The sequence below is a fragment of the Streptomyces albiaxialis genome, from assembly GCF_039530985.1.
Lineage (GTDB): Bacteria > Actinomycetota > Actinomycetes > Streptomycetales > Streptomycetaceae > Streptomyces > Streptomyces albiaxialis.
In genome coordinates this window covers 345,662-519,436 of sequence record NZ_BAAAPE010000015.1, presented here as the reverse complement: position 1 = coordinate 519,436, position 173,775 = coordinate 345,662, and the positions used below count along the sequence as shown (strand labels likewise).

147 protein-coding genes and 4 pseudogenes are annotated in these 173,775 nt (G+C 74.1%); 76 read left to right on the top strand and 75 right to left on the bottom strand.

Annotation, left to right across the window (positions count from 1 at the left end):
• The first annotated feature begins 123 nt into the window (after nt 1-123).
• Nucleotides 124-1,821: a protein kinase domain-containing protein gene (locus ABD343_RS31485; protein WP_344533090.1), complete on the top strand. Its 1,698-nt coding sequence runs from the start codon at nt 124-126 to the stop codon at nt 1,819-1,821.
• On the opposite strand, the gene ABD343_RS31480 is transcribed toward ABD343_RS31485, so the two are convergent.
• Entirely contained in the window at nt 1,787-3,790 is a 2,004-nt protein-coding gene (locus ABD343_RS31480) for an AfsR/SARP family transcriptional regulator (RefSeq protein ID WP_344533088.1), read from the bottom strand. The genes ABD343_RS31485 and ABD343_RS31480 overlap by 35 nt on opposite strands.
• A gap of 126 nt (nt 3,791-3,916) precedes the next feature.
• On the opposite strand from ABD343_RS31480, the gene ABD343_RS31475 reads away from it, so the two are divergent.
• Nucleotides 3,917-4,810, top strand: a complete 894-nt coding sequence (locus tag ABD343_RS31475) for an alpha/beta fold hydrolase (RefSeq protein ID WP_344533086.1) — start codon at nt 3,917-3,919, stop codon at nt 4,808-4,810.
• A 93-nt stretch (nt 4,811-4,903) separates the two neighbouring features.
• Nucleotides 4,904-5,638 carry a GAF and ANTAR domain-containing protein gene (locus ABD343_RS31470; RefSeq protein WP_344533084.1) on the top strand — a complete coding sequence of 245 codons (735 nt, stop codon included), beginning with the start codon at nt 4,904-4,906 and terminating at the stop codon, nt 5,636-5,638.
• On the opposite strand, the gene ABD343_RS31465 is transcribed toward ABD343_RS31470, so the two are convergent.
• Genes ABD343_RS31465 through ABD343_RS31455 form a run of 3 tightly spaced genes read right to left on the bottom strand, consistent with a single transcriptional unit; the run spans nt 5,622 to nt 7,789 of the window.
• Nucleotides 5,622-6,194 (bottom strand): TetR/AcrR family transcriptional regulator, encoded by a 573-nt coding sequence (locus ABD343_RS31465; protein WP_344533083.1) that lies wholly within the window; start codon nt 6,192-6,194, stop codon nt 5,622-5,624. The two genes, ABD343_RS31470 and ABD343_RS31465, sit on opposite strands and share 17 nt — an antisense overlap.
• Nucleotides 6,195-6,222: 28 nt before the next feature.
• Nucleotides 6,223-7,635, bottom strand: coding sequence for an amidase (locus tag ABD343_RS31460; protein ID WP_344533081.1), 1,413 nt, complete (start codon nt 7,633-7,635; stop codon nt 6,223-6,225).
• On the bottom strand, nt 7,622-7,789 hold the full coding sequence (locus tag ABD343_RS31455; protein WP_344533080.1) for a hypothetical protein: 168 nt from the start codon (nt 7,787-7,789) through the stop codon (nt 7,622-7,624). Before ABD343_RS31455 ends, ABD343_RS31460 begins: the two co-directional genes overlap by 14 nt.
• Before the next feature lie 101 nt (nt 7,790-7,890).
• Between ABD343_RS31455 and ABD343_RS31450 the strand changes: the two genes are divergently transcribed.
• The gene (locus ABD343_RS31450) at nt 7,891-8,814 is read left to right on the top strand and encodes an MBL fold metallo-hydrolase (RefSeq protein ID WP_344533078.1); all 924 of its coding nucleotides are present in this window, start codon (nt 7,891-7,893) and stop codon (nt 8,812-8,814) included.
• On the opposite strand, the gene ABD343_RS31445 is transcribed toward ABD343_RS31450, so the two are convergent.
• The 3 genes from ABD343_RS31445 to ABD343_RS31435 are packed head-to-tail and all read right to left on the bottom strand — an operon-like array spanning nt 8,792 to nt 10,518.
• Nucleotides 8,792-9,208 carry a VOC family protein gene (locus ABD343_RS31445; RefSeq protein ID WP_344533076.1) on the bottom strand — a complete coding sequence of 139 codons (417 nt, stop codon included), beginning with the start codon at nt 9,206-9,208 and terminating at the stop codon, nt 8,792-8,794. The genes ABD343_RS31450 and ABD343_RS31445 overlap by 23 nt on opposite strands.
• Before the next feature lie 9 nt (nt 9,209-9,217).
• A complete protein-coding gene (locus tag ABD343_RS31440) occupies nt 9,218-9,640 on the bottom strand; it encodes a helix-turn-helix domain-containing protein (protein WP_344533074.1) in 423 nt (140 codons plus the stop codon).
• Nucleotides 9,637-10,518 carry an alpha/beta fold hydrolase gene (locus ABD343_RS31435; protein WP_344533072.1) on the bottom strand — a complete coding sequence of 294 codons (882 nt, stop codon included), beginning with the start codon at nt 10,516-10,518 and terminating at the stop codon, nt 9,637-9,639. The genes ABD343_RS31440 and ABD343_RS31435 overlap by 4 nt, the downstream gene beginning before the upstream one ends.
• A 102-nt stretch (nt 10,519-10,620) precedes the next feature.
• On the opposite strand from ABD343_RS31435, the gene ABD343_RS31430 reads away from it, so the two are divergent.
• Complete coding sequence (locus tag ABD343_RS31430) at nt 10,621-11,067, top strand: winged helix-turn-helix transcriptional regulator (protein WP_344533070.1); 447 nt, start codon at nt 10,621-10,623, stop codon at nt 11,065-11,067.
• 457 nt (nt 11,068-11,524) lie between these two features.
• On the opposite strand, the gene ABD343_RS31425 is transcribed toward ABD343_RS31430, so the two are convergent.
• Complete coding sequence (locus ABD343_RS31425; protein WP_344533068.1) at nt 11,525-12,328, bottom strand: DeoR/GlpR family DNA-binding transcription regulator; 804 nt, start codon at nt 12,326-12,328, stop codon at nt 11,525-11,527.
• Nucleotides 12,329-12,568: 240 nt separating this feature from the next.
• Between ABD343_RS31425 and ABD343_RS31420 the strand changes: the two genes are divergently transcribed.
• The 4 genes from ABD343_RS31420 to ABD343_RS31405 are packed head-to-tail and all read left to right on the top strand — an operon-like array spanning nt 12,569 to nt 16,953.
• Nucleotides 12,569-13,858 (top strand): ABC transporter substrate-binding protein, encoded by a 1,290-nt coding sequence (locus tag ABD343_RS31420; RefSeq protein WP_344533066.1) that lies wholly within the window; start codon nt 12,569-12,571, stop codon nt 13,856-13,858.
• On the top strand, nt 13,855-14,865 hold the full coding sequence (locus tag ABD343_RS31415; protein ID WP_344533064.1) for a carbohydrate ABC transporter permease: 1,011 nt from the start codon (nt 13,855-13,857) through the stop codon (nt 14,863-14,865). The genes ABD343_RS31420 and ABD343_RS31415 overlap by 4 nt, the downstream gene beginning before the upstream one ends.
• Nucleotides 14,858-15,727 carry a carbohydrate ABC transporter permease gene (locus ABD343_RS31410; protein ID WP_344533062.1) on the top strand — a complete coding sequence of 290 codons (870 nt, stop codon included), beginning with the start codon at nt 14,858-14,860 and terminating at the stop codon, nt 15,725-15,727. The genes ABD343_RS31415 and ABD343_RS31410 overlap by 8 nt, the downstream gene beginning before the upstream one ends.
• A gap of 47 nt (nt 15,728-15,774) precedes the next feature.
• On the top strand, nt 15,775-16,953 hold the full coding sequence (locus ABD343_RS31405; protein ID WP_344533060.1) for a Gfo/Idh/MocA family protein: 1,179 nt from the start codon (nt 15,775-15,777) through the stop codon (nt 16,951-16,953).
• Nucleotides 16,954-16,971: 18 nt separating this feature from the next.
• On the opposite strand, the gene ABD343_RS31400 is transcribed toward ABD343_RS31405, so the two are convergent.
• Entirely contained in the window at nt 16,972-17,919 is a 948-nt protein-coding gene (locus tag ABD343_RS31400) for an ornithine cyclodeaminase family protein (protein WP_344533059.1), read from the bottom strand.
• Nucleotides 17,920-18,096: 177 nt separating this feature from the next.
• On the opposite strand from ABD343_RS31400, the gene ABD343_RS31395 reads away from it, so the two are divergent.
• Together ABD343_RS31395 and ABD343_RS31390 are read left to right on the top strand one after the other, a co-directional pair.
• Nucleotides 18,097-18,867, top strand: coding sequence for a GntR family transcriptional regulator (locus ABD343_RS31395; protein ID WP_344533057.1), 771 nt, complete (start codon nt 18,097-18,099; stop codon nt 18,865-18,867).
• Nucleotides 18,864-19,640, top strand: a complete 777-nt coding sequence (locus tag ABD343_RS31390) for a sulfite exporter TauE/SafE family protein (protein ID WP_344533055.1) — start codon at nt 18,864-18,866, stop codon at nt 19,638-19,640. Before ABD343_RS31395 ends, ABD343_RS31390 begins: the two co-directional genes overlap by 4 nt.
• Nucleotides 19,641-19,721: 81 nt before the next feature.
• On the opposite strand, the gene ABD343_RS31385 is transcribed toward ABD343_RS31390, so the two are convergent.
• A complete protein-coding gene (locus ABD343_RS31385; protein ID WP_425578319.1) occupies nt 19,722-21,434 on the bottom strand; it encodes a chitinase in 1,713 nt (570 codons plus the stop codon).
• Between the two features lie 100 nt (nt 21,435-21,534).
• On the opposite strand from ABD343_RS31385, the pseudogene ABD343_RS31380 reads away from it, so the two are divergent.
• A pseudogene (locus tag ABD343_RS31380) lies at nt 21,535-21,840 on the top strand (formylglycine-generating enzyme family protein); the annotation flags it as partial.
• Between the two features lie 12 nt (nt 21,841-21,852).
• On the opposite strand, the gene ABD343_RS31375 reads toward ABD343_RS31380, so the two are convergent.
• Together ABD343_RS31375 and ABD343_RS31370 are read right to left on the bottom strand one after the other, a co-directional pair.
• On the bottom strand, nt 21,853-22,830 hold the full coding sequence (locus ABD343_RS31375; RefSeq protein WP_344533053.1) for an SDR family NAD(P)-dependent oxidoreductase: 978 nt from the start codon (nt 22,828-22,830) through the stop codon (nt 21,853-21,855).
• The gene (locus tag ABD343_RS31370) at nt 22,827-24,065 is read right to left on the bottom strand and encodes an MFS transporter (RefSeq protein ID WP_344533051.1); all 1,239 of its coding nucleotides are present in this window, start codon (nt 24,063-24,065) and stop codon (nt 22,827-22,829) included. The genes ABD343_RS31375 and ABD343_RS31370 overlap by 4 nt, the downstream gene beginning before the upstream one ends.
• A 53-nt stretch (nt 24,066-24,118) precedes the next feature.
• Here ABD343_RS31370 and ABD343_RS31365 point away from each other — a divergent pair, with 53 nt between their 5' ends.
• The 4 genes from ABD343_RS31365 to ABD343_RS31350 all read left to right on the top strand — a co-directional run bounded on the left by ABD343_RS31365 (nt 24,119) and on the right by ABD343_RS31350 (nt 29,865).
• Nucleotides 24,119-24,919: a helix-turn-helix transcriptional regulator gene (locus tag ABD343_RS31365; protein ID WP_344533049.1), complete on the top strand. Its 801-nt coding sequence runs from the start codon at nt 24,119-24,121 to the stop codon at nt 24,917-24,919.
• 142 nt (nt 24,920-25,061) lie between these two features.
• Nucleotides 25,062-25,226 carry a hypothetical protein gene (locus ABD343_RS31360; protein ID WP_344533048.1) on the top strand — a complete coding sequence of 55 codons (165 nt, stop codon included), beginning with the start codon at nt 25,062-25,064 and terminating at the stop codon, nt 25,224-25,226.
• Between the two features lie 95 nt (nt 25,227-25,321).
• Complete coding sequence (locus ABD343_RS31355) at nt 25,322-28,510, top strand: lantibiotic dehydratase (protein ID WP_344533046.1); 3,189 nt, start codon at nt 25,322-25,324, stop codon at nt 28,508-28,510.
• Nucleotides 28,507-29,865: a lanthionine synthetase C family protein gene (locus ABD343_RS31350; RefSeq protein ID WP_344533044.1), complete on the top strand. Its 1,359-nt coding sequence runs from the start codon at nt 28,507-28,509 to the stop codon at nt 29,863-29,865. Before ABD343_RS31355 ends, ABD343_RS31350 begins: the two co-directional genes overlap by 4 nt.
• On the opposite strand, the gene ABD343_RS31345 is transcribed toward ABD343_RS31350, so the two are convergent.
• On the bottom strand, nt 29,858-31,114 hold the full coding sequence (locus ABD343_RS31345) for an MFS transporter (RefSeq protein ID WP_344533042.1): 1,257 nt from the start codon (nt 31,112-31,114) through the stop codon (nt 29,858-29,860). The genes ABD343_RS31350 and ABD343_RS31345 overlap by 8 nt on opposite strands.
• Nucleotides 31,115-31,249: 135 nt before the next feature.
• Here ABD343_RS31345 and ABD343_RS31340 point away from each other — a divergent pair, with 135 nt between their 5' ends.
• Entirely contained in the window at nt 31,250-32,179 is a 930-nt protein-coding gene (locus ABD343_RS31340) for a LysR family transcriptional regulator (RefSeq protein ID WP_344533041.1), read from the top strand.
• Nucleotides 32,180-32,214: 35 nt separating this feature from the next.
• Here the strand turns inward: ABD343_RS31340 and ABD343_RS31335 are convergent, their stop codons facing one another.
• The 3 genes from ABD343_RS31335 to ABD343_RS31325 all read right to left on the bottom strand — a co-directional run bounded on the left by ABD343_RS31335 (nt 32,215) and on the right by ABD343_RS31325 (nt 33,764).
• Nucleotides 32,215-32,886, bottom strand: a complete 672-nt coding sequence (locus ABD343_RS31335; protein ID WP_344533040.1) for an enoyl-CoA hydratase-related protein — start codon at nt 32,884-32,886, stop codon at nt 32,215-32,217.
• Between the two features lie 15 nt (nt 32,887-32,901).
• On the bottom strand, nt 32,902-33,504 hold the full coding sequence (locus ABD343_RS31330; RefSeq protein ID WP_344533038.1) for a TetR/AcrR family transcriptional regulator: 603 nt from the start codon (nt 33,502-33,504) through the stop codon (nt 32,902-32,904).
• Between the two features lie 77 nt (nt 33,505-33,581).
• A complete protein-coding gene (locus tag ABD343_RS31325; protein ID WP_344533036.1) occupies nt 33,582-33,764 on the bottom strand; it encodes a hypothetical protein in 183 nt (60 codons plus the stop codon).
• Between the two features lie 96 nt (nt 33,765-33,860).
• Here ABD343_RS31325 and ABD343_RS31320 point away from each other — a divergent pair, with 96 nt between their 5' ends.
• Entirely contained in the window at nt 33,861-36,245 is a 2,385-nt protein-coding gene (locus ABD343_RS31320) for an ATP-binding protein (protein WP_344533034.1), read from the top strand.
• A 24-nt stretch (nt 36,246-36,269) separates the two neighbouring features.
• Here the strand turns inward: ABD343_RS31320 and ABD343_RS31315 are convergent, their stop codons facing one another.
• Nucleotides 36,270-37,076, bottom strand: a complete 807-nt coding sequence (locus ABD343_RS31315; protein ID WP_344533032.1) for a S1 family peptidase — start codon at nt 37,074-37,076, stop codon at nt 36,270-36,272.
• 417 nt (nt 37,077-37,493) lie between these two features.
• On the opposite strand from ABD343_RS31315, the gene ABD343_RS31310 reads away from it, so the two are divergent.
• The gene (locus ABD343_RS31310; RefSeq protein ID WP_344533031.1) at nt 37,494-37,745 is read left to right on the top strand and encodes a hypothetical protein; all 252 of its coding nucleotides are present in this window, start codon (nt 37,494-37,496) and stop codon (nt 37,743-37,745) included.
• Here the strand turns inward: ABD343_RS31310 and ABD343_RS31305 are convergent.
• Nucleotides 37,723-38,433 carry an SGNH/GDSL hydrolase family protein gene (locus tag ABD343_RS31305; RefSeq protein ID WP_344533029.1) on the bottom strand — a complete coding sequence of 237 codons (711 nt, stop codon included), beginning with the start codon at nt 38,431-38,433 and terminating at the stop codon, nt 37,723-37,725. The genes ABD343_RS31310 and ABD343_RS31305 overlap by 23 nt on opposite strands.
• A 194-nt stretch (nt 38,434-38,627) precedes the next feature.
• Here ABD343_RS31305 and ABD343_RS31300 point away from each other — a divergent pair, with 194 nt between their 5' ends.
• Together ABD343_RS31300 and ABD343_RS31295 are read left to right on the top strand one after the other, a co-directional pair.
• Nucleotides 38,628-39,902 (top strand): serine/threonine protein kinase, encoded by a 1,275-nt coding sequence (locus ABD343_RS31300; RefSeq protein ID WP_344533027.1) that lies wholly within the window; start codon nt 38,628-38,630, stop codon nt 39,900-39,902.
• A gap of 93 nt (nt 39,903-39,995) precedes the next feature.
• Nucleotides 39,996-40,718, top strand: coding sequence for an ASCH domain-containing protein (locus tag ABD343_RS31295; RefSeq protein ID WP_344533026.1), 723 nt, complete (start codon nt 39,996-39,998; stop codon nt 40,716-40,718).
• Nucleotides 40,719-40,809: 91 nt separating this feature from the next.
• Here the strand turns inward: ABD343_RS31295 and ABD343_RS31290 are convergent, their stop codons facing one another.
• Nucleotides 40,810-41,493: a histidine phosphatase family protein gene (locus tag ABD343_RS31290; protein ID WP_344533025.1), complete on the bottom strand. Its 684-nt coding sequence runs from the start codon at nt 41,491-41,493 to the stop codon at nt 40,810-40,812.
• Between the two features lie 230 nt (nt 41,494-41,723).
• On the bottom strand, nt 41,724-42,998 hold the full coding sequence (locus ABD343_RS31285; protein WP_344533023.1) for a hypothetical protein: 1,275 nt from the start codon (nt 42,996-42,998) through the stop codon (nt 41,724-41,726).
• Nucleotides 42,999-43,152: 154 nt separating this feature from the next.
• Here ABD343_RS31285 and ABD343_RS31280 point away from each other — a divergent pair, with 154 nt between their 5' ends.
• The gene (locus ABD343_RS31280) at nt 43,153-43,314 is read left to right on the top strand and encodes a hypothetical protein (protein ID WP_344533021.1); all 162 of its coding nucleotides are present in this window, start codon (nt 43,153-43,155) and stop codon (nt 43,312-43,314) included.
• A gap of 97 nt (nt 43,315-43,411) precedes the next feature.
• Nucleotides 43,412-43,963, top strand: a complete 552-nt coding sequence (locus tag ABD343_RS31275) for a serine aminopeptidase domain-containing protein (protein WP_344533019.1) — start codon at nt 43,412-43,414, stop codon at nt 43,961-43,963.
• A 32-nt stretch (nt 43,964-43,995) separates the two neighbouring features.
• On the opposite strand, the gene ABD343_RS31270 is transcribed toward ABD343_RS31275, so the two are convergent.
• Nucleotides 43,996-44,964, bottom strand: coding sequence for an SAM-dependent methyltransferase (locus tag ABD343_RS31270; RefSeq protein WP_344533017.1), 969 nt, complete (start codon nt 44,962-44,964; stop codon nt 43,996-43,998).
• A gap of 175 nt (nt 44,965-45,139) precedes the next feature.
• Between ABD343_RS31270 and ABD343_RS31265 the strand changes: the two genes are divergently transcribed.
• Nucleotides 45,140-46,567, top strand: coding sequence for a cytochrome P450 (locus tag ABD343_RS31265; protein WP_344533015.1), 1,428 nt, complete (start codon nt 45,140-45,142; stop codon nt 46,565-46,567).
• A gap of 93 nt (nt 46,568-46,660) precedes the next feature.
• Here the strand turns inward: ABD343_RS31265 and ABD343_RS31260 are convergent, their stop codons facing one another.
• Together ABD343_RS31260 and ABD343_RS31255 are read right to left on the bottom strand one after the other, a co-directional pair.
• A complete protein-coding gene (locus tag ABD343_RS31260) occupies nt 46,661-47,827 on the bottom strand; it encodes a M20 family metallopeptidase (RefSeq protein WP_344533013.1) in 1,167 nt (388 codons plus the stop codon).
• Between the two features lie 118 nt (nt 47,828-47,945).
• Nucleotides 47,946-49,532, bottom strand: a complete 1,587-nt coding sequence (locus ABD343_RS31255) for an AbgT family transporter (protein WP_344533012.1) — start codon at nt 49,530-49,532, stop codon at nt 47,946-47,948.
• A 96-nt stretch (nt 49,533-49,628) separates the two neighbouring features.
• On the opposite strand from ABD343_RS31255, the gene ABD343_RS31250 reads away from it, so the two are divergent.
• Nucleotides 49,629-50,651: an Lrp/AsnC family transcriptional regulator gene (locus ABD343_RS31250; protein WP_344533010.1), complete on the top strand. Its 1,023-nt coding sequence runs from the start codon at nt 49,629-49,631 to the stop codon at nt 50,649-50,651.
• Here the strand turns inward: ABD343_RS31250 and ABD343_RS31245 are convergent.
• The 4 genes from ABD343_RS31245 to ABD343_RS31230 form a co-directional block, all read right to left on the bottom strand.
• Nucleotides 50,557-51,741 (bottom strand): MBL fold metallo-hydrolase, encoded by a 1,185-nt coding sequence (locus ABD343_RS31245; protein WP_425578318.1) that lies wholly within the window; start codon nt 51,739-51,741, stop codon nt 50,557-50,559. The two genes, ABD343_RS31250 and ABD343_RS31245, sit on opposite strands and share 95 nt — an antisense overlap.
• Before the next feature lie 98 nt (nt 51,742-51,839).
• Nucleotides 51,840-53,063 carry a family 16 glycosylhydrolase gene (locus tag ABD343_RS31240; RefSeq protein ID WP_344533009.1) on the bottom strand — a complete coding sequence of 408 codons (1,224 nt, stop codon included), beginning with the start codon at nt 53,061-53,063 and terminating at the stop codon, nt 51,840-51,842.
• A 21-nt stretch (nt 53,064-53,084) separates the two neighbouring features.
• The gene (locus ABD343_RS31235; protein ID WP_344533007.1) at nt 53,085-54,401 is read right to left on the bottom strand and encodes a BNR-4 repeat-containing protein; all 1,317 of its coding nucleotides are present in this window, start codon (nt 54,399-54,401) and stop codon (nt 53,085-53,087) included.
• A gap of 35 nt (nt 54,402-54,436) precedes the next feature.
• A complete protein-coding gene (locus ABD343_RS31230) occupies nt 54,437-55,768 on the bottom strand; it encodes an MFS transporter (protein WP_344533005.1) in 1,332 nt (443 codons plus the stop codon).
• Between ABD343_RS31230 and ABD343_RS31225 the strand changes: the two genes are divergently transcribed.
• Nucleotides 55,732-58,209, top strand: a complete 2,478-nt coding sequence (locus tag ABD343_RS31225; protein ID WP_344533003.1) for an FAD-dependent oxidoreductase — start codon at nt 55,732-55,734, stop codon at nt 58,207-58,209. The two genes, ABD343_RS31230 and ABD343_RS31225, sit on opposite strands and share 37 nt — an antisense overlap.
• On the opposite strand, the gene ABD343_RS31220 is transcribed toward ABD343_RS31225, so the two are convergent.
• Nucleotides 58,200-58,778 (bottom strand): barstar family protein, encoded by a 579-nt coding sequence (locus tag ABD343_RS31220; protein ID WP_344533002.1) that lies wholly within the window; start codon nt 58,776-58,778, stop codon nt 58,200-58,202. The genes ABD343_RS31225 and ABD343_RS31220 overlap by 10 nt on opposite strands.
• A 10-nt stretch (nt 58,779-58,788) precedes the next feature.
• A complete protein-coding gene (locus ABD343_RS31215; RefSeq protein ID WP_344533001.1) occupies nt 58,789-59,403 on the bottom strand; it encodes a LysE/ArgO family amino acid transporter in 615 nt (204 codons plus the stop codon).
• Nucleotides 59,404-59,476: 73 nt separating this feature from the next.
• Here ABD343_RS31215 and ABD343_RS31210 point away from each other — a divergent pair, with 73 nt between their 5' ends.
• The gene (locus ABD343_RS31210; RefSeq protein ID WP_344533117.1) at nt 59,477-60,391 is read left to right on the top strand and encodes a LysR family transcriptional regulator ArgP; all 915 of its coding nucleotides are present in this window, start codon (nt 59,477-59,479) and stop codon (nt 60,389-60,391) included.
• A gap of 265 nt (nt 60,392-60,656) precedes the next feature.
• Here ABD343_RS31210 and ABD343_RS31205 read toward each other — a convergent pair whose 3' ends face one another.
• From ABD343_RS31205 to ABD343_RS31195, 3 genes are read right to left on the bottom strand one after another with little or no spacing between them, the layout of a single operon-like run.
• Complete coding sequence (locus tag ABD343_RS31205) at nt 60,657-61,424, bottom strand: IclR family transcriptional regulator (RefSeq protein ID WP_344533000.1); 768 nt, start codon at nt 61,422-61,424, stop codon at nt 60,657-60,659.
• Nucleotides 61,425-61,483: 59 nt separating this feature from the next.
• Nucleotides 61,484-62,215 (bottom strand): thioesterase II family protein, encoded by a 732-nt coding sequence (locus ABD343_RS31200; RefSeq protein WP_344532999.1) that lies wholly within the window; start codon nt 62,213-62,215, stop codon nt 61,484-61,486.
• On the bottom strand, nt 62,212-68,190 hold the full coding sequence (locus ABD343_RS31195) for an SDR family NAD(P)-dependent oxidoreductase (RefSeq protein ID WP_344532998.1): 5,979 nt from the start codon (nt 68,188-68,190) through the stop codon (nt 62,212-62,214). Before ABD343_RS31195 ends, ABD343_RS31200 begins: the two co-directional genes overlap by 4 nt.
• A gap of 169 nt (nt 68,191-68,359) precedes the next feature.
• Here ABD343_RS31195 and ABD343_RS31190 point away from each other — a divergent pair, with 169 nt between their 5' ends.
• The 5 genes from ABD343_RS31190 (at nt 68,360) to ABD343_RS31170 (ending at nt 75,966) form a co-directional block, all read left to right on the top strand.
• Nucleotides 68,360-69,139 carry a VOC family protein gene (locus ABD343_RS31190; RefSeq protein ID WP_344532997.1) on the top strand — a complete coding sequence of 260 codons (780 nt, stop codon included), beginning with the start codon at nt 68,360-68,362 and terminating at the stop codon, nt 69,137-69,139.
• A gap of 173 nt (nt 69,140-69,312) precedes the next feature.
• On the top strand, nt 69,313-70,068 hold the full coding sequence (locus ABD343_RS31185) for an MIP/aquaporin family protein (RefSeq protein WP_344532996.1): 756 nt from the start codon (nt 69,313-69,315) through the stop codon (nt 70,066-70,068).
• A gap of 18 nt (nt 70,069-70,086) precedes the next feature.
• Nucleotides 70,087-72,270 (top strand): TOMM precursor leader peptide-binding protein, encoded by a 2,184-nt coding sequence (locus tag ABD343_RS31180; RefSeq protein WP_344532995.1) that lies wholly within the window; start codon nt 70,087-70,089, stop codon nt 72,268-72,270.
• Nucleotides 72,267-74,282, top strand: coding sequence for a TOMM precursor leader peptide-binding protein (locus ABD343_RS31175; RefSeq protein ID WP_344532994.1), 2,016 nt, complete (start codon nt 72,267-72,269; stop codon nt 74,280-74,282). Before ABD343_RS31180 ends, ABD343_RS31175 begins: the two co-directional genes overlap by 4 nt.
• Before the next feature lie 31 nt (nt 74,283-74,313).
• Nucleotides 74,314-75,966, top strand: coding sequence for a nitroreductase family protein (locus ABD343_RS31170; protein WP_344532993.1), 1,653 nt, complete (start codon nt 74,314-74,316; stop codon nt 75,964-75,966).
• Between the two features lie 394 nt (nt 75,967-76,360).
• Here ABD343_RS31170 and ABD343_RS31165 read toward each other — a convergent pair whose 3' ends face one another.
• Nucleotides 76,361-76,942: a suppressor of fused domain protein gene (locus ABD343_RS31165; protein ID WP_344532992.1), complete on the bottom strand. Its 582-nt coding sequence runs from the start codon at nt 76,940-76,942 to the stop codon at nt 76,361-76,363.
• An 84-nt stretch (nt 76,943-77,026) separates the two neighbouring features.
• Here ABD343_RS31165 and ABD343_RS31160 point away from each other — a divergent pair, with 84 nt between their 5' ends.
• From ABD343_RS31160 to ABD343_RS31145, 4 genes are all read left to right on the top strand, one after another.
• Nucleotides 77,027-79,888 (top strand): lantibiotic dehydratase, encoded by a 2,862-nt coding sequence (locus tag ABD343_RS31160; RefSeq protein ID WP_344532990.1) that lies wholly within the window; start codon nt 77,027-77,029, stop codon nt 79,886-79,888.
• Complete coding sequence (locus ABD343_RS31155) at nt 79,885-81,021, top strand: lantibiotic dehydratase C-terminal domain-containing protein (RefSeq protein WP_344532989.1); 1,137 nt, start codon at nt 79,885-79,887, stop codon at nt 81,019-81,021. Before ABD343_RS31160 ends, ABD343_RS31155 begins: the two co-directional genes overlap by 4 nt.
• Nucleotides 81,022-81,098: 77 nt before the next feature.
• A complete protein-coding gene (locus tag ABD343_RS31150; protein ID WP_344532987.1) occupies nt 81,099-81,233 on the top strand; it encodes a hypothetical protein in 135 nt (44 codons plus the stop codon).
• A 60-nt stretch (nt 81,234-81,293) separates the two neighbouring features.
• Nucleotides 81,294-82,328: a methyltransferase gene (locus tag ABD343_RS31145; RefSeq protein ID WP_344532985.1), complete on the top strand. Its 1,035-nt coding sequence runs from the start codon at nt 81,294-81,296 to the stop codon at nt 82,326-82,328.
• 48 nt (nt 82,329-82,376) lie between these two features.
• Here ABD343_RS31145 and ABD343_RS31140 read toward each other — a convergent pair whose 3' ends face one another.
• The 5 genes and pseudogenes from ABD343_RS31140 to ABD343_RS31120 all read right to left on the bottom strand — a co-directional run bounded on the left by ABD343_RS31140 (nt 82,377) and on the right by ABD343_RS31120 (nt 87,857).
• Nucleotides 82,377-83,633, bottom strand: a complete 1,257-nt coding sequence (locus ABD343_RS31140; RefSeq protein WP_344532983.1) for a glycosyltransferase — start codon at nt 83,631-83,633, stop codon at nt 82,377-82,379.
• A gap of 36 nt (nt 83,634-83,669) precedes the next feature.
• Entirely contained in the window at nt 83,670-84,983 is a 1,314-nt protein-coding gene (gene paaK / locus ABD343_RS31135; protein ID WP_344532981.1) for a phenylacetate--CoA ligase PaaK, read from the bottom strand.
• Nucleotides 84,984-85,642: 659 nt separating this feature from the next.
• A pseudogene (locus tag ABD343_RS41045) lies at nt 85,643-85,870 on the bottom strand (nucleotidyltransferase domain-containing protein); the annotation flags it as partial.
• Nucleotides 85,871-86,188: 318 nt separating this feature from the next.
• Entirely contained in the window at nt 86,189-87,103 is a 915-nt protein-coding gene (locus ABD343_RS31125) for a sugar phosphate isomerase/epimerase family protein (RefSeq protein ID WP_344532978.1), read from the bottom strand.
• 79 nt (nt 87,104-87,182) lie between these two features.
• Nucleotides 87,183-87,857, bottom strand: coding sequence for an HAD family hydrolase (locus ABD343_RS31120; RefSeq protein WP_344532976.1), 675 nt, complete (start codon nt 87,855-87,857; stop codon nt 87,183-87,185).
• A gap of 520 nt (nt 87,858-88,377) precedes the next feature.
• On the opposite strand from ABD343_RS31120, the gene ABD343_RS31115 reads away from it, so the two are divergent.
• From ABD343_RS31115 to ABD343_RS31100, 4 genes are all read left to right on the top strand, one after another.
• The gene (locus tag ABD343_RS31115; RefSeq protein WP_344532974.1) at nt 88,378-89,136 is read left to right on the top strand and encodes an ABC transporter ATP-binding protein; all 759 of its coding nucleotides are present in this window, start codon (nt 88,378-88,380) and stop codon (nt 89,134-89,136) included.
• Complete coding sequence (locus ABD343_RS31110) at nt 89,133-89,921, top strand: ABC transporter permease subunit (protein ID WP_344532972.1); 789 nt, start codon at nt 89,133-89,135, stop codon at nt 89,919-89,921. Before ABD343_RS31115 ends, ABD343_RS31110 begins: the two co-directional genes overlap by 4 nt.
• 75 nt (nt 89,922-89,996) lie before the next feature.
• Nucleotides 89,997-91,352, top strand: coding sequence for a sensor histidine kinase (locus ABD343_RS31105; protein ID WP_344532970.1), 1,356 nt, complete (start codon nt 89,997-89,999; stop codon nt 91,350-91,352).
• 13 nt (nt 91,353-91,365) lie between these two features.
• The gene (locus tag ABD343_RS31100; protein ID WP_344532968.1) at nt 91,366-92,010 is read left to right on the top strand and encodes a LuxR C-terminal-related transcriptional regulator; all 645 of its coding nucleotides are present in this window, start codon (nt 91,366-91,368) and stop codon (nt 92,008-92,010) included.
• Nucleotides 92,011-92,055: 45 nt separating this feature from the next.
• On the opposite strand, the gene ABD343_RS31095 is transcribed toward ABD343_RS31100, so the two are convergent.
• Nucleotides 92,056-93,516 carry a translocation/assembly module TamB domain-containing protein gene (locus tag ABD343_RS31095; RefSeq protein ID WP_344532967.1) on the bottom strand — a complete coding sequence of 487 codons (1,461 nt, stop codon included), beginning with the start codon at nt 93,514-93,516 and terminating at the stop codon, nt 92,056-92,058.
• 28 nt (nt 93,517-93,544) lie between these two features.
• Nucleotides 93,545-94,894, bottom strand: a complete 1,350-nt coding sequence (gene gdhA, locus ABD343_RS31090; protein ID WP_425578323.1) for an NADP-specific glutamate dehydrogenase — start codon at nt 94,892-94,894, stop codon at nt 93,545-93,547.
• A gap of 227 nt (nt 94,895-95,121) precedes the next feature.
• Between gdhA and ABD343_RS31085 the strand changes: the two genes are divergently transcribed.
• From ABD343_RS31085 to ABD343_RS31075, 3 genes are read left to right on the top strand one after another with little or no spacing between them, the layout of a single operon-like run.
• Nucleotides 95,122-95,859 carry an SDR family NAD(P)-dependent oxidoreductase gene (locus ABD343_RS31085; protein ID WP_344532965.1) on the top strand — a complete coding sequence of 246 codons (738 nt, stop codon included), beginning with the start codon at nt 95,122-95,124 and terminating at the stop codon, nt 95,857-95,859.
• A 31-nt stretch (nt 95,860-95,890) separates the two neighbouring features.
• Nucleotides 95,891-96,403, top strand: coding sequence for a 2,4'-dihydroxyacetophenone dioxygenase family protein (locus tag ABD343_RS31080; RefSeq protein ID WP_344532964.1), 513 nt, complete (start codon nt 95,891-95,893; stop codon nt 96,401-96,403).
• Between the two features lie 35 nt (nt 96,404-96,438).
• Nucleotides 96,439-97,428 carry a LysR family transcriptional regulator gene (locus ABD343_RS31075; protein ID WP_344532962.1) on the top strand — a complete coding sequence of 330 codons (990 nt, stop codon included), beginning with the start codon at nt 96,439-96,441 and terminating at the stop codon, nt 97,426-97,428.
• On the opposite strand, the gene ABD343_RS31070 is transcribed toward ABD343_RS31075, so the two are convergent.
• Nucleotides 97,328-98,371, bottom strand: a complete 1,044-nt coding sequence (locus tag ABD343_RS31070; protein WP_344532960.1) for a LysR family transcriptional regulator — start codon at nt 98,369-98,371, stop codon at nt 97,328-97,330. The genes ABD343_RS31075 and ABD343_RS31070 overlap by 101 nt on opposite strands.
• Nucleotides 98,372-98,548: 177 nt before the next feature.
• On the opposite strand from ABD343_RS31070, the gene ABD343_RS31065 reads away from it, so the two are divergent.
• Complete coding sequence (locus tag ABD343_RS31065; protein WP_344532958.1) at nt 98,549-99,874, top strand: MFS transporter; 1,326 nt, start codon at nt 98,549-98,551, stop codon at nt 99,872-99,874.
• On the opposite strand, the gene ABD343_RS31060 is transcribed toward ABD343_RS31065, so the two are convergent.
• From ABD343_RS31060 to ABD343_RS31050, 3 genes are read right to left on the bottom strand one after another with little or no spacing between them, the layout of a single operon-like run.
• Complete coding sequence (locus ABD343_RS31060; protein WP_344532956.1) at nt 99,840-101,123, bottom strand: amidohydrolase/deacetylase family metallohydrolase; 1,284 nt, start codon at nt 101,121-101,123, stop codon at nt 99,840-99,842. The genes ABD343_RS31065 and ABD343_RS31060 overlap by 35 nt on opposite strands.
• Before the next feature lie 22 nt (nt 101,124-101,145).
• On the bottom strand, nt 101,146-101,628 hold the full coding sequence (locus ABD343_RS31055; RefSeq protein ID WP_344532954.1) for a RidA family protein: 483 nt from the start codon (nt 101,626-101,628) through the stop codon (nt 101,146-101,148).
• Nucleotides 101,625-103,256: an aminotransferase class V-fold PLP-dependent enzyme gene (locus ABD343_RS31050; RefSeq protein ID WP_344532953.1), complete on the bottom strand. Its 1,632-nt coding sequence runs from the start codon at nt 103,254-103,256 to the stop codon at nt 101,625-101,627. The genes ABD343_RS31055 and ABD343_RS31050 overlap by 4 nt, the downstream gene beginning before the upstream one ends.
• A gap of 273 nt (nt 103,257-103,529) precedes the next feature.
• Here ABD343_RS31050 and ABD343_RS31045 point away from each other — a divergent pair, with 273 nt between their 5' ends.
• The 8 genes from ABD343_RS31045 to ABD343_RS31010 all read left to right on the top strand — a co-directional run bounded on the left by ABD343_RS31045 (nt 103,530) and on the right by ABD343_RS31010 (nt 110,250).
• Nucleotides 103,530-104,630: a PP2C family protein-serine/threonine phosphatase gene (locus tag ABD343_RS31045; protein ID WP_344532951.1), complete on the top strand. Its 1,101-nt coding sequence runs from the start codon at nt 103,530-103,532 to the stop codon at nt 104,628-104,630.
• 81 nt (nt 104,631-104,711) lie between these two features.
• Nucleotides 104,712-106,163 (top strand): cytochrome P450 family protein, encoded by a 1,452-nt coding sequence (locus ABD343_RS31040; RefSeq protein WP_344532949.1) that lies wholly within the window; start codon nt 104,712-104,714, stop codon nt 106,161-106,163.
• Entirely contained in the window at nt 106,145-107,269 is a 1,125-nt protein-coding gene (locus ABD343_RS31035) for a cytochrome P450 (protein ID WP_344532947.1), read from the top strand. The genes ABD343_RS31040 and ABD343_RS31035 overlap by 19 nt, the downstream gene beginning before the upstream one ends.
• 66 nt (nt 107,270-107,335) lie before the next feature.
• Nucleotides 107,336-107,992 (top strand): maleylpyruvate isomerase N-terminal domain-containing protein, encoded by a 657-nt coding sequence (locus ABD343_RS31030; RefSeq protein WP_344532946.1) that lies wholly within the window; start codon nt 107,336-107,338, stop codon nt 107,990-107,992.
• 138 nt (nt 107,993-108,130) lie between these two features.
• The gene (locus tag ABD343_RS31025) at nt 108,131-108,688 is read left to right on the top strand and encodes a hypothetical protein (RefSeq protein WP_344532945.1); all 558 of its coding nucleotides are present in this window, start codon (nt 108,131-108,133) and stop codon (nt 108,686-108,688) included.
• Between the two features lie 141 nt (nt 108,689-108,829).
• Nucleotides 108,830-109,378 carry an EF-hand domain-containing protein gene (locus tag ABD343_RS31020; RefSeq protein ID WP_344532943.1) on the top strand — a complete coding sequence of 183 codons (549 nt, stop codon included), beginning with the start codon at nt 108,830-108,832 and terminating at the stop codon, nt 109,376-109,378.
• 81 nt (nt 109,379-109,459) lie between these two features.
• Nucleotides 109,460-109,924 (top strand): MarR family winged helix-turn-helix transcriptional regulator, encoded by a 465-nt coding sequence (locus tag ABD343_RS31015; protein ID WP_425578317.1) that lies wholly within the window; start codon nt 109,460-109,462, stop codon nt 109,922-109,924.
• A gap of 32 nt (nt 109,925-109,956) precedes the next feature.
• Nucleotides 109,957-110,250, top strand: coding sequence for a DUF1330 domain-containing protein (locus tag ABD343_RS31010; RefSeq protein ID WP_344532942.1), 294 nt, complete (start codon nt 109,957-109,959; stop codon nt 110,248-110,250).
• 177 nt (nt 110,251-110,427) lie between these two features.
• Here the strand turns inward: ABD343_RS31010 and ABD343_RS31005 are convergent, their stop codons facing one another.
• The 11 genes from ABD343_RS31005 to ABD343_RS30955 form a co-directional block, all read right to left on the bottom strand.
• Nucleotides 110,428-110,904, bottom strand: a complete 477-nt coding sequence (locus tag ABD343_RS31005; RefSeq protein ID WP_344532940.1) for an SRPBCC family protein — start codon at nt 110,902-110,904, stop codon at nt 110,428-110,430.
• Between the two features lie 229 nt (nt 110,905-111,133).
• Nucleotides 111,134-112,114 (bottom strand): helix-turn-helix transcriptional regulator, encoded by a 981-nt coding sequence (locus ABD343_RS31000; RefSeq protein ID WP_344532938.1) that lies wholly within the window; start codon nt 112,112-112,114, stop codon nt 111,134-111,136.
• 98 nt (nt 112,115-112,212) lie between these two features.
• A complete protein-coding gene (locus ABD343_RS30995; protein ID WP_344532936.1) occupies nt 112,213-113,136 on the bottom strand; it encodes a VOC family protein in 924 nt (307 codons plus the stop codon).
• 55 nt (nt 113,137-113,191) lie between these two features.
• On the bottom strand, nt 113,192-114,046 hold the full coding sequence (locus ABD343_RS30990) for a fumarylacetoacetate hydrolase family protein (protein ID WP_344532934.1): 855 nt from the start codon (nt 114,044-114,046) through the stop codon (nt 113,192-113,194).
• Complete coding sequence (locus tag ABD343_RS30985; RefSeq protein WP_344532932.1) at nt 114,024-115,223, bottom strand: alpha/beta hydrolase family protein; 1,200 nt, start codon at nt 115,221-115,223, stop codon at nt 114,024-114,026. The genes ABD343_RS30990 and ABD343_RS30985 overlap by 23 nt, the downstream gene beginning before the upstream one ends.
• Entirely contained in the window at nt 115,220-116,836 is a 1,617-nt protein-coding gene (gene mhpA, locus ABD343_RS30980; RefSeq protein WP_344532930.1) for a bifunctional 3-(3-hydroxy-phenyl)propionate/3-hydroxycinnamic acid hydroxylase MhpA, read from the bottom strand. The genes ABD343_RS30985 and mhpA overlap by 4 nt, the downstream gene beginning before the upstream one ends.
• On the bottom strand, nt 116,833-117,306 hold the full coding sequence (locus tag ABD343_RS30975) for a cupin domain-containing protein (RefSeq protein ID WP_344532928.1): 474 nt from the start codon (nt 117,304-117,306) through the stop codon (nt 116,833-116,835). Before ABD343_RS30975 ends, mhpA begins: the two co-directional genes overlap by 4 nt.
• A complete protein-coding gene (locus tag ABD343_RS30970) occupies nt 117,306-117,767 on the bottom strand; it encodes a lipocalin-like domain-containing protein (protein WP_344532926.1) in 462 nt (153 codons plus the stop codon). The genes ABD343_RS30975 and ABD343_RS30970 overlap by 1 nt, the downstream gene beginning before the upstream one ends.
• Before the next feature lie 16 nt (nt 117,768-117,783).
• Nucleotides 117,784-118,725, bottom strand: a complete 942-nt coding sequence (locus ABD343_RS30965; protein ID WP_344532925.1) for a VOC family protein — start codon at nt 118,723-118,725, stop codon at nt 117,784-117,786.
• Between the two features lie 28 nt (nt 118,726-118,753).
• Nucleotides 118,754-119,872 carry an alpha/beta hydrolase family protein gene (locus ABD343_RS30960; RefSeq protein ID WP_344532923.1) on the bottom strand — a complete coding sequence of 373 codons (1,119 nt, stop codon included), beginning with the start codon at nt 119,870-119,872 and terminating at the stop codon, nt 118,754-118,756.
• Nucleotides 119,873-119,969: 97 nt separating this feature from the next.
• Entirely contained in the window at nt 119,970-121,097 is a 1,128-nt protein-coding gene (locus tag ABD343_RS30955; RefSeq protein WP_344532921.1) for an FAD-dependent monooxygenase, read from the bottom strand.
• A gap of 233 nt (nt 121,098-121,330) precedes the next feature.
• Here ABD343_RS30955 and ABD343_RS30950 point away from each other — a divergent pair, with 233 nt between their 5' ends.
• Nucleotides 121,331-122,137 carry an SDR family oxidoreductase gene (locus ABD343_RS30950; protein WP_344532919.1) on the top strand — a complete coding sequence of 269 codons (807 nt, stop codon included), beginning with the start codon at nt 121,331-121,333 and terminating at the stop codon, nt 122,135-122,137.
• A 27-nt stretch (nt 122,138-122,164) separates the two neighbouring features.
• Nucleotides 122,165-123,058: a helix-turn-helix transcriptional regulator gene (locus tag ABD343_RS30945; RefSeq protein WP_425578316.1), complete on the top strand. Its 894-nt coding sequence runs from the start codon at nt 122,165-122,167 to the stop codon at nt 123,056-123,058.
• 100 nt (nt 123,059-123,158) lie between these two features.
• Here ABD343_RS30945 and ABD343_RS30940 read toward each other — a convergent pair whose 3' ends face one another.
• The 5 genes from ABD343_RS30940 to abc-f form a co-directional block, all read right to left on the bottom strand.
• Nucleotides 123,159-124,031: an RNA polymerase sigma-70 factor gene (locus tag ABD343_RS30940; RefSeq protein ID WP_344532917.1), complete on the bottom strand. Its 873-nt coding sequence runs from the start codon at nt 124,029-124,031 to the stop codon at nt 123,159-123,161.
• Entirely contained in the window at nt 124,028-124,606 is a 579-nt protein-coding gene (locus tag ABD343_RS30935) for a carboxymuconolactone decarboxylase family protein (protein ID WP_344533113.1), read from the bottom strand. The genes ABD343_RS30940 and ABD343_RS30935 overlap by 4 nt, the downstream gene beginning before the upstream one ends.
• A 238-nt stretch (nt 124,607-124,844) precedes the next feature.
• The gene (gene ulaA / locus ABD343_RS30930) at nt 124,845-126,440 is read right to left on the bottom strand and encodes a PTS ascorbate transporter subunit IIC (protein ID WP_344532915.1); all 1,596 of its coding nucleotides are present in this window, start codon (nt 126,438-126,440) and stop codon (nt 124,845-124,847) included.
• Between the two features lie 31 nt (nt 126,441-126,471).
• Nucleotides 126,472-127,245, bottom strand: coding sequence for a PTS sugar transporter subunit IIAB (locus ABD343_RS30925; RefSeq protein ID WP_344532913.1), 774 nt, complete (start codon nt 127,243-127,245; stop codon nt 126,472-126,474).
• Between the two features lie 67 nt (nt 127,246-127,312).
• On the bottom strand, nt 127,313-128,938 hold the full coding sequence (gene abc-f, locus ABD343_RS30920) for a ribosomal protection-like ABC-F family protein (RefSeq protein WP_344532911.1): 1,626 nt from the start codon (nt 128,936-128,938) through the stop codon (nt 127,313-127,315).
• A 302-nt stretch (nt 128,939-129,240) separates the two neighbouring features.
• On the opposite strand from abc-f, the gene ABD343_RS30915 reads away from it, so the two are divergent.
• Together ABD343_RS30915 and ABD343_RS30910 are read left to right on the top strand one after the other, a co-directional pair.
• Complete coding sequence (locus ABD343_RS30915) at nt 129,241-129,735, top strand: DUF3574 domain-containing protein (RefSeq protein WP_344533112.1); 495 nt, start codon at nt 129,241-129,243, stop codon at nt 129,733-129,735.
• 139 nt (nt 129,736-129,874) lie between these two features.
• Entirely contained in the window at nt 129,875-130,819 is a 945-nt protein-coding gene (locus ABD343_RS30910; protein WP_344532909.1) for a glycosyl hydrolase family 18 protein, read from the top strand.
• A 93-nt stretch (nt 130,820-130,912) separates the two neighbouring features.
• Here ABD343_RS30910 and ABD343_RS30905 read toward each other — a convergent pair whose 3' ends face one another.
• Complete coding sequence (locus ABD343_RS30905; protein WP_344532908.1) at nt 130,913-131,710, bottom strand: polysaccharide deacetylase family protein; 798 nt, start codon at nt 131,708-131,710, stop codon at nt 130,913-130,915.
• A gap of 177 nt (nt 131,711-131,887) precedes the next feature.
• Between ABD343_RS30905 and ABD343_RS30900 the strand changes: the two genes are divergently transcribed.
• Nucleotides 131,888-132,766: an aminoglycoside phosphotransferase family protein gene (locus ABD343_RS30900; protein WP_344532906.1), complete on the top strand. Its 879-nt coding sequence runs from the start codon at nt 131,888-131,890 to the stop codon at nt 132,764-132,766.
• 1,065 nt (nt 132,767-133,831) lie between these two features.
• On the opposite strand, the gene ABD343_RS30895 is transcribed toward ABD343_RS30900, so the two are convergent.
• From ABD343_RS30895 to ABD343_RS30885, 3 genes are read right to left on the bottom strand one after another with little or no spacing between them, the layout of a single operon-like run.
• Nucleotides 133,832-135,301 carry an FGGY-family carbohydrate kinase gene (locus ABD343_RS30895; protein ID WP_344533111.1) on the bottom strand — a complete coding sequence of 490 codons (1,470 nt, stop codon included), beginning with the start codon at nt 135,299-135,301 and terminating at the stop codon, nt 133,832-133,834.
• Nucleotides 135,302-135,311: 10 nt separating this feature from the next.
• Nucleotides 135,312-136,181: a DeoR/GlpR family DNA-binding transcription regulator gene (locus tag ABD343_RS30890; RefSeq protein ID WP_344532904.1), complete on the bottom strand. Its 870-nt coding sequence runs from the start codon at nt 136,179-136,181 to the stop codon at nt 135,312-135,314.
• Complete coding sequence (locus ABD343_RS30885) at nt 136,178-136,813, bottom strand: histidine phosphatase family protein (protein WP_344532902.1); 636 nt, start codon at nt 136,811-136,813, stop codon at nt 136,178-136,180. Before ABD343_RS30885 ends, ABD343_RS30890 begins: the two co-directional genes overlap by 4 nt.
• Nucleotides 136,814-136,899: 86 nt before the next feature.
• Here ABD343_RS30885 and ABD343_RS30880 point away from each other — a divergent pair, with 86 nt between their 5' ends.
• The 5 genes from ABD343_RS30880 to ABD343_RS30860 all read left to right on the top strand — a co-directional run bounded on the left by ABD343_RS30880 (nt 136,900) and on the right by ABD343_RS30860 (nt 143,206).
• The gene (locus tag ABD343_RS30880; RefSeq protein WP_344532900.1) at nt 136,900-138,354 is read left to right on the top strand and encodes an FGGY family carbohydrate kinase; all 1,455 of its coding nucleotides are present in this window, start codon (nt 136,900-136,902) and stop codon (nt 138,352-138,354) included.
• A gap of 81 nt (nt 138,355-138,435) precedes the next feature.
• Complete coding sequence (locus ABD343_RS30875; RefSeq protein ID WP_344532898.1) at nt 138,436-139,242, top strand: hypothetical protein; 807 nt, start codon at nt 138,436-138,438, stop codon at nt 139,240-139,242.
• A gap of 106 nt (nt 139,243-139,348) precedes the next feature.
• Entirely contained in the window at nt 139,349-140,527 is a 1,179-nt protein-coding gene (locus ABD343_RS30870) for an NAD(P)/FAD-dependent oxidoreductase (RefSeq protein ID WP_344532896.1), read from the top strand.
• Nucleotides 140,528-140,570: 43 nt separating this feature from the next.
• Nucleotides 140,571-141,707, top strand: coding sequence for an FAD-dependent oxidoreductase (locus ABD343_RS30865; protein WP_344532894.1), 1,137 nt, complete (start codon nt 140,571-140,573; stop codon nt 141,705-141,707).
• Nucleotides 141,708-141,805: 98 nt separating this feature from the next.
• Nucleotides 141,806-143,206, top strand: coding sequence for an SMI1/KNR4 family protein (locus ABD343_RS30860; RefSeq protein ID WP_344532892.1), 1,401 nt, complete (start codon nt 141,806-141,808; stop codon nt 143,204-143,206).
• 30 nt (nt 143,207-143,236) lie between these two features.
• On the opposite strand, the gene ABD343_RS30855 is transcribed toward ABD343_RS30860, so the two are convergent.
• The 6 genes from ABD343_RS30855 to ABD343_RS30830 all read right to left on the bottom strand — a co-directional run bounded on the left by ABD343_RS30855 (nt 143,237) and on the right by ABD343_RS30830 (nt 152,071).
• Nucleotides 143,237-144,298: a zinc-dependent alcohol dehydrogenase gene (locus ABD343_RS30855; protein ID WP_344532890.1), complete on the bottom strand. Its 1,062-nt coding sequence runs from the start codon at nt 144,296-144,298 to the stop codon at nt 143,237-143,239.
• A gap of 85 nt (nt 144,299-144,383) precedes the next feature.
• Nucleotides 144,384-147,437, bottom strand: coding sequence for an alpha-mannosidase (locus tag ABD343_RS30850; protein ID WP_344532889.1), 3,054 nt, complete (start codon nt 147,435-147,437; stop codon nt 144,384-144,386).
• Nucleotides 147,430-148,653 carry a glycoside hydrolase 5 family protein gene (locus ABD343_RS30845; RefSeq protein WP_344532887.1) on the bottom strand — a complete coding sequence of 408 codons (1,224 nt, stop codon included), beginning with the start codon at nt 148,651-148,653 and terminating at the stop codon, nt 147,430-147,432. The genes ABD343_RS30850 and ABD343_RS30845 overlap by 8 nt, the downstream gene beginning before the upstream one ends.
• A gap of 275 nt (nt 148,654-148,928) precedes the next feature.
• The gene (locus ABD343_RS30840; protein WP_344532885.1) at nt 148,929-149,765 is read right to left on the bottom strand and encodes a carbohydrate ABC transporter permease; all 837 of its coding nucleotides are present in this window, start codon (nt 149,763-149,765) and stop codon (nt 148,929-148,931) included.
• Nucleotides 149,762-150,739, bottom strand: coding sequence for a carbohydrate ABC transporter permease (locus tag ABD343_RS30835; protein ID WP_425578315.1), 978 nt, complete (start codon nt 150,737-150,739; stop codon nt 149,762-149,764). The genes ABD343_RS30840 and ABD343_RS30835 overlap by 4 nt, the downstream gene beginning before the upstream one ends.
• A gap of 18 nt (nt 150,740-150,757) precedes the next feature.
• Complete coding sequence (locus tag ABD343_RS30830; RefSeq protein ID WP_344532883.1) at nt 150,758-152,071, bottom strand: extracellular solute-binding protein; 1,314 nt, start codon at nt 152,069-152,071, stop codon at nt 150,758-150,760.
• Nucleotides 152,072-152,232: 161 nt separating this feature from the next.
• Here ABD343_RS30830 and ABD343_RS30825 point away from each other — a divergent pair, with 161 nt between their 5' ends.
• From ABD343_RS30825 to ABD343_RS30815, 3 genes are all read left to right on the top strand, one after another.
• Nucleotides 152,233-153,930 carry a beta-N-acetylhexosaminidase gene (locus ABD343_RS30825; RefSeq protein ID WP_344532882.1) on the top strand — a complete coding sequence of 566 codons (1,698 nt, stop codon included), beginning with the start codon at nt 152,233-152,235 and terminating at the stop codon, nt 153,928-153,930.
• Nucleotides 153,927-155,492, top strand: a complete 1,566-nt coding sequence (locus ABD343_RS30820) for a family 20 glycosylhydrolase (RefSeq protein WP_344532880.1) — start codon at nt 153,927-153,929, stop codon at nt 155,490-155,492. Before ABD343_RS30825 ends, ABD343_RS30820 begins: the two co-directional genes overlap by 4 nt.
• Nucleotides 155,493-155,598: 106 nt before the next feature.
• Nucleotides 155,599-156,624 (top strand): LacI family DNA-binding transcriptional regulator, encoded by a 1,026-nt coding sequence (locus ABD343_RS30815; protein ID WP_344533109.1) that lies wholly within the window; start codon nt 155,599-155,601, stop codon nt 156,622-156,624.
• A 61-nt stretch (nt 156,625-156,685) separates the two neighbouring features.
• Here the strand turns inward: ABD343_RS30815 and ABD343_RS30810 are convergent, their stop codons facing one another.
• Nucleotides 156,686-157,183: a hypothetical protein gene (locus tag ABD343_RS30810; protein ID WP_344532878.1), complete on the bottom strand. Its 498-nt coding sequence runs from the start codon at nt 157,181-157,183 to the stop codon at nt 156,686-156,688.
• A gap of 114 nt (nt 157,184-157,297) precedes the next feature.
• On the opposite strand from ABD343_RS30810, the gene ABD343_RS30805 reads away from it, so the two are divergent.
• Nucleotides 157,298-158,185 (top strand): glycosyltransferase family 2 protein, encoded by an 888-nt coding sequence (locus tag ABD343_RS30805; protein ID WP_344532876.1) that lies wholly within the window; start codon nt 157,298-157,300, stop codon nt 158,183-158,185.
• On the opposite strand, the pseudogene ABD343_RS30800 reads toward ABD343_RS30805, so the two are convergent.
• Both ABD343_RS30800 and ABD343_RS30795 read right to left on the bottom strand, forming a co-directional pair.
• Nucleotides 158,147-158,432, bottom strand: a pseudogene (locus ABD343_RS30800) (hypothetical protein); the annotation flags it as partial. The gene ABD343_RS30805 and the pseudogene ABD343_RS30800 overlap by 39 nt on opposite strands.
• Nucleotides 158,433-160,046: 1,614 nt before the next feature.
• A complete protein-coding gene (locus ABD343_RS30795; protein ID WP_344532874.1) occupies nt 160,047-160,691 on the bottom strand; it encodes a GntR family transcriptional regulator in 645 nt (214 codons plus the stop codon).
• 122 nt (nt 160,692-160,813) lie between these two features.
• On the opposite strand from ABD343_RS30795, the gene ABD343_RS30790 reads away from it, so the two are divergent.
• From ABD343_RS30790 to ABD343_RS30775, 4 genes are read left to right on the top strand one after another with little or no spacing between them, the layout of a single operon-like run.
• A complete protein-coding gene (locus tag ABD343_RS30790; protein WP_344532873.1) occupies nt 160,814-162,178 on the top strand; it encodes an MFS transporter in 1,365 nt (454 codons plus the stop codon).
• Nucleotides 162,178-163,797, top strand: a complete 1,620-nt coding sequence (locus tag ABD343_RS30785; protein WP_344532871.1) for an N-acyl-D-amino-acid deacylase family protein — start codon at nt 162,178-162,180, stop codon at nt 163,795-163,797. The genes ABD343_RS30790 and ABD343_RS30785 overlap by 1 nt, the downstream gene beginning before the upstream one ends.
• Nucleotides 163,798-163,849: 52 nt before the next feature.
• A complete protein-coding gene (locus ABD343_RS30780; protein ID WP_344532869.1) occupies nt 163,850-164,989 on the top strand; it encodes a mandelate racemase/muconate lactonizing enzyme family protein in 1,140 nt (379 codons plus the stop codon).
• A 14-nt stretch (nt 164,990-165,003) separates the two neighbouring features.
• The gene (locus ABD343_RS30775) at nt 165,004-165,801 is read left to right on the top strand and encodes an SDR family NAD(P)-dependent oxidoreductase (protein WP_344532867.1); all 798 of its coding nucleotides are present in this window, start codon (nt 165,004-165,006) and stop codon (nt 165,799-165,801) included.
• Between the two features lie 71 nt (nt 165,802-165,872).
• Here ABD343_RS30775 and ABD343_RS30770 read toward each other — a convergent pair whose 3' ends face one another.
• Nucleotides 165,873-167,210 (bottom strand): MFS transporter, encoded by a 1,338-nt coding sequence (locus ABD343_RS30770; RefSeq protein WP_344532865.1) that lies wholly within the window; start codon nt 167,208-167,210, stop codon nt 165,873-165,875.
• Between the two features lie 181 nt (nt 167,211-167,391).
• Entirely contained in the window at nt 167,392-168,120 is a 729-nt protein-coding gene (locus tag ABD343_RS30765) for an IclR family transcriptional regulator (protein ID WP_344532863.1), read from the bottom strand.
• A gap of 131 nt (nt 168,121-168,251) precedes the next feature.
• Between ABD343_RS30765 and ABD343_RS30760 the strand changes: the two genes are divergently transcribed.
• From ABD343_RS30760 to ABD343_RS30735, 6 genes and pseudogenes are all read left to right on the top strand, one after another.
• Nucleotides 168,252-168,764, top strand: coding sequence for a MaoC family dehydratase (locus ABD343_RS30760; protein WP_344532862.1), 513 nt, complete (start codon nt 168,252-168,254; stop codon nt 168,762-168,764).
• Complete coding sequence (locus ABD343_RS30755; RefSeq protein ID WP_344532860.1) at nt 168,764-169,591, top strand: HpcH/HpaI aldolase/citrate lyase family protein; 828 nt, start codon at nt 168,764-168,766, stop codon at nt 169,589-169,591. Before ABD343_RS30760 ends, ABD343_RS30755 begins: the two co-directional genes overlap by 1 nt.
• A gap of 3 nt (nt 169,592-169,594) precedes the next feature.
• Nucleotides 169,595-170,761 (top strand): acyl-CoA dehydrogenase family protein, encoded by a 1,167-nt coding sequence (locus ABD343_RS30750; RefSeq protein ID WP_344532858.1) that lies wholly within the window; start codon nt 169,595-169,597, stop codon nt 170,759-170,761.
• Nucleotides 170,761-171,969, top strand: coding sequence for a CaiB/BaiF CoA transferase family protein (locus tag ABD343_RS30745; protein ID WP_344532856.1), 1,209 nt, complete (start codon nt 170,761-170,763; stop codon nt 171,967-171,969). Before ABD343_RS30750 ends, ABD343_RS30745 begins: the two co-directional genes overlap by 1 nt.
• Before the next feature lie 39 nt (nt 171,970-172,008).
• Nucleotides 172,009-172,899, top strand: coding sequence for an SAM-dependent methyltransferase (locus ABD343_RS30740; protein WP_344532854.1), 891 nt, complete (start codon nt 172,009-172,011; stop codon nt 172,897-172,899).
• A gap of 142 nt (nt 172,900-173,041) precedes the next feature.
• Nucleotides 173,042-173,775: pseudogene (locus tag ABD343_RS30735) on the top strand (hypothetical protein); the annotation flags it as partial.

Sequence of the window (173,775 nt, the reverse complement as noted above, 5' to 3'; positions counted from 1 at the left end):
CGATGCGGACCCCCATGACGCATCGCCGGGACCGGGGCGCGGGCGCCGCCCGCCTCGAACGTTAGTCTTGTGCCCCCCGGACACGGGGCAGTTGACGGCCCGTTACGAGAGGGAGCGTGCGCGGTGGAGGCCGGGGAGGCGAGCGGCGGCGAGCTGGTCGGCAGGGTGCTCGGGGAGCGGTACCGGGTGACCTCGCTGATCGGCCGGGGCGGAATGGGCGTGGTCGCCCGCGCCGTGGACGAACTGCTGAACCGCGAGGTCGCCGTGAAGGTGCTCCGCGCCTTCACCGACAGCGGCGGGCCCGAACTCGCCGACCTGCGGGCGCGGATGCGGCGCGAGGCGCAGGCGGCGGCGCGCATCCGGCACGGCGGCGTGGTCACCGTGCACGACGTGACCGAGGACCGGGGCCTGCCCGTCATCGTCATGGAGCTGGTCGACGGCCCCTCGCTCGACGCGGTGCTCTCCGAGCGCGGCACGCTGGAGCCGCACGAGGCCGCCGCGATCGGCGCGCGGCTGATGGACGCGCTCGACGCCGCGCACCGCGTCGGGGTCCTCCACCGCGACGTCAAGCCGGGCAACGTGCTGCTGGAGAACGGCGGCCGGGTCGTCCTCACCGACTTCGGCATCGCCAGCATGGACGCCACCGGCGACGACGCCATGGCCAAGCTGACCCGCAGCGGCGACCTCGTCGGCTCCCTCGACTTCCTGCCGCCGGAACGGGCGCAGGGCAGGGACCCGGGCCCCGCCTCGGACATCTGGTCGCTCGGCATGACGCTCTACGCGGCGGTCGAGGGCACCTCGCCGTTCCGCCGTACGTCCGTCTGGTCCACGCTGACCGCGATCGTCACCGAGCCGCTGCCCGAGCCCCGGCAGGCGGGCCCGCTCACACCGGTGCTGCGCGCGCTGATGGCGAAGGACCCGGAGGCGCGGCCCGACGCGGCACGCGCCCGCGAACTGCTGGAGCAGGTCGCGGCGGGCCACGCCCCGGAGTTCGCCCCGCAGCCGTCTCCTCCCCCGCCCGCGCCTTCGCCTCGACCCGCCGCCGCGGGGCCGGGGTTCGGTCCGCCGCCCGCGCGGACGCCCCCGGGGCCGTACGGCTCGTACGCGCCCGGCCCCGGCCCCGCCCCCGGTCCCCGTGCTCCGGCGGCCCGGCGCCGCGGCCGCGTGATGATCGCCGCCGCGGCGGCGGCCGTCGTGCTCGCCGGCGGCGGCGTGACGTACGCGCTGACCGGCCAGGGCGGCGGCCCGGAGAAGGACGACGAGGCCAACGCGGCGCCGGAGCGGTCGGGTTCACCGGCGGAGGACGCGCGGAACGGCGAGCCCGACTCCGAGCGCGCGGGTAAGGCCTCGCCGGGCCCCTCCCCCTCCTCCCGCGAGCGCCGCCGCGACCGGACGCCCCGCTCCCCCTCGGCCCGGCCGGACCGCCCCGGCGACGGCGGGAAGGCGGAGAAGGGCGGCGGCCGGAAGCCCGGCTCCGGGGACCGGCCCGGCGACGGCAAGGGCGACGGGGACAAGTCCCCGGTCACGCCGACGCCGCAGCCCACCTCGGCCTCGGAGAAGTGCGGCGGCTGGAAGCACCGGAACCCGAACCCGGGCACGTACGGCTATATGTCCGGCAGCTATCACATTGTCTCCGGGCCCTATCAGAAGTGCCCGGCCGTCACGCTCGCCAAGTCCGGCGCGAAGCTCTGGTACCACTGCTCGGTCGTCAACGCGCACGGCCACAACTGGACCTACGTCCGCCTCGCTGGCACCGACACGGTGGGCTGGATGTCCAACGACAACCTCACCCGCCAGAACGGCGCCTCGACCCGCTGCTGAGCGCGTCCAGGTGCTCGGCGACGGGGCCGAGGGTGACCAGTCCGCTTCCCGCGCCCGCGAGTTCGCCCGCCGCCGGGGCGAGCCGCTCGTACGCGCGCCGGGCCGTCTCCCCGTCGCCGAGCGCGAGCGCGGCGTGCCCCGTCAGGCACCACAGCGCCTCCAGCAGCAGGTCGCAGGGCGGTTCCGGGGCGGCGCGCAGCGCGGCCGCCGCCTCCTCGCGCCGCCCTCCGTCCAGCAGCACGAGGGGCCGGGCCCACGGCGCGTACGGGCCCCAGCCGTCGTCCGGCACATCGGGCAGCGGGCGCCCGTGCCGCACGTGGAGGGTCAGCAGCGCGAGGGGCAGGAGCCCGTGGGCGAGGCCGGGCATGCCGGAGCCGTCGAGGAGCGCGGCGGCGTCCCGGTACGCCGCCTCCGCTTCGGCCCCGTCCGGGTCCGCCGCGGCGGTGCGCAGCGCCGCGTACCAGCGGGTGAACACCGCGACGAGCGGCCGTTCGTGGCGCGCGGCGAGCCGGTCGGCGGCGTCGGCGTGGCGGTCGGCGGCCGGGAAGTCGGCGAGGGCGCTCCGGGCCTGCATGCGGACGAGGTGGCCCAGCACCTCGTAGGTGTCCAGGTCGTGGCGGGCCGCGACGGCGACGAGTTCGGCGCCGATCGCGTCCCGTTCGGCGGCGAGCCCGGCGCGGTGGCAGCTCTGCATGAACAGGCCGTCGAGCGCGAAGCAGAGGAGCCCCGGGTCGTCGAGGCCGCGCGCGGTCTCCTCGGCCTCGCGGGCCGCTTCGAGGGCCGCGGTGTCGCCGGGCGCGGGCCCCCGGGTCTCCAGCGCGACGGTGGCGAGCAGCCGCGCGCGGGTCGCGCCGCCCGCGCCCGCGGGCAGGCGGCGCAGGGTGCGCGCGGCGGCGCCCGCGAGGTAGCGGGCCTGCGCGGGGTCGTCGGCGCGGGTCCAGGCCGCGGGCACGTCGTACGTACCGATCACGCGGGCCGTCAGCTCCGGGTCGCCGGTGCGCTCGGCGGCCTCGACCGCCGCCACCCGGTGCGTACGGGCCGCCTCCAGGCCGCCGCCCCCGGTGACGGCGAGGTTCCGCAGCAGCCCGGCCGTCGACTCCAGCCGGGCCCGCGCGCCGGGCGGCACGGCGCGCTCGTACGCGGCGGCGGCCCGCTCCCACACCTGGTCGGCGCCGGACGTGCCGTCGAGGTGCCCGGCCTGGTGGAGGACGTCCGCCTCCAGGCGCCGCAGCCCGGGGCCGGGGTCGACGCCGAGGTGCTCGGCGAGCAGGGCGCGGGCCCGGCGCAGCACGGCGAGCGCGTCGGCCTGGCGCCCGGCGCGGTAGAGCGCGAGGGCGAGCAGCCGCCAGCCCTCCTCGCGCCAGGGGTGGGCGGCGGTGTGCGCCTCCAGGTCCGGCACGGCGCGGTCGGCGTGCCCGAGGTCGAGGCGCGCGGCGGCGAGGCGTTCGAGGGCGTGCAGCCGCAGCTCCTCCAGCCGGGAGACCTCGGCGGCGGCCCAGGGCTCCTCGGCGAACCCGGCGTACGCGGGCCCGCGCCACAGCCCGAGCGCCTCGGTGAGCGCCTCCGTACGCGCGTCGGGCGGCAGGGAACCGGCGTCGGCCACGGCCCGTTCGAAGCGCCAGGCGTCGACGGCGTCCCGCGGGGCGCGCAGCGCGTACCCGGGCCCCTCGGTGACCAGCAGCCGCGCCGGGGTGCGCGGCGCGCGGCCGGGTTCCAGCGCGCGGCGCAGCGCGGCGACGAACGTACGGACGCTGACGACGGCGCCGGGCCCCGGGTCGTCCCACAGGTCGTCCACGAGGCGGGTGACCGGGACGACGCGGCGGCGCGCGACGATCAGCCGGGCCAGCACGGCGCGGTGGCGCGGTCCCTTGAGCGCGAGGGGCTCGCCGCGCGCGCCCCGGGCCTCGACGGGGCCCAGCACCCCGAAGGTGACGCCGTCCGCCGCGCTCCCCTCGTTCTGCCTGGTCACGCAGTCACCGTACCGCTCTTCGGCCCCGTGCTCATCGGACGCTCATCCGGCGCCGGGAGGGTGAAGAGGTCCCTGTGAACGGCGGGCGCACGGCCCGCCCCGTAAGAGAAGACGAGTAGGCGCACCATGGCACCGACCCCCGCACCCTCACTCCCCGGCTTCACCTACGAGCGCCTCCCGGGCGCCGACGGCGTGTCCCTGAACGTCGCCGTCGGCGGCTCGGGCAGCCCCGTCGTCCTGCTGCACGGCTTTCCGCAGACGCATCTGATGTGGCGCCATGTCGCCGCCGCGCTCGCGGAGGACCACACGGTGATCTGCCCCGACCTGCGCGGCTACGGCGCGAGCGACAAGCCGGCGGAGACCGGCCCCGAGGTCTACTCCAAGCGCACGATGGCCGCCGACGTGGTGGCCGTGGCGCGGGCGCTGGGCCACGAGCGGTTCGCGCTGGCGGGTCACGACCGGGGCGCGCTCGTCGCCTTCCGCGCGGGGCTCGACCACCCGGACGCGGTCACGCACCTGGCCTGTCTCGACGTCCTGCCGACGCTGGACATGTGGGACGCGCTGCGCGGCACGGCCGGGGCGGTCGGCTTCCACCTCTATCTGATGGCGCAGCCGCCCGGGCTGCCCGAGCGGCTGATCGCGGCGGAGGCGGACGCGTTCTTCGGCCACTTCCTCGACCTGTGGGGCGGCGACGGCTCCGGGGCCATCCCGGACGAGGTGCGGGCCGCTTACCTGGACGCGTGCCGCGCGGCGGTGCCGTCGATCGTCGCCGACTACCGCGCGTCCGCCGGGATCGACGTCGCGCACGACGAGGCGGACCGCGCGGCGGGCCGTACGCTGCGGATGCCGGTCGCCGTGCTCCAGCAGGACTGGGGCGCCGCGCTGGGCTACGACGCGACGGCGCTGTGGCGGGCCTGGGCGCCCGATCTGCGCCACACCACCGTCACCTGCGGCCACTTCATGGCCGAGGAGGACCCGGCGACCGTCACGGAGGCGCTGCGCGACCTGCTCGCCCGCTGACGCCCCGCCCGCACACCACCCGTAAACCCCCGCTCGCCGCCCATGCCCCGCCCGCCGACGTCTGTTCGGGCCCGGACGGGGCACGCGTTCGGCATGGGTGACGGTCCGTGGGAGGAACTCGCCGTCCGGCTCGCCGACATGGCGCGCACGCTGCTGGGCCAGGACTCCGTGCAGGAGACGCTCGACCAGATCGTGCGGCACGCGGTGAGCCTGGTCGGCGGCTGCGAGCAGGCGGGGATCCTGGTGGTGGAGGGCTGGCGGGACGTACGGACGCTGGCCGCGACCAGCGAGCTGGTGCACGCCTCGGACCGGCTTCAGCAGGAGACCGGGCAGGGGCCGTGCTTCGACGCGACCCGCCGCAAGACCGAGGTGTTCCGGATCGCGGACATGAACGCCTCCCTCCACCGGTGGCCGAAGTACGCGCCCCGCGCCCGGCGGCTGGGCATCGGCTCGGTGATGGGCTTCCTGCTGTTCACCGACGACGACAACCTCGGGGCGCTGGACATGTACTCCACCCGCAGGCGGGCGTTCACCGAGCGGTCCGAGCGGGTGGGCTGGCTGCTGGCCTCGCACGCGGCCGTGGCCCTCGCCAGCGCCCGTACGCACGCGCAGCTCGGCGAGGCGCTGGAGACGCGGAACGAGATCGGCGAGGCGCTCGGCATCGTGATGGAGCGCTACACACTCACCGAGGAGCAGGCGTTCGCGGTGCTGCGGAGGAGTTCGCAGGACCGCAACGTCAAGCTCCGCGACATCGCCCGCACGGTCGCCAGGACCGGTGAGATCCCCGGCGCCGCCGAGGGCCCGCCGGAGATCACGGCAGAGGCATGAACCGGTAGAAGACGGTCAGCACCAGATCGCGGGCGTACTGCGGGTCGAGCAGGCCGGGGCGGAACAGGATGCGGTACATCATCGGCGCCACCACGTGGTCGAGCACGACGTCCAGGGCGGGGACGGCCTCGCCGCGCCCCTCGGCGCGGGCGAGGAGCGTCTCGATCTGCTCGACGGCGTACGCCGAGCAGCGCCCGGCGTTGGCGCCGTCGGGGTCCCCGGCGAGCGCGTCGCGGATGTACGAGCGGCCCGCCGTGGACGACATCTCCTCCAGGAACGCCACGGCCCAGTGCTCCAGGTCCTCGCGCAGGCCGCCGAGGTCGGCGGGCTCGCCCTCGGGGCGGAGCCGCTCGACGGCGACGTCGCCGAGGAGTTCCTGGAGGTCGCCCCAGCGGCGGTAGACCGTCGAGGGGGTGACGCCCGCGCGCGCGGCGACGAGCGGGACGGTGAGGCCGTCGCGCCCGCGCTCCTCCAGGAGCGCGCGGACCGCCTCGTGGACGGACTGCTGGACGCGGGCGCTACGGCCTCCGGGGCGGGCTGCCGGTCGAGGGGTCATGTCTCCATCTTACGGCCTTAAGGCAACGTCATTGCGCGAGGGAGAGCACGGGCGCGGGCCGGAGCCGTTCCCTGGTCGCCTCGTAGGCGTGCGCGGCGCGCAGAACCGTGGCGTCCGCGAGCGGGGCGCCGATGAGCTGCATGCCGATGGGGAGCCCCGCGCCGTCGAGGCCGACGGGCAGCGAGAGGGAGGGCACGCCCGCGAGGTTCGCCGGGGCCGACAGCCGTACGTAGGTGTCGGACACGGTCTCCTCCGTGCCGTCGGTCCAGCGCACGGTCTCCTGTCCGGCGCGGGCCGCCGTGCTCGTGACGGTGGGCGCGGCGACGAGATCGACCGCCTCGAAGAGCCGGGCCCACTCCTGCCGCATCAGCGTCCGCGCGCGCTGGGCGCGCAGGTAGTCGCCCGCGGACACCCGGCCGCCCGCCTCCAGGAGCACCCGGACGTCGGGCGCGTAGCGGTCGGCGACGGTGCGCAGCGTCTCCTCGTGGTAGGCGGCGGCCTCGGGGACCATGAGGCCCCACTGCGCGGCCTGGACGTACTCGGTCATCGGGATGTCGACGTCCACGAGCCGGGCCCCGAGGTCGCGCAGCCCGTCGATCGCGCGCCGGACGGCCTCCTCGACCTCGGGCTCGACACGGTCGAAGTAGTAGGTGCGCGGGACGCCGACCCGCAGCCCGGTCAGGTCGGTCCGGTCCCCCGCCGGACCGCCGGGGAGCGCGAACGAGGTGCCGGGGAGCGACGCGGGGTCGGCCGGGTCGTGTCCGGCCAGGGCCGCGAGGACGAGCCCCGCGTCCTCGGCGGTGCGGGCGAGCACGCCCACGTGGTCCAGGGACCAGGAGAGCGGGGTCACGCCGTGCCGGGAGACGAGCCCGTAGGTGGGCTTGAGGCCGACGACGCCGTTGAGCGCGGCGGGGACGCGGACCGAGCCGCCGGTGTCCGTGCCGAGCGCGTAGGTGGCCGTGCCGGAGGCGACCGCCACGGCGGAGCCGCCGCTCGACCCTCCGGCGACGCGGTCGCCGTCCCAGGCGTTGCGGGTCTGCGGGGTGGTCAGGCCGAAGGCGAACTCGTGGGTGTGGACCTTGCCCAGCAGGACGGACCCGGCGCCGGAGAGCCGGGCGGCCACGGTGGCGTCCCGCTCGGCCCGGTGGCCCTCGCGCACCCGGGAGCTGGCGGTGGTGGGCAGGCCCGCGACGTCGATGAGGTCCTTGAGCGCCATCGGGACGCCGTGCAGCGGCCCCTTGTGCGCGCCCGCGGCGATCTCGCGTTCGGCGCGGGCCGCCGCCGCGCGGGCGGCGTCGGCGACGACGGTGACGTACGCGCCGAGGTGGCCGTCGACCGCGTCGATCCGGTCGAGCAGCGCGTCGGTCAGCTCGACGGGCGACAGCTCGCGGGAGGCCAGCGCGCGGGAGGCCTCGGCGAGGGTCAGCTCATGCGGCAGCACGGGCGTCCCCTTCCGCGCGGGTGGCCACGGGGGTGTAGGCCGCGGCCGGGGGCGTGTCCGTGAGGTCGAGGGTGCGCAGGGTGTCGAGGACACCCTGGATGTGGCGGGCGGTGGCGACCACGAGGGCGCCCCACTCCTCGTCCGGTGTGCTCATGAGGGATCCTTCCGCGGCTAAAGCTCAATGTTTGCGTTAGAGGCACCCTAGGCATACGGTGCCGCTAACGCAAAAAAAATGCTTTAGAAGGGACCCACTCCATGCCTCAGTCCTGGACCGTCGGCGGCCTGCGCGTCCATCGGATCGACGAGACGACGTTCCCGCCCGGCACGGGCTCCTGGATCCTGCCCGACGCGGCCACGCCCGAGGTCGTCCGGCGCTTCCCCTGGCTCCAGCCCGACTTCGCCACCCCCGACGGCGGACTCCTGATGTCCAGCCACACCTTCGCGTTCGAGGCGGCCGACGGGCGGCGCGTCCTGGTCGACACCGGCGTCGGCAACGGCAGGAAGCGGGCCAACCCGTTCTGGAACGACCTCGACACCCCCTACCTCGACCGGCTGGCCGAGGCGGGCTTCGCGCCGGACTCCGTGGACCTGGTCGTCCTGACCCATCTGCACACCGACCACGTCGGCTGGAACACCCGCGACGACGGCGGCACTTGGGTGCCCACCTTCCCCCGCGCCCGCTACCTCACCTCGCGTGCGGAGTGGGACCACTGGGCGTCCGTGGAAATGGAGGAGTCGCGCCGCCAGATGTTCCGCGACGCGGTGCTCCCCGTACGGGACGCGGGCCTGCTCGATCTCGTCGACGTCGAGGAGGGCGGCACGGAGATCGCTCCCGGCGTCCGGCTGCTGCCCGCCCCCGGCCACACCCCCGGGCAGTTCGCGGTCGAGCTGACGGACGGGGCGGGCGCCACGGGCGGCACGGAGACCGCCCTCATCACGGGCGACAGCGTCCACCACCCGGTCCAGCTCGGCGACCCCGCCCTCAACAGCCGCGTCGACAGCGACCCGGAGGACGCGGTCCGCAGCCGTCGCGCCCTGCTGGACCGGCTCGCCGATTCCGGGGCCCTGCTGCTGGGCACCCATTTCCCGCCGCCGACGGCGGGCCGCGTCCGCCGCGAGGGGGATGCCTACCGGCTGGAGCCCGTGGCCCCCGTCGTCACTCCTTCGGCCGCTGGTTGAACCGCAGCATGTTCCCGGCCGGGTCGCGGAAGGCGCAGTCGCGGACGCCGTAGGGCTGGTCGGTGGGCTCCTGGAGGACGTCGCCGCCCGCGGCACGGATGTGCTCGAAGGTGGCGTCGACGTCGTCGGTGGTGAAGATGACGCCGCGCAGCAGGCCCTTGGCGAGCAGCTCCGCCATGGCCTGCCGGTCGGCGGGCGAGGCGTTCGGGTCCGCGAGCGGCGGCTCCAGCACCACGCTCACGTCGGGCTGCGCCGGGGAGCCGAGGGTGACCCAGCGCATGCCCTCGAACCCGACGTCGTTGCGCACCTCCATCCCGAGCACGTCGCGGTAGAAGGCGAGCGCCTTGTCGTGGTCGTCGACGGCGATGAAGCACGTGGAAAGGTTGATGTCCATGCGTTCACGCTACGAGCGGGGCGGGGGTTTCGCTTCTCCGTTCCTGACCGGTCGCGTGTAGATCTTGGCGAGACAGGCGGGGATGGCCGCGCCCTCCTCGTGGTCGCGGGCCCGGTAGGCGCTGGGGCTCTCGCCGACCAGCTCCGTGAAGCGCGAGCTGAAGGAGCCCAGCGACGTACAGCCCACCTCGAAGCAGACCTCCGTCACCGACAGGTCGCCCCGCCGCAGCAGGGCCTTCGCGCGCTCGATGCGGCGCGTCATCAGATAGCTGTACGGCGTCTCGCCGTAGGCCTCGCGGAAGCTGCGGGAGAAGTGGCCCGGGGACATCAGGGCCTCGCGCGCCAGCGCGGGCACGTCGAGCGGCTCCGCGTAGTCGCGGTCCATCATGTCGCGGGCCCGGCGCAGCCGGACCAGGTCCTCCAGCGTGGTCACGCCACCAGCTTCGCACGGGCGAGGAAGGGGCGGAGGAGGGAGAGGAGGGCCTCGGGGCGGTGGAGGGGGACGATGTGGCCGCAGTCCTCGACGAGGTGCCCGGTCAGCTCGTCGGCGAACGGCCGCAACTGCCGCTCCAGCGCCCGCCCCACCGGCCTGGCCCCGACGGTCATCGCGGGCACGGTGAGCCGCCGCCCGGAGTCGAGCGCGTCCCGGATCTGCCGGGCGCTCGCGGGGAGTTCGCGGTAGTACGAGAAGGCGCAGCGCAGGGCCTCCTCGCCGGTGTACGCGCGGACGAAGGCGTCGCGCACCCCGGAGAGCGGGCCCGGGAGGCCCTCGCCGAGGGTGCCGCTGTCGAGGAACCAGTCGACGTAGCGCCCCTCGTGCCCCGTCAGGACCGACTCGGCGAGGCCGGGGACCGCGTGGAAGCCGAACCACCACGGCGGGCCCCCGGCGAGGAAATCCTCGGCGCCCGGCAGCGTGCCGAGCAGGGATTCCATCAGCACCACCCTCCGCACCAGGTCCGGGCGGCGCAGCGCGAGCAGGAAGGCCGGGGGCACCCCCGCGTCGAGGGCGGCCACGGCGGCGGAACGGACACCGAGGGCGCCCAGCAGCGCCTCGGCGTCGGAGGCCAGGGTCGCGGCGTCGTAGCCCCCGGCCGCGCGCGTGCTCGCCCCGAAGCCCCGCAGGTCGGGGGCGATCACCCGGTGCCCTTCGGCGGCGAGCGGGCCCAGGACGCGGGTCCACACCTGCCAGGTGTGCGGGAACCCGTGCAGGAGCAGCACGGCGGGGCCGTCCGTACCGGCGAGCGCGACGTTCAGCTCGACGCCGTCGTCGACCGGGACGGTGCGGAGGGTGACTTCGGGGGTGGCGGGCACGAGGGCCTCCCGGGGTGCGGTAACCAATGGTGACAACCGCACACTAGGTGACTACGGTGGCCCTCGTAAGACGGCACTTTCCCGACAGGTGGTGAGCCCGAGGTGACCCCTTCCGCCCCCTCTGCCCCCTCGCCCGCACGTTCCCCCGCTCGCGGCGATCTCTTCTCCCCCGACTGCCCCACGCGCCGCCTGCTCGACAGGATCGGCACGAAGTGGACCTCGATGGCCGTGAAGGTGCTGGCCGAGGCGGCGCCGGAGGAGATCCGCTTCGCCGAGCTGCGGCGCCGCATGCCCGGGGTCTCGCAGAAGATGCTCTCCGCCACGCTCCGGAGCATGGCCCGCGACGGACTGGTCGCCCGCCGCGTGGAGACCACGGTCCCGCCCCGCGTCCACTACCGCCTCACCCCGCTCGGCCTCTCCCTGGACGAGCCGCTCGCCCTGGTCCGGGCATGGGCCGAGGAGCACATGGCGGAGATCGACCGCGCCAACGCGCGCTACGAGACCGAGACCGGGGACGGGGCCGGAGCCGGGGGCGCCGAAGCGGGCTGAGCCCGCGGCTCCGCGTGCGATCCAGCGCGGCACGAACTCGGCGCGGTCGCCGTCCGGTTCGATGAGCACGTCGGTGTGGAAGCGCTGGGTCCGCTCGCCGTCGGACCCGGCCCGCCCGACGCGGGCCATGACGGCGTCGAGCCCCCGCAGGGTGCCGCGGACCGTCTCGACGACGTCCAGGGCCGAGCGGGCCCGTCGGCCGGCTCTCCGCGCACGTACGCCGCCTGGTCTCCGACACCTTGAGCGAGGAGGGGACGCGCGGGCACCACCACCGGGCGCTCGCTGCGCCGCCGGGGTGCGACTGCGGCGAACTCGTCGCGCTGCTCGGCCGGTTGCTCGGTCACCCCGGCACGGCAGCGCGCACAGTCGGGTGCGGTCGTGCGCGAAGACGCGCGGTATCGCGCAGAAGCGCGCAGGAATCTCCGCGCGTAGCGCTCGGACAGTGCTCAGGCGGCGTTCAGACGGTCACCACGGTCACGCCCGCGTCGCGGAATCCGGCGGCGGCGTCCTCGGGGAGGGCGTCGTCGGTGACCAGGACGTCGACCTGGTCGAGGGCGCAGACGCGGACGAAGGCGCGCTTGCCGATCTTGGAGGAGTCGGCGGCCACGATGGTGCGCTGGGCCCGCTCGGCGAGCAGCCGGTTGATGTTGGCCTCGCCCTCGTGGTGCACGTAGGCGCCGCTCTCGACGGTGAGCGCGTTGACGCCGAGGACCGCGACGTCCATGGCTATCTCGGCGAGGACGCCGCTGGCCAGGTGCCCCGTCAGCTCGTACGACTGGGAGCGCGCGACGCCGCCCGTCACCACGATCTTGATCTGCGGGCGGATGGTCAGTTCGTGCGCGATGTTGAGCGCGTTCGTCACCACCGTGAGCGCGGGAGGGCGGCCCTTTCCGCCCGCGTCCGCGTCGCCGACGATGTCGGGGCGCACGGACAGTGCCCGCGCGACCTCCGTGATCGTCGTGCCTCCGGTGAGGCCCACGACCTCGCCGGGGGCGATCAGTTCGGCCACCGCGCGGCCGATGCGCTCCTTCTCGGCGGCCTGGCGCGACTTCTTGTAGCGCAACGGGAGTTCGTAGGAGACGCCGTGCGCGACGGCGCCGCCGCGGGTGCGCGTGAGGAGCTGCTGTTCGTGGAGCTCGTCGAGATCGCGGCGGATGGTCGCGGACGAGACGTCGAGCGCGGCGGCGGCCTCCTCGACACCCAGCCTGCCGTGCTGGGCGAGCATCTCCAGGAGAGTGCTCCACCGGGCGTCCTTGGACACGGACACTCCCCTTCTGATCGCGGACGAGGGTGGGTGAAGGCATATCACAGGCCACGAGACGACAGCCAGGTACGCCGACCGCCTCCGCGGCGCTGCGTGAGCGCGCGAACGCATGCAAGAAGTTGATCGAAACGACTATTGACGCGGCATGTTTGAACATTTAGCGTCGCCGCACAGCGAAAGTGATCGCCTCCTCCGTCTCGGGCCCCCACGGCCCGGTCGTTCAGAAAGGCCCCCCGCATGCGTCGGCGCTCCCTCCTCACCACGGCCGCCACCACGGCCGCGACCGCGGCGCTCACCGCGGGCTGCGGCGCCCTGACCGGCGGCTCCTCCTCGGCGAAGCGGCGCGGCCACCTCACGTACGGGGTGTGGGACGTCTACCAGGTGCCCGCCATGGAACGGGTGGCCCGCGAGTTCGAGCACAGCCGTCCGGGCGTGACCGTCGATGTGCAGCTCACTCCGAACACGACCACGTACTGGACGAAACTGCGCACCGCCTGCACGAGCGGCACCGCACCCGACGTGTTCTGGATGAACGGCCCCAACTTCGGCCTCTACGCGAGCGCGGGGCAGTTCCTGCCGCTGGAGACCGAGGGCTCCGAGGCCGTCTTCGACCCGTCCGACTTCCCGTCCGACCTCGTCTCCCTCTACCGCTGGGAGGGCACCCAGTACGGGGCGCCGAAGGACTTCGACACCGTCGCCCTGTGGTTCAACAAGGAGATCTTCGACAAGGCCGGGGTCGACTACCCGGACGCGAGCTGGACCTGGCAGGACCTGATCAACAACGCGCAGCGGCTCACCGACCGCCGCCGCGGGATCTACGGCATCGCGGCCCCCGTCTGGGCGCAGGAGAACTACTACAACTCGATAGCCCAGGCAGGCGGCCACGTCATCTCCAAGGACCGCAAGCGCTCCGGCTACTCGGACCCGCGTACCCGGGAGGGGCTGAAGCTGTGGGTGGACATGATCCACCGCTACCGCGCCTCCCCCACCCTCCAGCAGCTCACGGACACCGACACGACGCAGATGTTCCAGTCCGGCAAGCTCGCGATGGCGCAGGAGGCGTCGTACAACGTCGAGACGTTCTGGGCCGACCCCGAATTCCGCGCCAAGGTCGACCTCGCGCCGCTCCCGAAGGGCCGGCGCCGCGCGAGCATCCTGCACGGGCTGAGCAACGTGGTCTACGCCCGTACGCCGCAGCCCGAACTGGCCCGGGACTTCGTGCGGTTCCTCTCCGGGAAGAAGGCCGCGCTCACGCAGGCCCGGCACGGGCCCGCGATCCCCGCACGCAACGGCACCCAGAAACCCTGGGCCGACGCCAAGCCGCGCTTCAGTCTCGACGTCCACCTGGACGCGCTCGACTACGCGGTCCCGTACCCCATCTCCACCAACACCGCCGCCTGGAGCCACAAGGAACAGCAGTGGCTCTCCCGGGCATGGAGCGGGGACGAGAGTCTCGACAGCGCCACCCGGTCCCTGACACGGGCGATGGACCAACTGCTCGCCCAGGAAGGGAAGGCCCGGTCATGAGCGTGGACACGAGCACGCCCGCCGCGCCCGTACGCGCGAAGCCCGCCACAGGCGGCACCGCCCCGCCCGGCGGGGCGCTCACCCAGCGCGAACTGCGGCGCCGCGAGCGCCGCTTCCACCACCGCGACAAGTGGTGGGGCTATCTCCTGATCGCCCCCGCCGGGCTCGGGCTGCTGGTCTTCTACCTGTGGCCGGTCGTGCAGACGATGTACTACAGCTTCACCGAGTGGGGCGCGTTCGGCGGTACGACGTGGATCGGGCTGGAGAACTACCGCACCCTGATCCACGACCCCGAGGTCTGGCAGTCCCTCGGCAACTCGCTGATCTACACGGCGCTGGTGCTGCTCGGGATACCCGTCTCGATGGTCCTGGCCGTGCTGCTCAACCTCAAGGGCATGCGCGGCACGGGCATCTACCGCACCCTGTACTTCCTGCCCGTCGTCACCATGCCCGCCGCCGTCGCCGTCGTATGGCGCTGGCTCTACAACGGCGACATCGGCATCCTCAACCAGGCGCTCGACACGATCGGCATCGACGGCACCTACTGGGTCTCCGACCCCACCACGGTCCGCTTCGCCATCGCCCTGATCGGCGTGTGGATGACCGTGGGCTACAACATGATCCTGCTGCTCGCCGGGCTCCAGGGCATCCCGCAGGACTACTACGAGGCCGCGTCGCTCGACGGCGCCGGGCGCGTACGGCAGTTCTTCTCCGTCACCCTGCCGCTGCTGAGCCCGACGCTCTTCTTCACGACGGTCCTCTCCATCATCCAGTCCCTCCAGGTCTTCGACCTGATCTATCTGATCCTGGGCGGCAACACCCAGGCGGGGCTGACCAACCCGGCCTACGCGGACGGGCAGACCATCGTGATGCTCTTCTTCCAGAAGTCGTTCTTCGACAACCAGCGGGGCTACGGCGCGGCCATCGTCTGCCTGCTCTTCGTCCTGATCATGGCCCTCACCGCGCTCCAGTTCCGGCTCCAGAAGAGGTGGGTCCACTATGGCTGACACGACCGCCCCCTCGCGTCCCGCGCGGCGCCCGCGCCGCCCGCGCCGCCAGGGCCGGCTGTGGCCCGCCCACGTCCTGCTCTCGGCCGGTGCCCTCGTCACCGTCTTCCCGCTGCTGTGGCAGGCGCTGACCTCGTTCAAGTCCTTCGGCGAGTCCACCCGCGTCCCGCCCACGATCTGGCCCCAGCACTGGGAGTGGTCGAACTACTCCAAGGTCCTGGAGTCCATCCCGTTCACCCAGCAGTTCTGGAACACCCTCGCGATGACGGGGCTGCGGACCGTGGCGCAGCTTGTGCTGTGCTCGATGGCGGCGTACGCCTTCGCGCGGATCCGCTTCCCCGGGCGGAACGTGATCTTCCTCGGGTTCCTCGCGGTGCTGATGGTGCCGAGCCAGCTCTTCCTGCTGCCGCAGTACCAGATCATGCAGGACCTCGGCTGGCTCAACTCGCTCCAGGCGCTGGTGGTGCCGGGGATGTTCTCCGCGTTCGGCACCTTCCTGCTGCGGCAGTTCTTCCTGGGGCTGCCCGGCGAGCTGGAGGAGGCCGCGCGGCTCGACGGCGCCAACCCCTTCACCATCTACTGGCGGATCGCGCTGCCGCTGGCCCGGCCCGGTCTCCTCGCGCTCGGCATCCTCACGTTCCTGTGGTCCTGGAACGACCTGATGTGGCCGATGGTCGTCAACACCGACCCGGCGAAGATGCCGCTGTCGGTCGGCCTCGCCTCGCTCCAGGGCGCGCACCTGACCGACTACCCGGTGCTGATGGCGGGCGCGCTGCTCGCGACGCTGCCCGTGATCGTGGTCTTCATGGCGATGCAGCGCCAGTTCATCCAGGGCATCGCCTTCACCGGCATGAAGGGCTGAGCGCGCAACCGTCCCCGAACCCCTCCGCGTAGAACAGGAACCCGCACGTGAACGACGACCTCCGTATCGGCGTCATCGGCTACGGCCTGCGCCGCAGCCTCGCCCACGCGGCCCACCGGCCCGGCGAGGGCTCGGTCGTGGCCGCCGTCGCCGACACCGACCCCGCCGTCCTCGCCGCCTCCCTCGAACGGTTCGAGGGCGCGGCGGGCCACGACGACCACCGCAAGCTGCTCGACGACGCCCAGGTGGACGCGGTCGTCGTCGCCACGCCCGACGACACCCACGAGGAGCTGGCCTGCGCGGCGCTGCGCGCCGGGAAGCCGGTCTTCCTGGAGAAGCCGCTCGGCATCACCGTCGAGCAGTGCGACACCATCCTGCGCACCGCGTACGAGACCGGGACGCGGCTCTACGTGGGGCACAACATGCGGCACATGGGCGTGGTCCGCACGATGCGCGACATCGTCGCGCGCGGCGACATCGGCGAGCCCAAGACGGTGTGGGTGCGCCACTTCGTCTCCTACGGCGGCGACTACTACTTCAAGGACTGGCACGCCGAACGGGAGCGCACCACGGGCCTGCTGCTCCAGAAGGGCGCCCACGACCTCGACGTCGTCCACTGGCTCGCGGGCGGCTACACCAGCCGCGTCAACGCGCTGGGCGACCTGATGGTCCACGGCGACCTGCCGCGCCGCGAGCCCGGCACGCCGCGCCCCGAGTCCTGGCTGCGCGAGTTCGAGTGGCCGCCGACCGCGCGCAAGGACCTCAACCACGTGGTGGACGTCGAGGACGTCTCCGTGATGAACATGCGCCTGGACAACGGGGTCATCGCCACCTACCAGCAGTGCCACTTCGCGCCCGACTACTTCCGCAACTACACGGTCATCGGCACCGAGGGCCGCCTGGAGAACTTCGGCGACCGCCCCGGCGACGAGGTCCGCGTCTGGAACACCGGCCCCACCGACTACCGCGCCGACGCCGACGTGATCCACCGCGTCCCCGACGCCTCGGGCACGCACGGGGGCGCGGACGGGCGGATGATCGCCGAGTTCTGCCGCTTCGTCCGCGACGGCGGCGCCACCGACACCTCGCCGGTCGCCGCCCGGATGAGCGTCGCCGCGGGCGTCATGGCCACCCGCTCCCTCCGCGAGAACGGCACCCCCTACGACGTCCCCGCCCTCGACCCGGCCCTCACCGCCTACTTCGACGGGGGCCAGACGAAGGGCTGACCCCGCCCCTCTCCTGCCTCAGACCAGCAGGTCGACGCGCGTACCGACGCCCTCACGCTCCGCCCGCCCGTACGCCGCCCAGGCCAGCGCGAGGTCCTGCCAGGGGAGGCCGACCGGCGCGTAGACGGTGCGGCCCGTGGCGGGCGTACGGCCCGGGCGGTCGCCGCGGAGGATCTCGCCGAGGGTGGCGTCGGCCGCGTCCGCGGGGAGTCCTGCCGTGGCCAGGGCACCCGCCGTGGCCGCCAGTTCGCGGTGGTCGACGACGAGGAGCGCGGACGTCAGCAGGTCGCGGGCGAGCTCCCGCTTGCCGGGCTCGTCGGCGCCCAGCGACGTGAGGTGCTGTCCCTCGCGGGTGTCGGCGAGGGACAGCACGGGCGTACGGGACCAGGTGGCGAGGAGGACGACGTCGGCGGTGGCCGCGACCTCCGCCGCCGAGCCGAGGACACGTCCGCCGTGCCGCTCGGCGAAGGCCGCGGCGCGGTCCGGGTCGCTGTCGTGCACGACCAGGCCGCCCCGGGGACGCAGCGCGTCCAGGCCGCGCACCATCACCTCCGCCTGCGCGCCCGCGCCGACCACGCCGAGCGCCGCCTCCCCGTCCGGGTCGGGCGCCGCGAGCAGATGGGTGCCGAGCGCCGCGGCAAGTCCGGTGCGCCAGGCGGTGAGCGTCGCGGAGTCCAGCAGCGCGAGCAGCGCGCCGTCCGCCCCGTCGTGCAGGCAGACCACCCCGCGCAGCGCGGGCCGCGCGCCGGGGAACTTCGCGTTGACCTTCACCGTGTACGCCGGGACGCCGGGGAGGACGCCCGGCAGCAGCGCCGTCGCCGTACCGGGGAAGGGCAGGTCGGTCCGTACCCGCTGCCCCTCCACCGGCGAGGAGTCGGCGACGCGGAACCCCTCCTCCAGCGCCTCGGCGCACACGGCGGGGTCCAGGACGGCGAGCAGTTCGCTCCGGGTCAGGATCCGTGTCATCCCGCCATGATCCCGGGCGCGTGCCCGGCGTTGCGTGCCGCGCCCCTCGTGATCTGCCTGGTGAGGCGTCTTCGCAGGTCGGCGGGGGTGGCGTAACTCCGGCGTAACGCGTGCGGGGGTAGCGTCTGCCGCCGTGACGGGTCCTGCCGGAGGGCCCCACGGAGGAGGCGAACGAGCGTGAGTCGGACGGTCACCTCCCGCGCCGAGCGGGCACGGCAGGTCGCGGACGTGGTGCGGCGGCATCTCACCGAGGGCGCGTTCGAGGACGGCTGGCTGCCGGACGAGGCGGCCCTGGCCCGTTCGCTGGGCGCGTCCCGCAACGCGGTGCGCGAGGCCCTCGCCCTGCTGCGCGACGAAGGGCTGATCACCCGCAGGCGGGGCCAGGGCACGCGGGTGGTGACGCCGAAGTACGGGCACGGCCTGGACCGGCTCGCGGGCCTCGCCGAGACCCTGACCGGCTACGGCACGGTCACCAACGAGGTCCGCACCGCCCGCGTCGTCCCCCGGGCGCCCGTCTCGATCACCGAGCGGCTGGGCCTGCCGGAGGGGGCCGAGGCCGTCCATCTGGAGCGGCTGCGCAGGCTGGGCGGCGCGCCGCTCTCCGTCGACACGACGTGGCTCGCGCCCGACATCGGCCGCCCGCTGCTGGAGAGCGACCTCGCCCACCGCGACGTGTTCGACCTGATCGAGGAGACCAGCGGGTTCCGGCTCGGCCGCGCGGAGATCACCGTGCACGCGGTCACGGCGGACCCGGACACCGCGCGGCTGCTCGAAGTCGCCGACGGCGCGGCCCTGTTCGCGATCGACCGGCTCACCCGGCTCCCGGACGGGCGGCCCGTGGACACGGAGTGGCTGCGGGTGCGCGCCGACCGGTTCACCCTGCGGGCCGTGCTGCACCGGGGCGGACACCCCGCGTCCGCCGCCACGGACGAGGAGGCGGCGCGGTGACGGACCTCGACGCGCTGACCCTCGCCGGGCTCGCGCTGTTCGGCCTGGCGGGCGGCATCGGCATCACCGCCGTCGGCCCGGGCGGGGTGCTGCCGACGATGGGCATGTTCCTGCTCACCGGCCTCTCCCCCACGACCGTCGCGGGCACGGCCATCGCCACCCACGTCGCCACAGGCGCGCTCGGCACGTACGCCTACACGCGGTCGGGCCATCTCCGGGAGCCCGCGACACGGCGCACCGCGCTGCTGCTGTCGGCCGCCGCCCTCGCGGGGACCCCGCTGGGCGTGCTGCTCAACACCCTGCTCCCGGGGCGCGCGTTCGGCCTGCTCCTCGCCGGGGCCGTGGCGGTCACGGGCGTGCTGGTGTGGGTCCGCGACCGTCGCGAGCGGGGGCGGGAGGAGGCCGCCGACAGCCACCCGCTCGGGCTCTCGGTGACCCTCGCCGTCGGGCTGCTCGTCTCGGTCGCCGCCGGGCTCTTCGGGCTGGGCGGGCCGATGCTGAGCGTGCCGCTGCTGGTGCTGTGCGGGCTGCCGGTGCTGCCCGCGCTGGCCGCCGCTCAGGCCCAGTCGGTCGTCGTCGCGAGCGTGGGCACGGCGGTCTACCTCGCCCATGGCTCGCTGGACTGGGGCCTCGCCGTCCTGGTGGGCGTGCCGGAGCTGGCGGGCGTCCTCATCGGCGTGCGCGTCGCCCGCTCGGTCCCCACGCGCCGGCTCAAGTTCGCCCTGGCCGCGACGCTGGTGGCGCTGGCCCCGTATCTGGCGCTGCACTCCTGAGCTTGTACGTGCCGCCTGTGCGTGCCGGAGGGGCGGACGGACCGGACATCGGCCCGCCCGCCCCTTCGTGGCGTTCGCCCGTTACGGAAGGCTGTGCACCTTCGGGCCGACGGCGTTCGACCACGTGTGGCCCGCCGTCGCGTCCCAGTTCGTCGACCACGTCATGGCGCCGCGCAGCGACGGGTACGTCTTCGACGGCTTGAAGGAGCCGCAGCCGGTGCCGCGGGCCAGGCAGTCGAGGGCGTTGTTCACGACCGACGGGGGCACGTAGCCGCTGCCCGCGCCGCGCGTCGACGCCGGGACGCCGAGCCCGACCTGCGACGGGTCGAGACCGCCCTCCAACTGGATGCAGGCGAGCGCGGTCAGGAAGTCCACGCTGCCCTGGCTGTAGACCTTGCCGTCGCAGCCGAGCATCGAACCGCTGTTGTAGTACTGCATGTTGACGACCGTGAGGATGTCCTTCACGTTCAGCGCCGTCTGGAAGTACCCACCGGACGTGGACTGCATGTCGATGGTCTGCGGTGCCATCGTGAGCACCATCTTCGGGCCGGCCTTCGCCGAGAGCTGGCGCAGCGCCTTCGTCATGTAGGTGGGGTTGATGCCGTTCTCCAGGTCGATGTCGACGCCGTTGAACCCGTACTCCTGCATCAGCGCGTAGGCGCTGTTGGCGAACGCGGTCGCGGAGGCGTCGCTGTTGACGGAGATGGTGCCCTTCTCGCCGCCGACCGAGAGGATCACGGACTTGCCCGCGGCCTTCTTCGCGGCGATGTCCGCCTTGAAGTCGGCGGTGGAGGCGTAGCCGACGGCCGGGTCCAGGTTGAAGGTGATCTGCCCCGGGGTGGGGGTGGCGTCGGCGAACGAGACGGCGATGATGTCGTACTGCGAGGAGACGTCCCGCAGCTTCTGCACGGTCGCGCCGTTGTCGAAGTTCTGCCAGTAGCCGGTCACCGCGTGCCGGGGCACGGTGCCGTCACCGCCGCCGTCGCCCTTGGGCGTCCGTACGGACACGGCCGTCGACTTCGCCGACTCGCCCGCCGCGTTCGAGGCGCTCACCTGGAAGCTGTACGTGGTCTCCGGCGCGAGCCCCGTGACGGTCGTGGAGGCGCCGCTGGACGAGGCGACCTTCGTGCCGTCGCGGTAGACGGTGTACCCCGTCGCGGTGGACGACGGCGTCCAGGACAGCTCCGCCGACGTGGGTGTCGTCGTGCCCGCCTTGAGTCCGGCCGGGACGGGCGGCACCTCGACCGGGTCGGGGCCGCCGCCCCCGTCGGGTCCGAGGACGCTCACGTCGTCCACGTAGTACGCGCCCTGCCCGTACCAGCCGTGGGTGTAGACGGTGACCGAGGTGGTGTTCGCGCCGGTGGTGAAGCTCGTGGAGAGCTGCTGCCAGGACGAGGTGCCGGGTGTCCAGGTCGAGACGTCGGTGGTGCCGGTGCCGCGGGCGCCGAGGTAGGCGTAGCTGCCCTGCACCCAACTGCTCAGCTTGTAGGTCGAGTTCGGCTTCACCGCGACGATCTGGGAACACTCGGCGTTGCCCTGGCCCGACGGGGTGGCCTTGAGCGCCTTCGCGCCGCCGTGCACGGGGGAGGTGACGGCGGCGCCGCTGTTCGCGGCGCAGGTCCAGTTGCTCAGGTCCGCCTCGAACCCGGCGTTCTTGGCGACGTTGACGTCCGCCGCCTTCGCGCTCGCGGGCGCGGTGAGCGCGGCGACGGCGAGCACGGCTGCCGCGCCGACGGCCACCGCCGCGCTGATCCTCCGGCGGACGCCGGGTCTGCCCTGACGTACACGGTCCACGGGGTGCCTCCTGGGAGAGAGGTGAAGCACGTAGGGGACGACGGTGGCCACTGCCGTTGCGCGCATATTTGGTCCAGACCAATCGAGTTGTCAAGACCTCCGGCACGGAGAACCCGCGGCGTACGGGGAGCTGGACGAGATCGGCTGGTACCGGGAGAACTCGCGCGGCCGGATCCAGGACGTCGCGGCCAAGAAGCCCAACGCCTGGGGCCTGTACGACACGATCGGCAACGTGTGGGAGTGGTGCTGGGACGTCTACGACCCCGAGGTGTACGGGCCGTACCGGGTCTTCCGGGGCGGCGGCTGGCAGGACCCGCCCCGGGGGTGCCGCGCCTCGTGCCGCCGCAGGAGCCACCCGACGTTCCGCATCGACGACCTGGGCTTCCGGCTCGCCCGTACGGTGTGACGCCGGCGGCCGTCAGGCGGCGCGGCCGAACGCGTCCACGCCCGTGAGCGAGGCCGAGAGTTCCCACAGCCGGGCCGCCTCCCCGGGGTCCGTGGCGTGCGGGCTCACGCCGCTCGTGAGCCCCTCCGCCTCCCCGTCCCGGGGTTCCGCGATGTCGCAGTCCTCGCAGTACACCCCGCCCCTGCCCGCGAGCAGCGGGGACGTCGCCGCCCAGACCTGGGTGGCGGCGCCCTGCTCGGGGGTCTTGACGGCGGGGTCGAGCGGCTTGCCGTCGGCGTCGATCCAGCCCGCGGCGAGCTGCTCCTCGCGGGGCACATGGCGCCCCAGCTCGGTGAGGACGAGCCCGGGATGGAGCGCGAACGCCCGTACGCCGGAGTCCTTCCCGCGCGCGTCGAGCCCCACGGCGAAGAGCGCGTTGGCCGTCTTGGCCTGCCCGTAGGCGAGCCACTTGTCGTAGCCGCGCGCGAAGTGCGGGTCGTCCCAGCGGATGCCGGAGAGCTGGTGGCCGTTGGAGGAGACGGAGACGACCCGGGCGCCGTCCCGGGCGCGGGCGAGCGCGGGCCCGAGCAGGTTCACGAGGGCGAAGTGGCCGAGGTGGTTCGTGGCGAACTGGGCCTCCCAGCCCGGCCCGACGCGGGTCTCCGGACAGGCCATGATCCCGGCGCTGTTGACCATCAGGTCGAGGGCGCTGCCGGAGGCGAGGAAGCGTTCCGCGAAGGCCCGGACGCTGTCGAGGTCGCCGAGGTCCAGCGCCTCGACGGTGACCCGGTCGAGCCCCGCGAGCGCCTCGCGGGCGGCGGTCGGGCGCCGCGCGGGCACCACGACCCGGGCACCGGCGGCGGCGAGGGCCCGCGTGGTCTCCAGCCCGATGCCGGAGTAGCCGCCGGTGACGACGGCGAGCCGCCCGTCGAGGCCGGTGCCGCGCAGGACGTCCCGCGTGGTGCTGCGCGGCCCGAAGCCCGAGCCGATCCTGTGCTGGGGTGTCGTCATGCCCGGAACGTACGGCTTGGAGCGCTCTCCAGGGCAACCCCCGGCTCCCCTCCGGATCCCGTTCCCTCGCCCGCCACCGACTCCGGAACGGCCGGTTCCCGCAGGGTCCTGAGCAGGAACCAGCCGACGGCGGGCAGCGCGATCAGCGGCGCGAGCGCGACCCGCAGCGAGGTCGCGTCCGCGAGGACGCCGACGAGGGGGCTGGCGACGCCGCCGATGCTGACGGTCAGCCCGAGCGTGACGCCGCCCGCGGTTCCCACGCGCGTCGGCAGATAGTCCTGGCCGAGGGTGACGTGCAGGGAGAAGGGGACGTAGAGCCCGGCGGAGGTGAGGGCCACGCAGCCGTAGAGCAGCGGCCCGGGGACGAGGGCGATCCCGGCGACGGCGAGCACGGTCAGGGCGTACGACCACCGCACGACGGGGAGCCGCCCGAAGCGCGTCGCGAGCCGCCCGCCCGCCACGGTGCCGACCGCGCCGCCGGCGTAGAGCACGAACAGCGCGACGGTGCCCGCGACTTCGCCGCCGCCGGTGCGCTCGCGGACGTGGAGGGCGATGAACGTGCTGAGCCCGACGAAGACGATCGAGCGGCACACGACCGCGCCCGAGAGCCGCGCGAAGGACGCCCAGTCGTCCCGTCCCGCCTCCCCGGCGCGCGCCGCTGCCCCGCCCGGCGCCGTCCCGCGCGTGCCCGCCGTGCGCAGCGCCGCCACGCACAGCGCGGCGCCCGCGAGGGCCGGGACGACGAGGAGGGGCGAGGCCCGCAGCCCGCCCGTGGCGACGACGGCGGCGATCAGCAGCGGCGCGGTGGCGAATCCGAGGTTGCCGCCGAGCGAGAACCAGCCCATGGCCGTATGGCTGCCCCGGCTGGCGCGCCGGGCGACGCGCGCGGCCTCCGGGTGGTACGCGGCGACGCCGACGCCGGAGAGCGCGACCACGGCGAGCGTGACGCCGTACGAGCCGCTCACTCCGGCGAGCGCGACGCCCGCGCCGCCCACGAAGGTGCTCGCGGGCAGCAGCCACGGCAGGGCCCACCGGTCGGTGAGCGCGCCGAACAGCGGCTGGACGACGGAGGAGAGGAGCGAGGCGGCGAGCACGATGCCGGAAGCCGCCGCGTAGCCGTAGGCCCGTTCGGCGACGAAGAAGGGGACGAGCGCGGCGACCGCGCCCTGGTAGACGTCCACGCAGGCGTGGCTCACGGAGAGCAGGACGAGGGAGCGGGTGTGCGGCTTCGGCATGCCCAGATCGTCGCGGGCCCCGCATTGGCGCGCTTCCGATAAAGTGCCAAGCTATGCCGGAAAACCGCCAGCCCCCGCCCGGGGACCGCCAGGCCCGGTTCCGGGGGCGCCCGGTCCGTCACACGTCCGAGGCTCCCACCGACACCCGGGTGCTGGCCGCGGGCGAGGGCATCGACGCGCACCGGCACGACGACCACCAGATCGTCTACGCGGGCTCGGGCGTGCTCGCGGTCACCACCGACGCGGGCACGTGGTTCGCACCCGGCACCCGCGCGATCTGGGTCCCGGCGGGCTGCGTGCACGCGCACCGGGCGTACGGGCACCTGGAGCTGCACCTGCTGGGCCTGCCCGCGGACACCAATCCGCTCGGCCTGGACGCGCCCAGCGTGCTGACCGTCGGGCCGCTGCTGCGGGAGCTGATCCTCGCGTACACCCGCGCGTCGGAGGAGGGCCCGCCGTCCCCCGAGCGGCTGCGGCTGCGGGCCGTGCTGCTCGACCAGTTGCGGGCCTCGCCGCAGCAGCCCGTGCAGCTCCCGTCGCCCGCCGACCCCCGGCTGGCGGCCGTCTGCGCGCTCCTCCACCGGGACCCGGCCGACTCGCGCACGCTCGCGGAGCTGGGCGCCGAGGCGGGCGCGGGCGAACGGACGCTGAGCCGGCTCTTCCGCCACGAGCTGGGCATGACCTTCCCCCAGTGGCGCACCCAGCTACGCCTCTACCACGCCCTGCGGATGCTGGCCGAGGGCCTGCCGGTGACCACGGTCGCGCACCGCTGCGGCTGGTCCTCCCCCAGCGCCTTCACCGATGTCTTCCGCCGCGCGTTCGGCCACGTCCCGAGCGCGCACAACCGAACTTGACGGACAACTGCCTCTAGTTGTCCGCACGTTGCACATATCTGCATCACAACGGACCGTTGATCTCCGCCGGTTGGGCACCTTATGGTGACGTGTCTTCAGTGGGACATGCCACTGAAGCGGTTCATTCAACGGGAGGTCCGATATGCCCAGCACCATGTTCGATCTCGATGTGGAGCTCGTGGAATCCGCCGAGGCCGGCACCGTCGTCCCCGACGACGCCCGTGAGCTCGACGAGAGCGCCGCCCTGACCCCGACCACCGTGAACACCTACGGAGTCGGCGTCGCGATGTGCGTGCCCTGCTGCTGATCGCGCGCTGACAGAACGCCGCCCATCCGCTGTCCCTGGCCGCGGGTGGGCGGCGCCCACGGTACGGACGGAACGGATCGGAACGGGGGAACGGGGTGGCGGTGCCGCGGACGGGCGGGGAAGAGGGCGGCGGAGCCGCGTTCCGGGCGGCGGGCTTCGGCGTGACGCGGATGGCCGCGCTCCCCGTCGCGCACCCGGCGGCGGCCCGCACTCTGGGAGACCTGGGCGACGGGCCCGACGCGCTGGGCCCCTATCTGCTGGAGCTGGTGAAGGACCCGGCCGTACGCGAGGCCCTGAAGGTGTCGAGCGCCTCGCTCGCCGACACCCTCGCCAAGGTCGAGAACGGCGTGCCCGTCGGCGAGGCCAAGCTGCGCCGCGCCGCGCTCGCCGTGACCCGCTACATCCTGCGGATGACCGGCCGCCCCACCCCGTTCGGCCTGCTGGCCGGGGTCCGTACGGCCCGGCTCGGCGGGGACACCGCCGCCGTGCGCACCGGCTCCGCACACCGCAAGCACGCGCGGCCCGACGCCGCGTGGCTGGACGAGATCGCCGGACGGCTGCACCACGACGACGCGGCACGGGACGTCCTGCTCGTCGTCGCCAACGACCTGTGCGCCGTGCGCGGCGACCGCCTCGTCCTCCCCTACGTGCGCCCCGCGCGCGGCGCCGCCCCGCCCGGCGCCTCCGCCCCGGCCTCCCAGGTGCCGCACGAGATGACGGTCGGCCTCAGCCCCGTCGTCCGCGCCGCCGTGGAGGCCGCCCGGCGCCCGCTCCCCTTCGCCGCGCTGCGCCGCGCCGTCCAGGAGCGCTTCCCCGAGGCGGCGGACGCCGACGTCGACCGGCTGCTCACCGGGCTCGTGGACCGCGAGGTGCTGCTGACCGATGTCGCGGCCCGCCAGGACCGGCCCGACCTGCTCGCCCACGTCAACTCCCGGCTCGCGGACGTCGCCTCGCCCACGGCGGCCGGGCTGCGCCGGGTCGGCGAGCTGCTCGCGGCCTACGCGGACAGCGCGCCCGGCGCGGGCCGCGAGGCCTGGCACGCCGCCGTCGCCGCGATGCGGGAGACGCACGCCGCCGCGACGGGCACGCGTACCGGGGAGGGCCGCCCGCCCGTCCACGTCGATCTGCGCGTCGACGCCGACGTACGGCTGCCGGACGCGGTCACGGACGAGGTGACGCGCGCCGCCGAGGTGCTGTGGCGGCTGGCACCGGACGAGGGGCAGTACCCGCATCTGACCGAGTACCACCGGGCGTTCCTCGACCGGTACGGCACCGACCACCCCGTCCCGCTGCGCGAGGTCCTGGACCCGCACCGGGGCCTGGGCGCGCCCGCCGGGTTCAAGGTCCCGGCGAGCGACCGGAGCGCGGGCGGGGCGCCCGCCGTGCCGTACCCGGCGGAGCGCGACGAGGCTCTGGGCCAGGCCCTGCACGAGGTGCTGGCCGCAGGCCCGGGCGGCGGGTCCGGCGGGCGGGCCGAACTCGTCCTGGACGACGCGCTGATCGCCCGCCTCTCCCCCGGCGGGGGCGCCGAGCCCCTCCCCTCCGGCTCGCTCGACCTGTGCGTCCAGCCGCTGGCCCGTTCCGTACGGGCCCTGGAGTCCGGGGACTTCCGGCTCGTGGTGTCGAACGGCTCCTACAGCGCCGGGGCGATGGCGGGCCGCTTCGCGCACACGCTCGGCGCACCGGCGGAACGGGACCTCGCGGAGCTGTACGCGGAGGCCGCGGAGAACCAGGCCGGGCCCCTTCCCGTCCAGCTCTTCTTCCAGCCCCTCCACGCGCGCTCCGGCAACGTCGCCCGCGTGCCGCGTCTCACCCGGCACGCGGTCGCGGTCGGCTGCTTCCCGGGGGACGCCCGCGAGGGGGAGACGGACCTGGCCCTCGACGACCTCGCAGTCGGCGCCGACGGCGACCGGCTCTTCCTCGTCCACGCGGCCACCGGGCGCGAGGTCTCGGTGCTGCGCCCGCACATGCTCAACATCGCGACCGAGGCGCCCAACGCGGCCCGCTTCCTCGCCGGGATCGGCACCAGCGGGCTGAAGCCATGGGCCCCGTGGCAGTGGAGCAGGCTCGACGTCCTGCCGTACCTGCCGCGCGTACGCCACGGGCGGACCGTCCTCTCGCTCGCGCGCTGGCGGCCCCCGGCCGAGCTGCGCGACGCCGGGCTCGACGAGAAGGAGTGGCGGGCGGCGCTGGAGCGCTGGCGCGAGCGGTTCGCGGTGCCGGACCTGCTGCGCGTCACCGTCCTCGACCACCACCTCGACCTGGACCTGACGGCGCCCGCGCACCAGCGGCTGCTGCACGCCCAGTTCACCGGCCACGCGGTGCCGCACGTACAGGAGTCGCCGCTCGCCGACCCCGGCGCGCTGGGCTGGTCGGACGGGTACGCGACCGAGGTCGTCGTGCCGCTGACGCCCACCCGTCCCCGGCCCGCCGCGCCGAGGTCACCGGCCCCCGCCGCGCCGCGCGTACGGCACGCGCCGGGCGGCGAGTGGCTGTACGCGAAGGTGTACGCGGCGCGCGACCGGCTCGACCCCCTGCTGGCCAAGGACCTGCCGCGGCTGCTCGCGCGGGTCGGGCCCGACGTGGACCGCTGGTTCTTCCTGCGCTACCTCGACCCCGGCGCGCATCTGCGCGTCCGGTTCCACGGCGACCCCCGCGCGCTCCGCGAACGTGTGCTGCCCGCACTGCACGAGTGGGCGGAGTCAGCCGCCGACGAGGGCGCGATCCGCAAGCTCGTCCTCGACACCTACGAGCCGGAGACCGACCGCTACGGCGGCCCGCACACGCTCGCCGCCGCCGAGCGGCTCTTCCACGCGGACAGCGCCCTGGTCGCCGCCCAGCTCGCGGCCCGCGCGCGGGGACGGCTCGCCATGCCGCCGGACACCCTCGCCGCGCTCAACCACGCGGCGCTCCTCTCCTCGCTGGGCGACTGGGACTGGTGGCGCTGGGTTCTGGACGCCTATCCGATCGAACTGACGAACGCGCTGCCCCCGGCCCAGCGGCGCGCCGCCGTGCGGCTCGCCGACACCCCGGACGCCACCGCCGGGACCGGCGAACTCGCCGCGTGCCGCGACGGGCTGTCCCGCGCGGCCCGCGCGTACGGCGAGGCGCTCGGCATCGGTGCGGGAGGCGCGCCGTCCACCGAACGCGGCTCGTCCGTCGCGGGCGTGCTGCACATGCACGCCAACCGCCTCCTCGGCATGGACCCCGGCGCCGAACGGCGCGCGTACGGGCTGCTGCGCGGCATCGTCCGTACCCACCTCGGCAGAGCGGAGCACGCATGAGCCCGAACGGCACGCCCCCGCGCGCGGAGCTGCGCGAGGCCGCCGCGAAGACCGTCGCGGAGATCGCGGCGCGGCTGGGCGACCCCGAGAGCGTGGTCGCGGCCACCGTCGCGAACGGCACGCACGCGGAGATCGACGAGACCCGCGCCCCCGTCTGGGAGGCGGGCTCGCTGAACCGGGGCTACCCGGCGCTGGTACTGCTCCACGCCGAACTGGGGCAGGGCACGGGCCGCGGGGCCGTCCTCGCCGAGCACCGCGCGACCGCGCACCGCTTCCTCGAACTCACCGCGACCGCCACCCGCGAGCAGTCCGTGCTGGGCGCGTTCGCCGGGGTCGGCGCGCTGGCCAGCGCGGTGCGGGTGGCGGCGGCACGCGACGGCGAGTACGCCTCGCTGCTGGCCCGCACCGACGCGCGCATGGCGGACTACGCGCGTCGACTGGTGGCCCTGCACTCCTCGACGCGGGACGCGGGCATGCCCACGTACCCGGCCGTGGTCGACGGGCTGAGCGGGCTCAGCGGCATCGGCCGCTATCTGCTGCACCGCCGCACACACGACGAGGCGCTGCGTGCCGCGCTCTCCTCGCTGGTGTCGCTCAAGGACCCGCTGCGGGTCAGGGGCGTCGAGGTCCCGGGCTGGTGGTACGGGCCGACGTCGCGCACGCGCGTCGCCGAGGAGTTCGCCGACGGGCAGGTCAACTTCGGTCTGGGGCACGGCGTCCCGAGCCCGCTCGCGCTGCTCTCCCTCGCCTGGAGCGCGGGCGTCCGGGTCCCGGGCCAGGACGAGACGATCGCGGCGATGGCCGAGTGGCTGCTGGCCTGGCGCGAGCGCGACGAGGCCGGGCCGTACTGGACCCCGTACGTGCCGCTGCCGTACTACGCGGACCGGGGCGGCCACCGTACGCCGCAGCCCGCGCGCCCCTCCTGGTGCTACGGCGCGGCGGGCACCGCGCGGGCCCTCGCCATGGCGGGCGCCGCGCTCGGCCGCCCGGAGTGGACGGCGGCCGGGACCGAGGCCGTACGGGCGATGGTCCGGCGGCCCATGGACGGCTGGGGCATCGACGACCACGCGCTGTGCCACGGCTGGTCCAGCTCACTGCACCTGCTGACGCTCTGCGAGCGGGACGACCCGGAGGCGGGGCTCGCGGCCGCCACCGACGCGGTCGCGGACCGGCTGCTGCGCGGCTTCGAGCCCGGGGCGCCGTTCGGCTACCGCTACTTCCAGCCCGCGGCCGACCTCCACCTGGACATGCCGGGCTTCCTGGACGGCGCCGCGGGCATCGCGCTCGCGCTGCACTCGTACGCCACGGGCAGCGCGCCCGCGAGCGGCTGGGACACGCTGCTGCTCCTCAACTGACGCGCTCCGCGCTCCGCTCCTCCTCCCGGCGGTCGCCGTCGCGGCGGGGCAGCAGCAGCGGGGTGGCCAGCAGCAGGAGCCCGGCGGCGGCGAGCGCGCCACGGGCCCCGACGAGGGCCGCGAGCAGGCCCCACAGCGCGGTGAGCCCGGCGCGGGCCGCGTTGCCGGAGACCGTCCAGGCGGCGAGCGTACGGGCGACGCGGTCGTCCGCCGTCTGTTCGAGCCGGTAGGTCGCGAAGACCGGGTTGAACACGCCGATGCAGGCGATCAACGCGAACTCCACGGCCATGACGAGCGCGAGCCCCGCCGCGCCGGGACCGACGCACACCAGCGCCACCGGCCAGACCACCCGCAGCGTCCCGGAGGCGAGCAGCACCCGGTGGCGGCCGTACCGGGCGACGAGCCGGGGCGCGAGCCGCGCGCCGAGGAGCCCGCCCAGGCAGGGGACGCCGAACGCGAGGCCGTACTGCCAGGGCGCGAAGCCGAGTTCGCCGACCATGAGCGAGAGCAGCAGCGGCGAGGTCGCCATGAGCAGGCTGTTGAACAGGACGGTGTGGAGGAAGAGGGGCCGCAGCGTCGCGTGCCCCAGGATGTACCGCCACCCCTCCAGCAGCCCGCCCGCGCGCGGCCCGCCCGTGCCCTCCGCCCTCGCGGGGCGCGCGGGGCGGGGCTCCTGGCCGGGGATCGCGCGCAGGGCGAGCGCCGAGAGGAGATAGCTGACGGCGTTGGCGACGACCGTCGTCACCGGGCCGAGCACGCCGATCGCGGCGCCGCCCAGCGGCGGGCCGAGCGCGGTGGCGGTCCAGGTCGTGGACTCGAAGCGGCCGTTCGCCGCGAGCAGGTCCCCGGGGCGTACGAGCGCCTTGAGGCAGGCGCCGCTCGCGGCCCGGAAGGCGATGTCGGCGGCGGCGACGGCGACCGACACCACGACGAGCTGCGCGAAGGTGAGCCGCCCCAGCGCGTACGCGGCGGGGACGCTCAGCAGCGCCGCGCACCGCACCACGTCCATCGCGACCATGACGGGGCGCTTGCGGCGGAACTCCACCCACGGCCCCAGCGGCACCGCCACGGCCGCGCCGACCGCGAGCCCGGCGGCGGCGAGCAGCGACACCTGCGCGGGCCCCGCGTCCAGCACGAGGACCGCGATCAGGGGGAAGGCGTCCAGGGCCAGATACGTGCCGAGCGTGCTGACCGCGTACGCCGCCCACAGCCACCCGAATCCCCGCCCCAGCGACCGCCGCTCCCCCATGCCCGCACCCTCCCGCGCTCCCTGGGACAACCTCCCGTTGACCGGAGCCATCCAAGCGGGGAGAGGAGCCCCTGATCAAACAACGGTCCGGCTCCCCGCCGCACAACCCGTGGTTGTGGGCGTAGGGTGCCGCGGGTGGATCTCGATGCCGTGCGCACCTTCGTCGCCGCCACCGACGCGGGGCGGTTCCAGGAGGCCGCGACCCAGCTCTCGGTGACCCAGCAGGCCGTCTCCAAGCGGGTCGCGGGGCTGGAGAGGGAGCTGGGCGTACGGCTGTTCACGCGTGCCGCGCGCGGGGCGCGGCTCACGATCGACGGGCAGGCGTTCCTGCCCCACGCCCGTGCCCTCCTCCGGGCCGAGGAGCGCGCGGCGGCGTCCGTACGGCCGGGGAGCCGGGCGCTGCGCGTGGACGTGATCGGCCGCCGGCTGCGGCCCGCCGGGCTGCTGCGCGGCTTCCACCGCGCGCACCCGGGCACCGAGCTGGACATCGTGACGCTCTTCGACGCGGAGACGGCCGTCGCCGCCGTGCGCGCGGGCACGATCGACGCGACCGTACGCGCCGTCACCGCGCCCGCACGGCAGCTCCCCGACGGCGTACGGACGGCCCGGGTCCACGACGAGCCGCTCCAGCTCCTCACCGGCCCCGCGCACCCGCTGGCCTCGGCGCGCGCGGTGACGCCGGGGCAGCTCGCCGGACACCGGATCTGGATGCCGGGCCTGGTCGCGGGCACCGAGTGGACCGCGTACTACGAGGATCTGGCGGCGGCCTTCGGGCTCACCATCGAGGCGACGGGCCCCGACTTCGGCACGGACCCGCTCCTCGACACGATCGCGGAGTCCGCGACGCTGGCGACGTTCGTCGGCGAGGGCACCAGCATGGTGTGGCCGGTCGACGACGACCTGCGCCGCGTCGCCGTACGGGACCCGGTGCCGGTCTACCCGCACTCCCTGATCTGGCGCGCCGACAACCCGCACCCGGCGCTCGCCGCGCTCCGCGCGCACCTGGACGCGGCGTACGCGGAACACGACGGCGCGGGGACGTGGACCCCGCACTGGGCGCGGTAACGGGGGCCCGCCCGGCGGCCCACCCGGCGTCGCGCTCAGCCGAGCGGGACGTCCTTGTCGCGCAGTGCCTCGGTCACCGAGGCGTACATCCGCGACTTGATGGTGCCGAGCGTCTCCCCGGCCCTGGCGGTCTGCGCGGCGGCGAGTTCGACGGCGGTGGACCGGACGGCGTCCTCGTCGGCCGTACGGTCCACGATGCGGGCGGCGAGCGCGTCGTGGCCGCCGTAGCGCCGGGCGGTGACCATGGCCTCGTGCGCGGTACGGGGGTCCAGGCGGGCCTGGATCAGCGCGGACATGCCGGGGCTGAAGGGGATGCCGATGTCCGCCTCGGGCAGGCACCAGAAGCCCCGGTCGGCGCGCATCACGCGGAAGTCGAGCGCGAGCGAGAGCATCGCGCCCGCCGCGAACGTGTGCCCCTGGAGCGCGCCGACCGTCGTCACGGGCAGCGACAGCAGCCGCGCGAACAGCTCCTGGACGCGGGCCACATAGGCACCGGCCTCGTCGGCGTGCGCGAACAGCCAGTCCAGGTCGAGGCCGTTGGAGAAGAACTTGCCGGTGGCGCCGACGACGAGGGCACGCGGCCCCTCCGCACTCTCGACCGTGCCGAGGTGCGTCTCGACCTCGGTGAGCCAGTCGGGGTGGAAGCGGTTCTCGGTGGCGCCGATGTCGAGGAGGAAGACGTCGTCCTGACGGTCGAGCGTGGGCATGGCTGCTCCCGGGTTTCAGGTGGTGGGCCGAGGCCGGGGCGGCCGGAGCGCCTCGGCGAGCAGGTCGTGGAGTTCGGCGGCCGCGGCGTCCAGCGGGGCGAGGTCGCGTTCCGCGCGGCACATGATCACCGCGCCCTCGACGGAGGCGATGACGAACGCGGCGAGCCGCCGGGCGCGGGCCTCGGGCAGGCCCTGCCGGGCGAAGAGGTCCGTGAGGGCCTCCGTCCAGCGCGCGAAGGCCGCCGCGGCGGAACGGGCGAGCTGCGGCGCCTCGTCGTTCGCCTCCACGGCCACCGCCACGACCGAGCATCCGGCCCGGAACCCGCTCTCCACGAGCCGTTCGCGCCAGAGGCCGAAGAAGGCGTCGACGCCGCGCAGCGCGTCGCCCGAGGCGGCCGCGTCCTCGATGAGCCCGCCGACGTACCCGCCGACGCGCGCCACCGCCTCCTCCACGAGCTGCGCCCGGCCGCCGGGGAAGTGGTGGTAGAAGGAGCCGCGCGGGGCGCCGTTGTGCGCGAGGACGCGGTCGATGCTGGTCGCCCGCGCGCCGTGCTCCCGCAGCAGCGCGACGGCGCTCTCCAGCATCCGTTCGCGGCTGTCGCTCCTCCGCGGACTCACGTCACGCCGCCCCTTCGCCCGTTGCATACCGTCGAGTAACTATGAGGGATGACATAGTACATGGGCCGGATGCCGGGTCAAGGTCCCTTCGTGTAAGGGACGTTCGTCGCCGCCAGCGCTCCGCGCGGCGCGGCGGGGTCGAGGAGGCGGGCGGCCCGGACGGCGCCGTCATGGACGAGATCGACCACCGCGTCGACGGCCAGCGGCCGGTAGTCGGGGCGCGGGGACGGCGGAAACGGCGCGCCGCGTCCAGCGTGCACGGCCGTCCGTGGCCCGCTCGCGGCTGAACGCCGTTCCGTACGGCGGAAGATCGGGTCCGCCGCCCGAGGCCCCTCGCGGACTATGCTCGGGATGCCATGACCTTGCCATCCACCGACACCGAGGCCGTACGCGCTCTCCCCGACAGGGGCCTCTCGGCGGGGGGTCTTCCTGCGGAACGGAACGGCTTCGTCGGCCGTACGGCCGAACTGGCCCGGCTGCTGGAGCTGTTGGGAACCGATCGCATGATCACCGTGACGGGACCCGGCGGGGTCGGCAAGACGCGGCTCGCGGTGCGCGCGGCGGCCCGGGCCGCCGGGGACTTCGAGGACGGCGTCTGCTTCCTCGAACTGTCCGCGCTGCGCGACCCCGACCTCCTCCCCCACACCCTCGCCGCCCGCCTCGGCCTGCCCGAGCAGGACGGGCGCTCGCGGATGGGCGCCGTGCGCCGCTATCTGGCGGGCCGCCGCCTGCTGCTGGTCCTCGACACCTGCGAGCACCTGGTCGAGGCCTGCGCGGACCTCGCGTGGGACCTGCTGCGCGAGGCCCCCGGGCTCACCGTCCTGGCCACGAGCCGCCAGCCGCTCAACGTCGCGGGCGAGCACCATCTGCCGGTGCCGCCGCTCCCGGTGCCGGAGGACGCGGAGGGCGGAGGGACGAGGACGGCGAAGACGCATCCGGCGAAGACGGGGGCGGCGCGGGCCGGTGGCGCGGGCGACGCGGTGGAGCTGTTCGTCCAGCGTGCCCGGGCCGCCCGCCCCGGCTTCCGCCTGACGCCCGCCAACCGCGCCGACGTCGTCCGGCTCTGCCGCAGGCTGGACGGCATCCCGCTCGCCGTCGAACTCGCCGCCGTCCGGCTGCGCGCGGTACCGCTGAGCGAGCTGGCCGACCGGCTGGAGGACCGGTTCCGGGTACTGACGGGCACGCGGCGCGGCGTGCTGCCGCGCCACCAGACGCTGCGTACGACCATCGACTGGAGCCACGGCCTGTGCGACGCGTCCGAACGCCTCGTCTGGGCACGGCTGTCGGTCTTCGCGGGCACCTTCGGGCTCGACGACGCGCGCGAGGTGTGCGCCTTCGGGGAGCTGGACGGCGACGAGGTGGTGCGGGGCCTGGTCGGGCTCGTGGAGAAGTCGCTCGTGCTGCGCGCCGACGACGAACGGGGCACGCGCTACCGGCTGCTGGACATGCTGCGCGAGTACGGCGCCGACCGGTTGGAGGCGATGGGCGGCACGGAGACCGTGCGGGAGCGGCACGTACGGCGTCATCTGGCGCTTGCCCAGGAGTTCGACGCCGCGTTCCTCACGGACGGGCAGGTCGAGCGGTACCGGGCGGTGCGGGCCGCGCAGGCCGATGTGCGCAGTGCCCTCGAACACGCCCTGGCCCGCCCGGAGCTGCGCCGTGCCGCCGCGGCGCTCGCCACCGCGCTGTGGGGCTACTGGCACATCGCGGGCCTGCACACCGAGGGCCGCCACTGGTACGCCAAGGTCCGCTCGCGCTACCCCGCGCCCGTACGGGAACGGGCCTGGGCCCTGGCCAAGAGCGCCTACCTGGGCGCGTTCCAGGCCGACCCGGCCGCCGCCGACGAGGCACGCGAGTGCGCCGAGATCGCCGGCAAGCTGGACGACCGGCGGCTCACCGGCCGGGGCCTCGCCTATCTCAACCTCTCCCTGACGTTCCGGGGGCGGCACGAGGAGGCCGAGGAGGCGGCGCGGAAGGCCCTCGCGATGCTGGAGGAGGCGGGCGACCCGGTCGGGCTGGTCACCCTGGAGACGCAGATCGCCTATCTGCGGCTGCTGCGGGGCAGCGTGGACAGCGCCCTGGAGTGGTGCCGCAGGGGCCTGGACCGCTTCCCGCCCGACAGCGAGGAGGCGTGGGTGCGCGGCTACCTCCACTACGTGTGGGGCGCGGCCCTCTTCCGGCGCGGCGCGTACGAGCGGAGCGCCGAGGTCGGCGCCCTGGCGCTCGATCTGAAGCACAGCCTGGGCGACGCAGTGGGCACCGCGTACTGCCTGGAGCTGCTGGGCTGGCTGGCCGCGCACGAGCGGCGCCACGCGCGTACGGCGCTGCTGCTGGGCGCCGCCGACCCGCTGTGGAAGCGGGCCGGTGCGCGGCTCGGCGGCACGGCGATCATGGAGCGCGCGCACGAGGACGCCGCCCGCGCGGCCCGTACCGCGCTGGGCGCGGCGCGCTACGCCCGTTACGCGGCGGAGGCCGCGGCCCGCCCCCTCGACGACGTGGTCCAAGAGGCCCTCACCGGCGCCGCCTTCACGCCTCGCGAGCCGAACCGGGGGCTCACGGAGCGCGAGACGGAGGTCGCGCTGCTGGTCCGCGACGGGCTGACGAACCGCGAGATCGCCACTCGGCTGACGGTCTCCCGGCGCACCGTGGACAGCCACGTGGAACGGATCCTGAGCAAGCTCGCGGTCGCCTCCCGTACGCAGGTCGCCGAAGCGCTGCCCGCGCGGCCCGAGGGCCCCTGAGGGTCCTCGGGGGCCGCCCCGGGGTCAGCCGATCTGGCTCTTGATCCACTTCTGGTGGTCGCCGACGCCCGTGAAGATGTCGGTGCTGGTGCCGCACTCGCCGGGCGCGCGGCTGTTGAGGCCGACGAGCTGCCAGCGGCCCTTGGCCTTCTGCACGGCCGGGGTGCCCGAGTCGCCGCCGCAGGTGCCGCCGTCCGCGCCGTCGTCGGAGCAGAAGTCGCCCTTGCCGATGCCGTACGAGTCGTCGCCGTCGGCGTCCGCCTCGCACTCCTTCGCGGTCGGCCGGAGGACCTTGAGGTCGATCTCGCGGAGCTTCTCGGGCAGCTTCTCGGCGCCGCTGTCGGAGGCGTCGGTGTAGCCCCAGCCCATGGTCTTCACGGTGCTGCCGACGGCGGGCAGCTTCTTTGCCATGGGGGCGGGCCGCTGCGGGACCTTCTCCGCGAGCCGGATCAGCGCGAGGTCCTGGCCGTCGTTGCGGTTCTCCTCGTACTTCCACCCGGGAAGGACCTTGAACTGCCTCACCTTGACGACGGTGCCGCCGGACGTACGGTCGTTCGAGCCGATCCGCATGTGGTACTTGGCGGGGTCGCGCATCTCGTACGGCTTGCCGTCCTTGCCCGGCGAGGTGACGCAGTGGGCGGCGGTGACGACCCAGTCGGCGGCGATGAGCGTGCCGCCGCAGTAGTGGCTGTTCGGGTCGCCGTCGCGCTCCCACTGGAGGGAGGCGATGAAGGGGTACTTCTCCGTGGACTCGCCGCCGCCGATGATCTTGGCCTGCTTGTCGCCCTCCGCGCCGGGGGCACCGGGGGTCCCGGGAGAGCCCGAGTCCACGGCGCCGTAGGCGACCGTGGCGCCCGCGACGAGGCCGAGGGAGACGGCCGCGACGGCGGCGGCCCGTATGGTCCTGTTCTTCCGGCGGGAGTGGCGTCCCGCGGAACGTGTCGACGTAGTGATGTGCCTGATCCTTTCAGACGTGAAGTCTGCCCCGTTGGACCGCAGTTGAACGGTCTGGACAGCCGATGACCGGCTGGGCGCCGAGCACACTATCCGCCCGGATAGGCAAGATCAATGCCGGTTTCCCCCGCTCACGCGGGCCGCGGGCGCCGCGCGTCTCCCGGCGTCCCGCCGCCACGGTGCACCGACGCGACCGGCGAGCGCCCCTCGCGTGGCCGGTCCCCCGGGCGGCTCCGTCGGGCACGATGGAAGGCGAACGTCCTCCGTACGAGGGCGCGTGGGAAGGGGGCCCAGGTGCCAGCCCTGCCAGGGACCAGGAGGCAGCAGGCCGTCGCGCTGGCCGTGGCCGTCGTGGCGGTGTTCGCGCTGACCAACGACGGGGAGGAGTCCGGCGGCGAGGACGGCCAGCGGCGGCCGGGCCCGCACTCGTCGGGCAGCTACCCCGTCACGTTCGACGAGAAGGACTCGTCCGGGAAACGCCCGCACCGCAAGCCGGGCGCCACCGCCTCGTACCCCGTCACGTTCAGCTCGGGCAAGGGGCGTTGACGGCCGCGGCGAGCCCTCTGACCACCTCGGCGGCCATCACGGCCTGCCCGGAGGCGGCGAAGTGGATGCCGTCCGCGCTCAGCAGTCCGGCGCGGGAGTTGACCGGGTGGTCCCACATGTCGACGAGGACGGCTCCGTGCCGGGCGGCGAGGGCACGGGTGAGCGCGTTGACCCGCCGCACCCGCTCCGTCCAGTCGGGGAACCCCGGCACCACGAAGGCACGGCCCAGGGTGAAGACCGAGAGGCGAGCGCCCGTTCCGGCCGCGCGGCCGAAGAGCCGGGCGAGGTCGCGCTCGATCCGCCCGAAGTCGGGCTCGGCGCGGAACAGGTCGTTGGCCCCGCTCGGCAGATGGACCAGGTCGGGGGCGAACTCCTCCATCCCGTCGGCCTGGTCGGCGAGCGTACGCGCGGTCGTCGCGCCGACCTCGGCGAGGTTGAGGTACGCCAGGTCCGGGTGGACGCGGCGCAGGACGTCGGCCACGCGGTCGGACCAGCCCAGCGAGGCGTAGCCGGGACTCGGGTCGCCCGTGCCCGCCGAAAGGCTGTCCCCGATCACGGCGAACCGGCGCCAGGGCGCGCCGCCGAGGAGCCGCGCCGCGTGCGCGGGCGCGAGGCACCAGGGGTCGGCCTCCTCGGCACGCGGGGTCCTGGGGGCGGGATCGGTCGCTGTCTCAGTCAGAGGCGTCACGAACTAAACGTACGACCGATCGGTTAGTTTCGACAAGGGGGCGCCGCCCGGCCCTGGACGTCGTCCCGTCGGACGCGCGACGGCCTGCTCCCGAGTGGCTGACGGAGCGGTGCGCGTGCGCGAAACTGATCTCGCCCGGGCACTCCGCTCGCGTGCGGAAGAGGCAGCGACGCTCGAAGCAGGGAGACGTGGCGGTGGAGGACCAGCTACTGGCGGGGCGCTACCGGTTGGTGCGGCAGCTCGCCGAGGGCGGGATGGGGGAGGTGTGGGAAGCGCGGGACGAGACGCTCGGACGCCCTGTCGCCGTCAAGCTGATCTTCCCGCTCGCCGGAGGCGGAAGCCGCGGCGATCAGGAACGTGCCAGATTCCTGCGCGAGGCCCGGATAACCGCCCAGTTGCAGCATCCCCATACGGTGACCGTCCACGATCTCGGCGAGGCGGACGCGGAGAACGGCCATGTCCCGTTCCTCGTCATGGAGATGGTCCGCGGCGAGGGACTGGACGCGGTGCTGGGCCGAGGGGCCGTCGCGCTGCCGGACGCGGCCCGGTGGGGCGCGCAGATCTGCGAGGCGCTGGACGAAGCGCACAGAGCCGGGATCACGCACCGGGACATCAAGCCGTCCAACATCCTGGTCACCCCGTCCGGCGTCGTGAAGGTCCTCGACTTCGGCATCGCCAAGGCGGCCGACCCCCTCGCGACCCGGGTCACGAGAACGGGCTTCATCGTGGGCAGTCCCGCGTACATGGCCCCCGAACAGGCGCGCGGCCACCCCGAACCCAGCAGCGACCTGTACTCACTGGGCTGCCTTCTCTTCGAGCTGATCACGGGCCGGCCGCCGTTCCAGGCCCCCGACGCCATGGGCTACATCACCGCGCACGCCACCCAGCAGCCGCCCGCTCCCAGCTCGGTGTCCGAGGGCGTCCCGCCCGAATGGGACGACCTGGTGCTGACCCTGCTCGACAAGGACCCCGCCCGGCGGCACTCGGATGCCGCCGCCCTCGCGCAGGCGCTCCGACGGCTCGACAGCGCCCCGTTGGGCCCGTTCCACATCTGGACGTTCGCCGGGAGGTGCCTGGACGTCTGGGGTGCCGGCACCGAGGATCACACGCGGATCGTCCAGCACACTTGCCACGGCGGGCCGAACCAGCAGTTCACCCTGCACCCGGCCGGTGACGGGCTGTACGAGATCAGGACGTTCGCCGGAAAATGCCTGGACGTCTGGGGTGCCAGCGCCGAGGACTCCACACCGATCGTCCAGTACAGCCGCCACGGCGGGCCGAACCAGCGGTTCTCCCTCCACCCGGTCGGCCAGGGCCTCTTCGAGATCGGGACGTTCGCCGACAAGCGGCTGGACGTCCATGAGTTCCGCACCGACGACCACGCGCCGATCATCCAGTACCCCGGCCACGGCGGGCCGAACCAGCTCTTCCGCTTCGTGCTGGTCGGCTCGGAGAACCTGCCCGGGTAGCGGGATCTCTCCGCTGCAGCGGGTTCACCGGATGGCCGGAACCCACGCCTTATCCGGATGCCCCGCCCCGAGCCGTGATCTAGGTTGGCGACCATGCTGAGCGAACGGGAACGGGCACTGGTGCGGCACGCGGCCGAGGTCGCCGAGGGGCTGGGCGAGGACGACGACCACACCGTGGTCGCCGCCGCCTACGACGCGGACGGCGCCCTGGTCACGGGCGTGAACGCCTATCACTTCTCCGGCGGCCCCTGCGCGGAGCAGGTGCTGATCGGGCGCGCGGCGGAGCGGCGGATCCCGGTGCGGCTGGACACCGTGGTCGCGTACCTCAAGCACCCGGCCGCCGTGCTCCCGCCCTGCGGGCGCTGCCGCCAGATGCTCTTCGACTACCACCCGGGCACCCGCGTCGTCGTCCGGGGCAGGAACGGCCTGGAGGCGGTCGGCGTCCGCGACCTCCTGCCGTACGCCTACGACTGGCGGGCCTACGAGCCGTCCGGCGGCGGGCCCGAACTCTTCTTCCACGAGCGGTATCTGGACGCCGTGCGCGCGGGCACCAAGCGCAGCACCGTCCGGGTCCACGACCCCGCGCGCCCGGGGCCGGTACGGCTGGTCTTCGAGCACCCGGACGGCACGGCGACGACGCTCGCCGCCGAGATCACGGGCGTACGGGCCGCGCGCGTGGACACGCTGACCGACGAGGACGCGCGGCGCGACGGCTTCGGGGACCGTGCGGCGCTGCGCGAGGCGCTCGGCCGCCACTACCCCGGCCTGGGCCCGGAGGCCGAGGTCGAGATCCTGGACTTCCGCCTGACGAGCTGAACGGGGGACCGGGGAACGGGGGGGACGGGACTCACGGCCGAGGGACCGACAGCGCGGTGCCGTCAGTCCCCGCCGATCGTGGCCGTGGCCCTCAGTCCTCCGTGTGGGCGCTGTCCGCGAACCGGGTCATGGTCCACCGGGCCGGGAGCCAGGCGCTGGTGGAGGTGTCCCACTCGGCGGCCGGGTCGTCCGTCGTGTACCACTCGGTGACGGACGCCGTGTGGACCTGGACGTCGAACGTGCGGTAGACGGGCAGCGCCCCGAAGGCGATCAGAGACGTCTCGACGGTCTCCTCGTGGCCCGCGATGATCACGGTCTCGCCCGCGTGCCGCGCGGTGATGCCGATCAGGGTCTTGCTGACCCGGTTGACCACATCGCTCCACGACTCGCTGCCCCGCTCGAACGGCAGATAGACCCCGCCGTTCGGCGTCGCGTGCTCGCGCCGTATCTCGTCCCAGGACATCCCGTCGAGATGCTTGTCCATGTGGAAGGTGCACAGGCCGCAGTCCTCGACGACCTCCGTGCCCTCCTCCATGCCTTCCGCACCGCCGACGGCCTCGGCGAGGATCCTGGCGGTCTCGATCGCCCGGGGGATGACCGAACTGTAGACGGTCACCGGTCCGTCGAGCGTCCCCATCAACCGGTCCCGCAGCCGTCCGACCTCCCACCGGCCGAGGTCGGTCAGCCCCCGGCAGCCCTGCGGACCGCCGTGGACGCCCTCATGGCTGTGGTGCGAATCGCCGTGCTTGACCAGTAGTACGCGCGTGGGCTCCATGGCACCTCTCTGTCGGAATGTTCTCCGCGTACAGCCGCTCGGCGCACGGCGTCGGACCGTCCGGCGCGCGGCGTAGTTGACCATGGTGCCCTACTCCGCCCGGCGCGGCCCAAGCGCCTTCCCTCAGCGGAGGCTCCGGCGCACGCGGAGTCCGGATTCCGCGCCCCGGCAAGGGACTTGCGGGACCACGGACGTACGGGCGGCGCGGCCCGCGCCCGACTCCCGTCGGCTCAGCGGGGCGCGGCGGACGCGGAGCCCAGGGATTCCATGCGCTGCCGGATCGCCCGGAGCGCGCCGGGCTGCGCGCCCGGCACCTGGTCGCGCAGCGCGAGCAGGCCGTCGCCCAGCTCGCGGGCCCGCGCCGGGTCCTGGACCTGCGTCCACTGGTGGTGGGCGCGGTCGGCCGCGCCGCGCACCTCCGGGTCCTCCGGCGGCTGCTGGAGCGCGAGGCGCGCGTCGGCGGCGGCCATCCACAGCTCGCAGCTCCGTGCCGGGTCCCCGCCGATGCGCGCGAGATCGGCGCGCACCTCCAGCCAGTGCACCGCCTGGGCCGAGCCCGCGCCGTGCGTGCGCAGCGCGGCGCTCTCCCACAGCGCCACGATCGCGGCGGCCTCGCCGTGCCGCCCGGCGTGCGCGGCGGCGAGGATCGCCGGATGCGGGTCGGGCACCTCCTCGCGCGCGGGCGCGGCGGAACCGTTCGCCACGGCCGTGCCGTTGGCGTCGGCCGTGCCGTTCGCGACGGGCGCTGCGGGCGCTGCGGGGAGGACGGTTTCGGGCGCGGGAGCGGGGGCCGTGGCCTGCGGCTCCCCGGGGCCGGGCGGCGCGAAGCCGTTCGGGGACGCGGAGCCGTTCAGGGGCGCGCCCGCGGTGAGGAGCAGCGCCTCGGGGTGCGCGGCCTGGGCGACGGCCAGTTCGTGCACCTCGGCGAACGGCGGGCGGCCTCCCTCGCGCCAGACGGCCGCGCACGCCTGGAGATAGACCGGTGCCGCGGTCGTACGGCGCTGGCGCGGCGGCGGGGCCACGTGCCCGTACAGGTCGATCCCGGGGCCGAGCGTGAGGCCCTCGGCGCCGAGCCGCTGGAAGGCCGTGGCGTCGGCGACCAGATCGGCCACGACCGTCGTGGTCCCGGCGGCGCGGGCGCCCAGTTCGCTGACCAGCCAGTGCCAGGGCAGTCCCGTGTAGCGCACGGTCGACGGCGTCGTACGGGCGAGCGCCAGGTGCGGCAGCTTCTGCTTCTGGTCCAGGTGGAGCTGTCCCGCGACGCAGACGAAGAGCGGGCCCGGCGTCGCCGCCGCCGCGCGGAGGCGGGTCAGGACGGTCTGCGGGTCCACGGGATCGGCAAGCTCGACGACGGTCGACGCGGCCGCGCCGGTCAGGGACGGCGGGGGCACGGCTGCCAGCGCGGGCAGCACGGAGGCCGCGTCGATCAGTCGGCTCTTGCCGTTCGGGGCCGCCGCCAGCAACAGCGCGGTCCCGGATGCTATGTCGTACTCGGCGATCACCACCCCTGCACGGTAACCACTCCGGGGGCGCCCCGTCTCCATCCTTCCCGCCCGTGTGCGAGGTTCATGAGTTCGTCGCGTCACTCCGGCGCGGCGCGCGGGCCGCGCCGGAAGCCGCCGATAGACGGATGACGCCCCGCTCCTGCATCCTGGGCGGATGCCGCACCCAGCCCTCGCGGCGGCCTCCGGGCCGCGCGGCCGCAGCGGCGGACTCCGGCGCACGGCCGTCGAGTCCGCGCCGTGCCGCGGCGCGGACACCTGGCTGACCCGTCGGCTCGTGGTCGACCTGCGCCGCGTGGGCGCGTCCCTCTGTCGCTGACCCGCCGAACCGCTCCGTAGCGAACGCGAACTCCCGCCCGCGCCCGGGCAGGCGCCCCTCTCTTGCTGACGATCTCTTGCTGACGAATCGAGACACGATGACCTCTCCTCACCCTCTCCCCTCCTGGGACGAACCGGACGGGACCGTCCCGCGCGGCACCGTCGTCGTCCTGCCGGGGCGCGGCGAACACGGCGGCGTGTACGCGCGGTTCGGCCGCCGCCTGGCCGCCGACGGCTACCGCGTACGGGCCCTGCGCGACGCGACCCGCCCGCCGCGCGGGCCGGAGACCGAGCGTGACACGGCCGCCTCCGTGCTCGACACGGCCGCCAAGCTGCTCCGCGACGAGACGCTGCCGGGGCCGCGCGTGGTCGCCGGGTCCGACACCGGGGCGCTGTGCGCCGCGCAGCTCGCCGCACGCGGCACCCCGGGCCTGGACGGGCTGATCCTCGCGGGGCTGCCGACCCGGCCCCGCTCCTCCCCCGTACCGCCGTGGCGGGAGGAGCTGGACCAGCGCACGGGGTGTCCCGCGCACCGCGCGCTGCTGACCTCGGACCCGGAGTTCACGCGCGGCGCGCTGGAGGAGGCGCCCACGGGCGAACTGCCCGCGCTGGACCGGATCTCGGTGCCCGCGCTCTGCCCCGCCGCCTGACGTCCGGCCACGGGCACGTGCAGGGGCACGGGCTAGGGCTTGCGGGCGACCACCGCGTAGATGCTGATGTCCTCGTCCGTGGCGTCGCCGATGTCGAGGTAGCGGGTCCTGTCCAGGACGTCCGTCCCCTCCGGCGGCGCCGTCTCCTCGTCGGCGTGGGGGCCGCCTATGCGGTCGACGTCGGCGGTGGGGTCGGGGCGCCAGCGGTGGACGGGGACCAGGCCGGGTTCGGCGGCCTCCAGGCCGTTCCCGGTGAGGAAGCGCAGCACGGCCTCGCGCGGGCGGAGGACGAAGGAGACGCCCCGCTCGCGCATGATCCGGGCGACCTTGCCGATCCGCTCGGGGTTGAGGTCGGCGGTCAGATGGCTGAGCACGAGGTGGCTGCCCGGCGGCAGGGCGCCCACCAGCTCGCGCACCACGCCGTACGCCTCGTCGTCCTCGATGAAGTGGAGGATCGCGGCGAGCACCAGCCCGACCGGCCGGTCGAGGTCGAGGGTGCCTGCGGCCTCCTCCAGGATGCGGGCCGGGTCGCGCAGGTCGGCGTCGATGTAGTGCGTCGCGCCCTGGGGTGTGCTCACGAGGAGGGCGCGGGCGTGGACGAGGACCGAGGGGTCGTTGTCGACGTAGACGACGCGTGACTCGGGTGCGACGCGCTGCGCGACCTGGTGGACGTTCTCCCGCGTCGGCAGGCCCGTGCCGATGTCGAGGAACTGCCGTATGCCCTCCTCGCGCGCCAGATGGGCGACGGCGCGGCGCAGGAACGCGCGGTTGTGCCGGATGTCGAGGTAGCCGCGGGGATTGACGGCGAGGGACTTCGCGGCGGCCTCACGGTCGACGGGGTAGTTGTCCTTGCCGCCGAGGAACACGTCGTAGACGCGGGCCGGGTGGGCCTTGCTGGTGTCGATGCGCCGCGACAGGCCGTCGTCGATGCCGATGCCGACGTCGATGCCCTGCACGGGTGCCTCGGGTGCCTCAGGTGCCTGGGGTGCCTCGTCGGCCATGGAGTCCGTCCGTCCCTGCGTCTGCGTTGTCCGCTCGTGCCGTCCGTCGGCCCCAACGTATAGGAGGAGTACGGGCGTTGCGCGCCCCCACCGCGCATCGAGCGCGCCCGGGCACGCGGCATCCCGCGCGCGCCGAGCGGGAAGACGGCAAGCGCCGTGCGAGAGGAGACCCTTCATGTCTCGTTCCCAGACGCCACCGACCGCCCTCTCCGACATACCCGCCCGTACGGGCGTGGCCCCCGGCGCGCTGCCCCTCGTGGGACACGCCTGGCATCTGCGCACCCGGCCCCTGGAGTTCCTGGCCTCGCTGCCCGAGCACGGGGACCTGGTCGAGATCCGGCTCGGGCCCTCCAGGGCGTACGTGGTGTGCGAGCCGGAGCTGCTGCGTCATGTGCTGGCCGACTCCCGGACGTTCGACAAGGGCGGGCCCTTCTTCGACAAGGCGCGCGCCCTGTTCGGGGACAGCCTGGCCATGGCGCGCTGGGCCGAACACCGCTGGCAGCGGCGTCAGATGCAGCCCGCCTTCCACGCCGCGCGGCTCGCGGAGTACGCGGGGGTGATGGGCGAGGAGACCGCGCGGATGACCGCCGCGTGGCGGCCGGGCCACGCGGTCGGGATCGTGGACGAGCTGAACGCGCTGGCGCTGCGGATCGTCACGCGCTGCGTGCTGTCGGCCGCGGCCGAGGACCGCGCGGTCGCCGAGTTCCAGCGGTCGCTGCCGGTGGCCGTCGAGGGGATCTACCGCCGCACCCTCACCCCCGTCCCGCTGCTCCACGCCCTGCCGACGCCCGGCAACCTGGCGTATCGGCGGGCCGTCTCCCGTATCCGCGAGGTCACCGAGGCGGCCGTCGCCGGGCGGCGCGCGTACGAGGGCGCGACGGGCGCGGTGGGCGCGACCGGCGCCGAGGACGGCTCGCTCCTGCCGCTGCTGCTCGCCGCGCGCCGCGGGGGCGACGACGGGGAGCCGCTCTCCGACGCCGAGATCCGCGACCAGCTCATCGTCACCGTCGGCGCGGGCTCCGACACCACGGCGAACGCGCTGGCGTTCGCGTACTGGCTGCTCAGCCGCCACCCCGAGGCCGAACGGCGGCTCCACGCCGAACTGGACGAGGTGCTGGCCGGCCGCCCCGCGCACTTCGACGACCTCGACAGCCTGCCGCACACCCGCAACGTGATCACCGAGGTGCTGCGGCTCTATCCGCCGGGCTGGTTCTTCACCCGCGCCACCACGGCGGACACCGAACTCGCGGGCCGCCGCCTCCGTTCCGGTACGACGGTGCTCTACAGCCCGTACGTGCTGCACCGGAACCCCGGTCTCTTCCCCGAACCCGAGCGCTTCGACCCGGACCGGTGGGCCCCCGATCGGGAGCGGGAGGCGCCGCGCGGCGCGCTGGTGCCGTTCGGCGGGGGAAGCCGTAAGTGCGTCGGCGAGCATTTCGCTCTGACCGAGATGGTGCTGGCCCTCGCGGGCGTCAGCGCCCGCTGGCGTCTCCGGCCCACCTCCGGAACGAGCCTCACGCCTCGCCCCCTCGGCACGCTGGGCCCGGGGCCGCTCCGTATGATCCCGGAGCCGCGCGAGGGGGCACCTCGAACCGCCCCATGAAGCGCCCCGAAGGGGCTGCTTCAGGGGCGCGGGGAACTGCGCGCCAGGCCACGAACTGCCCGCGGTCCGCGACGCGCGGCAAGGGGCACCCCCTCAGTCGGTGCCGGCCACGCCCAGCGCATGGAGGAGACCGGCCGTAAGGGCGGTACGTTCGGGCACGTGGCCGAGGAGAATGTGCTCGTGGCGGGCGTGGGCCCCGTCGCCGACCGCGCCGAGGCCGTCGAGGACCGGACGGCCCAGCGCCGAGACGAAGTTGCCGTCGCTGGCGCCGCCGACGCCGACCTCCTCGACGGTCACGCCCAGTTCGGCGCCGACCTCCTGGGCCAGCGCGAACACCTGGCGCGAGGCCGGGGTCGGCACCATCGGGGGCCGGTTCCAGGCGCCGGTGACGGAGACCTTCACGCGCGGGTCGGACGCGGTGAGACCGGAGAGGACGGCGTCGACGCGGGCCATCTCGCCGGGTTCGGCGACGCGCACGTCGATGCCGCACAGGGCCCGCCCGGCGACGACGTTGCGGCCCGTGCCGCCGCTGATGAGGCCGACGTTGAGGGTCGTGCCCCGGTCGCGGTCGCCCGCGCCCGCGATGACGGGGACCAGCTCGGCGAGCGCGTGGATCGCGCTCGCCCCGGCGTCCGGGTCGAGGCCCGCGTGCGCCTCGACCCCGGTCACCTCGACCTCGAAGAGGCCGACGCCCTTGCGTGCCGTCTTCAGCGCGCCGTGGTGGGAAGCCTCGCAGATGAACGTGGCGAGCGCGCCCTCGCTGGCCCGCTCGATGTACGGGCGGGAGGCGGGGCTGCCGATCTCCTCGTCGCCGTTGATCAGGAACCGTACGGCGGGCCGGGGCAGGCCCAGTTGGTCGAGCAGCGCCACGGCCCAGACGGCCTGCGCCAGGCCGGTCTTCATGTCGAAGAGGCCGGGCCCGGTCGCCCTGCCGTCCTCGTCCACGGAGAACGGCCACTCCTCGGGCGTCCCCGCGGGCCACACCGTGTCGTAGTGGCAGACGACGAGGACGGTGCCGGGCGCGGCGCCGCCGTAGAGCGCCTCCAGCACGTCGCCGTGGACGCCGCCCTCGTGCCGGGTCTCCTCGTCGGGCTCGCCGAGCCGCTCGCGCAGCCAGCCCCGGATCGCGTCGAGACCGGCGTCGAGGAGCGCCTTGTCGTCGCTCGGGGTGTCGAGGTGGACGAGGCGGCGCAGGTCCTCGGTGAGGGCGGGCAGCGCCTCGCGGGCGGCCTCGGCGAGCGCGGCGGCGGGTGTGGTCATGGGTACGGGGTCCTTCCTGGTCGGAGAGGGGCGGGGCCGGTGTGACGGGTGCCCTGTTCGCGGGGGTTCAGCGGAACGTCAGCGGGCCTCAGCGGGCCTCAGCGGGCCTCAGCAGGCCTCAGCGGACGGGGACGCCGGGGCCGAGCGGGATGCCGAGCGCGTACCAGGCGTAGAACAGCAGCGTCCAGGCGACGAGCATGGTCAGCGCGAGCGGCATGGTGAGGGAGGCGAGGGTGCCGATGCCCGCGCTGCGCCGGTAGCGCTGGAGGAAGGTGAGCGCCATCACGAAGTACGGGCTCATCGGCGTCATGGCGTTGGTGCAGGAGTCGGCGATGCGGTAGAGGGCCTGGGTGGTCTCGGGCGGCACGTCGAGCAGCATGAGCATCGGCACGAAGACCGGGCCGACGAGCGCCCATTGCGCCGAGCCGCTGGTGACCACGAAGTTGACGAGGGTGACGACGACGAGCACGCCGAGGAAGGCCAGCGGGCCCGTCACGCCCGCGTCCTTGAGGAGTTCGGCGCCGCGCACGGCGAGGATCTCGCCGACGCCGGTCCACTTGAAGTAAGCCAGGAACTGGGAGATCGCGAAGAAGAGGACGAGGGTGGGCGCCATCTCGCGCAGGCCCTTGGCCATGTGGTCGGGGATGTCGCCCGCCGTCTTCACGGTGCCCACGGCGCGGCCGTAGACGGCGCCGGTGAGGGCGAAGAGCAGGCCGAGGACGACGGCGATGCCGGTGAGGACGGGCGAGTCGACGATGCCGCCGCCCTTGCCGCGGAGCGGGGAGGCGGGCGGCGCGAGGACGGCCACGACGGCGGCGGCGAAGAGCATCAGGGTGAGCCCGGCGCGGCGCAGCCCCCGGCGCTCGTCCTCGCGCAGCGCGAGGTCCCCGAGACCGGTCTCGTCGCCCCTCCCGCCCTCCGCGGCCCCCGGCCCGTCCTCCGGCGGCATGGCCTCGATCCGCCTGGCCAGCACCTTCTCCGTGACGAGCGTGATGACGGCGGCGAGGACGATCGAGGAGGCCAGCGAGAAGAAGTAGTTGGCGAGCGGGGTGACGGTGACGGACGGGTCGACGGTGTGCGCGGCGGCCGTCGTCAGACCGGAGAGCACGGCGTCTATCGGGGTGATCATCGGGCTCGCGTCGAAGCCCGCCGAGATCGAGACGAAGGCGACCACGACGCCGAGCACGGGGCTGCGGCCGACGGCCTTGAACGCGAGGCCGCCGAGGGGGATCAGCACGACGTAGGCGGCGTCGGAGGCGACGTGCGCGACCATGCCGGTGAAGGCGAGCGCGAAGGTCAGCCAGCGCGCGTTCACCCGGGCGACGCCCGCGCGGAGCATGGCCGACAGCAGGCCCGTACGGTCGGCGACGGCGACGCCGAGCATGACGACGAGGATGGTCGCGAGCGGGGGGAACGTCGCGTAGTTCTCGACCGCGTCGGTGACCATCATGCGGATGCCGTCGCCGGAGAGCAGATTGCGGACGGCGATGGTCTTCCCGTCGTCGCCGGGCGACTCGGCCGAGACGCCGGCGAGCGCGAGCGCCCAGCTCAGCACCGCGAGCAGGCCGCTCAGGATGACGAACAGCCAGAAGGGGTGCGGGAGTTTGTTGCCGACCTTCTCGATGCCGCCGAGCACCCGCAGCAGCGGGCCGAGCCAGCGGCTCTGCGCCTCGTCGGTGCCGTTTCTTGCCCTGGTGTCAGTCACGCCCCAATGAGAGAGCACCACGCCAGGATTAAGCAAGTAACAAGTAGGTTTCGCAAGAATCAGTCTGAACAATGGTTCAGGTGCTAGGTTTCGTCCATGCTTCCCGTGCTCGACGACGCCGACCTCGATCTCGTGGCCGCGCTCCAGCGCGCCCCGCGCGCCCCGCTCAGCCTCCTGGGCGAGGTGCTGGGCGTCTCGCCGAGCACGGCGGGGCGGCGGCTGGCGCGACTGGAGTCGCGGCGGGTGCTGCGCGTCGTCGGCCAGCCGGACTGGTCGCTCACGGGCGAGGGCAATCCGTGGCACGTCTGGCTCACGGCCGAGCCGGGCCGCGCGGGCGAACTGGCCCGGCGCACGGCCGCGTTGCCCGAGGCCCAGCTCGTCGCGACGACGGCGGGGCGCACCGACATCTACGCGGTGGTGCAGCCGGGCACGCGCGGCGCGGCGCGGGAGCTGCTGACGGCCCGGCTGCCGTCGATGCCGGGCGTGGGCTCGGCCCGTTCCGAGCTGGTGCTGCGCGCCCTCACCAAGACGGACCGCTGGCGGATGCCGCGACTGGCCGAGGACCGGTGCGCGGCGCTGGACGCGGCGCACCTGGAGGAGGTCGGCGAGCCGCCGTCCCCCGCCGGGCGCCCTCCGGCGCCGCCCCGGCCCGACGGCGAGGAGATGCGGGTGGCCCGGCTGCTGCGCGAGGACGCGCGCGCCCCCGCCGCGAAGATCGCGCGCGAGCTGGGCGTCGCGCAGTCCACGGCGTACCGCACGGCGCGGCAGTTGCTGCGCGACGGCGTCGTCCGCCCGCGCGTCGAGATCGAGCCCGCGCTGCTGGGGTACGCGCGGGAGGCCGTCGTCACGCTCACCCTCGCGCCCGGGGACACCGCGCACGCGGCGGAGGTGCTCGCCCGCCACCCCTCGGCGCGCTACGTGAGCCTGGCGGCCGGTGACTCCTCGCTGATCCACCACGGGGTGTGGCGCGACGAGGACGCGCTCGCCGACTTCCTCACCGTGGACCTCGCGGCGCTGCCGGGGATCAGCGCTGTGGTGGTGCTGCCGGTGCTGGACGTGCTGCGCCGGAACTGGCTCGACCGCCACGACGGCCTGCTGCGGGAGCCGTCCGGCGGCTGACCCCGGCGCCGGTGGCGGCCGCGACCGCGCGCCACCACGGGTCGGTGGGCAGCTCCTCGGCGGAGGGCTCGAAGGAGCCGCCGGGCACCGGGGCCGCCGCCCGTACGCCCGCCGCCGCGGCAGCCCGGAGAGTGCGCTCGGCCGGCTCGGCCCAGGGGTGGAGGGCGAGGTTGAAGGTGCCCCAGTGGATCGGGAGCAGCGGGTCCTCGGCGCGGGTCAGGTCGAGGTGGGCGCGCACGCCCTCCTCGGGGGTCATGTGGATGTCGGGCCAGAACGCCTCGCTGTACGCCCCGATCTGGATCATCGTCGCGTCGAACGGGCCGTACCGCCCGCCGATGTCCGCGAAGCCCGGGAAATAGCCGGTGTCGCCGCTGTGGAAGACCCGGTGCTCCGGGCCCGCGACCGTCCACGAGGCCCACAGCGCGCGCTGGGCGTCGCGCAGCCCGCGCCCGCAGAAGTGCCGCGCGGGGGTGGCGGTGAGGGTCAGCCCCGCGACCTCCGCCGACTCGTGCCAGTCCAGCTCGTCCACCCGGGCGGCCGGGACGCCCCAGCGCTCCAGGTGCGCCCCGACGCCCAGCGGCACGGCGAACCGGGCGCCGGAGCGGGCCAGGGCGCGGATGGTGGGCAGGTCCAGATGGTCGTAGTGGTCATGAGAGACGACCACCGCGTCGAGCGGGCCCAGCGCGGAGAGCGGCACCGGCGCCGGGTGCAGCCTCTTCGGGCCGACGAAGGAGAACGGCGAGCAGCGCCTCCCCCACACCGGGTCGAAGAGCACGCGCCGCCCGTCGATCTCCGCGAGCACCGTGGCGTGGCCCAGCCAGGTGAGGCGCAGCCCCGAGGCGGGCGGCGCCGACAGGTCGGGCCGCTCCAGGGGGATCGCGCCCGCGGGCTTGCGGCCCCGGGTGCGGAGCAGCGCGCGCATCATCTGGCCGCGCGTCCCCGTCGCGCGGGGCGCGTCCGGGGCCGCCTCGGGGTTGGCGAAGCGCCCCGCTGCCCTGTCGTAGTGCGGGGACCGCTCGATGCGGGCGAGCCGGTCGCCCGTGGGCCGGGCCCCGAAGGACAGGGGTCGCAGGCTGCTCAGGTCTCTCACAGGTCGCTCTCCGTTCTGCCGCCGCTCTCGCTGAACGCGTGTACGCGCGCCGTTGTTCCGGCAACAGTCTCCGGCGCGCGCCCACGGGCGGCCGGGAATCAGCGCCGTACGAGCTTCACCGCGTCCGCGTGGGCGCAGCCCGTGCCGCTGGCGGTGAGCGTGACCGCGCCGCCGGTGCCGCGCGCGAAGGCGCGGGTGCCGAGCGACACCCAGCCCGCCTCGCCCTCGCGCTCGTCGAGCGTACGGGTCACGGGGGCGCCGTCCGCGTCGAGGGTGGCGCGGGCCGCCGGGTCGCCGCCCGTCGCGGAGCGGGACTTCCAGATGTACGCCTCGTACTTCCCCGCCGCCTTGACGTCGGGCCGCCAGGTGGCCCGGTCCCCCGCCGCGCAGGCGTAGCCGACGGGCGAGTCCCTGGTCCAGCCGGTCAGCGCGCTGGTCCTCCAGGTGCCGGTGGCGGAGTAGCCGTAGGAGGCGGGGCCGTCGTTGTCGGCGTAGAGGTCGCGCTGCCAGTAGCGGACGTAGTCGGCCTGGACGGCGGACGGGAGCTTGCCCGCGTCGGGCTCGGTGCCGTAGCCGATGGTGGTGAGCCAGATGTTGAGGTAGTCGTGCTGCCACGTGTCCGGGGTGTAGGCGGCGGTGTGGCGGAGCTTGCCGTCGATGGAGAAGCGGACGCCGGACTCCGACCAGTCGATGCCGTACGTGTGCCACTGGCGCAGGTCGAGGCCCGTGTCGTAGGTGCCGGAGCCGTGGTGGAAGGGGCCCTTCTCGCCGGAGCCGCGCCAACTGTGGATGTTGTGGGAGAGCTTCGCCGGGGCGGCGGAGTCGGTCTCGAAGCCGTCGATCTCGGTGCGCTGCTCCTTCGGGAAGGTGGTCGAGCCGTCGCCCGCCATCAGCCAGAACGAGCTGTGCCAGCCCGCGCCGTCGTTGATACGGGCGCGGGTCTCGTAGTAGCCGTAGCGGAGCTTCCGCTTGGAGACGATGCCGCCGCCGGTGTACGCCTTGCCCGCGTGGTTCTCCTTCTTGAGCGCGACGGTGAGCTTGCCGTCCCGCACGGAGACGTTCTCGCGGCGCTGGGCGCTGTACGCCTTCACGTCGGTGCGGAAGTCCCATTTGGAGGTGTCTATGGACGTGCCGTCGAACTCGTCGCCGAACACCCGCGTCCAGCCGCCACCGGGCGGCCCGGCGACGGTCGGCCCGGCGGCGGGCGGCCCGTTCTCGGCCGCCGACGTCCCGGACGCGGTCCCGGACGCGGTCAGGGCGAGCGGCGCGGCCAGGGCGAGGGCGAGCAGTACCCGGACGGTGGTGCGTGATCGCGTGCGCATGGTTCTTCTCCTCTCCGCCGGTCAGCGGCGCGCGTAGTGGAGCCGTCGGCCCTCGATGTCCACGAGGTAGAGCACGTCCCCGCCGTCGGCGTCGCGGCGGACGGCGAGGCGTTCGACGGGGACGCCGGGCGCGACGGACGCGGCGGCCCACTCGCCGCCGGACTCGGTCGCGGCGTAGGCCCGGTCGGTGCCCGCCGACTTCGCGAAGTAGACGTGCTTGCCGTCCTGTTCGTCCCAGGTGATGCCGAGCGCGGCGCGCGTCTGGGAGCCCGCGTGGACGGTCTGGCGGGCCCAGCGCCCGTCGCGCAGGTAGCCGTAGCGCACGTCGAACCGGCCCTCGCTGCCCGCGTGCCGGTAGCGGTAGGCGACCTTGGGGCCGGACCCGTCGAGTGCAAGCTTGGCGCTCTGCACGGCGGGCCCGGTGTACGCGGGGTCGCTGGTCCACCGCTCGCCCTCGGTGGCGGGCTGCACGGTGTCGGCGGTCGCGGGCGTCACGGGTGCCTGCTCGCGGGTGCCCGCGCTGTCGCGGAAGGTGCCGTCGGCGGGGTCGTAGCGCAGGTAGGAGAGCTGGTGGCGGTGGACCGAGGCGGGGTAGCTCGCCCACTCGAAGAGCAGATGGACCCGGCCGTTCGCGTCCACCTGGATGTCGTCGGGATAGACGGAGCGGTCCGCGGCGCCCGCGAAGTCGGCGACCTTGCTCCATTTCGACGCCGAGTCGTCCCAGTGGTAGAGCCCGCCGTGGCGCGCGCTGCCGGAGGTGTCCACGCGCGCGGCGAGGTAGAGGTCGCCGTTCGGGGCCGTCGTCACGACCGGGTACGTGATGCCCTTGCCCTGGTCGGGCATGTCGGCGGCGTGGTTCACGGGCTCGCCGGGACCGCTTCCGGGCGCGGCGGAGCGGAAGTAGCGCCAGGTGTCGTTGTGCATCGAGGCGAAGACGTGCAGGCGTCCGCTGCCGTCGCGGGCGACCGAGGGCTGGTTGTGGCCGACGTCGTCCGCGTACTCGGCCTGCTTGCCGTCGCCCTGCCGCACCGGCAGCTTCGACCATTCCCCGGAGGGCGCGCGCCGCGCGACGGCGACCCTGTGGCGGCCCTCGTCGGCGGCGGGCTCGTTGAAGGCGAAGTACGTGTACGTGCCCGCGCCCTTGTACGTCGCGACGGGCGACCACCAGCCCGCCTGGTTGGAGGAGTCGATGGGGTACGGGACGACGCTGGTCGCGGGGTCAGCCGCCTGGGCTGAGGCCGTCCCCGCGAGCGGGGCGAGCAGCGCGAGCGCGAGGAGGGGCGCGGCACGGTGGAACGGACGGGACATGGGCGTACGGGACATGGGCGTACGGGACATGGCTCCTCTTTCGTCGTGGGGGGGACGCCGGGCGGTCAGGGCGTCAGTCGCGTACGGGCCGTCTCGCGGGCCCGCAGCAGCGTGATCGCGGAGACGAGCGCGATCACCATCAGGTAGAAGGCGGGCGAGAGGTCGTAGTCGGTCGCGCTGACCAGCCAGGTCGCGAAGTAGGGGGTCATGCCGCCGAAGAGCGCGGTCGCGATGTTGTACGCGACGGCCATCGCGCCGTACCGCACCCGCGTGGGGAAGAGTTCGGCGAGCGCGGCGGAGCTGGCGCCGTCGAAGGCGGCCATGAAGACGCCGAGCAGGATCATCGCGAGGCACGCGAGCACCGCGTGCCCCTGGGACATGAGCCAGAAGGCGGGCCAGGAGAGCAGCACGAAGCCGAGGCAGCCGCCGATCATCAGCGGCCTGCGCCCGTACCGGTCGGAGAGCGAGCCCATGAACGGCACCAGCACGGCGACGACGAACAGCCCCGCGGTGGTGATGGCGAAGGCGGGCACGCGGTCGAAGTCGAGCGTGGTCTGCAGATAGCCCGGCATGAACGTCTGCAGCGCCCAGTGCCCGACGGCCTTGATCAGCATGAAGCCGATGCAGAAGAGCATGGCCGTACGGGCCGTGGCCAGGCTCTCCTTGAGCGGTGAACCGGCGGTGTGGCCGGACTCCTTGAGCCTGCGGAACTCCGGGGAGTCCTCCAGCCGCGTACGCAGATAGACCCCGGCGATGCCCAGCGGCGCGGCGAGCAGGAACGGGACGCGCCAGCCCCAGTCGTCCATCGAGGACTCGGAGAGCGCGGCGGTCAGCAGCAGCACGAGGCCCGAGCCCGCGACGAACGCGGCGAAGCCGGTGGCGTCGATCCACGAGGTGACCCGGCCCCTGCGGTCGTCGGGCGCGTACTCGGCGAGCAGCGTCGTGGCGCCCGCCGACTCGCCCCCGGCCGCGAAGCCCTGCACCAGCCGGGCGAGGACGAGCAGGACGGGCGCGAGGACGCCGACCGAGGCGTGGGTGGGCAGCAGGCCCATGGCGAGGGTGGCCGCCGAGGTGGTCAGCACGACGAGGGCGAGGGTGCGCTGGCGGCCGATGCGGTCGCCGAGCGAGCCGAAGAACAGCCCGCCGAGGGGCCGCATCACGAACCCGGCGCCGAACACGGCGAACGTCGAGAGCAGTTCGGCCTGCTCGTTCCCGGAGGGGAAGAAGTTGTGGGCGAGGATCACGGCGAGCGTGCCGTAGATCCCGAAGTCGAACCACTCCACGAAGTGGCCCAGCCCGGCCGCGACCAGCACCCGGCGCAGCGTGCGCGGCGGCACCCCTCCCCCGTCCTGCGCCTCGGGTGCCTCATCGGCTCTTCTGTCGTGCGTGTCCTGCACCGCGGCCTCCGCCCGTTCCCGGTCCCAGATTCTCGTCCGATCTGCCGCGAGAAGCTACAGCAGATTCCATAGACTGCATAGTGATTGCACAATCTGAAAGTGATGTACGTTTTCGATGGACATCAGTCACTCGACAGCACCGTTTGTGCGAAGGAGCCCGAGCCATGCGCGAGGAACAGGCCCGTCACGACATCGCCGTCATCGGCGGAGGACTCGCGGGGACGTGCGCGGCCATCGCCGCCGCGCGGCTCGGCCGCCGGGTGGCGCTGGTCCACAACAGGCCGGTGCTGGGCGGCAACTCCAGCAGCGAGGTCCGGGTGTGGGTGTGCGGCGCCACCGCACACGGCGTGCACAGGTACGCCCGCGAGACCGGCATCATGGGCGAGCTGTACACGGAGAACCAGTTCCGCAACCCCGAGGGCAATCCGTACTACTGGGACCAGGTCGTCCTCGACGCCGTCCTCGCCGAGCCGCTCATCGACCTCTACCTCAACACCGATGTGCGCGAGGCCGAGGCGACCGGTCCCGAGGACGCGCGCGTGCTGCACGCCGTCACCGGCTGGACGCTGGGCTCGGAGCGCCGGATCACCTTCCGGGCCGAGCAGTTCCTCGACTGCACGGGCGACGGGCTGATCGGCCACCTCGCCGGGGCCCGCCACCGCATAGGGCGCGAGGCCCGCGCCGAATACGACGAGCCGTGGGCCCCCGAGGAGGCCGACGGGGCGCTGCTCGGCTCGACGATCCTCTTCTACACCAAGGACGCGGGCCGCCCCGTGAAGTTCGTCCCGCCCTCGTACGCGCGCGAACTGTCCACCACCCCCATCCTCCGCAACCGCGTGCTGCGCACCGGCGACAACGGCTGCGACTACTGGTGGATCGAGTGGGGCGGCGAGCTGGACACCGTCCACGACAACGAGCGCATACGCGACGAGCTGCACGCCGCGATCATGGGCATCTGGGACCACATCAAGAACTCCGGCGAGTTCGACGCGGACCGCCTCACCCTGGAGTGGGTCGGCAGCCTCCCCGGCAAGCGCGAGTACCGCCGCTTCCTCGGCGACCATGTCCTCACCCAGCGGGACGTCCTGGAGCAGCGGCAGTTCCCCGACGCGGTCGCCTTCGGCGGCTGGTCGGTGGACCTGCACCCGGTCGAGGGGATGTACGCGAACGAGCCGGGCGCGCGCCAGCGGTACGCCGACGGGATCTTCCATATCCCCCTGCGCTGCCTCTACTCGGCCAACGTCGCCAATCTCTTCTTCGCCGGGCGCGACATCTCCGCCACCCATGTCGCCTTCGGCGCCACCCGCGTCATGGCCACCTGCGCGACGCTCGGCGAGGCCGCGGGCACGGCGGCCGCCCTGTGCGTCGCGGAGGACCTGACCCCGCGCGAACTGGCCACGGAGCGAAGGGACCTCCTCCGCCACGCCCTCGTCCGCCAGGACGCCTCCGTGATCGGCCTCCCCCACACCGACCCGGACGACCTCGCCCGTACGGCCCGGGTGACCGCGTCCTCCACGACGGAGGTGCTCGCGGCCGAGCCCGACGGGACCGAGGAGGAGTACCCCCTCACCCGCGACGTCGGCCTGCTCCTCCCCGCCGACCCCCGCCTCGACAGCGTCGCGTTCCTCGCCTCGACGGACCTGCCCGACGGGACGGAGCTGACCGTCGAGCTGTGGGACACGGGCCTGCCGGAGAACGGCGTACCCGTCCACCGCCTGGCCACCACCACGGCACAGGTCAAGGCGGGCCCGGCCGAGTGGGCGACGGCGCACTTCGGCCACGTCCCGGCGTCCCTCCCGGCCCAGGCCGTCGTGCTCGTCCGCGCGCACCCGCACGTCTCGCTGCGCCTCGTACGGCAGCGCGTGGACGGCGTCCTGTCGCTGCGCCGCAAGGCACGGGGGGACGCGGCCGTCGACCACGACATCCCGGAGGAGGAGGGCCAGCGGGTCGTCGAGTGGTCGGCGCGCGAACTGCGCCGCACCTCCTTCTGCTTCCGCGCGGCCCCCGAGACCCGCGCGCTCGCGCCGGAGAAGGCCGTCGGCGGCTACCAGCGCCCGTACGGCGGCCCCCAGATGTGGTCCTCGGCCCGCGTCGCCGACCCGTCACGCATGGACGAGTGGCTGCTCCTGGAGTGGGACGGGCCCCGGGCGCCGCGCGAGGTGCATCTCGTCCTCGACGACGACGTGGACGAGTACCTCAACAACCTCCACCGGCACCGCACCCCGTTCGAGATCATGCCGGAGCTGGCCGCGTCGTACGTCCTGGAGGGCCGCGACGCCTCGGGGCGCTGGCACGAGCTGGCCCGCGTCGAGGACAACCGGCGCCGGCACCGCGTGCACGAACTGGCCGGGGACACCGATCTGTGCGCCCTCCGCGTCCGCGTGACGGCCACGCACGGCGCCGACCGCGCCCACGTCGTGGCGGTACGGGCCTACGCCTGAGCCGGAGCGGGCGGCCAGTCGGCGGGGTGGAGGGCGGCCAGCAGGCGGCCGTCCGCGAGGGCGACCGCCACGTCCGCGCCGCGCGCCGCCCCCTCCGCGAAGGCCGCGGGGGCGGCGCCGTCCAGCAGGAACACGAAGTGCTGGGCGACGCGCGGCCGCCACGCGTCGGGCTCGCCGTCGGCGTCGAGGCGGAGGTTGGAGTGCCAGGCCGCCTGGACGAGGGCCGAGACGAGCGGCCCCAGGAAGTCGGCCTCGCACAGGCCGTCCGCGTGGTCGATCAGGATCGCGAGGTCCTGCCTGCCGTGGCCGGGACCGTGCCAGTCCTGGAGGCAGTCGACCAGGGCGTCCCAGTTGTGGCCGAAGTACCCGGCGAAGGACAGCTCCCGGGCGAACGTACGGAAGACGGAAGCGGCGTCCCGCAGCTCACGGCCGTCGACCCGCAGGACCAGTCCGCCCCGCCGTACGAGGGCGGCCGTCTCCGACGTCAGCCAGGGGTCGCCGGAGGCGGTGAAGACGACCCAGGGAGCGCGGCGTTCCGTCAGGGTGGGCCCGGCGGGCTTCGGCGGCATGGGGCGATTTTTACAGGGCCCCGGCTATCAGCGATGTGCCGATGGCCGCCATCGTCACGGCGATCACGGCGTCGAGGGCGCGCCAGGAGGCGGGGCGGGCGAAGAAGCCGGTCAGGAGACGGGCCCCGTACCCCAGCGCGGCGAACCAGACGACGCTGCCGAGGACGGCGCCCGCGCCGAAGGTCCAGCGCTCGTCGCCGTGCCCGTTGGCGACGGAGCCGAGCAGCAGCACGGTGTCGAGGTAGACGTGCGGGTTGAGCCAGGTCAGCGCCGCGCAGGTGAGCAGCGCGGCGCGGCGCGAGGAGGCCGTGCCGTCCCCGGCGGTCATCGCCTCGGGGCGCAGCGCGCGCCGCGCGGCCAGCACGGCGTAGGTGAGGAGGAAGGCACCGCCCGCCAGCCCGACGAGGGTCAGCATCGGCGGCCACGCCTCGACCACGGCGCCCACGCCCGCGACGCCCGCCGTGATGAGCGCGGCGTCCGAGAGCGCGCAGAGGACGACGACCCCGAGGACGGCCTCGCGGCGGATGCCCTGACGGAGCACGAACGCGTTCTGCGAGCCGATGGCGACGATGAGCGAGAGGCCGGTGCCGAATCCCGTGGCACCCGCGGCCAGTGTGGTTCCCATGCCGGTGACGTTAGGTAACCACCCGGGGCTAAGTACAGGTAAAGATTCTCAGGTACCTTAAGCGATCGTGAAGATGTCGGTTTCGGAGCTGCCGCTCGACCAGGTGCGGACGCTGCTCGCGGTGGTGGACGAGGGCACGTTCGACGCCGCGGCCGCCGCGCTCCATGTGACGCCCCCGGCCGTGAGCCAGCGCGTGAAGGCGCTGGAGCGCAGGACGGGCCGGGTGCTGCTCACCCGGACCAAGCCGGTGCGGCCCACGGAGTCGGGCCAGGCGGTCGTACGGTTCGCGCGGCAGGTCGCGCAGCTCGAACGGGACACGCGGGCCTCGCTCGGCATGAGCGGCGAGGGCGAGTCCTTCCTGCTGCCCGTCGCGGTCAACGCGGACTCGCTGGCGACCTGGTTCCTGCCCGCGCTCTCCCGGGTGCCGGAGACCGAGGGGATCTGCTTCGAGCTGCACCGCGAGGACGAGTTCCACACCCTGGAACTGCTGCGCGAGGGCGTGGTGATGGCCGCCGTGACCTCCTCGTCGGTCGCGGTCGCGGGCTGCACGGTGCGGCGGCTCGGCACGATGCGGTACCTGCCGGTCGCCGCGCCGGAATTCGCCGCACGCCACCTGGGCGGCTGGCCGGAGGCGCCGCTGCGGGACGTCCTGCCGGACGCGCCGGCGATGTTCTTCGACCGCCGGGAGACCTTCCAGGACGACTTCGTACGCGAACTGACGGGCGGACGGCGCGGCGCCGGTCCCCGGCGGCACTACGTTCCTACGTCCGACGGCTTCGTCGACGCGATCACGGCGGGCCTCGGCTGGGGCATGGTCCCGGACGAACAGGCCCTGCCGAGGCTCCGCACCGGTGCGCTGATCCGTCTGGACCCGGAGCGTGTCACGCGCGTGGCCTTGTTCTGGCAGCAGTGGCGTCTCGACTCTCCCGCGCTCGCCGCCGCGGCCGAGGCGGTCGCCTCCGCGGCGGCGCAGAGCCTCGGGCCTTGAGCCGTTTCCGCTCGCTGCCCGGAGAAGGGCCGCCACTCCCTGTGCGGCGGGCGCCGGGTCGCTGGGCAGGGGCTGCCCCTTGCCGCGCACGCCAGTCCACGGGTGCGCCCGGGCCGGTCGCGCAGTTCCCCGCGCCCCTGACGGGGCACCCGGCGCGGCAGAGCTGATCTTGGGGGCGCGGGGAACTGCGCGGCCGGCGACGACGCGCCCGCGGACTGCGACGCACGGGGAGGGGCAGCCCCTGCCCAGCACCACGGCCCGGCGGTCAGCGCGCGCCCAGCGCCTGGCTCACCGCGTCCGCCGCCTCGATGACCTCACGGATCAGCACGTCGCGGCCCTCCTCCTCCCCGAGGACCGACGCGGGGCCCCAGAGGGAGATCGCGGCGACGATCTCGTCGGCCCCGTCGCGGACGGGCGCGGCGAAGGAGGCGCGGCCGAGCGCGCGCTCGTTCGCCTCGACGGCGTAGCCCGTACGCCGCACCTCCTCCACCGCCGCGTCCAGCGCCTCATGGGTGACGGCCGTGAACTCCGTGTGCGCGGCGAGGGGTTCGCCCAGCAGTGCGCGGCGCTCGTCCGGGGTCATCCCGGAGAGCAGGCACTTGCCGATGCCGGTCGCGTGCAGCGGAGCCGTATGGCCCGACTGGGTCTGGGACTTGGGCGCGCGGGGCCCCTCGAAGTTGCAGAGGAACATCAGCGCGTCCCCGCGCCGTACGGCCGCGTTGGCGCCCAGGCCCGTCCGCGCGGCGAGGCCCTGGAGGACCATGCGCGCGGCGCGGTGCACGGGGTGTCGGTTGGCGGCGACGGCGGCCAGCGGGAGGGTGCCGAGGCCGAGCCGGTAGAGGTTGCTGACGGGGTCGCGTTCGACCAGGTCGACCGCTTCCAGCGTGGCCAGGAGGCGGGAGGTCGTGGAGGGCCCGAGGCCGACCATGGACGCCACGTCGGAGACGCGCAGCTCGGGCCGCCCCTCCCCCAGCGCGCGCAGCACCGCCGCCGCGCGCTCCACGCTCTGGTTGTTCCCCTGCTCAGCGGGCATGCCGCCCCTCCTCTGCACGCGCATTGCACAACGTGCACGACCCTACCCGTTCACCGCCGTCACCCGCCCAGCAGCGCGCTCCTGAGCAGTCCGACGACCTCCTCGGTGCGCTCGTGGACGAAGAAGTGGTCCCCGGGGATCGGCCGGAACGTGAAGCCGCCCCCGGCCCGCTCCTTCCAGCCCCGCATCGCGGCGGGCGGCACGCCGCTGTCGGCGAGCCCGGGAAGGACCGTCAGCGGGGCGGCCAGCATCCGGCCGGGCGGCGCCTCGTACGTCTCCGCGACCGCGAAGTCCGCGCGGAGCGTGGCCGCCGCCAGCTCGACGGCGGCGGGATCGTCGAACATCTCGACGCTCACCTGCCCGAAGAGCCCGAGCATCGTCATGAACGCGGCGTGCGGCAGATCGTGCAGCTCCAGCTCGCCGCCGGGGTCGTCCGGCGGGCGCTGGGCCGCGACGAACACCTGCTCGGGCGCCCGGCCCGCCGCCTCCAGGCCGCACGCGGCCTCGAAGGCGACGGTGCCGCCCATGCTGTGCCCGAACAGCGCGAACCGTTCGGGGAGCTGCTCCTGGAGGACGGGCAGCAGGCCGTCCATGAGCGCGCCCATGTCCGTGTACGGCGGGGTCGTCCCGCGCCCCTCGCGGCCCGGCAACTGCACGGGCACGACGTCGATCTCGGGGCCGAGCAGCCGCTGCCAGGAGCGGTAGGCGGAGGCGCCCTGTCCGGCGCAGGGGAAGCAGTAGAGCGTCAGCTCCCCCGCGCCGGAGGGCGGGAACGGGGTCCACGGGTTCATGCGCCGATGATCCCAGCGATGGCGCGGACCGTGGGGTTCTCGATGAGTGTCGCGATGGGCAGGTCCGTCTCGAACTCCTTGCGTACGCGCGCCGCGAGCTGCACGCCCACGAGCGAGTTGCCGCCGAGCGCGAAGAAGTCGTCGTCCACGCCGACGTCCTCGATGCCCAGCGCGTCGGCCCACAGCCGCGTCAGCCGCTCGTGCGTGCTGCCGCCGCTGCCGCCGCCGGACGCGCCCGCCGGGGCGCCTTCCTCAGGGGCGGGGCGTGCTCCGGCGGATCCGGCGGAGGCGCGTTCCGGACGGGCGGCGGTGTCCTCGCCGTCCGCGCCGCCCTCGATGACGTCCTGCGTGAGCCGCTCCACCGTGCGCAGCCGGGCCTCGATGCCCTCCGGGACGACCACGACCTGCGGGCCGACCCGGTCGCTGAGGATGTGCCAGAGCGCCTGGACGCCCTCCTCGGGCCGGATCGCGAACTCGCCGCCGAGCGTGGGGGCGGGGGCCGGAGTCTCCGGTTCCACAGCCTCCACAGCCTCCACGGCCTCCGCAGCCTCCGCGGTCTCCGGCTCCTGCGCGCGTGCCGCGACGTTCTCGCGGAACTCGGCCGGGTTCCAGGCCCGCACCGTGTAGCCGCTGACGTCCACGACCTCCTTGCCCGCGTCGTCGGTCAGGGTGATGTCGAACGTCACCAGGTTCTGGTGCGCCCCGCGCCGCCGCGAGTAGACGTGCAGGGTCGGCGGCAGCGGCGACCGTACGGTGATGGCGCTGACGGAGAACGGCAGATAGCTCTCGCCCGCCGCGCCGAGGTCCGGCAGATAGACGGCGTTCGAGGTCGCCGCGTCGAACAGCGCGGGGTGGAGCGGATAGTCGGCGATCTCGTCCACGTACGGCTCGGGCATCTCGACGCGGGCCAGGGTCGAGGAATCGTCGCGGCGGATCTCGGCCATGTTCGTCCAGCGCGGCCCGAAGTCGATGAGCCCGACCTCCGGTTCGTACGACTCGGTGTCCGGCTTGACGACCGGGAAGCACTCGCGGAGCACCTCCAGGCCCTGGACCGGCGGCGTCGCGGCGGGGGCCGTGCGGACGAGGCACGTGGCGTGCTCGGTCCACTCCTCGCCGCCGGACGGGGCCGCGAAGGGCGCGCTGGCGATGGTGACCTGGTAGCCGTCCCGTTCGGGGACGAGGGTCGTGCGCAGCGTGCGCGGCTCGTCGAGCGTGAGCATGGAGAGGAACGTGACGTCGGTGAGGCGCAGCGGGCCGTCGGTGCCGAGCGCGTCGGCGCCCGCGGCGCGCGCCGTCTCGACGTACGCCGTGGCGGGCCAGACGGCGGTCCCGGCGACCCGGTGCTCGCGGACCACCCAGTGGGAGTCGGCGTCCATGGCGACGCGGTACGTGAGCGCGCCGTCCTCGCCCTCCGTGCGGTCACCCAGGAGGGGATGCGTGCCGGGGGCGGGGGCCGGGACGGGCTCGCGTACGGACGTGGGCGCGGCCTGCGTGGCCAGGGAGCCCACTCCGGCGGAGGCCCCCGTCTGCAGCGCGCGGAACGCGGCGGGCGCGAGCGCGTCGGCCTTGGCCGCCATGCCCAGCTCGGCCCAGGCGTCCCAGTTGACGGAGACCGTGAGGCCGGGGCCCTCGGCGTGCCGGGCGTGGGCGTAGGCGTCGAGGAAGGCGTTGGCGGACGCGTAGTCGGTCTGGCCCAGGTTCCCGGCGACGGAGGTGATGGAGGAGAAGAGCACCATCAGCTCGGCCCGGTCTCCCAGCAGCCTGTCGAGGACGAGCGTGCCCGCGATCTTCGCGGACATCACGCGCTCGGCCTCGGCCCGCGTCTTGAGGGCCAGCAGTCCGCCGCCGGGGACACCGGCCGTGTGGAACACGCCGTGGACGCGGCCGAACTCCGCCTCGGCACGCTCGACGACGGCGCGCATCGCGTCCTCGTCGGCGGCGTCGGCGCGGCAGACCAGCACCTCTGCGCCGTACCCCTCGATGCGCCGCAGCCAGCGCAGCGTGTCGCGCACGCCCTCGGCCGTGCCGTCGGCCCCGTCCGCCTCCAGGACGCGGTCCCAGTCGGCGCGGGGCGGGAAGGCGGAGCGGGCGGTGAGCACGAGCCGGGCGCGCACGGCCCGGGCGAGGCTCTCGGCGACGGTCAGGCCCAGGCCGCCGAGCCCGCCGGTGACCAGGTACGTGCCGCGCTCGCGCAGCGGGCCCGCCGCGCCCGTCGCGCGCGGCGCGGGGACCTGCCGGTAGCCGAGGGTCCAGCGCTTGCGGCCGCGCCGCGCGACGAAGCGGTCGCGTACGCCGGGCCGGAGCGTACGGCGCAGCTCGTCCAGGAGGCCCGCGCCGAAGCGGCGTTCGCCCAGGTCGAGGCAGCGGACCGGGAACTCGGGCAGTTCCTTGGCCATGACGTCGCAGATCCCGGTCACGGCGGCGCGCGCGGGCTCGACCGGCTCGTCGCCGGAGACGGAGCGGGTACGGGAGCCGACGACGTCCCAGCGGACGCGGGACGCGAGGGACGAGCCGCGCTCGGAGAGCGCCTGGGCGAGGAAGAGGACGCTGAAGAAGCCGAGGTCCAGCCAGCGGTTCGTCTCGGCGCCCTTGACGTCACCGGCCGTACGGTCGCCCGCCGCCGGGGCCGCGGCCGTCTCGGCCTCGGTGGGCGGGCCGAACAGCCAGCCGTGCAGGACGCGTTCGGGAAGCTGCCCGTCGGCTTCGAGGCAGGCGACGAGCTGGTCGTAGTCCTCGCGGTCGCCGGGGCGGAGCTGGTAGCGGCTTCCGGTGAGCCGTTCGAACCGCTCCCCCGGCTCCACGGTCACGACCTCGGCCCCGGCCTCGCGCAGCCGGTTGACGGTGCCGTCGAGGGCCTCGCCCCTGCGCAGGAGCAGCCAGCGCGCGGCGAGCGTGCCCTCTCCGGTGGCGTCGGCCCCCGTGGCGTCGGCCCCGGAAGCGGGCTCCTCGCGCCACTCGGGCTCGAAGAGGGCGCGGTCGATGGTGCGGCGGCCCTCCTCGACGACCGGCTCGGGCGTGTCGCGCGTCGCCCCGGCGTCCGTCTCGGGCGTGGCGACGGGGTCGAGCCAGTGCTCCTTGCGCGCGAAGGGGTAGGCGGGCAACGGGACGCGGCGCCACGGCCGTTCGTCGTAGGCGCTCCAGTCGAGTGGCGCGCCCGCGCTCCAGAGCGCGGCGGCGGCGCGGGCGAGGCACAGCTCGCCGTCCTCGGTGCCCTGCGGCATCGGCATGGTGGGCACGACGACGCGGTCCCGGCTGCCGGTGGCCACGGCCTGGGCGCGGGCGAGCCCGGAGAGCACCTGGCCGGGGCCGGACTCGACGAGCAGGCGCCCGGTGTTCTCCAGCAGCAGCCCGACGCTCTGTGCGAAGCGGACGGGCGCGCGCAGGTGGCCGACCCAGTACGCGGGGTCGGTGGCCTGCTCGTCGGTGATCCACTCGCCGGTGACGTTGGAGACGAACGGCAGCTCGGGGGCGTGCAGTTCGACCCCGGACAGCTCGGCGGCGAAGGCGTCGAGCGCGGGCTCCATCATGGCCGAGTGGAAGGCGTGCGAGGTGTGCAGCCGCTGCCCGTTCACGCCGCGCTCGGCGAGCGCGGCGCGTGCCGCGTCGATCACGTCGTCCGGCCCCGAGACCACGGTCAGCCGCTCGCCGTTGTAGGCGGCGATGTCGATCCCGGCCAGCCCCTCGACCTCCTCGGCCGGTACGGGCACGGCCATCATGCTGCCGCCGGGCAGCTCCTGGACGAGCGCACCCCGGCGGGCCACCAGCCGCAGCGCGTCCGGCAGCGAGAACACGCCGGCGAGGGTGGCCGCCACGTACTCGCCGACGCTGTGGCCCGCCATCGCGTCCGGCTTCAGGCCCCAGCTCATGAGCTGGCGGGCCATGGCGTACTCGACGGTGAACAGCGCGGGCTGGGCCAGCCGCGTCTGGGTGAGCCGCGCGGCGGCGCCGTCCTCGTCGGCGCCGGCGTCCGCGTCGGCGAACATGACCTCGCGCAGGTCGAGTCGGAGGTACGGCTCGGCCAGCTCGGCGCAGCGGTCGACGGCGGCGCGGAAGACGGGCTCACGGGCGTAGAGGGCGCGGCCCATGCCGAGGTGCTGGGAGCCCTGGCCGGGGAAGAGGAAACCGAGGGAGCGCTCACCCTTGCCCACGGGCTTGCCGGGCGTCACGGCGCGCAGGACCTCCGCCGCCTCCACCGGCGTATCGCCCTCGTTCAGCACGGCGACGGCGCGGTGGTCGAGCGCCGGGCGGCCGTGGCGGAGGGTCGCGGCGACGTCGCGCGTGTCCAGCTCGGGGTGCGTCTCCAGATACCCGGCGAGCCGCTCGGCGACGGCGCCGAGCGCCTCGGGCGTACGGGCGGAGAGGGGCAGGAGGGCGGGGCGCGGGTGGGCGGGGGCGCCGCTCGCGGGGGCCTCGGCCGCGACGGGCTCGGCCGCGGCGGGCTCGGCCGCGACGGGCTCGGCCGCGGGGATCTCGGCCACGGGGGTCTCGGTCGGCCCGGTGGACGGGGCGTTCTTGCCCTTCCCCTTCTTCCCCTTCTTGGTCTTCCCGTTGAGGCTCACCGTGCCGTGGCCGTCCGGCGTCGGCGTGTCGCGCTGCGGGGTCTCCTCCGGGCGCGCCGGGACCGGCGGGGCCTCGGCGACGACGACGTGCGCGTTCGTGCCGCCGACACCGAAGGAGCTGACCGCGGCGATGCGGGCCTCCTGGTGCTCGGGCCAGGGCGAGAGCGCGGTGTTGACGTAGAAGGGGCTGTCGGCGAAGTCGATCGCGGGGTTCGGGTCCGCGTAGTTGATGCTGGGCGGGATCAGGCCCGTCCGGAGGGCGAGCGCGGTCTTGATGAGGCCGATGACCCCGGCGGCCGGGCCCAGGTGGCCGACGTTGCCCTTGACCGAGCCGATCGGCGTGGTGCCGGTGCCGGTCGCGCCGAGGTCGCGGTACGCGCGGGTGAGCGCGTTGACCTCGATCGGGTCGCCGACGCGGGTGCCGGTGCCGTGGGCCTCGACGTAGCCGACGTGGTCGGGGTCGATGCCGAACGCGGTCATGGTCTGCCGGATGAGGAGGGCCTGGCCCTCGACGCTGGGCGCGGTGAACCCGGCCTTGAGCCTGCCGTCGTTGTTGACGGCGGAGGCGCGGATGACGCCGTGCACGTGGTCGCCGTCGGCGACGGCGTCGGCCCAGCGCTTGAGGACGACGGTGCCGACGCCCGTTCCGAAGATCGTGCCGTCGGCGGCGGCGTCGAAGGGGCGCACACGGCCCGTCACGGAGAACATGCCGCCCTCGGCCGAGTGGTAGCCCGTCTTCCGGGGCAGCTCGACCTGCACGCCGCCCGCGACGGCCGCGTCGCACTCGCCCGCGCGCAGGGCCTGGCAGGCCATGTGGACCGCGACGAGAGAGGTCGAGCAGGCCGTCACGACGTTCACGCTCGGCCCCGTCAGGCCGAGTTGGTGGGAGACGGAGGTGGTGATGTAGTCCGTCGCGTTGCCGACGATGACGCCGACCTCGCCGAGGATCGCGGCGGCGTCGGGATGGTGGTTGACGTTCCACTCGCGGTAGAAGTTCGGCGCGCCGCCGCCGTAGACGCCGACGGCACCGGGGGTGCGGAAGGGGTCGTAGCCCGCGTGCTCCAGCGCGGTGTACGCGCACTCCAGGAAGAGCCGGTGCTGCGGATCTCTGACCTGAGCCTCACGGGGCGTCAGACCGAAGAAGGCGGCGTCGAACGCGGCCACGTCGTCGAGGACGGGCTTGGCCTTGATGTAGTGCGGGTTCCGGAGGTCGGCCTCGGAGATTCCGGCCTCGCGCAGCTCCTCGTCGGTGAAGCGGGTGACCGATTCCACCCCCTCCGTGAGGCGGGCCCAGAACTCCTCCAGGTCCCCGCCCCCCGGCACCTTCAGGGACATGCCAATGATGGCGATGTCTCTGGAGATGTCCCCGGAAGGGTCACCGGTACCGGAATCGCCGACAGAATTCCTCTTGTTCATGATGTGCACCCCGTAGCCCCGTTACCTATGTTCGTGCATCCTGTATGCCTCTCCTGACGCACGTCAATGCGTACAGTTCGACAATGACGTACGGTCGCCTCCTGATCACCAGGTGATCGTCCAAGTGGCCCAACGGGGGCCAAAGACCCTGGCGGGGAGGAGAGTTCCGGTGCCTGAACTGCGGTCCTACCGTCCCGGAGAGCTGTGCTGGGCGGACCTCTTCACCCCGGACGCGCCCGCTTCCGAGCGGTTTTACGCCACGCTCTTCGGCTGGGAGTACGTGCACGCCGGAGCCGCCTTCGATCACTACACGTACGCGGCGGCGAAGGGCCATATGGTGGCCGGAATCGCGCCCTCGGAGGACCCGGAGGCGAGCTGGATCGTGGCCTTCTCGACCACCAGTGCGGACGACACTGCCGAACAGGTTTCGACAGCGGGCGGCGAGCTGGAGGACGGTCCGCGCGACTTCGGCGTCCAGGGCCGCAGCCTGTTCGCGGTCGACGCGGCGGGCGCCCACGTCGGCTTCTGGCAGCCCCGCGCGCACGTGGGTGCCGGGCTCGCCGGCGAGCCCGGCTCGCTGTGCTGGGCCGAGCTGGCCGTGCGCGACACGCCGGTCGCCGACCGGTTCTACGCCGACGTCCTCGGCCTCACCCCGGGCACCCTCGCCGCCGCGGGAGACGCCGGGTACGCGGCATACCACCTGGAAGGACGCGACGGGCCCGTGGCCGGGCGCACGGTGCTGGGCCCGGAACAGCGGGACGTCGAGCCCTTCTGGATGCCGTACTTCGGCGTGTCCGACGCGCGGTGGACGGAGGAGACGGCGACGGCCGGGGGCGCGTCGGTCGTCTGGTCCGGCACGAACGCGGAGGGGCGCGGCGTGGCGGTGCTCGCCGACCCCTGGGGGGCGACGTTCGCCGTGCTCGAAGTCCCTCCGGTCTCCGCCCGATGACGGAGCGATGACGGCGCGGGGACGAAGAACGCACGAACCACGGCCGAAGCGCGCTCAGTGCTTCCCGGCGGTGTCTCCCACGAAGTAGGGTGCGCGGTCATTCGCCACCGCCATGCCATTGGCGCATGCCACGGGCACGCGGAGCCGCAACGCTGTGGAGGCAGAGGTAACCGATGAATCTTAGTCAGGGAGAGATCTTCCTGTGGGAGTTGCTCGGCACGGCCGTCCTGGTCATGCTGGGCACCGGCGTCGTCGCCAACAACGTCCTGCGCAAGACGAACGGCAACGGCGGAGGGGTGCTGTTCGTCAATATCGGCTGGGCGTTCGCGGTGTTCACCGGGGCCAGCCTCGCCGCCCCGACGGGCGCGCACCTGAACCCGGCCATCACCATCGCCGCGGCCGTCGCGGACAAGACCGAGTGGTCGGACGTCCCGATGTACCTGCTCGCCCAACTGCTGGGCGGCATCATCGGCGCCGTGCTCTGCTGGGCGGTCTACAAGCTGCAGTTCGACGACCATGACGAACCGGGCGGCACACTGGGCGTCTTCGCGACGATCCCGCAGATCCCCAACAAGCTCTGGAACACCGTCACAGAGACCCTCGCGACCTTCATCCTCGTCGCCTGGGTGCTCTTCTCGCCCGTCCTCAAGACCGGGGACAAGGGCCAGGTCCTCGACCTCGGCAACGCCGCGCTGGGCTACGCGGGCGTGGCGTTCGTCGTCCTCGTGATCGGCACCTCGCTCGGCGGGCCCACGGGCTACGCGATCAACCCGGTCCGCGACCTCGGTCCCCGTATCGCGTACGCGTTCATCCTCCCCATCCGGGGCAAGGGTTCCCCGCAGTGGGGCTACGCGTGGGTGCCCGTCGTCGGCCCGATCCTCGGCGGCCTGCTGGCCGCGCTGCTCTACAACGTGTATCCGGACGTCTAAAAAGGAGCTGACGCACGCGTGGCACGGGAGCCCGACCGCCCCCTTCTCGACGTACGTCCCCGGCTGAGAGCCGACGCGCTCTTCGCCGCGACGGAGGAGGGGGTGCTCCTCCAGCACCCGGACGGGCAGTTCGTGCTCAGGGGGCGCACGGCGTACCAGTGGATGTGCCGTCTGGCCCCCCACCTCACCGGGGACCACACCGTCCGCGACCTGTGCGCGGGCCTCCCCGAGCCCCGGCAGGCGACCCTGACCGCGATGCTCCGGACCCTGCTGGAGCGGGGTGTCGTACGGGACGCGGGGCCGCCCGGGGACGAGGAGACGCTGCTCGACACGCCGGTACGGACCCGGTTCGCCCGACAGCTCGCATACGTTGAGCACTTCGCGAGCGGCGCCGGGGACACGCCCGGGCCGTACCGGCGGTTCCGGCGGTTCCGCGACACGCGGGTGCTCGTCGTCGGCGGCGGCGAGGCGGCGCTCACGGCAGCCCTGGGGCTGCTGCGGAACGGGCTCCGCGCGGTGATGCTCGCGGCGCCGTGGTGGACGGACGTACCGCCCGCGCTCGCGGAGGAGACCGCCGAGCTGTCGGCGGCGGGCTGCGACGCCGAGGTCGGCGTGTCGTCCTCGTGGGACGACGGATGCGACGACGGAACGTACGAAGTCGTGCTCGCGTGCGGCGCCGACGCGAGGACGATGGAACGCCTCAACTCCCTTGCCCTGAACGGCGGTCCGGCGCTGCTGCCGCTGACGCCGGTGCACGGCGCGGCGGTCCTCGGGCCCCTGGTGCGGCCCGGCCGGCCGGGCTGCCGGCGGTGCGCGCTGCTGCGGCTCGCCGCGAACCTCGACGCCGAGGGCGGCGCGGCGCTCTTCCGGTCCACGCTCCTCGCGGGGGCGGGCGCCCCCGGCGGGGCGGGCGGAACGCGGGGCTCGCTGCCTCCGGGGCTGGAGCGGATGCTGGGGACGGCGCTCGCGTTCGACGTGTTCCGCTGGCGTACGGGCGCGCTCGCCGCCGAGACCGAGGGCGCGGTGCTCGTCCAGGACACGCACACCTGGGCCACCGCGCACGAGCCCCTGCTGCCCCACCCCTCCTGCGGCGCCTGCGCGACCGTGGACGGTGCGGATGAGGTACCGCAGCGGTCCGCGGGGGCAAGTGCTCTGTTCGGACGGCGTGTCGGGGTGTTCGCCGGATACGCCGACGACGCGCTGACGCAGTCGCCCCTGCGCGTGGGGCGGGTCGAGACGGGGCCACCCGGAAGCCGTTCACCGGCGCGCCGCGCGCTCACCGCCTTCGACCTCGATACGGCGGAGGCCGCACGGGAACGCGCCCGCGCGGCAGCGGCCCTCGTCTACGTCGCGCGCGTCCACGAGGACGGGCTGCCGCCCTTCGCGGCGCGGCACGCGGGCACGGCGGACGTGGCGCCCGAGGAGCTGGCGACGTGGAGCGGGCTTCCCTCCGCAGACGGCGCGGGCACGAGCGCGGAGCCGTTGTCGGCCGTGCTGGAGGCGACCGCGCCGGGGTCGGGGCTCGTCAGGACCGTTCCGGCCGGTGCCGTGCACCCGGACGGCGCGCTCGGCCGGGAACGGCGGTTCGAGTCCGGCGGCGCGGGCGCCGGGGCGGGCGTGTCGGAGGACGAGGCCGTCGAGGCCGGGCTGCTCTCCGCGCTCGCGCACCGGGGGCTGGTCGCCGCCCTGCGCGGCGAGTCCCCCGCCGCGCCCCTCCCCTCTCCCCCGCGCACCGGAGAAGGGCCGCTGCCGTTCCTGAGGCGCGCGGCGGACGGGCTCGGCCACGAGGTGACCCTGCTCGACCTGCCGGGCGCGGCACCCGGACACGCCGTCGCCGCGCTGGCGACGGGAGCGGGCGGCGCGGACGCGGCGTGGGCGCTGGGGCACGGACGGGACCGTGGGACCGCGACCGCGCACGCACTGCGCGACCTGGTCGGCGCGCTCCAGCTCGGGGACGACACGCCGGACACCGGCGATCCGTTGGTCCACGGCCTCGGCGCCGAAGCGCTGCGCGCCGCGTCCGAGGGCGGTCCCGCACCGGAGCGTCAAGGCACCGGCTCCGTGGAGGAGTTGGCGGACCTGCTCGCGTCCTCGGGGTGGGAGGCGCTGGTGGTGCCGACCACGCCGCCCGACCTGCGCGCCTGCGGCATGACGACCGTACGTGTCCTGCTGCGCCGCGTCCCCGGGGCCGACGCCCGGTGAGGGCCGAGGACGTCGAGCGTGTCGCGCGCCATCTGCGCGGGTTCCTCGACACGCGGTGGCCGACGGCACGGGCGTACGTCCGGCGCCTCGGCTTCGAGAACGCGTACGCGGACAGGGACGGGGACGGGGATCGGGCCCCGGACAGCGGGGGCGGTGCCGTGCGTGTCGTCCCCGTCCATCTGCACGGGGTACACGCGCTCGTCGGACCGGTGGCGGACACGGGAGCGGAAACGGGTTCGGGGACGGGAGGAGCGGGGCCGCAGCGGGGGCCCGGCGTGTCTCGGCCGTGCTGGAACTGTGTCGCGACCCGCTGGCAGGCACTGCGCCCCGCCGTCGAGCGGGACGTGCTGGAGCTGGGCCCGCCGGACCGTACGCATGCGACGGGCGCGAGCCCGTACCTCACCGGCTTCGCGCTCGACGCGCTGGCCGAACTGGCGCTTCGCGCGCTCCGCGAGCACGGCGCCGACGGAACCGACGGCGGCGGGGCGACGGGCCCGCTCGCGGAGGTGCACCGGCTGCGCCTCGACACCCTGCGCGTGGAGGCGGTGCCGCTGCTCGCCGACTCGGCGTGTCCCGTCTGCGGGGGAGGCGGGTCCGACACGCCCGAAGGCGGCGTTCTGCCGCTCAGGGCCCGCCCCAAGCCCGCCGGTGACTGCGACGCGCTGCGGCTCTCCTCCGCCGGCGCCGCCCTGCCGCCCCGCGCACGGGCCGCGCTCGCGAACCCCGTGTGCGGGGCACTCGGCGACGGGACCCGCGCCGACCGCGAGGCGGCGACCACCGCGCCGGTCACCGGGCGGACGGCGGTGCGCGGGACGCCGGGCCTCTTCGACGTGCACTGGAGCGGCCACGCCGACACATACGAGGGCAGTGCCGCGCTCGCCCTCGCCGAAGGGCTGGAGCGGCAGGCCGGACTGCGGCCCGGCGGCGGCCTCGCCGGGCGTGTCGTCTCGTCCCGGCGCGCGCTCCCGTACCGGTCGGTGGACCCCCGGGTGTGCGGGCTGCCCGGCGCGGCGTTCCACCGCGACGCCGGGCCGCGTGTCGTCCCCTACGACGACGATCTCGTCCTTCCCTGGGTGCGGGGCCACTCGCTGCGCGACGAGCAGCCGGTGCTGGTGCCCGAGCAGATGGTCCAGTACGGCCCGGTGTCCGAGGGCCCCGTCTTCGTCGCGGGCACCTCCAACGGCTGTGCGAGCGGCTCCAGCGCGGAGGAGGCCGCGCTGCACGGGCTGCTGGAGGTCGTGGAGCGGGACGCGTTCCTCGCCGCCTGGCTCGGCAGGGCCGCGCTGCCCGAGATCGCCCTGGAGAGCTGCCGTTCCCCCGCGCTGCACCGGCTCGCCGCGCGGGTCGGGCGCGGCGGCCACCGGCTGCGGCTCTTCGACAACCGGATCGATCTGCCGCTCCCCGTCGTCACCGCCGTCGCGACACGCCGGGATCCCGAGGGACTGGGCGCGCTCTGTCTCTCCTCGGCCGCGCACCTCGACCCGGAACGCGCCGCGGAGTCGGCGGTGCGGGAGGTCGCCAGCGCGCTGTCCGGCTTCGCCGCGCGTACGGAACGCTCCCTGGACCGGCTGCGGCTCCTGGCGGCCGACTTCGGGCGTGTCGCCGAACTCGCCGACCACGCCGCGCTCTACGGGCTGCCGGAGATGGCACGGCACGCCGGTTTCCTGCTCGGGCCCGACCGGGCGCGCCCCGTCGACGAGCTGTACCGCGGCTGGTCGGCGCGCCGCCCCCGCAACGCCGACCTCTCCGACGACCTGCGCCACTGCCGTGACCTGCTGACGGCGCGCGGCTTCGACACGGTGGTGGTCGACCAGACCGGCCCCGAGCAGGCGGCGCTCGGGCTGCGGACGGTGCGGGTGCTGGTGCCGGGGCTGCTCCCGATCGACTTCGGCGCGGCGCGGCAGCGCGCGGCCCTCATGCCGAGGGCCCGCACGGCGCTCCGGCGCGCCGGGCTGCGCGACAGCGATCTCGCGCCCGCCGAACTCAACCCCGCGCCGCACCCGTTCATGTGACCGCCCCCTCGACGAGGAGACCGACGCGCCGATGACCGGACACGTCCACGCCTATCTGGACGCCGTGCTGCGGCGGGCCTCGGTGCCGATGGAGGGCGAGGTGTTCCGCCCCGACTGGGCCGACGGCCCGCGCAGCCACAAGGTGTACGAGGAGGCGGACGGCGGAGGAGTTCCGGCGTTCCCCCTGCCCGTGCCGAGGGGCGGCGCGCCGGCACCGTCGTCGTCCTCTCCGCTCGTCGCGCTGTCCGGGATGCTGCACGACTCGTACGCCTGGCGGTCGCGCCGCCTCCGGATCACCGCCGACCCCGGCCAGGGCGGGCGCGAGCGCTATGAGGGCGCCGTCTGGTCGCGGGGCAGCGCGGCGGGCGGCGGTCTGTACCCGTGCGAGATCTACTACGTCTCCGGCGCGCGGAGCGGCGGCGGCCGGGACGGGCTGCTGCCGGGCGTCTACCACTACGACCAGCCCGCGCACGCGCTGCGGCGGCTGATCACGGGGGACGCGTCCGCGCGCGTGTCGCGTGCGCTCGGCTTCGACACGCGGGGCGGTGACGGGCCGGACCAGTCCCTTCTGGTCACGGTCCGCTTCTGGCAGAACGCCTTCAAGTACGCGGAGTTCAGCTACCACTGCGTGACGATGGACCTCGGCTGTCTCCTCGGCACCTGGCAGACGTGGGCGGCGGAGCACGGCGTGCCGCTCTCCCCCGCCGCCCTCTGGTTCGACGAACCGGACCTGAACCGGCTCCTGGCCCTCGACCCGTCCGACGAGAGCGTCCTCGCGGTCGTCCCGCTCCCGTGGCCCTCGCCGAACGGCCGCGAGCCGACCCCGGAGCCACGACCGGGGGCGGTGCCGGAGATGAGCGGTGGACCGGGGCCCGGGCCGGAGGCCGGCACGCCGGTGGTCGAACGTTCGCGCACGGTCCGGTACTTCCCCCGGGCCCAGCGCGCGCACCTCGCCGCGGTCGAGGCCCCGCCGCACCGGCCGGTCCTCGCCCCGCGGCTCTCCCCCGCGCCACCGGCGGGCGCTCCCTCAGGCGGCGCCCTCCCGCTCCCCCCGCCCGCGCCGCCCCGCCACGACGTGTCCGCGTCCCTCGCGACACGCCGGAGCAGCTTCGGTCTCTTCTCCTCCGAAACGCCGCTGGCGGCACCGGAGTTGGCCGCGCTGCTGACGGCGGCCACGACGACCCCGCACCTGCGCACAGACGTACGCCCCGGCACCGGCCCCGACCCCGGCACGCCGCCGCTGACCGACGTCGTGGTCTTCGTCAACCACGTCACGGACGTCCCGCCCGGCGTATACGCGTACGAGCCCGGGGCACACGCCCTGACGCCGCTGCCGGGCCCCGGCCCGCACCCGTTCCTCCAGGACGTCTACACGCTCAACAACTACAACCTCGAACAGGCAGCCGCCGTCCTCGTCGCACGCGCCCGCCCCCACGCGGTCCTCGACGCGGCGGGGCCCCGCGGCTACCGCCTCCTCAACGCCGAGGTCGGCGCCCTCGCCCAGTCCGTCTACCTGGCCGCCGCCGCCCGCGGCCTCGCCTGCGGCGCCGCGCTGGGCTTCGACTACGAGGCGATGGCCGCCCGCCTCGGCAAGGGCCCCGAGGACGACACCTGGCCCCTCCTGCTCCTCCTCACCGGCCACGACCGCCCCACCGGCCCGGACTTCGACACCCGCCTCACCTGAGACCCGGAGCCGGAACCGCAGCAGGCGCCCTATCTGCCCGCTCCCCCGTCGGGCACCGAATGCGAACCGGCGGGCTTCGTCGGCTGCTTGTCGGGGGTCTCGGAGGAGGAGGCTCCTCCACCCGTCAGGGCCCAGAGCAGGATGAGGAATCCCCGCAGCAGCCCAGGGAGCGAGCCTCCCCCCGCCGTAACGACCGCACGATCGTTGATCCGGCGCTCGTGCGCACGCACGTAGCGGCCGTTGCGGTAGTGCCCCCGCACGTGCGTCGTGCGTCCTGTCGGGGGTTCGGGGCCCGTGGTCGCGTGCGGTGTCGAGGGGGCCCGTCGCTCGGCGCGGCGTTAGTGCGGACGGACATCGCTGCCGTCCGGCGCCCTTCACGCGCCTCGGGCGCCGCTCACGCTCCGGGCGGCGGGGACAGGACGTCCCGTCGGGTCAGGAGGTCACCGAAGAAGGATTCGGGGGTGGCGGTGAGGGCCGTGGCGCGTTCCTGTTCGGTGAGGGGGACGACGTGGAGGACGCGGACCGGGTCCTCGGTCGTCTCGAAGAAGGAGGGCTGGTCCTGGGTCCAGGGGCCCGCGAGGAACGCGCGGGGGCAGCCGGGGAACGTCGGCGTGTCGTCCTGGAAGGAGACCACCTCGCCCCAGCCGAGGGGGCGGCCGTTCGTCCAGGGGTACGCCGCGAGGTTCGCGAGCCGCATGGCGAGGGCGCCCTCGGCGCGCTGGTCGAGGGCGCCACGCCGGTGGAGGCGGAGTTCGGCGCGCCCGCCGGGGCGGCCGTCGGCCGGGGGCATCTCGTGGGCCGACATGCCGATGGTCGTGAAGACGGTGGCGCCCGAGGGACCGGGGGCGCGGTGGATCATCACGTCGATCCGGTCGAGCGGCGCGGGGCCGTTGTCGAAGGTGACGCCGGTGTCCTCCTCTCCCAGTTCGCCGCGCAGGGAGTGGAAGACGTCACGGAGGATCACGGGGGCTGGCATGCGGGGGACCCTACCCCGCAAGATCGGGAGGGCCCGTGGCGGGGCACAATCTGTCCCCGCACCTCCGACCCACTGGAGCGGTCCTTGCCGAGCGACGCCCAACTCCCGCAGCCCGCCGATCACTTCGTGCTCCGCTTCGCCGGGCTCCCCGCCGCCGCGCTCGGCCCGCTCCGCGCGCCGCGCGCCGCCGCGCGGGCCGACGAGGCGCTGGAGCTGGAGCGGCACCTCGCGGAGCTGGCGCCCGGCGCCGGGGACGCGCTCGCCGAGGCCGTGGCCGGTACGGGCGAGGGCGACACGCGCGGGCGGCGGCGGCTGCTCGCGCTGCGCCGCGACATCCACAACCGGCGCGCCCCCTCCGACCCGGACCCCGACGCCCTGCTCGGAACGGTCTCCCCCGGGGCCGCGGCGCCGGTCCGGGCGTGGCTCGCGGCACGCCGCCGTTACGACGACACGCTGGCCGAGGCCGACCACGCGCTCGCCGCCGAACTCCGCGACGCGCGCGCCCATCTCCGTACGCTCGCCGGGGAACCCGTGCTGCGTGCCGGGCTCCAGGCCGCCTCGCCGTCGCTGGACGCGGCGCTCCCCGCGTATGTCGCGGCGGGCGACACGCCGCCGCGGGGCAAGAGCGCGCGCAAGGCGGAGCGGGCCCTGGTGTCGTACGTGCAGCGGGCCGCGCTGAAGACCAGCCCGTTCAGCACGCTGACGGCCGTCGCCCACGGACGGTTCGGGCGGGGCGGGCCCCCGGAACCCGTCGGGCTCACCGGCGACGGCCCGCCGCGCCTGGTCACCCGCGCGCGTCCCAGCCTCGTCGCCGTGCACGAGATCATCACCGCCGCCCGCGAGGCCGCCACCCGCGCCGTCACGGCCCACGAGGTCACGGCCCGCGACGGCGCCGCCGCCTCCGTCCTCCCGGTGCGGCCCGTCGGCGGGCTGCGCCGCCAGGACGGGCGGGTGCGCTACGTCCGCCGCCGCTACCGCTCCGTCTCCCCCGACGATCTGACGCTCGCCGCGCCCGGCGTCCTGGAGGAGTCCGTCTCCCAGCTCTCCGTCGGCACGGTGCTGCACGAGGTGCTCGCACTCCTGGAGGAGGACGACCGGCTCACGCTCCCCGCGCTCGCCGCGCGGCTGCACGCGGCGGACCCCGGCGGCAGGCCGCGCGACCAGCTCGACGCCTACCTCGCGCGCCTGGTCGAGCTGGGGCTGCTCACGTTCCCCGCGCTCGCCCTGGACGTCCACCACCCCGACCCGGTCGCCGACCTCGCCGCCCGCCTGCGCGACACCGCAAGCGCCGGGAGGACCGAGAACGCCGGGAGCGCCGGGCACACCCACGGACCCGCCCACCACCCCCTGGCCGACACGCTCGGCCGTCTCTCCGCCCACGCCGCCGCCTTCCCCCTCGCGCCGCGCGAGGAACGCGCCCGCCTCGTCCGCGCGATGCGCGAGGCGAGCGCGGAGGCGCAGCGTGCGCTCGGGCGCGCCGAGCCGGTCGTGCCGCGTACGGCGGTCTACGAGGACGCGGTCCCCGCCGGGCGTGTCGCGACCGCCTCGGCCGAGGCGTGGGAGGAGGGCCCGCTGCCCGCGCTGCGGCGGTTCGCACGCGTGCTGCCCGCCTTCGACCTGCTGCTCTCCGACCGGCTCGTGGCGCGCGGACGGTTCCGGGAGCTGTACGGGCCCGGCGGCACCTGCGAGGACGTGGCGGGCTTCGCGCAGGACCTGCACACGGCGTGCGGCGAGTGGCTGGCGGGCTCCGGCGGGCGGCTCGGGAGGCTCGGACGGCTGGCGCGGGACGGGACGTACGAGCCGCGCCCGAACCCGTACGGCCTGCCGGAGGTCGAGGCGCTGGACGCGGCACACCGGGCGTTCGCGACGGCGCTGCGGGAACGGCTGCACGCGCTGCCCGACGGCGACACGTCCCCCGAACTCCGCCTGGACGAGCTGGACGAGGACGTGTTGGACCGTGTCGCGGCGCTGCTCCCCGAGGACAGGGGCGCCATGCCGCGCAGCCACAGCTTCTACCTCCAGTGGGCCTCGGACACGGGCCCCCAGGAGGACGGACTCGCCGTGCTGAACTGGGCGTACACCGGCATGGGCCAGCCCCTCGCCCGGTTCGTGCGCTCCTTCGGGCCGGACGCGGAGGCCGAGCTGAGCGGCGCGCTGCGGCGGCGACACGCCCGGATGCTGCCGCCTGACGCGGTGTTCGCCGACCTCAGCGGCGGCTACGACACCTCGAACCTCTCCCTCCGGCCCGCCTTCGCCCCGTACCGGCTGACGGGCCCGGCGGAGGCCCCGTACGGCGGCGACGGCGCGTGTATCCCCTTCTCCGACCTGGTCCTCGTGGACGACGAGGACTCCGGCGAACTCCAGCTCCGCTCCCGCCGCCTGGGCACGCGCGTGATCCCCCTCTATCTGGGCGGGCTCATCCCCATGGCGCTGCCGCGCGTGCAGCGCACGCTCCTCGCGCTCTCACCCGCCGCGATGCCGCTCTCCGATGTGTGGGCGTGTCTCGCCGATCCGCCCCGGCACCGGCCTCGGGTGCGCCTCGGGAACCTCGTGCTGGCCCGTCGCTCCTGGCGCTTCGGGCGTGGCGAGCTGCCCCCGGCGACGTCGGCGTACGGCGCCGACACCGCACGCGGCCTGCTCGACCGGCGCCGCTGGTGGCGGCGCGCCGGGCTCCCGCCGCGCGCGGTCGTCCGCGCGGGCCCCCGCGACAAGCCGCTGCCCGTCGACGCGGACAGCTCGCTGTCGCTGGCGCTGTGCGACCACGCGCTGGCGTCATCGGAATCGGACGCCGTGTTCACCGAGATGCTGCCCGACCTGCCCCACCTCCCGCTGCGCGCCGGCGGATCCGCGTACGTCTCCGAGCTGTGCGTGGAGCTGGACCTGCTCCGGGACGACCCGGACGACGGAAGCCGGAACGACCCGAACAACGGAAGGACGAGGCGATGACCGACCGCGCCGACGCCCCGCCACCCCGCCTGTCCGAGCCCGCGACCCCTCTCAACGCCGACGACCGCGACCCCGCGGACCTGCGCCCCGGCGAGTGGCTGTCCGCGCACGTCTACCACGCGGGCAACCGGATCCCGCTGCTCGTCGAGTGTGTGGACCCGCTCTTCGCGCGGCTGCGCGCCGAGGGCCTGGCGGACGGCTGCTACTTCCTCCGGCACTGGCTGGAGGGCCCGCACATCCGGCTGCGGATCCGCCCGGCGGACGGCGCGCTGCCGCGCGTGCTGGAGGAGGTCGAGGCGGCCGTGCACGCGTTCCTGCGCCGCCGCCCCTCCGTCTACGACCCGGAGAACGATCTGAGCGACGCGCAGTACCGGCAGCGGTTCCTGCTGGAGTTCTCCGAGGAGCAGTGGCAGGAGCGCTACGGCCCGGATCTCGTACGGATGCCGCGCCGCCCCAACAACTCGCTCGCGTACGTCGCGTACGAGCCCGAGCTGGAGCGGTACGGCGGGCCCGCGGGCGTCGAGCTGGCCGAGTGGCAGGCCGACCGGTCCAGCGCGCTGGTGCTGGAGCTGCTGAAGGCCGCGCGGACCCACATCAAGAGCGTCCGGCTGGGCATCGCCGGGCAGGTGATGGCGGCGCTGGCGCTCGGGCTGCTGGAGGACGTGCCGCGCACGGCCGCGTTCCTGGAGTGGCGCGTGGCCGCCTGGGAGCACCTCTTCCGGGACCGGCACGCCGAGTACGAGGCGGCCTACCGGCGGATGGCGCCCTCGCTCGGCACGCGCGTCGAGGACCTGTACGAGGGCGTGGTGCGCGGCCGTACGGAGCGGCTCGCGGGATTCGTACGACAGTGGGCGGAGCACGGCGCGGAGCTGCGGGAGCCGGTCGACGCGGCGGCGGCACGCGGCGAGTTGCGCTTCCGGCGGCCCGGCGGCGGGAACGGCCCGCGCGGCGAGGGCGAGTGGCGCGCCGTCTCCCCCGAGGAGGCGCGCCCGGCGCTGCTGGCCAGCTTCACACACATGGCGTGCAACAGGCTCGGTGTGACGGTCGGCAGCGAGGACTACCTCGGATACGTGCTGAGCCGGGCGTTCCGGGATCGGTTCAGCTCATCGGGTGGACAGCAGGAGATCCCTTGACGCCCCCGAACGCGGATCTTCAGAATGGCCGGACCCGCCGGTCACCCGAACTGGCGATCAAACGGAGGGAGTTGAACATGCTCGCAGACGAGCTGGCCACGCTGGAGGCCGAGGCCTTCGAGATCGAGGAGATCGAGGAGCCCGCGCACGCCATCGCCAGCACCACGGCGTCGGGTCCGCCCCCGCTGTGCAACCCCGACGGCAGCCACTGAGCCGTCGCGGGCCCACCGGAATGGGCCGACCTGTAGACCACCACTGAACCGGAGAAGACGGTGACCCAGGAAGCACGACGGCCCCGCGGCACCAGCGAGGTGTGGGAGGCCGCCGACCTGGTCACCCCCATGGCCGTGCGCGTCGCGGCCACGCTGCACCTCGCCGATCACATCGGCGAGGCTGCGGCGCCCCTTCCGCTGCTCGCGGAGCGCACCGGCACGGAGCCGCGCCTGCTGAAGCGGCTGCTGGACCATCTGGTCAACGCGGAGATCCTCACCGAGCCCGAGCCCGGTTCGTACGGACTGACCGCGACCGGCGAGCAGTTGCGCGGCGACTTCCCCGGCTGCCCGCGCGACTGGCTGGACATCACGGGCGCGTTCGGGCGCGGCGATCTCGCGCTCGTCCATCTGCTGGAGACGGTCCGCACCGGAACGCCGGGCTACGACCTCGCGTACGGGCGTACGTTCTGGGAGGACCTGGACGCGGACCCTGCGCTGTCCGGATCGTTCGACACGCTGCTCTCCTCGCTGCTCGTGGAGCGCGAGACGAAGGCCGCGGCCGACGGGTACGACTGGGAGGCGCTGGGCCACCTGGTCGACGTCGGCGGCGGCGACGCGACGCTGCTCTCGGCGCTGCTCACCGCGCACCCCGGGCTGCGCGGCACGCTCGTGGAGCTGCCCAAGCCCGCGGCGGCGGGCCGCGAACGGCTGGCCGCCGAGGGGCTCTCGGGCCGGAGCGCCGTCGTCGAGTCCAGCTTCCTCGACCCGCTGCCCGACGAGGCGCGGGGCGCGGGCGGCTATCTGCTCTCGGTCGTCCTGCACGACTGGGACGACCACCACGCGCTGGCGATCCTGCGGCACTGCGCACGGGCCGCCGGGCCCGGCGGCAGGGTGCTGCTGATCGAGGGCCTGCGCGACGATCCGCAGGGCGCGCGGGTGCGCACCGGCATGGACCTGCGGATGCTGACGTACTTCGCGGGGCACGAGCGCACCCGCGAGGAGTTCGCGGAGCTGGCCGACCGCGCGGGGCTCGACATGGGCGTGGTCCGGAAGCTGACGTACTACCGCTCGCTGGTCGAACTCGTCGTGCGCTGACCGTCGTCGCCGACAGTCCTCGCCGACCGCCCCCGGAGCCCGTGCCGGCTACCGCGCGGCGAGCCGTTCGACGTCGGCGAGCACCGGGCCGACGCCGTCCTCCGCGCGCAGCAGTTCCGCGACCCGCGCGGCGCGGCGGGCGTACGCGGGGCGGCGGGTGGCGGCCGTGAGCGCGGCGGCGAGGCGGTCGGCGGTGAGCCGCCGCAGCGGCACGGCGGCGGGCGCGACGCCCAGCGCGGTGAGGCGCGCGGCCCAGAACCCGGCGTCGAACTGTACGGGGACGGGCACCGAGGGCACCCCCGCGCGGAGCCCGGCCGCGGTCGTCCCGGCGCCGCCGTGGTGGACGACGGCGGCCGTCTCGGGGAAGAGCAGGGCGTGCGGCACCTCGTCGACGGTGAGCATGTCGTCGCCCTCCGCCTCCAGCCGGGCCCAGCCGCGCTGCACGATGCCGCGCAGCCCGGCCGCGCGCAGCGCGCGCACCAGGGTCCGGCTCAGTGCGGCGGGGTCGGGGACGGTGGCGCTGCCGAGACCGATGTAGACGGGCGGGGGCCCGGCGTCGAGGAAGTCGCGTACGGGGGCGGGGAGACGGGCGCCGGGCGGGTCGTACGGCCACCAGTAGCCGGAGACGTGCAGGCCCGGGCGCCAGTCGGCGGGGCGGGGCACGACGTGTTCGCTGAAGCCGTGGTGGACGGGCCAGCGGCGGCGCTCGCGGGCACGGTGCGTGGCCTGGCGGGCGGCGCTGCCGGGCAGCCCGAGCTGGTCACGGACGGTACTGCGGAGGGTCCCGGCGAAGACGGCGTCCACGGAGGCGTTGACGAGGTGGCCGCCGAGCCTGTTGCCGAGCGCGCCCCAGGAGCGGGTGCCGATGATGGCGGGCCCGAACTCGGCGGTGGGGTGGAGGGGTTGGAGGTAGAGGCCCATGCTGGGCACGGCGAGCCCCTCGCCGAGGGCGTGGCCGATCGGCGCGAGGGAGCTGGAGACGAGGAGGACGTCGCTGTCGCGCGCGGCCGTCACCAGCGGGGGCACCAGTCGGTCGGCGAGGGCCCTGGCCATCCGTACGAGCTTGACGAGCTTGCCGGGGCCGCTGGGGCTGTCGTGCAGGGCCCTGCCGCGCGCGGACTCCAGCTCGGCGCGCGGGTCGACGGGGATCGGCCGGAAGCCGACCCCCGCGGCGGTCACGAGCGGGCCGAAGGAGCCGTGGGTGACGACGGTGACCCGGTGTCCGGCCGCCGCCAGTCCGTGGGCGAGCCCGGTGTAGGGGGCGACGTCCCCGCGCGAACCCGCTGTCATCACCGCAATGCGCATCGGCCCAGTATGACCGCCCGGCCCCGTGAGGGGCGCTCAGACGCCCCGCTCGTCCTTGACCCGGCGGATCTTTCCCACGGACCGTTCGAGCGTGTCCGGATCGACGACGCGGACCTCGACGGAGACGCCGACGCCGTCCTTGACCCCGGCGGCGATGAGCCCCTCGGCCTCGGCGCGCTGTTCGGGGAGCGCGTCGGGCCGCGCCTCGACGACGACGGTCATCCGGTCGAGCCTGCCGCTGCGGGTGAGGTGGAGCTGGAAGTGCGGGGCGACGGCGGGGACGCGGAGCACCAGCTCCTCGATCTGGCTCGGGAAGACGTTGACGCCGCGCACGATGAGCATGTCGTCGCTGCGTCCGGTGATCTTCCGGATGCGGCGGAACGCGGGCCGCGCCGTGCCGGGGAGGAGCCGCGTGAGGTCCCGCGTCCGGTAGCGGATGACGGGCAGGGCCTCCTTGGTGAGCGTGGTGAGGACCAGCTCGCCCTCCCCGTCGGTCGTCTCCTCGCCGAGCGGGTCGACGGTCTCGGGGTAGAAGTGGTCCTCCCACACGTGCAGCCCGTCCTTGGTCTCCACGCACTCCTGCGCGACGCCGGGGCCCATGACCTCCGAGAGGCCGTAGATGTCCACGGCGTGCAGGTCGAGGCGGTCCTCGATCTCGCGGCGCATCTCCTCGGTCCAGGGCTCGGCGCCGAAGATGCCGGCCTTGAGGGAGCAGGTGCGGGGGTCGAGGCCCTGCCGCTCGAACTCGTCGAGCAGCGCGAGCATGTAGGACGGGGTGATCATGATGATCTCGGGCTCGAAGTCCCGGATGAGCTGGACCTGACGGGCGGTCATGCCGCCGGACGCGGGGATGACGGTGCAGCCCGCGCGCTCCGCGCCGTAGTGCGCGCCGAGACCGCCGGTGAACAGCCCGTACCCGTAGGCGACATGGACCTTGTGCCCCGGGCGGCCCCCGGCGGCGCGGATCGAACGGGCCACGACGTCGGCCCACACGGACAGGTCCGAGTCCGTGTAGCCGACGACGGTCGGCAGGCCCGTGGAGCCGCTGGACGCGTGGATGCGCCGCACCTTCTCCATGGGCACGCCGAACATCCCGTACGGGTACGTGTCGCGCAGGTCCGCCTTGGTGGTGAACGGGAAGCGCGCCAGGTCCTCCAGCGAGCGGCAGTCCTCGGGGCGGACGCCCGCGGCGTCGAACTTCTTCCGGTACAGCTCGACGTCCTCGTACGCGTGCCGCAGCGTGGACTGGAGGCGGGTGAGCTGGAGTGCCCGCAGCTCTTCTCGGCCGAGCCGCTCGCCCTCGTCGCGGAGGGCGTCCGGCAGGGGCTCGGCGGGAACGCGGGCGGGCACTCGACTCAATCTGACCCCCGGGGGAATCGACCGATCATTCGGTTCAGACGTGCTGCCGATATCCAGCCACCCGCCTCACCTGCGTGTCAAGACACCGACGCGAAGAGCGCCTCCGCCTTCTCGATGACCCGTACGAGCGCCTCGGGCTCGGGTGTCAGCTCCGCGACGAGCCCGTCGACGGCGGTGAGTCCGGCGCGCTGGAGCAGCGTCTTCTCGTTGGTGACCCACTCGCCGCGCGCGGCGAGCACGGCGTGCGCCGCCTGCGCCGCGGCCGTCGCGAGCGCGCCCGCGACGAGCGTGACGCTGCCGCGCTTCGTGTGGTTGCCCTTGGCGTAGGTGAGGGTCAGCGCCGCGTTGCCGCGCCAGTGCTCGGCCGCGGCGGCGCGGAGCGCGTCCGGGTAGGCAGGGCGCGGGAGTTCACCGCGCAGGACGCGGTTGACGGCCAGCTCGGCGAGGACGAGATAGCTGGGGATCCCGGCGAGGTGGAACATCAGCGGCTCCCAGTGGAACCGGCCCTGCTCCGCCTCGGCCAACTCGTGCTCCACCACGTCCAGGTCGCGGTAGTGGACGTCCACCCGGCGCTCCTCGACGGTGAGCCAGGCCCCGCCGTTGAAGACGCCGCCGCCCCACTCGCCGATGCCGGACACCTCGCCGGGCCAGCCGAGCGCGCGCAGCGTGCCGGGGTCGAAGTCGCCCCGGTAGTAGACGGCCGTGTCCCAGTCGCTGTCGGGCCCGTGCGTGCCTTGAGCACGGGAGCCGCCGAGGGTGACGGCCTCGACGCCGGGGAGCCCGGCGAGCGCGTCGGCGAACCGGTCGAGGAAGGCCTCGTCGTCGTGGGAGAACAGAGGGAAGGAAGGGGTCGCGGGGTTCGCGGGGTTCGCGGTCATAAGGGAATTCCGTTCCGGATGAAGTGACAGTCGGACGCGGCACGCGCGCACGACGCACCCCCGCGCACCGGAGCGGGGCTCAACGGCGCGCGGTACGGGCGCGAACGGTGCGGCGTCAGATCACTTCATGATCGCGACCATACCAGGCCCCCCGAACCGCCGCCCACCCCGGGCTCCGCGCCGAAGCCTCAACGGGAGCGCCCCGCCAGGGGCGCGGGGAACCGCGCGAGCGGCCACGGCGAGAGCCGCGGCCCGCGAAGCACCCCCGGGGGCACCCCGTGCCCGGCCCCGGAGAGGCCGGGCGGGGCGAGGGGGCGGTCAGGGCTGGCGGGTCAGGACCGTTCGGAGGTGTTCCGCGCTGGTCCAGACGTCGTCGACCGGGCCCTTACCCACGGGCTCGCCGGAGAGGATCGTGTCCTGCTCCAGCACGTGCCAGCCCTCGTAGCCGTGCGCGGAGAGGTGGCCGACGATGGCCTCGACGTCGACGTCCCCGGCGCCCAGGGGCCGGTACATTCCCTGCCGTACGGCCTCGGTGTACGCGACCCGCCCCGAGCGGACCTTCTCGGCGAGGCTCGCGTCGACGTCCTTCATGTGCGTGTGCGCGATGCGTTCGGGCGCCTGACGGGCCAGCTCGGCGGGGTCGGTCCCGCCGATGAGCAGGTGCCCGGTGTCGAGGCACAGGGAGATCGTGGAGTCCTCCAGTACGCGCCGCACCTCGTCCCCGTTCTCGATCATCGTGCCGACGTGCGGGTGCAGCACGGCACGTACGCCCCGGTCGGCCGCGAGCGCGGCGAGCCGGTCGAGGTGGGAGAGCAGCCGCTTCCAGCCGCTCTCGTCGAGCACGGGCCGCGAGTCGTAGCCGTCCTGCCCGGTGACGGCGGAGAGGACGAGCGTGTCGGCGCCTGTCGCCGCGTAACTCTCCAGCAGGTGGGCGACCTCGGGGAGCGGGTCGTGCTCGGCGACGTGCAGCAGGAGCGGCGTGAAGCCGCCGACGGCGCGCAGCCCGTGGTGGCGCAGCACGGCAGCCTTCTCCTCCGGGCCGTCGGGCAGGAAGCCCTCGGGCCCGAACTCGGTGGCGGCGAGCCCGACCTCGCGCATCTCCCGCAGCACCCGCTCGGGCGGCAACTGGTAGCCCCAGCCCGGGACCTCGCACACGCCCCACGAGATCGGGGCCCCCGCGATCCGCCGCGCCGCCGGTCCTGCCGTTTCCTGCCGGGTCTGAGGAGTCTGCATCCCGCTGCCTCTCGGTCGTACGGTCCTACGGACGTGATCCACTGGCCAACGGTGCCAACGGTACGCGCCCGTACGGCCGCTACGGAGCGACGGGCCAGGTCACCCCGGTCAGGTCGGGCAGCACGCGGTCCGCGCCGGTGAGCGCGGCGGCGGGCTGGGTGACGGTGAGGGCCACGCAGTACGCGCCGGCCCGGCGCGCGGCCTCGATCCCCGCGGGGGCGTCCTCGAAGACGACGGCGTCCTCGGGCCGTACGTCCAGGAGGGCGCAGGCGCGGAGGTAACCCTCGGGGTCGGGCTTGCCGCGGGTGACGTCGTCGGCGGTGACCAGCGCGTCGAGCAGGTCAAGGACACCGAGCGCGGCGAGTTCGTCCTTGGCGTACTCGCGCGTCCCCGAGGTGACGACGGCCAGCGGCACGCCCGCCGCGCGCAGCTTCCGGAGCAGCGCGACGGCCCCGGGGACGGGGCGGGTAGTGGGCATGCCGGGACCGGCGGAGTAGCCCTTGGCCTCGTCGTACAGCTCCTCCGCCGTGTGCCCGGGGAAGGCGTCCAGGTGCGCGGCGATCGCCTCCTTGCCGGGCCGCCCGGCGAAGGCGTCGAGTTCGTGCGGCGCGACGGGCACGCCGTGCGCGGCGAAGAGCGCGGCCCACGCGGCCCGGCTGCGGGGCTCGGTGTCCACGAGGGTCCCGTCCAGATCGAAGAGGGCGGCGGCCCGCTCGGGGGTGGGGTCGCTGTCGCTGTCGCTGTGCGTCGTCATGGTCTCGATCGTCTCTCGTCTCTCGTCTGTCGTCTCTCGTCACGGGTGTACGGGGTCCGGGGCCGGTGGCGCGGCGGTGCGGGGCGCCGTGGCGCGGAGGGCGGCCGCCGCGGCGGCGAGGGCGAGGGCGGCGAAGCCCGCGACGGTCCAGCGCGGCGGCGGAGCCCGTACGGGCGTCCGCGTCGCGCGGCACCCAGCGCAGGGTGGCCAGGACGAGAAGGACGCCGAGCGGCACGTTGATCAGGAAGACCGGCCGCCAGCCGGTGCCCCACAGGTCGGCGGAGACCAGCACTCCGCCCGGTGCGGGGCGCCTCCGTTCTCGTGATGATCTCCGGCACGCCCTCCAAGGTGCCCCGCGCGGGGCGCGGCGTCCGGCGGGAATCGGACGTCGCGCTGGGCGGGCCCGGGCGGCTGGGGGAAATCCCCCAGCGAGGTCGGAGGTCATCCTCGTTACCCGCCCCGCTCCCCCGTTCGTACCGTCCTGAGCAGTGGTTTTGAGAAGACGGATCCAGGAGTGGCGATGATCGAGGCAAGGGGCCTCACCAAATGGTACGGCGACCGCACCGCCGTCGAAGAGCTGAGCTTCGACGTGGGGCCGGGCGCGGTGACCGGCTTCCTCGGGCCGAACGGCTCGGGCAAGTCGACGACCATGCGCATGATCATGGGCCTCGACCGGCCGGACGCGGGCGAGGTGCGCGTGGCCGGGCGCGCGTACGGCGAACTGGGCTGGCCGCTGCGCGAGGTGGGTGCGCTGCTGGAGGCCCGTACGTACCACCCGGGGCGCAGCGCCCGTCACCATCTGGCCGCGCTGGCCGCCGGGGGCGGGATCCCCCGTGCGCGGGTGGACGAGGTGCTGCGGACGGTGGGGCTCGCGGAGGTGGCGCGCGGGCGGGCGGGCTCGTTCTCGCTCGGCATGGCCCAGCGGCTCGGCATCGCCGCGGCGCTGCTGGGCGACCCGGAGGTGCTGCTGTTCGACGAGCCGGTCAACGGGCTCGACCCGGAGGGCGTGCGCTGGATCCGGGAGTTGATGCGGGGGCTGGCGGCCGAGGGCCGGACGGTGCTGCTGTCGAGCCACCTGATCAGCGAGATGGCGCTGACGGCCGACCATCTGCTCGTCATCGGGCAGGGCACGCTGCTCGCCGACACGTCCGTCGCCGAACTGACGGCGGACGGGCGGACGTTGGAGGAGGCGTTCTTCCGGCTGACCGGCGGGAGCGCGGAGTACCGGGGCGAGACGGCCCCCGCCGCCCCGGCGCGGCACGAGGGGAGGCGGTCATGACGAGCACGGCACACGCCACGGGGCACTACGGCTTCGCGCACGCGGCCCGTATGGAGTGGATCAAGCTGCGCAGCCTGCGCTCGACGGGCTGGGCGCTGCTGCTGACGGTCGTCGGCATGGTCACCATCGGCGTCGTGACGATGGCCAACACCGAGGCGCCGGGCTCCGCTTCGGCGCGGGAGACCTTCGACCCGACGAACAACGTGATGGCCGGTATCGCGCTCGGCCAGCTCCTCGTGGGCGCGCTCGGCGTGCTGCTGATGACCGGCGAGTACGCCTCGGGCACCATCCGTTCCACGCTGGCCGCGATCCCGGACCGGCGGCTGGTGCTGACCGCGAAGGCCGCGGTGTTCGGGGGCCTGGTGCTGGTGGTGGGCGAGGTCGTCGCGTTCGTGACGTTCCTCGCGGGGAGCGCGGCGCTGACCGACGAGGTGGCCGCACCCTCGCTCGGGGACGACGACGTGCTGCGGGCGGTGGTGCTCTCGGGCGCCTACCTCGCGCAGGTCGGCCTGATCGGCCTCGGCCTCGGCGCCGTCGCGCGGCACACGGCGACCGCACTCGGGGCGCTGGTCGGCATCACCTACGTGCTGCCGCTGATCACCGCGGGGCTCACGGGCACGGCCGTCGCCCGGTTCTTCCCCACGATGATCGCCGGCAACTCGGTCGGTGTCGCCGTGCCCGTCGCCGACATGCTGCCCCCGTGGGCGGGCTTCGGCATGCTGTGCCTCTACGTGGCGCTGGCCCTGGGCACCGGTGCCTGGCTCCTCTCCCGCCGCGACGCGTGACGACCGCGTGACCGCCGCGCGGGCCCCCACCTCGTACTCTCGCTCTCACGCTCACCCGCACCGAACGGACACCGCATGCACGCCGATACCCCCTCCACGGTCCGCGCCCTCGTGGGCGGTGGAGTACGGGCCGCGCTGCGGGCTCCGTTCACGCGGCGGGCGTGGGGCGAGACGGCGTACTGCCTGGCCGGGTTCCCGCTCGCGCTCGTCGGGTTCGTGCTCCTGGTGGTGCTGCTCGCGCTGGGCGCCGGGCTGACCGCGACGCTCGTCGGGGCCGTTCTCGGGCTGCTGTTCCTCGTCGCGGGCACCGGGCTGGCGCGCGGCCTGGCGGGGCTGCGCCGGGGGCTCGCCGCCGGGCTGCTGGGCGAACGGGTCGCGGCGCCGCGCCCGTTCCGGCCGGGCAGCGGCGCCTTCGGGCGGCTCGACGCGCGGCTGCGGGACGCGGCGGGGTGGCGCGCGGTCGCGTACGTCGCGGCGAGCCTGCCGGTCGCCTCCCTCGGCGCGTACGCCTTCGCCTGGTGGGCGACCGCGCTGGTGAACCTCACGGCGCCGGTGCGCTGGGCCGTGTTCGGGCAGCATCCGGTGGTGCCGGGCGGGTCGATGCCGGTCGTCACGCCGCTGCCGTTCGGGGGCACGCCGCACCTCACCACCTTCGCCGGGACGTTCGTGGCCGTCGGGATCGGTGCGGCCTCGCTGCTTGTCGCGCCGTGGTTCACGCGGGGCGTGGTCGCCCTGGACCGGCGGCTGATCCGTTCGCTGCTGGGGCCAGAGCCGCTCGCCGCGCGCGTGCGCGACCTGGAGGAGAAGCGGGCGCTCGCCGTGGACGACTCGGCGGCGCTGCTGCGCAGGCTGGAGCGCGATCTGCACGACGGGGCACAGGTCCGGCTGGTGGCGCTCGCGATGACGCTCGACATGGCCAAGGAACGGGTGCGGGACGGCGACGGCGTGCCCTCGGAGGAGGCGGCGCGGCTGCGCAAGCTCCTCGACAGCGCGCACCTCAACGCCACCGAGGCCCTCACCGAGCTGCGCGACCTCGCGCGCGGCATCCACCCGCCCGCGCTCGACGACGGGCTGCCCGACGCGCTCGCCACGCTCGCCGCGCGCAGCGCCGTCCCCGTGGAGCTGGCGGTGGACGTGCCCGAGCGCCCGACGCAGGCGATCGAGACCATCGCGTACTTCTGCGCCGCCGAGCTGCTCACGAACGTCATCAAGCACAGCGGCGCCGCCCGCGCCGAGGTCGCGGTGCGCGGCGAGGGCGGCCGGCTCGTGCTGCGCGTGACGGACGACGGGCGCGGCGGCGCGGTCGCGGGCACGGGGAGCGGGCTGACGGGCCTCGTGCAGCGCGTACGCACGGTGGACGGGACGCTGGAGATCGACAGCCCGGAGGGCGGTCCGACGGTGGTCGCCGTCTCGCTGCCCTTCCACGCGTGAGAGCATGCGGGCCATGCGCGTCGTGATCGCGGAGGATGCCGCGGTGCTCAGGGAGTTGCTGGCTCAGATGCTCACCGAGCGGGGGCACGAGGTGTGCGCCGCGGTGGGCGACGCGGACGCGCTGCGCACGACGGTCGCCGCGCACGGGCCCGATGTCGCCGTGGTCGACATCCGGATGCCGCCGACGCACACCGACGAGGGGCTGCGGGCCGCGCTCGACATCCGGGCCTCGCGGCCGGGGACGGGCGTGCTGCTCTTCTCCCAGTACATCGAGACGAAGTACGCGAGCAGGCTGCTCGCGGGCGGCTCGGCGGGCGTCGGCTATCTGCTGAAGGACCGGGTGGCGAACGTCGCGGAGTTCACCGAGGCCCTCGCCCGCGTCGCGGCGGGCGGCACGGCGCTCGACCCCGAGGTCGTCACCCAGCTCGTGGGCGCGAGCCGCCGCACGGCGGAGCTGGACGCGCTCACCGAGCGGGAGCGCGCGGTGCTGGCGCTGATGGCGGAGGGCCGTTCGAACGCGGGGATCGCGCAGTCCCTCGTCGTCTCGCAGGGCACGGTCGAGAAGCACGTGGCCTCGATCTTCACCAAGCTCGGGCTCCCGGCGTCGGAGGACGACAACCGCCGCGTGCTGGCGGTGCTGCGCTCGCTGCGCGCGTGAGCCCCGTGGGTCTCGTGAGCCCCGTGCGCCCCGTGCGCCGCCGCGTCACTGGCGGCTCAGTACGCGCGTGACGCCCGCCGCGAAGGTGGTCGCGAGCACCCATCCCGCGAGGACGAGGCCGTACGACAGCCACTGGTACGCGCCGTCGGGCGTGTAGCTCTTCTCCTGCCCGAGGTCGATGATCGGCAGCAGCAGGTCGAGGGTGTAGGCGAGGGCGTGGAAGTCGGGCGCCTCCCCGGACGTGAGGGCGCGCGGCGGGCGCAGCCCGTACGTGACGGCGCCGACGAGCAGCAGCCCGGCCAGCCATCCGGCCGCCCGCATCGGCCGGAAGCCGTAGCCGACGGTGGCGTCCTGGAGATGGCCCCACAGGCGCGCGTAGAGCGGGAGCGTGGCGCGGTGGCGGCGCTGCTTGGCGAGCTGCACGGTGCGCGCGGCCGCGTCGTCGCCGATGCGCCGGTAGGAGGCGGTGAGCTGTTCGTACGCGGCGGGGATGTAGCCCTCGACGTCGCGTTCGAGCAGCTCCAGGCGGCGCTCGGCGGGCAGGGGCGGGTTGAGCTTGGTGTAGCTCAGCTCGTCGACGCGCACCTCGTCGGGCCAGACCTCCGGGGTGGCGAAGATCAGGTCGAAGTGGGCGCGGCGCAGATTGACTCCGCCCTCGATCGGCGCGGCCTCGCGCAGCCAGAACTCGCCCGCCCGGCAGCCGCTGGCGCGCAGCGCGGCGCCGCCGGGGTTGCGCAGCCGTGCGTGGGCGAGGTTGAGCTGCCCGGGGACGGCGGCGCCGCGCAGGTTGACCCGGCCGAGCGTGCGCAGCCGCATCGCGTGCAGGTCGGACCCGACGGTCAGCGTCTCGGCCTGGAGCGCGGTGCCGCCGGGCTCTTCGAGCCGCGCGTCGTTCAGGTTGACGACGCCGGAGACCTGCGCACCGTCCAGCAGCACCTGCCCGTACGAGGTGAGTCCGGCGGCCCACAGGTCCCCCTCGACGACCGCGTGCCCGAGCGCGAGCGCCGGGCCCTCGTCCCGGTCCGGGCCGGGGGTCAGGCGGGCGTCGTCCAGGAAGCAGGCGCCGGAGACGCGGGCGGCGCCGAGGGCGACGGGGCCCGTGACGCGGCAGCCGGTGAGGCGGAGGACGCCGTCGACGCGGAGGCCGTCGGCCATGAGGCCCGGCAGCCGGGACTCGCTCAGGCTGAACTGCCGGACCTGGGCCCCGTACAGCAGCGGCGTCTCCTCGAAGTGGCAGCCGCTGAGGGTGACGGGGTGCTCGACCGTGCCGTACTGGAGGTCCAGCGTGCCGGTGATCCGGGCGCCGAGGACCCGCATGCGGGCGATCTCGCCCTCCTCGGTGGGCCTGTCGATCAGCAGGGCCCGCAGCACCTTCGCGCGTACGGTGCGTTCTTCGCTCTCGTTCCCGCTCTCTCCCCCGCCCTCCGTGCGGAAGTCGACGACGTCGCCCCGGCGGAAGGCGTGCCGGACGCGCCACTCGGCCTGGTTCAGCCTCATCTCGTCCATCGGGCAGGAAGTCTGCCCTACCGAGTCCCTAGACGAGCCCCTGGGCGTGCATGGCCTCGGCGACGCGGAAGAACCCGGCGGCGTTGGCACCGAGCACGTAGTCGTCGGGCTCGCCGAACTCGCCCGCGGCGGTGACGCAGTCGGCGTGGATCGAGCTCATCACGGTGGCCAGGCGGGTCTCGGTCTCCTCGAAGGTCCAGCTCTCGCGGGAGGCGTTCTGCCGCATCTCCAGCGCGGAGGTGGCGACGCCGCCCGCGTTGGCCGCCTTGCCGGGCCCGTAGAGGACGCCCGCCTCCTGGAGGACGCCGACGGCGTCGGGGGTGCAGGGCATGTTGGCGCCCTCGGCGACGGCCTGGACGCCGTTCTTGACGAGGGTGACGGCGTGCTGCTCCTCCAGCTCGTTCTGGGTGGCGCACGGGAGGGCGATCTCGCACGGCACGTCGTAGACGGAGCCGGTGGTGGAGAAGGCGGCGCCCGGCCTGGCGTCGGCGTAGGCGGTGAGGCGCTGGCGGCGCTCCAGCTTGACCTCCTTCAGCAGCTCCAGGTCGAGGCCGTCCTCGTCCACGACGTACCCGGAGGAGTCGGAGCAGGCGATGACGCGGGCGCCGAGGGCCTGGGCCTTCTCGATGGCGAAGAGCGAGACGTTGCCGGAGCCGGAGAGGACCACGCGGCGCCCGTCGAGGTTCTGGCCCCGGGTGGCGAGCATCTCGCTGACGAAGTGGACGGTGCCGTAGCCGGTGGCCTCCGTACGGGCCTGCGAGCCGCCCCAGCCGATGCCCTTGCCGGTGAGGACGCCCGCCTCGTGGCGGTTGGTGAGGCGCCGGTACTGGCCGAAGAGGTAGCCGATCTCGCGGGTGCCGACGCCGATGTCGCCCGCGGGGACGTCGGTGTGCTCGCCGAGGTGCCGGTGCAGCTCGGTCATGAAGGACTGGCAGAACCGCATGACCTCGGCGTCGCTCTTGCCCTTGGGGTCGAAGTCGGCGCCGCCCTTGCCGCCGCCGATGCCGAGCCCGGTGAGGGCGTTCTTGAAGATCTGCTCGAAGGCGAGGAACTTCACCGTGCCCAGTCCGAGCCCGGGCACGAAGCGGAGCCCGCCCTTGTACGGCCCGAGGGCGCTGTTGAACTCGACGCGGAAACCCCGGTTGACGTGGACCTCGCCCCTGTCGTCGGTCCAGGGCACGCGGAATATGACCTGCCGCTCGGGCTCGACGAGCCGCTCGACGAGCTTGGCCTCGGCGTACTCGGGCCGCAGCCGCAGCACGGGCGCGAGGCTCTGCAGGACCTCGTGGACGGCCTGGTGGAATTCGGGCTCGCCGGGGTTACGGCGCAGCACTTCGGCGTACACGGCCTCGACACGGGCGTTGACATCCACGGGCATCGTCCTCTCGTCGGTCGGCTCCCGGCGGAGCCAGGTGACGAGGGTACGTGTGCCTGCCACGGAGAGGACGGGCAGGTCAGATGGTGGACGCGGGCCTTCCCCCGCGCAAGCCGTGTCCCGCGACTTCGAATGGGGGTCATCCTCCTCCCGCATGAGCCCGGGGTCCCGCGCGCCCGCGGCGGTTGAATCGCCCTGTCGCGTCCGGAACCCGTGCGGAGGAGTGAGACGTGGGCGAGAAGCAGCGTGCCGGGCGGGACCGTACGGTCCTGGTGACCGGCGGGACCAGCGGCATCGGCGCGGCCGTCGCGCGGCGGTTCGCCGAGTCGGGCGCCACCGTGATCGCCGCCGGTCTCGGCGCGGAGCGGGCCGCGGGCGCGCTGCCCGGGAACGTGCGCGCCGTCGAGGCCGATGTGACGCGCGGCGCCGAGCTGGAGGAGCTGCTGGCCGGGCTGGACGCGCTGGACGTCCTGGTGAACGCCGCCGGGGTGATCGCCCGGGGGCAGGAGCACGACCCCGAGGTGTTCGCCCGCGTGGTGGCGGTCAATCTGACCGGGACGATGCGGGCGTGCGCGGCCTCCCGTCCGCTGCTGCGCGAGGCGGGCGGGGGCGGCTGCGTGGTGAACATCGCGTCCATGCTGAGCTTCTTCGGCGGCCCGAAGGTGCCCGCGTACACCGCCAGCAAGGGCGGCGTCATGCAGCTCACCAAGGCCCTCGCGGTGGCCTGGGCCCCGGAGGGCATCCGGGTCAACGCGGTGGCGCCGGGCTGGATCCGTACGGCCCTCACCAGCGAACTGCACGAGGACGCGGACGGCGAAGCGGCGCGGCGGATCATCGAGCGCACGCCGATGGGCCGCTGGGGCGAGCCCGCCGACGTGGCGGGCGCCGTGGACTTCCTCTGCGGCTCCGACGCGCGGTTCGTGACGGGCGCGGTGCTGCCCGTGGACGGCGGCTACCTCGCCGCATAGCCCCATCCCGCCAGGAGAGAGGAAGAGGATCATGACCGCCGCACAGGGTACGCAGGGCCCCGTCATCCCCGAATCGGCCGTCGTCCCGCCGGAGATCGCGGTCGCCGCGGTGCCGGACGACGACCGGGTGTGGGTGCCGCAGGCGCCGGACGTGTGGTTCCGGCCGCTGATGTTCAACACGGTGACGGGCCAGTGGTGCAACCTGCTCAAGGTCACCAGGTCCGGCATCGTCTCCCGGCACCGCCACCCGGGGGTCGTCTTCGGCTATGTGCTCAAGGGCAGGTGGCACTACTACGAGCACGAGTGGGTCGCGGAGGCAGGGCACTTCGTCTACGAGCCGCCGGGCGAGATCCACACCCTCGCGGTGCCCGAGGACTGCGACGAGATGATCACGTTCTTCAACATCGCGGGCGCCATGGCGTACGTGGACGGGGACGGCACGCAGACCGGCTACGAGGACACCTTCACCAAGATCGACATGTGCCGCGCGCACTACGCCGCCAACGGCCTCGGCGCGGGCTACGTCGACCAGTTCATCCGCTGAGCCGTACGAGCCCGGGCCGCTGGGTAGACCCGGGCATGGACATAGGCAGCGTCCACCACTACCGCATCGACTGGATCGCCAGCTTCGTCGCGGTCGCGCACCACGGCGGCTTCTCGGCCGCCGCCAAGGCGCTGTACCGCTCGCAGCCCCGGGTCAGCAGCCATGTCGCCGAGCTGGAGCGACTGCTCGGCACGCGGCTGCTGGACCGCTCCGTGCAGCCCGCCGTCCTCACCCCCGAGGGCCGCGGGCTGCTGCCGCACGCGGAGGAGATCCTGCGCCGCCTCAACGTGCTGGCCGACCTCGCGGGCGGCACGGTCTGCGGCCTGGTCCGCCTCGGGGCCTACCCGAGCGCCGCGTCCTATCTCTATCCCCTGGCCGTACGGGCGCTGCGCGAGCGCCATCCGCACGTGCGGCTCGTGCTGCGCGAGGGGCCGAGCGTGGCGCTGGGCACGGATCTCGTGGAGGGCGACATCGACCTGGCCGTACGGCCGCTGCATCCGCTGCTGAACTCCGACGAGGTCGCCAGCCGGGTGCTGTGGCGCGAGCCGCTCGTCGCGGTCTTCCGCTCCGACCACCGGCTGGCCTCGGCCCCGTCCGTACGGCTGGCGCAGGCGGCGCGGCTGCCGGTGATCAGCATCGGCGAGAGCGGCGAAGGGCACGGGCGGCAGTACGAAACGAATCTGGCCTTCGCGGGCGCCGGGCTCAATCCGGTGATCGCCGCGCAGACCAACCAGCCCCAGACGCTGATCTCGCTGGTCCGGCACGGCCTGGGCGTAGGCGTCACCAACAGCCTCGCGATGACCACGGCGAACACTGAGGGCGTCGCGCTCGTCCCGATCGCCGACCCGCACTCGGAGCGGGTCGTGGCGGCGTGGTGGCGGTCCGGGGACCCGGTGTCCCCCGCCGTGGAGGCCGTGCGGGACGTCATCGCCCGGCTGCCCGCGCCGCGCTGGCCGTGGACCGGGGAGCAGCGGGGTGCGGAGCCGGTGGAACGAACGGGACCGGCCGGGCCTGGCGCGGAGTGACCGGGGCGGCCCGGGGCAGCGGCTCGGTGCCGGGCGGGACGGGCGCGGCCAGGATCTCCCGCAGCAGGGTGCGTGCCGCGGGGCTCAGCGCCCTGGTCGAGTCCCAGTGCACGCCCACCTCGCGGGCGCAGGGCGCGTCGAGCCTGCGCACGCGGACGTCGCGGGTGTCGGCGGTGGCGACGGCGAGCTGGTTGGTCACGCCGACGCCGAGATCGCCGCGGACGAGCGAGACGAGGGTCTGCGGCTGGTTGGTGGCCTGCACGGCCTCGGGCTCGAACCCGTAGGCGCGAAAGGCGCGGTAGGCCTCGAAGCCCACGCCCTCGGGCGAGCCGAGCCGTCCGATGGTGATCAGCGGATAGGAGGCGACGGCCGCGACCGGCAGCGGGTCGGGCAGCGCGTCGAGCGGGTGGCCCGGCGGGTGCACGACCGAGAGCGGCTCCTGCCACAGCCCGTGCCAGCGCACCGAGGGGCCCGGAGGGGGCGCGAGCGGGCGCAGATAGATCTCGACCTCGCCCGCCGCGAGCGCCGCGTCCAGCTCCAGCGTGGAGCGTTCGACGAGCACGACCTTGAGCGCGGGGCGGCCGTGCGCGAGGTGGCTCAGCAGTCCGGGCACGAACGCGGCGCCCGCGCTGGGGTGGCTGCCGAGCGCGACGACGCCGCGTGCCGCGTCGCGGCGCGAGGCCATCGCCTCCTCGGCGCTGCCCAGCCGGCGCAGGATCGCGCGGGCGTGCCCGGCCAGCACCGAGCCCGCCTCGGTCACCTGCACGGGGCGCTTGCTGCGGTCGAACAGCTCGACTCCGGCCTCGCGTTCGAGCGCGGCCACATGCATGCTCACCCTCGGCTGGGAGCGGTGGACCGCCTCGGCGGCGGCGCTGAAGCTCCCGGTGTCGATGACGCCGAGGAACGAGACGAACCATTCGAGTCGGACTTCCGGTCGCAGCATGTCTCTTGCTGTACCGAAGGGGCTGAGCAGCGACAAGACGGGCCCCGCAAAGCGAATGAGCCTCGATCCGTTTTCCGAATAGCCGTATGCGCGGCGGACGCTTCCTGCCGGGCACGGCCCGCTCGTACGCTCGCGATCTCCCCCTCCCGCCCCTCCGCTCCCGGTGAGGAGTCCGCTGTGGCCGCGAAAGCCAACCCTGTCGGGCGCGTCAGATGGTCGATGATCTGGCTCGCCTTCGGCGCCGTCACCATCAACTACCTGGACCGCGCCAACCTCGGTGTGGCCCTGCCGTACATGACCGACGAGCTGGACCTGTCGAAGACCGCGACCGGGCTGCTGCTGGGCGCGTTCTTCTGGACGTACGCGGGGTTCCTGCCGGGCGCCGGGTGGCTGGTGGACCGGTACGGGCCGCGCCGCATGATGGCGTTCGCCGTCGCGGCCTGGTCGGTCGCCACGATGCTGGTCGGCGCGGCGACGGGCTTCCTGGTGCTGCTGCTGATCCGGCTCCTGCTGGGGGCCGTGGAGTCCCCGGCGTACCCGTCGAGTTCGCAGATCGTGGCGCGCTGGTTCCCGGTGCGCGAGCGGGGCATGGCGGCCTCGATCTTCGACAGCGGCGGGCGCGCGGGCACGGCATTCGCGCTGCCCGTCACGGCGGCGGTGATCGCGCTGCTGGGCTGGCGCGGCTCGTTCGTGTCGGCGGGCGTCGTCGGGCTGCTGTACTGCGCGTTCTGGCTGCGCTTCTACCGCGACCCCGACGAGCACCCCCGGCTGACCGCCGAGGAGCGCGCGTACATCCGCGAGGGCGGCGGGCAGAGCGCGGATCCGGGGGTCGAACCGATGCCGTGGCGGCGGCTCTTCCGCTACCGGACGGTGTGGGGCATGGTCGCGGGCTTCTTCTGCCTGTCCTTCGTGCTGTACTTCTTCCTCACCTGGTTCCCGTCCTACCTCGTGGACGAGCGCGGCTTCGACCTGCTCAAGCTCGGCTTCTTCGGGATGCTCCCCGCGATGCTGGCGATGCCCGCGCAGTGGGCCGGGGGCTGGCTCCAGACCCGTCTCATCAGCCAGGGCCGCAGCGTGACGTACGCGCGCAAACTCCCGCTCATCTCCGGGCTGCTGCTCTCCTCGGTGATCGTGCTGGCCGGGGTGGTGGAGAGCGCGTGGCTGGCGCTGGCCCTGCTCGCGGTCTCGCAGTCCGCGCTGTGCTTCGCGGCGTCGAGCCTGTGGGCGCTGCCCGCCGACGTGGCGCCGACCCCCGCCAACGTGGGTTCGCTGGCGGGGATCCAGGGCTTCTCGTCCAACGCCGCCGGGTTCATCAGCCCGCTGGTCGTCGGCGCCCTGCTCGACGCCTTCGGCGGCTCGTACGTGGTGCCGCTGACGGTCGCGGGCGGGATGTCGGTGCTGGGTGCGGTGATCTACGGGGTGGTGATGCGGGACGTCGTCCCGCTGGGCACCGGTACCGGGGAGCGGGCTACGGCTTCCACTTCTCCGCCGCCCGCCCGTTGAGGTCCCACACGAGCTCCCCCGCGCGGACGGTCAGCTCCGTGACCAGCTTCCGCTCGCCGTCCACGCGCTCGCCGAAGCTGTCGGCGTAGCCGAACCTCCCCTTCTCCAGGGAGAAGAGGGCGAGGTCGGCGGGGGCGCCGGGCGAGAGGTTGCCGAGGTCCTCGCGGCCGATCGCCTGTGCGGGCTTCCAGGTGGAGGCCCGCACGACGTCCTTGAGGGGCATGCCGAGCGTGAGGAACTTGGACATGACGTTGGACATGTCCTTCATGCCCGCGTTCATGCTGCCGGTGTGCAGGTCGGTGGAGATCGTGTCGGGCGCGAAGCCCTCCTTCATGGCGGGCACGGCGACGTCCCAGGCGAAGCTGCCGCCGCCGTGCCCGACGTCGAAGAGGACGCCGCGCTCGCGCCCCTCGTGCATCCCGGGGTTGAGCCTGCCGTCCTCGCCGAGTTCGCCGCGCAGCCCCGAGTAGGCGTGGGTGTAGAGGTCGCCGGGGCGCAGCTTCTCGGTGAGGAGCCGGTCGAGGGGGCGTTCGGGGTGGTCCTCGCCGAAGTCGACCATCACCGGGACGTCCGCCGCCTCGCCCGCCTCGACGGAACGCTCGACGGGCGTCCAGTCCTTGCCCTCGTAGTGCGCCGTCTTGATGCCGGTGATGACGCCGGGGTGGGCGCGGGCGACGCGTGCCGCCTCCTTCGCCCTCATGTCGCCGAGGTCCTGTTCCTTCGCGCCTCCCGCCATGCCGTGGCCGACGATGTTGAGGAAGGCGAGGACGCGGGTCTTCGAGGGCCGGATGACGTCCTTCTCGTACGCGTCGAAGTTCCGCCAGCCCGGCGAACCCGCGTCCACGGCCGTCGTCACGCCGGAGCGGAACGTGAAGCCGTCCGGCGGCACGCTGAGCGCCCCGTCGGCGTAGGCGTCGCCGTGCCCGTTGTAGAGGTGGGCGTGCAGGTCGACGAGGCCGGGGGTGACGTACTGGCCGGAGGCGTCGACCGTCTTCTTCGCGCGGGCCCCTTCGAGGCTCCGCGCCACCTTGGCGATCTTCCCGTCGCGGACGGCGATGTCGCGCCGCCCGTCGACGTGGCTGCGCGGGTCGATGACGTGACCGCCCCGGACGAGGAGGTCGTACGGTCCCCCGGCGCGCGGCGCCTTCGCCGACGGCCCGGGCGTACGGATCGCGTCCGCCGCCACCGAGGCGCCGAGCACCAGCGAGAGCACGGCGGGTACGGCCGCCCAGTGCGCGCGGACTCTCATGCCCTTCCCTCTCCTCCGGGCCTCAGCGGACGGCGACACAGTCGATCTCGACCAGGGAGTCGCCGGGGATGCCGCCCTTGGCGGCGATGGTGGTGCGGGCCGCGGGCTCGGGGCCGAAGCGGCCGAGGTAGACCTCGTTCATGGCGTCGTAGTCGGCGAGGTCGCCGAGGTAGACGTTGACCTTGAGGACGTTCGCCATGGAGGAGCCGACGGCCTCCAGGTTGCGCTCCAGTTCGTCCAGGACGTGCGCGGTGTGGGCGCGGATGTCGCCCTCGAAGTGGGCGCCGATGCCGGAGAGGAAGACCAGGCCGCCGTAGGTGACGACGGGGCTCATCAGCGGGTTCTCGGGCGGCTCGCCGCCGGGGAAGTGGACCTCCTTCTCGGGCCGGTGCCGTCCCTCGCGGTCCTCGGCGGCCGCGGGCTGCGCGGCGGCCACCGCCGGGACGGCGGCCACGGCGGCGACGGCGGGGGCCTTGCGGATGAAGTCGCGGCGGTTCGAGGTCACTTGTCCTCCTGGGTCGCGGATGCGGACTGGCGGCGGGCCTTCCAGCTCGCCGTGAGGTACTCGCCCATCGAGAGGTCGCCGCTCATCGCGCCGTCCTCGACGGTGCCGGTGAAGGTGAAGTCGAGGGAGTCGCCGTGCTCCTCGCCGAGAACGCTGCGCAGGGTGAGGGTGGCGCCGCTGACGCCGCCCGTCGCCTCGCGGGTGACGAACTCGCCGGTGTGGGAGCCGGTGACCTCGGCGCCCCGCTGCGTGAGCTTGAGCCGGTGGGCGTGCGAACTGCCCGCCGCGTAACGGATCGTGAGCTTCCAGGTGCCGCTCACGTCGACGGACGGCGGCCGGGGTTCCGCGGGCGCCGGTGGCGGGTCCTTGAGCAGCGCGACGAGGTGCCGGGCGAGCGTCTTCTCGTCGCCGGGCTGGAGCATGTAGGGGGTGATGAGGACGCCGGTACGGCCGGTCTTCTCGTCGGCCGCCTCGTTGAGGGCGATGCGCGGGGCGCCGTCCGGGCCCTCGAAGAGGGTGTCCGTCACGGTCTTTCCGGAGACGCCGAGCTTCTTCCCGTCCCACAGGACCTTGAGGGAGGGGGTGCGGTTGGAGAGGCCCTCGGGCTTCACCGTCTCGGTGGTGACGCCCTCGACGGCGCGGACCCTGCGGGCGATCGAGCGCAGCCAGGACGTCCAGCGCGCGTACTCGGCGTCGTGGTCGCGGCGCAGCCACATCTCGACGGCCGTGAGCATGCCGACGGCCTCCTCCTTGCCGACCTTGAAGCCGCGCGCGAAGCCGTGGTGCGGGGCGCTGTGCACCCACGCGGCCCGCACCAGGTCCTCGCGGCCGAGCAGCAGCCCGGCGGTCTGCGGGCCGCGTATGCACTTCCCGCCGCTGTACGCGACGAGGTCGGCGCCGCGCTCCAGGTGGACGTTGGGGACGGTGAGGATCTCGGCGGCGGCGTCGACCAGGACGGGCACGCCGTGCGGCTTCGCGGCCCGGGCGAGGGCCCGCGTGTCCAGTTCGCTCTCGTCCACGCGCGGCCCCGCCATGACGTAGATCAGCGCGGTGCGGGGCCCGAGGGCCTCCTCCAGCTCCGCGCGGTCGGAGACCTCGACGACCTTGAGGCCGACGGCGCTGACTGCGGCCTCGTAGACGTTCCGCGAGTGCTTCGGGATGATCGCCTCGGTGCGGGCGAAGCCCGTGAGGTCCGGGAGCCGGACGTGCAGGTCCGGGTTGCCGCCCGCGACGCAGGCGGCGGTCGCGTGGGTGAGCCCGGCGGCGCAGCCGGAGCTGACGAGGCCGAACCCGGCGCCGGTCAGCTCGCCGAGCCGCTCCCCCACCGCGTCGGCCAGCTCGTCCAGGTGGACGTAGTGCCGTGCCGCCGCGTCGATGGCCTCGCGGACCTCGGGCAGCATCAGCGAGCCGCTGAGGATGGTGAAGGTGCCCCGCGCGTTGATCACGGGCCGGACGCCGATCCGGCCGTAGACGTCCGTGGCGCCGGTGACGCCCGGCGGCTCCGCCGCCTCGGCCGTGCCCGTGGCGCCCGTACCGACGCCCGTGAGGAGCGGGCCGAGGGCGAGGACCCCGCCGGCCCCCGCGCTCCGTTGGAGGATGTGACGACGAGAAAGCGCATCAGTGCCCATCACGGCTCCCAGCCACCTCGTGAGTCAGGATGGCGACCACGGTAGGGAGCCTGTGGCCAGGCGTTAAGCGCAGTTTCCGGATGACAGTATTCGTTTTCCGGATCATCCGCGCCCGAGCCGTGTCCAGGCCGTGCCACCCCCGTCCGGGGCCGTGGCCGCCCGCCCGTCACCCGTACGGGCGCCGTGCGCTGGCCGGTGCGGGCGCGGGCACCGAGGCTCGCGGAGAGAAGATTCCCCGCGTCCCCGGCACCGCGGCCGGGCCTAGGAGTGCCAGTGGACCGACTCGGCGCACGCTGGCCCGCCTACGGCAGGTGGGTGCCCTGGCTGCTCATCGCCGCCGGTATCGCGGTCGACGTGTTCACGCCCCCGGTCTTCACCGGCTCGCCGCTCCTCGCGCTCGCGGGGCTGCTGGCCGCGGTGAACTCCACACTGCGGCACACCCTCGCCGTGGTCGTCGCCGCCGTGCTCGCCATGCTGCTGCTCGGCCTCATCGGCAGCCAGGCCCGCGCCGGGCACGATGTGGTGGACATCATCAACGTGACGTTCGCCGGGCTGATCTCCATCGACGTCAACCGGCTGATCGCCCGGCGGGACCGCAGGCTGAACACCGCGCGTACGGTCGCGGAGGCCGCCCAGGTCGCGGTGCTGCCGACACCCCCCAAGACGCTGCGCGGGCTCGACATCGCCGCCAGCTACCGGGGCGCGGAGGCCGAGGCGCGGGTCGGCGGCGACCTGTACGCGGTGGAGGAGGCGCCGTGGGGCGTGCAGTTCCTCGTCGGGGATGTGCGCGGCAAGGGGCTGGGCGCCGTGGGCACGGCCGCCGTGGCGCTCGGCGCGTTCCGCGAGGTCGCGGTGCGCACCCCCGACCTCGGCGTCCTCGCCGACGAGATGGAGCGCTCCCTGCTGCGCGAGGCCCGGCACCGCGAGGGCACGCCCGTGAGCGAGGGCTTCACCACCGCGGTCCTCGGCACCTTCACGCCGGACCTGTGCGAGGTGCGGCTGCTGAGCCGGGGGCACCCGGACCCGTACCTCTTCGTGGACGGCGCGGTCAGGGTGCTGGCCTCGGAGGAGCCCGGGGTGCCGCTCGGCCTGGGCGAGCTGACGGCGGGCGAGCCGGTGGCGGAGGCCTTCCCGGTGCCGCCGGGCGCGATCCTGCTGCTGGTCACCGACGGGGTCACCGAGGCGAGGGGCCCGGGCGGAACGTTCTACGACCCGGTGCGGCGGCTCGACGGACGGCGCTTCCGCTGCCCTGAGGAGCTGCTCACGGCGGTCGCGGAGGACGTACGGGAGTGGACGGGCGGGCAGCGCGACGACGACATGGCGCTGCTGGCCCTGATGCGCCCGGCCGCGCCGCACCCGCCGGGCCCGGAGTGACGGGCCGGACCGCCCTCCCGTCACACGGCGGTCACCGCCCCGCGGTTGCCCCGACGATCTTCGGCCATCAGGATGATCGCCGTGTCAACTCACGTATCGACCACGCCCCTTGGCGACGCCTGGCCGCCCGTCCGCTCCCCCTGGCCCGCGCGCGACGCGCCGCTGTACGGACAGGACTTCGCGCGGGACCCGTTCTCGTACTACGCGCGGCTGCGCGGCGCGTTCGGCCCCGTGGCCCCCGTCACGCTGGAGGAGACGGGCGCCTTCCGCGGCTACCTGGTCCTGGACCACGCCCACCAGTTGGAGATCCTGCAGAACCACGGCCACGTGTGGACGCGGGACTCCCGCTGGTACCGCGACCTGGCCGAGGGCGCCCTGCCGCCGGACCACCCGATGATCCCCCAGTTCACCTACCGGCGCAGCCGCCTGTACGCCGAGGGCCGCGAGCACGACCGCCTCTCGGGCCCCGGCAACAAGGCGCTGGGCGAGCTGAACCTGCTGCGCACCCGCGACCTCGTCGAGGACCTCGCGGACCAGCTCGTCACCTCGTTCTTCCGGGACACCCCGCCCCGCGACCGCAACGACGTGGACATCCTCGGCCAGTACGCGCTCCAGCTCCCGCTGCTCGTCATGATGCGGCTGATGGGCATGGACGAGGGCAGCGCCCTGGCCACGGGCGACGCGATCCACGAGATGCTCAGCGGCGGGCCGGGCGCCCAGCGCGCCGCGTCCGAACTGGACTCCCGGATGCGGGCCCTGGTCGAGGAGAAGCAGCGCTCGCCGGGGCCCGACCTCGTCTCCTGGATGCACCACCACAACCGTGAGCAGCCCGTGCCGCTGGACGCGCACGAGCTGAGCGAGGAGGTGTGGCTGCAGATCGTCGCCGGGCGCGGGGCCTCCACCACCTGGATCTGCAACACCGTGCTGGAGCTGCTGACCAATCCCGAGCTGAACGCCGACGTGATCGCGGGGCGCTGCCCGATGGACGAGGCGATGAACCGCGTGATGTGGGTCAACGCGCCGATCCAGAACCTCATCGGCCGCTGGGCCACCCAGGACACCACGCTCGCCGGATACCGCGTCAACGCCGGGGACATGGCGATCATCTGCCTCGGCGCGACGGGCGCCGACCCGGCGATGCTCTCGGCCAGCTTCGACGTCTCCCGCACCAACAGGTCGCACCTGGCCTGGGGCGCGGGCTCGCACGGCTGCCCGGCGCACGAGCTGGGCACGCTCATCGTCCGCGCGGGCCTGGAGGTGCTGTGGAACCGGCTGCCGGGCCTCCGGCTCGCCGTCCCGGAGGAGAAGCTGACCTGGGAGCTGCCGTACATCGCGCGGTCCCCCACCGCGCTCCCCGTCTCGTTCCCCTTCCCGCCGACGGCTCCGACGAATGGACAGCAGTGGACAGCACAGCCCGGATTCATCTCGAACCCGCCCCGGCCGATCTCCACGGAGCCGAAGGCCCGGCCCTCCGCGCCGCAGGGCCGGTTGCCGAGGTGGCGCTCCCTGGTGGCGTGGTGGCCAAGGCGGTGACCACGCGCGAGGCGAGCGCCCTGGTGATGGGCGACCCCCGCTTCGCCAAGGACATCGCGCACTGGGGCGCGCACGCGCGCGGCGAGATACCGGCGGACTGGCCGCTGCTGTTCATCGTCGAGGGCAAGGGCCTGCTCACGACCGACGGCGAGGCCCACCGGCGGCTGCGGACGCCGGTGCAGCGCGCGATCTCCCCGGCCCGCGTACGGGCGCTGCGCCCGTACGTCGAGGCCATCACCGACCGGCTGCTCGCGGACCTCAAGGACGTGCCCGCCGGAGAGGAGACCGACCTGCTCGCGCGGTTCGCGCTGCCGCTGCCCCTGGAGGTCATCTGCCACCTGCTCGGCGTCCCCGAGGACGGCGCGCTGCGCGAGGAGCTGCGGGAGCTGTCGGCCGCGGCGATGAACTCCGAGGCCGGGGCCGAGGAGGTCCAGCACACCGTGGGGCGGCGGTTCCCCGCGACGCTGCTGGCGCTGATCGCGCAGAAGCGCGCGGACGGCGACACCGACGACCTCACGATGGACCTCGTCGCGGCGCTGGACGCCGGGGAGCTGACGGAGGCCGAGGTCGTGGGCAACCTCGTCGTCACGGTCATCGGCGGCCACGAGACCACGGCCAACCTGATCTGCCACGCCGTCAGGGGCCTGCTCACGCACCCCGGCACGCTCGACGGGGCCCGCGCCCGGCAGGAAGCGGGCGAGGACCCCTGGCCCGACGTGGTCGAGGAGGCCCTGCGCTGGGAGTCCCCGAGCCGCAACGTGATGTTCCGGTACGCCGCGGAGGACGTGGACGTCGGGGGCGCGGTGATCCGGAAGGGCGAGGCGGTGCTCGTTCCGCTCCCGGCGGTCCAGCGCTGCCCGCACGCGTTCCCCGGCCCGGACCCGGACGCGTTCGTGCCCGGCCGCCCGGAGGCCTCCCGCCATCTCGCGTTCGGCCACGGCCCGCACCGCTGCCCGGGCGCGCCGCTGGCGCGGCTGGAGGCTGGGATCGCGCTGCGGCGGCTCTTCGAGGCCTTCCCCGGCCTGACGCTCTCCTCCCGCCCCGCGCCCCGCGTCCCGTCCCTGGGCATCAACGGCCTCCAGGAACTGCCGGTGCTGCTGGGCTGATCCGCGCCGCCGGGTGCGGCCGGGAATCCGGTCGCCCCGGCCGCGGAGCGCTGTTACGTTCCGCCCGTGGACCTCTTCTCGACTACGTGGACGGCGCTGCGCGCGGCCGTCGCCGACCTCTCCGACGAGGACTTCGCACGCCCGTCCGGCTGCGCGGGCTGGCTCGTCCGGGATCTGGCCTGCCACCTGGTGATCGACGCGCAGGACGTCCTCATCACCCTCGCCACGCCCGCGGAGGGCGAGCCGACGGCGGACGCGGTGACGTACTGGAAGGTCGCCGACACCCCGCCGTCCGGCGACGATCCGCTCGACGCGCTGATCGTGCGGCTGGCCGCGGCGTACGAGGACCCGGCGCTGCTCAAGTTCCATCTGGACGACGTCGGTTCGGCCGCGGGCCGCGCCGCCGGGCTGGCCGACCCCGCGGCCCGGGTGGCCACCCAGGACATGGTGCTCACCGCGGGCGACTTCCTCTCCGCTTACGTCCTGGAGTGGACGCTGCACCACCTCGACCTGGTCGCGCACCTCCCGGACGCGCCGGGGCCGCCCGCCGAGGGGCTGGCCCGGACGCGGGAGATGCTGGAGAAGATCGCGGGCGCGCCGTTCCCCGCGTCCCTCTCCGACACGGACGCGCTCCGGATCGGCACGGGCCGGCGCGCCCCGGGCGAGCCGGAGCGTGCCGCACTGGGCGACCTGGCCGCGCGCCTCCCCCTCGTCCTCGGCTGAGCGCTCCGTCCACCGGCGTGGCCGGGGCGCCACGGTCGCCGCGGCCTGCCCGGCGGTGGCGACCGACCAGCTATACACCTCGTGTATAGTTCCGGCGAGGACGCGCCGCACGGCGACCCGACCACTTACGGAGGACGGATGAACGAGCCGTCGAACGCGGGGCGGGAAGGCGCCCCGCCGCGTTTCCGAGTCGAACTGGTGAGCCCCGACGAGAGAATCCGCCGCACGACCCAGGTGCACGCGGACACCATGGAGGAGGCCCTGGCCAAGGCCCGCGGGTCCGACGGGTGGCCGGACGCCGGGCCCGGCAGCGACCCGGACCGGTTCCGCGTGGTGGAGGCGGCCGAGGAGAGCGCCGAGGGCGAGGCCCGGCGGGACAGGAACGCGCGCCGCCGCTACCTCAACACCATCGTCGAGTCCGGCCTCACGACGCTGGGCAGGTCGGTCCCCGAGCGCCCGGACGCGGAGTTCGCGGACATCCTGTGCGACTTCTTCGTCCGCGCCGTCGTGCTGCCCGGCCACTCCCCCTTCGCCCCCGGCGCCCCCGGCGACGCGGAAGGCGCCCGCACGACCGGCCGGCACGACGAGTCCGCCGTACTGGCCGAACTCCTCATCGGCCATCTCGCCGCCCACGGCCTGACAGTCGCGCGGGTCGCCGGGGACGAGGACGCGAAGACGCACGGCCCGACAGCCTGAGCCCTCGCCTCGACGGCCGGATCGGATCGGTCGCCCGGAGCGACGAGTCGTGTACGGATAGTCTTGCGCACCACGGGAACAGCCGGTGCCGTCCGGCCCGGCCGGGGAGACGAGCAGGGGTGCGCCATGGGTCATGACTTCTTGACCGCCAAGCTTGAGTTCGGGTTCGACCATCTCGACGCCGACGGCGACGGCCAGTTGACCGAGCAGGACCACAGGGCGATGGGGCGCTCGGTCGCCGAGTCGCTCGGCCACCCGTCGGGTTCCGCCGAGGAGCAGCGCATCGTCGATGCCTACGTACGCATCTGGCGGGACCTGCATCTGCCGTACATCCCCGGCGGCGGCGCCTCGCTGAGCAGGGAGCAGTTCCTGCGCTCCACCCGCTCGCTCGCCGACGACCAGGAGGCCGCCCGCGGCACGCTGGGAGCACTGGCCGAGGCGTTCCTGGAGGTCGCCGACGCCGACGCCGACGGCCGCGTGAGCCCCGAGGAGTTCTACGCCTTCCAGCACGGCCACTTCCCCACGCTCAGCAGGGAGCGGGCCGACGAGGCGTTCGCCCACCTCGACCGGGACGGCGACGGGGCGCTCTCCCGCGAGGAGTTCATCTCCGCGATCATCGAGTTCTGGACCAGCACCGACCCGAAGTCCCCCGGCACCTGGTGGACCGGCACCCAGAACTTCACCCCGTAGGAGCCGCCCGGGGCTGAGCCGCCAGCCCGGCGGGGCGAGCATTTACATAAGCGGTGAATATAAAAGTGCTATGCTCCGGGCATGAGCCGCCAAGACGCCGCACCTGACGCGTCAGCCGCCATCGGGGCAGCCCTCTACGGCCTGGCGACCAGGGCCACGAGACGCCTGCCCCGGGACATGAGCCTGACGTCCGCCGCCACCCTGGCCACCCTGGACCGGACCGGACCGCGGCGCATCACCGATCTGGCCGCTGTCGAGGGCGTCACCCAGCCCGCGATGACCGCCCTGGTCCGGGTGATGGAGGAGTCCGGGCTGGTCGAGCGGCGGGGCGACGCGTCCGACAAGCGGGTCACGCTGGTGTGCCTGACCGAGGCGGGCGCCGCCTACGTCCGGACGCGGCACCAGGCGGGCGTCCACGCGTTCGAGCAGTTGATCGGCGAGCTGACCGACGACGAGGTCGAGGCGCTCGTGGCGGCCCTTCCGGCGCTGAAGCATCTGACAGAGCTGGAAAGCCGACGCCCGTCCACACCCAAGACCAACCCGTAACCGGATCTGCTCATCCCCACACTGGAGGTTCCATGCCCAAGGGCTACTGGGTCAGCGTCTACCGGACCGTTCCGGACCCCGAGAAGCTGGCCGCTTACAACGAGCTGGCCGGTCCGCCCGTCGCGGCCGAGGGCGGCCGGACCCTCGTTCGTGGCGGCCGGGTCGCGGCGTACGACGGCGGGATCGCCGAGCGCACCGTCCTGGTCGAGTTCGACAGCTTCGAGCAGGCGGTCGCGGCGCGCGAGAGCGCGGCCTACCAGGAGGCGCTGGCCGCCCTCCCCGACGGCGTCGAGCGCGACTTCCGCATCGTCGAAGGCCTCGACTGAAACGGGCCGGCCAGGGGGTGGTGTCTTGTGGATCAGGGTGGGTGAAGGAGCGGTGTCCGGTGCCTGCGATCGCAAGGCGCCGGAGCGCCCTCGTAGCGGAGCTACCAGGGCGATTCGGCAACGCCGCGAGCGTGCGTGCCGGACACCGCGACGCCGCGGGCATTGGTCAGACACCCCCTAGTCCTCCAGGCGGATCGTCGAGCCGGTCTCCAGCAGGGACTTGAGGTTGGAGAGGATGACCGGCCAGCCCTCGCTGATCGCCTTCAGCATCTCGCTGTCCGGCACGAAGCCGTCGTGGGTGAGGGTGAGCCTGACGCCCTCGCCCATCTGCTCGCTCTCGAACGTGACCTGGGAGATCGGCTCCTTCTGGTGCTCGGCGAGCTGCTCGTCGCTCCAGCCGAACATCTCGGCGATCTCTGGCGTGTAGTTGTGCCAGGTGTACGACAGCTTCCGGTACGGCTCGGCCTCCAGGACGCGCTGCCCGTAGTCCTTGTAGTCGGGCCCCATCTTCCACCGGACGACCGCGCCGGGCTTCCACTCGTCGGCGTCGGGGCCGGTGTCCTCGTGGTACCGCCGGATGAGATCGGTGTCGGTCAGCGCCTCCCAGAGCTTCTCGGGGGTGGTGCGGATGACGGTGACGTAGACGAACTCCATCGGCGATCTCCATGAACATATCGATCAAGCGTGCGAGAACGGGGTAGCGGGCCGCAGGGCCGGAGAGGTGAGGGCCACGGCACAGATCCACCATCTGCTCCACCGCTGCGGATCACGGCACCGACCCCTCAGAATCGGTCACGTGACCAGGCATATCACAACCAATCGGACCGACGACGCAACGCCGTCGGGTGCGCGTGCCCCAGGGGAGGCGGGCCCCGGCCCCGGGTCATCTGCGGGCGGCGGTCTCGGAGGGCAGTTCGGCGAAGCGTGCACGGTACTCCCCGGCGAAGCGGCCCAGGTGTGAGACGCCCCACCGATAGGCGATCGTGCCCACGGGGTCGGCGGAGGCCAGGATGTCCTCGCGAATCCGGTCGAGCCGCAGGTTGCGGACGTAGGCCATGGGCGAGAGGCCGAGCCGGGCGCGGAAAGCGAGGCTGAGGGTCCGCGGGCTGCAGCCCGCGGCACCGGCGATGCCGTCGAGGCTGAGGGGCTCGGCGAGGTTCGCTTCGATGTACGCGAGGGCTGCCCGCAAGGAGCGCGGGACGCCGGGTTGAGGACCGCCGTGCAACTGACCGGTGTGCGAGTGCGGCTGGGCCAGCAGCAGGGCGGTGACGAGGGAACGCAGTTGGCTGCGCTGCAGCTCCGCACGCTGGAACAGGGGGTCTCCCGAGTCCAGTTGTTCGAGGAGGGAGCGGACCAGCAGCCGCACGGCGCGGCCCTTGGACCTGGCCAGGTCGAGGGCGAAGTCGAAGCGCACGGTGGACACCGGCGGGTGCCCGGTCAGCGCGGCGAATTCCTGGTCGACCAGGGCGGCGTCGATCCGCAGGCCCAAGAACCGCGTCCGCCGGCTGGGCAGGGGCCGCAGTTCCTGGATGTCTCCGGGGTTGGCGATGCCCGCCGTCGCTTCGTCGAGGGTCGCCCGCAGACCGCCGCACGAGGCCGAGATGGCACCGGCGACTCCGATGTTGAGGAAGTAGGAGCCTCGGTCACGGCCCGTGGCCGAGGCGACGCGCACGTCCAGCGGCGAGACGAAGTAGCCCACCGCGAAGTCGTGTGCGGCCACGCCGCGCAGCTCGTGATCGCCGCCGCACAGCTCGTCCAACGGCGAGGTGGCGATCGAGCCGCCGAACAGGCTGGTGGCGGCGTTGAGCAGGTCGACGGGGTTCCGGGATCTGGTGATGACGTGGTTGCGCAGCGGGGTCGGCACGATGGTGGGTCACCTCCCTGGGGGCTTATTGTCGGCCATGACAGCCGGTATGTCCGGAGCCGGGGCCGGGGGCCGGTGCCCCCGGGGGGGGCGGAGGGCTACCGGGGCGCGTGGGCGCCGGTCATGTGGGCGGCGAGGTCCTCGGGGCGTATGAACGAGGGCGGCGGAGGAGGCCCCCACGAGTACAGGCCCTGGGCGCCCTCCAGCTCCTCCGGCGTCCAGAGCTGGTCCTCGGGAACGCAGTCCATGTCGGAGTAGTACTCGCTGAAGTTGCCCGCCGGGTCCTTGAGATACCAGAAGAAGTTGGATCCCGCGTAGTGCCGCCCCAGTCCCCATACGTGCCGCTCGGGGCGGCCTTCCAGCATGGCGGCGGCACCGCGGCCGATGTCGTCGATGTCGTCGACCTGCCAGGCGGTGTGGTGCAGGAAGCTGACCGGGGAGCGCAGCACGAGGAGGTTGTGGTGGTCCTCCGAGCAGCGAAGGAAGCTGCCCTCTCCCTTGATGTGATCGCTCACCCGGAAGCCGAGCCCGTCCACCAGGAAGCGCATCGTGCGTTCCTGGTCGGTGGACCCGAGCACCGCGTGTCCCAGCCTGCGCGGACGCACGGGGTCGGTGCGCAGCACACCGGGCGCCCGGCCCGCGGCCCGTTCCGTCCGGCCGGGCCCGTTGTACGGGGTCGGCGGGACGATCGGCTGCCGCAGGCGGGGGCCGATCTCCAGGGTGGCCCGCAGCCCGGTGGCATCGTCGACGGCGACGAGCCGGCCGCCCTCCCGGACGCAGCCGACGTCCAGCGCGCGCAGGGTCCGGGCCGCGCGGTCCAGGTCGTCGGGGTCGTCCACCCCGACGACCACGTCCAGCAGCGTGCGGAACGGGGCGGCCACGATGCGGAGCTGCCGGCCTCCGTCCCGTGTCGAGAACCAGCCCTCGCCTTCGGGACGCAGCCCGAAATCCGTGTAGTAGGCGGCGGTCTCCTCGACGTCGGGCACTCCCATGACTATCGACTGCAGACGGTGCAATGGCATGGTCCGTCTCCTTGTCCTTGTAGGTCGTGACCGGGGCGTCTCTCGCGCCCCGGCGTCAAGCGGCGACGAAGCGCTGCCGCAGCTCCCCGATGCCCGTCACGGAGCTGACGAGCGTGTCGCCGTCCGCCAGCCAGCGCTGGGGGCTGCGCCCCATGCCGACCCCGGAGGGGGTTCCGGTGAAGAGGAGGTCGCCCGGGAGCAGCGGGGTGACCTTCGACAGCCGGTGGATCAGCTCGGGGACGGTGAAGACCAGGTCCCGGGTACGCCCCTTCTGGACCTCTTCGCCGTTGAGCCGGCAGTCGAGCGCGAGGTCGTCGGGGTCGTCGAACTCGTCGACGGTCACGACCCAGGGGCCTACGGGCCCGAAACCGGGGAACGACTTGCCGAGGGCGAACTGCGGCGGCGTGGCGGCCATCTGCGTGATCCGCTCCGAGAGGTCCTGGCCCACCGTCAGTCCCGCCACATGCGGCCACGCCTCCCCGGCGGTCACCCGATACGCCTCCCGCCCGATGACCGCGACCACCTCGGCCTCCCAGTCGACGTGGCCGCCCGGCGGCAGTGTGACGGTCGCGCGGGGCCCGGTGAGGGAGGCCGGGAACTTGGTGAACACCATGGGCTCGGCGGGGACGTCGAAGCCGGACTCGTCGGCGTGGTCCCGGTAGTTCAGGCCGATGGCGAAGATCTGCCGGGGTGCGGGAACGGGCGGGCCCAGCCGGTCCTCGTCCAGCGGCTCCCCTTCGATGGAGCCGAGGTCGGCGGCGCTCGCGAAGGCGCGGAACCCGTCCCAGCGTTCGTAGGCGGTCTGCGGATCCGGACCGAACCGGCCTTCGCTGAGCGTCTCCACGTCGAATGCGCGCCGGGTGGCGGGGTCGATCAGCACGAGGCGTTCATCGAGGTTGGCGATGCGCATGGGGAGCTCTCGATTCGTCGGTACGGCGGGAGGAGGACAGGGCCGTGTGTGCGGCCAGGCGGTCGGCGAACCAGTCGGCGACCAGTGTGTGCTTCTCCAGCGAGTGGTTGTAGAGGCAGTGGTCGCCGTCCGGCCATTCGTGCCAGGTCTTGTCCTGGCTCGCGGCGCCCGCGTACAGGGCGCGGGCGTTCTCGACGCGGAAGACCCGGTCCGGGGTGCCGTGCAGGACCAGCAGGGGGCAGGTCAGGCGGGACAGGCCGGCGGGGCGGAGCCGTAGCTCGGCCAGGGCCTTGAGGGCCCGACCGGTGTCGGCGGCGCCGAGCAGCAGCCGGGCCTTCTCCGCCATGCGCGGGTAGCGCCGGGGGAATTCGACCGGGGTGGTGGTTCCCCCGTTGACGCAGCACGCCTCGATGCGGTGGTCGTCGATCGCGGCCGCGGCGGCGAGGAAGCCGCCCATGCTGTTGCCCCAGACGCCGACGCGGTCGCCGAGCGCGTGGTTGCCGCCGATCCAGGTGACCATGGCGGAGAAGGCGCCGGTGAAGTCGGGGCCCAGGTGCAGGCCGGTGAACAGCCTGGTCTCGCCCTGTCCGGGAGCCTCGGCCAGCAGTACGGCGACACCCCGGTCCAGCAGGTGGACGGCCCCGCTGTGGTACTCCTCGCGCCAGCCGTCGAAACCGCCGACGACGATGACGGTGGGCGGCGGGTGCGCGGTACGCGGCCTCAGCAGCCAGCCGCGCAACTGCCCGCCGCCCCAGGGGACGGCCATGCGCTCGGCCGGCGGGTCGTACAGGGCACCGGCCCGGCCGAAGGCGTCGATGAGGTGCCGGTAGAGGAGGATCTTGTCCGGATCGCTGTCGGGCAGCGGGACCTGGCCGAAGCGGTGGCAGGCGGCCGCGGCGAGATACCAGTCGCGGGCGGTGCGCCGGTGTCCCGCCGCGAGTGCGGAATCCGCGCGTTCGGCATCGCGCAGGCCCAGGGCGAAGGCGGCCCGGTGCCAGGTCTCGCCCCGGTCGGCACGGGCGTACAGTTCCACGGCGTCCGCCCAGTCCATGCCGTTCCCCAGGAGGCGCTGGAGCGGCATGGCCCGCTTGTGTGCCTGGTTGGCGGCGAGCACCTCGGGCGACGGCCCCTCGGGTGGCGGTGGCCCGGGCGCGGCCGTCGGGCGTTCGCCGGTCATGCGGGCGTCTCCGGCAGGTACGCGCGCAGTTGGTCGCGCAGCGAGTCGACAAGTCCACCCGCCTCCTCGCCGCGTGCCGCGCCGAAGACGTAGAAGTCCGGCCGTACGAGGGCGAGTTCGGCTTCGTGCGCGGTGAGCCACCGCGTCGCGTCGCCGTCCAGGTCGATCACCGCGCCGGGCACCCCGGCGCGGGTGAGGTGGACGATACGGACGTTCAGCAGCCGCAGGAACGCGTACTGCTCCGCGTCCAGCGGAAGCCGGTCCGGCGGCAGTGTGGTCATGAGGGTCCAGCCGTCGCCGACGACGTCGTCGAGGAGGCCGGTGTACCCCTGCCGGTGCACGCGCGGCTGTACGCCGAGCGTGCCGGCCGGCCCGGCGGGAGCGCCGTCCGCGCCGCGGTGCAGCAGCCCGCCGGTCAGCACGGGGAACGGCGGTGGCGGGGGGACGTCGCCGGCCAGGTACGCCCGGTCGCGGGCGGCGGCACGTGCGGGGTCCGTGAGGCACACGACGCGGCCCAGTTCCCTCGACATGGTGGTGACGCTGCGGGCGTGCGGTCGGCGTTCGGCGGTGTACGTGTCGAGGAGGGAGGCATCGGACCGCCCGGAGAGGACCAGGTCCAGCTTCCACGCCAGGTTGGCGGCGTCCCTGAGGCCCGCGCACATGCCCTGCCCCATGAACGGCGGCATCAGGTGGGCCGCGTCGCCGATCAGCAGCGCCCGGCCGTGTCGCCAGGAGCGGGCGAGCAGCGAGCGGAAGGTGTAGACGGTGCGCCGGATGAGGGTGGCCTCGGCGGGGGTGATCTTCCACCGGGACAGCAGCTCCCAGCAGCGGGCCTCCTCGGTCATCTCCTCGGCGCTCTCGCCGGGCAGCAGCATGAACTCCCAGCGGCTGTGGGCACGGCCGAGCCATCGGAAGAGGGAGACCGGCCGCGCGGGGTCGCAGAGCTGGGCGGCCTCGGGCATGTCGATCCGGAGGCCGGGATCGTCCGGCTCGATGTCGACGACCAGCCAGTCCTCCTCGAAACCGAGGTCCTCCCTGTCGAGCCCGGCGGCCTCACGGACGGCCGAGTTGGCGCCGTCGGCCCCGATGAGCCAGGCCGCGGTGACGGTACGGGTGACGCCGTCGGGCCTCCAGACGCCGTCGACGGAGGTGCCGTGGGCGAGGGCGACCTCGACGTGGTCGTCGTACCAGGTGAACCCGGTGGCGTGCCAGCCCCAGTGCAGTTCCGCCGAAGGCCGGCGCCGCACGGCGGCCAGCAGCGCGTCCTGCAGATCCGGCTGGAACATGAGGTAGTCGGACTTCCACCCCGAGGGGGTGGGCCTGCTCCAGTCGAGGTGCAGCAGCAGTTCGCCGTCGGCGTTGAACCAGTCGTAGTCGTGGACGGGGATGGCGTACGGCTCGAAGTCGTGCGCGGCTCCGGCGGACTGCAGGATGCGCATGGTCTCGTGGTCGAGGTGACCGGCCCGGGGCAGCGGATACGGGGCGGGCCAGCGTTCGAAGACGCCGACCCGGTGGCCGTACCGGCCGAGCAGCGCGGCCATGGCCTGCCCGACCGGGCCGCAGCCGATCTGGACGACGTCGTAGTCCCAGGGCGTGCCGGGCCCGGCTGTCATGGCGTCTCCCGTGGGTGCCCGGTGAGCGGTGCGGCGTCCAGCAGCACGAAGAGGAGGGTGCACGGAGCCTCGGACCGGTTGTCCCAGGCGTGGCCGGTGCCGCGTTGGATCAACACGTCGCCGGGGCGCATGACGGTCTCGTCCGTACCGACGACGGCCACGATCTCGCCGGTGAGGACGACGGCGTAGTCGAGCGAGTCGGTCCGGTGCGTGTACGGCTCCTCGCCCGGCTCGCGCGGACCGAACTCGACCACGCGCAGCGTTCCTCCGCCGGCGGGAGGCGGCAGCGGCACGTCGGGGCCGACCGGGTCGGCGTAGGCGCCGTCGTTGCGCGGCCCGCCCTGGTACGTCCACAGGTCGGCCACCCGCGCCCCGGCGGTGGTCCGTACGTGCGGGCAGACGGCGTCCTCCACGATGGCGGGCCGGCCCTCGGGGGTGTGTCCGGTGACGATGCGGCGGACGCGGGGCATCAGACGTTCCTCCCGTCCGTGCGCCGCCACAGGACGTAGCTGGCACGGGCCTCGCCGCCCATGTCCATCGGCGGGGTGTCGAGTTTCAGGGTGTCGGCGTCCTCGAAGACGCACACGCGCTTCAGGCCGGTCCCCACGAAGTTGGGAAAGGTGGCGATCCGGACGTGGTGGACGACGGTGTCCGTCGCCTCGTCGAGGTCCCAGGTGCCGGCGTAGGCGATGAGCGAGCTGTAGGCCGCGGCCTTCTCCTGCGGGCTGCCGCCGTCGAGAGAGGCGTCGGTGAAGCGCGCCCGGTCCTTCAGCGTCAGATGGGCGCTCATCGTCCCCTCGGGGGTGTAGATGAGCAGGCCGGTGCAGCGCTCGGCCGGGCCGAGGGGCGGGTCGGTGGGGCCGGCGTCGGAGAAGACCTTCCAGTCGGCGAGCCGCCAGCTCCCGACGAGCCGGGTGCGCAGAGGTTCCACGGGGCTCCTCCCCCGCTCACATCGGCGGGGCCGTGAACAGCCCCGGGTCGACGTCGTTGTGGGACTTGGCGGCGATGAACTCGTCCATCTCGTCGGCCGTGCCCCACTGGTCCGCGTTGGCCGGATCGCGCAGGTCGAAGAGGTGAGGGTGCCAGGTGTCCTCGTCCAGGATCTCCAGCTCGGTCGTGTACTCGACGGTGTTGCCGGCCCGGTCGAGGAAGTAGCTGAAGGAGTTGTCACCGGCCCGGTGCCGCCCCGGGCCCCACAGCCGCTCGATGCCCAGGCGCCGCATCCGGCCCGTGCCGCGCAGGAACTCGTCGATCCCGCGCATCTCGAAGGAGGCGTGGTGGAAGGCGGCGTGCGGGCCGCGGACGATGCCGAAGCTGTGGTGGAAGGTGTTGCACCGCAGGAACCACATGATCTCGCCGCGCTCGCCCAGACACATCGTGTCCGAGAGGCGGAACCCCAGGTGCTCGATGTACCAGGCCACCGTGGCCTCGGGGGTGGGGGAGTTCATGAGCACGTGGGAGAGGCGCACGGGGACCGGCTCGCGGGCCTCGATCCTGCGGTGCCGCCGTGCGGTGACCTCGGCGGAGACCTCGACCACGCGGCCCTCGTTGTCGAAGAAGCGGACCCCGTAGCCGCCCCCGGGCGTGTCCAGCGCTCGCGGCTCGTGGACCAACCGCACGCCCCGCGCGGCCAGTCGGGCCGCCAGCGTGTCGACGTCGGCGGCGGAAGCGGCCCCGAAGGCGATGAGGTCGGTGCGCTTCTGGACGTCCTCGCGCAACCGCACCACGTACTGCTCCGGCGAGCCCTCGGCCGCCAGGAACGAGACGCCGGTGTCACCGGCGGTCTCCGTCAGCCCCCACAGCTCGGTGTAGAACCGGTGCTGCTCGGCGAAGTTCGGCATGGCGACATCGATGTGCCGCAGGTGGGTGATCAGACTGCTGTCGCTCATGGTGTGCACTCCCTCAAGCCGTGCTTGGTCAGCTCAGTCGTTCGGTCAGCCAGTCGAGGACGGTGGGCAGCACGGGCCCCTCGCCCATGTGGCCGCCGGGGAACATCCGGGCCGTCTTGGGGCCTCCGTGCTCAAGGGCCAGACCGAGGTCGGCCGAGGCGTTCTGCAGGTCGTCCTTGCCGTTGACCAGGAGCAGCGGGCAGCACGGCGTGTCCAGTACGCCCTGGTCGAGCAGGGAGAGTTCGGGGCAGCGGCGGACGTAGTCCTCGAAGGTGCTGCCGCCGAAGATGCGGGCCCTGGCCGGCATCAGGTCCATCAGATAGGACGAGGCGTCGCGGCTGCGCTCCTGCCACGCGGGCTGGAAGGTCAGATGAACGCCCCCGCCCCAGTTGACGGCGGCGGTCAGTCGGGCGCGGTGGGTGTGGGCGAGCTTCATCGCCCAGTAGCCGCCGAAGGAGAGCCCCAGCGCCGCGACCCGGTCCGCGTCCAGGTCCTCCTGCTCGCGCAGCCAGGCGAAGACGGGGTCCCACTGCCGTTCGGCGTCACGGCCCGCGTATACGGGTGACTGGCCCACCCCGGGCATGTCGATGTGCAGCGTCGCGAAACCACGTTCGCGCAGCATCCGGCCGCGCGCGTAGCTCTCCTCCTTCCAGACGTCGATCCCGCCCCACATCATGACCACGGGCGGGCGCGCCGCTCCCGCGGGCGGACGTGCCACGAAGAACCGCAGCACCTCGCCCTCTCCGGCACGCCCGTCGAAGGGCAGCGCCACGTGCTGGACGGGCACGCGCTCCAGCGCGGAGACCCGGCCGAAGAACTCCACGGCCCGGTCGTACGCGTGGAGCTTCGCCGGGTGCAGCGGGGAGGGGTAACGGCCCAGGAAAGCGAACTGGTACGCCTGCCACCAGTTCTCCAGCGCCGCCTCGCGGTCGCCGCTCTCCTCGGCCTCGCGCGCCCGGGTCGCGAAGTCCTCGGCGCCCGCCAGCCAGTGCCCGGCCCAGGACCGGGGATCCGTGCCCGGAAGACTTTCGATGTGCCGCGCGGCGGCGTCGTGATCGATGGCGTTGAAGGGGTTCTTACGCTGTTCCAGGTGCTCGCGCAGCCATTGCTGAGCCTCGGGCAGGGTTCGGGAAGGTGCAGTGGGCATGTGTCTCTCCTTGTCCGCCGCGCGAACGACGGGCCGACTGGCCGGACCGACGGGACGGCCTTCGCGGCGGATCCGGGGCGGATTCGCGGGGGGATGGTTACGCGGGCTCGGCCATGAGCCGGTGGCAGGAATCGACCAGCGGATACGCCTCGCGGTGACGCTGCGCCTGCTCCAGGTCGGCGATCGTCACCGAGGTCTCCACGAGCGTGCGGCACCGCCGCGTTCGCCGGCCGGCGAACGCCCGGAGCCCCGCGCCGACGGTCGCGTGCCGCCCGACTTCCCGGGCCAGCACGAGCCCGTCCTCGACCGCCAGAGCGGCGCCGCTGGCCATCTGCGGTGCGGGCGCATGCGCGGCGTCACCGATGACCACGCTGTTGCCCCGGTTCCAGGCGCCCTCCAGGAACGCCGTCTGCACCGGGCGGCGCACCACCGATTCCGACGTGGACACCAGGGAGCGGAGCTCCTCCACCCGGCCGGGGAAGACCTCCAGCAGTCGCCGCAGGCGCGGTACGAGTTCGGCGTCGGGCAGGACGCTCCGCTCCACTCGGTTCTCCGTCAGGAACACGTACGCCTGACTGTCCGAGAGGGGTACGAGGCCTGCCGTGTCGGCCTTCCCGGCGAACTGATGGATCCCGGTGGCCCACGGCGGGCGCGGCACCAGGGCCCGCCAGACCATCTGCCCGTGGAAGTCGAGCGAGGTCTCCAGACCCAGCAGCTCCCGCGCCGAGGAGCGGATCCCGTCCGCGCCCACCAGCAGCGCGGCCTGCCGGGCCGTCCCGTCCGACAACCGCACGTGGACCAGCTCACCGTCCTGGTCCACCGCGGCGACGGTCACGCCGTGGTGGATCACGACGCCGCTCCGCTCGGCCTCCGCGTACAGGACACGGTGCAGAACGGGGCGCGCGATACCGGCCATCGCCGGCCTGTCCGCGCCGATCAGACGAGGCAACCGGACCTCGTCCGCGGGTTCGCCGTTCACGTCCACGTGCGTGATCGTGCTCATGCCGTAGCCCTCGGCCAGGCAGGCGTCCGCGAGGCCCAGCGCGTCCAGCGCACGCAGCGAAGGACCGGTCAGGCACAACCCCCATCCGGACGTCGCCTCCAGCGGGCCGGCCTCGGCGATCTCCACCTGCCATCCGTCGCGTGCCAGGGCCGTGGCCGCTGTCAGACCAGCCATGCCCGCACCCACGATCACGGCGGTCCGCGCACCGCGATACCTGTCCATGTACGCCTCCAGAGCGCCGATTTCCTCGGAACCGTAGGACACGTCGGCGCTCGGCCTTGTCCGAATCCGGCAGCGGCCATCCACTGTCGGCAATCGGTCGTCGTCCGGGCAGCAAGGCACACCGGGCAAGGGGGGTTCTGGCAGTACCTGGATCACCAGGGTCTCCCGGAGGCCCAAAACGCCTGTCAATCTGATTGAGTCGCATTTCCCCACGGCAAAAGGGACGGAATTCAATGGCGGACGCCCAATTCACCACTCGCACAGAACTTTTCGATCTGAGGGGGAAGAACGCCCTTGTCACCGGCGGCACCAAGGGAATTGGGATGATGATAGCGCGCGGCCTTCTCCAGGCAGGCGCCCGCGTGGTCATCAGCTCGCGCAAGGCGGACGCGTGCGCGGAGGCAGAGCATCTCCTGTCCGAATTCGGCGACGTTCGAGCAATTCCCGCCGACCTTTCCAGGCACGACGAGTGCCAGCGCCTCGCCGATCTCGTCGAAGCCGACTCGGAACGCCTGGACATCCTCGTCAACAACGCGGGAGCGATGTGGCGCGAGCCGCTGGCGACGTTCCCGGACGAGGCCTGGGACACCGTGCTCGACCTCAACCTCAAGTCGCCGTTCTGGCTGGTGCAGGCGCTGCTGCCCGCGCTTCGCAGGGCGGGCACCGCCGATGATCCCGCGCGGATCATCAACATCGGCAGTATCGCCGCCATCCACGTCGCCCAGGCGCCCAACTACTCGTACGCCGGCAGCAAAGCGGCACTCCATCAACTCACCAGAGTGCTTGCCAGAGAGCTGGGACCACAGCACGTCACGGTGAACGCGGTAGCACCGGGGGTGTTCCCGTCGCGGATGATGGCGTCCACGCTCGATGCCCTCGGCGACACGATCGCGGCGGCGGCCCCGCTGCGCCGGCTCGGCCGCGACGACGACATGGCGGGTATCGCCGTGTTCCTCGCCGGCCGGGCCGGGTCGTACCTCACGGGCACCGTCATCCCGGTGGACGGCGGCATCGCGACGACCGCGACGGGCACCCCGTAGATCGCGGGACGGGATTACGGTGAGGGGATGGCCACAATGGATCTGCGCACCGAGATCCGGGAGTTCCTCAGCTCGCGTCGCGCCCGCATCACACCCGAACAGGCGGGCCTGCCCGCCTACGGCGGCAACCGTCGGGTCAAAGGCCTGCGCCGCGAGGAGGTGGCGCTCCTGGCGGGGGTGTCGGTCGACTACTACGTGCGCATGGAGCGCGGCAGCCTCGCCGGTGCCTCCGATGGCGTGCTCGACGCGCTGGCCTCCGCCCTGCGACTCGACGAGGCCGAGCGCGACCACCTGGTCCGCCTCGCGCGCCGGTCCAGGGCGCCCGGCGGCCCACGCCGGCGCAGGCCTGCCGTGACGGTGCGCCCGACGCTGCGGCAGGTGCTCGACGCGATCTCCGACGCTCCGGCCTGGATCTGTAACGGACGATATGACGTGCTCGCCATGAATCGACTCGCCCGCGCGCTGTTTTCACCGGTGCTGGCCGACCCGCGACGGCCCGCGAACACGACGCGATTCGTCTATCTGCACCCCGAGGCGGCCAGGGATTTCTTTGTCGACTACGACCGGATTGCCGGTGACGCGGCCGCGAAACTCCGCATGGAAGCCGGCCGCAATCCGCACGACGAGGAGCTGATCGCCCTGGTCGGCGAGCTGTCCACGTGCAGTGAGCTGTTCCGGCAGCACTGGGCGTCCCAGGACGTGCGGCTGCACCGGTCCGGACGCAAGCGGGTGCACCATCCGGTCGTGGGCCGACTCGACCTGGACGTCGAGACCCTGGACCTGCCCGCCGAACCCGGCCTGCACCTCAATATCTACACCACACCCGCGGGCACACCCACCGCCGACAATCTGGCACTCCTGGCATCGTGGGCGGCCACCCCACAGACGTCGGCGACCGAAATCGAAGCACACAACGAATAGCCCACCGATCTGTCGTCGTCCGGGAGCGCCGTCCGTGAGCACTCCCGAAAGGCATGGTGAGACCGGGTCATCCTGCCACGACGCCGGAGCGGGAGGCGGCTCACCTGGCGAGTTCGACCGGTTCGTTCAGCCTCGTCAGCTTCCGCGGGTTTCTGACCAAGTAGACCCGGGCGACCTGCCCGTTCTCCACCACGAGGCTCACCGCCGTGGCCAGCTCGCCGTCGATCTCGACCCGGCCCGCAGGTGCCCCGTTGAGCCACACGGCCGTCGTCGTGAGCGCGGGCGCTTCCACCCGGTTCGTGCGCGCGAGCACCTTCGCCACGCGCTCGACTCCGTGGACCGGAGCCAGGGCGGCGGGCGCAAGCCCGCCGCCATCGGCGATCAGGACCACGTCCGGCGCCATGACCTCCACAAGCTCCTGCAACTGCCCGGTACGCAACGCGAGCAGGAACCGCTCCACCACGGCCTGCTGCTCCGACCGGCTCACCCGCACCCGCGGCCGCCGGGCCGCCACATGCCCGCGTGCTCGCCGCGCGATCTGCCGCACCGCGGCCGCGGACTTCCCGATGGCTTCGGCGATCTCACCGTACGGCAGCTCGAAGACCTCGCGGAGCACGAACACCGCCCGCTCCGTCGGCCCGAGCGTCTCGAGGACGGTCAGCATCGCGATCGAGACGCTCTCCGCGAGCTCGACGTCCTCGGCGACATCGGGGCTGGTCAGCAACGGGTCCGGCAGCCACTCACCGACATAGTCCTCGCGGCTGCGCGCCAGCGTCCGCAGCCGGTTGAGCGCCTGCCGCGTGACGGTCCTGACGAGGTACGCCCGCGCGTCGCTCACCCGCGACTGGTCGACCTCGGCCCACCGCAGCCAGGACTCCTGCAGCACGTCCTCCGCGTCGGCCGCGGAACCGAGCATCTCGTAGGCGGCCGTGAACAGCAGGCTGCGATGAGTGACGAACGGATCCTCGGTCATGCCGTCGACGCCGCGCCGGACGCCTCAGAACGCCCGGCCAGCGGGATGTCGCAGGCATCGGAGTAGCCCTGCGAGGTGATCCCGTGCGCCGTGTTGCACCTGGCCGCCATGTTGGCGTAGCCGATGAACACGGTGAGCTCGACCAGCGCCGCCGCGCCGAGCCGGCCGAGCAGGCTCGCCGACAGCTCATCGGTGACGGTCGTCGGCGTGTGCGTCATGGCCTCGGCGTACTCCATCACCTCCCGCTCCAACGGCGTGAACGCCTCCGACTCCCGCCAGCGCGGCACCTGGCTCGCCTTGGCCAGGTCCAGGTTCTGGTTCCGTGCCGCGAAATAGTTGATGTCGAGGCACCAGCTACAGCCGACCTGCGCCGCGACGGCCATGTGCGCGAACGTCTTGAGGCTCGCCTCAGCCGCGTCCCAGGTGGCCACCCTGGCCGAGAACTCCTGGTTGGCCTCGGCGAGCTCGGGGTGGTTCCACAGCACCTCGTTGGGCTCGGGCACGGAACCGAGCTGCTCGATCAGGTTTTCACGGAGCTCGGCGGGGAGCTCTGCCTTCGGGACGCGTAGCGCCATGGTGTTCTCCTTGGACGTCTGCCTGTCCTGCATGAAGACACCACCGGGCCCGCGAATGTGACAACCACTCCGGGTTTCGGGCCTTTGGAATGCGCGGGCGTGGCTCAACTCCAGCTCCAGCTCGGCGAGGTCCCCTTCTTCGGCTTGCGGCGGCGGCCCGCCGGGAGTGGTCCGCCGCCTTCCGCGCCTCGCCCCCGGCCCCCTGCTCCTCGTGGTCGGAGTTGTCGCTGTACTTCGGTCAGTCCCCGGGCGGGGGCGGGGGCTTGGGGGCGCCTTCCGGGGGTGGGAGCTTGGGGTACGCGCGGGGGGCGGGCCCGGTGCCGCCTTCCGTTCCGGGGCCGGTCCCGATGTCGGTCTCCGGCAGTGCCTCCGGCGGGCCGCCCGGGCTCCAGCCGGTGTCCACGACCTTCTTCTGGACGAGGATCGCGCCCGCCAGGATCGCGACGCCGATGACGAGCATCAGGACGATGCCGCCGGTCTCCCCCGCTTTCGCGGCGTAGCCGATGAGGGAGCCGAACCAGCCGAAGTCGGCGTCACCGAACGTGGTGTTCTCGTTGCCGAAGGCGCCGAGGACCTTCAGCAGCAGGGCGGGCAGGAAGGTGATGAGCACGCCGTTGAGGAACGCGCCGACGACCGCGCCGCGCCTGCCGCCCGTCGCGTTCCCGTAGACGCCCGCCGCGCCGCCGGTGAAGAAGTGCGGGACGAGCCCCGGCAGTACGAGGGCCAGTCCGAACGCCGGATTGAGCACCCAGGCCAGCAGCGCGAGGGTGCACAGGCCGCCGACGAAGCTGGAGAGGAAGCCGATGAGCACCGCGTTCTGCGCGTACGGGAAGACGATCGGCGCGTCCAGCGCGGGGACGGCGCCGGGCACGACCTTCTGCGCGATGCCCTGGAAGGCGGGGACCAGTTCGCCCAGGATCGTGCGGACGCCGAAGAGGATGATGGCGACGGAGATGCCGAACTGGAGGCCCTGCATCACCGACTGCATCAGATAGTTGCCGAGGCTGGTGGCGGCGGCCCCGTCGTCCTCGGCGAACGCCTTGAACGCGGTGTCCTCGCCGACCTTCGCGACGTAGACGATCGCCATCACCAGATAGATCAGCAGCATGGACAGCGCCGTGGCGACCATCGAGTCCCGCAGGAAGCGCAGCCCCTCCGGGAGCTTCATGTCCTCGGTGCTGCGGCTGGCGCTCTCCCGTCCCCGCCCCTTCCGGCGGCCGCCGACGAGCTGGCCCGCGGCGCCGGAGACGATGTACCCCGCGGTGCCGAAGTGGCCGATGGCGACGGTGTTGTTGCCGGTGATCCGTTTCGTCCATGGATGCGCCAGCGCGGGCATCGCGACGAGCATGATGCCGAGCAGCACTCCGCCGAGGACGACCACGATCCAGGACTCGTAGCCCGCCGTGGCCAGCACCATGGTCAGCAGCGTGGCCATGAACAGCATGTGGTGTCCGGTCAGGAACACATAGCGCAGCGGCGTGAAGCGGGCGAGGACGAGGCTGAGCGCGAAGCCGAGGATCATCAGCCAGGCGACGCGCGAGCCGAACTGGGCCTGCGCGATGCCGACGATGGCCTCGTTGGTCGGGATCACGCCGTGCGCGCCGGTCGCGCCCTGGATCATCTTGCCCAGCGGCGCGAGGGAGCTGGTGACCAGCCCGGCGCCCGCGCCGATGAGCAGGAAGCCCAGCGTGGCCTTGATGGCGCCGCCGAGGATCTGTCCCGTCGACTTGCGCAGCGCGATCAGGCCCGCCGCCGTGATGAGACCGATCAGATACGCGGGGACGCTGAGGATCTCATTGACGAGGAACTTCGCGATCGTGACGAGCACGTCCATGTTCTGCTGCCTCTCTCGGCTCGGCCGCCGCTCAGACGTCGTAGGTGTCGCGCAGGGTGCGGTCGACCTCGGTGGTGCTGGTGAAGTCCTCGACGACCTTCACCGGGACGCCGACGTCGCCGAGCGTCCTGGCGATCTCGCGGGAGGTGAAGATGGCGGCGGCCTCGGACGCCTTGCCCTTGGCCGAGATGGTGTCGGTGGCCTCGACGGTGATGTTCCGGTCCCAGCCCCAGCGGTCGAGGACCTGCTCCAGGGTGTTCTTGAGGAAGAGGCTGGTGCCGACGCCGTTGCCGCAGACGGTGAGGATCTTCTGCACGGCGGGCCCGGTCGCGTCGGCCTTCTTCTCCGTCCTCCCGTCCGCCTCCACGAGCAGCAGGTGCAGCGCCTCCGGGGTGGGCGCCTCGCGCAGGCCCTGCTCCGTGTCCGGGTTGGCCAGGAGCCGGGCGAGCGCGGCCATCGCGGCCGTATGGGCGCCCGCGTCCCGCGCGGCGAGCGCGACGACGAGTGTCACGGGGTCGTTCGCCTCGTGCCCGAACTCGACCGGTTCCTCCAGCCGTACCCAGGACATGCCGGTCCGCAGCACGGCGGGCGAGGGCCGGGCGTGCGCGAACGCGAAGCCCGGCGCGATGACGATGTACGGCCCGTTCTCCTCGACGTTCGCGATCATCTCGGCCGTGTACGCGTCCGTACTGGTGCCGTTCGCCACGAGCAGCTCGCCCGCCGCGGTGACCGCGCGCCGCCAGTCGGCGGCCGGGACGTCCAGCCGGATCGCCTCGATGGGGAGGAGTTCACTCAGCGTCGCCATGAGAGCGATCTTGGCATGTCAGCGGCCCGGCCGCGCGTCGGGGCGGCCTCCGGCGCCCGGAACCCGCTCAGCCGGTGACCACCCGCCCGGCCCGCAGCTCCAGCTCCGTCCCCCGGAACCGGGAGCGGAACCTGCGGTCGTGCGAGACGACCACGACACTGCCCTCGTACGCCGCGAGCGCCTCCTCGATCTCCTCCACCAGGCCGGGAGCGAGATGGTTGGTGGGCTCGTCGAGGACGAGGAGCCCCGCGGGGCGCGTCACCAGCCGGGCCAGGTCGAGCTTGCGGCGCTGCCCGGCGGAGAGCGCGGCGACCGGCACCCCGAGGTCGTCCTCGCGGAAGAGCCCGAGGTCCAGCAGCTCCCCGGCGTGCTCCTCCGGCTCGCCGGGGCGCCCGGCGGCGAAGGCGCTGAGCAGGGGCTTCCCGGTGGGCGAGGGGTCCAGCTCCTGCGGGAGCCAGCCGACGCGGGCCGCGCGGCGGACGGTGCCCCCGTCGGGCCGCAGGTCCCCGGCGAGGACGCGCAGCAGCGTGGACTTGCCCGCGCCGTTGGGCCCCGAGACGAGGAGCCGTTCGCCGTGCTTGACGCGCAGCTCCGGCACGCGCAGGCGCCGGGCGACCACCACGTCCCGCACCTCGGCGGCGATGCCGTCCCCGTCGCCAGGGCCTGCCCCGGCGAGGAGCGGGCGAGCCGCGAAGCGGAGGGGCTCGGGTGGCGCGGGCACCGGGTCGCGCCTGAGCCGTTCGAGACGCTGCCGGGCGGCCCTGACCTGCCCGGAAAGCTTGGCCTCGTGCGAGCGGCGGTGCTTGCCGAAGCCCTCGCCCGGATCCTTTCCGGAGGACGCCAGCCGCTGCCCGGCGGAGGCGACCAGTTCCTCCGTACGGGCCAGGTCAGCGCACCACTCCTCGTGGTCCTGCTGCCTGCGGCGGCGGGCGGCGGCCTTCGCGGTGCGGTATCCGGCCCAGCCGTCTCCGTAGCGGGTGACGGCGCGGGTGTCGCGGTCCACTTCCAGGATCGTGGTCGCGATCCGGTCGAGGAACGCGCGGTCGTGCGTCACGGCGACGACGGTCCCGCGGTGCGCCCTGAGCCGGTCCTCCAGCCAGGCGCACGCGGCGGCGTCGAGGTGGTTGGTGGGCTCGTCGAGCAGCAGCAGTTCGGGCGAGGCCGCCAGCACGCAGGCGAGGGCCAGCCGGGACTGCTCGCCGCCGGACAGCGAGCCGAGGCGGCGGTCGCGGGTGACGTGCGCGAGGCCGAGACCGTGCAGCGCGGCGTCGACCCGCGCGTCGGCCTCGTACCCGCCGCGCTCCTCGAACGCGGTCAGCAGGTCGCCGTACTCCGCGAGCCCGGCCTCCCCCGTCCCGCCGAGCGCCGCCTCGGCGGCGCGGAGGCGGCGCTCCAGCTCGCGCAGCTCGGCGAGCGCGTGGTCCACGGCGTCCTGGACGGTGAGGCCGGGGTCGAGGTCGAGAGTCTGGGTGAGGTGGCCGGTGCCGCCGGGGAAGCGGACGGTGATCTCGCCGCTGTCCGGCGCCTCGGCCCCGGCGAGCAGCCGCAGCAGCGTGGACTTCCCGGAGCCGTTCTCCCCGATCACCCCGGCCCGCTCGCCGGACCGTACGGTCAGCGACACCTGGTCGAGAACGGCGCGGTCGCCGTAGGACTTCGCGACGTCTTTCATGGTCATTTGGGCGCGGTCGCGCATGGAGTTCTTCCCTGATCCTGAGAGCACGTGAGCGCGCGCGAGGGCGCGCACGGGACGGACCGTCGGCGGACGAGAAGGGCGGCGGGGCAGGTCAGGCCCTCACACCGCGTCCGCGGGTCCGGATCAGAGGAAGAAGTAGTAGTGCATGCCTCCGAGGGTAACCGGGGGCCCTCGCACCTCGCACAGGGTTTCTGGCGTTGCCCCGTGCGGGTCAACACCCCGCGCAGCGCGCTCGGCTCACGGACGGCTGGGCATGCTTCGGCTCGCTCGCACGGGAGCGCGTGCGGGCCTTCGACGAAGGGATGCCCACCGTGCCCGAAACTCACAAGCCCGGGGCCAGGACCCGGTTGCGGATCGCCGTCGCCGCCTCCGTCCTCGCCCTGTCCGTCTCCGCTCCCGCCGCGTACGCGGCGCTGGACGAGGGGGCGCCCGCGGCGCAGCCGCCGAAGACGGTCGCGGAACGCGGCAAGCCGTACATCGAGACGCGGCTCTACTTCGGGACCGCCGACCCCGACGGCGGGCCGCCCGTCACGGACAGGCAGTTCCGCGCCTTCATCGACAAGCACGTGACGCCCCGCTTCCCGGAGGGTCTGACGATCCAGGACGGGCGGGGGCAGTGGAAGGACAAGCGGGGCACGATCGAGCGGGAGCGCGCGTACGAACTCACCGTGATGTATCCGGAATCCGAGGCTCCCACGCACGACGGGGACATTCAGCGGATCCGCTCCGCGTACAAACGCCTCTTCAACCAGGAGGCGGTGCTCCGCTCGGACGACACCGCGCGCGTGAGCTTCTGAGGCCCCTCGACTAATCCGATTTAGTTCACGCTTCGGTCTAGCCTTCCCGCCGCCTCCGGCGCCAGAATCACGGCGGCTTCCTGACCCGACACGGAAGCCGCCGCAGAAGACGAAGGAGAGGTGGCAGGAAGACGTGAGCATGAGAAGACGGAGCGTCCTTCTCGCGGGAGCGGCCCTGGCCGCCGCGCCGGCGACGGCGTGGGCGGCCGGGACCGGGCGGCGCCCGGAGCGCCGGGCGGCGGCGGGCGGGCGCGTGGTCGTCTATTACCAGACGCAGTACACGAACGGCACGTACGTGTCCCCGCTCGGCCTGACCGACAACGCCACCGGCGTCACGGACGTGCTGGTCGCAGCCGTGCACCTGAACGACGTCAACGGCGAGCACGCGCCCGTGCACCTGAACGACGACCCGCCGGGCGCCGACAAGTACAAACAGATGTGGGCCGACCTGAAGGCCATGCAGGGCAAGGGCGTCCGCGTGCTGGCCATGGTCGGCGGCGCGGCGCCGGGCAGCTTCACCCGGCTCGACACCGAATTCGACACGTACTACCCGCTCCTGCGGGATTTCGTCCGCGAATACGGCCTGAACGGCGTGGACCTCGATGTCGAAGAGGACATGTCGCTCCAGGGAATTGAGCGCGTCATCGACGCACTCCGCAAGGACTTCGGCGCCGACTTCGTGATCACCCTCGCGCCCGTGGGAACCGCGCTCAGCGGTGGCGGAAATCTTTCGGGATTCGACTACGAGGAGCTGTACCGGAACAAGGGCGGCGACATCGCCTGGTTCAACGCCCAGTTCTACAACGGCTGGGGAAGCATGGCGTCGACGGACAGCTTCGACAGCATCGTGAGCCGGGGGCTGATCCCGGCCGAGAAGATCGTCGCGGGTGTGCTGACCGATCCGGCCAACGGCGGCAGCGGATATGTCGATATGGACACCCTGAAGGCGACGGTCAAGAGCCTGGTGTCCAAGCACCCCGGATTCGGCGGGGTGGACGGCTGGGAGTACTTCAACTCGCAGCCCGGGGGCGCCTCGGCGCCCTGGAAGTGGGCCGCCGAGGTCTCGTCGGCGATGGCGGGCTGAGCCCCGCCCGGCCTGAGCCGCACGGACCGGGTGGAGCCCCCGGCCCCCACGCGGGGGCTCCACCCTCTCCCCTACGAGCTACGAGCTACGGACTCAGGACTCGGGGAAGCCGAAGGCGTAGCCCTGCTGCTTCAGCCAGGGAATGAGCTGAGTGAGCGCCGCGTACGACTCGGAGCGGTTTCCGCCCCCGTCGTGGAGCAGCAGCACGGAGCCCGGCTCGACCTGCTGCTGGGCGCGCCGCACGATCGCGTCCGTTCCCGGAAGCTGCCAGTCGCCGGGGTCGGCGGTCCAGCCCAGCGGCCGCATGCCGTGCGAGGCGGCGATGCGGCGGCTGTCGGGCGTGAAGGCGCCGCCCGGCGCGCGGTAGTAGTGGACGCGGGCCCCGCCGGACGCCTTGTCGATCATCTTCTTCGCGTCGAGAATCTGGCTCTTCTGGTACGGGACGGGCTTGTGGTCCATCGCCGTGTCATGGCTCACCGAGTGATCGCAGAGCCGGTGCCCCTCCGCGACGATCCGCTTGACCAGGTCGGGGTACCGTTCGGCGTTGGGACCTATCAGACAGAAAGTGGCTTTGACGTGCTCGCTCTTGAGCAGATCCAGCACCTTGGGCGTCCACTCGGGGTGCGGCCCGTCGTCCAGCGTGAGGGCGAGGGCCTTGCCGCCGTGCGCGGTGCGGTGGGTCAGCGCGCGGCTGGTCACGGGCGGCTTCGCGGGCTTCTCGCGGTGCCCGGCGGTCGTCCGCCGCTCCTCGCCGCCCCGCTTCTCGGCATGCGCGCCGCCGCGGACGCTCTGCTCCCAGCCGGGGTGGGCGGTGGACGCGACGGCTCCCGTGCCGTGTCCGATCAGCGCCGTCAACAGGCCGAGGACGAAGGTCCCCGCCGCGGCCGCCACGGCCACGCTCCCCTGCCGTCCCGGACGCCTTCCCCACCACTTGCTCTGCACCGTTACCGCTCCTACGTGCCCGTTTTCCCCGTGCTTGTCGTTGATTCAGACTCGACGGGCGGAACGAGGGTTGCAGTAGGGAAATGAGACATACACCGCATTGGGAGTTGACGGAGCGTGGGGTCGATGAACCGTAGCGAGGGGTTCACGGAGGAACGGGCGCGCGCGGTGCTGGAGGCCGCCGACGGGCCGCGCGCGGCCCGCGCCGCCGAGCTGCTGTCGCTCGGCGAGAACGCGGTGTTCGCGCGGGACGACGTCGTCGTACGCGTCGGGCGCGACGCCGAGCTGCTGCCGCGCGCCCGGCGCGAACTGGGCGTCGCCGAGTGGCTGGAGAAGGAGAACGTGCCCGCCGTGCGCGCCGCCGAGCCCGGGGCCCGGCTCGTCGAGGGGCACCCCGTCTCGTACTGGCGCCGCCTGCCCCCGTCCGTACGCCCGGCGACGCCGACGGATCTCGCGTCGCTGCTGCGCCGCGTCCACGCGCTGCCGGAGCCGCCGGTCGCGCTGCCGCGCCGGGAGCTGCTCTCGGGCGTCGAGCGCTGGCTGCGGCTCGCGGGCGACGCCGTACGGGAGGAGGACGCGGACTTCCTGCGCGAGCGGCGCGACGCGATCGAGGCCCGTCTCCCCGCGCTCGTCCCGCACCTCCCGCCGGGCCCGGTGCACGGCGACGCGCTGCCGCGCAACGTCCACGTCGGCCCGGACGGCCCGCTGCTCCTGGACCTGGAGACCTTCTCCTCGGACCTCCGCGAGCACGACCTGGTGGTGATGGTGCTCAGCCACGACAGGTACGGGCTCGCCGACGACGCCTTCGCCGGGTTCGTCCGGACGTACGGCTGGGACGTCCGCGAGTGGGAGGGCTGCGCCACACTGCGCGCCGCGCGGGAGACCGCGAGCTGCGCCTGGGTCAGCCAGCACGCCCCGGGCAACCCGGCGGCCCGCCGCGAGTTCGACCGCCGGGTCGCTTCCTTGCGGGAGGGCGCGGACGAGGTGCGCTGGTACCCGTTCTGACGGGCCCGGATCGAGGATCCGGTTCTGGCCGAGCCGAGCCGAGCCGAGCCGAGCCGAGCCGAGCCGAGCCGGCGAGATCGTGGCCGAAGCCGCGGTGGGTCACCGCTCGCCCGCACCCTGGCCACCTCCGGCTGGTCGCCGGTGACGAGGAAGACGGAGCCCACGCGGCGGCCGTCCGGCTCGGCGCGGTCGCCGCGGCGCGGCGCGGCGCACGACGGCCTGCTGCGGGCGCCGCGGGCGCTCCTGGACCGGACAGGTCTGGGCTTGGCTGTCCGCGAGGGAGCACCGGCCGCTGCCGCGGCTGTGGGCGGAGGCGTACGCGCGCTCCCTCGTCCAGCCCGACGGGACCTGGGGCCGGGTCCGCCCGTACGACGGTGGAGGGCGCCGACCGCCGCGCCTGGCCCTGGCCGTACTGCGCGGCGCCCTCCCCGACCCGCTCGCCACGGACGACGAGCCCCGCACCACCGCGGCCGTCCGCACCAGCTCGCACTGCTGCGGCACGCCTGAACCGGACTCTCGGTCCGACCGCCGTGCCGCGCCGTGCCCGGCGCGCGGGCGCCCTGGCAGCACGATCCAGCAGCGGTCCAGGGCCCCGGCCGGGGCCGCGCGCGTTCGCCGGTCGCGGGTCAACTCGCCCGCAGCGAGGAGCCGTTCGACGACGGCCGCCGCCTCCGCCGGGCTCGCGACGGTGAAGGGCGAATGCCCACCCGCCACCCGCGAACGCGCGCGGACGTACGGCACAACGGCCGCCGGGCCGATGGCGCGCACGTGCCGGGCCACTCCCCCATCCGCACGACGGCCGCCGGGCCGACAGCGTCCACGCATCGGCCCGCTCCCCCATCCGCACGACGGCCGCCGGGCCGACAGCGTCCACGCATCGGCCCGCTCCCCCATCCACGCGACCACCGCCGGGCCGACGGCGTCCACGCACCGCGCCCGGTCCCACATCCGCGCGGCCACCGCCGAGCAGACGGCACCCACGCCCGAGCCCGGTCCCGCGTTCGCGCGGCGCCTCGCCGGGCGGGGGGCCGGGCGTCGGTCCGGCCCTCCCCGGCGCCCGCCCGGTCAGGTGAGCCAGCCCTCCGTTCGGAGCGCCTGTGTGAAGCGGGCGTAGGAGGCGTCCAGTTCGGCGGTCTCCTTCTCCACGGGGTCGATCAGCTCGCCCCGTGCGGTCATCGCGGCGGCGGCTTCGGTGAGGGTGGGGTGGAGGGTGCCGGTGGCGGCGAGGAGGGCGGCGCCGAAGGCGGTCTCGGCACGGGGCGCCACGCGCAGCGGCATGCCGAGGACCGTGGCGCGGATCCGGGTCCACAGGGGGCTGCGGCTGCCGCCGCCCGCCGCGTGGAGCGGGCCCTCCACAGGGACGCCGAGGGCGCGGACGCGGTCCAGCGCGAGGCGTTCCAGGAAGGCGACGCCCTCCAGCGCGGCGCGGTGCGCGTCGGCCTCGTCCACCGGCGCGCCGCGCGTGAAGCCTCGCGCCTCGCCGCTGACGAACGGGAAGCGCTCGCCCGCGCGGCGCAGCGGATAGCTGACGACGGAGGCGGGGCCGCGCGCCTCCGCCGCGGCGTCGAGCGCGGGGAGCCGCTCGGGCGGGATGTCGCGCAGGGCCTCGCCGCCCGTGTTGGACGCGCCGCCGGGCAGCCACCAGCCGTCGGGGTGCCGGTGGCTGTAGAGCGCGCCGGTGGGGTCGGTGACCAGCTCGCGGGTGACGCCCTTGAGGACGTACGTCGTGCCGAGCACGCCCACGAACTGGCCCGGCGACACGGCCCCGGTCGCGAGCTGGCCCGCGCAGCCGTCCGTCATGCCGAGCCGCACCGCGCAGCCCTCGGGCAGCCCGGTCTCGCGCCCCGCGTCGGCGCTCACGGTGCCCGCGCCGGTGCCGGGCGCGGCGACCTCGGGCAGCCAGCCGTGCGGGATGCCGAGCGCGTCGAGGACCTCGGCGGGCCATTCGCCCGCGCGCGGGTCGTACCCCGTCTTGAGGGTGTGGCTCCAGTCGGCGGGGACGGGCCCGCCGGTGAGGGCGCGGGCGAGGAGGTCGGGGGTGTGGAGGATGTGCGCGCCGGGCGGCGCGTCGGCGTGGCGCGCGTACCAGCCGACACGCCCGAGCGCGGCGGTCGGGCCGACGCCGAGGCCGAGCGCGGCCCAGCGTGCGGCGCCCGCCTCCTGCGCGCGGGCGTTGAGGTCGGCGGCGCGCCGGTCGTCGTACATCAGCGCCGGGCCGAGCGGCGCGCCCTCGCGGTCGGCGAGGACGAGCGTGCCGGAGGTCGCGGAGACAGCGACCGCGACGACCTCGCGACCTCCGCGCGGCAGCGCGCCGGTGGCCTGGCGCAGGGCCCGTGCGGTCGCGGGCCACCAGCTCGTGGCGTCCTGCTCGCTGCGGCCGTCGTCGGTGCGGACGGGCTGGGGCAGCGGGGCCCTGCCCTCGGCGCGCGTACGGCCGTGCGCGTCGACGCACAGGACGCGGACGGCGGCGGTGGCCACGTCGATCCCGGCGATCACGCCCTCGCCGACTCCTGACACGTTCCGCGTGAAGTTCACAGATTCCACGTTATTTCCCTGCGCTCCCTGTGCTGCTCGTGCCCCGTGTGCTGCCCGGGCCTCCCGCGCTCCCTGTCTCCGCGACCCGGACGTCGGTCTGCTCCCGCAGCTCGGCCAGCAGCCGGGGCTCGACGCCCGCGTCGAGCACGACATGGTCGAAGTCGGCGACGGGGCAGAGCCGGTGGAGCGCCGTGCGCGCGAGCTTGGAGTGGTCCATCAGCAGCGCCGTGCGCGTCCCGGAGCGCAGCATCGCGCGCTTGACCAGCACCACGTCCTGCTCCTGGTGGAAGGTCATCCGCGCGTTCATCGCCGAGGTGCTCACCAGCACCAGGTCGACGGAGAGCGCCTCGACGGCCTCCACGCAGGGCATGCCGAGGAACGAGTCGTGCGTGCGCGAGTACTCGCCGCCGAGCCCGATCAGCCGGACGTCCTCGCGCTCGGTGAACACGTCGATCACCCGGCGCGCGTTGGTGAGCACCGTCAGCGGCGCGGTGCCGGGCTCCGGCAGCAGCCGGGCGAGGGCGAGAGCCGTCGTGGAGTCGTCCAGCATCACCGACATGCCGGGCTCGATCAGCGCGGCGGCGGCGCGCGCGATGGCCTCCTTCTCGGCGACGTGCACCCCGAGCCGGTAGTCGAGGTTGCTCTCGAAGACGCTGGAGGGCTGGGCCGACACGCCGCCGCGGAAGCGGCGCAGCACGCCGCGCCGGGCCAGCTCGTCCAGGTCGCGGTGGACGGTCATCACGCTGACGCCGGTCTTCGCCGCGAGCCAGGTGACGGTCACCGTGCCGTGCTCCAGGACCCGTTCGGCGATGAACTGCCTGCGGCTCTCCTGCGAGCGGGCCCCTGGCCCGGGGCCCTTCTCCGCCTCGGTCCGTGTCATGCCGCCTCCCCCGTCGGTACGTCCGTGGGCACGTTCAGCGCGCGCAGCGCCGTACGGGCGCCGTCGATCTCGATCTCGGTCACCGCCGCGTTGTCGAGGCGGGGCAGCACCAGCCGGTAGCGGCCGACGGGGATGCCCAGCAGGGAGCAGAGCGCGATGCGGAACGCCGTGTTGTGCGCGACGACCAGCACCGTGCGGCCCGGGTGGGCGCCCGCCAGCTCGCGCAGGGCGCCCGTGACGCGCGCGGCGACCTCGGCGGGCGGCTCCGAGCCGGGGAACGCGCCGCGCTCCGCGTCCTGCCGGAACGCCCGGACGGCCGCCGGGTCCTCCGCCTCCATCTCGGCGATGGTGCGGCCCTCGCCCCAGCCGAAGTCGGCCTCGCGCAGGCCCTCGTGGACGCTCGGCGTGAGGCCCAGCGCCTCGGCGACGGGCCGCGCGGTGAGCCGGGCGCGCTCCAGCGGCGAGCAGGCCAGCGCCTCGATCCCGCCGCGCTTCGCGGCCCACGCGCCCAGCGCCCCGGCCTGCCGCACCCCGGCGTCGGTGAGCGCGACGTCGGAGCTGCCCGCGTAGCGGTTCTCGGCGTGCCACACCGTCTCACCGTGGCGGACGAGCAGGAGCCGGGCGGCTGTCATAGGTTCTCCCGTTGCTTCTTCACGTAAAGGGCTATAAATATAACAGCGAACGTGTTCAGAGAGGAGTGCGTTCGGAGAGGAGCATCATGGGTCCGCTGGCAGCGACGGCACCGGTCATCGGCGTCGACGTCGGTACGTCCGTCACCAAGGCCGTCGCCTTCGACCGGGACGGGCGGGCGCTGCACTCCGCCGCGCGCCGCTCCACCCTGCTGCGGCAGCCGGGCGGCGTCGTCGAACAGGACCTGGAGAAGGTGCTGGAGAGCGTCGCCGAGGTGGTGCGCGAGGTCGTCGCCGCGCTCGACGGCCCGCCCGCCGCGCTCGCGCTCACCGGGCAGGGCGACGGGCTGTGGCTGCGCGACGCCGAGGGCCGCCCGGTGCGGAACGCGATCTCGTGGATGGACGGCCGCGCGGCGCCGCTCGTCACCCGCTGGCTGGACGACGGGACGGTCCGCGCGGTGTACGAGCACACCGGATCCGGCATGTTTCCCGGCAGCCAGGCGCCGCTGCTGGCCTGGCTGCGCGCGCACGAGCCGGAGTCCCTGGAGCGCGCCGCGGTCGCCGGGTACTGCGTGGACGCCGTCGCGCAGCGCCTCACCGGGACGGTCAGCGTCGACGCCTCCGACGCCACGCTCCCCTTCCTCGACCCGCGCACCCGGACGTACGCGACGAAGGCGCTCGACGCGTGCGGCGTCGCCGATGTCGCGCATCTGCTGCCCGGGCCCGCCGCACCCGGCACCGTGCTCGGTCTCGACGCGCACGGCGCCGCGCTCCTCGGCCTGCCCGCCGGACTGCCGGTCACCTCGGGCCCGTTCGACCTGCCCGCGTGCGCGCTCGGCAGCGGCGTGCGGGAGATCGGCGACGGACTGGTCATCGTCGGCACCACGCTGGCCTGCCAGGTGCTCACCGACCGGGCCGAGCCCGGCGCGGGCACCGAACCGGCGGGGATGTGGCTGTGCACGCCCGACCCGGAGCGCTGGCTGCGCGCGATGCCCGCGATGGTCGGCACGGCGGGCATCGACTGGGCCCTCGCCACGGTCGGCGCCACCACGGCCGGCCTGGAGCCCCTGCTGGCCGCGAGCCCGCCGGGCGCGAACGGGGTCACGGCGCTGCCGTTCCTCTCCGAGGCGGGCGAGCGGGCCCCGTTCGTCGCGCCGGAGGCCCGCGCCCGGTTCGACGGGCTGCATCTGGGGCACGGGCGCGGCGATCTCGTGCGCGCGATGTGCGAGGCCGTCGGCTACGCGGCCCGGCACTGCCTGGAGGCCGCCGGGCTCTCCGCCTCGCTCGCCGCCTGCGGCGGCGGCACCCGCTCCGCCGCGTGGCTGCGCGCGTTCGCCGACATCCTGGGCCGGCAGGTGCGGGTGCCCGAGGAGACCGAGGTCGGCGCGAAGGGCGCGGCGCTCGTGGCCCGCGCGGCGCTCGGCGACCCGGTGGACGAGGAGCGCTGGCACGGCGCGTACCGCGTGGTCGAGCCGGACCCGGAGCTGCGCGGGCTGTACGAGAAGGGGTACGCGGCCTACCGCGCCGAGGTCGACCGGATGTGACTCCTCTACCTCCCGGGGAGCAGTCCATGAGCCTCCACGGGGACGACGACCGGGCGCGGGGCGCTCGCGATGCTGAGCCGCATGCCGGATCTCGCGCTCCCCTCGCCCCGTCTCCCGTCCTCCTCCGCCGCCGAACCGGCGGCCGTCTCCCGTAGCGGGCTCGTCGACGAGATCGCCCGGTGGGCCGGCGTGTTCCTGATCCTCACCGGGCTGGCGCACCTCGTCGTGTTCGCCGTCGACGGCGGGGCGTGGGAGGGGCCCGTTTCCTGGCGGAAGCCCGTCACGTTCGGGGTCTCGTTCGGGGTCACGCTGATCGCGCTCGCGTGGGTCACCTCGTACGTGCCGACGGGGGCGCGGGCCCGGGCGGTGCTGCTGGGGCTCTTCACGGCCGACTGCGTACTGGAGGTCGGCGGCATCACGCTCCAGGCGTGGCGCGGGGTGCCCTCGCACCTCAACATGGAGACCCGCTTCGACGCGGCCGTCTCCATGACGCTCGCGGTGGGCGGCGGCCTGCTCGTCGTCCTGCTGTCGGCGTTCGCGGTGCTCGCGTTCCGGCGGCGGCCGCGGGGCCCGGCCGGGATGGCACTCGCGCTGCGCGCCGGGTTCGCGATCCTGCTCGTCGCGCTGGTCTCCGGGGCCGGGATGATCGCCCGCGGTGTCTACCTCACCCGCACCGGGCACCAGCTCGACGCCTACTCCTCGACGGCCCCGCTCAAGCCGCTGCACGGGGTGAGCCTCCACGCGGTCCTCGTCCTCCCCCTCCTCGCGTGGGCGCTCTCCCGCACCGGGTGGAGCGCCGCGGCGCGGCACCGGACCGTGTCGGCGGCGGCGGGCGCCTACGGCCTCGCCGTGGTGGCCGCCGGGGTCTGGGCCGCCGTCACCTGGTGACCTCTCGGTCCGTCCTGTCCCGCTTCCCGTGTCACGAATCCGCTCGCCCCGTCCGTCGTACCGGCGAGGCGCCCCGCTGGGGCCGGAGTGACAGGAGAGCGGGAACATGACGACGCGGCATGTGGTCGTGATCGGCGGCGGCTACGCGGGCCTGACGGCCGCGCTGCGGGTCAGCCGGAGCCACCGGGTGACCCTCATCGACGCCACGGGCACGTTCATCGAGCGGATCAGGCTGCACGAGCGGGTGGCCGGGCGCCCGGGGGCCTCGGTGCCGCTGGCGGACCTGGTCGCCGGGCGGGCCGTCACCACCGTCACCGCGCGGGTGACCGCGCTCGACCCCGACCGCCGCACGGTCGGCACGCACGACGGGCGCGAGTTCGCGTACGACCGGCTCGTGTACGCGCTGGGCAGCCGCACCGACACCTCGCGCGTGCCGGGCGCGAACGAGCACGCGTACACGCTGGAGCACGCGGCCGAGCTGAACGGGCGGCTGCTCGACGGGCGCAAGGTGGCCGTCGTCGGGGGCGGGCTGACGGGCGTCGAGGTCGCCGCCGAACTCGCCGAGGCCTCCGGCGGCGCCGCCCGGATCTCGCTGGTGACCGGCGGCGAGCCCGCGCCGGGCCTGTCGGCCAGGGGACGCGGACACGTCGCGGCGACGCTGGAGCGCCTCGGCGCGCGGGTGCACGCGCGGACGCGGGTGACGGCCGTGCACGCGGGCGGGCTCTCGACGGAGGGCGGGGAGATCGCGGCCGACGCCGTGGTGTGGACGGCCTCGTTCGCGGTACCGGCGCTGGCCGCCGAGGCCGGGCTCGCGGTGGACACGCGGGGGCGGGCGCTGGTCGACGGGGCGCTGCGCTCGGTCTCGCACCCGGACGTGTTCGTGGTGGGCGACGCCGCGCGGGTCGAGGTGCCCGGCGTCGGGGAGCTGCGCATGGCGTGCGCGACGGCGATGCCGACCGGGGCGCACGCGGCGGGCGCGATAGAGGAGACGGCGCGCGGCGAGGCGCCCACGCCGTTCCGCTTCCGCTTCCTCGGCCAGTGCGTGGGCCTGGGCCGCGCCGACGGGGTGATCCAGCTCGTACGGGCCGACGACTCCCCGTACGGACCGGTCGTCACCGGCCGTGCGGCGGCGCGCTACAACGAGTGGGTCAACCGCTATCCGGGCTTCTCGCTGCGCCGCGAGCGCCGCAGGCCCGGCACGTACCGCTGGGCCAAGTCGCGGGCGGGCGCCGGGCCCGTGCCGGGTGCGGCCTCTCCGGCGGACGCCGCCCGCAGCGGCTCCTGACCCCCACCGTCCCCCTCCCCCTCCCCTTTTCCTGGAGCTGAGCATGACGCATCTCACCGTCGTCGGCGGCGGGTTCGCCGGGCTGACCGCGGCCCTCGCCGCCGCCGAGGCCGGAGCCGAGGTCACCCTCTACGAGGCGCACCGTGCCCTCGGCGGCCGCGCCCGTACGTCCGACGGCCCGTACCGCACCAACGACGGCCCCCACGCCCTCTACAACGGCGGCGCGCACTGGCCATGGCTGAAGCGCCGCGGTCTGCTGCGGCCACTGGCGCAGCTCCCGCCGCACGAGGGCCTGCGGATGCGCTACCGCCTCGGCGACGCGCTGCGCCGCACTCCCCCGCTGGGCCTGCTGCGGCTGGCGCGGCGCCAGGAGGCCCCGGTGGACGAGCCGTTCCACGACTGGGCGGCGCGGGAGGCCGGCGAGGAGGCCGCGCGCGCCGCCGCGTGCTTCGCGGCGGTCTCCACGTACCACCACGACCCGGGCACGCTCTCCGCCGCCTTCACCCAGGAGCGGTTCCGGCGCTCGGCGAAGCTGCCGCCCGAGGCGCACTATCCGCGCGGCGGCTGGGGCGAGCTGATCGCCCGGATGGCCGACCGGGCACGCGAGGCGGGCGTACGGATCGAGACCGGCGCACGGATCGACGCGCTCGGCGATCTGCCGGACAGCGGGCCCGTGGTGGTCGCGACGACGCTGGACGCGGCGCGGCGGCTGCTCAAGGACGAGACCCTGAGCTGGCCCAGCGGCCGCACGGCGCTGCTGGACCTCGCCCTGGAGCGGCGCGGCGGCGACGCGTTCGCCGTCTCGGACCTCGACGGGCCCGGCTGGGTCGAGCGCTTCACCGCGCAGGACCGCTCCCTGGCGCCGGACGGGATCTCGCTCATCCAGGCCCAGTTCCCCGTGGCGCCCGAGGAGTCGCGGGACGACGCGCTGGAACGCGGCTCACGCCTGCTCGACCTGGGCTACCCGGGCTGGCGCGACCGTACGGTGCACACCAGCAAGGCGATGGCGGCCCACCGGACGGGCGCGATCGACATCGTCGGCACCTCCTGGCGCGACCGCCCGGCCGTGGACCGGGGCGGCGACGTCTATCTCGCCGGGGACCAGGTGGCGGCCCCGGGAGTGCTGAGCGAGGTCTCGTTCAGCAGCGCGCTGGAGGCGGTACGGCTGGCGCTGCGCTGAACGTCCGGCCGCCGCCGACGACGCGCGAGGGGCGCCGTCGGCGGCGTCCCGCCCCCGGCCTGCCCGGCGGTGTCAGTCGCCCCGCGTACGGTCTGCGCATGGCTACTCGGAAGCCCCCCGGGCAATCGATACGCGACTTCGCGACCTGGCAGCCCGTGCTGAGGCTCCTGCGGGCCGCCGAGGCGGGGAAGGCCGGTGCCGGGCCGATACGCGTGGCGGGTCGCATCGGGCGAGGCGGTTGGAGTCTGGCCCTCCCGCACCCGGTGCCACCGCCCGGCCGGGCCCTCCAGACCGAGGACATGCGGGACGAGTTCGACGCGGTGGAGCGCGTGCAGGCCGCGCTGGCGGAGGCCGATGTCGACGACGTCTCGTTCTCGGCCGAGATCGGTCCGGCCGGGACGGCCGTGCTCCGTCTGCTCGGCCCCAGTCCGGCGGTGGAACCCGGCATCGGAACTCCTCATCCCGGTGCGCTCGTCCTGGTCGAGGGCTCTCTTCCCGAGCCCTGGCGCCGCCTCCCCGATCCGACGCACGAGGCGAGGCCCGCCTCCTCGGCGGACCCGGAGTCGCTGGAGCGGACACTGCGGGAACGGCTGCCCGACGCCGTCGGCGCGACGGAGGAGGAGATCGCCGCCGCCGAAGCACGCCTGGGCGTCCGCCTGCCCGAGGAGCTCAGGGTGCTCTACCGGGTGACCCGGGCGCGCTGGGAGGACTGGGGCGACGACTACGAGGCGGCGGACGGTGTCTTCGAAGCGGTGCGCTGCGAACTCTCCTCCGTGGACGACCTGTACGCCGCCGGAGCCTCGATCCGCCACTGCCGCTGGGAGTTCGCGGCCAAGGAGGCGGTCGTCACCCGGCCGGACGCCGCGGTACAGGGCGTCGTCGGATCACCCGGGTGGATCGTGTTCGGCGAGAACGGCGGAGGGGACCGGCTCGCGGTCGACCTGACGCCCGGCCCGCGCGGTCACACCGGGCAGATCATCCTGATCGGCCACGAGGAGAGCGTCGGCGCCGAGTTGCTGGCCGACTCGCTCACCGACTGGGTCCTGGACCGGGAGACGCACGAGCGCCGGCAGCGCGGGGAGGAGCCGCCGCTCGTGGCCCACGTCAACCGCGCGCGTATCAAGAGCGTCCGGGAGGCCGCCCGCCCCGGCCTGGAAGTCCTCTCGATCGGGGCGTGGGACGGCGCACCGTTCAGCCTCGCCCCGGTCATCGGGCTGCCCCGCCTGCGCACTCTCGCCGCGTACGCCGGTACGCTCGCCGACCCGCTGGAGATCGCCGAGCTCACCGGCCTGGAGTTCCTGGAACTCGGCCCGCAGGACTGGCGTGTCCTTCTGGATGCCGACGCCGTCCCCCGGAGCCTGTCGGCCGCGTCCATCACGGCGTACGGCGACCACGACCCCCTGCCCCTCGTGGCTGTCGCCAACGAGATTCTGGCTCTCTGGGACCGGCCCCGGATCATCCAGACGGTTCTGGAAGGAGACCTCGGCCCCCTCGCATAGGCGCACCGAGGGGGCAGCGGGCCGGCCGGGTCAGCGGCCTTCGTCGGTGAAGTCGAGGAGGATCTTGGGCGGGCCGCTGCGGCCCTCCTCCAGCAGCGCGAAGGCGTCCGCGACCCCGGTGGCGGGCAGGACGCGGGCGATCAGCGGTTCCGCGTCCAGGACGCCGTCGCGGAAGAGGGCGACGGTGCGGTCGTAGTGACTGATGCCGTGCTGGATGCCGAGGATGTCCACGCCCTGGAGCGAGAGGTCGCCCGGCACGAACGAGACCGGCTCCTGCGCGACGCCGACCATGGCGACGCGCGCGCCGCGCCCGGCGAGGCGCAGCGCCGAGGTGAACGCCGGGGCCGCGCCCGAGGCTTCGACGATCAGCGAGTAGCCGCCCGCGGGGGCCTCCTCGGGGCGGTAAGCGGCGTGCGCGCCGCACCGCGCCGCGAGCGCGAGGCCGTCCGGGTCGATGCCGACGGCGTGCACTTCAGCCGCGTACCGCCGCGCGTACTGGACGGCGAGCAGGCCCATCGTGCCGGTGCCGATGACGGCGACGCGGTCGTCCACCCGCAGCGCGGCCCGCTCGAACGCCTCGACGACCGAGACGGCGGGCTCGACCAGCGCCCCCGCGAAGGGCGGCAGCCCGTCGGGCAGCGGCGTGACGGCGTCCACCGGCATCCGGGCGAAGTCGGCGGCGCCGCCCTGGAGCCCGTAGAGCCCCGTCTCGCGCAGGGCCTCGCACATCTGGGGGCGCCCGGCGTGGCAGCGGGCGCAGCGGTGGCAGGGCACCATCGTGCGGCCGACGACCGGGGTGCCGACGGGGACGGCCGCCGCCGTGTCCGGGCCGGCGTGGGCGACGACCTCCCCGTACCACTCGTGGCCGAAGAGGTGCGGCAGCGTGAGGCTGCCGTCCTTCAGGAACGCCGAGGTGCCGTGCAGGATCTCCAGGTCGGTGCCGCAGATCCCGGCGTGCCGCACGCGGACGAGCAGCGTGCCGGGCTCGGGCGCCGGGACCGGCACGGTGGCCAGGTCCGTCCGTCCGACACCGGTGATACGGGCCGCACGCATCGTCCCGGTCGGCCAGTTCCCCTGCGTCGGTCCCTGCATCGGTCGTCCCTTCCGTGTGCGCGGGCCCGTATGCCCGTTCGACCCGTGGATCATGGCATACGGGCATACGGGCACGCGCGTCCGGTCAGTCCTCGGCCCGGGCCAGCCGCAGCGTGACGAGGCGGAAGGGGCGCAGCGCGAGGGCGACCCGCCCGTCGGGACCGGCGGTGATCTCCGTACCCTCCGGAGCGCCCTCCGCGAGCGGGCGTTCGAGCAGATCGACCGGGGTCACGGACGCGACCGCGAAGCCGGGCGTGAGCGTGGCCCGCGTCCGCCCGCCGTGCGCCTCGTGGAGGCGGACGACCACGTCGCCGCTGCCGTCGTCGGCGAGCTTGACGGCGGTGACGGTGACGGCGTCGCCGTCCACCGCGACGAGCGGCGCGATCTCGGCGGCGCCGCCCCGCACGCGCCGTTCGGGCAGGTTGACGCGGATGCCCTCGCGGACGGCGTCCCCGATCCCGGCGCCGGGGACCAGCGCGTACCGGAAGCGGTGGACGCCCTGGTCGGTCTCCGGGTCGGGGAAGCGCGGGGCGCGCAGCAGGGAGAGGCGGACGGTGGTCGTGGTCGCGCCGGGCGCCGCGTCGCGGGTGACGTCGTGGCCGTACGTCGAGTCGTTGACGACGGCGACGCCCCAGCCGGGCTCGGCGAGGTGCACGAAGCGGTGCGCGCACGCCTCGAACTTGGCGGCCTCCCAGCTCGTGTTGGTGTGCGTGGGCCGGTTCAGGTGCCCGAACTGGGTCTCGGCGGCGTACCGCTCGGTGTGCAGGTCGAGCGGGAACGCGGCCTTGAGGAAGCGCTCGGTCTCGTGCCAGTCGACCTCGGTCTCCATGTCGAGCCGCCGGGCGCCGCGCTCCAGGGTGAGGAGCTGCGTGGCGCGAGAGTCGCCGAAGCTCCGGGTGACGCGGACGGTCACGCGTTCGCCGGTCTCCCCGGCGAGCGCGATCTCGTCGGCGTCGGTGAGGTCGGTGACGACGTTGCGGTAGAAGGCGTCGACGTCCCAGGCGTCCCACTGGTTGGGGAAGTCGGGGTGGATCTGGAGCAGGTTGGCGGCCTGCCCGGGGGCGAGCGTCTCGCGGTCGGCCACGAGGTCGTACGCGGAGACGACCAGGCCCCGGGCGTCGATCTCCACGCGCAGCAGGCCGTTGGACAGCACGTGCCCGCCGCCCTCGCGCGGGGTGACGGTCACGGGCGCGCCGTCTCCGGCGGACGGCGGGGCCGACGCGCCGAGCGCGGGCGCGCCCGCGCGCGCGTGGGGCGCGGAGTTGAAGACGACCTCGTCCTCGCCCTCCCCCGCGAGCGCGCGCTGGGCGCCGCCGATGATCTCCTCCAGCTCGGCGGCGACCTCCGCGTACGTCCGTTCCGCCTCGCGGTGCACCCAGGCGATCGAGGAGCCCGGCAGAATGTCGTGGAACTGGTGGAGCAGGACCGTCTTCCAGAGCCGGTCGAGCCGCCCGTACGGGTACGCGAACCCGGCCCGTACGGCCGCCGTCGCCGCCCACAGCTCCGCCTCGTACAGCAGGTGCTCGCTGCGGCGGTTGCCCTGCTTCGTCTTCGCCTGGCTGGTCAGCGTCGCGCGGTGCAGCTCCAGGTACAGCTCGCCCGCCCACACGGGGGCGTTGGGGTACTCGGCCTCGGCGGCGGCGAAGAAGTCCGCGGGCTTCTCCCAGGTGACCGTGGCCGCGCCCGCGAGGTCCCGCATGCGGCGGGCCTTCGCGAGCATCTCGCGGGTGGTGCCGCCCCCGCCGTCGCCGAAGCCCGTCGGGGCGAGGGAGCGGGTGGCGCGGCCCTTCTCCTTGAAGTTGCGGGCCGCGTGGGCGATCTCGCGGCCCAGCATCGAGCAGTTGTAGGTGTCCACGGGCGGGAAGTGGGTGAAGATCCGCGTGCCGTCGACGCCCTCCCACCAGAAGGTGTGGTGCGGGAAGGAGTTGGTGGTGGACCAGGAGATCTTCTGGGTGAGCAGCCACCGGGTGCCCGCCGCCCTGATGATCTGCGGCAGCCCGGCGGCGAAACCGAAGGTGTCGGGCAGCCACGCCTCGTCGTTCTCGACGCCGAACTCGTCGAGGAAGAACCTCTTGCCGTGCACGAACTGGCGGGCCATGGCCTCGGATCCGGGCATGTTGGTGTCGGACTCGACCCACATGCCGCCCGCCGGGACGAACCGCCCGTCCGCGACGGCCTTCCGCACCTTCGCGTAGACCTCGGGCCGGTGCTCCTTGATCCAGGCGTACTGCTGGGCCTGCGACATGGCGTAGACGAACTCGGACTCGTCGTCGAGCAGCGCCGTCATGTTCGCGGTCGTACGGGCGACCTTCCGTACGGTCTCGCGCAGCGGCCACAGCCACGCCGAGTCGATGTGCGCGTGGCCGACGGCGGAGAGGCGGTGCGCGTTCGGCTCGGCGGGAACGGCGAGCGCCGGGGCCAGCCGGGCACGGGCCGCGGCGGCCGTACCGCCGATGTCCTGGAGGTCGAGCGCGTCCAGGGCCGCGCCGACGGCGCGCAGGATCTCCCAGCGGCGGGCGCCCTCGACGGGCAGCTCCGGCATCAGCTCGCCGAGGACCTCCAGGTCCTGGACCAGCTCCCACACCTCGGTGTCGAGGACGGCGAGGTCCATCCGCTCCAGCCGGTACTGGGGCTCGCTGCCCGCCGTCTCCTTGTCGCCGAGCTGGGTGGGCAGGAAGGGGTGGTAGTCGAGGATGACGGGGTTGGACGCGGCCTCGATGTGCAGGGCGACCTCTTCCCCGCCCTGCACGGGGGCGCCGATCCGCACCCACTGATTGCGCGGGTTGAGGCCCTTCACCGGGGAGCCGTCGGGCCGGTGGACCAGGCCCTCGCACTGGAAGCCGGGCATGTTCTCGTCGAAGCCGAGGTCGAGCAGGGCCTCGACGGTCTTCCCCGCCCACGCCTCCGGCACGGTCCCCGTCACCCGGAACCAGCTCGTGCCCCACGGGGCGCCCCACCGGTCGCCGACGGACGCGGGCCCGTACGGCGCCGCGAGCCCCTCCTCCACGGGCACGGGCTCGCCGGGCGCGTGCCACACCTCGACGGTCAGCGGCACGGACTCGGGGTAGAGGGCGGGGCGGATCCGCTCCTCCAGGACGCGCTTGAGGCGGTCCTCCACGAGCTTGCGGTCGTCATGCATGGGGCACCTCGCTGGGGTGGACGGTCTCGGTGATGCCGCGGGCGGCCAGGTGTTCATGGTCCTCGGCCCGCTCGGCGAGGACGGTGGTGGGGCGGACTCCGTCGGCCGCGAGCGCGGCCCACGCCTCGAAGACGGGTCCGCCGGGCGCGCAGCCGGCGCCGGGCCCGTCGACGACGACGGCGGTGGTACGGGGCGCGGGCGTGTGCTCCCTGTCGCGCCACGCGGCGGCGAACCGCGCGAGGGCCTTCGCGGCGGGCTTGGGCTCGCGCGTGGTGGTGAGCAGGCCCAGGTCGTATTCGAGCGCGGGGAAGTCGGCGAGGGCGCGGTCGACGTCGTGCGAGCACCACCAGGTGACGCCCCACAGGTCGGGGCAGTCGAGCGCGGCGACGACGGTCGCCTCGGTGAACGCGGCGGCGTCCTCGGCCGGGATGTGCGGCGCGGGCGCGCCGACCTCCTGGAGCCACACGGGCCGCGCGGGGTCGGTCGCCCACGCCTTGGACAGCTCGATCATGTAGACGGCGTGCTGCTCGGTGGCGGTGCCGGTGGGGCCGTGGCGCTGCGCGGTGCCGTTGAACACCCAGGAATGCACGGCGGTCGCGGCGCCGAGAGTCGCGGCCTGCGCGGGCGTGAAGGGGTGGCCGTCCTGGTACCAGGCGGCGTCGTACTCGGCGTGCAGATGCATGCGGTCCGGGGCGCCCTCCTCGCAGGCGTCGAGCATCCGCCGCAGCCAGGAATCGACCTGGTCGGGGGTCGCCGGGTCGGGGTCGGGGTGCGGGGCGTACGAGAACTGGTTGATCTCGTTGCCGAGGGTCATGCCGAGGAAGTTCGGCCGGTCGTTGAGCGCGGCGGCGAGCGTACGCAGATACGCGGCCTGGCCCTCCCCCACCTCCGGGTCGGTGAAGAGGTTGCGGCGGTGCCAGGTGGTGGTCCAGGAGGGCAGGAAGTCGAAGCTCGACAGATGACCCTGGAGCCCGTCGACGTTGACGTCGAGGCCGCGTGCGCCCGCCGCGTCCACCAGCGCGACGAGCTGCTCGACGGCGCGCTCGCGGATGAGGGTGCGGTTGGGCTGGAAGACGGGCCACAGCGGGAAGACCCGGACGTGATCGAGGCCGAGCGCGGCGATCGAGTCGAGGTCGGCCTCGACGGCTCCGAGATCGAAGTCGAGCCAGTGGTGGAACCAGCCTTGAGAGGGCGTGTAGTTGACGCCGAATCGCATGCGGGGTCTTTCTGTCGTCGGTGCGAGGTGAAGTGCGCCGGATCAGGGCGTATCCGGCGTGGTGTGCGGCGCTCGGCACGGGGGGCTGCGCTTGCCGGCCCTGCGCCTCCGGCGCAGACCTCCCAAGCGCAGCCGGACCGATCAGCGGCGCGGGACTGTGTTTGAGGGGCTTGCCCCGTCAGGGGCGCGGGGAACTGCGCGAGCGGGCGAGGCGAAAGCCGCACCCGGCAACGGCGCCAAGGGGCAGCCCGGTTGCCGAGCAAGCGCCGGGCGGCTCATCCTTTGACGGCGCCCTCTCCCACACCCCGGAAGAAATACCTCTGCAAACAGGCGAACATCACAATCAGCGGGACGACCGCGATGATCGTTCCGGCCGCGACCAACCGCTGGTTGTTCGCGAACGTGCCGTGCAGGAAGTTGAGCCCGATGGTCAAGGTGTAGTTCGCGTCGTCCGTCAGGACGATCAGCGGCCAGAGGAAGTCGTCCCAGGCCCCCATGAAGGCGAAGATCGCGACGACGGCGAGGGTGCCCTTCACGGCCGGGAGCCCGATCCGGAAGTACCGCTGCCAGACGTTGGCCCCGTCGACGACGGCCGCCTCCTCGATCTCCTCCGGAATGTTGCGGAACGCGTTCCGCATCAGCAGCACGTTGAGCGCGGCGACACACCCCGGCAGGACGACGGCGGTCAGCGTGTTCTGGAGGTCCAGCGCCCGCATCGTCGTGAGCTGCGCGATCATGATCGACTCGCCGGGCACCAGCATCGCCATGAGGAAGACCAGCGCGGCGTACTTGCGGCCGCGGAACTTCAGCCGGGCGAGCGCGTATCCGGCCATCGAGGCGCCGACGACGTTGGCGAGGACGTTCGCGACCGCGACCTTCAGCGAGTTCAGCGCGTAGTCCCAGACGGGGATGATCTCGCCGACCTTCTTGTAGTTCTCGAAGGTCGGATGCTCGGGCAGCAGCTTGGGCGGGTCACTGTAGACGTTCTCCGTGGCGCCCTTGAGGGAGGTCGAGAGCTGCCAGAGGAACGGCCCGACGCAGATCAGGAAGACCAGGATCAGCAGCAGATACCGGACGGCGAGCCCGAGGTGCTTCCGCCTCTTCGTACTCACTTCTTGTCCCTCCTCTCGGCCGCGAAGACGGCGAGCAGCAGCACCAGGGTGATCACGAACAGCACGAGGGAGATCGCGGACGCGTAGCCGACGCGCCCGGAGAGCCCGGTGCCGACGCGCTGGACGAGCATCACCAGCGTGGTGTCCTCGCCCGCGGGGCCGCCGTCCTGGCCCGCCATGAGATAGACCTCGGAGAAGACGCGGAAGGCGGCGACCGAGGAGAGCGCGGCGACCAGCACCATCGTGTTCCGTACGCCCGGCACGGTGACCGACCAGAAGCGGCGGACAGGCCCGGCCCCGTCCACGTTCGCCGCCTCGTACAGCTCGCGGGGGACGTTGCCCAGCGCGGCCATGAAAATGATCATGTAGTAGCCGAGGCCCTTCCAGACCGTCACGATCATGGCGCTGAGCAGGATCAGCCACTGGTCGCTGAGGAATTTCACGGGCCCGATGCCGATGGTCTTGAACACGGCGTTGACCAGGCCGCGTTCATCCAGCATCCACACCCAGATCAGCCCGACGACCACGACCGAGGCGACCACGGGCGTGTAGAAGGCCGAGCGGAAGAAGGCGATGCCGGGGATCTGCTTGTGCACCAGCATCGCGAGCAGCAGCGGCAGCAGCACCATGCAGGGCACGACGACGACCACGTACAGCGAGCTGTTGCGCAGGCCGATCCAGAACTGCTCGTCGTTCAGCATCTCCTGGAAGTTGTCCAGGCCGACGAAGGTGCCGGGGGCCAGCGTCCGCGCGTCGGTGAACGACTTCCAGATGGTGGCGAAGAAGGGGTAGAGGTTGAAAACGAGGGTGACGGCGATGCCCGGGAGCAGGAACGCCCAGGGGCTGTGCGCCATGTGCGTACGGACGCGGCTTCCGCCGGGGCGGCGCGGCGCGCCCGCGCCGGACGCCGGGCCGGGGCGGTCCGCGCGCTCCGCGGCGCCGCCGTCCGACGGCGTGGTGACTGCGGTCTTCATACGGCCGTGCGCCCCGCCTCAGAGCTGCTTGAGCAGCTTGTTGGACTCGGCGACGGCGTCGTCGAGGGCCTTCTTGGGGCTCTTCTTGCCGAGGAAGACCTTGGAGACCTCCTTCTGGAGGACGGTCTTCATGGGGTCGGTCATCACCGCCGGGGTGTAGTTCACGGCCTTCTTGACGAGCTTGGCCGAGGAGACACGGACCCGGTCCTCGGGGCTGCTGCCCGCCTTCGTCCAGTACGGCTTGTCCAGCGAGCCCTTGGTGCTGGGGAAGACGGCGACCTTACGGGCGAACGCCTCCTGGTTCTGCTGGTTGGTGACGAACTGCGCGAACGCCACGGCCGCGGCCTTGTGCTCGCTCCGCTGGGCGACGCCCAGGCTCATCACGGACATGTTGGGGTGCCCGTTGTTGTTCGGCGCCTCGGTGATGCCTATGTACTTGTAGAGGTCGGGCTGGTTGTCCTTGAAGTTCTTCAGGTCGAGCGCGCCGCCCGGGTTCATGGCGACCTTCTCCTGCTCGAACTTCTGGCCCGCCTTCTCCGGGCTGGAGGACATGACCTGGCTGTCGAGGCCGCCCTTGTCGTAGAGCCGCTTGTACTTCTTCATGAACTCGACACCCTTGGGCGAGTTGTACGTGAACTCGGTGCCCTCCTTGTTCATGAGCGGGACGCCGTAGCGCCCGAAGTCCTCGATGGTGGGCGTGGCGGCGAGCGCGGCGACCTTCTTCTTGGCGAGCTTCTCGCCGTCGGAGAAGAGCTGCGCGTAGTTCTCCGGGGGCTTCTCCGGATTCAGGCCCGCTTCCTCGAAGAGCCGCTTGTTGTAGAACATCGGGCCCGTGTTGAGGTACCAGGGATAGGCGAAGACGCCGTCGAGCCCCGGCATTTCATTGCCCTTCCAGGCCTCGGGCATGTACTTCTTCTCGGCCTTGGCCGCCGTCTCGTCCTTGCTGAGGTTCATCAGGACCCCGGCCTTCGCGAGCGGGTAGGCGAGGTCGGGCGAGACGTTCACGACGTCGGGCAGCTTCTCGGAGGCGGCGTCGGCGCTGAGCGTCTCCGCGTACCCCTCCGCGGGCTTGTCGATCCAGCGGACCTTGGCGTCCGGGTGCTTCTTCTCGAACCGGTCGATCAGGTCGTTGAAGAAGTTCTTGTACTCGGCGCGCAGGTTCCACGTCTGGAAGGTGATCGAGCCCTCCACCTTGCCGCTCGCGTCGGCCGATCCGCCGCCGCCGCTGCCCCCGCAGCCGGTGAGGGCGGTGAGCGAGAGAGCGGCCCCGAGCGCTGTCACCGCGAGGGGAACCGGCCTTCTCCGGAACGATCCTGACATGGGTACGGACATGGGGCCGGCTCCTTTGCTCGGGTCACGACGAATCGCACTGTGCAGCCAAGCGAGAGCCGTGTCAATAGAGTTCGGGGCAACAACTAACACGCTTTAGCTGCGTCTAGCTAAACCGCGTTAGCTGTGCTTGGATCGGTCGCCGTACGTGGAGGTGTGCCCCTGTGACCGCTCTTCGCCCCGAGGGCCCGCGACTTGGCGGGGGCCCTCTCCCGCTCGTCCCGTATCCCCTGTCGGTGCGGCGGAGGCCGGGCACGCTCCGCCTGCGGCGGCCCGGCGGTGTGCGCCTCGGCGTGGACCGCGGGGCCGAGCCCGAGGCCGCGCTGCTGCGGGCCGCGCTCGACGCGTGCGGGATCCTCACGGACGGGGCGCCCGCCGACGCGCCGGAGGTGCTGCTGCGCTTCGGGCCGACGCCGCAGGGCGGGCCCGAGGCGTACCGGCTGGAGATCGACGGCCGGCGTGCCGACGCCGCGCGTGTTGTCCTCACCGCCGACACGCGCGAGGGCCTGGCGCGGGGCATACAGACGCTCCGCCAACTGCTGCACGCCGCGCCCGAGCTGCCGTGCTGCCTGATCGACGACGCGCCGCGCTTCCCCTGGCGGGGCGTGATGCTCGACGTGGCGCGGCACTTCCTGCCCAAGCCCGCGGTGCTGCGGATGATCGACCTCGCCGCGCTGCACCGGCTGAACACGGTCCACCTCCACCTCACCGACGACCAGGGCTGGCGGCTCCCCGTGCCGGGCAGGCCCCGGCTGACGGAGGTGGGCGGTTGGCGCGAGGGCACGCTCGTCGGGCACGCCACGCGCCCCCTCGGCTTCGACCCCACGCCGCACGGCGGCAGTTGGTCGCGCGCCGACCTCGCGGAGATCGCCGCGTACGCGGGCGCCCGGCACCTCACGCTCGTGCCCGAGGTCGACATGCCGGGCCATGTGCAGGCCGCCCTCGCCGCGTACCCCTCGCTGGGCGTCACCGGCCCGCACGGCGTGGCGTGCGGCTGGGGCGTGTCCCCGCACGTCCTGGCGCCGACGGAGGAGGCGCTCGGTTTCGCCCGCGAGGTGCTGGACGCGGTCCTCGGCGTGTTCGACTCGCCCGTCGTCCACCTCGGCGGCGACGAGTGCCCCCGCACCGAGTGGCGCGCCGACCCGGCCGTCCGCGCCCGGGCCCGCGCGCTGGGGCTCCCGTCCGTGGACGCCACGCAGTCCTGGTTCCACGCCCGCCTCGCGGAGCACGTCCGCGCGGCGGGACGGCGTGTCGCGGGCTGGGACGAGATGGCGGAGGGCGGTGAAGCGCCCGAGGACGCGGTCGTGATGGCGTGGCGGGACTGGGTCCGGCCCGGGGTCGCGGGCGCGGCGCTCGCCGCCGGGCACGATGTCGTGCAGTGCCCCGCCGGGTTCACGTACCTCGACCAGTACCAGTCGGACGGCCCCGACGAACGGCTCGCGCAGGACGGGCACCTGCCGCTGGAGAAGGCCGCCGCCTTCGACCCGCTCGCGGTCGGCATCCCCGAGGGCACGCTGGACGCGCCGGGCGCGGGCCGGGTCCTCGGGGTCCAGGCGCAGCTCTGGTCCGAGTACCTGCCCACTCCCGAGGCCGTCGAGTACATGGCGTTCCCCCGGCTCGGCGCGCTCGCGGAGGCGGGGTGGTCGAGCACGGCGCGCCGCGCCGAGCACCCCTTCGCTGGGCGCGCCGCCGCGTACACCGCGCTGCTCGACGCGTTCGGCGTCAACTACCGTCCCCTGGACGGCCCCCGCCCCTGGCAGCGCGGCGGCACGGGGCGCCGGGCGCGTCCCGCCGGTCCGCCGCCCGGGGACGACACGCCGCCGCCCACGCCGGACGACATCCCTTCGCGAGGAGAGTCATGACGCCGCCCTTCGTGCCCGCCGTGCGGGACGTCCAGCAGCGGGACGGTGACGCCTGGGTCCCCGCGCGCGGATGCCGGGTGGCCGTGCTCGCGCGGGACTTCGCGCGGCTGGAGGGGACCGCGCGCGTCCTCGCCGGGGACCTCGCGCGCGTACGGCCGCTGCCCGGGCCGCGGCGGCCCGGGGTGTCGCTCGGAGTGCCGCCCGTCGTGGCGCTCGCGTCCCGTTCCGAGGCGCTGCCCGGCGACGTCGTGCTGTGCCTCGACGAGGTCGCGGGGGCACCGAGCGGCGAGCAGGAGGCGTACCGGCTGGAGTTCACCGCGCCCGTCGCCGTGCTCGCCGGGCACACCGAGCGCGGCGTGCACCAGGCGGGCCGCACCCTGCTCCAGGCGCTGGCGACGGCGGGGCGGCACGGCGCGTACGAGGTCACGGACTGGCCGTCGTACGCGGTGCGGGGGCTGATGGTGGACGTCGGGCGCAAGCCGTTCGGGGCCGGATGGCTGGAGCGGCTGGTGGAGACGCTGTCCGCGCTCAAGCTGAACGAGCTGCATCTGCACCTCTCCGACTCGCTCGCGTTCCGCGTGGAGAGCGAGAGCCACCCGGAGATCGTCGCCGAGGACGCGCTCACGCGGGCGGAGCTGCGCGGCCTCGCCGAGCTGGCCGCGCGGCACCACCTCGCGCTGGTGCCCGAGTTCGACACGCCGGGCCACCTGCGCTCCGTCCTCGACCGCCACCCGGATCTCCGGCTGCGGCTCGCCGACGGCAGCGTGCGCGGCGAGAACCTGGACTACTCGCTCCCGGCCGCCCGCGCGCTCGTCCACGATCTGCTGCACGAGTACGCGGAGCTGCTGCCGGGCGAGCTGTTCCACCTCGGCGGCGACGAGTTCTTCGGCTATTTCTGGGAGCCGGGCCACCGCGTCACGCCCGAGCGGGCGCCGCAGCTCGTCCGGTTCGCGCGGGAGCGGGGCGGGGAGACGCTGCACGACGGCTTCGCCGCGTACGTCAACGAGCTGGCGGGCGTGGTGCGCGAGCACGGCAAGCGGGCGCGGGTGTGGAACGACGAGATCCTGCCGGCCGGCGGCGCCGTGCGCCTCGACGCCGACGTCCAGCTCGACACCTGGATCCGCTGGAACCACGCGCAGCCCTCGGCGGCCGACTATCTGCGCGCCGGGTACGACGTCGTCAACGGCCACGGCGACCACCTCTACTACGTGCTCGGCGAGGACCGTCCGCCGCGCGGCAAGAAGTCGGCGCCCGGCCTGTACGAGGCGTGGACGCCGCGCACCGTGATGGACGCGCCCGGCGAGGACGCCGAACTGACCCCGGACGAGCGGGACGAGCGGCCGGGGCGGCTGCTCGGCGCGCACCTGTCGATCTGGTGCGACACGCCGGACCTCGCGACGGAGGACGAGATCGCGGAGGGAACGGCGCCGTGGCTGCGGGCGTTCGCCGAACGGCTGTGGTCGGCCCCCGCGGGACCGCGTGACCCGGCGCCGGACCACGCGGCCTTCGAGCGCCGGTACGCCCGTCTCGCACCTGGCGGGGCGGCCAACGGGCTTGCATGACAAGGTCGTTCACGCGCGGACGTACGGAACGTGCGCGACGTACGAGGGGAACGAGGAGAGACCGGTGGGAGACAGGGTCGGGGAGCAGCCTCCGAAGCGGCCGACGATGAAGGACATCGCCCGCGAGGCGGGAGTGTCGGCGAGCGCGGTGTCCTTCGCGCTGAACAACCGCGCCGGGGTCTCCCCCGGCACCCGCGCCCGCGTCGTGCGTGTCGCCGAACGCCTCGGCTGGCGGCCCCACTCGGCGGCCCGCGCGCTGTCCGGCGAGAGCGCGGGCGTGCTCGGCATGGTGCTGGCCAGATCGGCCGGGAGCCTGGGCGTGGAGTCGTTCTTCCTCCAGCTCATGTCCGGCATCCAGCGGGCGCTGGCCCCGCGCGACCACGCGCTGCTCTTCCAGATGGCCGACGGCCTGGACGCCGAGTGCGAGCTGTACCGCCGATGGTGGGCGGAGGGCCGGGTCGACGGCGTGGTCGTCGTCGACCCCCGCACGGAGGACCCGCGCCCGGCCCTGCTCACCTCGCTCGGCCTCCCCGCGGTCGTGGTCGGCGGCATGGCGGACGAGGGGGCCGGGGGGAGCGAGGCCCCGCGGCTCTCCAACGTCTGGGCGGACGACGCGGGCGCCATGGCCACCATCGTGCGCCACCTCTACGACCTGGGGCACCGGCGTGTCGCGCACATCGCCGGCGTGGCGGGCTTCGCGCACACCGAGCGGCGCATCGCCTCCCTGCGTACGGAGGCCGCGCGGATCGGGCTCGCCGACGCGCGGTCCGTCACCACCGACTACACCGACGCGCAGGGCGCCGAGGCAGCGCGCCGCCTCCTCGCGCTGCCCGCCCCGCCGACGGCACTGATCTGCGACAACGAGGTGATGGCCGTCGCCGCCGTGAGCGTCGCCGCCGAGCGGGGGCTCGCCGTGCCGCGCGAGGTGTCCATCGTCTCCTGGGAGGACTCGGTGCTCTGCCGCACCCTCCACCCGCAGCTCACGTCCCTGTCCCGCGACACGGAGGAGTTCGGCCGCCACGCCGCCGAGCAGCTCCTCGACGTCCTCACCGGCGGCCCCCTCCGCCAGGTCCGCACCCCCCTCCCGACCCTCACTCCCAGAGAAAGCACGGCCCCACCACCACCGGCCTAGGACGCCGTTCCCCAGCGCGACCGTTCGTCGAGTCGTGCGTGACGGTTCGCGTGGCGCGCGGTCACGGGCGGGACAGTACGGCTACGTCGTAGCGTTCGAGGACGGGCCGGGGGACGTCCTTCTCGTCGCGCGCCGCGGTCTCCAGGCGGGCGAGGCCCCCGCGGAACTCCTCGTCGGTGAGGTGGGTGAACTTCGACTGCGGCCTGCTGACCAGCCGGGCGTGGTATTCCGCCAGGTCCGCCGCGACCGGCTGGGCGAACGAGGTGATCTCCTCCAGGGTGAACCCGGCGGAGACGAAGTCGGTGACGACTTCGTCCTCGCCCGGGAAGCGCCGCTCGTCGCTCGCCCGGAGCTGCGGCCAGTATTCGTAGACCACCGCGTCCAGCCGTTCGCGGAACGTCGTGCGGATGATCGCCCTGCCACCGGCACGCAGCACACGGGCCAGTTCGCGGGCCGCTCGCGCGCGCAGCTCGGCCCAGGCCCGCAGTGACCCCTCGGGCATCTCGTTGCCGCGCTCGTAGGCACCGGCCAGTCGCTGATCGTCATAGACACGGCTCATGGGGCCGGTCCTCACGCAGGGTCCGCACCCGGACAAGAACGTCTCCGCGACCGGATCCCCGGTCCGGCCTCGGCCCCGACGCCGGTCCCGCCCCGGCCACTACGCTCGCGCCCCATGGTGAACCACGTACCCGCCCCGCCGCGTTACGGCGCGATCCTGCTCACGATGAACGACCGGCCCGAGGACTTCCCCCGGGCGCTGGACTCGCTGCTCGCGCAGGAGGACGTCGAACTGGAGGTGGTCGTGGTCGGGAACGGCGTGGTGCCCGCGCAGGTGCCCGACGGGGTCCAGGCGGTGACGCTGCCGGAGAACGTCGGCATCCCCGAGGGCCGCAACGTCGGGGCGCTGGCCCTCAAGTCGGAGCCCGAGCTGCTGTTCTTCATGGACAACGACGCCGTGCTGCCCGCCCCCGGGCTCCTCGCCTCGCTGGCCCGCGAGATGGCGGCGGACGCGCGCCGCGCGTACGTCCAGCCGCGCATCGCCGATCCGGACACGGGCGTGACGATGCGCCGCTGGGTGCCACGGCTGCGCGCGGGCGACCCCGAGCGCGCCGGGACCGTGACGATCATGGCGGAGGGCGTGGTGGCGGTGCGCCGCGACGCCTTCGAGGCCGCCGGGGGCTGGCCGGGGCACTTCTTCCTGTACCACGAAGGGGTGGACCTGAGCTGGAAGTTGTGGGACCTGGGCCACACGGGCCACTACGCGTCCGGGCACCTCGTCCACCACCCCGCGACCGACCCCTCGCGGCACGCGGTCTACTACCGCCTGGTGGCCCGCAACCGGGTGTGGGTCGCGATGCGCAATCTGCCGTGGCCGCTCGTCCCGCCGTATCTCGCGGTGTGGGTGCTGCTGACGCCGTCCCGCGTACGGGGCGTCGCGGCGCTCCGCACCTGGCTGGGCGGGTTCCGCGAGGGGATGCGCGGCGGCTGGGGCGAGCGGCGGCCGATGCGGTGGCGGACGGTGCTACGGCTGGCGCGCGCGGGGCGGCCTCCCCTCGTGTGACAACTGCCGTGTCCGGCGGGCGAGTTCGGCGGCGAAGCGCGTGCCGGGGGCCTCGTGCGCGACGGCTTCGGCGTCCTCGGGCGTGTCGACGTCCCGCAACACAGGCAGGTCCCGTACGGCGAGGCCCGCGCCGGTGAGACGCGCGCTGCGCCGCGCCCGTACGGCTGGTGGATATCGGGACGCCGCGCAGGAGGGACGGGTCGGGGCGGGCGAGGCCCAGCAGCCAGAAGCCGCCGTCGGCGGCGGGCGGGCCCGGCGCCGCGTTCCCAGAGGGCGACGGCGAGCCAGGCCACTCCGCCGGACGGCACGGGTCGGCCGCCGAAGTGCTGGGCGAAGGGCAGGAAGAGCCCGCCGCCCAGCACCTCGTTCCCCCTGGCTGCGACGGCGGCGTGGCCATGTTCGCGCAGGGTGCCGTGGTCGTAGGGCACCTTGCCGGACGCGTGCGGGGCGAGCGCCGGATAGCGGCCGTACTCGGCGTCGTCGGCGGCCTCCCGTACCGCCGCCCGCACCGCCACCGTCATCGGAAGTACCGCTCGACCGCCTCGCACACGAGCCCGAGTTCACGCGCGTCGAGATCGGGCCGTACGGGGAAGCAGAGCGTCTGCCGTGCCAGCTTCTCTGCGACGGGGCAGGCGCCCGTTCGGTTCCCCGGGCCCCGGAGGAGAGCGCGGGCTGGCGGGGCGGCGGCACCGGGTAGCGGACCACCGCGTCGACGCCGCTCTCCACGAGGTGGGCCAGGAGCCCGTCCCGTACGGCCTCGGACTCCGCGCGGACCTGGAAGAGGTGGTAGACGTGCCCGTCCGGCCCGTCGCCCGGGTCCTGGAAGCGGAGCGGGAGGGGCGCGAGGCGGGCGCGGTAGGCGGCGACCTCGGCGCGGGCCGTAGACGCTCTCCCAGCGGGCTCGGAGCCGGACTCCACGACGACCACGTGGTAGCTGTCGCGCGGCACGCTCTGGTCGGCGAGCGCGTGCAGGTAGGCGGCCGGGTTGCGGGTCCTGTGCCCCTCGCCGCCGCGCTCGCGGAACGGGATCACGAACGCCGCCTCGACGGGCCCCTGGGGCCGGGCCGCTCCCCCGGCCGTACGGAGGATGTCGCGGGCGCGCGGCGCGCCGAGCCCGGCGGGGCGCGGGTCGCCGTGCCGCATGCGCAGCCGCGAGGTGGTCTCGGTCCGCCGGACGAGCGCGCCGAGCTGCGGGTCGCCGTCCCCGAGGCGGGGCACGAGCAGCCGGGCCAGCTCCCGGCACGCCCCGGCGTCGGCGGGGTCCTTGGTGACGGCGGCGACGAGCGTACGGGCACGTGGGTCCGGCAGTTCGGCGAGCGCGTCGGCGACGGCCACGGCGCGGTGCGCGTCGCGCGACCAGACCCGGTAGCCGGGCGCCGCCGACTGCGCGAAGGGGGCGGAGGCGATCACGAGACTGCTCACCGCGGCGTCCGCCGGGGTGGTCGGCTCCTGGTGTCTCCAGCTCATCCGAGTCCCCTCGTCTCACGCCGCTCACACCGCCGGTGGATGACGTCTCATGCTCTGCTGAGGTCAGGGCCCCCGACAGCCCCGGTCGACCACCCACATGGAGGGGGCCGATCGGCTACGCCGTATCCGCCGGACCATGGTTGCCCCCTGCTCTGGCTACTGAGCAGGGGCTGCCCCGTGCGGTGCCTTGCAGGCCGCGGCTGCTTCGTGGCTTGTCGCGCAGTTCCCCGCGCCCCTGACGGGGCGCTCCGGGGAGCGCCCTCAAGGGGCGCGGGGAACTGCGCGAGCAACCACCCGCGGTCCGCAGCCTTGGGGGCACCTCCCTGCTCGAAGAGCTTGGGGGAGGACAGGCGGGGCAGCCCCTGCCCAGCCCTGAGGGGAGGGCGCCGCCGCGTCAGCGGCCGAGGTGGATGCCGATGTGCTCGACGACGGCGGCCCCGGCACGGGCGGCGTCACCGGAGCGGAGAGCGACGAGCAGGGCGCGGTGCTGGTCGACGACGGTGCCGGGGGTCCCGTGGTGGGGGGCGTCCCGGAGGAAGTAGGCCCGCACCCGGGGCTGGATCGTGCGCCAGATCCGCAGCGACTGGGTCTGGTCGGCGGCGGCGATGACGGCCTCGTGGAACGCGACGTCGAGATCGGCGAGGGCCTTGGCGTCCAGCGGCTCGGCCGCGGCGGACTCCATCCGCCGTACGAGCGCGTCGAGGGTCCCGAACAGCTCCTCGTCGGCCGCCTCGGCCGCCGCGCGGAACGCCGCCTTCTCGATCACCAGGCGGATCGGGACGAGGATCTCCTCGATCTCCTTCTGGGTGATCTCGGCGACGACGGCGCCCCGGTAGGGGTGGGTGACGACCAGCCCCTCCTGCTCCAGGACCATGATCGCCTCGCGGACCGGTCCCCTGCTGATGCCGTAGTGGACCGAGATGTCGCGCTCCACCAGCCGCTCGCCCGCGGCCAGTTCGCCATGGGCGATGCGGTCGCGCAGATTGCGCAGGATCCAGTCGCGCCGGGACTCGGGCGGTGACGTGGGCGGTGCCGCCATCGTGCGGGACTCCTTCGGTTCGGCCGGTGGCCACGGTAGCAGATGGTCGATGGTTGACCATCTGCCATTTGCTCGTCTACGTTCGGCGCCCTGGACCACGGGGTCCGCAGAGAGGCGGAGCTATGGAACTGACGAAGCCGGTGCACCCGGAGAGACCGGAGCGGCCGACCGGGCGCACGGACGGTGACGGCGGCGATGGCGGTGACGGCGGCGGCCGGGGCGTGCCGGGCAAGGTCACGACGGCGGCGGTGCTGGGCACCGTCCTGGAGTGGTACGACTTCGCGATCTACGCGTCGATGGCGGCGGTGATCGGGCGGCTGTTCTTCCCCTCGGACGATCCGACCGTCTCGCTGCTGGTGACGTTCGCGTCGTACGCGGTCGGGTTCGTGTGCCGTCCGCTGGGCGCGATCGTCCTCGGGCGGCTGGGCGACCGCGCCGGGCGCCGGAGCATGCTCGCGGTCACGATGGTGATCGTCGGCGCCGCGAGCGTGCTCATCGGGCTGCTGCCGACCCACGCCTCGGCGGGGATGCTGGCGCCCGTGCTGCTCGTGGCGCTGCGGATGGTGCAGGGCCTGGCGGCGGGCGCCGAGTGGACGGGCGGCGCGACGTTCCTGATCGAGTACGCCCGCACGGGCCGCCGCGGGCTCTACTCCGGCGTGGTGCAGGCCTCGACCGTGGCGGGCTTCCTGCTGGGCACGGGCGTGGCCATGGTCGTCGTGCGGCTCATGTCCGAGGCGACCGTGGACAGTTGGGGCTGGCGCGTGCCGTTCCTGCTGGGCGGGGTCGTCGCGGGGGTGGGCCTGTTCGTCCGCCTCAAGCTCGACGAGTCCCCCGCCTACCGCGCGCTGCGCGAGGCCCGGGACGAGGAGGACCGGCCCGAGACCCCTGACGACCCGGAGGCGGCGGGGGCGACGCGGCGGAGCTGGGTGCTGGTGCTCGGGATCGTGTTCGGGGTGACCCTGTACGGGTACACCGCGACGAGCTTCCCCGCCTTCCTCGACGCCGTCGGCGCCCTCTCGCTCGCCGACGCGCTGACGGCCAACGCCGTCGCGCTGCTGATCGAGGTGCCCCTCATCGTCGCGGCGGGCGCGCTCTCCGACCGGATCGGGCGCAAGAGACTGATGGGCGGTGCGCTGGCGCTCTACGCCCTCGCCACGTACCCGGTGTTCCTGCTCGCCACGGGCGGCACCTTCGCCGGGGCGCTGGTCGGGCAGATCGTCTTCGTCGTGCTGTTCGCCGCCGTGTCCGGGCCGATGGCCGCGCTGTTCGTGGAGCTGTTCCCGACCCGGGTGCGCTCGACCGCGTTCTCCAGCTCGTACAACATCGGCGCCGCGGTGTTCGGCGGGACGGCGCCCTTCGTCAACACGTATCTCGCGACGACGACCGGCGTCGGTGTCGCCCCCGCGTTCTACCTGGTCTTCGGCGCGCTGGTCTCGCTCGCCTTCCTCAGCCGGGTGCGCGACCGCCACAAGGAGGAGCTGCGCTGATGCCCACCACCGAATTCCTGCTCTCCGGCGGCCGGGTCGTCGACGGCACGGGCGCCCCCGCACGCCGCGCGGACGTCGCCGTACGGGACGGGCGGATCGTCGCCGTCGGCCCGGAACTCGCCGCCGCAGCGGCCCGGCGCGTCGACGTGACCGGCCTGACCGTCGTGCCCGGCTTCATCGATCCGCACAGTCACAGCGACTGGTCGGTGCTGGGCAACCGGGACGCGCAGAGCACGATCCGGCAGGGCGTCACGACCGAGGTCGTCGGGAACTGCGGGGTGACCTACGGGCCGCTGGCCGACGGGGGCGCCGGCGAGGCGCGCCGCGCCCTGCGCGCGTACGGCTACGAGGGGCCGGTCGACTGGCGGGCGTTCCCCGAGCTGCTGGACGCCGTGCACCGGCGGGACGGCGGCACGGCGCAGAACCTGGCGTGGCTCGTCGGGCACACGGCCCTGCGCGACGCCGCCGGAGTGCGCGGCCCCGACCCGGGCGCCGACGGGCTCGCCCGGATGTCGGCGCTGCTCGACGAGGCCATGGACGCGGGCGCGCTGGGCATGTCCAGCGGGCTGGAGTACGGCTCGGGGCGGGACGCGACCACCGGCGAACTCGCCGGGGTGGCGCGCGTGCTGGCCCGGTACGACGGGATCTACGCCAGCCACATCCGCAACCGGGACGCCCACCTCCTGGACGCCGTCGGGGAGTTCCTGGCCGTGGCCCGGCAGAGCGGGAGCGGCGGACTGCGGGCCCAGCTCTCCCATCTCAACGTCCGGCACGACACGGGCGCGCCCGACGGCGCCTGGCACGACGCCGTCGAACGGCTCGCCGCCGAGCGGGACGCCGGGCTGGACGTGCTCGCCGACATGACGCCGTACCCGCACGGCATCGGGCTCGCCACCGGGCTGCTGCCCTCCTGGCTGCTGGCCGACGGCCCCGCGGGCGCCGCGCGGGCGCTCGACGACCCCGGGGTGCGCGGGCGGCTGCGCCGGGACTGCGACCGCTACTGGCGGTTCGTGCACAAGGGCCAGTGGGACAGGGTCGTGCTCGCGACGAGCCCCGCGACGCCCGAGCTGGAGGGCCTGCCCTTCCCGGAGATCGCCGAGCGGCGCGGCCAGGACTGCTGGGAGGCGTTCTTCGACGTGCTGCGGGCCGCCGGGCCCGACATGGGCGCCGTGCAGCTCATGGGGCGGCTGTTCACTCCCGAGCATGTGGCGGAGGCGGTGGCCCATCCGCTGTTCTGCCTCGGCGTGGACGGCTTCACCAGTCGTACGGAGGGCCCGCTCGCGGCGCGGACCCGGCACCCGCTGTTCTTCACCGGGCACGTCCACTACCTCGCGCACCACGTGCTGCGGGCGGGGACGCTCGGACTGGAGGAGGCGGTACGGAAGATGACCTCCATGGTCGCCGACCGCTTCCGGCTCGCGGGGCGCGGCCGGGTCGAGGCCGGGCACCACGCCGACCTGGCCGTGCTCGACCTCGACGCCCTCGCGGCCGAGGACACGTTCGCGTTCACCGGCACGTACGCGGCGGGCGTGCCGCATGTGCTGGTCAACGGCGAACTCGTCGTCCACGACGGCCGTCACCTCGGCACCCGCCCCGGCCGCTACCTGGCCGGGCGCTGACACCCCCGCATCTGCGGCACCCCGCATCTGCGACACCCCCCGAAAGGACACCATGAAGATCATCGACGTCAGGGCGACCGGACTGCGCGGCGCCACGCCCGAGGGCGGCTGGCAGGACGAGCTGGCGCAGGACGACGTCGTGCACACCCTCGTCGCCGTCCACGCCGAGGACGGGCACATCGGCATAGGCAGCGTCTTCACCAGCGAGGAGCTGGTGCGCGGCGCGCTGGAGGTGCTGCGGCCGCTGCTGAAGGGGGCGAGCGCGCTCGAACCCGAGCGCACGAGCGAACGGCTGCACCGCGCCACCTTCTGGCTGGGGCGCGGCGGTTCGGTCACCCACGCGATCAGCGGCGTGGACACCGCGCTGTGGGACATCCTCGGCAAGGTCACCGGGCAGCCGGTGGGGCGCCTCCTCGGCGGCCGGTACCGCGACCGGGTCCGGCCGTACGCGTCCCTGCTGATGGACCGGCCCGGGCCGCTGCGGGACCACCTGCTGGCGCTGCGCGAGGCGGGCTGGACGGCATTCAAGATCGGCTGGGGCCCGTTCGGCCGCCACGACGCCGCCCTCGACGAGCGCATCGTCGCCGCCGCGCGCGAGGCCGTCGGCCCCGAGGCGGCGCTGATGGTCGACGCGGGCGCGAGCGACAGCGCGTGGAGCCAGGGGTACAAGTGGGCGCTGCGCACCGCGCGGATGCTCGACGGGTACGGCGTGGCCTGGTTCGAGGAGCCGCTGCCGCCGGACGCGCTGGAGGACTACGCGCGCCTGCGCGAGCACGCGCCCGTCGCGATCTCCGGCGGCGAGGTCCTCACCCGGCGGCAGGCGTTCCACCCGTGGATCGAGCGGGGCGCGCTCGACATCGTCCAGCCCGACGTCACCAAGGTCGGCGGCATCAGCGAGCTGCGGCGCATCGGCTGGGCGGCGCACGACCACGGCGTGAAGCTGGTGCCGCACGGCTGGAACACGGCGGTCGGGCTCGCGGCCGATCTCCAGCTCGCCTCGGCGCTGCCCGACACGGACCTGGTCGAGTACGTCACGGGCTCGCCCTACGTGGACGACATCACCGCGTGTCCCTGGCGGCTCGACGAGGACGGGATGCTCATCATTCCGGAGAGGCCCGGTCTGGGGATCGAGGTGGACCCGGACAAGCTCGCCGGGTACGCCGACGCCGACCACCTCCTCGCCCCCGCGTGAGACCGGAGGAAGCGATGACCCCACCGGAAGCCCCTTCCGCCGTGCCGCCCGCGCTGCTCGTGACGGGCGCCGGCTCCGGGATCGGCGCCGCGAGCGCGCGAGCGGCGGCACGGAGCGGCTGGTTCGTCCACGCGGCCGACGCCGACGGGGACGCCGTGTCCGCGACGCTCGACGCCGTACGCGCGAGCGGCGGGGACGGCGCGGCCCATGTCCTGGACGTCACCGACGACGGCGCCGTCGAGCGCGTGTTCGCGGCCGTCGGGCGGGGTCCGGGGCCGCTGCGCGGCACGTTCACCGCCGCGGGCATCGATCACGGGGGCCTCGCGCACGAGCTGGACCCGGAGCGGTGGCGGCGGGTGCTGGAGGTCAACACGACGGGGACCTTCCTCGTCGTCCGGCAGGCGCTGCGGGCGATGATGCGGGGCGGCGGCGGGAGCGTCGTGCTGTGCGGCTCCCCCGCCGCGCAGGTGGGGTTCGCCGCCGGGGGCGCCACGGCGTACGGCGCGTCGAAGGGCGCGATCAGCTCGATGACGCGCACCCTCGCCGTCGACTACGCGCGCCACGGGATCCGGGTGAACGCCGTCGTGCCCGGCCCGACGGAGACGCCGCTGATGTGGGCGGGCGTACCGCCGGAGGAGGTCGAGCGGGCGCGTGCCCAGGTGGCGCGCGAGGTGCCGCTCGGGCGGATGGCGCGGCCCGAGGAGATCGCCGCCTCGGTCCTCTGGCTGCTCTCGGACGGCGCCTCCTACACCACCGGCTCGCTCATCGGCTGCGACGGCGGGGTGCTGGCGAAGTCCTCGGTCAGCGTCTGAGCCCGGGCGCCGCCCGCCGGGCGGGCCGGGTCACTCGATCAGGCCGAGCTTGATCGCGGTGACCGGCGGCCTCAGTTGAGGTCCGGGCCGTGCCTCCTGCTCTGGTCGCAGGCGGCGCCGACGCCGATGAACAGGGCGCCCGCGACGAAGAGCAGCGAGACACCCCAGGTCGCGTGGCCGGGCGCGGCCTGGACGATGCCGAGCGCGGCGAGCGGCGCGAGCCCGCCGGAGAGCGCGCCGCTGACCTCCCGCCCGGTGCCGAGCCCGGACGTACGGACGCGGGTGGGGAACTGCTTGGCGAGGAAGGCCCCTTGGGCCGCGAGCATCAGCGGGACGACGATGCCGGTGGCGAGGGTGAGGTCGAGCCAGATCAGCCAGTGGTTTCCGGTGTCGAGCAGCCAGAAGAAGGGGAAGGCGAGCAGCCCCGTGGCGACGGCGCCGGTGATCACGAGGGACTTGGCGCCGACCCGGTCGGCGAGCCGTCCGGCGAGCGGCGCGGTGACGATGGCGCAGGCGCTGGCGATGCTGATGCCCATCGAGCCGACGCTGGCGGCGACGTCGCGGAAGCTCGTGAGGTAGGCGAGGGAGAAGGTCTTGAAGACATAGCTCACGCCGTTGTATCCGGCGGTGACGGCCATGACGACGGCGAGCCCGCGCCAGTCGCTCCGGACGAGTTCGAGGAGCGGCGACCGCCGCTTCCTGACGCGCCGGGCCTCGCGCACGGCCCGCTCGAACTCCGGGGTCTCGGGCACGCGGCGGCGCATCCAGAAGCCGATGCCGACGAGCGCGAAGCTCAGCAGGAAGGGGATGCGCCAGCCGAAGCCGTAGAGGAAGCCGTCACTGGTGCTGGTGAGCACGGTGACGGTGAGCGAGGAGGCCAGCAGTCCGATGTTGACGCCGAGCGCGGGCCAGGCGCCCTGCCGCCCGCGCCGCGCGGGGTCGGCGTGCTCGTACGCGAGCGCGATGGCGCCGCCGAACTCGGCGCCCGCGCCGAGCCCCTGGAGCAGCCGCAGCACGACGAGGAGTACGGGCGCGGCGATGCCGATGTCGGCGTAGCCGGGGAGGAGACCGATGCAGCCGGACGATATCCCCATCAGCAGAAAGGTCAGAGAGAGCACGCGGTTGCGGCCGATGCGGTCGCCGAGCGCCCCGAAGAGGATGCCGCCGACGGGCCGAGCGAGGAAGCCGACGGCGAAGGTGGCGACGGAGGCCATGGTCCCGGCCATGGCGTTCCCGGAGGGGAAGAAGACCTTGTTGAAGACCAGGGCCGCCATCGAGGCGTAGAGGTAGAAGTCGAACCACTCGACGGCGGAGCCGACGACGACCGAGACCCCGACCCGCTTCCCGGGGCTCCGGGCCGACTGCTCCTGCCGCTGCCTGACGTCGTCGCTCAACGTGCCACCGGCCATGGGCTGTTCTCCGCTCGTCGGTGAGGCGGGGGGGGCGGGGTTCGCACTTCCGAGTTCGTATTTACGAACGCCACATCGAATATCCGGATGCTAAGCAGCCCGTTCGAAGAGCGTCAAGGGATGTGTCCCGGCATGCGAACGGCCCTCCGCGCGGGCAGCGGAGGGCCGGGAAGGGGGTGCGTCAGCTCGCCAGGCGGGCCGCCGAGGCGGCCGTCGCGGAGGTCAACGCCTCGGCGATGACGGGCAGTTGGCCGAGGATCCGGGTCGTCGGCCCGGCGACCGCGATCACCGCGCGGACCTCGCCGCCCACCAGGATCGGGCGGGCCGCCGCGCTCACGTCGGGCAGCGTCTCGCCCCGGTTGAACGCGACGCCCTGGGCGCGGACCTCGGCCAGTTCGGCCCGGGCGGCGGCGCGGCGGGACTCGTCCTCGACCGTCGCGTCGAGATACGCGTCGCGGCGCCGCGCGGTGCGGTACGCGAGGATGACCTTCCCGGCGCTCGGCGGATAGAGCGGGCGGCGGGTGCGCAGCGGTGCCGAGTAGCGGATGAGCTGCTGGGACTCGGCGGCGGCCACGTAGATCAGCGAGTCGCCGACGGCCGTGCCCAGCATCGCGGTCTCGCCGAACTCGTCGCGCAGCGCCTCCAGGCTGGGCCGCGCGGCCTCCGTGACGTCCGGGGCCGAGGGCGCGAGCAGGCTGCCGAGGGCGGGCCCGAGCCGGTAGACCCCCCGGTCCTCGATCAGGTAACCGGTCGAGACGAGCCCCTTGACCAGCCCGAACACCGAGGACTTGGGCGCGTCGAGCGCCTGCGCCAGCTCGTGCATGCGCGCGCCGCCCTGGCGCGCGACGCGCTCCAGGATGCCGGTGACACGGCTGACGGTCCGGTGCTCCTTGGCGACGGGCTCGCTCACGGACTGCTCCCCTTCGGGCCCTCGGGTTCGTATACCCGAACCGTATCGCGTCCTTGACCGGCCCTGACCACCCTCGTAGTGTGCCGGATATCCGACTCATGAATCGTATATACGAACAGAGGCGAGAGTCCGTGAGCGTGCCGGAAGAGCGGGAACGGGAAGTGGTCGCCCAGCGCGGCCTGTTCTACGAGGAGCTGCGGCTGGGGGTGACGTACGCGCACAGCCCCGGCAGGACCGTCGGCGAGGCGGACAACACGCTCTTCTCGACGCTGACCATGAACCCGCAGGCCCTCCATCTGGACGCGGTGGCCGGTGCCGCCACGGAATTCGGCGAGCGGCTGGTCAACAGCCTCTTCACGCTCTCCACCCTCGTCGGGCTGAGCGTCGCGCAGCTCACCCAGGGCACGACGGTCGCCAATCTCGCCTTCGGCGAGGTCACGTTCCCGCGCCCGGTCCGCGTCGGGGACACGCTCTACGCCTCGACCGAGGTCGTCTCCAAGCGCCTCTCGCGCTCGCGCCCCGGCACGGGCGTCGTCGAGTTCGCGCACACCGCGCGCGACCAGCACGGCGAGACGGTCGCCACGGCACGCCGCACGGCGCTGATGCGCTGCCTGCCCGCGGAGTCCGGGCAGGAGGCGCGCTGATGGGCGTCCTCGACCACGGCCCCGCCCTGCTCTTCTGCCCCGGCGACCGCCCCGACCGGTACGCGAAGGCGCTCGCCGCCGCCGACGCCGTGATCCTCGACCTGGAGGACGCCGTCGCGCCCGACGCCAAGGAGACGGCCAGGGCGCTGGTCGCCGAGGCGGCCCCGGCGTACGGCGACCGCGCGCTCGTCCGCGTCAACCCGCCCGGCACCCCCTGGCACGAGGCCGATGTCGCGGCGCTGCGCGCGGCGGGCGTACGGACGCTGCTGCTGCCCAAGGCCTCGGGGCCCGGCGACCTCGCGGCGCTCGACGGCTTCGCGGTCGTCGCGCTCTGCGAGAGCGCGGCCGGGATCCGGCACGCCTGGACGATCGCGGACGCGCCCCACTGCGCGGCGCTGATGTGGGGCGGCGAGGACCTGATCGCCGACCTCGGGGGGCGTACGTCCCGCGACGCGCACGGCCGCTACCTGCCGGTCGTGGAGCAGGCGCGCTCGACCGTGCTGCTCGCCGCGGGCGCCGCCGGGCGGCCCGCGATCGACACCACGCACCTCGTCCTCGACGACCTCGACGGGCTCGCGGACGAGGCGGCGCGGGCGGCCGACTCGGGCTTCGCCGCGAAGGCGTGCGTCCATCCGCGCCATGTCCCGGCGATCCGGACCGCGTTCGCGCCCACCGAGGACCAGACGGCCTGGGCGCGGGACGTGCTCGCCGCCGCCGAGGGCGAGCGCGGCGTCTTCGCCTTCCGGGGCCGCATGATCGACGCGCCGCTGCTCGCCCACGCCCGCGCCATCGCCGAACGAGCAGAGCACGTGACGGAGGGGAACTGAACCATGGACTTCCAGCTCACCGAGGACCAGGAGGCCATACGCCGCGCCGTGCGCGAACTGGCGGGCCGCTTCCCCGACGAGTTCTGGGCCGAGCACGACGAACAGGGCAGGTTCCCCCGCGCGTTCTACGACGCGTTCGCGGACGGCGGCTGGCTCGGCATGGCGATCCCCGAGGAGTACGGCGGCGGCGGGCTCGGCATCCTGGAGGCCGCGCTGCTGCTGGAGGAGGTCGCCGCCTCGGGCGCGGGGATGAACGGGTGCAGCACCATGCATCTGACGATCTTCGGCCTCAACACGATCGTGAAGCACGGCGGCGAGGAGCTGCGCCGCGAGATCCTGCCGGGCGCCGCCGACGGCTCCCTCCACGTCTGCTTCGGCGTGACCGAGCCCGACGCGGGCACGGACACCACCCGCATCTCGACCGTGGCGCGGCGGGACGGCGACGACTACGTGGTGCACGGCCGCAAGGTGTGGATCACCAAGGCGGGCCAGTCGCAGAAGATGGTCCTCATCGCCCGCACCACGCCGCGAGAGGAGGTCGAGAAGCCCACCGACGGCATGTCGCTCTTCCTCGTCGACCTCGACTCCGACGCCGTGCAGTTGCGCGCGATCCCGAAGATGGGGCGCAACGCGGTCTCCTCGTACGAGGTCGTCCTCGACGGGCTGCGCGTCCCCGCCTCCCGCCGCGTCGGCGAGGAGGGCAGGGGCTTCCGCTATCTCCTCGACGGCCTCAACCCCGAGCGGATCCTCCTCGCCCACGAGGCGCTGGGCATCGGCCGCGCCGCGCTGCGCCGGGCCGTGCGGTACGCGGACCAGCGCGTCGTCTTCGGCCGTCCCATCGGCCAGAACCAGGGCGTGGCCTTCCCCCTCGCCGAGGCCGCCACCCGCCTGGACGCCGCCGAGCTGATGGCCAGGAACGCCGCCTGGCGTTACGACCATGGGCTGAAGTGCGGCAAGGAGGCGAACATGGCCAAGTGGCTGTGCGCCGACGCCGGTTTCCAGGCGGCGGACGCGGCCGTCCAGACGCACGGCGGAATGGGATACGCGAAGGAGTACCACGTGGAGCGCTACTTCCGGGAGTCGAGGCTGCTGCGGCTGGCCCCGATCAGCCAGGAGATGATCCTCAACTACGTGTCCACGCACGTCCTCGGCCTCCCGAGGTCCTACTGATGCCCGCCCCGAGCGCGCTGGCCGGCCTGCGCGTCCTCGACCTCTCCCGGGTGCTCGCGGGCCCGTACTGCGCGCAGATGCTCGCGGACCACGGCGCCGAGGTGATCAAGGTCGAGCCGCCCGGCGGCGACGAGACGCGCGGCTGGGGCCCGCCGTTCACCGGCGAGGGCGAGGCCCGTACGAGCGCGTACTTCCAGAACCTCAACCGCAACAAGAAGAACATCGTCCTCGATCTCTCGACGGACGAGGGCCGCGAGGTGCTCGGCACGCTGCTGCGGGACACCGACGTGCTCGTGGAGAACTTCAAGGCGGGCACCCTCGCCAAGTGGGGCTGGCCGGACGACGAGCTGCGCGCCCGTTTCCCCGCCCTCGTCCACTGCCGCGTGACCGGCTTCGGCACCGACGGCCCGATGGGCGGACAGCCCGGATACGACGCGGTGCTCCAGGCGTACGGCGGGCTGATGAGCGTCAACGGCGAGGCGGGCGGCGAGCCGCTGCGCGTCGGGGTGCCCGTGGTGGACCTGGTCACCGGCATCCTCGCGTTCTCCGGGGTGCTGCTCGCGCTGCACGAGCGCAACGCGTCCGGGCTCGGCCAGCTCGTGGACTGCACCCTGCTCGACACGGTCGTCAGCCTGCTCCACCCGCACTCCGCGTCCTGGCTCGCGGACGGCCGCGTCGCCCGGCCCGCCGGTTCGGCGCACCCGACGATCGCGCCGTACGACTCCTTCGAGGCGGCCGACGGGCCGCTGTTCATCGGCGTCGGCAACGACCGCCAGTTCGCCGCCCTCGCCCGCGTCCTGGAGGCCCCCTCGCTCGCCGGGGAGGCGCGCTTCGCCACCAACCCCGACCGCGTGCAACACCAGGAGGCGCTGCGCGCGGAGCTGGCGCCGCGCGTCGCGGGGTGGAAACGCGCCGACCTCACCGCGCGGCTCGTCGCCGAGGGCATCCCCGCCTCGCCCGTCCACGACGTCTCCGAGGTGCTGACGGCCCCCCAGGTCCGGCACCGGGGCCTCGTCGTCGAACAGGACGGCTACCGGGGCCTCGGCACGCCCGTCGCCCTCACCCGCACCCCGGGGACGGCGCGTTCCGCCCCGCGCCCGGCCGGTGCCGACACCCGCGCGGTCCTCGCGGACGCCGGGTACGACGACGGCTGGATCGAGGCGGCCCTCGTCTCGGGGGTGGTGCGTGCGGCGCCGCCCGGCGCCTAGGGTCGGGAGGGCCCCGCGACCCTCGACGAAGGGACAGCCATGGCCTCGATCCCCTCGAACCCCGCCCGCGACTCCGGCTTCGCCCCGCCGCCCGAGGAGGTCGGCGCGATGTACGACGAGACGGGCGAACTGCTGGAGATGGTGCAGGGCCGCACGGCCCTGCACGTCGGCATGTTCGTCCCGCCCGGGAACACCAAGCCCCTCGCCGGGCTGCCCGACCTCATCGACGCGGCCCAGGACCGGCAGACGGACTATCTGATCGGGGCCACAGAACTCGCCGCCGACGGGCACCTCCTCGACATCGGCTGCGGGACGGGCGGCCCGGCGGTGCGGCTCGCGCGGAGCAGCGGCGGCCGGGTCACCGGGATCACCGTGAGCAAGACGCAGGTGGACAGGTGCCGCGAGCGGGCGCTGGCCGCCGGGCTCACCGGCCGCGTCGCGTTCCAGTACGGCGACGCGATGGCGATGGGCTTCCCCGACGCGACGTTCGACGCTGCCTGGGCCGTCGACTGTCTGTGCCACATGCGGGACCGCGCGGCGGCCCTCGCCGAGGCGTACCGGGTGCTGAAGCCCGGCGGGCCGCTGCTCCTGACCGAGTTCACGCTGCGCGGCACGCCCCCGGAGGAGCAGCTCGCCGCCTTCACCCGGATGTGGAGCAGCGGTGTCCCGCGTACGCTCCCCGAGGTGCTCGGCGAGGTCCACGAGGCGGGGTTCCGCACGAGCGAGGTCCTCGACCTCACCTCCAACATGCGGGTGTCGGGCGAGCTGATGGGGGTGATCTTCGAGGACCGCCGGGCGGAGATCGAGGAGCGGTTCGGGGCCGAGGCGACGGAGCGGGCCGGTGTGCTCATGGAGCCGTTCCGGGCGTTCTGCCAGGGGCACCTGGAGTACCACCTGTGGAAGCTCCGCAAGCCGGAGGCGCCCGCGTAGCCGCGTCCGCGGCTGTCCGATGCGGCGTAGATCGCGCGTAGATGGCGCCCGCGAGGCTGCCGTACGTGCCCGGATTCTGCTACGTCCTCCCCACGGGCCTCCAGGCCCGCAGGACGTCTCGGACACCGGGGGGGCGTGCCCTATGAGCACCGTCGCGAGCGGTTCCGGCGCACGGGCGCCGTACACGGACCCGACGCTGGGCGTCCCCGTCACCACCTCGTGGCGGGGCGAGCCCCGTCACCGCCTCGTCACGGTCGGGGACTCGCTCACCGAGGGGTTCCAGAGCTGCGCCGTCTTCCACACGGACCTGTCGTACCCGGCGGTCATCGCCCACGAGCTGGGCTGGGCGGAGAGCTTCCGCTTCCCCACGTACGACGGCTGCGGCGGGCTGCCGCTCAACCTGGAACTGCTGCTGCGCGACCTGGAGGAGCGCTACGGCAAGAAGGTCGACTGGTGGGAGACGGCTCCGGCGCTCTTCCGCGCCCGCCGGTTCATGGACCGGGTCGAGGACTACTGGGAGCGCGGGCCCGGCACCGCCGTGTCCGGCACGACCGCGATCCACCACAACCTCGCCGTGTTCGGCTGGGACCTCGGCGACGCGCTGGTGAAGTCCGCCGACGTGTGCCGCAAGAAGATCGCCGCGCCCCATGACGACCTGGTGCGGCAGATGGTGAGCGACGCGGGCGAGCGGGCGGCGCTGCGCGCCCTGCCGACCCGGCCCGCCGCCGCGGGCGCGCTCACCCAGCTCGGCGCCGCCGCGGCGCTGGGCCGCGAGACCGGAGCCGGGGCCGGGGGCCGGTGCCCCCGGGGGGGGCGGAGGGCTACCGGGGCGCGTGGGCGCCGGTCATGTGGGCGGCGAGGTCCTCGGGGCGTATG

What these genes read in the sequence shown, in the direction of transcription:
- ABD343_RS31475 (WP_344533086.1), top strand. Translation starts at nt 3,917, where the DNA reads ATGGCACCGACCCCCGCACCCTCACTCCCCGGCTTCACCTACGAGCGC.
- ABD343_RS31470 (WP_344533084.1), top strand. Translation starts at nt 4,904, where the DNA reads ATGGGTGACGGTCCGTGGGAGGAACTCGCCGTCCGGCTCGCCGACATG.
- ABD343_RS31465 (WP_344533083.1), bottom strand. Translation starts at nt 6,194, where the DNA reads ATGACCCCTCGACCGGCAGCCCGCCCCGGAGGCCGTAGCGCCCGCGTC.
- ABD343_RS31455 (WP_344533080.1), bottom strand. Translation starts at nt 7,789, where the DNA reads ATGAGCACACCGGACGAGGAGTGGGGCGCCCTCGTGGTCGCCACCGCC.
- ABD343_RS31450 (WP_344533078.1), top strand. Translation starts at nt 7,891, where the DNA reads ATGCCTCAGTCCTGGACCGTCGGCGGCCTGCGCGTCCATCGGATCGAC.
- ABD343_RS31445 (WP_344533076.1), bottom strand. Translation starts at nt 9,208, where the DNA reads ATGGACATCAACCTTTCCACGTGCTTCATCGCCGTCGACGACCACGAC.
- ABD343_RS31420 (WP_344533066.1), top strand. Translation starts at nt 12,569, where the DNA reads ATGCGTCGGCGCTCCCTCCTCACCACGGCCGCCACCACGGCCGCGACC.
- ABD343_RS31415 (WP_344533064.1), top strand. Translation starts at nt 13,855, where the DNA reads ATGAGCGTGGACACGAGCACGCCCGCCGCGCCCGTACGCGCGAAGCCC.
- ABD343_RS31410 (WP_344533062.1), top strand. Translation starts at nt 14,858, where the DNA reads ATGGCTGACACGACCGCCCCCTCGCGTCCCGCGCGGCGCCCGCGCCGC.
- ABD343_RS31400 (WP_344533059.1), bottom strand. Translation starts at nt 17,919, where the DNA reads ATGACACGGATCCTGACCCGGAGCGAACTGCTCGCCGTCCTGGACCCC.
- ABD343_RS31375 (WP_344533053.1), bottom strand. Translation starts at nt 22,830, where the DNA reads ATGACGACACCCCAGCACAGGATCGGCTCGGGCTTCGGGCCGCGCAGC.
- ABD343_RS31370 (WP_344533051.1), bottom strand. Translation starts at nt 24,065, where the DNA reads ATGCCGAAGCCGCACACCCGCTCCCTCGTCCTGCTCTCCGTGAGCCAC.
- ABD343_RS31365 (WP_344533049.1), top strand. Translation starts at nt 24,119, where the DNA reads ATGCCGGAAAACCGCCAGCCCCCGCCCGGGGACCGCCAGGCCCGGTTC.
- ABD343_RS31360 (WP_344533048.1), top strand. Translation starts at nt 25,062, where the DNA reads ATGCCCAGCACCATGTTCGATCTCGATGTGGAGCTCGTGGAATCCGCC.
- ABD343_RS31350 (WP_344533044.1), top strand. Translation starts at nt 28,507, where the DNA reads ATGAGCCCGAACGGCACGCCCCCGCGCGCGGAGCTGCGCGAGGCCGCC.
- ABD343_RS31345 (WP_344533042.1), bottom strand. Translation starts at nt 31,114, where the DNA reads ATGGGGGAGCGGCGGTCGCTGGGGCGGGGATTCGGGTGGCTGTGGGCG.
- ABD343_RS31335 (WP_344533040.1), bottom strand. Translation starts at nt 32,886, where the DNA reads ATGCCCACGCTCGACCGTCAGGACGACGTCTTCCTCCTCGACATCGGC.
- ABD343_RS31320 (WP_344533034.1), top strand. Translation starts at nt 33,861, where the DNA reads ATGACCTTGCCATCCACCGACACCGAGGCCGTACGCGCTCTCCCCGAC.
- ABD343_RS31295 (WP_344533026.1), top strand. Translation starts at nt 39,996, where the DNA reads ATGCTGAGCGAACGGGAACGGGCACTGGTGCGGCACGCGGCCGAGGTC.
- ABD343_RS31290 (WP_344533025.1), bottom strand. Translation starts at nt 41,493, where the DNA reads ATGGAGCCCACGCGCGTACTACTGGTCAAGCACGGCGATTCGCACCAC.
- ABD343_RS31280 (WP_344533021.1), top strand. Translation starts at nt 43,153, where the DNA reads ATGCCGCACCCAGCCCTCGCGGCGGCCTCCGGGCCGCGCGGCCGCAGC.
- ABD343_RS31275 (WP_344533019.1), top strand. Translation starts at nt 43,412, where the DNA reads ATGACCTCTCCTCACCCTCTCCCCTCCTGGGACGAACCGGACGGGACC.
- ABD343_RS31270 (WP_344533017.1), bottom strand. Translation starts at nt 44,964, where the DNA reads ATGGCCGACGAGGCACCCCAGGCACCTGAGGCACCCGAGGCACCCGTG.
- ABD343_RS31265 (WP_344533015.1), top strand. Translation starts at nt 45,140, where the DNA reads ATGTCTCGTTCCCAGACGCCACCGACCGCCCTCTCCGACATACCCGCC.
- ABD343_RS31260 (WP_344533013.1), bottom strand. Translation starts at nt 47,827, where the DNA reads ATGACCACACCCGCCGCCGCGCTCGCCGAGGCCGCCCGCGAGGCGCTG.
- ABD343_RS31250 (WP_344533010.1), top strand. Translation starts at nt 49,629, where the DNA reads ATGCTTCCCGTGCTCGACGACGCCGACCTCGATCTCGTGGCCGCGCTC.
- ABD343_RS31240 (WP_344533009.1), bottom strand. Translation starts at nt 53,063, where the DNA reads ATGCGCACGCGATCACGCACCACCGTCCGGGTACTGCTCGCCCTCGCC.
- ABD343_RS31235 (WP_344533007.1), bottom strand. Translation starts at nt 54,401, where the DNA reads ATGTCCCGTACGCCCATGTCCCGTACGCCCATGTCCCGTCCGTTCCAC.
- ABD343_RS31220 (WP_344533002.1), bottom strand. Translation starts at nt 58,778, where the DNA reads ATGCCGCCGAAGCCCGCCGGGCCCACCCTGACGGAACGCCGCGCTCCC.
- ABD343_RS31215 (WP_344533001.1), bottom strand. Translation starts at nt 59,403, where the DNA reads ATGGGAACCACACTGGCCGCGGGTGCCACGGGATTCGGCACCGGCCTC.
- ABD343_RS31210 (WP_344533117.1), top strand. Translation starts at nt 59,477, where the DNA reads ATGTCGGTTTCGGAGCTGCCGCTCGACCAGGTGCGGACGCTGCTCGCG.
- ABD343_RS31205 (WP_344533000.1), bottom strand. Translation starts at nt 61,424, where the DNA reads ATGCCCGCTGAGCAGGGGAACAACCAGAGCGTGGAGCGCGCGGCGGCG.
- ABD343_RS31200 (WP_344532999.1), bottom strand. Translation starts at nt 62,215, where the DNA reads ATGAACCCGTGGACCCCGTTCCCGCCCTCCGGCGCGGGGGAGCTGACG.
- ABD343_RS31195 (WP_344532998.1), bottom strand. Translation starts at nt 68,190, where the DNA reads ATGAACAAGAGGAATTCTGTCGGCGATTCCGGTACCGGTGACCCTTCC.
- ABD343_RS31185 (WP_344532996.1), top strand. Translation starts at nt 69,313, where the DNA reads ATGAATCTTAGTCAGGGAGAGATCTTCCTGTGGGAGTTGCTCGGCACG.
- ABD343_RS31170 (WP_344532993.1), top strand. Translation starts at nt 74,314, where the DNA reads ATGACCGGACACGTCCACGCCTATCTGGACGCCGTGCTGCGGCGGGCC.
- ABD343_RS31165 (WP_344532992.1), bottom strand. Translation starts at nt 76,942, where the DNA reads ATGCCAGCCCCCGTGATCCTCCGTGACGTCTTCCACTCCCTGCGCGGC.
- ABD343_RS31155 (WP_344532989.1), top strand. Translation starts at nt 79,885, where the DNA reads ATGACCGACCGCGCCGACGCCCCGCCACCCCGCCTGTCCGAGCCCGCG.
- ABD343_RS31150 (WP_344532987.1), top strand. Translation starts at nt 81,099, where the DNA reads ATGCTCGCAGACGAGCTGGCCACGCTGGAGGCCGAGGCCTTCGAGATC.
- ABD343_RS31140 (WP_344532983.1), bottom strand. Translation starts at nt 83,633, where the DNA reads ATGCGCATTGCGGTGATGACAGCGGGTTCGCGCGGGGACGTCGCCCCC.
- ABD343_RS31125 (WP_344532978.1), bottom strand. Translation starts at nt 87,103, where the DNA reads ATGCAGACTCCTCAGACCCGGCAGGAAACGGCAGGACCGGCGGCGCGG.
- ABD343_RS31120 (WP_344532976.1), bottom strand. Translation starts at nt 87,857, where the DNA reads ATGACGACGCACAGCGACAGCGACAGCGACCCCACCCCCGAGCGGGCC.
- ABD343_RS31115 (WP_344532974.1), top strand. Translation starts at nt 88,378, where the DNA reads ATGATCGAGGCAAGGGGCCTCACCAAATGGTACGGCGACCGCACCGCC.
- ABD343_RS31110 (WP_344532972.1), top strand. Translation starts at nt 89,133, where the DNA reads ATGACGAGCACGGCACACGCCACGGGGCACTACGGCTTCGCGCACGCG.
- ABD343_RS31105 (WP_344532970.1), top strand. Translation starts at nt 89,997, where the DNA reads ATGCACGCCGATACCCCCTCCACGGTCCGCGCCCTCGTGGGCGGTGGA.
- ABD343_RS31100 (WP_344532968.1), top strand. Translation starts at nt 91,366, where the DNA reads ATGCGCGTCGTGATCGCGGAGGATGCCGCGGTGCTCAGGGAGTTGCTG.
- ABD343_RS31095 (WP_344532967.1), bottom strand. Translation starts at nt 93,516, where the DNA reads ATGGACGAGATGAGGCTGAACCAGGCCGAGTGGCGCGTCCGGCACGCC.
- gdhA (WP_425578323.1), bottom strand. Translation starts at nt 94,894, where the DNA reads ATGCCCGTGGATGTCAACGCCCGTGTCGAGGCCGTGTACGCCGAAGTG.
- ABD343_RS31080 (WP_344532964.1), top strand. Translation starts at nt 95,891, where the DNA reads ATGACCGCCGCACAGGGTACGCAGGGCCCCGTCATCCCCGAATCGGCC.
- ABD343_RS31075 (WP_344532962.1), top strand. Translation starts at nt 96,439, where the DNA reads ATGGACATAGGCAGCGTCCACCACTACCGCATCGACTGGATCGCCAGC.
- ABD343_RS31070 (WP_344532960.1), bottom strand. Translation starts at nt 98,371, where the DNA reads ATGCTGCGACCGGAAGTCCGACTCGAATGGTTCGTCTCGTTCCTCGGC.
- ABD343_RS31060 (WP_344532956.1), bottom strand. Translation starts at nt 101,123, where the DNA reads ATGAGAGTCCGCGCGCACTGGGCGGCCGTACCCGCCGTGCTCTCGCTG.
- ABD343_RS31050 (WP_344532953.1), bottom strand. Translation starts at nt 103,256, where the DNA reads ATGGGCACTGATGCGCTTTCTCGTCGTCACATCCTCCAACGGAGCGCG.
- ABD343_RS31025 (WP_344532945.1), top strand. Translation starts at nt 108,131, where the DNA reads ATGAACGAGCCGTCGAACGCGGGGCGGGAAGGCGCCCCGCCGCGTTTC.
- ABD343_RS31015 (WP_425578317.1), top strand. Translation starts at nt 109,460, where the DNA reads ATGAGCCGCCAAGACGCCGCACCTGACGCGTCAGCCGCCATCGGGGCA.
- ABD343_RS31010 (WP_344532942.1), top strand. Translation starts at nt 109,957, where the DNA reads ATGCCCAAGGGCTACTGGGTCAGCGTCTACCGGACCGTTCCGGACCCC.
- ABD343_RS31005 (WP_344532940.1), bottom strand. Translation starts at nt 110,904, where the DNA reads ATGGAGTTCGTCTACGTCACCGTCATCCGCACCACCCCCGAGAAGCTC.
- ABD343_RS30995 (WP_344532936.1), bottom strand. Translation starts at nt 113,136, where the DNA reads ATGCCATTGCACCGTCTGCAGTCGATAGTCATGGGAGTGCCCGACGTC.
- ABD343_RS30990 (WP_344532934.1), bottom strand. Translation starts at nt 114,046, where the DNA reads ATGCGCATCGCCAACCTCGATGAACGCCTCGTGCTGATCGACCCCGCC.
- ABD343_RS30985 (WP_344532932.1), bottom strand. Translation starts at nt 115,223, where the DNA reads ATGACCGGCGAACGCCCGACGGCCGCGCCCGGGCCACCGCCACCCGAG.
- mhpA (WP_344532930.1), bottom strand. Translation starts at nt 116,836, where the DNA reads ATGACAGCCGGGCCCGGCACGCCCTGGGACTACGACGTCGTCCAGATC.
- ABD343_RS30975 (WP_344532928.1), bottom strand. Translation starts at nt 117,306, where the DNA reads ATGCCCCGCGTCCGCCGCATCGTCACCGGACACACCCCCGAGGGCCGG.
- ABD343_RS30965 (WP_344532925.1), bottom strand. Translation starts at nt 118,725, where the DNA reads ATGAGCGACAGCAGTCTGATCACCCACCTGCGGCACATCGATGTCGCC.
- ABD343_RS30960 (WP_344532923.1), bottom strand. Translation starts at nt 119,872, where the DNA reads ATGCCCACTGCACCTTCCCGAACCCTGCCCGAGGCTCAGCAATGGCTG.
- ABD343_RS30955 (WP_344532921.1), bottom strand. Translation starts at nt 121,097, where the DNA reads ATGGACAGGTATCGCGGTGCGCGGACCGCCGTGATCGTGGGTGCGGGC.
- ABD343_RS30950 (WP_344532919.1), top strand. Translation starts at nt 121,331, where the DNA reads ATGGCGGACGCCCAATTCACCACTCGCACAGAACTTTTCGATCTGAGG.
- ABD343_RS30945 (WP_425578316.1), top strand. Translation starts at nt 122,165, where the DNA reads ATGGCCACAATGGATCTGCGCACCGAGATCCGGGAGTTCCTCAGCTCG.
- ABD343_RS30940 (WP_344532917.1), bottom strand. Translation starts at nt 124,031, where the DNA reads ATGACCGAGGATCCGTTCGTCACTCATCGCAGCCTGCTGTTCACGGCC.
- ABD343_RS30935 (WP_344533113.1), bottom strand. Translation starts at nt 124,606, where the DNA reads ATGGCGCTACGCGTCCCGAAGGCAGAGCTCCCCGCCGAGCTCCGTGAA.
- ulaA (WP_344532915.1), bottom strand. Translation starts at nt 126,440, where the DNA reads ATGGACGTGCTCGTCACGATCGCGAAGTTCCTCGTCAATGAGATCCTC.
- ABD343_RS30925 (WP_344532913.1), bottom strand. Translation starts at nt 127,245, where the DNA reads ATGGCGACGCTGAGTGAACTCCTCCCCATCGAGGCGATCCGGCTGGAC.
- abc-f (WP_344532911.1), bottom strand. Translation starts at nt 128,938, where the DNA reads ATGCGCGACCGCGCCCAAATGACCATGAAAGACGTCGCGAAGTCCTAC.
- ABD343_RS30915 (WP_344533112.1), top strand. Translation starts at nt 129,241, where the DNA reads ATGCCCACCGTGCCCGAAACTCACAAGCCCGGGGCCAGGACCCGGTTG.
- ABD343_RS30910 (WP_344532909.1), top strand. Translation starts at nt 129,875, where the DNA reads ATGAGAAGACGGAGCGTCCTTCTCGCGGGAGCGGCCCTGGCCGCCGCG.
- ABD343_RS30900 (WP_344532906.1), top strand. Translation starts at nt 131,888, where the DNA reads ATGAACCGTAGCGAGGGGTTCACGGAGGAACGGGCGCGCGCGGTGCTG.
- ABD343_RS30890 (WP_344532904.1), bottom strand. Translation starts at nt 136,181, where the DNA reads ATGACACGGACCGAGGCGGAGAAGGGCCCCGGGCCAGGGGCCCGCTCG.
- ABD343_RS30885 (WP_344532902.1), bottom strand. Translation starts at nt 136,813, where the DNA reads ATGACAGCCGCCCGGCTCCTGCTCGTCCGCCACGGTGAGACGGTGTGG.
- ABD343_RS30880 (WP_344532900.1), top strand. Translation starts at nt 136,900, where the DNA reads ATGGGTCCGCTGGCAGCGACGGCACCGGTCATCGGCGTCGACGTCGGT.
- ABD343_RS30875 (WP_344532898.1), top strand. Translation starts at nt 138,436, where the DNA reads ATGCCGGATCTCGCGCTCCCCTCGCCCCGTCTCCCGTCCTCCTCCGCC.
- ABD343_RS30870 (WP_344532896.1), top strand. Translation starts at nt 139,349, where the DNA reads ATGACGACGCGGCATGTGGTCGTGATCGGCGGCGGCTACGCGGGCCTG.
- ABD343_RS30865 (WP_344532894.1), top strand. Translation starts at nt 140,571, where the DNA reads ATGACGCATCTCACCGTCGTCGGCGGCGGGTTCGCCGGGCTGACCGCG.
- ABD343_RS30860 (WP_344532892.1), top strand. Translation starts at nt 141,806, where the DNA reads ATGGCTACTCGGAAGCCCCCCGGGCAATCGATACGCGACTTCGCGACC.
- ABD343_RS30855 (WP_344532890.1), bottom strand. Translation starts at nt 144,298, where the DNA reads ATGCAGGGACCGACGCAGGGGAACTGGCCGACCGGGACGATGCGTGCG.
- ABD343_RS30850 (WP_344532889.1), bottom strand. Translation starts at nt 147,437, where the DNA reads ATGCATGACGACCGCAAGCTCGTGGAGGACCGCCTCAAGCGCGTCCTG.
- ABD343_RS30845 (WP_344532887.1), bottom strand. Translation starts at nt 148,653, where the DNA reads ATGCGATTCGGCGTCAACTACACGCCCTCTCAAGGCTGGTTCCACCAC.
- ABD343_RS30835 (WP_425578315.1), bottom strand. Translation starts at nt 150,739, where the DNA reads ATGAAGACCGCAGTCACCACGCCGTCGGACGGCGGCGCCGCGGAGCGC.
- ABD343_RS30830 (WP_344532883.1), bottom strand. Translation starts at nt 152,071, where the DNA reads ATGTCCGTACCCATGTCAGGATCGTTCCGGAGAAGGCCGGTTCCCCTC.
- ABD343_RS30820 (WP_344532880.1), top strand. Translation starts at nt 153,927, where the DNA reads ATGACGCCGCCCTTCGTGCCCGCCGTGCGGGACGTCCAGCAGCGGGAC.
- ABD343_RS30815 (WP_344533109.1), top strand. Translation starts at nt 155,599, where the DNA reads ATGAAGGACATCGCCCGCGAGGCGGGAGTGTCGGCGAGCGCGGTGTCC.
- ABD343_RS30810 (WP_344532878.1), bottom strand. Translation starts at nt 157,183, where the DNA reads ATGAGCCGTGTCTATGACGATCAGCGACTGGCCGGTGCCTACGAGCGC.
- ABD343_RS30805 (WP_344532876.1), top strand. Translation starts at nt 157,298, where the DNA reads ATGGTGAACCACGTACCCGCCCCGCCGCGTTACGGCGCGATCCTGCTC.
- ABD343_RS30795 (WP_344532874.1), bottom strand. Translation starts at nt 160,691, where the DNA reads ATGGCGGCACCGCCCACGTCACCGCCCGAGTCCCGGCGCGACTGGATC.
- ABD343_RS30790 (WP_344532873.1), top strand. Translation starts at nt 160,814, where the DNA reads ATGGAACTGACGAAGCCGGTGCACCCGGAGAGACCGGAGCGGCCGACC.
- ABD343_RS30785 (WP_344532871.1), top strand. Translation starts at nt 162,178, where the DNA reads ATGCCCACCACCGAATTCCTGCTCTCCGGCGGCCGGGTCGTCGACGGC.
- ABD343_RS30780 (WP_344532869.1), top strand. Translation starts at nt 163,850, where the DNA reads ATGAAGATCATCGACGTCAGGGCGACCGGACTGCGCGGCGCCACGCCC.
- ABD343_RS30775 (WP_344532867.1), top strand. Translation starts at nt 165,004, where the DNA reads ATGACCCCACCGGAAGCCCCTTCCGCCGTGCCGCCCGCGCTGCTCGTG.
- ABD343_RS30770 (WP_344532865.1), bottom strand. Translation starts at nt 167,210, where the DNA reads ATGGCCGGTGGCACGTTGAGCGACGACGTCAGGCAGCGGCAGGAGCAG.
- ABD343_RS30755 (WP_344532860.1), top strand. Translation starts at nt 168,764, where the DNA reads ATGGGCGTCCTCGACCACGGCCCCGCCCTGCTCTTCTGCCCCGGCGAC.
- ABD343_RS30750 (WP_344532858.1), top strand. Translation starts at nt 169,595, where the DNA reads ATGGACTTCCAGCTCACCGAGGACCAGGAGGCCATACGCCGCGCCGTG.
- ABD343_RS30745 (WP_344532856.1), top strand. Translation starts at nt 170,761, where the DNA reads ATGCCCGCCCCGAGCGCGCTGGCCGGCCTGCGCGTCCTCGACCTCTCC.
- ABD343_RS30740 (WP_344532854.1), top strand. Translation starts at nt 172,009, where the DNA reads ATGGCCTCGATCCCCTCGAACCCCGCCCGCGACTCCGGCTTCGCCCCG.